Genomic DNA, 224,681 nt, shown 5'->3' with positions numbered 1-224,681 from the left:
ACCTCGAGCACAGGAGCTCGACGCGACGCGGGTGGCCCTCGCCGCACACGCAGTCCACGGTGACACGCCACTTGGCCTTGCGTCCGCACGGCTGGTAGCCGTCATCGTCGCCGTGGTCGCACTCGCATCGCTGCGACCCACGATCGATGCCGGGGAGGTCGTCGACGTCGAGTCGCTCGTCGACGGCGCGACCATCGTCGACGGACACGGCTTCCTGCGTTCTCACCACCTGCCGATGCTCCCAGGGCCGCCCCGTGGGCGCAACAGCGTCGCGCGCGGGCGCGCCCCGGTCAGACTCCGACGACGCGGGGACTGGAGGGTGCGTCCGGGGTGGACGTCGGAGCCGGAGGCGGCGGGGGCGCGAGCTGGCGCTGCGGCACCCCGTGCGCCTCACGGTGCAGGCGCTCCATGCGGCTGTCGAGCTCCGACGCCGCTTCCGCCGCATCAGAGAGGCTGTCGACGAGGTGCGAGGGCACCTGGTTGGAGAACTTGTAGTAGATCTTGTGCTCGAGGCTCGCCCAGAAGTCCATGGCTATCGTGCGGAACTGCACCTCGACCGGCACCGAGAGCGCACCTGTCGACAGGAAGACGGGCACCTCGATGATCGCGTGCAGGCTCTTGTAGCCGTTGGCCTTCGGGTGGGCGATGTAGTCCTTGACCGTGCGCACGGTGACATCGTCCTGTGCGGTGAGCAGGTCGAACAGCCGGTACACGTCGGCGACGAAGCTGCAGGTCACCCGCACGCCGGCGATGTCGGTGATGTCGGCACGGATACGGTCGAAGTCGGGCTCGTCGATGCCCTTCCTGGCAAGCTTCTCGACGATGCTGTCGGGCGACTTCAGACGGCTCTTCACGTGCTCGATCGGGTTGTACGCGTGGTCGTGCGTGAACTCGTCTCGCAGGATCGAGATCTTCGTCTCGACCTCGCGCATCCCGAACTCGTACTCGCGCAGGAACCGCTGCAGCTCGTCGCGCAGCTCGCGGGCCTGGTTGATCGTGTCCTCGGTGACGTGAACGGTCGTCATGTCCTCGACGTTACGGCTTCGTGATCGGAAACCGCTGTGGATCCCCGATGTCCCTACGGTTCTCAAACGGGTTGACGCGGCCTCGACCACGGCCTAGAACGGAGCACATGACGACAGCAGGCGAGGACTGGACCAGGGCCTACATCGAGGCGTGGAAGTCGAACGATCCGGAACGGATCGGGGCGCTCTTCACGCATGACGCCCGATACCTCACGAGTCCCGATTCGGAGCCGCGCGTCGGGCGCGAGGCGATCGTGTCGGGGTGGATCGAAGACGGCGATGAACCGGGGGCCTGGACGTTCGAGTGGGAGGTCCTCCACGAGGTCGACGGCTTCGTGGTCGTCCAGGGGCGCACGGAATACCCGGCCGAACGCGACTACCTCAACCTCTGGATCATCCGGCTCGCACCCGACGGGCGTGCGACCGAGTTCACCGAGTGGTACATGCCACGCCCCCACGCAGAGAGTTGAGCGCGCGCACGCCGAACCACCGGTGCGTCATGCGTCGCGCGACGGGGAAGCGGAGGCGGGCGCGATCGGCGCAGAGCCCGCGGCATCCGCTCGCGCGTCGACGAGGTGCTGTCCGGAGGCGATGCCGGGAAGCCCGCGACCGTCGCGCGTCGTGAACGGCAGCACGATCGCGGCGAGGAACAGTACGGCCGCCGCGAAACCGAAGAACCCGCCGGGCAGCTGCAGCGCGCTGATTCCGCCGATGCCGCCCGCCCAGCGCAGGAGCCGCGCGAACGGTGCGGGCAGGCGCGATCCCGCGTATCGGAGCTGCACCGCGATGTCGCCGACCGAGCGCCCGCTGATCAGGATCAGCGCCAGGAACAGAGCCGAAGGGGCGATGGTGGCGGCGGCGGATGCGAGGGTGCCGTCGAGCACCGCAGCGCGATCGTCCACGACGAACTCCAGCCACACCTGCACGGTCACACCGGCCGCCATGCTCAGGAACCCGTAGGCGAGGAAGTCGCACAGCATCACGAGCAGGCGACGCCCGCGGGTGACCGGACGGGGAAGATCGGCGTCCGGGCTCGCCTTCGCACCGCGCAGCGACCGCGGGACGAGGATCGCCACGATGCAGCCGATGACCGCACCCAGGGTATTCGTCATGAGGTCGCCCACATCGAAGAAGCGATACGCGCACGGGTAGACGCCCCACACCCCGGTCAACTGCGTCGTCTCGACCAGCAGCGACAGGCCGAAACCGGCGGCGAGCGCAGTCACCACGCCGCGCCCCGCGAGCACGCGGACGAAGAAGCCGAGCGGGACGAACAGCAGCACGTTGAACACCAGCTGGAGCAGTGCCGGCTGACGAAGGGGGTTGCCCGGCGCCGCGAAGGCCTTCTGCACATCCCGCACGACCGACATCGAATCGGTGATCGCCCCGACGCAGCGGATCGTGTCGGGGTCGGGCAACGGGAGCAGGGTGTAGGTCCAGATGGCCCAGAAGTAGATCAGCGCGGCGAGCCACAGCACGGTGCGACCGAGGCCGAGACGTCCGCGGCGGCGATAGCTGATCGCCACGAAGGGCACGAACAGGAGGATGCCGAAAGCCACCCCTATCGCGATCGCGATGAATCCGAGCAGCACCTGATCTTCCACCGCGTGCCAGTGTAGCTTTGCGCGTAAGGATTCCGTGAGGACCGCGCCATCCCACCGTAGGGATTCCGTGAGGATGGCGTGAGGATGCCATCAGGAGGCGTAGTGTCGCCGGACGTGTCAGACGAAAACAGGGAGGGCGCGGAAGCACCGCCGCGCGCCAAACGCATCCTCATCGGCGAACCGCTGACGAGCCAGCAGGTCGACGACCAGCTGCTCCCGAAGCGGATGGCTCTGCCGATCTTCGCGTCCGACGCCCTCAGCTCTGTGGCTTACGCCCCGCAGGAGCTCGTGATGATCCTGCTGATCGGCGGGCTCACCTTCCTGTCGTTCACGCCGCTCGTCGCGGGCGCCGTCGTGGTCCTGCTGGTCGTGGTCGTGCTCAGCTACCGCCAGCTCATCAAGGCCTATCCGTCGGGCGGCGGTGACTACGAGGTCGCGTCGAAGAACCTCGGCGAGATCCCCGGCGTGATCGTTGCTGCGGCCCTCCTGGTGGACTACGTGCTGACCGTCGCCGTGTCGGTCGCCTCCGGTGTCGACAACATCATCTCGGCGGTGCCCGGTCTCGACCCGTTCCGCGTGGAACTCGCCGTCGGCTTCGTGATCCTCATCATCGTGGTGAACCTGCGTGGCGTGCGCGAGGCGTCTCTGGTCTTCGCGATCCCGACGTACGTGTTCATCGGGTCGGTCGGCATCATGATCGTCACCGGACTCATCCGCACCTTCCTCGGCGATGCCCCCGTGGCCTCGAGCCACGATTTCAGCGTGCAGGCGGAGAGCCTCGGCCAGGCGGCCGTGATCCTGCTGATCCTGCGCGCGTTCTCGAGCGGATGCTCGGCCCTCACCGGTGTCGAGGCCGTCTCGAACGGGGTGCCCGCCTTCCGCGCCCCGAAGATCCGCAACGCCCAGTCGACCCTCGTGCTGATGGGCAGCATCGCCGCGTGCCTGTTCGCCGGTCTGACCGCGCTCGCCCTCATCACAGGTGTGCACTACGCCGAGAACCCGTGCGACCTGGTCGGCTTCGACTGCACGAACCCGCAGCCGAGCCTCATGGCGCAGATCGCCGCCGCGACGTTCGGCGGAGGCAGCATCCCCTTCTTCATCATCCAGGCCGCCACCGCGTGCGTGCTGCTGCTCGCGGCGAACACCGCGTTCAACGGCTTCCCGCTGCTGGGGGCCGTGCTCGCGCGTGACGGCTACGCGCCCAAGTCGCTCAACACCCGCGGCGACCGCCTGGTGTTCTCGAACGGCATGATCCTGCTCGGCATCGGCGCCATCGTGGTGCTCCTGGTGTTCCAGGCGAAGCTGACCACGCTGATCCAGCTGTACATCATCGGGGTGTTCGTGTCGTTCTCGCTCGGCCAGATCGGCATGGTGCGGCACTGGCGACGCGTGCTGCGCGGACCGACGGAGGACAAGGCCGGCCCGGGGATCGACGGCGCATCGGCCGCGGACCGCCGCGCGGCGAAGGTCGGGCTCATCATCAACTCCACCGGTGCCGTGATGACCGTGCTGGTGCTCGTCATCGTGACGATCACGAAGTTCACGCACGGTGCGTATCTGGTGTTCTTCGCGATCCCGATCCTCGCCTTCCTGATGCTGGGCGTGAAGCGGTACTACCGCGACGTCGAACACGAGATCGCGATCGACGACACCACGAAGTTCGGCGCGACCGGCGACCTGGCGATCGTGCTCGTCAACCGTCTGCAGAAGCCCGTCGTGAAGGCCATCGACTACGCGATCGCGGCGAAGCACGGCAAGACCCTCGCGGTGCACGTGGCCGTGGCCTCCGACGACGCGGCGCAACTGCAGAAGGACTGGGCCGACCATCTGGTGCCGATCCCGCTCGTGATCGTCGAGTCGCCGTATCGCTCGTTCGCGCAGCCGGTGACGCAGTTCATCAAGCAGTACCGCGAGAAGCACGGCTCGTCCGTCGTGACCGTGTACCTGCCGCAGTACATCGTGGGCCACTGGTGGGAGTCGTTCCTGCACAACCGTCGCGCCCGCCGGCTCGCCAACCAGCTCATGCTCGTGCACGGGGTGTCGATCACGCTGGTCCCGTGGCTGCTCGACTCGTCGGAGCTCATCTACGGTCGCCGCTCCCGTCCGCTGCCCGGTCAGGAGCGGGGCGGTCGCCCGGTGGTCGTCAGCGGTCGGCGTGCGCACCGTCCCGCTGGTCCGCCCCAGGACGGCGTGCCCGAAGCGTGAACTCTTCGGGGCGGATCGCGCAATACAGAGTATGAGCACTCTCGACGACGCGATCTTCCGCCCGGCCCTCGATCCTGCCTCGGTCTCGCTACCGAAGACGACCTCGGTGGATCTCACCTGGCTCTGGGCCGACCTGGGCGCGAAGCCCGAACAGCGCTGAACGCCCTCAGGCTCCGTCGAGCACGGCACCCAGGATGACGGCGGCCTCGGAGAAGCGGGCAGGGTCGGCGTTGGCGTAGTTGAGTCGTACGTAGGAACCGGACGGTTCGGCCGGGAACCACTCCGACCCCGGCGCGATGATGAGCCCGCGCACCTCGCACTCGCGCACGACCTGCACGACATCCGTCCCGTCGGGCAGCCGTACCCACAGGTTGAGGCCCCCCGCCGGAACGCCCTCGACGTGCGCGGAGGGTGCGTGCGTCGCCAGGCTCGCGAGCAGCAGGTCGCGGCGCGCGCGCAGGTGCTCCCGGAATCCGCGGAGGTGCGTGCGCCACGCGGGCTGGGTGACCACGTCGAGCGCGGCGGCCTGCAGCAACCCGCTCACGTACATGGACTCGGCCGCCCGATCGGCGAGGATGCGATCCCGTGCCGGGCCGCGCGCGATCACGGCGGCGACGCGCAGGGCGGGCGAGGCGCTCTTGGTGAGCGAGCGCAGGTAGACCACGTGGCCGTCGTCGTCGGACGCGACGATCGGACGCGGGTCGGCATCGATCCCCAGGTCGTGCGCCCAGTCGTCTTCGATCAGGAAGGCTCCGTGGCGGCGGACCGTCTCGAGCACGGCCTCCCGCGTGGCAAGCGGCCACTGCGCCCCGGTCGGATTCGCGAACGTCGGCTGCGCGTAGAACGCCCGAGCCCCGGTCTGCGCGAACGCCCGCTCGATGTCGTCGGGATCGGGGCCGTGCGCGCCGGAGGGGATCGGCACCAGCGTCACACCGGCCTGCGCCGCGGCGAGCAGCGCGCCCCAGTACGTCGGCGACTCGATCAGCAGCGGTTGCCCGACGCCCACGACCGCGCGGAAGATCGAGCTGAGCCCGCTCTGGCTTCCCGAGATGATGAGCGCGTCCCGCGCGGAGGCCGGGGTGATGCCGACGGGAGCGGCGGATGCGAGCTCGCCGGCGAACCAGGCCTGCAGCTCCGGAAGACCCGCAGCGGGGGAACGGGTCAGTGCCGCGTCCGAGCGAGCCGCGCGCACGAGCGCCTGCCGCACGAGCCGCTCCGGCAACAGGTCGACCGCGGGATAGCCCGAGTGCATACCGATCGCGTCGGGGGCGACAGTGCGCTGCGTCGACGACAGGCCGATGAGGCCCGTGGGCGCCGTGCCGAGGGCAGCCGTCTGCCAGCCGTAGTCGACCGAGCGGGCACGCGGCACGGCACGAACGAACGTCCCCGCTCCGGGTCGCGACTCGACCAGGCCGAGTCGGACGAGCTGCTGCATCGCCTTCTGCACCGTCACCGGGCTCGCCCCGTACTCGGCCATGAGGGCCCGGTTCGATGGCACCCGTGCACCGGGCGACGCCGAGGCGATCCACGCGCGCACGCCGGCGACGATGCGGTCACTGCTATCCTGACTCATGAAAGTAGACAGTAGCGTTATCGCCTCGCGATCGACAGTGCTATCGACGCGCGACGGCCTGTGGTGGGGGCTCCTGGGCGTTCTCGCCTTCTCCTTCACCCTCCCGTTCACGCGCATCGCGATCGGCGGGCTCACGCCGCTCTTCATCGGATCCGGCCGCGCGGTCATCGCCGCCCTCCTCGCCGGGATCGCCCTGGCCGCGACCCGCCAGCGGACACCGACCGGACGGCAATGGGCACGCCTCGCGATCGTCGCCGGCGGAGTGGTGGCCGGGTTCCCCCTGCTCACCTCCTTCGCGATGACCACGACCCCCGCCAGCCACGGCGCCGTCGTGATCGGCCTGCTTCCCGCCGCGACCGCGGTCGCCGTGGTGCTCCGCACCGGGGAACGCCCCGCCCGATCCTTCTGGGTGTTCGCGCTCCTCGGCGCCGTCGCCGCGATCGCTTTCGCCGCACTGCAGAACGGCGGGCTCGGCTCCCTCACCGGAGCAGACCTGCTGCTGTTCGGTGCCGTCGTCGCCGCGGCGATCGGATACGCGGAGGGAGGACTGCTCGCCCGCGAGCTCGGCTCCTGGCAGACCATCTCCTGGGCGTTGATCGTCGCTGCTCCGCTGATGGCCGTGCTGACCGTGGTGGCAGCGGTCCAGCAGCCTCCTGCAGCGACCCCCGTGCAGTGGCTGGCGTTCACGTACCTCGCTGCGGTGAGCATGTTCCTCGGCTTCTTCGCCTGGTACCGCGGTCTCGCGATCGGGCCGATGGCACAGGTGAGCCAGATCCAGCTCGTCCAGCCCGTGATGAGCATCGCCTGGGCTGCGCTCCTGCTGCACGAGCCGATCGGCTGGGCCACCGCGGTCGGCGGATTCACCGTGATCGCGTGCGCCGCGCTCGCGGTGCGCACCCGCCTGATCGGTCACCCGACAACCACCCGCCGCACGCCCACGCCCCACACGAAGGAGTCCTGATGCGTCACACACCCCGCTACCTGATGACCGACCCCGTCGAGGTGAAGCGCCTGATCCGCGGCAACCCCTGGGCGACGTTCGTCTCCCCGACGAGCACGGGACTCATCGCCTCGCACTACCCCGCGCTGCTGGTCGAGGACGAGGACGACATCGTGATAGCGAGCCACTTCGGACGGCCGGATGAGCAACTCCACGAACTCGGTCGGCACGAGATACTCGTGATCATCCAGGGACCGCATGACTACGTGTCGCCGAGCCTCTACGCGCCCGGCGACCTGGTGCCGACCTGGAACCACGTCACCGCGCACCTCTACGGCATCCCCGAGATCCTCAGCGAGGAGGAGAACTACGCCATGCTCACGCGCCTGACCGACCACTTCGAGGACCACCGGGCGCACGGTCGCCACCTGTCGGAAGACGAGGAGGGCACACGACGAGCGGCGAAGGGGACGGTCGGTCTGCGGATGCGCGTCGCCCGGTTCGACGCCCGCGCCAAACTCAGCCAGAACAAGTCACCTGAGGTGCGAGAGCGCATCACCGCGCAGTTCACCGAGACCAACGCGGCCCTCGCAGCCGAGATGCGTCGGGTCGGCGAGGCTCCCCGCTGACCGGGTCGTGACACTAGTCACCCCAGCCTGTGGCACGATGTCGACCCTGAGCCTGACGCGGCAGGTGAGCGGGCTAGCCCGCGACCAGCATCAGCACGAGCACCGCGGCGAGCACGGTCGGGACGGCGGCCACCACGCCCCACAGCATGAAGCGGCTCCACCGGATCGTCACGCCCAGCGCGACGATCCGGTTGTGCCAGAGCAGCGTCGCGAGCGATGCCCACGGGGTGATGAGCGGGCCGATGTTCACGCCGATCAGCAGGGCCATCAGGGCGACGGGATCACCGGCGGCAGGCTCGAGCACGAGGTACGCCGGGAGGTTGTTGATCGCGTTGGCGCTCACGGCCCCGAGCGCGGCCAGCCGGAACAGGTCGCCGGGAGAGTCGCCGCTCGCGGTGGGCGAGGTCAGGAAGTCGAGCAGCCCCTGCGCGTGCGCGGCCTCGACCAGCACGAACAGCGACGCGGCGAGCGCGATCGCCTGCCACGGGACGAGCGAGAGCCGCAGGGCGCGGCGTCGACGGACGGCGAAGAGCACGATCAACGCGAGAGCCGCGACCGTGGCCGGGATCCACACGTCGTGGGTGAGCGCGAGCAGCGGCATCAGCACGAGGAGGATGCCGGTGGCGCTCCAGAACAGCGTCGGATCGGCCGGCCGCCGCGGCACGGGCGTCTCATACGCACCGAAGACCGTGCGCCGATGCAGGACGGTGAGGATCGCGACCGGCACCAGGATCCCCACGAGCGTGGGCGCCCAGCTCAGCGCGATGAACGCCCCTGGCCCTTCCCCCATGGCGGGCGCGGCGAGCAGGTTCGTGAGGTTCGAGACCGGCAGCGCGAGAGATGCCGTGTTGGCGAGCCAGACGGTGGCCAGGGCGAACGGCAACGGGGAGACGCCGATGCTCTGCGCCAGCACGACGACCACCGGGGTGACGATCACGGCAGTGGTGTCGAGCGAGAGGAACACGGTGCTCACCACGGCGAGCACGACCACCAGCGCCCACAGCACCGCGACGCGGCCCCGGCCCCAGCGTGCGAGACGCTGGGAGACGACGTCGAACACCGCCGCGTCGCGGGCGAGCTCGGCGACGATCGTGATCGCGACGACGAACCCCAGCACGGGTGCGATCCGTTCGCCGAGCGCACCGGCATCGGCCCGCGGCAGGAACCCCGTGAGCACGCACACGAGCGCCGCGACCACGAGGGCGGCGACGATCCACGTCCCGGTCCCGATGCGCATCCTTCTGATTCCCACCTCGTGAGCATAGGGCCCAACCGTGAGCAACCCGCATGCATCGGGGCGGAGGGCGTAGGGGAAGCGTGAGGATCGCGGCGATGGGGGCCGTGCGGGAGTTGTATCGGATCCGTGCTCGACATCATCTACATCGCGCTGACTCTCGCGCTGTTCGCCCTCGTCTCCCTGGCGGCCAAGGGGGTGGAGCGACTGTGATCGTCTTCGAGATCCTCGCGGCCGCCCTCGCGGTCGCCGCCGTCGTCTACCTCGTGGTGGCGCTCGTCGCCCCGGAGAGGTTCTGATGGACGCGACGATCGGGTTCGGCATCCTGCAGGTCGCGGCCGTCGTGGTCGTGCTCGTGCTCCTCTACCGCCCCCTCGGCGACTACATCGCCCACGTCTACACCTCGGCACGCGACCTGCGGGTCGAGCGCGGCGTCTACCGGCTGATCGGGGTCGACTCGTCGTCCGAGCAGACCTGGCGCGCCTATGCCCGCAGCGTGCTGGCGTTCTCGGTCGTCGGGGTGCTCCTCGTCTACGGGCTTCAGCGGCTGCAGGCCTTCCTGCCGCAGTCGCTCGGGCTCCCGGCTGTGCCGGAGGGGCTGTCGTTCAACACCGCGGCCTCCTTCGTCGCGAACACCAACTGGCAGTCGTACTCCCCCGAGCAGACGATGGGCTTCACCGTGCAGCTCGCTGGTCTCACGGTGCAGAACTTCGTCTCGGCCGCGGTCGGTCTCACCATCGCGATCGCCCTCATCCGCGGTCTCGCCCGCCGGGGTTCGACCACGATCGGCAACTTCTGGGTCGATCTGATCCGCGGTCTCGGCCGCATCCTCCTCCCGATCGCCCTGATCGGCGCCGTGGCCCTGCTCGCGGGCGGCGTGATCCAGAACTTCGCCGGTTTCACCGACGTCACCACGGTGTCGGGCGGCACGCAGACCATCCCCGGCGGCCCTGTCGCCTCGCAGGAGGCCATCAAGCTGCTCGGCACCAACGGCGGCGGCTTCTTCAACGCCAACTCCGCGCACCCGTTCGAGAACCCGACCGGCTTCACGAACCTGCTGCAGGTGCTGCTGATCCTCGTGATCCCGTTCGCACTGCCCCGCACGTTCGGCCGCATGGTCGGCGATCATCGTCAGGGCTACGCGATCGCCGCGGTCATGGGCACGATCTTCCTCGTCTCGACCTTCGCCCTCTCGGCGCTCGAGCTCGCGGGCCGCGGTACGGCGCCCGAGCTCGCCGGGGCCGCGATGGAGGGCAAGGAGGTGCGCTTCGGCATCCTGGGTTCGACCCTGTTCGGCAGCGCGAGCACCCTCACCTCGACGGGCGCCGTCAACTCGATGCACGACTCGTACACGGCGCTCGGCGGCATGATGCCGATGCTGAACATGATGCTCGGCGAGGTCGCTCCCGGTGGCGTCGGCTCGGGCCTGTACGGCATGCTCGTGCTCGCGATCATCGCGGTGTTCGTCGGCGGACTGCTGGTCGGGCGCACCCCGGAGTATCTCGGCAAGCGGATCGGGCCGCGGGAGATCAAGCTCGCGAGCCTGTACATCCTGGTGACGCCGACCCTGGTGCTGGTCGGCACCGCGATGAGCTTCGCGATTCCCGGCATCAGGGAGGACGTGGAGTCCACCAGCATCCTGAACCCCGGGGTGCACGGCATGAGCGAGGTGCTCTACGCCTTCACCTCGGCGTCGAACAACAACGGCTCCGCTTTCGCCGGACTCACCGCGAACACCCCGTGGTTCAACACCGCCCTCGGCATCGCGATGCTGCTCGGCCGGTTCCTGCCGATCGTGCTCGTGCTGGCCCTCGCCGGCTCGTTCGCGGCGCAGGAGCGCATCCCCGCCACCTCCGGCACCCTGCCGACGCACCGACCCCAGTTCGTCGGTCTGCTCCTCACCGTGACGGTCGTCGTCACCGCGCTCACCTACTTCCCTGTGCTCGCACTGGGCCCGCTCGCTGAAGGACTCGTCTGACCATGACCCTCATCACCACCCCCGCGGAATCCTCCTCCGAACAACAGGATGCTGCGGCATCCGCCCCCACCGCACCGCGCTCCTTCGGCTGGTCGCAGCTCGTGCAGGCCCTTCCCGGCGCCGTGCGCAAGCTCAACCCGGCAGCTCTCGTGCGCAACCCCGTCATGCTCCTGGTCTGGGTCGGCGCCGCGTTCACGACGGTGCTCGCGATCGCCGAGCCGTTCGTGGGCGGCCCGGCGGACTCCGGCGGCACCCCGGTGCCCGCGCCCTTCACCTGGGGCATCGCCATCTGGCTGTGGCTGACGGTGCTGTTCGCGAACGTCGCCGAGTCTGTCGCCGAGGGCCGCGGCAAGGCGCAGGCCGCAAGCCTGCGCAAGACCCGCACCAGCACGATGGCCCGGCGCGTGGTCGGCTACGACGGCACGGCGGATGCCGCGGCCGAGCACGCAGCGACCGCCCAGGTCTCGTCGGCCGAGCTGCAGCGCGACGACATCGTGATCGTCACGGCGGGCGAGCTGATCCCCGGCGACGGTGACATCGTCTCGGGCATCGCCACCGTCGACGAGTCGGCGATCACGGGCGAGAGCGCTCCAGTGATCCGAGAGTCCGGTGGCGACCGCAGTGCGGTGACCGGTGGCACCCGGGTGCTGTCGGACCGGATCGTGGTGCGCATCACCTCGAAGCCGGGCGAGACCTTCGTCGACCGCATGATCGCGCTCGTCGAAGGTGCCAGCCGTCAGCGCACTCCCAACGAGATCGCGCTGAACATCCTGCTCGCGAGCCTGTCGATCATCTTCGTGGTCGTGGTGCTGGCCCTGAACCCGATCGCGTCGTACGCCGCCTCCCCCGTCAGCATCCCGGTGCTCATCGCCCTGCTCGTCTGCCTGATCCCGACCACCATCGGGGCGCTGCTCTCGGCCATCGGCATCGCCGGCATGGACCGGCTCGTGCAGCGCAACGTGCTCGCGATGTCCGGTCGTGCGGTCGAGGCCGCGGGAGATGTCACCACCCTGCTGCTCGACAAGACGGGCACCATCACGTACGGCAACCGCCGGGCGCACGAGGTGCTGGCTCTTCCGGGTGTCGATGCAGACGAGCTGCTGCGCGTCGCGGCGCTGTCGTCTCTTGCGGACCCCACCCCAGAGGGTGCCTCGATCGTCGAACTCGCGGCCGCGCAGGGCATCCGGGCGATCGCCCCCGATGACGCCGTTGTCGTTCCGTTCACGGCACAGACCCGTATGTCGGGCCTCGACCTGGCCGACGGCACGCAGATCCGCAAGGGTGCCGGCTCCGCTGTCCGCGCCTGGCTCGGACTCGACGGCGACGACCTCGAACTCACGAGTCGCACCGACGCCGTGGCCGAGAGCGGCGGCACTCCTCTCGTCGTCGCGGTGAAAGGCCCTTCGAGCGCCCGCATCCTCGGCGTCGTGCACCTCAAGGACATCGTGAAGGACGGCCTGCGCGAGCGCTTCGACGAGCTGCGGGCGATGGGCATCCGCACCGTCATGATCACGGGCGACAACCCGCTCACGGCCGCCGCCATCGCGAAGGAGGCCGGTGTCGACGACTTCCTCGCCGAGGCCACCCCCGAAGACAAGCTCGAGCTCATCCGGCGGGAGCAGGAAGGAGGACGCCTGGTCGCGATGACCGGTGACGGCACGAACGACGCCCCCGCCCTCGCGCAGGCCGATGTCGGCGTCGCGATGAACACCGGCACCTCGGCGGCGAAAGAGGCGGGCAACATGGTCGACCTCGATTCCGACCCCACCAAGCTCATCGACATCGTGCGCATCGGGAAGCAGCTGCTCATCACGCGCGGAGCGCTCACCACGTTCTCGCTCGCGAACGACATCGCCAAGTACTTCGCGATCATCCCGGCGATGTTCATGGGGGTCTTCCCCGGACTCGCGGCCCTGAACATCATGCAGCTGCACTCGCCGGCATCCGCTGTCACCAGTGCGATCATCTTCAACGCGATCGTGATCGTGTTCCTGATCCCGCTGGCCCTGCGAGGGGTGAAGTACCGCCCGGCGAGCGCCTCGCAGATCCTGCAGCGCAACCTGCTGATCTACGGTCTCGGCGGTGTGATCGCCCCGTTCATCGGCATCAAGCTCATCGACCTCGTGATCAGCCTCATCCCGGGCTTCTGACCCCGGCTCTGAAACGGAATCCAGAACATGTCATCCACTCGCACCACGCTCCGCACCACCGGAGTCGCCCTCCGCGCGATGGTGGTCCTCACCCTCGTGCTCGGCGTCGGCTACACACTCCTGGTCACCGGCATCGGCCAGCTCCTGCTTCCGTGGCAGGCCAACGGCTCGCCGCTGCCCGACGACAAGGGCAGCTCGCTGATCGGCCAGTCCTTCACAGACGCAGACGGCGAGGCGCTCCCGGAGTACTTCCAGTCACGCCCCTCCGCCGCGGGCGACGGATACGACGGAGCCGGCTCCAGCGGCAGCAACCTCGGGCCGGAGAACCCCGACCTCGTGACCGCCATCGCCGAACGCAAGGCTGCGATCGCGGAGCGCGAGGGCGTCGACCCGTCGCAGGTGCCGGCCGATGCGGTCACGGCATCCGGCTCGGGGCTCGATCCGCACATCAGCGTCGCGTACGCGCTGCTGCAGGTGCCGCGGGTGGCCGAGGCCCGCGGGCTGTCCACGCAGGAGGTGCGCGACCTCGTGGAGTCTAGGATTCAAGGGCGGGATCTGGGATTCCTCGGCGAGGAGCGCATCAACGTCGCCGAACTCAACCTCGCGCTCGATGACCGGGAGGGCGAATGACCGCAGCACCTCTTCGTCGAGCCCAGGGCCACCAGCGCCGGGGGCGGCTCCGAGTCCTGCTCGGGGCCGCCCCCGGCGTCGGCAAGACCTACGAGATGCTCGCCGAGGGACGGCGGATGCTCGACGAGGGCCACGACGTCGTGATCGCGATCGTGGAGACGCACGAGCGCGCCGCGACACAGGCGCAGACTGCAGGGCTCCCCGAGGTTCCACGGCGAGTCGACCTGCACCGCGGAGTCGCGCTGACCGAGCTCGACGTGGACGCCGTGCTCGACCGCGCGCCCGAGATCGCCCTCGTGGACGAGCTGGCGCACACGAACGCCCCCGGCTCCCGCAACGCGAAGCGCTGGCAGGACGTGGACGAGCTGCTGGACGCCGGCATCGACGTGGTGACCACGGTCAACGTGCAGCACATCGAGTCGCTCAACGCCGTGGTCGAGAAGATCACCGGCATCGCACAGCAGGAGACGATTCCGGACGCCGTGGTCCGTGCCGCCGACGAGATCGAGGTCGTCGATCTGGCCCCGCAGACCCTGCGTGATCGCCTGTCGGCAGGACTCGTGTATCCCGCCGAGCGGATCGACGCCGCCCTGTCGAACTACTTCCGCCTCGGCAACCTCACCGCACTGCGCGAGCTGGCCCTGCTCTGGCTCGCCGACGAGGTCGACAGCGCGCTGCGCAGCTACCGTGCCGAGCAGGGCATCGAGGGCACATGGCAGGCCAGGGAGCGCGTGGTCGTCGCCCTGACCGGAGGGCCAGAGGGCGAGACCCTCCTCCGCCGTGGAGCCAGGATCGCGGCCCGCTCCGCCGGTGGGGAACTGCTCGCCGTGCACATCTCCGCGCAGGACGGTCTGCGCGACGAGACGCCCGGTGCCCTCGCCGCACAGCGCACCCTCGTGGAATCGCTCGGCGGCACCTATCACCAGGTCGTCGGCGACGACATCCCTGCCACGCTCGTCGAGTTCGCACAGGGCGCCGACGCCACTCAGCTCGTGATCGGCGTCAGCAGACGCAGCCGACTGGCCGCCGCTCTCACCGGTCCCGGCATCGGCTCGGAGGTCATCCGGCGCTCCGGCGACATCGACGTGCACATCGTCACCCATGCCGCGGCGGGCGGGCGGATGGTGCTCCCGCGCATCAAGGGCGGGGCTCTGGGCTGGCGGCGGCAGCTGCTGGGGTTCGGCGTCGCCCTGGTGTTCGGTCCGATCCTGTCGTGGATCATGTACACGTATCGCAGTCCCGAGTCGATCACCGCCGAAGTGCTCGCCTACCAGCTGCTCGTGGTCGTGGTCGCCCTCATCGGCGGCATCCGTCCCGCGGTGTTCGCCGCCGTGCTCTCGGGCATCACCCTCGACTTCCTCTTCGTCGCGCCGCTCTTCACGATCACGATCGCGCACCCGCTGCACGTGCTGGCTCTCGCGCTCTACGTCGTGATCGCGATCCTGGTCAGCATCATCGTCGACCAGGCTGCCCGTCGAGCCCGCACCGCCCAACGTGCGGCCGCCGAAGCCGAGCTGCTCGCCGCCGTCGCCGGCAACGTGCTGCGCGGTGACAACGCGGTGCTCGCCCTGGTCAGCCGCACCCGAGAGGCGTTCGGCCTGAGCGGCGTGCGCCTGCTCGCACCGGATGGCGAGGTGCTGGCGAGCGACGGCGAGCCCGTGGCCGACGGACGCGCCACGACCATCCCGGTCGGAGTCGTCACCGGCGGGGGTCCCCGTGCGGTGCTGGAGCTGAACGGAGAGCCGCTCGCCGGTCCCGAGCGTCGGCTGCTGGATGCGATCGTCGCCCAGCTCGCCGCCGCGATCGAGCACACCGATCTGCGGGCCACCGCCAGGGAGGCTGAGGCTCTGGCCGAGACCGATCAGGTGCGCAGCGCTCTGCTGTCGGCCGTGAGCCACGATCTTCGGCGTCCGCTCGCCTCCGCGGTCGCCGCGATCGGTGGTCTTCGCGGTGCCCACGGACTGTCCGAGTCCGACCGCGCCGAGTTGCTCGCGACCGCCGACGAGAGCCTCGCGACGCTGTCGACGCTCGTCACGGATCTGCTCGACGTGAGCCGCGTGCAGGCCGGAGTCCTGGCGGTCTCATCGTCCCGGATGGACGCTGCGGGCATCGTGCTCACAGCCGTCGACGAGCTGGGTCTCGGCCCGTCCGACGTCGAGCTGGCCCTCGACCCCGATCTGCCCCCGCTGCACGCCGACCCCGTGCTGCTGCTTCGCGTGCTGGTCAACGTGATCGCCAACGCCCACCGGCATGCCCCTGACGACTCACGCATCATCGTCTCCACGAGCGCTCTCGGCGACCGTGCCGAGATCCGCATCATCGACCGCGGGGAAGGCGTCTCGCCCGAGCGGCGCGACCGCATCTTCCAGCCGTTCCAACGCTTCGGCGACACCGACAACACCACGGGACTCGGTCTGGGACTCGCCCTGTCGCGCGGGTTCACCGAGGGCATGGGCGGTACCCTGACACCCGAGGACACCCCCGGCGGCGGCCTCACGATGGTCATCTCCCTGCCGCTGGCCGCAGGATCCCGCGACATGGAAGGCACGGAGTGAAGCTCCTCATCGCCGACGACGATCCGCAGATGGTCCGCGCCCTGCGGATCACCCTCGCCGCCCACGGCTACGACGTGGTGGTCGCCCCCGACGGAGCGGCCGCGATCGCCGCAGCCGCTCAGACGCATCCGGATCTCATCATGCTCGATCTCGGCATGCCCCGCCTCGACGGCATCGAGGTCATCCAAGCGCTTCGCGGATGGACCAACGTGCCCATCATCGTGGTGTCGGGACGCACGGGGTCCGCCGACAAGGTCGAGGCACTCGACGCCGGGGCCGACGACTTCGTGACCAAGCCGTTCCAGGTGGACGAGCTGCTGGCACGTCTGCGGGCGCTGTCACGACGGTCTGCTCCGGCGGGCGGCGAGTCCACGGTGGCTTTCGGCGATGTGGTGGTCGACCTCTCGACCAAGACCGTCACCCGCGGCGGCACGAGGGTGCACCTCACGCCGACCGAGTGGCGCATGCTGGAGCACCTGTCCCGGCACCCGGGCGCACTCGTCACCCGCCAGGATCTGCTCAAGGAGATCTGGGGCAGTGAGCAGGTGTCCGACTCCGGCTACCTGCGCCTGTACATGTCGCAGCTGCGCAAGAAGCTGGAGCAGGAGCCGGGTGCTCCGGTGCATCTGCTCACCGAATCGGGCATGGGCTACCGGCTCGTGCTCTGAGCCCCAGCGCTCCGGATGCGCGACCGGCGCACGACCGCCGCGACCCCGGTGAGCACGAGCAGCACGGCCACGATGATCGCGGCGATCGCCGTCGCGGTGCTCTCGGGCTCTCCCGTGAGGCGACCGACCGCGAGCCAGGCGAGACCCCAGGCCGTCGCGAGGGCAGGAGCGATGCGTCCGGTGGCCCACGCCGCGGCAGCCCCGATCACCAGGACCACGATGAGCACGGCGATGGCCCAGGCATCCGCTGCCTGCGCCCAGCTCTCCGGAGCGATCTGCGTGAACCACGCGGCCGTGTTCGCCACCGTCGCGATGGTGACCCAACCGAAGTGCAGGCCGTTCGCGCCGTCGGTGAGGATGCGGTCGGCGAGGTTCCGGGAGGGAAAGCGGCCGAGCAGCACGATCACCCGCGCGAGCACGGCCAGGAGCGCCGCGATCACGACGACCGTGAGCCACAGCGTCAGGAACCGTGCGGTCACCAGCCACAGCCCGTTCAGCACCATCGAGGCGGCGATCCACCCGCCCACGGCCTGCTGACGCGGATCCTGCCGCTGAGCGGGGAGCGCCTGCCACACCGTGTACGCGATCAGGCCGAGGTAGATCAGCGACCAGATCGAGAATGCGGGCCCCGCCGGCGCGAGGTACGAGCCCTGAGCCGAGAGCGCCCCGTCCTGCAGATCGTCGACGGACGCGCCGCCGAATGCTCCGGCCCCGACAGCGGCCGCGATCACCATGAATGTCGCCGCCGCGATGATCAGCGCCTGACGACCGATGCCCTTCGTGCGTGATTCCATGTCCCGAAGGCTACGGCTGCGTTTCCTCGGTCGCACCGGCCTTGACAGAGGTGCGCCGTTTCGCTAACCAGGTTAGCCAAAATATGATGATGCGCCGGGCGAGAGTTCAGGCGCGGGCGAAAGCCGCGTCGATCAGCACCTCGGCCGCACCCCGCGCCTGTGCGGCGACGGCCGGATCGGCCGAGATCGCCGCGGTGCTCTGCGCTCCTTCGGCGAGGATCGACAGCTGCGCGGCGAGCGCGGGCGGAGCTCCGGTGTCGGCGACGAGGCCGGCCATGTACTCCTGGAATGACGCCTTGTGCGCCCGCACGATCTCCGCGACCTCCGCATTGGTGCCGCCGAGTTCGCCGAACGCATTGATGAAGGCGCATCCACGGAAGTCGTCGGCGCAGAACCAGTTCTCGAGGTACCCGTAGACGGCCAGGATGCGCGCACGGGGGTCATCCCCCGCATCCGACACCGCCCCCGAAAGGCCGGACTCCCACTCCGCGTGCTTGCGCGCCAGCACGGCCGCGACGATGTCGCTCTTAGCGGGGAAGAGCGCGTAGAGGCGGCGCAGCGACACGCCGGCGGCCGAGCGCAGCTCGTCCATGCCCACAGCGGCGTAGCCCTTGCGGTAGTAGAGCTCCTCCGCGGCGGACAGAATGCGCTCGCGAGCCTCGTCTTCGGTCATGTCCAGAAGTCTACTTGACACGAGAACGAACGTTCTCTAGATTGAGGACATCGAGCGAGAACGACCGTTCTCACCGGAACCGAAAGGATCAGGACCATGGGCTACATCACCGTCGGAAACGAGAACAGCACCGCGATCGAGCTCTACTACGAAGACCAGGGAGCCGGTCAGCCCGTCGTCCTGATCCACGGCTACCCGCTCGACGGGCACAGCTGGGAGCGCCAGACCCGCGAACTCCTCGCCCAGGGCTACCGCGTCATCACCTACGACCGCCGCGGATTCGGCCAGTCCTCAAAGGTGAACTCCGGCTACGACTACGACACGTTCGCCGCCGACCTGAACACCGTGCTCGAGACCCTCGACCTGCGCGACGTCGTGCTCGTCGGCTTCTCGATGGGCACCGGCGAGCTCGCCCGCTACGTCGCCCGCTACGGGCACGACCGCGTCGCCAAGCTCGCCTTCCTCGCCTCGCTCGAGCCGTTCCTCGTGCAGCGCGACGACAACCCCGAGGGCGTGCCGCAGGAGGTCTTCGACGGCATCGAGGCCGCGGCGAAGGGCGATCGCTTCGCGTGGTTCACCGACTTCTACAAGAACTTCTACAACCTCGACGAGAACCTCGGCTCGCGCATCAGCGAGCAGGCCGTGACCGGCAGCTGGAACGTCGCGATCGGCAGCGCGCCCGTGGCTGCCTACGCCGTCGTGCCCGCCTGGATCGAGGACTTCCGCTCCGACGTCGAGGCTGTGGCTGCGGCCGCGAAGCCCACGCTCATCCTGCACGGCACGAAGGACAACATCCTCCCGATCGATGCCACCGCGCGCCGCTTCCACCAGGCGGTCCCGGAGGCCGACTACGTCGAGGTCGAGGGCGCCCCGCACGGCCTGCTCTGGACCCACGCCGACGAGGTCAACGCCGCGCTGAAGACCTTCCTCGCGAAGTAACCCCTTCCCCGCCAGCCGTCCACTCCGGGGCAGGCAGGCCGAAACGGAGACGACCCGGCATCCGGGCGGCGCGTCCACACAAGACACGCCGGCGGATGCTCGGGTCGTCTCCGTTTTGGCAGGAAGGAGGAAGGGCAGGAAGAGGGAGGAGGGGGGTCAGCCGCGCATGGCGACACCGCGGCGCCAGTAGCCCATGAAGGCCACCTGGCTGCGGTCGATGCCGAGGTCCTTGACCAGGTGGCGACGCAGCGTGGTGACCACGCCGCTCTCCCCCGCGATCCAGAAGTAGCGTTCGGCCGGAGCGTCGGCCGTGGCGATGTCCTCGCCGAGACCGGAGTACTCCGGCGTCTCCCACAGCAGGTCCTCGCCGTCGATGTCCTTCACCCGGATCTCGTCCGCAGCGTCGGCGTCTCCGAGGTGGCCGAGCACGGCGGGGATCAGTCGCAGCCCGTGCGGCTCGCCGGCATCACGGGGAAGCCAGTGCACCTCGACCCCTGAGGGCACGTCGATGCGCAGGATGTCGGCAGGCGAGGGCACCTCGATGAAGGCGACACCGCGCAGGTCGCGAGGCGCATCTTCCAGGATGCGGGCGATCGCCGGAGCAGCCGTCTCGTCGCCCGCGAGCACGACCGATGCCGCGGTACCGGGGGCGAACTCGGCCCCTCCGTGCGCATCCACGTCCACCCCGCGGCGGGGTCCGACCAGGTAGAGCTCCTGCCCGACCGCGGCCTGGCTCGCCCACAGGGAGGCCGGCCCGGTCAGACCCGGCTCGAGGTGCAGCACGAAGTCGACGTCCACCTCGGTGCCGGTCTCGTCGTCGACCCGCAGCTCGCGCACGGAGTAGGTGCGCATGGATCCGCGCTCCTCCTCCGGCACGGCGAGGAAGGCCTGCCACCAGTTGTCCGATGCCCTGTCGAGGTCGGGCAGCGCCCCGGACGCGGGCGGGAAGACCAGCTTGATGCGACTGTCGAACACCTCGCCCGGTGTGCCGAACTCGCTCAACTCGTCTCCACCGAAGGTCACCCGCACGAAGGAGGGCGAGACACGCGCGACGGCCCGCACCTCGGCGCGGGTGAGGATGTAGGTCGGGCGCTCGGTCGTGGTCGTCTCAGCGGACATGGTGCCTCCCGATGGGTGTGACCATCGGCTTGCCGGAGACCGGATCGATGGTGATCTGATTGGCGAGGCCGAAGACCTCTTCGACGAGTTCGGCGGTGACGATGTCGTGCGGCGCACCGGTCGCGTGCACCCGCCCGTCCTTCATCGCCACCAGCTCGTCGGCGTAGCGGGCCGCGAGGTTGAGGTCGTGCAGCACCATCACGATCGTGGTGCCGCGCGAGACGCTCAGGTCGGTGAGCAGATCGAGCACCTCGACCTGGTGCGCGACGTCGAGGAAGGTCGTCGGTTCGTCCAGCAGCAGGATGTCGGTCTCCTGCGCGAGCGCCATCGCGATCCACACGCGCTGGCGCTGACCGCCCGAGAGCTCGTCGACGCTGCGGTCGGCGAGGTCGGAGATGCCGGTCGCGTCGAGGGCGTCTGCCACCACCTCGTAATCGTGCGTGCTCCAGCGGGCGAGCATCTTCTGATGCGGGTGCCGTCCGCGGCCGACCAGATCGGCGACCGCGATGCCCTCCGGCGCGACGGGCGACTGCGGAAGCAGCCCGAGGATGCGCGCGACCTCCTTGGTCGGGCGTGCGTGCACCGACTTGCCGTCGAGCACGATCTGCCCGTCGCTCGGCGACAGCAGACGGGCGAGCGAACGCAGCAGCGTCGACTTGCCGCATCCGTTCGCTCCCACGATGGTCGTGATGCGGCCGGGGGCGATCTGCAGGTCGAGACCGTCGATGATGGTGCGGTCGCCGTAGGCGAGCGTGACGCCCTCGGCGGACAGGCTGTGCGAGACGGTCAAAGCGAACCCCCGGAGCGGTTGGTGCGGATGAGGAGATAGATCAGGTACGGCGCACCGACGACGCCGGTGATGACTCCGACGGGGTAGCGGGTTCCGAAGGCGAACTGGCCGATGAGGTCGCCGGCGAGCACGAGCAGAGCCCCGACGAACGCCGACGGCAGGAGCAGGTTCGCGCCTGGACCCGTGATGCGCGCGGCGATGGGCCCCGCCATGAACGCGACGAAGGCGATGGGCCCGGTGGCGGCCGTCGCGAATGCGAGCAGCGCGACCGCACCGAGGATGAGCAGCAGGCGGGTGGCGTTGACGCGGATGCCGAGTCCCGCCGCGGAATCGTCTCCCAGCTGGAGCGCTCCGAGTGCGCGGCCCTGCGACAGCATCAGCGGCACGATGATCAGCGCGGCGATCGCCATCGGCAGCACCCGCTCCCACGACGCGTTGTTGAGGCTTCCGGTGAGCCACTGCATCGCGGTCTGGATGTCCCAGTTCGCCGCGCGCGACAGCAGGTAGGAGATGACGCTCTGCAGCATCGCCGCGATGCCGATCCCGATCAGGATGAGTCGCGTGCCGGCGAAGCCGCCTTTGATCGAGAGGAGGTAGATCACGAAGGCCGTGACCACGGCACCGACGAGCGCGAGCAGCGACACGACCGGCCCGTTGACGGAGAGCACGATGATGCCGAACACGGCTGCAGCTCCGGCGCCGTTGGAGATGCCGATGATGTCGGGCGAGGCGAGGGGGTTTCGCAGCATCGTCTGGAAGCAGACGCCCGCCATGCCGAAGGCGATGCCGGTGAGGACGGCGAGCACCGCGCGCGGCAGCCGCAGGTCGCCCACCGTGAACGACGCCCCCGGCACGGTCTCGCCGAGGATCACGCGGATCACCTCGTCCGGCGTGTAGAACGTGTTCCCCACCATGAGGGCGACCGCGAAGAGGGCGAGGACCAGGACGCCGAGCACGATAGTGGCGATCGCGTGACGACGGTGGCGCGAGCGTCGGCCCGCGACGATCCGCGTGATGCGGGCGGAGGCGGACTCCTCGCGGCGTTCGAGGGTGTGCTCGGTGTGCTCGGTCGTGCTCACAGCTCACGCACCTTCTGCCGACGGACGATCCAGATGAAGAACGGCGCTCCGATGATGGCGGTGATGATGCCGACCTGGATCTCCTCGGACGACGGGGCGATCACGCGGCCCACGATGTCGCTCGCCGTCAGCAGGGCGGCGCCGGCGATGGCCGAGAACGGAAGCAGCCAGCGGTGGTCGGTCCCCACCAGCATGCGGCACACGTGCGGGATGATCAGCCCGACGAATCCGATGGGTCCGGCGATCGCGGTCGCGGCCCCGGCGAGGATCACGGCGCCGAGTGCAGAGATCATGCGGGTGCGGAACACGTTCTCGCCGAGACCCTTGGCCATCTCGTCGCCGAGGGCGAGGGAGTTCATGCCCCGCGAGCACAGGAAGCAGATGAGGGCGCCGACGGCGAGCACCGGCGCGGTCAGGGCGATGCGCGGCCACTCCGCTCCGCCGACGCCGCCGATCTGCCAGGACTGGAACGTCTGCAGCAGGTCGACGCGGGGCAGCATCACGGCGCTGATGAGCGAGGCGAAGGCGGCCGATGTCGCCGCCCCCGCGAGGGCGAGCTTGAGAGGGGTCGCTCCCCCGCGCCCGAGCGAGCCCACCGTGTAGACGAAGACGGCGGCGACGCCGGCACCCACGATCGCGAAGGCCATCTGCCCGTAGGGGTCGGCGAGTCCGAAGAAGGCGATGCCGCAGACGACCGCCAGGGAGGCGCCGTTCGAGACGCCGAGGATGCCGGGGTCGGCGATCGGGTTCCGAGTGACCGCCTGCATGGTCGCTCCGGAGAGGGCGAGTGCAGCGCCGACGAGGAGGGCGAGCACGGTGCGCGGTATGCGCTTCACGATCGCGGCCTCGGCGATCGTGTCGGTGTGGCCCGTGAGCGCGGCGACGATGTCGTCGAACGAGACCGCGCGCACGCCGAAGGAGATCGACAGGACGCTGAGGACGACGAGCACCACCAGCCCGACGAGGAGCCAGATGGTTCGCACCAGCACCGGGCGCCGCAGGTCTGCGGCGCCCGGTGCTGGTGCGATGACGGTTGCTGAGGTCACTGAGCATTCACTCCGCTGCTGCGGATGGAACGGCTACTTGGACAGCGGCGCGGCCAGGAGTGCGAGGTAGTCGCTGAGTCCCCACGGGATCGACAGCGGCGACGGGTTCGCGGAGGCCGCGATCGGGGTGGCGTCGGGAAGGACGGCGATGCGTCCCTCGGCGATGGCCGGGATCTTCGACAGCAGCGGGTCGGCCTGCAGCAGCGGGATGATCGACTCGTCGCCATACGTGATGAACAGGTCGACGTCGTCGAACTTCTGCGCCTCTTCCGCGCTGACGGTCAGGTAGAACTGGTCGCTGTCCTTGTTCTCCTCGACGATCGAGGGGAACGGCAGGCCGAGGTCGTGGAGGTAGCCGGGGCGGGTGTCGATCGCGGTGTAGTAGCCGATCTGGCTGAGATCGGTCGGGTCGATGTAGGAGAACAGGACCTTCTTGTCCTTGAGCACGCTGTTCGCTTCGAGGGCCTTCTGCGCGTCGGCGTCGAGCTGCTCGATCAGGGCCTTGCCCTCCTTCTCGAGGCCGAGGGCCTTGGAGTCCATCTCGATCATGTCGTCGACCGAGGTGCCCCAGGCGACCTTCGGGTAGGCGATGACCGGGGCGATCTTGGAGAGGGTGTCGTACTCCTCCTGCGTCAGACCGGAGTAGGCGGCGAGGATCACGTCGGGCTCGGTGTCGGCGACGGCCTCGTAGTCGATGCCGTCCGTCTCGTCGAACAGCACCGGCGTCTCGGCACCCAGCTCGTCGAGCTTCTCCTCGACCCAGGGCAGCACACCGTTGTCGTCGTCGTCGCCCCAGGCGGCCTTGCTCATGCCGACCGGAACGATGCCCAGTGCCAGCGGCACCTCGTGGTTCGCCCAGGCCACGGTCGCGACGCGCTCGGGCTTCTCGGTGATCGTGGTCTCGCCGTAGACGTGCTCGACGGTGACGGGGAAGGCGTCGTCGGAGGCGGGGTTGCCGCCGGCGGTCGAGGTCGACTCCGGCGCGGAGGATGCGCAGGCGGAGAGGCCGATGGCGAGCGCGGCGGCCGCGCCGATGGCGAGGATTCGAGAGGTGCGCACAGGCGTTCCTTCGGTTCGGGGTGAGGGGGCGGCACGGGTGATGCGCCCAGCCTTTGGTAAGCCTGGCCTAATCTAACACGGAGGTTAGGTGATCCTCACCCTGAGATTCCCCGTTCGAATCGCGCGAATGGGAGTGAACTGCCGCCGGATGGAACCATTCGCGCGATTCGAACGGCGGCAGCGCACGAAAAAACCGGCCGGACCCGTGAGGGTCCGACCGGTTTCAGGAAGTCAGCGCGCGCTCAGAGAGCGCGGATGTTCGCCGCCTGCATGCCCTTGGGGCCACGCTCAGCGTCGAATTCGACCTTCTGGTTCTCGCGGAGCTCCTTGAAACCGGAGCCGGCGATAGCCGAGTAGTGGGCGAAAAGGTCGTCCGAGCCGTCATCGGGAGCGATGAAGCCGAAGCCCTTTTCCGCGTTGAACCATTTCACAGTGCCAGTGGCCATGTGTTTCTACTTTCTGTTGACTTAGCCGTTTGCACGGCCTACGCCGAACCGGAACATCCGAGACGCGCGCACTGTCACGCTACCACGGCAGGCTCCGCCGCAGTACGGGGCTGGTCATTCTTCTTCAGGAGAGCTGCTTCGGTGCGTGTGCTCACGCCGAGCTTGCGCAGCACGGCGGACACATGCACGCTCACGGTCTTCACGCTGATGAACAGGCGCTCACCGATCTGGCGGTTGCTCAGGCCTTCGGCGATGAGCTCGAGCACCTGCCGCTCCCTCGCGGTGAGCGGGTCGGTGCTCGACGCTGACACCGCGTCTCCCCTCAACCCCGCGTCTGTGGCGAACCGGGAGACGGCGGACTGGAGCTGAGCGTTGCCGAGAGACTCCGCGAGGGCTTCAGCCTCGGCGAGCACAGCGCCCGCAGCGATCCGGTCTCCTTCGCGGACCAGCACGCGTGCCTGCTCCAGACGGAGGACGGCGCGGAAGATCACCGGCACGTCCTCCCCCTCCGCGCACCGCAGCGCCTCGGCGAGAGCGTCAGGGTGCGGGTCGAGGAGGGCGTCGAGGATCGTCTCCCATGCGTCGTGCTGCAGCTGCGCCGGTTGGCTGGACCACGCGGCACGGATCGCGGTGGAGGCCCCCGAGACGTCGACTCCTGCCGCCCGCAGCTCGGCGATGATCGCGCCTCCCTCCAGCAGCAGACGACGCTGGTGCAGCAGCGCCGGCTCATCGTTCTCCAGCATCTCGAGGATGGTGTCGAGCGCCCCGCGGAGGTCTCCTCGACTCTCGGCGACGGCGACGATCATCATCACGCGGTCGTACCAGATCTGCCTTTCGGAGACGCCCGTCTCCTCGAACGCGGGAAGCCAGGCCTGCAGGAGCTCTGCGGCCTCCGCCGACCGCCCACGCCACGCCAGCACCCGCACGCGCGTCATGCTCATGTACATGCGGAACACGCGCAGAGTCCCCTGCACGAAGTCCCGCGACAGCATCTCCTCGACCCGGTCGATCTCGCCGAGCTCGAGCAGGGGGACGACCATGTTCTGCGCCATGATCGACCCCGAGGTGCGTTCGACCCTGAGTTCGCGAGCGCGCCGCAGCCCCTCCTCTGCGACCTCGACGGCCTCTCGGTAGCGCCCCAACAGCGTGAGCAGGTCGGAGTAGTTCACCCGATAGCGCATCTCGGCGTTGGAACCCGTCGCGAGCTCACGCGCACGCTCGTACTCGCGCACGCCTTCGTCGATGCGACCCAGGTGCGCCAGCGAACCTCCGCGCACGTTCGCGGCGATCGACAGCTGATCCGTGGATTCGGCTCCGGCCGCCCCGCGCTCGGCTTCGTCAGCGAGCCGGATCGCCTCCTCACGATCGCCCGCGATCATCCGGCGGCTCGCCAGCTGGTTGAGCAGTTCCGCCCGGAACACCTCATCGCCGATCCGCTCGTCGGCGATCGCGAGAGCCTGCTGCAGCAGCGGGATGGCTCCGAGGCGCCCGAGGTTGACGAGATACAGCGCCTTGTTGCGGAGGAGGCGAGCGTGCAGCCGCGGATCGACCGTCTCCGGGTCGACCTCGGCGAGCGCGACGTTGGCCACGGCGAGCGCCCGTTCACCATCACCCGCATTGCGCAGGATGGAGCCCAGCACCAGCAGCAGCTCGAGACGCTCGATGCGGGCCGCGTCTGCGGCGTCGGGCACGAGCGGCCAGAGCTCCAGGGCCAGCTCGCCGAAACGGGCGGCACTCGCGAACGCGTACTGTCCCTTCGCGTGACGCATCGCGTCGGCGGCGGCGACCAGGGCCTTCCGATCGTCCTGCGCCAGCTGCCAGTGGTACGCGAGCGCGGCGGCATCGCTGGAATCGGACCCGGCGCACTGCGCTTCGAGCGCCTCGGCGTATGCGCGGTGCAGTCGCGCCCGCTCGCCGGGGAGCAGGTCGTCGTGCACGGCTTCGCGCAGCAGAGCGTGCCGGAAACGGTAGTCGTCGTCGCCGACAACGAGGATGCCGCTGCGGGTCGCCTCGCGGATCGCTTCGTCGAGCCGCTGCTCCGGCAGCTCGACCAGGCTCGTGATGAGCGGATGCGAGAGCGGGCGTTCCGCACCGGAGACGACCTGCACGACGTGGCGCGCGTCGTCGCCGAGGCGATCGAAACGAGCCAGCAGCAGATCACGAAGGCCATCGGGGAGCGGGCCGTTCGAACATCCGGCGATCTCCTCGATGAAGAAGGGCACGCCCTCGGCCCGCTCCTGCATACGGTCGAGCGCACTCGCGGTGAGCGCACGGCCGGTGATCTGCTCGGCCAGCTCCCGCACGGCGGTCTCGTCGAGGCGGCCCAGAGTGAGGCGCTCGAGCAGCCGGGCTCTGGTGGCCTCGCCGATGAAGCGGCTCACGGCATCGCCACGACGCACGTCGTCGGTGCGGCAGGTGAGAAGCAGCAGGATGCGGCCGCGGCTGAGGGCCCGCAGCAGGAAGGAGAGGATGGCGAGAGTGGACTCGTCCGCCCAGTGCAGGTCTTCGACCACGAGCACCTGAGGGGCACGTTCGGCAGCCGCTTCGATGAGTGAGGCGATGGCGTCGCGCAGACGCTCGGGGCTGGTGCGATCGCGGTCGGTCGGGGAATCGACGAGCTCGGGGAGCAGCATGCCGAGAGCCTCGACACCCACACCCACCGACTCTCGCACCCGGTCGACACCCATGCGCAGCACGATCGAGCGGAGGATTCCGGTGAGGGGACCGTACGGCGTGCGCGAAGCGCCGAGGTCGAGGCACCACCCCACGTGCACGTCGGCGGTCGGTGCGATCTCGGTGGCGTACTCCCGCAGCAGCCGTGACTTGCCGATACCCGCCTCGCCCTCGACGAGCAAGGCTGCGGGGATGCCGTCGCGCACCCCCGCGAACGATCGACGCACCTCTGCCAGCTCGGCCTCACGGCCGACCATCGCAGCGCTCGACGCGAAAGGGGGCATGGACTCATCGTCCCACCCCCGACCGACATTCGGGTCCGTCGGATGTGCGCTGTGCGCGATGGTTCTGCTCACTGCGCGTGCGCCGCCGCTGCCGTGTCGCACGCGGCCGTGACCCGTGCCTTCCCCGGCGCCGTCGCTGCCGAGTCGCCCGTAGAGCGACCGAACGCGTGGCGAAGCATCCGTCGGATCGCTCCTTCCGGCCGCGGCACGATCTGGTCGGCGTGCTCGATCAGGGAGAGGCGCCTCGCAGCGGCGCGCTCCATCTGCTCCTGGTCATGCCTGGTGAGCTGCTGGTGGAGATAGGGGTGCTCGAACATGGGGTTCTCCTCGACGGTTCGCTGTATCCCTACACTCCGCTCTGAGGTACCCCCGGTACATCGGACAGATGCCCTATCTTTCGCCCGGCCCCGCGCCCGCCCGCATCAGCCGCAGACGCCCGGATGGTCGAGACCCGGCCGGCACCAGGATCGCGAGCACACGCACGAGTGTCGCCATCCACAGCAGCCCGAGTCCGACGACGATCGCCTCGACCGCAGTGGTGGAGTACACGCCGAAGGGCACCCACAGGACCAGCGCGATCACGACCAGCAGACCCACACCGACCGAGGCGATCGACAGCGCGCGAGGATGTCCAGGGACCCTCGCGACCGTGGTGGCAGCGGCCGCGGCGAACAGCACGAGCGCGCCGAGAGCCGCGATGTCGTGCGGAACCGGCACGCGGTGCAGCGGCAGGAGCCCGACGGCGGCGAGCGCGATCCCGGACGCCGCCCACAGCGCCACGACGAGGGCGATGCGGGAGAGCACGGCGTCGCCGAGCATCCGGTGCAGGTCGCGGCCGATGTACGAGCCGACGGTCGCGACGAGCAGACCGGCGACCACGAGGGTGCCGTTGAACGCCCATCCGACGCCGAGCTGGGAGAAGTTCTGCTCCCACCAACGCGGATCGGCGGCGGTGACCATCGCGAAAAGCGTGCCGATCACGAGGAAGCCGAACAGGAGCGCAGCGAGGTCGGACGTGCGCAGGTCGATGCCGGCCCCGAACGCGAAGCGCCCGCCGACCGCCGCGGCCACGCCGGTCAGGACCCCGCCACCGACCGCCGCGAGCTGCAAGCCCTGGAGACCGGCCGCCAGCACCTCTGCCGCGAGCAGCACCCCCATCACGGTGACGGCCCCGAACGCGATGGTCAGGGCTCCGGTCGAGAGATCGGACACCACCGCCTGCCACCGCGGCATCGAGGCGGTCTCGCCGCGGCGGTGCACCAGGGTGCTCGTGAGGAACGCCCCCGCTGCGATGCCCCCGGCGACCACCGCCGCCGGCATCGCGAGCGCACCTCCCCCCGTGAGCGGGCGCGCGTCACCGCCCAGCACGAGCATGCCCGCGACGGCACCGACCACGAAGCAGAGCGCGGTCGCCCAGATCGCCCTCGTCTCGCCGCGCAGCTTCGCGTCGTGCTCCATGCGCCCATGCAAGCACGCGCCTCGGACGGGCGGAACCCCACCCGTCCGAGGCGTGCGGCGGGGACGTCAGGCGGCCAGGCGCCCCACCGCTCGAGCGCGGATCAGCACGGCCGTACCGTCGGAGTACGCGACGGGCAGCTCCTCCACCGCGACTACCTCGATCGTCGCCGGGTCGGCACCGGCGAGTCGGGCACGCTCTGTCGCCTCCGCCGCAGCATCCGCCCGAGAGGCCCGCTGGTCGGCGGAGTCCACGCGGTAGATCTTCTCGATCTGTCCGGCGACCTCGCCGAGGGCGGCGCCGACCGCGTTGGCAGCCCCGAAGTGGTCGGGACGGATCAGCTCGGCGACGCCGTCGAGCACGGTCGGGGCGATGATCCCCCCACCGCCGACCAGGATCACCGGGACGGGGGCGGCATTCGGCTTCATCCGGTCGATCGAGTCCTCCAGGATCGCCCGCATCGCGCTCCAGGCCGCCGCTCCTACCGTTGCGGGGACGACGGGCGCGTCGATGCCGTCGATCGCAGCCCCGCCGACCGCCAAGGCGACGTCAGTCGCCGTGAGCGTGGAGCCACCGAAGGCGAGTCCCTCCTGCGGGAGCCGATAGCCGACGCTGTCCGGACCGACTGTGGCACCCGCCGGGGTCTCACGGATGATCGTGCCGCCGCCGAGGCCGACCGAGAGCACATCCGGCATGCGGAAGTTCGTGCGGATGCCGCCGATCTCGACCGCGTGCGCCGACTGGCGGGGGAACCCGTCGACGAGCACGCCGATGTCGGTCGTCGTACCGCCGATGTCCACCACGAGGGCGTCGGTGGCACCCGAGAGGTGCGCGGCTCCGCGGATGGAGTTCGTGGGCCCGCAGCCGATGGTGAGCACGGGGAACTCGAGCGCGTACTCGAGCTGCATGAGAGTGCCGTCGTTCTGGCCGAAGTACGGCGTGGCAGGGATGCCCCGGTCCCGCAGAGCCGCGACGAAGCCCGCGGCCATCTGCCGGAGCGTCTGCATCAGCGCGGCATTCAGCACGGTCGCGTTCTCGCGCTCGAGCAACCCGAGCGAGCCGATCCGTGCCGACCGCGAGACCGGGACGCCGAGCTCCTCGACCACGACCGTGGCGACGCGTTCCTCCTGGCTCTCATCGATGGGGGAGAACACGCCGACGACGGCGACCGCGTCGACCTCGCCGCGCATCTTCCGACAGGCTGCGCGCACCGCCTCCTCGTCGACAGGGGAGAGCACGCGGCCGTCGACCTCGAATCCGCCGGCCAGCAGGTGGACGTGCTCGCCGATCGCCGCCCGCAGATCGTCCGGCCACCCCTCCAGGGGAGGGACAGCAGTGGTGGCCGGTGCCCCGAGGCGGAGGATGCCGACGCGGCCGAGACCGCGCCGTTCGACGATCGCGTTGGTGCAGTGCGTCGTCCCGAGCATCGCATGGCCGATGAGCGCGGCGTCGACACCCGAGGCCGCCAGCACGGCGTCGATCGCAGCAGCCACGCCATCGCCCGTATCGGCCGTGGTCGGACGCTTGACCGAGGCCACCACCTCTAGACGCTCGTCGAGGATCACGGCGTCGGTGTTCGTGCCACCGACGTCGATGCCGATGCGATACCTGCCGGCCATCACGCGACCTCCCCGTCCGTCGTGCGCGCAGCGGACCGCTGTGCGATGTCCTCCACCGGAACCCACTGCACGTCGTAGCCGAAGTGAGCGGGTCCCGCTGTCTCCAGACCGATCGGCGTGCGCCACTTCTCGTGACTGGGGATCGCGATGACCGCGACCCGAGCGCCGTAGCGCAGGGACTCGGTCGTGATCGGCATGCCCGTGGCCAGGTCGAGCACCGCGATCAGGTCGGGAGTGACGGCAGCCAGCACACCGTCCCTCCGTCCGAGCAGCATCTCGTTCTGGAAGTCGAGCCGGAACGCGCTCCCCCGGTCGTCGCCGACACCGACGAGCTCAGCCGCACCTCGGGTGAAGCCGCCGTCGACGGCGCGCTGCAGGTCGGCGACCTTCCCGTCGAACAGCCGCACGGCGTCGAGGTCGGCACACAGGGCGTCGATGCGCTCGTCGTCGCGCAACTCCCTGCCGGCCGCATCCCGTCCGCGCAGGATACGACCGATGCGCTGGGCCAGCCCGAGCGTGCCAGGGATCGCGCACTCGCGCACCACGTCGCCGCCGTACGCGTAGTCGATCATGGTCGCCCCTCCGCCCATCTCGACGGTGACGGACCGCGCGATGCGCTCCGACCATGCACCGTCGACAGGACGGCTGACCACTTCGTTGCCGTGATGGTCGACGAGCACTGTCGTTCCTGGTCCATAGCCGGCCAGGTGGAAGGTGACCATCTGCGCCTCGGGGAAGGCACGACCCATGGCGTCGCCGTCGACCACCGGCAGCCCGGCGAGGGCGGCCGCGGCGATCGGGATCATCGAGTTGCCTCCGCCGACCTCGATGGGCATCACGGCCGTGGGCGTGCGACCGACCGCGCGTTCGATGGCTTCCAGCGCCGCCCTGAGCTCGGACTCGGCCTGGATGCGCTCCACGCTCACCGATGGCGCGCCGATGCCTCCGATCGGGATGACGAAGTCGTCGTCGGTCAGCTCATCGACCGCGAGCAGTCGTACGGGTCCGTGCAGGCGGATCAACCGCTTGGCCATGAGCGATCCCACGTGCGGGTCTCCTCCGCCACCGGTGCCGAGCACGGCGGCACCGAGCGCGATCTCGTCGATGTCGGCCTCGGTGATCATGGGTGTCGTGACGACAGCGCTCATGCGATCACCTCGTCCGTGGCCGGAGCCGGCGCATCGGGAGCGACGCGGCGGCGAAGCGGAAGCAGCACGAGGTACGCGACGAAGCCGACGAGCAGTCCGTCGAGGGCCGAGATCGACGTGAGGGTGAACCATCCGAAGCCGGGTCCGTCCGCCGGGTTCGTGGTCGCGACCGCCACGAAGATGCCGACCACCCAGGCGGCGATCGACCAGCCGTCGACCATCGGCACGGTGGCGCCATGGGCCCAGCGCACCGTCTTGCGGCCCGTGAAGAACGATGCCAGGTACACGCCGCCGTAGGGGGCGATGATGGTGCCGATGACGAGGATGAACTGCACGAAGTAGTCGGCGGCCCCGATCACACCGACGACGATGCCGATCACGCCGAGCACGACGGTCACGGTGCGTCGGCTCAGCCGCTCGCTGATCGACGCGAACGAGAGACCCGCCGAGTAGAGGTTGGTCGTGTTCGTTGTCCACTGCGCCAGGATCAGCACGATCACCGCGACGCCACCGAGGCCGAGCGCGAAGAAGATCGCCATCAGCTCGGTGCCGTCCATGATGCGGGCGAGCAGGATCGCGACGACCAGGATGATCGAGTTGCCGAAGAAGAAGCCGACGAAGCCGGCGATCATGGCCTGTCTCGGGGTCTTGGCCCAGCGCGCCATGTCGGGGGCGAGCACGACGCCCAGGATGAAGATGCCCATGACGAGCGAGACCGCGCCGCCGAACGTGAACGTCGCCTCGACCGGAGCATCGAGCCCCGCCGCACCGTTCACCGTGAATGCGACGATGACGCCGACGATGAGGAGCAGGAGCAGCAGCGGCACGGCGAGGGTGCTGAGGCGGTTGATCGAGCGGTAGCCCCAGAACGCGGTGATGGCCATCAGCACGCCGCCGATCGCCGTGAACACCTGCACGGGCACATCGATGCCGGTGAACTCGGCGAAGGCGATCTGCGCGTTGGCGCCGAAGAAGCCCGCCTGCACGGCGTACCAGCCGACGAGGCTGACGGCGATCGCCAGGGCGAGGATCGCACCACCGACCCGGCCGAACACGGCGCGCGAGATCATCGCGGTGGAGAGTCCTGTGGCCGCTCCGACGTACGCGCATGCCATCGCGAGCAGTCCGAGCAGGAGCGAACCGAGCATCGTCGCGCCGATCGCCGGCCAGAAGGCCATTCCGGATGCGAGCGAGACGCCGAGGAACGCCCCGGAGAGGTCGATGCCGATCGCGATCCACACGGTGGCGATCGACAGCCAGCTCTTGCGCTGGTCCTGAGGCACGACGCCGTGCTCGTAGTCGGTGGTAGTCATCATCATTCCTTGGGATGTGGCCCTGCGAGTGCGTCGGCGGGGATTCGGGTTCCCGGAGTGCGGACGCCTCGCAGGGCGGGTCGGGGGTCGGCTCGCGGTGCGGCCGGGTGACGCGGTGCCGGAGGGAGCTCGTGGCTCCCTGCCGGCGATCGTCGAGGGTCACCGCATCTGTGCGGCAGGGTTCATCGGGAGAGGATCGTGGAAAGGTGTCGCCAGGCCTGGTCGAAGCGCTCGCGGTAGATCTCCGGCGTGTAATGGGTGAGTTGCAGGAACAGGCCGTCCATGACGACGAACACCAGCGCGGTGAAGCCGTCGGCATCGCCGGGGACGAAGGCCCCAGCCGAGACGCCGTCGTCGTAGGTCTCGCGCACGGCTGCAGCCAGGGTCGACTCCGAGTCGAGGAAGATCTGACGCAACTGCTCGCCACCCGGCCCGTACTCGGAGACCGCGGCCCTGAGGCTGAACTCCGCGAGGTCGGGACGGTCGCGGTAGTACGCCTCGATCCCGCCCAGCAGGTGCTGCAGACGAGCGAGCGGCTCGAGGGTGCTGCTGCTGCGCACCAGCTCGTCGAAGAAGGCGGTGTGCTCGACCGAGACCGCGGCGTACACCTCCGCGTACAGCGCCTCCTTGCTCGGGAAGTGCGCGTAGAGCGAGGGGGTCTTGATCCCGACGGCCTCGGCGATCTCGCGCAGGCTCGTCTCCGCGTAGCCCTGGCGCGCGAAGATCGTGCGTGCTTCCGCGAGGATCGTTGCTCTGGTCATGTGAGTGCCTAACGACTATTAGTTAGGCAGAGCGTAACCCCGCACCTCCTGGTTCGCAAGACCGAGCCCGACATCCTCCGACATGGAGAAGGCCCGACGGCTGAGCCGTCGGGCCTTCTCTGCATCTGATCTCCGGTCAGGCTTCCACGTCGCCGCGCCATGAGCCGGTCTCGACTCCGCGGCCCTCGATGAACTCCTTGAAGTTCTCGAGGTCCTTCTTCACGGCGTGTCCCCCCACGCCGACCAGCGAGCCCAGCTTCTCGAGCAGTCCTTCAGGTTCCCAGTCGAGCTGCACCGTGACCCGCGTCGAGGCGTCGGTGAGCGTGTGGAACGTCACCACGCCCGCGTGCTCGGTCTCGCCTCCCGTGCTCTTCCACGCGACACGCTCGTCCGGGTGCTGCTCGGTGATCTCGGCGTCGAACTCGCGAGTCGCGGCACCGACCTTCACCTTCCAGTGGGTGTGCGTGTCGTCGATCTGGGTGATCGATTCGACCTCGTCGAGGAACTTCGAGAAGCTCTCGAACTGCGTCCACTGGTTGTAGGCCGTGCGGACGGGAACGTCGACGTCGATGGTCTCGATGATCTGCACCATGGGATGCTCCTCACTGTTCGTCGTTCGTGTGATCCCATTCAGCCGCAGATCGCGGGGATCGGCGACGGGGTTGACATCCGCCGCCGGTTCCCCGACATTCCGGTCGACGCGCGATCGGCGACCCTCAGGGGATGGTGACGACGGCGCCCTGTCTCCTCGCCTCCTCGGCGAGCCAGACGATCCGGTGGGTGGCGAGGCTCTCCTCGGGACCGGAGAGCAGCCCGGAGCGGTCCCCCGTGCGCAGCGCGTCGAGGAAGGCGTGCACGAGGGCATCGTCCGCCCCACCGTGCCCGTCGGCCGCACTCGCGTTGCCCCGGGTCTCCGGGACGACCTCGTACTTCTCGTCACGCACGAAGTCATGGACGACGAGGGTGCGCCCGTCGCCCTCGATACTGCCCGTGGTCCCGAACAGGCGGGTTTTGCGGAAGTCGAGTTCCGTGAAGGCGGTGACGGTGAACGATGCGGTGACGCCGCCGCTGTATTCGATGTTGACGACCTGATGATCGACGACGTCGTTCTGCCCGTCGTACACGCAACGGCCGTACGGCCCCTCGCGGAGTGCGCGGTCCACCCCGGCAGCGGAGACGTCGGTGGTGAGCACGGCCAGCGGCCAGCGCTCGAATGTCTCGTCGCCGAGGAACCCGCGGTAGATCGTGGTCGCGGAGTATGCGCACGTGTTCTGCAGCGGACAGTCGAGGCAGCGCGCCGTCGCCTCCGCTGGCTTGTTCTCCGGGCGGAAGTGCAGCAGGCTGCCGAACGACGACACGCGCTCCGCCGGCAACCCGACGATGTACGAGAGCCAGTCGATGTCGTGACTGCTCTTCGTGAGCAGCATCGGGCCGGATTCCTCCTCGCGTGCCCAGTTGCCTCGCACGTAAGAGTGCGCGAAGTGCCACCAGCCGATCGGCTCGAGATGCTCGACAGAGACGAGCTGACCGATCGCGCCGTCGTCGAGCAGGCGCTTGAGCGTGCGGGAGTATGCGGAATACCGCATCACGTGGCACACGGCGAGCATCACGCCGGCGTCCTCAGCGGCACGGACGATGCGGGCGGATTCCTCCTCGGTCGGCGCGATCGGCTTCTCGAGCAGGAGGTGGTATCCGGCTTCGGCGAGCCCGATCGCCGGATCCGCGTGCAGGCGATCCGGGGTGGCGACGACGACCGCGTCCGCCACTCTCTCCGCGCGCCCCGCGATGCCCTGCCAGGTGTCGAACCGCTCGATCGGCTGCCCGGAGAACTCCACCAGGAACGCCGCCAGACGCTCGGGATCCGGCTCGACGACCGCCGTGATCGTCGCCCCCTCGGCCACGGCGCGGCGGGCATACCCGGTACCGCGCGATCCCGCCCCGACGATCGCGAGACGGAGAGGGACGGGGACGATCATTTGAGTGCTCCTTGGACGAGACCGGCGACGAACTTGCGCTGGAAGATGAAGTAGAGGACGACGATCGGAACGATCACGATGATCGTTCCGGCTGCGAGCAGGGGGATGTTCTCGCCGAACTGCTGGACGAACGTGCCGAGTCCCGACGGCGCGGTACGCCGAGCGGGGTCGCGGATGAGGATCAGAGCGAGCAGGAACTGGTTCCACGCCCACATGAACGTCAGCAACGCGTAGGTGATGATCGCCGGTTTGGCGCCGGGGATCAGGATCTGGATCAAAGTACGGAAGCGACCGGCACCGTCGAGCTGCGCCGCTTCGATGAGCTCGTTCGGCACCGACTCGAAGTGGGTGCGCATCCAGAAGATCCCGAACGGCATGAACGCTCCGACCAACGGGAGGATGACGGCCCAGTAGGTGTCGATCAGCCCCGTCGAACGCATGGAGAAGTAGAGCGGGATGACGATGGCCTCGTACGGGAGCGTGAGTCCAGCGAGGAAGAACGCGAACAGCGCCCCCTTCGCCGGCATCTTCATGGTTCCCATGGCGTAGCCCGCGAGAGTGGAGCAGATCACCGAGATCGGCACCACGACGACGGCGATGATCGCGCTCGATGCGAGCAGCGACCCGAAGCCGGCCATCGTCCACGCGCTGAGGAAGTTCTCCCAGTGCGGATCGGTCGGCCAGGTGAGCCGTGGCACGAGCGTGCCGGAGGGTTGCAGCGCGGCGGAGATCAGCGCCAGGAACGGGAGGACGACGCTGAGCACCGCCACGAGGAGGAAGCCGGCGGATATCAACCGGGACGTGCGTGATCTCATGCGTTGCGGCGTCCGATCCTGCCGATGACGGCGACGAAGACGAGGATGATGGCGCTCAGCACGGTGGCGAGTGCGCAGGCGAGCCCGACCTCGTTCGAGGTGAAGACGAGTTTGTAGATCAGCACGCCGGGCACGATCGTCTGATATCCGGGGCCTCCGCCGGTGGTGACGTAGACGATGTCGAAGCTGGCGAGCGCGGCAATCAGCGTGACCGTCGCTGCGACGACGATCTCGGCCCGGACGCCCGGGACCGTCACGTGCCAGAACTGTCTGATCGGGCCGCACCGGTCGAGCCGAGCGGCCTCGTACAGCGACGGATCGATCTTCTGGATGCCCGCGAGCAGCAGCATCATGCACAGCCCCGTGGTCACCCACGTGCCGATCACTCCCACCGCGGGGTAGGCCCAGGTGAAGTCGCCGAGCCATGCCCGCGCGAGATCCCCCATGCCCAGGGCGGTGAGCAGTTGGTTGATGGGCCCGTCGGCGGCATAGAGGTAGCGCCACACCACGCCGACGGCGACGAGGGGCAGGATCTGCGGGAGGAACAGCACCGTGCGGACGACGCCCGACCCCCGTCGAGGGCGTGCGGCGATGACCGCGGCGATGATGAGGCCGAGGATCACCGGGAACACGGTGTAGAAGATGATGAACCCGAGGCCGTTGCGCAGTGCCACGAGCAGTCGCTCGTCGGTCGCGACCTTGACGTAGTTGTCGATTCCGGCCCAGGTGGCGGCGCCGATCCCGTCCCACTCCCAGAACGAGAGCCAGATGCTCTGCACCCAGGGCGCGATGGTGAAGGTGCCGTAGAACGCGAACGCTGGCAGCAGATAGAGCAGAGCGCTCCAGCCTCGGCGCGGTCGACGGGAGGCTCCGGCCGTGCGACCGGAACCCTCCCGCGACCGCGGTGACGTGGTCGTCATCGATCAGCCGGCGTGGGCGGCGGCCCAGTCGGCCTGGACGGCGGCGAGGAAGTCGTCGACGCTCGTCTGGCCCGCGATCAGCTGCTGCGTGCCGGCCTTGAGCACGTCGTTCATCGTCGCGGTCGCGTTGTTGTTGAACGCGACGAGACCATCGGCATCGGAGACCTCGGCCCACGCGGCCACGATGTCACCCTGGAGTGTTCCGTCTTCGGCGACGGCGACCGTGGGGTCGTTCGGCATGAACCCCTGCGCGAACTGCTGCTCGCTGGCCTCGGGGGATCGCAGGAAGTCGAGGAACGCGGCCGCCTCGTTCGGGTGCGCGCTCTGCGAAGAGATCGCATAGGCCACCGAGGTGCCGATTCCCGTCACGTTATCGCCGGGGAAGGCCAGGAAGCCGGCGTCCGCCCCCAGGGCGTCGCCGATCTTGCCGGCGTCCCAGATGCCGTCGACGAGGAACAGCCCCTTGCCCGCCGTGAAGTTGTCGACGGCTCCCTGCAGATCGGTGCCGTTCACCGTCGTCGGGTCTCCGAGGTAACCGGCCTTCTGCCAGTCCACCAGTGTCTGCGCCGCCTCGCGATTCGCGTCGGTGTCGAATGTCTCGCCCTCGTGGCCGAAGGCCCACGCATTGGCCACGTCGGCCCCGGATGCCCCCTGGCCCAGGAGCTGGACGATGAACGCGGCGTGTCCCTCGGCGTTGCCCACCTGCACCGGCAGGGTGCCGGCGGCTGCAGCCGTCTGCAGCGCCTTCTCGAAGTCGTCCGGCGACGTCGGAGCGTCGATCCCGAGCTGCGCCGCGAGCGCCTTGTTGTAGTACGCACCGACCAGTGAGAAGCCGGCGGGCGCGGCATACAGAGCGCCCCCGTCTCCGAGCGTGCTGCCGTCCTCGGCGACCCGCCACTGGTTGAGCTGGTTGGCGGGGAAGAACTCGTCCCACCCGTAGAGACCGGCGTAGTCGTCGAGCGGGAGCACCAGCTTGTTCTTCACGGTGTTGGCCACGGCGTTCAGCAGGACGATGTCGGGCGACTGGTCTCCGGACAGGTTCAGGTTCACGCTCTGGTTGTAGTCGTCATAGTTCGTCTGGGAGTACTCGATGGTGATGTTCGGGTGCTCTGCTTCGAATGCCGCGATGGTGGCCTCCGTCGCTGCGCCGGACTCGGGAGTCGACATCAGGGTCAGGGTGATGTCGTCGGTGGTCAACTCGGTGCTGGCGTCGACGTCGGAACCGGTACCGCTGGTCGTCGCGCCGGGTGCGCAGGCGGTGAGTGCGAAGCCGAGAAGCGTTCCGGCCGCGAGCGGCGCGAGGACGAGTCGGGTGCGTCTTTGCATGGGTGTGTCGCCTTTGGGGTAGGGGTGGGAGTATTTTGCAGGACTCCGTGGTAATTCATAATTTAGGGCTGGGCACTCGCGGTGTCAAGCGTCCGGATCGCCGGATGTGATAGTCAGGACTCGTGACATCCCAGCCGCTCGGCACCGACCTCGCAGCCATGCGGCGACTCAACGATCACGCCGTGCTGACCACCCTGTGGGAGGCGGACGGACCGTTGACCGCCACCCAGCTCGCGTCCGTCACCGGCCTCTCTCGCACGACCGTCGAGGCCGTGCTGCCCTCGCTCCTCGAGAACGGGCTCGTCGCCGCCGAGCAGCTGCGCCCCCTCCGTGCGGGCCGCCCGGCGCGTGGCTACAGCTTCGCCGCCGCACACGGCATGTCGGTGGGGATCGACATCGGCCCGCACGGCATCGCCGGCATCGCCGGCGACCTGCGCGGCACGGTGATCGCACCGCATCGCCGGATCGAACAGGACCTCTCCGGCGGCGAGGATGCGGCTGCCGCGGTGATCGACCTGGTGGCCGTCCTGCTCGACGAGGCGGCGGGCGCTCGGGAGCTCGCTGCGCTCACGGTCGGGATCCCCGGCATCGTCGATGCGAACGGCCACCCCGTGAAGACGACCGTCGTGCCGGACTGGCTGGAGGCGGACATCGACACGCACCTGCGGCGCGCGTTCCCCGACGCACGGATCTCGTTCGACAACGACACCAAACTGGCAGCCATCGCCGAGATCGAGAGCGGAGCCGTCGGCTCGGAGGAGACCGCCGTGCTGCTGCGGATCGGCAACCGCATCTCCGCAGCCTCGATCGTCGACGGCCGGGTCGCCCGCGGGGCTCACGGCGCCGCGGGCGAGATCGGGGCGCTGGGACGCGTGGCCTGGCCTCAGGCACAGCAGCGCCTGACCACTCGCGCCGCCGGTCAGATCGAGCGCCTCTTCCTCGAGGGCGACGGCCTCTCCGCACACGCAGATGCCGCGGTCTCGGACTTCGCGGCGGACATCGCAGACGGACTCGGAGCGCTCGTCCTGGCGATCGATCCGCACGCCGTGGTCATCAGCAGCAGCATCCCGGAGGCGTCGACGCGGCTCGCCGCGGCACTGAGTCGGGAGCTCGACGGTCGCGCCCTCTTCCTCCCCGAAATCAGGCCGTCGGCGCTGGGAGCAGCCGCACCCTGCCTCGGCGCGCTCGCCGTGAGCACCGCGGCCGTTCACGAGCAGTTGTTCGCTCGCGAGTATTGACAATTACGACAGAGTCCGGGTTAATTGCCTCGCCGGCCGTGTTCGTCTGATCGCGTCCGGGTGAAGATCACCGTCGATCCCCGAGGAGCATGATGACACGCCCGCAATCCGTACGGCGCCTCACGGCAGCCGCCGCCGTGGTGGCCTCCGCAGCCGCCCTCACTCTCGCCGGCCCCGCAGCCTGGGCCGCCGACACCCCACCCAGCCCACTCGACAAGCCCGGATACACTCTCGACTTCAGCGAGGAGTTCAACGGCACGACGCTCGACACGAACAAGTGGCTGCCGAACTATCTGCCCCACTGGGTGCCCGCCGAGGACATCGCCGACACCGCCGCGCGCTACACGATCTCCAACGGCACCATCAAGCTCCGCGTCGACCAGGACCAGCCCCCGTGGAACCCCGACCAGGACGGCACGGTGGTCTCCTCCGCGATCCAGACGCACAACCAGAACAATTGGCACCCCTTCAACGGCAGCGCCGTGAACCGCAACAACCTGCCGACCTTCGACGGCTACTCGACCAAGTACGGCTACTTCGAGGTGCGGGCGAAGAACTCCAACGCGGGCGGCGGCGGGCACCAGGCCCTGTGGCTCGTCGGCACCAACAACACCGGCGGCCAGTCCGAGATCGACATGATCGAGACCTTCTTCAGCACGCCGAACAGCTGGCGCATCGCCGCCTACGGCTGGGGCGATCCGAACTTCCTCTCATCGTGGTCACTCGACACTGTTCCGGTGTCCGGCTCGCCGACCACGGAGTTCCACGTCTACGCCATGGACTGGACGCCCACGCAGCTGCGGTTCTACTACGACGGGCAACTGGTGAAGACGCTCAACGACGCCCCCAACACCGCGATGGGCATCATCATGAACATCTACACGGGCGCGGGCTCCGGGCAGCCGAACAGTGTGTGGCCCAAGCAGTGGGAGGTCGACTACCTGCGCGTGTACAAGGACAACGCCGGCTACTCCGAGGCCGTCTCCCCCACCTGGAAACTCATCAACAACCGACACCGCGCCGGCGCGATCAACATCGAGCCGAATGACGGAGTCGTCCGCTTCGGCGAGGTGCCGACGACGTACTGGAGCGCGCAATGGGTTCCCGAGACATCGTCGGGCACCACGAAGTACCGCAACCGCTGGACCAACCAGTACCTCTACGTGGACGGCACGACCGTGCGACACGGGACCGCTGCGACCGCCGGCGCCTCCGCTTCCTGGTCGACACCGGACGCGGGCGGTGGGTTCACCCGGATCCAGAACGCATCCGGCGCACTGCATGTCGAGAACAACACCGGCAAGGTCGAGTTCGGCAACGTGTCGAGCAGCTGGTGGTCCTCGCACTGGCAGCTCAAGGCCGCGCCCGCGAACTGAGCACGACACCGGGAGGGGGACCACCCGGTTCCCCTCCCCTTAGAGGAGACCCCATGCGCACGACACCGCCCCGACCGACGTCGGCCCTCCTTCTCACCCTCGCGCTGCTGGCGGGAGGCATGAGCCTCACCGGCTGCACCGAACCGTCTCCACCGGCCGCATCGAACGCTGCGAGCGCTGCGCCGACCCCGCGGTTCGACCAGGAGGCCACCCTGTGGACCCTCACCTCCACGGGAGAACAGCTGCCGCTCGACGACGCGGATGTGCAGGCCGTGCAGCAGGTCGTGGCTCTGCACTCCGGAGCTTCGGACAACCGCTCGCCCGCCATCGTGGCCGACTCGATCGCGGCAGAGGAGGCGTTCTTCACGCCGCTCTTCGTGGCCAAGCTGTCAGACACCGGGTACCGTGACGCCCTCGTGGCGATGTACGTCGACAACGACCTGACGATCGAGCAGACCGGCGTCGCGTGGACTCCATCGAGCATCGATGAGAGCCGCACGAAGGCGACGGTCGGGTTCGAGTCCCTGTTCCGGATCGTCACCGCGACCGAGGGGTACCTCCACGAGCTCGGCGCCGAAGCGGGGGCGGAGTTCGCACAGCCGCGTGAGTACACACTGACGAAGGTCGATGGCGAATGGCTCATCGACGACATCGCGAAAGGGCCTCTGCGCTCGACATCTCAGCCGACCCCGTAGCGGCGCTCCCCGACGCACCGACCGGCACGACTAGCGTTGAGGTCATGCGCATCCCCGCCGCGATCCGTGCCTCACAGCGCTCTCCGCTGCTGCAGGTCGTGAAGTCGGCAGCCGCGACCATCGCCGCCTGGCTCATCGCCGGATGGGTGTTCCCGGCGCAACTGCCCGTCTTCGCCGCGATCGCCGCCCTCCTGGTCGTGCAGCCCAGCGTGAACCAGTCGCTGTCGAAGGCGCTCGAGCGCAGCATCGGGGTGATCGCGGGTGTCGTGATCGCCGTGGCGCTGGGTCTGCTGCTGGGGTCGCCGAGCTGGATCGTGCTGCTCGCGATCGTCGTCGCCATGCTGGTGGCCTGGATCTTCCGCGCGTCTCCAGGCACAGGGAACCAGGTCGCGATCTCCGCGATGCTGGTGCTGGCTCTGGGGTCCTCCAGCCCGGAGTACGCATTCGCCCGCATCGTGGAGACGCTGATCGGCGTGGTGATCGGCATCGTCGTGAACGCACTCATCGTGCCACCGGTGCTGGTCGCACCCGCCCGCCGGGATGTGGGCCTGCTGGGCCGCGAGCTCGCCGCGAGCCTCGACCGCCTGGCCGACGCGCTGCCCGAACCGCAGACGCCCGCGAGACTGCAGGAGCTGATGCTGGAGGTGCGACTGCTGCGTCCGATGAAGGAGGCGGCGGAAGCCGCGATCGCCGCGGGAGAGGAGTCGCTCACCCTGAACCCGCGGCGCTCGACCCACCGCGCCGACCTGCGCGAGCTGCGGGCACTGCTCGACCGGCTCTCCCCCATCGTCACGCAGACCATCGGCATGACCCGCGCGTACTTCGACCACTACGACGACACGATCGGCGAGGAGCCGGCGGTCACGGCGATCGCCGAGCAGCTGCGGCGAGCCGGCCACGACGTGCGTCTCGCCGTGCAGATCGCGGAGGCGCTTCCGGAGCCGGACGACATGACGTCGACGATCCCCGCCCTCACCGCTCCCCTGGTGATCCGTCCGCCGTCATCACAGCACTGGATCCTGATCGGGTCGCTCATGGAGGACCTCCGTCGCATCCGCGGCGAGCTGGTCGACGAGGACTGAGCGGTCTTCGAATCGCGCAACGGGGTGGTATCCGGCGCCGGAATCGAACCATTCGCGCGATTCGAACCGGCCTACGCTGGGAAGATGAACACCGTCGAAGCGCTCGGGGAACTGGCCGCGCTGGATGACCCGAAGGTGCGCGCAGCCAACGAGAAGCGCGGGGACGACCACGGCATCAACCTCAGCCGACTGCGCGCCCTGGCGAAGCGCATCAAGACGGATCAGCACCTCGCCGAAGATCTGTGGGCCACGGGCGAGACACGTGCGCGGCTGCTCGCCCTCCTGATCTGTCGCCCCAGGGATTTCGGCGCCGACCAGCTCGACGCCATGCTGCGCGAGACCCGCGCCCCCAAGGTCAACGACTGGTTCGTCAACTACGTCGCCAAGAAGACTCCACTCGCCGAGGAGCTGCGACTGCGCTGGTTCGACGACCCCGACCCGACAGTGGCCGCCGCCGCGTGGTCGCTCACGACCGTGCGCGTGACGAAGGACGCGGAGGGGTTGGACCTTTCGCAGCTGCTCGATCTGATCGAGCGGGATCTGGCGACGGCGCCGTCACGCCTGCAATGGGCCATGAACGAGACCCTCGCCAACATCGGGATCTTCCACCCCGAGCATCGCGCCAGAGCGCGGGAGATCGGCGAGCGCCTGCAGGTGCTCGCCGACTACCCGACCGCGCCCGGCTGCACCTCACCGTTCGCCCCGCTCTGGATCGATGAGATCGTGCGCCGCCGCGAGGGCTGAGCCTCCCCGGGCGATCACTCCTCGCCAGGCGTGTCCGACCACCGTCGCGCAGCACAGTCGGTAACGTTATACACTTTATCCGTTCGTCTGCGCACTGGGGGTGGCCGCACGGTGCGGTCACCTGCGCGACGACGGAACTGGGGATGCCTCATCATGGCCACGCAAGATCAACTGAACGCACTCATCGCCGACATCGCGAACGACATCAACGGGTTCATCGGAGCCTCCGTGGTGGACGTCGAATCGGGTCTGCCGCTCGCGTCGAACTCGGTCCGGCCGGACTTCGACCTCGATGTCGCCAGCGCGTACAACAGCGAGATGGTGAAGAGCAAGCGGAAGACGATCGAAGCGCTCCGCCTCGAGGCCGCACTCGAGGACATGCTGCTGACGCTCGACACGCAGCTGCACCTGCTCAAGATGATCGACGACGACACGTTCATCTACCTCGCCGCCGACCGCCAGGCGACGAACATCGCCCTGCTCCGGTCCGCCGTCAACCGCCACGTGGTGGCGCTGAACGCTTGACCGGCTCCGAAGCCTCGACCGTCGACACCGCCGCAGAACCGGCGGCCACACGCGTGCGCCGACGACGTCGGAATCTGCCGACGAGGTTCCGCCTCGTCTTCGCCGGGCCGGTCGGTGCCGGGAAGACCACGGCGGTCCGCGCGTTGAGCGATGTCGTCACCGTGGATACCGATGTCCCGATCTCGGCCGGCTCAGCGGAGTACGGCGATACGGACAAGACGACGACCACGGTGGGGCTCGACTACGGCACGTGGAAGCCCACGGACGAGATCTCGGTCGCGCTCATCGGCGTTCCCGGCCAGGACCGCTTCGCCCATGCCCGGCAGAGCGTCTCCGCCTCCGACACCCGTATGCTGCTGTGGCTGCGTGCAGACCGCGGGAGCATCTCTGCGGACGCCGACGAGTGGCTCGCGCGTCTCACCGCCGACCACGAGCGGACGGTGATCGCGGTCACGCATGTGGCCGCCGAGGCCCTCGACGAGGTACGCCGGACGCTCGGTGCGAGCCTCGAAAGGTATCGGATACCCCTCACTCGCGTGCTCGCCGCCGACGCGCGCGACCGCGAGAGCGTCATGCGTGTGGCGTGCGCGGCCCTCGACCTCCCTGGAGGAGAGTCATGAACGTCCCCATCCGAGCGGACGACCCCGCGTCGACCGGCGAGTCGGGGCCGACGCAGGACGGCGTGCTCATGCATCCGGATCTCGCGGCGAACTGGGCGCTCTGGTCGGGCGTCGTGAGCCAGGCCGCGCTCACCCGGCTGCGTCATCTCGAGGAGCGCTTCCCCGAACTGACCACAGCCGTCCTCTCGACCGCCGACGGCCTGCACATCGCCTCCGTCGGCACCCTCGCCGAGACCGGAGACCGCCTGGCCGCCATGAACGGTTCGCTGTTCGCCGTCGCCAGGGCCGAGGCCGAGATCATCTCGCGCGGAACGGAGCCGAGCCTCTCCGCCGTCGTCTCGGTGTCGATCGGGCAGAGTCAGCTGTCGCTGCTCAGCTTCATCCTCGCCCCCTACGGCCAGCTGCTCCTCTCGGTCTCGGCGAAGGGCGTGCAGGTCGGGACCGTGATCGTGCAGGCCCGTTCGGCTGCATACGAGCTCATCACCGCACTGGGGCTCGCCGGCGCACCGGGGTGAGGCTGGCTACGCTGAGGCCATGAGCACGCACATCGCCGCAGAGCCCGGTCAGATCGCACCCATCGTCTTGTTCCCCGGCGACCCGCTGCGGGCGAAGTGGATCGCCGAGACGTTCCTCGACGATGCAGAGCTGCACTCCGAGACGCGCGGGATGCTGGGTTTCACCGGCACCTGGGAGGGGCACCGCGTCTCGGTGCAGGGCTCGGGCATGGGCCAGCCGTCGATGGCTATCTATGCGAACGAGTTGTTCGACTCCTACGACGTGCAGACGATCGTGCGAGTCGGTTCGTGCGGCGCCCTGACCGAGCGGGTGAAGATCCGCGACATCATCATCGCGAACGGCGCCAGCACCGACTCCGGCATCAACCGCGTGCGCTTCCACGGACTCGACTACGCACCCGTGGCCGACTTCTCGCTGCTGCGCGCTGCGGTCGAGGCGAGCGAGTCCGAGCCCCTGGAGTCGACGGTGCACGTGGGGCAGCTGTTCTCGAGCGACCAGTTCTACAGCACGCGCCCCGAGCTCACGGAGCCGTTCGTGCAGCACGGCATCCTCGGCGTCGAGATGGAGGCCGCCGGGCTCTACACCCTCGCGGCGTACCACGGTCGGCGCGCCCTCGCCATCTGCACGGTCAGCGACCACATCATCACGGGCGAGGAGACCACCGCGCAGGAGCGCGAGCAGACGTTCGGCGACATGATCCGCATCGCGCTGCGCGCCGCGACCCGCTAGGGGGTGTCGCCGACCGCGTGCGGACGCGGCAGCGCCACCATCGCGCCGGTGTCGGTGAACTCCTGCTGGATCTCCTCGTCGTGCCGGTATGTGAGCAGGCTCACGACGACCGCCGCGAGCATCGCGAACACGAACGCGGGAAGTAGTTCGTAGAGCCCGGTATCGAGAGCCTTCCAGATGAACACGGTCGCGGCACCGACGAACATCCCCGCCAGCGCACCCCAGTTGGTGAGCTTGCGCCAGTAGAGGCTGAGCAGGATGACCGGCCCGAACGCCGCGCCGAATCCGGCCCAGGCGAAGGAGACGAGGCCGAGGATCGTGTCGTTCGGGGTGATCGCCAGCACCGCCGCGACGACTGCGACGCCGAGCACCCCGAGCCGCCCCATCAGCATGAGCGTCTTCTGCGAGGGCGGCGTGCGCCGGAACACGCCGTACAGATCCTCGACCAGCGCCGAGGAGCACACGATCAGCTGGGAGGAGATCGTGCTCATGATCGCGGCGAGCACCGCCGCCAGCACGAGGCCAGCGACGAACGGATGCAGCAGCGTCTGCGACATCAGCAGCACCACGGTCTCGGGGTTGGCGAGGTCGACGCCCGTCTTGGCGATGTAGGCGATGCCGACCAGGCCCGACAGCACCGCGCCGCCGAGGGAGACGATCATCCAGGAGATGCCGATGCGTCGAGCGCTCTTCGCCTCCTGGGGTGAGCGCAGCGCCATGAACCGCACGATGATGTGCGGCTGCCCGAAGTACCCGAGTCCCCACGCGAGGGAGGACACGATGGCGAGGATCGTGCCGCCGGTGAGCGCAGTGCCCGAGAGCAGGGACAGATGGTCGGGCGCGACCTCGTTGATCAGCTCGCCCGTCTCGGCCAGCCCTCCGATCGCCACGATCGCCGCGACCGGGATCACCACGAGGGCGACCACCATCATGAGCCCCTGCACGACGTCGGTCAGTGATGCACCGAGGAAGCCGCCGAACAGCGTGTATGCGAGGGTGACTCCCGTGACCAGCAGCATGCCGGTCAGATAGTCGCCGTTGAACGAGCTCTCGAAGAAGACGCCGCCGGCGACCATGCCCGACGAGATGTAGAGGGTGAAGAACACGAGGATGACGACACCCGAGACCACGCGGAGCAGTCGCGTCGTGTCGCGCAGCCGATTCTCGAAGAAGCTCGGCACCGTGATGGAGTTGCGCGACACCTGCGTGTAGGCACGAAGCCGAGGAGCCACGAGCAGCCAGTTCAGGTAGGCGCCGATGGTGAGACCGATCGCGATCCACGCCTCGATGAGACCGGAGACGTAGATCGCACCGGGTAGCCCCATCACGAGCCAGCCGGACATGTCGGAGGCACCGGCGCTGAGCGCGGCCACCCACGGCGGGAGATTGCGTCCGCCGAGCATGTAGTCCTCGTGATCGCCGGTTCGCCGGAAGGCGATCCAGCCGATGAGCAGCATCGCTGCGAAGTACAGCGCGAGTGCGGCGAAGGTGAAGATCTGGTCGGGCATCGTCGTCCCCCCTGGGCGGTGCAACCTCCGGTTGTCGTCGTTCGATGATGTCAAGCGCGGCCTCGCGCACACCGAGGCGCCTCGGCGCGGCGTGACTTCGGCGCGGTCGGCAAGGTCTGACCTCGCGCCGCATCAGGCACTCATCGGCGGATGGGATGATCGAGGGATCATGACTACCCCTCCGCGGCTCGACCCCGCCCTCGTTCCGGACGCCGCGGACCCGGACGCCGTCTATCTGGCGTTCGTCGAATGGGCGGAATCGACGGGCATCAGTCTGTATCCCGCGCAGGACGAGGCGGTCATCGAGATCGTGTCCGGCAACAACCTGATCCTGTCGACGCCGACCGGCACCGGGAAGTCGCTGGTGGCGATCGGTGCGCACTTCAGCGCACTCGTGGCCGGGCGTCGCAGCTACTACACGGCACCGATCAAGGCGCTCGTGAGCGAGAAGTTCTTCTCCCTGGTCGACGTGTTCGGCGCCGAGAACGTGGGAATGGTCACGGGCGACTCCTCGGTGAACGCCGACGCCCCCATCATCTGCTGCACGGCGGAGATCCTCGCGAACCTCTCGCTGCGCCAGGGCACCGACGCCGACGTCGGGCAGGTCGTGATGGACGAGTTCCACTTCTACGCCGACCCCGACCGCGGATGGGCGTGGCAGGTGCCGTTGCTCGAGCTGCCGCAGGCGCAGTTCATCCTGATGTCGGCGACCCTCGGCGATGTGACCGAGCTCGCCGCCGACCTCACCCGTCGCACCGGCCGTGAGACGGCCACCGTGACGGGAGTGGAGCGCCCCGTCCCCCTGCACTTCTTCTACGAGACGACTCCGATCCACGAGACGATCGACGACCTGCTGAACACGGGCCAGGCGCCGATCTACGTCGTGCACTTCTCGCAGGCCGCAGCGATGGAACGCGCCCAGGCACTGTCGAGCACCAAGGTGGCCACCCGCGAGCAGCGCGACGAGATCGCCGCCCTGATCGCCGAGTTCCGGTTCACGACCGCGTTCGGGAAGACGCTCTCGCGATTCCTGCGTGCGGGCATCGGCGTGCACCACGCGGGCATGCTGCCGAAGTACCGGCGCCTCGTCGAGCAGCTGGCGCAGCGCGGCCTGCTGCGCGTGATCTGCGGCACCGACACTCTCGGCGTCGGGATCAATGTGCCGATCCGCACGGTGCTGCTCACCGCCCTCACGAAGTTCGACGGTACGCGGATGCGGCAGTTGAACGCCCGCGAGTTCCATCAGATCGCCGGCCGCGCTGGTCGTGCGGGATACGACACCGCCGGCACGGTGGTGGCTCAGGCTCCCGAGCACGAGAGCGAGAACGTCGCGGCGCTGAAGAAGGCCGGCGACGACCCGAAGAAGAAGCGCAAGATCGTGCGCAAGAAGGCACCCGACGGCTTCGTGTCGTGGGGCGAGCCCTCGTTCCGCAAGCTCATCGACGCCGTGCCGGAGACGCTGACCTCCCACATGCAGATCACGAGCGCCATGATGCTCAACGTGATCGCCCGGGGCGGCGACGTGTTCGCCAATATGCGCGCGCTGGTATACGACAACCACGAACCGCGGAAGCGTCAGCGCGAGCTCGCGCTCAGGGCCATCGGCATCTACCGCACCCTGCGCGAATCGGGCATCGTGGAGAAGACGCCGGATGGCGACATCCGCCTCACGGTCGACCTGCAGCCGAACTTCGCACTCAACCAGCCGCTGTCGCCGTTCGCCCTCGCGGCCTTCGAACTGCTCGACCCCGATCCCGCCGCCGGCACGGGCACGGGGTCCTACGCGCTCGACATGATCTCGATCGTGGAGTCGACGCTCGACGATCCCCGCGCCGTGCTGAGCCAGCAGGAGTTCCTGGCACGCGGCGAGGCGGTCGCGGCCATGAAGTCGGAGGGCATCGAGTACGACGAGCGCATGGAGCTGCTCGAGCAGATCACGTACCCGAAGCCGCTCGACGAGCTGCTGACCGCGGCCTTCGAGACGTTCAGCGCCGCTCAGCCCTGGATCCGCGACTTCGAGCTGCACCCGAAGTCGGTCGTGCGCGACATGTACGAGTGGGCCATGTCGTTCGGGGAATATGTCGCCTACTACAAGATCGCGCGCTCCGAGGGCGTGGTGCTGCGCTACCTCTCCGACGCCTACCGTGCGGCCTCGCAGACCATCCCGGAGGAACTCAAGGACGAAGACCTCCGCGACCTCATCGAGTGGCTCGGAGAACTCGTCCGTCAGGTCGACTCCAGCCTGCTCGACGAATGGGAGGAGCTGATCGCCGGGGTGGATAACGGCCGTTTCGATCCGCATCGGCCGGACGAGCCGATCGTCCCTCCCGCACCCAAGCGCCTGACGAGCAACATCCGCGCCTTCCGCATCCTGGTGCGCAACGAACTGTTCCGCCGGGTGCAGCTCGCCGCGAGGGAAGACGTGAACGCGCTGGCCGAGCTCGATCCGGGGTTCGGCGCCGACGCGTGGTCGGACGCGCTCGACGGATACTTCGCCGACCACGACGAGATCCTCACCGGAGCGGATGCACGCAGCTCGAAGCTGCTGATCCTCACCGAGGGGCCGACCGTCTGGACGGCGCGCCAGATCTTCGACGACCCGGCAGGCGACCACGACTGGGGCATCTCCGCGACGATCGATCTCGCCGACTCCGACGAGGCGGGCGAGGCCGTCGTCACCGTCACCGGAGTGGACCGGCTGTAGGCGCAGGCCCGACCACTGCCCCCACCCTCTCCACACCGACGACCCTGCCGAACCTCCCCAGCGTCTCGCGCCGGTGCGAGGCGGCGATCACGGTCCCGTCGAACCGTGCGAGCACGTCGGAGATGATGCGCTCTGACTCGGCGTCCAGGCTCGCGGTGATCTCGTCGACGATGAGCACCCGCGGCGCACGACACAGTGCCCGTGCCAAGGCCAGCCGGGCGCGCTGACCTCCCGACAGCCGGGCACCGTGCTCACCGAGCTCATCATCGAGGGTGATCCAGTCATCGGCCCCCACCGCTGTGAGCGCTTCGAGCAGCTGCTCGTCGGTGCGGGGGTCCGCTCCGCGCACCAGGTTCTCTCGGACCGTGCCGTGGAAGAGACGGGCGTCCTGCTCCACCACTGCCACGACACGGCGCAGCTCGTCGTCGCGGATGCGGCCGAGCGGATAGGCGACGCCTGCCGCGTCGACGAGCGCGACGGTGCCGGCTGAGGGGTCCCACAGGCGGGCGGCGAGCGCGATGACCGTGCTCTTGCCCGCTCCGGACGGCCCGGCGAGACCGATGTGCTCCCCCGGATCGACGTCCATCGACCACCCTCCGAGCACGTCGGTCCTGTCGTCGTAGGAGAACGAGACCTTTTCGAAGCGCACTCCGACGGGGCCATCGGTCAGTGCGATCGGGCGCTCGACCGGCACCACGACCGGAGGACGGTGCAGACCCGCCCCCACACGGTCGGCGCTCGCGATCAGCGGGTGCAGCTCCGACACCGTGTGGGCAGCCTCTGCCACCGCGGCCACCCCGGCGACCGCGAGAGCGATCACCGCGGGAAGCAGCGCGGCCTGAGCGCCGCCCACCGTGCCGCCGACCGTGCCGCCGACCGTGCCGCCCGCCGTGCCGCCGAGGATGAGGGACGCCGCGATCACGCCGATCACCACGGCGGTGAGGATCAGCTCGCGCGTGCCGTCGACGAGATGGGCGATGGCCTCCCTCCGACGGCTGAGCGCCGCCGACCTCCGGGTACCGGCGACCGCCTCGCGCACGACGCGACCCTGCAGGCCGTAGGCGAGAACCTCCCGCACGGCGCCGAGAGCATCGACCAGCCGTTCCGACTGATCCTCCCGTTCCTGCTGCTCGCGCGCCCCCACCCGGCGCGCCGGACCTGCTCCCGCCCAGGCGGTGAGCGCAACGGCTGCCGCTCCGCCGAGCATCACGAGCGCCGCCACGGGCATCACGACGAACGCGCAGACCACGGCTCCCAGGAACAGGGTGAGCGCGGCTCCGATCTGCGCCACCGTGTGCGCGTAGAAGAACTCCAGCTTCTCGATGTCGGTCATCGCCACGGAGGCCGCGCGGCCCGAATGCTCCCGGCGCCGCCCCGGAACGCTCCGGGAGTAGGCGTCGAAGAGAGCCATCCGCAGCCGCGCCAGCACCCGGTACGCGAGGGCGTGCGACACGTCCATCTCCCGCCAGGTGAGGAAGGTGCGCAGCAGCACGAGGGCACCGAGCGCCACCCACCAGACAGCCGGAGGCCAGGTGCCGTGCACGACGGCGCCGCCGACGCCGAGTGCGGTGAGCACCCCGATGGCGGCGAGGGCGCACAGACTCGTGGTGGCGATCAGGTAGCTGCCGATGATGCGACGCCATTCCGGTCGCAGCGGCGGAAGGAGCCGGGCGAGGATGGCCCATGACGAGGTCACGGAGCCTCCTCCACGAGCACCCCGTCACGGAGCACCCGCACGTCGGCCACGCGGGCGAGCGCCTCGGGGCGGTGGCTGATCATGAGCACGATCCTCTCTTCGGCGACGCGTTCGAGCGTCTCGGCGACGGTCAGGGCGCTGCGGTCGTCGAGGGCGCTGGTCGGCTCGTCGACGAGCAGCACGGGACGACCGGCCAGCAGCGCTCTGGCGAGGGCGAGGCGTTGGCGCTGTCCTCCCGACAGACTCGTCCCGGCCTCCGCCACCATCGCCTCGAAGCCGCCGGGGATGGCCCTGATCTCGTCGAGCACACCCGCCGCGGCACAGGCGCGTTCGACGTCCTCCCGATCCGCACCGAGCAGATCGATGTTCTCCCGGATGGTGCCGGCGAAGAGGACGGGCCGCTGCGAGACGACCGCCACATCGCTCGGCTGGAGCGGACGCCCGTCGAGCTCGACCGTTCCCGCTGCCGCGGGCAGGAATCCGAGGACGAGGTCGAAGAGCGTGGACTTGCCTGCGCCCGAAGGCCCGGCGATCGCGTGGACCTCTCCGCGTTCGGCGAGGAGATCGACACCGCGGAGGACGTCACGATCGGCACCGGGGTAGCGGTACGAGAGGCCGGAGATGCGGAGCACCTGACCTGCGGGACGAGCGTGCGCATCGGCGTCCGCCTGCACCGGCACGGGAGCGGGCGAGCGACGGAACGCCCCCAGGGTCGCGAGCCCGGGAACAGCAGTCAGACCGAGGAAACCCGCGTGCCAGTGTCGGGAGAGCTCACGCACCGGACGGAACGCCTCGGAGGAGAGCAGCAGCAGCGCGTAGACCTCGACGGCCGGCGGCTCACCGGTCAGGACCGCGACGACCGCGAGCCCCGCGGCGACCACCACGCCGGCCTGCACGGCGAGGTCTGTGATGGCCGTCTCCGCGAGCGACGTGCGCATCACGCGTTCGGTGGCCAGGCGCAGCGCCTCCGATCTCGTGTGCAGGCGCGCCCGTGTGGCGGGGACGTCCCCCAGTGCGCGCAACGTCGACATTCCGCGAAGGGACTCGAGAAGGTCGCCGCTGAGAGCCTCGTAGCTGTCCCAGTGCTCGAAGCCTCGACGGGCGAGCATGCGCTTCCACAGCAGCGGGCCGAGCACCGCGAGCAGGATCCCCGCCGCGACGCACAGCGCGATCAGCGGGGACAGCACCGCCACGAGGCACACGGCGATCAGGCTGCCGACGACGAGTTGCACCACGGCGGGGATGTACTTCGACACATAGGCGTCCGTGCCGTCGATCCCGTCGCCGAGCGCGAGCTGCGTCGAGCCGTCCCTGAGACCGGCATCATGCAGTCGCTCCGGCACGAGGACCGCGGAGACGGCCGCGCCCCGAAGGTCTTCCCTCACCCTCCCGCCGAGACGCGCGGCGGCATCTCCCTGCACGATGGTGAGCAGCATCCGCGTCACTCCGATCACGAGGATCACCCCGATGCCGACGACCGCGCCCTGCCCCTCACCGCGCACGAGAGCAGCGAGCGACCACGCGAGAGCCAGCGCCTGCAGCAGGTGCGTCGCGTATACGAGGAGAAGGAGGAGGGTGCTCCAGGCCAGCAGCCAGGGGTGCCGTCGCGCTTCGCGCCACAGCTCGGGGACGATCATCATCGTGAGCCTCCGGGAGAGTCGAGGAAGGCGATCGCATGGAGGATCCACCGCCCTCCGGTCGAGGAGAAGCCGGACACCGGGCGAGCGCCACAGCCTCCGTCGAGGGCCGCGCGGTAGCAGAGACCGGCCGCGGTGAGGTGGGCGTTCCAGAGCGCGGTGCCGATGAGCGGTGCCGGAGCCGTGGTCGGCACGGACCAGGAACGGACGGCGCTCGCACCCCGCACCCAGGCTTGTCCGGAGGCGCGCGCGACGCGATCGATCTCCCCGCGCGGGGACAGGCGATCTCGCGCGGAGGTCCGGACGAGGAACTCGGACGTGGACGGCGAGCGCCTGGAGCCGAGAGCACGACGTGCCGCGTCGATCGGCACCGGGGTGTGCGGGAGCTCGACCGCGGCGAGCGGGATCTCGGGGACGAGCCCCCGCCGCAGCCAGCTGTCGACGTCGGAAGCGCGGGGCACGCCGAGCAGTCCGCGCAGCCGGGACGACGGCCCGAACTGCCCGCGCCCCGCCCGCGCACCCAGCAGGAAGCGCACCGCGGCCACCGCGTAGGCGGTGTCGGCGATCCAGAGCGGCCAGGCCCGATGCCGGTAGCGGCCGAAGGATCGACCCGGCTGGACCGTGAACACCACCCGCGCGATGCCGTCCCCCGCGGTGGTCGACGGCCATCCGTCCTCACGATCGGAACGCGGATCACGCCGCAGGAACAAGCCTCCGTCGTGGTCGATCGCCCAGCGCACACCGACCGCGTCGACGAGGTGCGTCTGCACCGGGTAGCACGCCCCGGCTGAGGGCACCGGGCGACGGCGGATGCTCGTGGCCGTGCCGTCCTCCACCCGATGGAACTCCCCGGGGTGCCACAGTCCGTCGACGAGCTCGCGCACACCGACAGGAGGTTCGTCCGCCACGGCTCCGGTCCGTCCCCAGGCGTTCACCCTCGGGCCGGGCGGCAACGGGCCGGACGGCACCAGCGTCGAGTGCACCTGGTCGAGCGGTGCGGACACGCCATGCTCTTCCCGCAAGCTCTGCGCCATGGTCGGCCTCACATGTGCGGGGCCGGGAGAAGCGTGAAGTCCTCCGGTCCGCCGCTCCAGGTCGTCCGCCAGCCGCGCTCCTGCGCCGCCTCTCGGAACCGGGGCATGCCGAGGTACGAGAACGCCGCCGGTGCGTTGGGGACCAGCCCCGTCACGATCGAGCGCACCACGCGCAGGTCGGTGCGCCGCACGTCGGAGGTCGTGAGGTCGCGCGTGAGCACGCGGTGGCCGCGATCAGCCAGGCGCGCATGGACCTCGTCCATCGTCACCGGTTCCACTGCGCTCAACGGGAGTACTCCCTGCACCGGATCCTGGAACCGGCGCGCCTCTCCGTGCACGGTCGGGTCCAGCCAGACCTGCACGTGTGCGCCGAGGTCGATCACCTTCTCGAACTCGACTCCGGCCGCGGTCGTGTAGTCGGCGTCCGCACGGAACTCGAGGGTGAGTCCCTTGGCCATCAATCCCTCGGCGACGGCGCGGAACACCCATCCGTCCGCCGTCGTGCAGCCCTGCGTGTAGATCCAGGTGTGCACGGCTTCCAGCACGGCCTTCCGTGCGGCACGTGCAGGATCGAGTGCGGCCGAGAACCCCGCGGCATAGAGGCCGCGCTCCGGATCGTGCACGAGAGCACCGATCGCCGGGGCGAATTCCGACGGCATGGCGACCAGCCACACACGCAGGCTGCTCCCCTCCAGATCGTCGAGGAGGCCCGGGACCGTCGCAGGGTCGATGCCGAACGTCGGCCCGTCGAGGTGCCACCACACCTCGAGCGCATCCCGCTCGATCACCTCGATCACCCCGCGGTCGCGCGCATCGTCGAAACCCGCCCCCGTGGCGATGCCGGCGTAGTTGAGATGATGCGTGCGGGGCAGGGAGCGGAAGCGGGATTGCCGCCAGTTCAGGTGCACGAGGGAATCCGGCATCCACACCGAGCCCCCGTCGAGATCGTCGCAGCGCGCCCACAGCGTCGGCGTGGACGCCTCCAGCCGCTGATAGGGGAAGCCCGGACGGGAGAGCTGCCAATCGGCGAAGCGCGGAAGATCCGCATCGTCGATGACGGTCTCCCCGTCGGCGCGCAGTTCTTCCGCTGAGGCGACGCGGAGGTCGTGCGGCGGCAGCACGTCGGGCAGCCAGTTGCCGCAGTACCGCTCCACGCCTTCGCCGATGGCCGCGATGCGCGCCTGTGCGGGGTCTCCGAACGAGGTGCCGAGCGAGACCCGATCAGCGGGCCATTCGCCGAGCAGGCGGGCATCGGCCACTGATGCGGTGAGAGCCAGATACCGGTGCGGAGCGCCGATCGGATGCGGAACCTCGCGCACGGAGCGGATGATGCCGGCCTCCGCGTCGACGAGCGCCTCGGCAGGCAGGGTCGCTCGAGCGGTGCGGTGATTCGGGGTGTCGTGCGCGTTCATGCTGTCCTCTCGTAGCGCCAGCGACCGGTCTCGGGCTCGAAGGCCGATCTGGTGCGGCGGGTCGGATGCCGATCGACGCCTGCGGGCTCGGATGCCGACGCTGTTCCCGCCGACGGCAGACCGGTCTCGGTGAGCCAGGTGTCCAGCACCCCGCCGATGCCGCCCGCCCTGCGCAGTCGGGAGCGGACGTCGTCATCGTCGATGTCGGCGGCGAGCCGGTGGCCCCAGGGCCCGTCGACCAGGTGCAGCGGCCCACGCCAGGCATCGGCGAGCCGGCCCGCATCCGTGAAGAAGAAGTCGTGGTCGCCGCGGATGAGCAGCAGGGGTACGCGGAGGTCGCCGTATGCACGGTGCAGATCGACGGCGGGCGCTGACCACAGGCGACGCCAGCCGGAGAGCACCTCCCGCGACCACCCCCATTCCGCAGCGGCCCGGTGCACGCCGACCTCGGATGCCCGCGCCACCCTGGCCTCGAGCTCCTCATCGCTCAGCGGGGGAAGGGAACGCGCCCCGCGACCGTGCTGGTGCCACCACCCGATCCGGTCTCGCAGGTGTGGTCGCCCGTTCTCGTCCCACGCGGTCTCGGCGAGCCCGAGAGCCGGAACGAGGAGCACGAGTGCATCGACGTCGACCGACCTCGCCGCCTCGAGCGCGGTGTGGGCGGCATACGACCCGCCGGAGAGCAGGAGCGGCAGCCCGGGGCTCTCGGCCCTGACGGCATCGACCACCGCGCGGCCGTCTGCACGCTCGGAGAGGTAGGAGTGCCATTCGCCGTCGGACGAGTGTCGGCCGCGCACGTCGTGGATCACGCAGCGGTAGCCGCGCCTCACCCACGCCCGCGCGGTGTCGGCGTGGCGCCAGGCCCCGTAGGGAGTGCGGATGACCACCACGCCTCGCGTCTCTGCGGGCGACCAGGCCCATCCGCGCAGCCGGGCGCCGTCATCGGCGACGACGACATGAGGACGGGCATCGCGCGGCGGGGTCATCGGAGCAGCCTCGGCGGTGCCGCGGGGAAGGGGAGCACCGTGTGCTCGGTGACCGATCCGGTCGACGGCACCAGCTTCCACAGGGTCGTGCGCAGGTGGTCGAGGTCGGCGTCGGCTCGCGCCCAGGTGAGGATCACGTGCAGCAGCCGGGCGAGCACGAGCACCGCGGTCGCGTCGTCGACGGGCGTGGCCGGGGCAGGCCCGGACTGCTGCCATGCCTCGGTCGAAGCAGGCGCGCTGCTCGCGGCCAGCCGTCGCGCTGATACCTGGGCCGAGGTCGGGTCGTGCTCGTCGAGCGCGAGCGGATCGATCAGGATGCTCTCGCCCTCGCGGTGCACACGCAGCCAGGCGACACCCTGCAGGGGAAGCATGTCGAGGTCGGACCACCGACGGCGGTCGAGCGCGTCGTCGGCGTAGGCGACGACGAGGGAGGTGTCATCGGGCAGTGCGGACTCCGGATCGAGGAGGGTGACCCGCGCACCCCAGGACCGGAGGACGCGTTCGAGCCCGTCGACCAGCGCGCCTGCTCCCAGCACGCAGACGTCGCGGCGCTCGTCCGGCCAGCGGCGGAGCGCGTCCACCGACTCGCGCTCCTGCACCTCGAGCATCAGGCGGTCGAGGAGCGCGGAGGCCGCACCGTCCGAACCACCGGCCGGAGTCTCGAGGGCGTCGAACAGCTCGGCGGGTGGTGCGTCGATCAGGGCGAATCGTCCGGTGCGCAGGCGGATCCGGGGGCGACCGTCTGCGCCGAGAACGAGATGGGCTCCCGAGTCGGGGAGCGGCAGGATGCGGGATTCGGAAGTCATGGAGTCTCTCGGTGAAGGGCCCGGCCGGGCGCGAACGCCCGGCCGGACTGGAGTGCGCTCGAAAGCGCGGCGGAAGGATCCGCGATCAGTCGAAGGGGTTCTCGACCAGTGCGTTGGAGTGCGATGCCGACAGGTGCGCCAGCTGCTCGGACTCTTCGATCTCGGCGAGGATCTGCTTTTCCATTTCGTTCTCCTTCAGTGAGTTTCCGACCCGCGGTGTGCGGGGCGGGTCCACGGTGGGACGAGATCGACCCTAATTGATAATGATTCTCAATATCTACTAGTCTGGCGAACATGCCTTCCTCCCTCCCCCTCCTCGCCGCTGATCACCGGGCCGGGACCGTCTTCGAGATTCATGGCGACTCCCGGCGTGTCGCGGTGGCCGACAGCTGGCTCGCCGAGCACGCCGGATTCCTCCGCCTGCCCTCCGGCGCGAACGACCGCTGGGCGTTCGCCGACGACCGCGGCGGCGCTCTGGTCGTCGGCGGCGGCACCGTACGACGCATCCCGATCGCCATCCCCGCCGAGCACCTCGCCTGCGACCCGTCCGGTCGTCACGTGGTCGTCACCTCCGGCCTGGGCATGAACGACGAAGCCTGGAGCGACCTGGTGACCGTCGTGGATCTCGCGACCGACTCGTCCACGCGGTTCCGCGCCCGTGTCGGCGAACCCGGGGTCGTCGTGGCTCCCGACCAGGCCTCGGGCGAACCGACGATCGTGCTCCGTCACCGCGCACCGGGAGCCGTCGAAACGATCCCCCTCGCCGCGGCGCTCGCGGTCGGCCCCCACGCGCCGGTACTCCGCGGAGGCCTTCTCACCGACCTCGCCGCAGACGGCCACGGCGACGTGATCGACCCCGCCTCCGGCATCCTCGGCATCGCGACGAGCCGCGGCCTCGAGCGCTTCGTCGTCGACGGCGGTGCGCCCCGGGCCATCGGCATCGTCCCCTGGCCCGTCGACGGACGGGCGTACTACCTGCGTCTCGCCGGTGACACCGGGCGGGTGACGGGGATCGTGCGCGGGGGTCCGGCCTCGCCGGGATCGTGGCCGGAATGGACGAACACCTTCGTCGAGATCGACCTCGCATCCGGAACCTCCCGCGCCGTGCCGCTGCCGCCGGGGCTCGCGTTCCGATTCGCGCTGGCTGCAGGTGTTGCAGCCGTCTCGGTCATCCACCCCGACGGAGACGCGGTGCTCGTGATCGATCGCGAGGAGGCACGTGTCTCCCGGGTCGTGCCGATCCCGGCGATGACGCATCCCCCTCGCGCCGGACGGCTGCCGTGGGACGGCGTCGACGGTCGCCCCGCGCAGCGCCGGTCCATTGCGATCGACCCCGTCGGCGGCACGATCGCGGTCACCAGCGGTGGCGACGGCACGATCCTCCTCCTCGACGGAACCGAGATCTCGACGGTCGAGCTCCCCACCCCGCTCGACGAGGGCGGGCATCTGCTCTGGGCGTCCGATGGCGACCGCGTCGACGACCTGGTGGGCCGATGAACGCGCATCGGGCCGTGCTCGACGATGCCCTCGCGCGCGCCGAACGCCACGGTCGGCCGGGGCTCCCGGTCGGCGGCTTCACCCTGGGGCGGGCCGCCGACCGCAGCTGCCGCGGCATCCATCGCCTCGACGGCTCGACCGTGATCGAGCCGGACGGCCACCTCCATCGCATCTTCCCCTCCCCCGACCGCAGCCGCATCGCGGTGGAATGGGCACCCACCGCCGACGAGAATGCCGTCTTCGGCCTCGTCGATGTCGCCGCCGGCACACTGCGCCTCCACCCCGACATCCGTCTCCGCTACGACACCGTGCTCTGGGCGGCCGATTCGCGGAGCCTCGACGTGGTCGCCAGCCGCGACCGCCGGCTCGTGACCCTCGACGTGGAGACGGGCGAGACAGAGGTGGCTCCCCTGCCGAGCGAGGGCCGGCTGCGACTGTTCCCCGGAGGAGAGAGCGGCCTGCGCGCCCTCAGCTCCGCCGGTGCGGGAACCACTCTGACCGACCGGGCGACGGGGACGCCGCTGGGACGGTGGTCCGCGCTGTTCCGCGCCTGGCGACTCGGCACCGGGGTGCTCGTATGGCATGACCGGGGTCTGGATGCCGTGCTGATCGACGCCGCAGCCGATGCGGCAGATGACCGCGCGCCCTGGCACTGGCACGACCCCGATGTACGGATCGTCGACGTCGCGGTGCAGGACGACCGGGTGGTGGTGCTCGCCGTCACGGAAGGGCGGAGCGTGCTCGTCGACCTCGACGACGGCATCGAGGTCGGCCGCACAGAACCTGCCTCCTCCGACGCCGATGTGCTCACCACGACGATGATCGGCGTCGACGACGGCGTACTGCGTCTGGGCGTCGAAGGCCCCCTCACGCCACCCCGCATCGTCGAGCGCGCACAGCTCGGCACCACGATCCTGCCGCCCTCCTCCTCCCGCGCGACCACCGTGCGCCACGACATCCCGGCCGGCGACGGCGCGACCCTCACGGTGCACGTGACGTCGCCGAGTGCCGCGGAGGGGATCCCGGCCGCGGGGACGACGGGCCCGCTGCCGCTGATCCTCACCTGCTACGGCGGCTTCGGCGTGCCGCACCTGCCCGTGTTCGAACCGACCGTGCCCGCATGGGTCGGGTTCGGAGGTGCCTACGCCTCCGCACAGCTCCGTGGCGGAGGCGAGCGCGGTGAGGCCTGGCGCCAAGCAGGATACGGCGAGCGCAAGCACCGCACGGTCGCCGACCTCGCCGACGTCGCCCGCGGTCTCATCGCGGCCGGTGTCACCCGCCCGGATCTGCTCGTCCTCGCCGGGGCCTCGCTGGGCGGGGTCGTCGCCGCCGCGTGCGCGCTCGAACATCCGGAGCTGTGCGCGGGGTTCGTGACCACAGCGGCCCCGCTCGACCTGCTCGCCCTCGACGATCATCCGCTCGGGTCGAGCTGGCGTGCAGAGTTCGGCGACGACGGCACACCCGCGTCCCGTGCCCGGCTCGGCGCGCTGTCTCCGCTCGCACGCGCCGAGTCGCTTCCGGTCGGTGCGCCGGTCCCCTCCTACCTGGGAGTGGTGCTCGGCGAAGACACCAGGGTCCTCGCACGCGACACGCATCGGATGGTCGAGTCGCTGCGTCGAACGGGCGGCTCGGCCCGCTCATGGACGGCAGCGGGGGCAGGCCACGGCGCGAACGAGTCCGTCGCCCTGCACGACCTCGGCCTCGCATTGCTCGACTTCGCAACATCGGTCACGGTCACGGCCACGAAGCGCATCGCGTCAGGCAGCACGACCGGAGGCACCCGATGAGCGATTCGACGGCCGTTCTCACCGAACGACGCGCCAGACGCCTGCCCTTCCGACGGCAGCCGAGCGAACAGCGCACTCTGCCCCGCAGAGGAAGTCGACGGGTGCTCCCGGTAGGCCCGACCGTGACGACGATCGCCGTGCTCGCCGTTCTCGTCCTCGTGGTCTCCGCAGCCACCGGCCCCGTCGCCGTCTCCCCCCTCGATGCCGCCAAGATCGTGATCGGCCACCTGATCCCCGGCATGCCCTGGATGACGGACGGAACGCTCACCCCGCTGCAGGACCAGGCCGTGTGGCAGTTCCGGGTGCCCCGGTCGCTCCTGGCCGCACTCTCGGGAGCGGGACTGGCTCTCGCCGGAGCGATGATGCAGGCCGTCGTGCGTAATCCCCTCGCCGAGCCTTACATCCTCGGCGTCTCCTCGGGCGCGAGCGTCGGCGCCGTGCTGGTGATCGTCTCGGGCGGTGCCACCTTCCTCGGTCTGTCGATGAGCGGTGCGGCGTTCGTGGGGGCGATGGTCGCCTGCCTCCTGGTGGCCATGCTCGCGCGCATCCGCGGAGAGCTGTCCCCGACCAGGATGATCCTCGCCGGGGTCGCGCTGGGCGCCCTGCTGAGCGCGGTGACCAGCTACCTCACCCTCACCACCGACGCCCAGAACGTGGTGAGCGTGATGTTCTTCCTGCTCGGGAGCGTGTCGGCCGCCGACATGTCGACGCTCTTGATCCCTGCGGTCGCGCTCGCGATCGCCTGCATCGCGGTGTTCGGACTCTCCCGCTCCATGAACGCGCTGCTCGCGGGCGACGAGTCGGCGATGGCCGTCGGAGTGCGCACGACCCGGGTGCGCGGCGTGCTGCTCGTGCTCGCCTCGCTGCTGACCGGAGCGATCGTCGCCGTGAGCGGCGGCATCGGATTCGTCGGGCTCGTCGTGCCGCACATGGCCCGACTCCTCGTGGGCTCCGACCATCGGCGGATGCTGCCCATCACGATCCTCGGCGGTGCACTGTTCCTGATGGTCGCCGACCTGCTCGCACGGACGGTCGCGATGCCCACCGAGATCCCGCTCGGCATCCTCACCGCCTTCGTCGGGGCTCCGTTCTTCCTGTGGTTGATGCGCAGCGGAGGCGATCGGGCGGGGTTCGACCGATGAGCGTGCACTTCGACGGCGTGAGTGTCGCCCGCGGTGGCCGCACGGTGCTGCACGGGGTCGACCTCGAGGTCGGCACAGGCCGCATCGTGGGGCTCCTCGGCCCGAACGGCAGCGGCAAATCCACCCTGCTGCGCACCCTGTTCACGGGTCAGCGTCCGCAGCGGGGGCGTGTCCTGATCGACGGGGTCGACGTCTCGCAGCTGCCGCCGCGTACGCTCGCGCGCACCGTGTCCGTCATGCTCCAGGACGCCCCGTCCGAGTTCGATCTGACCGTGCGCGAGACGGTGCTGGTGGGCCGCTCACCCCACCGTCCGCCGTTCAGCCGGGACACCCCGGAGGATCAGCACATCGTCGACCAGGCCCTGCGCACCGCGGACGTGCACGATCTCGGCGAGCGGCTGGTGCGTCGACTCTCGGGCGGTCAGCGCCAGCGGGTGATGCTCGCCAGAGCCCTCGCGCAGAGCGGCGAGATCCTCGTGCTGGATGAACCGACGAACCACCTCGACATCGCGCACCAGCTCGATCTCATGCGTGTGGTGAGCGGACTCGGCACGACCGTGATCGCCGCCCTCCACGATCTCAACATCGCCGCCGCGTTCTGCGATGACGTCGCGGTGATCGACGAGGGCAGGATCGTCGCCTTCGGCGCTCCGGACACCGTGCTCACCCCCGCGCTCGTCGACGAGGTCTTCCATGTGATCGCCCGCATCGCCGTCGAGGTCGACACGGGAGCACGCGCGATGACCTTCCACCCCAGACAACCCCGACCCCTCACCTAGGAGAAGAAGAATGACACCACGTACCCGACCCACCCGCCTGCTCGCCGCCGTCTCCGTCGGCCTCGGCGCGATCGCCCTCACCGCCTGCGGGAGCGGAGTCTCCACGGGAGCAGCGCCCGCCTCCTCCGGAGAGGCGATCAGCATCGAGAACTGCGGCCGCACGGTCGAGATCCCGGCCACGCCGACGGCCGTCGTCGGACTGCACCCCTCGCAGACCGAGCTGCTGCTGCGCCTGGGCCTCGCCGATTCGCTCGTCGGACAGGCGCAGGCCACCGCGGACGAGCTGCCGAGCGATGTCGCAGACCTCGCGGCCGATGTGCCCGTCATCGGCGGAGACGCACCGCCCAGCCGGGAGGAACTGCTCGCCGTCGAACCCGACTTCGTCTACTCGCCGACCACCTACGAGTTCACCGCGGAGCAGGGCTTCGCCAGCATCGAGCAGCTCTCCGAGGCCGGCGTCGCCGCGTACACCGCGACCGGCGGATGCTTCGACCGGCGCATGGAGGGCACGGTCGACGACCTCTTCATCGACCTCGAGAACCTCGGCGAGATCTTCCACGTCGAGGACGAGGCGAACGACCTGATCGAGTCGTCCAAGGCCGAGCTCGCGACCGTCGATGCGGCGCTCGAAGGCAAGGATCGCCCCCGCGTCGCCCAGGTCTTCGTGGAGGGCACGACCCTCACCGCGATCGGTGCCGGCATCGAGTACGACATCCTGAAGCGCGCCGGTGCCGACAACGTCTTCACGCCGGACGATCCCGCGTTCGCCGATTTCTTCGCCGCCGAGATCACCCCGGAGTCGCTCGCGTCAGAGGCACCGGACGCGATCGTCTTCGCGGTGTCCGACCCCGCGCACGAGGCGGCCGTCCGCTCCTACCTCGCCGCGACGTTCCCCGACATGCCCGCCGTGCGCGACGGTCGACTGATCGCGGTGCCGTCGACCGACCTGTTCCCCGGCACACTCGGGAACGTCTCGGCCGTGCGGCTGATCGCCGAGGGCCTCCACCCGGACGTCGTCTTCGACTGAGCATCACTTCCTCCACCCGCACCCCCGCGTGGCTGCACCCCCGGGAAGCTCTTGTGCTCCCGGGGGCGCAGTCTCCGGGCTAGGCCTGCATGACGGCGAGGACGTTGCCCGCGGGGTCGCGGAACCACGCGATGTCCGGCCCTCGCCCGTTCCCGCGGACGATGCCGCGCTCGTCGGAGGGGAACTCCTCGTCGCTGTAGATCTTCGTCTGGACGCCCCGGGCGATGAGCTCGTCCACGGCGGCGTCGACATCCGCCACCGGGAAGTTCAGGATCGTGAAGCTCGCCGGCGTGTGGTTCGGCTTCGAGTACACGAGGATCGAGCCGCCACGGGGCAGGCGCAGGTCGAGGAACCCCATCGCGTTGCGCTCGACGTCGAGCCCGAGCGTCGCGCCGTAGAACTCCTCCGCCGCGTCGATGTCGTCGACGCTGAATCCGCTGAACGCGTTGTCCGCTGTGAAAGCTGCCATGGCTCCAGCATCCGCCTCCTCGGCGCGCTTGTCGATGCCTTCTCGGCTCCCTCTCACCCCGCGGCGCGCACGAGCCTGCCGACCAGGTCGACGTAATCCACTCCCGCCGCGGCGAACATCCGCGGCACCTGCGACGCCGCGGTCAGCCCCGGCATCGTGTTCACCTCGTTCAGCAGGGGACCCCTGTCCGTGAGGAAGAAGTCCATCCGCGCGACGCCGTCGCACCCCAGGGCGTCGAACATCGCGATCGCAGCGCGCTTGAGGGCCGCCGCCTCGCCCGCGTCGAGCTGCGCCGGCACCGTGAAACGCGCACTTCCGTCGTACTTCGTCGCCGTGTCGAAGAGACCGGTCGCGTGGATCTCCAGCGGCGGAGCCGCCCACCGGATGCCCCCCTTCTCGCGCAGCACGGCCACGTCGATCTCGCGCGCCCTGACGACCTCCTCGACGAGGATGCGCCGGTCGAAGCGCGCGGCCTCGTGCAGCGCGGCGAGCAGATCCTCCTCCTGGGTCACGAGACTCACGCCGTGGCTCGACCCCGCCGAGACCGGTTTCACCACGACCTCGCCGTCGAACTCCACATCCCCGATGTCGTCCGCCGTGATCAGCCGCCCGCGGGCGGTGCCGATCCCCACCGCGTCCGCCACCAGCTTCGTCGTCCATTTGTCCATGCCGATCGCACCGGCGCGCAGCCCCGAGCCCACCACGCGCACTCCGGCGAGGGCGCAGAGAGCCGCCAGCGCCCCGTCCTCGCCGAGCGCACCGTGTACGGCCGGGAAGACCACGTCCGTGCGAGTGAGCAGCGGGAGCGCGAGCGCCAGCGACTCGGCGGCGGATCCCCCGTTCGGGCGCCCGTCGACGCGCCAGATGCCGTCTCGATCGATGGTCACGCACGTCACCTCGTGACCGCCCAGCCGCAGGGCTGCACCGACCGCGGCCGCCGACGCCAACGACACGTCGTGCTCGGCGTTCTGCCCTCCCCCGATGACCAGCACCCTCGTCATGCCGCGCTCCTCCGCACTCGCGCTCCGATCCCGGTGACGATGGTGTGCGGGATCGTCCCCGCCCACCGCGCCCACTCCTGCACCGAGGGCACCGCGCCCCCGTCCGGCCCGAACACGGTCGCGATCGTGCCGCGCGGGAACAGCGCGGCACCCGTGTCCACCACGATCTGATCCATCGACACCCGTCCGACGATCGGATACCGCACGCCGCCGATCTCGACGCCGGCGCCCGGCGCGAGCTCTCGCGGGATCCCATCCGCGTAGCCGACGCCCACCACCGCGAGGTGCGTCTCCGCACGGCTGACATGCGTTCCCGCATACCCGACAGCCGTGCCCGCCGGGGCGAGAGCCCCATGCACGACGGGCGCGGTCCATCGTGAAGCCCCGATCAGTGGCGTCGTCTCCGAGGGGTCGATCCCGACGAGTCCTGCGCCGATCCGCACCATCCCGAAATGGGTCGCGGGATCGGTCAGCGCCCCCGACGTCGCCGCCAGATGCACGAGCACCGGTCCGAGGCCGGCACGCAGGACCGCATCCCTGCCCTGCCGCATGCGCAGCACGGCCGCCGCGTTCGCGCCCGGATCGCCCTCGTCGGCGCGCGGCAGATGACCCATGACCCCCACGACCTCGATCCGCCCTCTGCTGGCGCGCGCCAGTCGGAAGAGCTCTGGCCACTCGTCCAGCGGAGACCCGCCACGGGCCATCCCGGTGTCCAGATGCAGGTGCACCCTGACCGGGTGCGACGTGTCCGAGCTCAGCTGGCGAAGCTCTTCGGCGGAGCCCACCGCGATATCGATGCGATGCTCCGCCGCCGCCTCGGCGTCGATACCCGCCGGGTTCAGCCAGGAGAGGATGGGCACCGTGAGTCCGGCCTCGCGGAGTGCGACGCCCTCGGCGACCTGCGTCACCCCGAGCCACTCGGCGCCCGCCGCGACCGCAGCCGTTGCCACGACGACGGCACCGTGTCCGTAGCCGTCGGCCTTCACGACGGCCATGATCGGCACCGGAGTCGCCGCCCTGACGATCCGGACGTTCTCGGCGACGGCGTCGGGGAGCGTGGTCAGCGTCGGCGCGTGCAGGCGCGAGGCGATCGCGGGACGAGGGGCGGTCATGGTGGTCATCGCTGCATCCTCGGGTCTTCGGTGGGATCGGCATACATCTCGGGGCACCCCTGATCGATCGCCTCGGGGCGCAGCTCGTAGTGCCATGACTCGTTCGCGTAGGTCTGGCACAGTCCGTAGTCGGAGCCGTGCTGGGCGAGCCAGTCGAGCGTGGGCAGCGGACCGACATCCACGGCGTCGCCAGACACGTGCGCCGACGTCTGCGGTGTCGCCACCCATCGCCGCGCTTCGTCCTCCGAGCCGTAATCGACGATCGCGTCCTGGAGCATCCGTTCCTGCAGCCCCGGCGAGCGCCATCCGCTGTTCACCAGGAACGTGACGCCGTCGCGCTCGGCATCCGAGGCCGCCCGCTGCAGGGCGTCGAGCAGCGCGGGGTCGAGGTTGCCGACCGCGACGCGGTCCACGTCGAACACCGTGGGCTGATCCCCGTCACGAATCGCTCCGTCGGCGTCGCCCGGCACGTCGACGGGCTGCACCTCGTCGGGCACCGGGGTCGGCACGGGCGTGGGGAACGTCTTCGCCGTGTCGGCGAAAGCCACGGACAACGACTGCTGCACCGCGAACGCCAGGATCACGGCGGCGGCGAGCGCGACCACGACGCCGGCGGCCCGACGGCGACGACGTGCCCGCAGCGGGAGGGACGAGCTGTTGGTGTTCATGCTCCCAGTGAAGAAGGGAGCCGGTTGCCAGGGCGTATGCGCTTTTCCATATGCTCGCGATATGCCGGGGTGCGTAGGATCGCTGCCATGCGTGTGCTGATCGTCGAGGACGAGCCCTACCTCGCCGAGGCGATCCGCGATGGGCTGCGCCTCGAGGCGATCGCGGCCGATATCGCGGGCCACGGCGACACGGCGCTGGAGCTGCTGAGCATCAACTCCTACGACCTCGCCGTGCTCGACCGCGACGTGCCCGGGCCCTCCGGCGACGACATCGCCCGCTGGATCGTCGCGTCGGGAAGCGGCATCCCCATCCTCATGCTCACCGCAGCCGACCGCCTCGACGACAAGGCGAGCGGCTTCGAGATCGGTGCGGACGACTACCTCACCAAGCCGTTCGAGATGCGCGAGCTGGTGCTGCGTCTGCGGGCCCTCGACCGTCGCCGCCAGCGCAGTCGGCCTCCCGTGCTGGAGGTCTCCGGCCTTCGCCTCGATCCGTTCCGCCGGGAGGTGTACCGCGACGACCGCTACGTGGCGCTCACCCGCAAGCAGTTCGCCGTGCTGGAGGTGCTCGTCGACGCCGAGGGCGGTGTCGTCAGCGCGGAGGAGCTGCTCGAGCGCGCCTGGGACGAGAACGCCGACCCGTTCACGAACGCCGTGCGCATCACGGTCTCCTCGCTGCGCAAACGCCTGGGCGAGCCGTGGATCATCCTCACCGTGCCGGGTGTCGGATACCGGATCGGAACGGATGCCGATGCCTAGGCGCCGTGGGATGAGCGCTCGCCTCAAGCTCACCCTCAGCTATGCGGGCATCGTGGTGGTCTCCGGACTGCTGCTGCTCGCCGCGGTGGCCCTGTACCTGCTGCGCTACGTGCCCGACGTGCAGATCTCCGCGGACATCCGCGTTCCCAACCGCTCCGACCTGATCAGGGCGTTCGTGCCGGTCGCCTCGACGGTCATGGTGGCACTGCTGGCCATCGGCCTCGGCGGCGGATGGCTGCTGGCCGGACGCATGCTGGCACCTCTGGAACGCATCGGCGACGCTGCGCGACTGGCGGCGCAGGGCTCGCTCTCGCACCGGATCGCGCTGCCCGGCCCTCGCGACGAGTTCCGCGATCTGGCCGATGTCTTCGACTCGATGCTCGAGCAGCTCGAAGCCCACGTCGCCGAGCAGCAGCGGTTCGCCGCGAACGCCTCGCATGAGCTGCGCACGCCTCTCGCGATCTCGCAGGCGCTGCTCGAGGTCGCCCGTGACGACCCGGACCGCGACGTGGACGAGCTGATCGCCCGACTGCAGCGGGTGAACACGCGTGCGATCGACCTCACGGAGGCGCTGCTGCTGCTTAGCCGGGCGGATCGCCGGACGTTCCCGCGCGAGATCGTCGATCTCTCCCTTCTCGCCGAGGAGGCCGTCGAGGCGCTGGTTCCCCTCGCCGACCGTCGAGGAGTCGCACTGGAGGTCGGCGGCGTCCCCGCGTCGGTGCTCGGGTCGGCGGCGCTGCTGCCGCAGCTGGTCATGAACCTCGTCCTCAACGCGATCGTGCACAACCTTCCGACCGGCGGGGCCGTTGCCGTGCGCACGCACTCGATGCCGCACGCGGTCGCGCTGGTCGTGGAGAACACCGGTGAACAGTTGCCTGCGCATCAGGTCGCCACCCTTGTCGAGCCGTTCCAGCGCGGGGCGGAGCGCACCCGCGGCGACGACCATGCGGGGGCGGGGCTCGGCCTTGCGATCGTCGACCGCATCACGCAGGCGCACAACGGCACGCTCGTCCTCACCCCGCGGACGGACGGCGGTCTGATCGTGACCGTGTGGCTGCCGCACCCCTACCCGACGGGCCTTCCCGGCTGACCGACCGCCCCCGGTGTCTCGAATCGCGCAGATGGTCGGATGCCGGGCCCAGAAGGAACCATCGGCGCGATTCGAAGACGGGGGAAGTCGGCGCCGCGGGGCTCAGGCCACCCGCGGGTCGCGTGTCGCGGCGAGCTCGCGGCCGTAGGTGCGGGCGTCGGCTTCGGCGTTCTCCTTGAGCTCGCGCGCGGTGTCGGCGAACGCGTCGAGCGCCGGGTTGACGCCGACCAGCGTGAACGGACGCTGCACGACGCGCAGATCGAGACCCCAGACGTCTTCGAGCACGCGTCGCAGCCAGCCGGTCGAGTGGTCCCAGCCCTCCTTGGGCGAACCGGGCGCGTAGTTGCCGCCGAGCACGGTGACCAGGGTCGCCGGCTTGCCGTTCAACGCGGTACCGGTCGGATCGATGCGTGCGTCGGTGTAGGCGAGATCGAACCAGGTCTTGAAGTGCTGCGAGACGCCGTAATTGTAGAGCGGCACCGCGAACAGCAGAGCGTCGGCGCCGATGAGCTCGTCGGCGAACTGCGTCGCGAGGGCGCGAGCCTCGTTCTGCGCAGGGGTCCGCTGGGCCTCGTCGACGAATCCACCCGTCACGGCATCCGCCCACGCGGTCGCGGGCACGGGGTCGCTCGCCAGATCGCGACGGAAGACGGTCGAATCGGGGTGCGACGCGGTCCACTCGGCCTCGACGATGTCGGCGAGCGCACGGCTGGCGGACGACGCGGGAAGGATGCTGGCATCCAGGCGGAACAGGGACATGGGCCTACCTCTCGTTTTCGTAGTCGCTCTGTTTTTCTTAGCGACATCGGTTAACGTAGCACGGGTAGGATGGGGGGATGTCCGGGACCGACGAAGGGCGTCAGGTGTGCGACGCCGCCGTCACACTGGCCTTCAGCGTGCTCGGGAAGCGGTGGAACGGCATGATCGTGTCGTCGCTCGGGGGCGGACCCACGACGTTCGTCTCACTCCGCCGCGCCGTGGACGGCATCAGCGACACCGTGCTCTCCGATCGCCTGGCGGAGCTCGCCGACGCCGGACTCGTCGCACGCACGGTCGATGCCGGTCCGCCGGTGACCGTGTCGTACGCGCTCACGCCCGCGGGAGAAGGACTGCTGCCGATCCTGAACCAGCTCGGGCAGTGGGCCTCGGCGAACCTCGCCGAGCGCGCTCACTGACCCGAACTTCCCTCACCAGGGGCTGGGCTCGTAGTCCTTGAGGAACACGCCGTGGATGTCCTCGCCGGCCTCGCCACGCACGATCGGGTCGTACACGCGGGCGGCACCGTCGACCAGGTCGAGCGGGGCATGGAAACCCTCTTCGGCGAGGCGCACCTTCGTGTAGTGCGGACGCTCGTCCGTGATCCAGCCCGTGTCGACGGCGGTCATGAGGATGCCGTCCTTCTCCAGCATCTCCCCCGCGCTGGTGCGGGTGAGCATGTTGAGCGCGGCCTTGGCCATGTTCGTGTGCGGGTGTCCAGGACCCTTGTAGCGGCGGGAGAACTGTCCCTCCATCGCCGAGACGTTGACCACGTACTTGCGGTGCGCATCGGACGCGGCCATCGAGGCACGCAGACGGCTGATCAGCAGGAACGGCGCTGTCGTGTTCGCGAGCTGCACCTCGAGCATCTCGAGCGGATCGACCTGCTCGATCGACTGCACCCAGCTGTTGACGCGGTTCACGTCGGGCACGAGCCCGCCGGCGTCGATCGCGGTGCCGTCGGCATGCTTCTCGAGCGACGACGATCCGGGCGCCATCGCGAGGCGCGCGAGATCTTCGGCCGTGAGTGCCTGACCACCCTGCTCGGCGACCGTGCCGCCGAGGGCCGCGACCGAGAGCAGCGGATGAGCATCGACCGAGGCCTGCAGCGCCTGCGGGTGCGGGTCGGCCGTGTGCCCGAAGGTCTCCATCTCGGGCAGGGGTCCGTCGGGGAGGGGCTGCAGCTCGGCATCCGCCAACAGGGAGTAAGCACCCGGCGAGCGGCGTACGGTCTGTGCGGCGTTGTTGATGAGGATGTCGAGCGGGCCCTGAGCGGCGACCGAGTCCGCCAGGCCGATCACCTGAGCAGGGTCGCGCAGGTCGATGCCGACCACGCGCAGGCGGTGCAGCCAGTCGGCCGAGTCGGGCAGGGCCGAGAAGCGTCGCACGGCGTCGCGCGGGAAGCGGGTCGTGATCGTGGTGTGCGCGCCGTCACGCAGCAGCCGCAGCGCGATGTGCATGCCGATCTTCGCGCGGCCACCCGTGAGCAGGGCGCGCTTGCCGGTGAGGTCGGTGCGGGCGTTGCGCTTGCCGTGGCTGAAGCGGGCGCAGTCCGGGCAGAGCTGGTGGTAGAAAGCGTCGACCTGTGTGTACGGCTGCTTGCAGATGTAGCAGTTGCGGGGCTTCAGCAGCTCGCCCGCGATCGGGGCGTCGACGACGCTGGTGGCGAGATCGTTGCCACGGGTCTCATCGTCGATGCGGTCGGGGGCACCCGTGGCGGTGCGGGCCACCACGGCTTTGTCGGCCTCGGCGATCGCGTCACGGATCTGCTTGCGGCGCACCCGCTTCACGTCTTTGAACATCGCCGCGGTGGCCTGGCGTACCGCGATGAAATCGGGGTGCTCGTTGTCGATCCGGTGCAGCTCGCGCAGCACGCGCAGCGTCGTGGCGAGATCTTCGGGGTCGACGCCCGGTCCGAGGTCGGGTGCAGCGTCGGAGGGGGCGTCGGTCATTGTCCCGATTTTACGCGAGTGTCCTGGGACAGGCTTGATATGCAAGCATCCACTTGCCTATCGTGATCCCATGGCCGATCTGTTCCACGCGCTCGACGACGAGACGAGGCGACTCATCCTCGATGAGCTGTCGCGGCGGGACGGACAGACGCTCTTCGAGATCTGCTCGACGTTGACGATGCAGCACGGTGTGACGCTGACCCGGCAGGCGGTCTCCCAGCACCTCGCGGTACTCGAATCCGCCGGACTGATCTCCACGGAACGACAAGGCCGTTCCAAGTTCCACTTCTTCCATCCGGAACCCATCGCCCGCATCGCCGAGCGGTGGCCGACCACACGGAGCACCCCATGAGAATCGAACTGACCAGCATCTTCGTCGATGACCAGCGCAAGGCCCTCTCCTTCTACACCGACGTGCTCGGCTTCACGAAGCACCATGACATCCCCCTCGGCGATGCCGCCTGGCTCACGGTGACCTCGCCCGAAGCGCCCGGCGGACCCGAGCTCCTGCTCGAGCCTTCGGGGCACCCCGCGGTCAAGCCCTACCGCGACGCGCTCGTCGAAGACGGCATCCCACTCGCGCAGTTCGCCGTCGACGACCTCGCCGCCGAACACGCACGCCTGACCGGGCTCGGCGTCGTGTTCACCCAGCCGCCGACCGACATCGGTGCCGCCTGGGTCGCGGTTCTCGACGACACGTGCGGCAACCTGATCCAGCTGATCCAGGTGAAGGCCGACGGACAGGGCTAGGCGATCCCACCGCCGTCCACGACGAGGGCCGAGCCGGTGACGTACGAGGAGTCGTCGCTCGCCAGCCAGACCACCGCCTGTGCGACCTCGCTCGGCTCGCCCATGCGGCGCAGCGGGCGATCGGCGGCTTCGGCGAGGAACGCGTTGGTGTCCTGCGCCAGCTGACGCGCTTCCTCCCGCAGCATCCCGGTGTTCACATCACCGGGGTTGACCGAGTTCACGCGGATGCCGGCGGGACCGTGGTCGATCGCGAGCGCGCGCGTCATGTTCACGACCGCGCCCTTCGAGGCGCAGTAGGAGATGGCCTGGCCACCGCCCTTGAGGCCCCAGCCCGACCCGGTGTTGATGATCGAGCCTCCACCCGCAGCCTCCATGACCGGAACGATGTGCTTGCACATCAGGAAGATCGAGCGCACGTTCACGCCGAACACGCGGTCCCACTCCTCGACGGTCGTCTCGACGGCGGTGGTGCGACGGATGATCCCGGCGTTGTTGAAGACGACGTTCACTCCGCCGAGTTCGGCCACCGACGTGGCGATCACCCGTTCGATGTCGGACTCGCTCGCCACATCCGCCGCGATCGCGATGGCCATGCCACCGGCCGCACGGATCTCCTCCGCGACGGCTTCGGCCGCCTCCGTGTTCAGGTCGACGACGGCGACCGCCGCGCCCTCGGCAGCGAGTGCGAGTGACGTGGCGCGACCGATGCCGCCGGCACCGCCGGTGACGATGGCCTTCTTGTTCTCGAGACGCATGGGGTGTCCTTTCGGGTACGTGCAGACGGGTCTGTCGGGGTCGGGATGTGTCAGGTGAGGGAGAGTTCGGGTGCGGTCACGGCATAGAGACTCGTGGTGCCGACGCCGGTGATGATGCGGACATGCCCGGCGAGTCTCGCATCGAGTTCCGGGTCGCCGGTGTCGACGAGGAGCGGCCGACCCTGCAGGTCGATGAGCTTCTGCTCGGGGGCGACGACGAGGAGCGGGTCGTCGCCGAGCGCACGAAGAACGGGTGCCGAGAGCTGTTGGTTGCCGCGCCCGAGCAGGAACCCCTGCCCGCCGATCACGGTGACGACGGCCCGCGCCGGGCCCTCGGCGATCTGGGCGAGCAGCTCCTGCTCACTCGCGCCGTGGACGAGGACGGCACCGTCGAGAACGACGTCGACGCCGAGTGGCGATCCTTCGACGCCGAGCTGCCGAGCGATCTCCGCGGTCGTGCCGCCGGGGCCGAGCAGATAGCGCACGCCCGGTCGCATGCGGGAGACAGCCCCGCGGGCCGCAGCTTCGACCGCAGCCGCCTCGGTGACCGGCGTCGGCGCCTTGCGTGCCTGAGTGCGGCCCGCACGATGCGGCACCCGGAGCATTCCGTACAGCGTGGGGTCGACGCGGGCGCGCCGCATCGCGGCCTCGTCGATGTCGAGCACCTCACGCTCCTCGGTCGGGAGCCCGTCGTGCTCGATCCAGTCCGCGGCGATCGATCCCGCCGCCCGCGGACTGACCGCGAACACGGGCGAGTACATCTTCACGCCCGCCGGAACTCCGAGCACGGCCGGCAGACCGTGCGCCTCTCGACAGCTTTCGGCGTCGAGCGCGGATCCGTCGTCGCACCTTCCGCCATCGGGCTTTTCACCCGACGGACGTGCCACGGCGCCGAGCCCCGTGACCGCGCCGCGAAGGGTGCCGTCGCCTCCCACGACGAGGATCAGATCGACCCCCGCCGCGGCCAACGCTGCGATCGCACGCGAGGTATCCGCCGCCTGCGTCACCTCGGTCACACCCGCCCCGCGCGAGCCCGCATCGATCGAGCCCGCATCGCTCGAGCCGGCCCCGACGACGCACGGCACGAGACCTGCGGCGCGCACCGCATCGGCGCCCATGGCACCGGGCACCGTCGCGACCACGAGTCCCGGATGCCGTTCGGCGAGCGTCGTCAGGGCGAGGACCGCCCGTTCCTGCACGCGCGAACGGGCGCCGCGCGCGAGGGCGAGGCGCTGCACGTCCGCACCGTCGGAGCCGGCGAGCCCCGCGGGCCCTCCGACTCCGGCGACAGGGTTGACGACGAGTCCGAGCATCGCGGTCAGTCCGCCAGTGCGGCCAGCTCCACCGCGTACTTCCGCTGGTATGCGCGCCAGGTGATCGCCCACCGCTCCGGGTCGTCCAGATCGTCATGGTGCGTGTGGTGCACGGTCTGGTTGTGCGGGGCGGTGCGCACCACCTCGGGGGTCTCCCGCGCCTCACGTGCCACCTCGGCGAGGGTCGCCGCATACTCATCGAGCTCCGCCATGGAGTACGACTCGGTGGGCTCCAGCGTGAACGGCTGCGGCACCACGTAGGGGTGGTGACTCGTCCAGTAGTGCATCCCGAAGTCGGACATCCGCACGCCGATCTCCTCCGACGAGATGCCGGTCTCCTGGTACAGCTCCTCCCACGAGTAGCGCACCTGCTCGATGCGGCGGCGTCCGGTGGCGTACGGCGCGGATGCCCCGGGGATCGCGAGCACACGAGCCATCAGGTAGTTGTTGTTCAGCACGGCGGTCTCCGCGGCGGCGAGCAGCCCCGGAGCCCCCAGTGCCATGATCCAGGAGTAGGCCTTCACGAGCGCGGGGATGACGCCGAAGAACGGGCCGACCGCGCCGATCGACAGCTCTCCGGCCTCGACCACCCCGAAGGTCCCGTCATCCGCCCGCACCACGCGCGGTCCCGGCAGGAACGGGGCGAGCGCCGCGCTCACGGCGTTCGCACCGGATCCCGGTCCACCGCTGCCGTGCGGGGTGCCGAAGGTCTTGTGCAGGTTGAAGTGGCACACGTCGAAGCCGGCGTCGCGGGCGCGCGTGACCCCGAGGATGCCGTTCGCGTTGGCCTGGTCGTACGAGGCGAGGGCTCCGACCGCGTGCGCGGCGTCGACCCACTCCCGGATCGCCGGGTTGTAGATGCCGGTGTCCTCCGGGTTCGTGACCATGATCGCCGCGGTGCGGGGCGACAGGGCGGCCTTCAACGCGTCGAGCGACGGATAGCCCTCGGCATCGGGGTAGACCGTGATGACCTCATAGCCTGCCGCCTTCGCCGCGGCCGCGTTCGAGGGGTGGCTGAAGATCGTGGTGATGACCTCGCGGCGCTGCTCGCCTTCGCCGTTCGCCTCATGGAAGGCCCGGATCATGGCGATGTTCGACCAGATCGCCGCCGAGCCGCCCTGCGTGTGCAGCGACACCTCGTCCATGCCGGAGATCTCGGCGAGCACCCGTTCCAACTGCCAGACGATCTCGAGCACGCCCTGCGCATCGGCCGGATCCTGGTGCGGATGCATCGCGGTGAGCTGCGGGGTGTTCGCGAGCTGGTCGTTGATCTTCGGGGCGTACTTCATGGTGCAGGTGCCCTGTCCGATGTCGACGTTGAAATCGGCACCGAGGTTCTCCTGCGACAGACGCAGGTAGTGCTTGAGCACGCGCATCTGCCCCATCTCGGGCAGCGCGGGACGAGACGGGCGACGCAGGGAGTCCGGCAGCGCGGCGACCACATCGCCCACCGCCTCGCGCACGCCCGGCTCGACCTGCGACACCAGCACGCCGCGTTCACCCGGCGTGGTCAGCTCGAAGATGATCGGCTCGTCCCAGCGGGCCTGCTGGAATCGGCGGAGCGCCGGCTTGGGCGCGACGGGGAGGCTCACTTCTGCTCCTCTGCGAGTTCGGGGGCGACGACTGCGGCAAGCGCACCGGCCAGGATGTCGATGTCGGATTGGGAGACCAGTTCGGTGACGCAGACGAGCAGGCGGTGCTCGCCCACGACCACGCCGGGTTCGATGCCCCGGGCGCGGAGCGCCGTGACGACCTCCGCCACTGGCACCGGAAGGGTCACCGTGAATTCGCGCAGATGCACGGCGTCGTCATCGAGAGAGACACCGGGAACAGCGGCGAGTGCCTGCTGCGCGTACCGGGTGCGGGCGAGCAGCACCTCGCCGAGCTCCGCCATGCCGGTGGGACCCATGAGGGCCAGGTAGACACCGGCGGCGATGCCCCACAGGGCCGCGGCCGTGCCGACCCATTCCTTCCCCTCCTCGCGGTGTGCGAACGAGGTGCGGTCGTAGGCCACGTCGCCGAAGCCGTACTCGCCGGGCACGTCGGTGGTGGCCAGCCCGAACAGGCGCGAGGGCATCTCCATCACGAAAGCGGGGTCGTCGTGCACGGCGATGAAGCCACCGTGGGCTCCGCCGAACCACTGATGCAGGCCGAGGGACTGGATGTCTCCGGTGACGATGTCGGCACCGGAGACCGAGGGCGGGGTGAGCACCCCGTAGCCGATGGGATCGGTGCCGACCACGAGCACGGCGCCGGCAGCGTGCGCGGCATCCGCGATCTCCTGCAGCGCCGCCTCCACTGCGCCGGTGGCACTGGGCGTCTCGACCCACACGGCGGCGACATCGTCGCCGAGTGCGGTCCTGATCCCCTCCACGTCCGCCGTGCCGTTCACGGGCGGCACGTGCTCGAGCGTCAGGTGGGCCCGCACGTAGTCGTGCACCTTCGCGAGCTTCGCCGGCAGCACGTCGCTGACCACCAGCACGCGCCCGCGGCCGGTGAGACGCCCCGACATGGTGAGACCGGTCGCCGTCGCCTGGTAACCGTCGTAGACCGGCACGTTCACGACGTCCATCTCCAACAGCTCCGCCATCAGCGACTGGTACTGGAACAGGGCCTGGAAGCGGCCGTGGTCCTCGTAGGGTTCGCCGGCATAGGCGGTCAGGAACTCGCTGCGGCCGATGACCTCATCCACCACGGCGGGCACGTAGTGGTTGTAGGTGCCCGCGCCGAGGAAGCTCAGCCGTTCCTCTGTCGAGCGGTTCCTGGCGAGCAGTCCGCGCACGTGACGGGCGAGGTCCTGCTCGGCCGCGAACGGTGCCGGCAGGTCGAGCGCCCGGCCGAGTCGCAGCGACTCCGGCACATCGGCGTAGAACTCGTCGACCGACGCGGCGCCGACGGCCGCGAGCATCGCCGCCCTCGACTCGGGGGCGGTGTTGGGGATGTACGGATGCACGAACGGAGTGGTCATGCGTCCTCCTTCACATCATCAGCGCCCGAAGGCGGGGTCAGGGTGGCAAGAGAGAGGGTGTCGGCGCGGGGAGCGGCGAGCACCGCCACGCCGAAGCGTTCGAGCTCCAGACGGCCCGCATGACGCACGCCGGTGAGCAGGTCAACGCCCGGCGACGGGATCTCGAACGCGACGGGCGAGCGCCCGTGATTCAGATAGAACGTGTAGTCGGTGGCGTCGTCTGCTCGGGTGACGACTTCGACGTCGACGTCCGTCCGCTCGCGAGCGGGAAGGCCGGCAGTGCGCAGCACGTCGCGGAACACCGTGAGCAGACCGTCCGGTTCGAACATCGCACTGACGTACCAGGCCGACCCTTCCCCCGCCGCGCGACGGGTCACCGCCGGCAGGCCGTCGAGCTCACCACTCGCATACGTGGCACGCGCCTCGACGTCGTCATCCGCTTCGAGCCATTCGCTCCAGGAGGGCACCGTCAGGAGCTCGCCCGCGAAGTCGATGCTCTCGGTCAGCCCGTCGGCGATCGGCCACTGCTCGTCGACCTCGATGCCGAGCAGATCGCGCAGCAGTCCTGGCGCTCCGCCGTCGTGCACCTTCTCGGTGGCATCCACCACTCCCGAGAACGGCCCGACCACGAGGTGCCCTCCGCGTTCGACGAACGCCTGCAGCGCCTCGGCCTGCGGCTGCTCCACGATGTAGAGGTTCGGCACCACGACCACGTCGTAGCGGTCGAACGGTCCCGTCGCACGCACCGCATCCACCGGCTGGCCGAGCGTGTACAGCGCCCGGTGCCAGGCGCGGGCCTGCTGTGCCCACTGCAACCGCTGCGAGGGCAGCGACTCGACGGCGCTGGTGCCCCACCACGAGTCCCAGTCCACCACCAGCGCCACGCGCGAGCGCACCCGGGTGCCGCGCACGGGTTCGAGCTTCTTCAGCTCATTGCCCAGCGCCTTGGTCTCCTGGAAGCTGCGCGAACGCTCGCCTCTGTGGCCGAGCATCGAGGAGTGGAACTTCTCCTGGCCGTACTTCGCCTGGCGCCACTGGAAGAACATCACGGCGTCGGAGCCGTGGGCGACGGCCTGCAGGCTCTCGACGCGGATCTTGCCAGGAGCCTTGGGCACGTTCACGTCGCGCCAGCTCGTGGCGCTCGCGGACGACTCCAGCAGCAGCCACGGCTGTCCGTCCTTGAGCGAGCGCATCAGTCCGTAGTTGAGGGCGGCGCCGACGTGCGAGGTCGGGTCGGCCGGCTCCGGGTAGGCGTCATCGGTCACGACGTCTTCGACGGCGGAGAAGTCCCAATAGTTCAGATCGCGGAACATGCTCATAAAGTTCGTGGTCACCGCGATGTCGGGCGTGACCTCGCGCAGCACGTCGATCTCCACCTGGAACAGCTCGAGCAGCGCATCCGACGAGAAGCGCTCGAAGTCGAGCAGCTTGGTGGGGTTGACCGGGCCCGGAGCCTTCTTCGGCGTCTCGATGTGCTCCCACGAGGTGTAGCGCTGACCCCATACGTTCACGCCCCAGGCCTCGTTCAGCCCGTCGAGGTCGCCGTAGCGGTTCTGCAGCCAGCGGCGGAAGTGGCGGGCCGACTCGGGGCACCAGCAGCGCGAGGTGTGGTCGCCGTATTCGTTCGAGATGTGCCACATCGCGAGCCCCGGGTGCTCGCCGTAGCGCTCGGCCATGGCTCTGGCCATACGGGCGACGTTCTCGCGCCAGATCGGGGATGAGGGACAGTACGTCTGGCGGGATCCGAACTCGAGCCGGTGGCCGTCCGCGTCCCACGGCGCCATCTCGGGGTGCGCGCGCAGCAGCCACGACGGCGGGGTCGCGGTGGCGGTGGCGAGGTCGATCGCGATGCCCGCTTCCCACAGCAGGTCGATGATGCGGTCGAGCCAGGCCCAGTCGAAGATGCCGGGCTCCGGCTCCAGCTGCGGCCAGCTGAAGATCGGCAGGCTCACCATGTTCACGCCGGCTTCACGCATCAGACGGATGTCTTCGTGCCAGGTCGCTTCCGACCACTGGTCGGGGTTGTAGTCGCCGCCGTAGGCGAGGGCGTCGAGGCGGACGCGTCGGGTGGGCTGGTCGCCACCGGGTGCGGGCACGAAGTCTCCTCTCTGAGTCATCACCGGCTGATCCCGGCCGGGCACTGGTGCAAATCCGGGATCGGCTGTATTCTGTATACACACACTAAGACGTCGTCAGAGGCCCGTCAACCCATAGGCTGACGGGCAGGCGGCAGAAGAGGGGATGCATGGCGATCGAACGCAAGAACCTGCGCTCGCAGGTTCGGCAGGAGCTGCTGACCCGCATGCGCGCCGGACTCGTGCAGCCCGGCGAGGGCATCAATGAGGTGCAGCTCGCCACCGAACTCGGCGTCAGCCGCACCCCGCTCCGCGAGGCGCTCATCGCCCTCGAATCCGAAGGACAGATCGAGAGCGAGAACGGCAAGGGCTTCCGCTTCGTCCCGCTCAGCGCCTCGGAGTTCCGCGACCTCGCCCCTGTGATGGCGGCCCTCGAGAGCCTCGCACTCGAGCTGAGTCCGCCCGACGAGCTGCGTCGCATCGGCGCGCAGCTCAAGGAGATGGCCGACGCCTTCGCCGACGAGCTCGTCGAGCATCAGCTCGTCATCACCAAGGACGACGAGTGGCACAGCATGATGCTGTCGGCCTGCCCCAACGCCCGCCTGCTCGCCGTCATCGACAACGTGCGCAGCTCATTCCACCGCTACGAGTCGCTCCTCGTGCCCGAAGACGTCAAGGTCGAACGCGTCGCTGCCGAGCACGCCGAGATCGCCCGGCACCTCGCCGACGGCGACGTCCCCGGCGCCGTCGAAGCGCTCAAGCTCAACTGGATGCACGGCATGCAGCGCATCCTCGACAACGCCACGAGCTCTTACTTCACGGCGTAGTCCTGCTCCACCCGCACGTCCTTCCGTTCCCATCCGGACGCGACTCTTCCTCGCCCTGGGCACCCTCCGCGGAGTACCGTCTGAACCACTACGCCTGACGCGCAGGGTCGCATCCACCGACAGGAGCAAGATCATGGCCGTGATTTCCCGAGGTTTCGGTGCTCGACGCAGGGAGAGCACCCCGGAACTCCCGCCAGGGCAGTACCTCACCGAGGACTTCCCCGTGCTCTCCGCCGGGCCGACACCGAACATCCACATGTCGGAGTGGAGCTTCGGCATCCGCAACGAGGCCGGCGAGGTCGTCTCCTGGACGTGGGATCAACTGCACGAGCTGCCCATCGAAGACGTGCACACCGATATCCACTGCGTGACGCGATGGTCGAAGCTCGGCACCTCCTGGCGCGGAGTCTCTCTCGACACGCTCTTCGAGGGGATCGACACCGCCGCCTCCTTCGCGATGGCCCATTCCTACGGCGGATACACCACGAACATCCCCCTCGACGATCTGCTGGGCGGGCAGTCGTGGATCGCATTCGAGTTCGAGGGTGAGCCGCTCGCCCCGGAGCACGGCGGCCCCGCTCGGCTGATCGTGCCGCACCTCTATTTCTGGAAGAGCGCGAAGTGGCTCAGGGCACTCACCCTGATGGAGGAGGACGCCCCGGGCTTCTGGGAGCAGAACGGCTACAACATGCACGGCGATCCGTGGACGGAGGAACGCTATTGGTGACGGTCGGCGGCTGGCGTGAGGCGCGGGTGACGGGCGCGCACGCGGAGACGGATTCGGCCCGCACGATCAGCCTCAGCGTGCCGGGCTGGCCGGGGAGCGACCCGGGACAGCACGTCGATATCCGGCTCACCGCCGAAGACGGCTACCAGGCGGTCCGCTCCTACTCGCTCGCCTCCTTCGGTGACGGCGAGACGATCGAACTCGCGGTCGACGAGATCCCCGACGGGGAGGTCTCCCCCTATCTGGTGCGGGACGTCCGCGTCGGCGATGAGCTCGAGGTGAAGGGCCCGCTGGGGAGATACTTCGTGTGGCGTCCGGAAATCCCCGGTCCCGTGCAGCTCATCGCCGGGGGATCCGGCATCGTGCCGCTGATGTCGATGGTGCGGGCGGCGCAGGCCGCAGGGGCGACCGACTCGGTGAGGTTGCTCTACTCGGTGAGGGCTCCGCACGAAGCCCTCTACCGCAGTGAGCTCGAGGCAGCACCCGCAGGGGCCGCCGCGGATGTGCGATGGGCGTTCACCCGTTCTGGTCCTGACGGATGGGCGGGCGCTGTCGGGCGCGTCACCGAAGAGGTGCTCCGAGATGCCACCTGGCCAGCGGAACGCGCTCCCCTGGTCTTCGTGTGCGGGCCGACCGGGTTCGTCGAACATGTGGCCGACCTGCTGGTCGGCCTCGGGCATGCGCCGGAACGTGTGCGCACCGAACGATTCGGAGGAAAGTGATGGATGCTGCCGCCCCCGCACAGACCGTCGACGGAAACGCGATCGCCGGCATGCTCTGGGACCTCTTCGGCGCCGACGTCACCGCGCTGGTCGGCACCTGCGGCGGTTGCGGCGCGCTCGCGCCCCTCGCCGAGACCGTGGTCGAGCTCGATCGTCACGCCGCCATCGTGCGGTGCCGCACGTGCACCCGCACGCTCTTCACCGTGCTGCAGTCCTCCGACGGCACGTCGATGCGCGTCGGACTGTTGCACGCGGTCCACTCCTCCGGTTAGCACCCCCGGGGCACCCCGCTCCCGATGACGGGAGCCCGTCATCGATCTCCCGACGGGGACGGCGCATCCAGCTTCTTCGCCAACTGGTGGTGGGCGTAGGGCGAGTCGGAGAAGGGCGCGACCGGTTCATATCCGAGTCGCTGGTAGAGCCGGTGTGCCTCGGCGAGGTCGCGGCGCACGGTCAGCCGGAGAGTGTGCAGGCCGCGCTCGGCACTCATCGATTCGAGTTCGCGGATCAGGGAGCGGCCGACACCACGCCCGCGCGCGGCGGGGGCGATGTACACCCGCGTGATCTCGCCTGCTCCCGGTCCGACGAATCGAACGCCTCCGCAGCCGACCGCCTGCGCGCCGTCTCGAACGACGAGCAGGAACCCGGTGTCATCCCGGAGGTCGTCGCTCGGGTCGCTCTCCATCTCCTGCTCCACCTCCGCCGCCGTGGCCGGCCGATCCCAGTACCGCCCGATGACTTCCGCGAAGAAGGACTCCAGGATCCCTCGACCTTCCGGCGAGCGCGGGTCTTCGAGCGTGATCGTGCGCGGTTCGTGCATCACAACAGCTAACCAGGCCCCGGCGTGGCGGAACGACGCCGAAGGCGCTCAGCTGAGCTGCACGGCGAGGTCGATGAAGAGCGCAGCCGACCAGCCGAACGCGGTGGTGGCCGTGCGCGCCTTCTGACCTGTGCGCGGGTTGAAGTACTCGTGCGGACCACCGCCGTGGATCACGAGCGCCACGGTCTGCTCCCGCAGCTCCCGCGCCCGCTCGGCGTAGCCCGAAGCCTCGAGCCCTTCCGCGATGAGCGTGCTCGTGTTGACCCACACCGGGCCACGCCACATGCGCTCGTCCGAGAAGTCCGGGTCAGAGGCCGCGACCGTGGGCAGACCCCAGGGCAGGCGGAAGCGTTCGGGGTCGTCGACGGCTGCGCGCAACGCCTCGGCGATCGACGTCGGCAGCGTGCCCGTGAGCAGCGGCATCAACCCGACGACGGTGTCGCTGAGCTGCACCTCCCCTCCGCCGAACGCGAGGAAGCGAGCACGCTCGGGATCCCACATGCGCAGCAGCAGCTCCTGCGTGGCCTCGGCCCGCTCGCGGAACCGCGAGACGTCGGCATCCGGCTCGTACCTCTCCAGCAGCGACGCGAGTTCCCGATCCTGGCGCACGAGGTACGCCCCGAGGTCGGGGGCCGCGGTCGGCAACGGACCGTCGAAGATCGGGCTGTCGTCGAGGCCGGAGGAGTACGGGTGACCGTACTCGGGCATCCCGTCGTGGTCGAGGTCGCTTCCCGCGAACCACCAGTCCTGCGAGCGGACGATGCGCGCCAGCTGCGTCCTCGCGTAGTCGGGGGCGTCCTCGGCCTCGAGCACCTTGCGCAGCACCCAGGCGGCGAGCGGCGGCTTCGTCAGCGGCACCGGGGCACTCGGATCGGCGATCTGCGAGCCGGCGCGACGCAGGTTGGCGCGGTCACTCTCGGGCAGGTCATCGCTGGTGGCCAGCACCCCGAGCTCGTGCACCACGTCGGGCAGCTGCCCGTCTGACTGGGCGAACCGGAAGGCGAGGTCGAGCTGTTCGCGCGCGAGCTCCGGGTCGCCGTGTCGCAACCCGACGGCGATGAAGTACGCATCCCACTGCCACAGGCCGACATATCCGATCTTCGACGGGACGATCGCCCTGGCGTCGCCGAGAGAGGGCAGCTCGACGACGTTCGCCCCGAGCACCCACCAGCAGAACGCGGTCATCTCCTGCAGGTCGTCGCGGACGGTCGGGCACTTCGCGAACCAGTCGGCCCAGATCTCCTCCGTCGCGGCGAGCGCGGCAGCATGGTCGCCGGGCTCGACGACGACGGCACGATCGGCATCGATGCGGAGTCGAAGCCCGTCACCGAGCGGATGCTCATCCACACGCCCGTCCGGTCGCCGCAACCGCACCCGCAACCCGGGTTCTCCCCCGAGGCTCAGCGTCGACGGGTCGGCGAACGTCAGCGTCGCCGCCGCATCACCGAACGTCACCCGCGCCGGGTGCACGTCGGTCACCGGAAGCACCGCTCCCGCGGCATCCACCACAACGAGCGCGTCCAGCACCCGGCACTCCGACAGCCGCCTCTCGTACTCCGAGGTGTGCACGCGCACGCCCTCCCCGTGTTCCGCGCGAAACACGAGCACCCGCGAGCGGGGCAGCGTGAAGGGGGCGGTGACGAGGTCGAGGTGACGCCCGGCGAGCGCTGCGGCATCCGTCATCATCGTCCTCCGAGACCCGACGCGGCCATGCTGTTGAGGATCTTGCGCTGGCCGATCACGAACACGATCAGCATCGGCACGGTGGCGATCGCGGAGGCCGCCATCACGAGTCCGTAGTTGACCGACCCCTGCTGGCTCTCGAACGCGTTCAGCAGCAGCGGCACCGTGAACAGGTCGGGCGAGTTCAGCAGCACCAGCGGGAACAGGAAGGCATTCCACACGTCGAGCGCCACGATGATGCTGAGGGCTGCGAGACCGGGCTTGAGGTTCGGGAGCACGACGCTCCAGAAGATGCGCCAGCGGCCGGCGCCGTCGACGATGGCCGCCTCTTCGAGTTCGCGCGGCAGCGCCAGCACGAACTGACGCATCAGGAACACCGCGAACGGGTTCGCCATGATCCCCGGCACGATCAGCGCGAGATGCGAGTCGACCCAGCCGAGGTTCGACATCAGCAGGTAGAACGGGATCAGCGTCACCTGCTTCGGGATCATCTGCGTCGCCAGGAAGACGATGAAGAGCACCTTGCTGCCGCGGAATCGGATGCGCGCGAACGCGTAGCCGGCCATCGAGGCCGTGAGCAGGGTGCCCACCACCACGAGGATCGCGATGTAGGCGCTGTTCAGGTAGGCCTGCCCGAACGGCACCGCGTTCCACGCCTCGGTGTAGTTGTCGAAGGTCCAGGGGTCTGGCAGGAACTGCAGGGGGTTCTTCAGCAGCTGCGGCAGCGTCTTGAACGAGGTCAGCAGCATCCAGATGAACGGGAACACCATCGCGATCCCGGCGATGACGAGCACGACGTGCAACGCGGTCGAACCGAGCCGGCGGCGCGCGCGATCGGCGGCAGGACCACCACGGCCACGCGAACGGTAGCCGGGCGCGGTGATCGCGACGGTGGAGTCGGTCGCCGGAGCGTGGCCGGTGAGGGGAGGCGTCTGGATGCTCATGCGGGGTCATCCTCGTAGTGGACGAACTTCTTCTGCGCGCCGAACTGCACCGCGGTGATGACGAGGGTCAGCACGAGCAGGATGATGCTCGCGGCACTGGAGGGACCGAACTCGAACCGCCCGAAGCCCAGATCGAAGATGTGGTAGACGATCGTGCGGGTCGCGTTGTCGGGGCCCGCGTCCTGCACGAGCACGTAGACCGTGTCGAATGTCTGCAGGGAGGAGATGAACGCGACGACCGACGAGAAGAACACGATCGGCGAGAGCAGCGGCAGACGGATGCTGGTGAACAACCGCCAGGGGCCGGCGCCGTCGATGCGCGCGGCCTCGATCACCGAGGGCGAGATGTTCTGCAGCCCGGCGAGGAAGATCACGACGTTGAGCCCCATCGACGACCAGATCGTGACGATGCAGACGGCCAGGAGGGCGAGCTTCGGATCCTGCAGCCAGTCGGGAGGGGTGACCCCGAAGACCTTCGAGATCGTCGTGGAGAGCAGGCCGTCGGAGCGGAACATCTGCTGCCAGATCATCGCCACGGCAACCGTCGAGGTCACGACCGGGGCGAAGAACAGGATCAGGTAGAGCGTGCGCGTCTTGAGCTTCTCGAGCGCGACCGCGACGATCACCGAGAGGCCGAGACCGATGGGGACCGTGACGATCGCGATGATGAGCGTGTTGATGATCGCTCGCCACAGCAGCGGATCCGTCAACTGGTCGGCGAAGTTCGCGAACCCCACCCACGTGAGGTCGGACAGACCGTCCCAGTCGGCGAACGCCAGCACCAGGCTGGCGGCGAACGGCAGGACGACGAACAGGCCCATGCCGATCAGCTGCGGGCCGACGAAGACGTACCCCCACCGCCGATCACGGCGGCGCCAGAGCGCCTCCTTGCGCAGGGGCGGGGCGGATGCCGCAGGGGTGACCTGCGGCATCCGCCCGTTCTCGGTGACAGTGCTCACGCCTACTTCTCCGACCGGTCCTTGACCACGTCGGCGATCGTGTCGAGGGTGGCCTGCGCGTCGGTCTTGCCCTGGTAGAGCTTCAGGAACTCGTCCGCGATCGCGGTCGGCAGGCCAGGCACGCGCGCCTCGGCGGGGTAGTCCTCGAATCCGATGTCACGCATGTCGAGGAAGGTCTGCGCATGCGCGGGGTAGTCGCCCTCGAGCACCACATCATCGGCGCCCTTGATCGACGGGACGGCATTGCCGCCGCCCTGCAGACGGAAGGTCTGCCCCTCCGCCGAGAGGAACTCGGTCCAGAACGTGAACGCGGCGTCCTTCACCTTGGTCTTGCCGTTGATGGCGAGGAAGCTGGTCGCGACTCCGGTCGGAGCGGCTTCGCCGTCGGGAGTCGGCCACTGCACGATGTCGTAGCTGTCCTGCTCGCCCGTCGCGCTCACCGTGCCGATCGTGTAGCGGCCCTGCACGAAGAAGCCGGCCTTGTGCGTGACGAACACGCTGTCGGCCCCGGCCCCGTCCGGCAGGGTGTCCGCCACGACGAAGGTGCCGTCTTCGAACAGGTCGCCGAGCTGCTGCACGGACTCGACGGTGTCGGCATCCTTGTTCGCGACGAACGCACCGGAGTCGTCGTACGGGGCGTCGAGGCCCTGTGAAGACAGCCAGCTCCAGTGCGTCGCCCAGTAGTTCCAGTACATCGTTCCCGTCAGGCCCGCGTCGTGGAGCTTCTTGTTCATCTCGAGGAACTTGTCGGTCGTCCACTCGCCGTTCTCGGCCAGGGTCGCCGGGTCTTCGGTGATGCCGGCGGCGGCGAGCGCCTGCTTGTCGTACCAGAACACGTCGGGGTTCGAGTCGTTCGGGGCGGCGTACACCTCGCCGTCGTTCTCGGCGGCGCCGAAGAGTCCGGGGAAGAAGTCGTCTTTCTTCGTCTTGCTCTCCTTCGAGTCCATCAAGTCGCTGAGCGGCATGAGCCGGTTCGAGTCGACGAACTGGCCGATCTTGTCGTCGCCCACGTAGAACACGTCGGGGGCGGTGTTGCTGGTGAGCTGAGCGAGCAGCTTGGAGTGGTAGTCGCCGTAGTCCGCCACGGGCTGCAGCTTGACCTTGATGTCGGGGTGGCGCTCCATGAAGTCCTTGTTGAACTCCTCATAGCGGGTGAGCTCGTCGGCCGTGCCCCAGGTCGACCAGACGACGGTGGCGTTGCCGTCGGCGTCGACGCCTCCACCGCCTCCTCCACCTCCACCGCTGCACGCGGCGAGTCCGAGTGCCAGAGCGCCGGCGGCCCCCAGTGCCAGAAACCGCGTCACGTTCGCACGTGCCATCTCGCTACCTCTTTCATCATTGGAAGATCAGGTCGGGAACACCCTTCGGGCGTACTGGTATTCTGTATACAGAACGCAATCCTGTCAAGGAATCGTGGTGGGGACCGGGCCATCGAGACCATCCCGTGACGAACGAGCGGGGCATGACGCAGACTGGCTCCATGACCGATCCTGATCCGCACCTGATCGACCCCGCACTCCTTCCGACACCGTTCACCGCCGCGGAGATCCGCGACGCCATCGGAAACGGCACGACGATCCACCTTCTCCTGGAAGGTCCGGATGGCCCGCTCGGCGAGCACGTCAACCGCTATCACGACGTGGACGACGAGGGTGCGACGCTGGACCGCTGGTCGGTCGAGGACCCGAAGGCAGTCGTCTCGAACCGGGTGACCTGGCTCGAACTCCAGGGCCACTCCGCGTTCGATCCCGAGACCACGAGTGTGTCGACGGTGAGCCTGACGACTCCCCTCGGCGCGCTGACCTGCCGCAGGTACGACACCGTCGACGGTGTCTTCTGGTTCTCTGTCGACCACCCCGGCATGCCGGTGCAGTTCGAATCCGACGGACTGCGCACGACAGTGCTGAGCATCGAGCGCGACTGAGACGAGGACCGCGAGGGGCGAGCGCTGCCCGCAGGGCTCTCGCGGATACAGGCGTCTCGGCTCAGTTCTCCGCGGGAACGCCGCCTTCTGCCCGCTGCTGAACCCGGAGGGCCGAGTGCAGGTAGAACCCGGCTATCACCAGCGCCACCACGCCGCCGACCAGGGCCAAGGTCCGATCGGGCATGCCGAAGGCACCGAATGACGCGGCGACTCCCTGGATCAAGAAGAAGGCGCTGAGAAGAAGCGCGCTGCCTCGCGTGCTGGTCATCTTCCACCACGGACGCGGGGCATCGGATTCGCCGGCGCCTCGAAAGGTGCGCGCTGCGACGACGACAACTACCAAGAGAGCCACGGTCGCCCACGCGAATCCGAGTTCGTAACTGATGGCTGCGAGCGGAACCGCGGTGAGCGTGATCCCGACGATGACGACGAGCAGGTACCCGACCTTGGCGGCCGGTGTCTTGATGCGCATGAGCCCCTACGTTCCTCCGCCCGACACACGACGAGCGACACTTCGAAAGGTAGCCGCTCCTCGGGGAGGCGTCTGTCGGCCGTTCGGGGGACATCTCCTCAGCGCCCCGGAAATCTGCGCCCCTTGTCCGATATGAAGCACGGCGAGACGTCGGTGGAGGCGGTCGTCGCGTGACGGTGATTGGGAGGACGCTCCGCCCGCGGACGCCCCCGAACGTCGGCACCCCGGCGTAGGGTCGCACCATGAGCAGCACAGCATCCGGAGAACGTCATGGAGTGGTCCCCTCCTATCTGCTCGCGCGTCTGGCCGAGTCTGGCCGCTTCCCGAAGGCCGCAGCTGCCGCGCGACAGACCCTGACCGCCGGGCGTCCGCCGTTCCGCGCCCGCATCGACCTGTCGATCGACGAGAACGGCGACCTCGTGGCGCAGCTGTCCGACGCCCCCAACCGCACCATCAGCGACGCGGGCAACACTCAGCAGCTGCCCGGCGCTGTCGTGCGCGGCGAAGACGACGCCCCGGTCGAAGATACCGCGGTGAACGAGGCCTACGACGGACTCGGGGCCACCTTCGAGATGCTCCTGGCGGCGTTCGGCCGCAACTCCCTCGACGACGCTGGAGCCCCGCTGGATGCGACCGTGCACTACGGCGTCGATTATGACAACGCGTTCTGGGACGGCGAGCGCATGGTCTTCGGCGACGGAGACGGCGAGGTGTTCCAGCACTTCACCGGCTCGCTCACCGTCATCGGCCACGAGCTCGCCCACGGCGTGGTGCAGCACACCGCCGACCTCGAGTATCAGGGGCAGCCCGGCGCCCTGAACGAGTCGATCGCCGATGTGTTCGGCGCCCTGACCGAGCAGTACTCCCTCGGCCAGACGGCCGACCAGGCGACGTGGCTCATCGGCGCCGAGATCTTCACCGACGCCGTGGAAGGCGCGGCGCTGCGCTCGATGATCGCGCCCGGCACCGCCTACGACGACGACGAACTCGGCCGCGATCCGCAGCCCGACCACATGAGCGGCTTCGTCCGCACCACGGAAGACAACGGCGGGGTGCACATCAATTCCGGCATCCCCAATCGCGCGTTCGCCCTCTTCGCCACCGACCTCGGCGGCAACGCCTGGGAGCGCGCGGGAACCGTCTGGTATCGCGCTCTCACCGGAGGCCTGTCGAGCACCGCGACCTTCACGCAGTTCGCCGACGCCACCGTCGCCGCGGCCACGACCATCGATGCCGCCACAGCCGCAGCCGCTCGACGGGCGTGGACGACCGTGGGAGTCTATGAGGATGAGCGAGTACCCTCCACCGACTGACGCGCAAGTCGTCATCGCGGTGGTGCGCACCGGCGGCATCGCCGGTATCCGTCGCCAATGGCGGGTGGAAGCGGAACCCGACGACGCCGTGGAGTGGATCGATCTGATCGACCGCTGCCCGTGGGACCAGGAACCGGACGGCAGCGTCGGTGCCGACCGGTTCATGTGGAGCATCCGAGCGCGCACGCCGTCCGAGAGACGCGAACGCGAGCTGCCGGACTCCGCGCTCGACGGCCCCTGGCGCGCGCTCGTCGACGCCGTGCGCGCGGCCTCCGCCTGACGCGCCCGGCGCACGGCGGCATCCGATCAATCGCGTGTGAATCCGGCCCTGTCTCGGCCGCACGGGGTCACAATGGACCCCATGGGACTGTTCCAGCAGAAGCCTGAAGAAGAAGAGAACCAGTGGGTGCTGCCCTCGGAACCGCTCGAGCGCTCCGAATCGGAAGTCCTCGACACGGCACCCGTCGTCGATCCGCTGTCGATCGGACTCGGCGCAGAGACCAGCGGTGACCTGAGCTCGGTCCTTTTCCCGGTCGCCCCTCCCGTGCCGGAAGCCACCGCGACCGAGAACCGGGAGCCCCAGGACGACGACCCGGAGAAGGACTGACAGACCGGCCGGAGCCGCCGACCTCAGCCCCGCGCCTCACCCAGCCGCCAGTAGCCCGAGAACGTGATCCGGTCCTTCGAGACGCCACGGTCGACCAGGTGACGGCGCAGCTCCTGCACCGCGAGTCGCTCTCCGCACACCCACGCATAGTCGATCACCTCGGGCAGCGCAGCAGCCCGTACCGCCTGCTGCAGTCGCGCACCGGGCAGCTCACCCCGGCGCTCGACCCAGGTGACGGCGCCCGCGAGATCCTGTTTCTCCGCGGCATCCGCGATCTCGATGAAGACATGCGTCTCCGCAGCTTCCGTCGCCTCGAGGATGCGGGCGATCGCGGGTAGTGACGACTCGTCGCCGATGATCACTCGGGCGCGGGTCTCGGGCAGTGGGGCATACAAGGCCGTGCACTCGCGGATGCCGAGGGCCGACCCGGCGCGCGCTCGTCCGGCGAATCGGGTTCCTGGGCCCTCGTCGCCGTGCACGACGAAGTCGACGTCGATCTCGCGAGCCTCGGGGCGGTGGTCGCGCAACGTGTACCACCGCAGATCCGGCCGCTCCTCGTCGGGGATGGCCGCGACAGCCGCACGGATGTTCTCCGTCCCATCGTTCGCGGGCAGCACGAGCGGAACGCTCTCGTCGCGGGGCAGCAGCAGACCGAGGTACTCGTCCGGTCCCGCGGGCGCGTAGTCGGCGAACTCCGCCGCGGAGATGGTGAGCCGCCGCATGTGCGGGGTGAGATCGCGCACGGCCGTGACGCGGGCGGCGAAGACGCGAGCTCCGGAACGGCGAGGACGCTGTGGAGGACGGACGCGGTCGATGGTGTGCTCAGCCACGCCGAGCCCCCTCTCTCCAGAGCAGCCACAGGAAGAATGCGCCGCCGACGGTGATGGTGACGACGCCGACCGGGATCGGCGCCGGGAAGATGTTCTGCGCGAGCAGGTTGCTCGTGAGCAGCAGCAGCGCCCCCACGAGCCCCGAGGCGAGGAAGCTCGTCGCACCGGTCAGACGCCGGGCGATGTGCGGGGCGATCAGCGCGACGAACGAGATCGGCCCGGCCGTGGCGACGGCGACCGCCACGAGCAGGGTCGCGGCGACGAGCAGGATCCATCGCGCCCGCACCGTCCGCACGCCCAGTGCGGTCGAGACACTGTCGCCGAGTGCCATCATCCGCGCAGCCGGCGCCGCCCAGACGAGGAGCGGGATGATCAGGAGCAACGCGATCAGCGCAGGCAGCAGATCACCCCATCCCCGGCCCTGCAGCGATCCGATCAACCAGGTCTGCGCCGTGGTCGCGCTCGCGACGAACACCTGCGTCAGCACGTAGTCGACCACGGCCATGGCGGTGGCCGACAGCGCGACACCGGTGAGGATCAGCTGCACGCCGTGGAGCCCGGAACGCGCGGTGAACACGACGATCACGCCCGCGATCACGAGGGAACCGATGACCGCTCCGAGGGCCGCCTGCGCCAGGGATCCGCCCAGCACGAGCATCACGACCACCGCGCCGACCGAGGCACCGCTGCTGATGCCGATCACGTCGGGGCTGGCGAGCGGGTTGCGGGTCAGGCTCTGGAACACGGCCCCGGCGACGGCCAGGCTCGCGCCGACGACGATCGCGACGAGGCTTCGCGGCAGGCGGCGCCCGAGGACGAAGAACTCGTCGAGTCGCTCCGGCGGGCGACCGAGGAGCGTCTCGATCAGTGCGGCCGGGGTGACGATGTACTCGCCGATCATGAGCGCGGCGACCAGCAGCACCAGCAGGACGCCGGCGAGGATGCCGCACACGAGGGCCGTGCGATGGCTGAACCGGAAGGACCAGCGCTCTCCGCGGAGGACACGGTCGTCGGACGTCAGCGCGACGGTGCGCAGGCTCATGAGATCCCCGCCGTCCGCCTGCCGACCACGAAGGCGATGAGCAGCGGGCCGCCGATCAGAGCCGTGACGATGCCGACCTGCACCTCGCCGCCTCCGCCGATCACGCGGCCGAGGGTGTCGGCCAGAAGCAGCATCGCCGGGGCCGCGAGCAGCGACAGCGGCAGCACGATGCGGAGGTCGGGTCCGACGAGGCGACGGAGCAGATGCGGGATGACGAGACCGACGAACGCGATGGGACCGGCGATCGCGGTCGCCGTGCCGCACAGCAGCGTGACGGCGAGGAGCACGAGCGCGCGCACGACACCGGGCTTCACCCCGAGGGCGATCGCGCTGTCGTCGCCGAGTGCCATCAGGTTCAGTGCGGGCCCGAGCAGCAGAGCGAGGATCACGCCGACGATGATGAAGACGACCAGCGGCAGCGCTTCTTCCACAGGTCGGGCGGTGAGGGAGCCGACTCGCCAGAAGCGGAACGCGTCGAGCACCGTCTCATCCGTCAGCACGATCGCTTGCGAGAGCCCGGCCAGGATGGCCGAGAACGCGACGCCGGCGAGGATCAGTCGCACGGGCGAACCGGAGGCGAACCGGGTGCCCGAGAACCAGAAGATCACCGCAGAAGCGAGAGCGGCTCCGGCGAGCGCGAGCCAGATCGTGCCGCCGACGCCGAGGGCGCCCAGCACGCTCATGCCGGCGACCACGCCGAACGAGGCGCCGGCGCTGACCCCCAGCATCCCGGGGTCCGCGATCGGGTTGCGGGTGAGCGCCTGCATCAGCACACCGGCAGCACCCAGCGCGACGCCGCAGATGACCGCGTTGACGGTGCGGGTCACGCGCAGCTCGCCGACGATGTTCAGGACGTTCTGGTCCCCCGTGCCGAACAGCGAGAGCACCACCTCACCGAGGGGCACGAACCGCGCACCGACGGCGAGGCTCAATGCCAGCGAGATCGCCAGCACGGCCACGACCAGGGCGATGCCGAACCACACGGGGAAGCGGGATGCCGCGAGCGGGGCACGACGACGCGCGACGACGACCGGTTCGGAACTCATATTTGGATAGCCTAACCAAACATCACTAGGGTTGTGAGACGTGAACAGACCTCATCGAACGCGCTTCCGTCCGCTCGCCACCGCTGTCGCCTCTCTGGCCGCGATCACCCTGATCGCCACAGGATGCTCGAGCACCCCCGCAGCGGAGGAATCCGCTCCCGCCACGGACACGAGCTATACCGTGGAGCACGCGATGGGCGAGACGGAGTTCGAGTCGGTACCCGAGCGGATCGTCGTGCTCGACTCCCCGCAGATGGACGCGCTGGTCGCCCTGGGCATCACTCCGGTCGGCGCACCGGAGATCGGGGCCGGACGCGGTTTCCCGGCCTACCTCGCCGATGATCTCGACGGCACCGAATCGATCGGCTTCATCGCCGAGCCCGACGTCGACGCGATCGCGAACCTCGCCCCCGACCTGATCATCGGCTCGAAGGTGCGGCACGAGGCGCTCTACGAGGAGCTGTCGGCCATCGCGCCCACCGTCTTCTCGGAGGACACCGGCACCAACTGGACCGAGCAGGCCGTGCTGACCGCCGCCGCCGTGGACCAGAGCGACAAGATGGACGAGCTCATCAAGGGCGTCGAGGACCGCGCATCCGAGGTCGGCTCGGCGGTCGAAGCCGACGGCACCACCGCATCGATCGTGCGCTTCCGCGCCGACAACTTCCGCCTGTACGGGCCCGGCACGTTCTCGGGCTCGCTGCTCACCGACATGGGGTTCGACCTGGGAGCCGACCGCGACTGGAACGAGTACTCGATGATGGAGCTCAGCCCCGAGCTCTACGAGCAGATCGATGGCGACGTGGTGTTCTACATGAGCCCCGGCGGAGACCCCACCGCGACCACGCAGGAGCGGATCACCGGACTGTGGGGCGCCCAGCCCGGCCCCTCCGGCGACAAGGCCTTCGAGGTGGAGGACGACACCTGGATGGTGGGCATCGGCGTGATCGGTGCCAACCTTGTCATCGACCAGGTCGAAGACCTGCTCGGCTGACCCCTTTCGAATCGCTCGATTGGTTCCATTCCACCCGGAAACGGAACCATTCGGGCGATTCGAACACCCGGAGGAACAATGACCACGCCGCACCCGGCACTCGAAGCCCGTGGACTCGTCGTCGCCTACGACGGCAAGGTCGTCGTAGACGGCGTCGATCTGGCGCTGCCGGAGGGGTCGTTCACCGTGATCCTCGGGCCGAACGCCTCGGGCAAGTCCACCGTGCTGCGCGCCCTCGCCCGGGTGCTGAAGCCCGAATCAGGCGACGTACTGTTCGACGGCCGCGCGCTCGGCGAGTACGGCTCCAAGGAGCTCGCCCGCAGGATGGGACTCCTGCCGCAGGACGCCATCGCCCCCGAGGGGATGCGCGTCGCCGACCTGGTCTCGCGCGGCAGGTATCCGCACCACTCCGCACTGCAGCGGTGGACGTCCACCGATGACACCGCCACGCGCGAGGCTCTCGCCGCGACCAACACCACCGACCTCGCCGAGCGCTACGTGGACCAGCTGTCCGGTGGGCAGCGGCAACGCGTCTGGGTCGCGCTCCTGCTCGCCCAGCAGACACCGGTGATGCTGCTCGACGAGCCGACGACCTTCCTCGACATCGCGCACCAGTACGAGCTGCTCGATCTGCTGCGGGACCTCAACACGCAGGGCAAGACCGTCATCGCGGTGCTGCACGACCTCAACCAGGCGGCTCGGTATGCGGACAACCTCGTGCTCATGAAGGAGGGGCACGTGATCGCCACCGGCACCCCGTCCGAACTCATCACGGCAGAGCGCGTCGGCGACGTCTTCGGCATCGACGCGGTGGTGACACCCGATCCGGTCACCGGTACCCCGATGGTGGTCCGGCGGTGAGTTCCGCGTCGTCCCCCACCGTTACGGTTGAAGGATGACGATCACCGCCGCCGCAGACGGCTCCGCCCTGGGCAACCCCGGCCCCAACGGCTGGGCCTGGTACATCGACGACGCGAACTGGGCGGCCGGCGGTTCGCCGCACGGCACCAACAACCAGGGCGAGCTGCGCGCCGTGCTGGAACTGCTGCGCGCGACGGCCGGCACCGACGAGAAGCTGCTGATCGAGTGCGACAGCCGGTACGTGATCGACTCCGTGACCAAGTGGATGCCGGGGTGGAAGCGCAAGGGCTGGCGCAAGTCCGACGGCGGACCGGTGCTGAACCGCGACCTGCTGGAGGGCATCGACGAAGCCATCCGCGGCCGTGACGTCGAGTTCTCCTGGGTCAAGGGCCACGCAGGTCACCCCCTGAACGAGGCCGCCGACGAGCGGGCGAACGCGGCAGCGAAGGCGTACCAGGCCGAGCAGGAACCGCGGCGAGGACCGGGCTTCACGATGGCGACGGATGCCGGAGCTGCGGTCGCCGCCTCAGCTGCGGTCGCCGCGTCCGCCCCCTCGGCTCCGGCCCCCACTCCCACAACACCGGCGCCCGGCGCAGAGACCCTGTGGGCCGAGGCCTCCGATCTCCTCGACGGGCTGGATGCGCCGGAGGACGACCCGATCGAGCTGCGCATCCCGCTTTCGTCCGACGAGCACGCGAGGCTGCGAGACCGTGCAGAGGCTCAGGGCGTCTCGCTCGAAGAGGCACTCCGTCGGCTGATCTGAGCGCAGTGGCGGAGGCGTACACTCGCACCATGTCGACTCCTGCCCGCACCATCGGCCGTATCTTCCTCGGCGCATCGCTCGTCTTCGCCGGCGTCTCCCACCTCACGGTGGCGCGCGAGGAGTTCCAGGCGCAGGTGCCGGAGTCGCTGCCCCTCGACCCCGACACCACGGTGCTGGCCTCCGGCGTGGCCGAGGTCGCGCTCGGTTCCGCTCTGCTGCTGGCACGCCGCCGTCGGCGCACCGTCGGCACGATCGCCGCTCTGTTCTTCGTCGCCGTGTTCCCCGGCAACGTGGCGCAGTGGATGCACCACCGCGACGGATTCGGTCTCGACACCGACATGAAGCGCTTCGTCAGACTGTTCTTCCAGCCCGTGCTCGTCGCTCTGGCGCTGTGGTCGACCCGGGAGCCGCGGCGCTGAGCGACCGTCGCGGGTGAGGGCGCCCGCTGCGGCACGGCGGCTCCTCCGAGGAGCGGTCCGTAGACTCGGCGGATGACGGAATGGGTGGTGACGCAGCGGTGAAGGCCCGCACCGTCTTCGGCCTGCTCCGCCTCGGCGCCGCCGCCGTCTGCCTCGTGGCGCTCATCCATCGACTCGCCTGGGGCCTGGCGTCGAACACCATCGCCAGCCAGAACTTCTTCGCCTATCTGACCAACCAGTCGAACATCGCGTTCGTGGTGCTGTTGAGCATCGCGGGCGTGATCGCCCTGCGCACGGCACGCGATCCGCGCTGGCTCACGGTCGCGCTGGCTCTCGTGCTGACCTGGACGATCACGGCTGGACTCGTGTTCGCCATCCTCGTCTGGCAGGCCGGGGTCCGCGGTATCCGCATCGACGTCCCGTGGTCGGATCAGGTGCTCCACTTCTGGCTGCCCGCAGTGACGGTGGCGGCATGGGCACTCGCCCCCGGGCACCGTTCCGTCCCATGGCGGGTGGTGCCGGTGACGCTCGCCTATCCCGTGCTCTGGGGCGTGTTCACGATGATCCGTGGGCCACTGATCGGCTGGTACCCCTACTACTTCCTCGACCCGCGACAGGTGAGCGGGCCGCTGGAGTTCCTCGTGTCGTCCGCGATCGCCCTCGCGACGTTCGCCCTGGTCGCCTCGGTGCTCGTGCTCATCAGCCGCATGCCGCTGCCGCGAACGCCGCGCAGGGAGAGCGAGCAGAGCACGGAGACTCCGACGGTCGTGCAGGCCTCGATAGACGAGCGCGTCGGTCAGACGTAGAGGGAGAGCGAGGCGAGGGCGGCTTCGATGGCCTCGTCCTCGTCGAGTTGCGCGAAGTCGGCGGCAGCCGCTCCGCCCACGATCCCCACGAGCACGTTCTCCCCGGTCGCGGGTCGCAGGTTGATCCAGGTCGGGATCGCCACATCGGCACCGACAGCGTGCCAGATCGCCTCCTCGCTGTCCCAGAACGCCTCGTCCCAGCGCAGCCACACCGTCTCGATCGCGCCCATGCCGAGAGCGGAGACCGCGCCGCGGTTGGAGAAGGGCAGGGGCGGGTCGAACTCGATGCTCCGGTCCTGCAGCACCCCGAGCGGCACGGTGACGACGACGCGGTCGAACGACAGCGCCTCCCCGGTACCGAGACGCACGCTCACCCCCGAGTCGTCGTACGCAAGTCTCGCGACGGGCGAGTTGAGGCCGACGGTGACGCCGTCGAGCGTCTTCTCGATGAACGGCGTGAGGTCGCCCGTCGCCGCCTTCGGGTCTCCTGTGGGCAACGGCGGCGCGAACCAGCTCGAGAGTTCGTCGGCGCCGGCTCCGGTGCGGGCAGCGAGGATCGCGAGCAATGCGGCGGTCGCGGGGTCAGCAGGGTCGATACCCGCGGCGGTCAGCGCGTCGGCCACGGAGGTGTCTTCGGGAGCAGCCTGGGCCGTCGTGATCGCGGCGTCGAAAGGCTGCGGGTCGACCGGGTCGATGTCGCCATCGGCTCCACGCCAGAGTTCGCCGGAGAGATCGACGATCCCGACCTCCCCGCTGCTCAGGCGATCGAGCACCTCGCTGTCGTCCGCGCTGAAAAGCCAGGCCCCGAGCTGCGCCGGTACGGGCCAGGAGTCGTCGAGGCGCGAGTGGATCCTCCCGCCGACACGGTCTCGTGCCTCGAAGACCGTGACCTCCATGCCGCCCTCGGCGAGGAGCGCGGCGACCGTCGCGCCGGCGAGTCCTGCGCCCACCACGGCGATGCGTTCGCCCGAGGTCGCCGGGACCATGACTTCTTCGGCGGCGCGGGTGCCCGAGGCGATGGCTCCGCGCACCGTGCCGGGAGCGTCGACGTCGGTCGCCTCGCCGGCGAAGAACAGCCGCTTGCCGACGGGCCGCGACAAGGCGGAGCGGGTATCGGACAGCACACCGACCGGGGTGAAGCTGACGGCGCCGAGAGAGTACGGGTCCGTTGTCCAGGTGCTGCGCACGCTGCCGGCTGCGGCGGGGACACCGGGCGGAGGCTCCGGCTCACGCGTGCGGGTGGGGGTGGGCGTGGGCGCAGGTTCGGGGGTACAGGAGACGAGCAGCACCGAAGCGACACCGGCTCCGGCGCCGAGGAGCAGAGTGCGGCGCGTGATCCTCATCGTGACGCCACCCTATCCCGCCTCATCGGGTTCCGCCTGCCGACTCCGCGTCGGGTGCGGCAGGCGGCGCGTGGACAACTCCTCAAGAACAGTGCGCCGAGAGCCGGAGAACCGGCCGGACCGCGGGGGGTCCGGCCGGTTCTGAGGAGTTGTTCACACTCAGACGGCGAGCAGCTCCCGCTCCAGACGGGCGAACGACGACTCCATGCCGTCCACCATGCCGGTGGCGAGGATCATGTCGCGCGTCTCCTTGTCCGGGTACTCGATGAGCAGCGTGACGAGGGTCGCGCCGTCCTCCTCATACAGGTTCAGATCGTTGAGGGTCTCGGTCGGCAGGCCCTGCATCCGCTCGGTGGTCACTGCGCGGCGCGGAGCATCGATCAGGAGCGCCTCCCCCTCGAAACCGAACGGCTGCCCCTCGGTGTCGCCGACCGGCGCCCACGAGTTCCGGTACGACTGGCCGACCTCGGTGGCGGCGACGCACTCCGTCATCTCCCACCCGTCGGGTCCGAGCATCCACTTGCGGATGAGCTCGGGCTCGAAGTGCGCGCGCCACACCAGCTCGCGCGGTCCATCGACCAGGCGGGTGATGCGCACGTGCGTGTCGTCGAGCAGTTCCAGTCGCGTGCCCTTGCCCTGCGCGTAGTCGCGGAGGTCCTGCAGCACGGTGTCGAGCTGCGCCATCGCCATCTTGATCCCCTCGACCTGGCCCATCTCGACGACCTGCTCGAGGGCGTCGACCGAGTCGAAGTGGCTCGTGGTGGTCATGCGGGTGCCGTCGGCGGTGGACTCGAAGGCGAAGGTCATCCGCTGGGCGGGGAAGCCGTCCAGCGGTGTGCCGTTCTCGTCGACGAACGAGTCGATGACCTCGAACGCGTTCGGCGCATCGATCGAGATGAACTCCCACGACCCGGACGACTTCTCCCCGCGCGGACCGTTCATCGAGTACTGCGCACGACCGCCGACGGTGTGGTCCCACGCGGTGAAGGTGGCCGGCCATCCGGGAGGGCCCCAGAAGCGCTCGAGCTGCCGCGGGTCGGAGTAGGCGCTCCACACCCTCTCGATCGGGGCGGCGAAGTCGGCGACCACGGTCATGGTCAGGTTGTCGGCATCGGTGATGACGTCGGTGACAGGCATGTTCAGTCTCCTTGTTCGGTGTTCGTGCTGTCGCTGTTGTCGGACGAGTTGGACCGAGGAGTCTCGGCCAGCAGATCGTCGAGCCGGGCGATGCGCGACCGCCACAGCTCTTCGTATCGGGCGAGGAGCGCCCTGGCGCGGGCGATCATCTCGGGGTTCGCGCGGACGAGCCGCTCGCGTCCCTCGGCGCGCTTGACGATGAGGTTCGCGGCTTCGAGCACGGCGACGTGCTTCTGCACTGCGGCGAACGACATCTCGTATTCGGAGGCGAGGGTCGAGACCGACTGCTCCCGCTCGATCGTCCGGCGCAGGATGTCACGCCGGGTCGACGTCGCCAGTGCGTGGAAGACACGGTCGACCTCCGCTTCGCTCAGTTCTCTTTGTGCAACCATTTGGTTGTACGTTATGCCTGTGCGGCGGGTGTGTCAAGGAGTATTCGTGAATCGCGCCTCGGTGTCGGTGCCGCGCGATAGCGTCGCATCACAGCCCACGCCGTCCAGGAAGAGGTCTCCCTTGTCCCGACACTCCCTCCTCGACGTCGGCGAGCATGACCTCGAGGATCTGCGCCGGCGGCTGCGCAACACGCGCTGGGCCGAGCCGTGGCCCGTGGAGGGCTGGGAGGCGGGCACCGAGCAGGCGGAGCTTCGCCGGCTCGTCGACGTGTGGCTGAACGGCTTCGACTGGCGCGCGCAGCAACAACAGATCGAGGAGCTGCCCTGGCGGCAGGCGGACATCGACGGGACGCCTGTCGCTTACCTCCGCTTCGATGCGGAGCAGGGAGGGACCGGCGTTCCCGTTCTGCTCACGAACGGCTGGCCGAGCACAGCACTCGAACTCGTGGATGTCGCTCGGCGCCTGGCGACGCCGTCGCGTTTCGGGGGCGATCCTGCCCACGCCGCCACCGTGATCGTGCCCGCGCTTCCCGGACTGCCGTTCTCACCGCAACGCCCCCGACTCGGCGTGCAGACGCACGACCTGTGGCACCTGCTGATGACGGAGCATCTCGCTTTTCCCCGATACCTCGCGCACGGCGGCGACCTGGGAGCGGGGATCACCTCTCGTCTCGCGCAGGCATACCCCGACGAGATGGTCGGCATCCACTTGCTGTCCACAGCCGCTCCCTCACACGTGGACGAGGAGTCGATCACCGCCGAAGAGCAGGCCCACCTCGACCGGGTACAGGAGTGGTCGGCGTCCGAAGGCGGATATCAGCATCAGCAGCAGACGCGGCCGCTCACACTGGCGCCAGCCGTCTCGGACTCCCCCGTCGGATTGCTGTCGTGGATCCTGGAGAAGCATCGATCCTGGAGCGACTGCGGCGGCGACGTCTCTTCCCGCTTCAGCGACGACTACCTGCTGACACTGGCGTCCGTGTACTGGTTCACGAACTCGATCGGCACGTCGTTCCGCCCCTACTACGAGCACGCCGCGGGATTGACCTCACGCATAGAACGGGTGGAGGTGCCGACCGCCGTCGCCCTGTTCCCGCACGACCTGGCGTCGCCGCCGCGGAGCTGGATCGAACGCACGTACAACCTCGTGCGCTACACCCGAATGCCGCGCGGGGGCCATTTCGCACCGCATGAGGAGCCGGCCCTGCTCGCCGATGACATCGCCGCATTCGCGCGCGCACTGCCGCACGCATCCCCCGCGTGAATCCACCTCCGCCACCGCTGTGCACGCAGAGCCGCAGCCGTCGACCACCGCATCGACTGGTCACAGCATCGACGTGAGCACCCCGCCGTCCGCGCGCACAGCCGCCCCGTTCGTGGCCGACGCGCGGGGACTCGCGAGGTAGGCGACCAGGTCGGCCACCTCGGTCGGGTCGAGGAACCGCTCCAGCAGAGTGGTGCGGTTCTCGCCGATGATGACCTGCTTCATGGCGTCCGGCGACAGATCCTGCACCTGCGCCACAGCCTCGACCGCCGCAGCGACCCCATCGGAATAGGTCGGCCCACCCAGGACCGTGTTCACCGTGACCGAGGTGCCGCGGGTGAGCTTCGACAGACCGTTGCCGAGAGCGATCATCGCCGCCTTGGTCACGCCGTAATGCACCATGTCCGCGGGGACATTCACCCCCGACTCGCTGCTGACGAAGATCATCCGGCCCCATCCTCGCTCGATCATCCCGCCCAGCAGGTGTCGTGCAAGCCGGACTCCGCTCATCACGTTGACCTCGAAGTAGCGCTGCCACCCGGCGTCGTCGACGGCCTCGAACTCCGCGAGCCCGAACAGGCCCACGTTGTTGACGAGGATGTCGACGTCTCCCATTTCATCGAGGAGTCTCGCGACGTCATCCGCATTCGCGAAGTCCGCGACGATCCCCGACGCGGTCACCCCTGGGTGCGCGGCTCGCAGCCGCCCGACGGCCGCATCGACTGCCGCGGCGTCGCGTCCGTTCAGGATCACTCGCACTCCCTCGACGGCGAGCGCATCGGCGATCGCATATCCGATCCCTCGACTCGAGCCACTGATGAACGCCGTCCTGCCCTGCAGTTGCAGATCCACTCCGCTTCCTCCTTCCGACGCCAAAGACGTCGCTTTACTTGCTCAGGAAAGTCACTCTACGTCTTTTTGCTTGCTTGGGAAAGTGAAGGTTCGCGGAGACCCGAGCCCGAATGCCCTATCCTGAAGGCATGTCCGAGCGGCCGAACGCCCCCCACCTGAGCGACGATCAGCTGGCGATCTGGTCCTCCGTCGCCACGCTGTTGGAGCGCCTCCCCACAGCTCTCGATGCGCAGCTGCAGCGCGACAGCGGCCTCACGCACTTCGAGCACGGCATCCTCTTCGCGCTCGATTCCGCACCGGATCGTCGCCTTCGCCTGAGCACCCTCGCCACCTATGCGAGCTGCACACTGTCACGCCTGTCGCGCGCGATCTCGCGACTGGAATCCAAGGGATGGGTGCGACGGGAGATCGACGCGACCGACGGGCGATTCACCCTCGGCATACTGACGGACGAAGGCCACGCGAAGGTCGCCGAGTCCACGCCGGGCCATCAGGCGCTGGTGCAGCGTCTCGTCTTCGACACGCTCACCGCCGCGCAGGCGCGACAGCTGGGGTCGATCAGCACCCGTATCTCCGCGGCGATCAGTCCTGATCCGATCTGGACACCGGGAGCGGGCGATTCCGGGCGCGACTAGTCCATTCATGTGAATCCACCTCCGCGTTTCAGGCGTAGGCTGGAGTGAAGGACGGACCGTCCGAGAAGATCTCCCGGCACCGTGCCCGCCCGGAAGTGGAGTCTCTCGTGGCTCAGTACGACGTCTCGAACCGCTCGGCGATCGTGACGGGAGCAGGCAGCGGAATCGGTCGCTCGACCGCCCTCCTGCTGGCGAAGAACGGTGCATCCGTCGTGGTCAACGACCTGAACGCGGATCACGCGAACGCGGTCGTCCAGGAGATCCGCGCCGCCGGCGGCACGGCCGAGGCCTCGGTCGGCGATGCAACCGATGCCTCGTGGATCGCTTCTTCGATCGAGCTGGCGAACTCCCTCGCCCCGCTGCGCATCGGCGTCAACAACGCCGGCATCGGTGGAGCGTCCGCTCCGACGGCCGAGTACGAGGACGAGGCCTGGGACAAGGTCATCGCGATCAACCTCAACGCGGTCTTCCGCAACATGAAGGCGCAGATCCCCTCGATCCTCGCGAACGGCGGGGGCTCGGTCGTGAACATCGCGTCGATCCTCGGCAGCGTCGGGTTCGCCAACTCCCCCGCCTACGTCACCGCCAAGCACGGCGTCGTCGGCATGACCAAGTCGGCGGCACTCGAGTACTCGGCACAGGGCGTGCGCGTGAACTCCGTAGGCCCCGGGTTCATCGACACCCCGCTGCTCGCGAACATGGGACCCGAGGCGAAGGACTTCCTCGTTTCGAAGCACCCGATCGGACGCCTGGGGCAGGCCGACGAGGTCGCGAACCTCATCGCGTTCCTCGCCAGCGACGCCGCGAGCTTCATCACCGGCAGCTACCACCTGGTCGACGGCGGCTACACCGCCCTCTGAACGAATGGCATCCGACCCCGGGACCCGATTCCCGGTGGTCAGATGCCATCAGCAGCGACGCAGACACCCCCCGATGTCGTCGCTGCGAGCCTCGGCCGTCGTCGCGCACGCCTTGCCCAGGAGCACGTCGGCGGCGGAGGCGAGTTATCAGGCGACCGCGTGCATCGCAGGCGCCGGAGAGAGGAGCGGCGCCAGCTCCATGTCCGTCAGGTCCAGACCGTGCGCAGAACTCGCTGCGGCCATCATCTTGACCAGCAGCGGGCGCTGAAGCTCGATCTCCTCCGCGACGGCGAAGCGCACGGGAATCGAGGCGTGCATCCACAGCGTCTCCGTGCCCGATCGCGACGTGCGCAGGGTGAGCGGGAACGACTCTCCTCGGCGGAGCTTGGTCACGGTGACGAGTCGAAGGTGGGCGAGTGTCGCATCGTCGATCTCCACGATCTGCGATTCCCCGGCGTAACTGAGCTGGCCCATGAGTCCCTCATTCCTGTGCGTTTTGTACAGGAATTAGATTACTAGTTTAGCTAGCTAAATGGCAAACGGGACTATTCGATCGCATCGATCTCCGCCGTGAGCCGCCGCAGGAACCTCGAGATCACGGCGAGCTCGGCGGAGGTGAACTCCTCTTCCACCCGCGCCACCCGCCGCGAGACCTCGTCCGCGGGCGAGTTGATGTCGCGGAGTGAAGGACGGATCACCTTCGAGCGCCTGTCGTCCGGATGCGCCGTCACCACGATCTGGGCGCGATCGGACAGACGCCTGATCACGGAGGTGATCGCCGCAGTACTGACCCCCAGGTGAGCGGCGAGATCACTCGGAGTCACGGGCGCATCGACCGGGGCCGCTGCGATGAAGCGAAGGGCCGAGCGGTCGGTCTCGTTGGGCTGGCGCCCCGCCACGAGGCGCCGCGCGAGCCGCGCCTCCACGCGCAGCAGTTCATCGACGTCGCGGTCGAGCCGAGACGCCATGACCCCCAGACTGTTCCCCATCACACCCCTCATCGATTCCGAAACCCATCTTAGCTCGGAAGTCTTTTTATCTGTCTGACTAGCAAAATCCTGCGTGCATCACACTGTCGCACGGGTGAGAGGATGGATACACCGCAAGAAAGGACGTCATGGTCGAGCGATCCGCACTCGATGACGAGAAGTACATCGACTACGCCGCTCTCCTCGAGCGCCTGGAACGAGAGTTCCCCACCGTCCCGCGCGATCGGATCGAGCAGATCATCGTGGCCGAGAACGACGCGATCACGGGCGGCTTCCTCCTGATCGTCCCCGCCGGGGTCGCGACAGGTGCGATCGAGATGCTGACGCGGGAGTCCTCTCCCGTGGCAGACGGAGAGGCGGTGGCCTGATGACCGAGCCCCAGGAGTACGCACGCTCGGGGTACTGGTACCCCGACGCCGAGAGCGCCAGCACCGTCGATGTCCTGAACATGCTGCGGCGTTACCGCGCGGCCGAGACCGCGATGCGTGCGCGCACCCGCGCTTCGATGGGCATGAACGAGACCGACCTGATGGCGCTGCGCTTCCTGCTGCGCGAGCAGCGCGCGGGCCGCATCGTCCGTCCGATCGACATCGCCAGGATGCTCGACATCTCCACCGCTTCGACGACCACTCTCATCGACCGCCTCGAGAAGGGCGGACACGTCCGTCGCGAGGCGCATCCGACGGACCGCCGCGCCGGAGTCGTGGTTCCGAGCGTGAGCAGCGACGAGGAGGTCAGGGCCACCCTCGGTGCCATGCATCGCCGCATGCTCACCCTGGTCGACGAGCTCTCCGACCAGGAGCGGGCCGTGGTCACACGGTTCCTCGCCGGTATGACCGCGTCGATCGAAGAGGCATCCGACCTCGACCAGGAGCTCCGGAATGTGATCCGGGACGAGAAGGGCCCCCACGCGGCGGAGTGATCCCCGCGCTACAGCCCTTCCGCGATCTCCTTGATCGCAGCGAGGCGGCGGTCCCACTCGCGTCCGATCACGTCGAGCTTTGCGGCCGTCGCGGAGAGCTCGGCACCGACGACGCGGAAGCGCACCTCGCGCCCCACCCGAACCGGCTCGACGAGTCCCACCTCCTGCAGCACGGCGAGGTGCTTGGCGATCGCCTGACGGGACACCGGAAGGCGCCCGGCGAGGGCGGATGCCGAGGCATCCCCCTCGCCGAGTGCCGTCAGGATGCTCCAGCGCGTCTCGTCCGCGAGTGCCGCGAACACGGGAAGCAGTGTCTCGGTCGTCACGCTTCGCCTTCCACGAGCGCGACCATCTTGTCGAGCTCCAGATCCCAGCCGGTACGGTGCGACTCGAGGTTGGCCCTGGGGTCGGAGGTGCGCTCGAACCCGCTCTCGACGACCGTGAGCCGCGTGCCGCCATCCGCCTCCTCGAGCGTGAAGGTGAAGACGGTCGAGGTCGACTCGTCGATGCTGTCCGGCAGCGCGCCGAGGGCATCGTCATTGTTCCATCGGTACGTGATGCGCCGCGGCTCGTCGAATTCCTCGACCCGGAGGGGGATCACGTCGTAGTCGGGGAACGTCATCGTGCCGATCGCTCCGACGCCGCTGCCCTCGAGCACCGTGCGCCCGAACCAGCGCGAGATGTGCTGCGGCTCTGCCACGGCTCGCCACACCTTGTCGACGGGTGCCGCGATCTGGATGCTCCGCCGCACCGAGAATGTCTCCTCGTCGACGACGGATGCCTCGTTGTGGGTCATGTTCACCATGATGGGTCCTTTCGGGATTTCCTGCATGTCCCGCCGGCCGGATCAGCCGACTGCAACTCCAGAGTTGCACCTCTCGACTCCATGCGCAACCCTAGAGTTGCAGTACGCCACTGCTCACCCCATATCGCTCACTCTGCATCGCGCCTCACGTCGGCGTCACCTGTCGGAGGAAATCACGAATGCATGAGGAATCGCAGGAAGACCGCCCGGCATCCGTGTTTTCTTCCGCCATCCGGAACCCGCGGAACGCAAGGGCACACCGGCACCCCAGCCGCAGCACCCCGTGCCGGACTCAGACGCGGGGACGCCGCTTCTCGAGGAAGCCCGCCAGCACCACGGCGACGAGGGCGGCCACCGGCGCGACGAGGAGCCCCGCCCGCAAGCTCTCGTTCTCGGCGATGTACCCCACGAACGGCGGAGACAGCAGGAACCCGAGGCGCAGCAGCCACGACACGACCGTGAGCCCCACGCCCGGCCGCAGTCCCGGCAGTTCGTCCGCGGCATGCATCGCCGCGGGGATGAGCGTGGCGATGCCGAAGCCGACGGCCGCGAACCCCAGGATCGTGCCGGGCACCGACGGATACGCGAGCGCCAGCGTCATGCCGACCGCCGCGATGGCGCCGCCGACCCGCGCGACCCACCTCTGTCCGAAGCGGTCCGTGAGCGGATCGCCGATGATCCGACCGATGAACTGCGCACCGACCAGGGCGATGAAACCGAGAGGAGCGATCGCCGCAGCGGCTCCGAGCGAGTCGGCGAGATACAGAGTCGCCCAGGAGTTACCCGCATCCTCGGCGACGGCGCCGGCCATGGCGATGAGGGTCAGGGCGATGATCGCGATGACGGTACGCGGCGTCACTCCGCGGCGGAGTGTTCCGGCGAGCTCGGCCGGCTCGGCCGCGGCCTCCTCGTCGACCTCGTCGTCACGGCCGGGGAGGCAGAAGCGCAGGGCGACGAGCGCGACCGTGGCGAACACGGCCGTCGAGATGCCCAGGTGCACGGCCAGCGGCAGCTCCAGTGCGATCGCCACTGCAGCCATCGCCCCACCCAGCACCGCACCGATGGACCAGATGGCGTGGAAGCCGTTGATGATCGAACGCCCGTAGCGACGCTGCACCCGCAGGCCGTGGGCGTTCTGGGCGACATCGGTGATCGCGTCGGACGCTCCGCCGAGGAACAGGGCGACCGCGAACAGCAGTCCCGACGGAGCGAGGGCCGCCGACAGTAGACCCAAGCTCGTCAACACGGTGCCGATCACGGCGATGCGAGCGGAACCGAACCGACGGATGAGTACTGCGGCCAGAAGGCCGGCGGCGATGGCTCCGGCGGGGAATGCCGCGATCGCGAATCCGTACCCGAGGTTGTCCAGCCCCAGAGCGGACTTGATCTCCGGGTACCGCGGGAGGATGTTCGCGAACAGCGCCCCATTGGTCAGGAAGAGCGCGGAGACGGCGATGCGCGCGCGGCGGGATGCCTGGTCGGGCACAGGTCGTCGAATCGATTCGATGGAGGCCATGTCTACGATCGTACGGTGCACAGCAGGCCGCGACCGACACGATCACGCATGTGCCCCCGACAGTGCTCCCTGCGTCGCAGCTCTACTCATCCCCGACGCAGGCCGCAACCCCGTTTCCGCGCGCGCATCCTCGGGCCTACGCTCGTGCCATGTCCGAACTCACCCAGCCCACCGGTCGTGAAGAGGCTCTGCGCGCCATCCCCCGCGACGACGGGACTCCCCCGCGTGCTCTGGTGCTCGGGGCGACCGGCTACATCGGCGGTCGACTGACTCCGCGGCTGCTGAACGCCGGATACCGCGTGCGTGTGCTGGCGCGGGACGCGGCGCGGGCGGCGTCGTTCCCGTGGGGCGCCGACTGCGAGATCGTCGAGGGGTCGGCGGATGATGCGGATGCCGTCGCCGCGGCCATGGACGACGTCGACGTCGTCTACTACCTGATCCACTCGATGTCGGCCGGCAAGGGCTTCGAGGAGAGCGACGAGCGCGCGGCGCAGACGGTGGCAGAGGCGGCTGCGCGAGCGGGTGTGCGGCGGATCGTCTACCTCGGCGGTCTGCATCCGGAGGATGCACAGCTCTCCCCGCATCTGCGCTCGCGTGTGCGGGTCGGCGAGATCTTCCTGGACTCGGGAGTGCCGACACTCGTGCTGCAGGCGGGCGTCGTGATCGGGTCAGGATCGGCGTCGTTCGAGATGATCCGCCACCTCACCGACGTGCTGCCGTACATGCCGGCGCCGAAGTGGGTGCGCAACCGGATCCAGCCCATCGCTGTGCGCGACGTGCTGCATTACCTCCTCGGGGCAGCGCAGGTGGCTTCCGACGTGAACCGCGCTGTCGATATCGGCGGCCCCGACGTGCTGCGCTACGGCCAGATGATGAACGGCTACGCGGTGGAGGCGGGACTGCGCCAGCGGGCCATCGCCGCCCTCCCCGTGCTGACTCCGGGCCTCGCTTCGCACTGGGTGAATCTCGTGACGCCGGTCCCTCGGTCGATCGCCCGCCCGCTCGTGGCGTCGCTGCAGAACGAGTGCATCATGAAGGATCACGCCATCGACGAGCTGATCCCCCAGCCCGAAGGCGGTCTGACCCCGTATCGGCGCGCAGTCGACCTGGCGCTCGGCCGCGTGCGAGGCGACACCATCGAGACCAGTTGGCAGGACTCCGAGGTCTCGGGCGCTCCGAGCGACCCGCTGCCGAGCGATCCCGACTGGGCGGGACGCACCGTGTTCACCGACTCCCGTTCGGTCACGACGACCGCGTCACCCACAGAGCTGTGGCGCGTGATCCTCGGCATCGGCGGAGAGAACGGGTGGTACTCCTCGCCCCTGTTGTGGGCGGTGCGCGGTTGGATGGACCGCATCGTGGGCGGCGTAGGCCTCAGCCGCGGGCGCCGCAGCCGTACTGCCGCACGCGTGGGCGACGCGATCGACTTCTGGCGCGTCGAAGCGGTGGAGACCACGGATGCCGGATCGCTGCTGCGCCTCCGCGCCGAGATGAAGGTGCCGGGAGAGGCATGGCTCGAGTTGCGTGCCGTGCCCGATGCGAAGGGCGCCCGCTACGAGCAGCGCGCGATCTTCTTCCCGCGCGGTCTCACCGGACGCCTCTACTGGCTCGCCGTGCTGCCCTTCCACGGCGCGATCTTCGCGGGCATGGCAGCACGCATCACGGCCGCCGCCGAGGACCTCGAGACCTCTCCATCGGCGCCGCCCCACCCCGCGGAGACCAGCGACCCCGCCGTCCCAGGCGAACCCACCGTCCCAGGCGACCCCGCCGTCCCAGGCGAACCCGCCGGAACAGGCGAACCCACCGGATCAGGCGACTTCACCGCGAAGTCGCCTGATCCCGCGTGAACGCCTGACCCGACGCCCCCAGACGAGGCCGGGGTACCCTCAATCCGCGCGCGGCTGCGGGGCGGGGTCCGGGTCGTTCGGGCCGTCTTCCAACGCGGCATCGACAACGGCATCCACTTCCGCGGGAGGGATGATGTCGATCGCCTCGGTCGCGGCCTCATACACCTCGGCCAACGTGTCGTCGACGGTGTCCTCGTCGATCCAGGCGAGGTCGTCCTCCGAGTGGTCGTACTCGACAGGCACGAGGGCGAAGTCGTCGCCGTACTCCTCGAGCCCGGCCATGACGCTGTGGCGGACGGCGGCGCGGGCATACCGGTCGCGCAGGATCAGCGGATCCCGCCGCAGGTCCTTCATGAACGCGATCATCATGAACGTCATGATGATCGCGAACGGCAGCGCCGCGATGATCGTCGCGTTCTGCAGCGACTGCAGCCCGCTGCCCTCCGATCCGCTCACGAGCAGCACCGCGGCGATCACGCCGACCAGCACTCCCCACACCACCGCGACCCACCGCGACGGCTCCGGGCGGCCCTGCTGGGACAGCGTGCCCATGACGAGTGAGGCGGAATCAGCCCCGGTGATGAAGAAGATCGCGATGAGGAGGATGAGCACGATGCTGGTGATGAGCGGGAACGGCAGGTTCTCCAGCACCCCGAACAGCACCTCCTCCGGCGGGTCGACGGTGAGGCCTGCGCCGTCCATCTGCTGCTGGATCGCCGTCGTGCCGAAGATCGCGAACCACACGAGCGAGATGGCGGAAGGCACCACGATGACGACCGACACGAACTGACGGAGCGTGCGCCCGCGGGAGATCTTCGCGATGAACATGCCGACGAACGGCGACCAGGAGATCCACCACGCCCAGTAGAAGATCGTCCAGCTCGACAGGAAGGCCTGCGCGGTCTCACCCTGCGACGCGGAGCGGCCGATCATGGTCGGCAGATCGCCGATGAACTGCACGGCGACCGACGGGATCACGTTGAGGATCAGCAGCGTCGGACCGACGAAGAACACGAAGAAGGCGAGCAGGATCGCGACCACGGCGTTGATGTTCGACAGTGCGCGGATGCCCTTCGAGACTCCGGACACCGCGGAGGCGATGAAGCAGGCCGTGAGCACCGCGATCACCGCGATGAGGATGCCGTTGCCGAGTGGGCCGATGCCGCTGACGAGCTCGACACCGTGACCGATCTGCAGCGCTCCGAGTCCGAGGGAGGCTGCCGTGCCGAACAACGTCACGATGATGGAGAAGATGTCGATCGTGCGGCCTACCGGACCCGTGGTGCGGTTCTCGCCGAGCAGCGGAGCGAAGATCGACGAGATCAGCGGCGTGCGGCCGCGGCGGTAGGCGCCGTACGCGATGGCTCCACCGACGAGCGCGTAGAACGCCCAGGCCTGCGGACCCCAGTGATAGAGCACCTGGGTCTGCGCGGTGTGCATGGCCTCGAGGGTGTTCGCCTCGACGGTGCCGGGCGGCGGGTTCTCGAAGAACGTCAGCGGCTCAGCGGCACCCCAGAACACCAGGCCGATGCCCATGCCGGCCGCGAAGAGCATGGAGATCCACGAGAACATCGAGAACTCGGGCTCCTCGTCGTCACGGCCGAGCGGGATGCGCCCGTACTTGCTGAAGCCGACGAACAGCATGAACACGAGGATGATCGTGGCGATCGTCGTGAAGAAGAAGCCGAAGTACTCCACCACCCAGGCGAGGACCGTGCTCGTGGTGCCGGCGAGGTTGTCGCCCGCGAACACACCCCAGGCGATGAAGCCGAGGGCGAACGCGGCGGCGACACCGAAGACGAGCGGGTCGGTGCGGTAGGTGCGCCCCGTCTCCTCGACCGAGACACCGGGAACGAGCGCCGGGTGCACGCTGCGCGGCGGGACGGTCGTGATGTCGCGGACGATCTTGCGGGCAGTCTCCGAAGCCTTGGCCGGGAGGCGGTTGGCACCGGTTCCGACTGTGTCCGTGCGCGGACGCGGAGGGTTCGATCCTGCGGAGCGTTCGTCGGGCTTCTCGTCAGGAGTGTCCATGAGAGTCCATTTTGTCATGCGAGGTGTCCGACCGTGTCGGGGCCGAAACCCAGAGGGTCCGCGCGAACCGCGGCGCGTAGGGCAGCGACGTGCCGGGCGGACGCTGCCTGCTCTGGGTTTTCGGGCGCGTCGCAGTTAGCGCGAGCGGCGCCCCCCGAACAGCGAGTGCAGCAGCGGGAGGGCGGAGACACAGACCAGGGTGATTCCCAGGGGCGGCACCGACGGCACGAGCAGCGCACCGCCGACCAGGAACGCCGCGAACAGGACGCCGGAGCCGATGCGGCGCGCGATGCCCTCGAGCCGGTCCAGGCGACGTTCGAGTCGTGAGGTGTCGAAGGTGACGTTGCCGTCGTCGAGGCGCGTGATGATCTTGTCGATGCGGCCGGGCAACGCCCAGGTCGTGGACATCGTGCCCATCGCCTGGTTCGCGAAGGCCTGCACGATGTTGCCGCTCTCGTCGCGAAGCAGACGGCCGGCGTAGGGCTCTGCCGCATCCCACACGTTGAACGCGGGATCGAGACCGCTGCACATACCGGAGGTCAGTGAGACGGCACGGATGAGCAGCAGCATGTTCTCGGGCAGCTGGAGCGGGAGCGAGCGCACCATGTCGCCGAACTCCTCGGCGAAGTCACGGAACTCGCGCGGATCGACCTTGCTCAACTCGGCGAACCCCATGCCGCCGAAACGGGCGAACAACGTGGTGAGCGCGCGCTCGAGCTCGGCCGTGTCGGCGGAAGGCAGCAGCACGCCGATCTCCTGCGCGGCGGCGACGAGGCCACGACTGTCTCGGCCGGCCACCGCGATCAGGAGTGTGCGCAATCCGTCGCGGAGGCTCGCGGGGATCTCGGCCATCATGCCGAAGTCGATGAACGTGAGGCGGAAACCGCGCCCCGTGCCGCCCTCGACCACCGGCGAAGGCGTGACGAAGATGTTGCCGGGGTGAGGGTCGGCATGCACGAAACTGTGCGTGAACACCTGATCGAACATGACCTCGGCGAACACCGCGGCGACCTCGGACGGATCGATTCCTGCGGCGCGGAGGGCCTCGATGTCGTTGATCTTGATGGCCGTGACGTCCGAGAGAGTCAGCACCCGACGGGTCGAGCGCTCCCAGACGATCTCCGGGGTGTCGACGCGGGGATCGGCGGCGAAGTTCTCGCGGAAGCGTTCCGCGCTCGCGGCCTCGTGTAGGTAGTCGATCTCCTCGAGGCTGGTCGCAGCGAACTCCTCCACGAGCGCGGGCGCATCCACCCGGTCGGCGACGATGCGCACGCGCGTCAGCCAGCGCGCGACCCGGCGGAGCGCCGCGAGGTCGACCGCAACGATCTCATCGATGCCGGGGCGCTGGACCTTGACCACGACCTCGCCGAGCCCCGTGTCCGCCGCATCGAGCGCCGACAGTCGGGCGCGATGCACCTGCCCGAGGGAAGCCGCCGCGACGGGGTTCTCATCGAACCAGGCATAGGCACGTTCGAGCGGGATCCCGAGCTCGGCTTCGGCGAGCGCACGGATCGCCGGCGTGGGCACGGGCGGAACCTCGTCCTGCAGCCCCTCGAGCTCCTTCGTGATCTCCGGCGGCAGCACGTCGAGGCGCGACGACATGAACTGTCCCACCTTGATCATGAGTCCGCCGAGTTCCACGGCGAGCACATGGAACCGACGAGCGAACGTCTGCATCCGCTGCCCGCGTGTCCGCTCCGCGATTCGGCTCATGCCGAAGCGGGGCAGGACGAGCTCGAACCACCAGATCTTGAAGAACTCGCGACCGGCGAACGACAGGATGCGACGGTACCTGGCGCGGTGCACGCCGTGTGCCGCAGCATCCGTCATCGCGTGGTCCCTTCGCAGACCCCCACCCGATGCCGCACTGCGCGGTCAGTCCTGCGCGAGGATCGTGTACAGCTTACGGCGGGCCTCGTCGAGGACCTCGATCGTCTGCTGCACCTGCTCGGCGGACCCGCTGCGACCCACCTGGGCAGCCGCGGCGGCGAGGTCGACGCCCGCCTTCGGCAGCGCGTGGAAGCGGGCGTTGTCGCGCTGACCGTCCTTGCCGTTCGACGAGACCCAGGGGGCTGGGGTCTCCGAGCTCTCGTCGGCGACCGCGCGGCCGGCTTCGGTGAGCGAGTAGGTCTTGCGGCCGTTCTGCTCCTCCGCCTCGATCAGCCCTTCGTCGGCGAGCAGCTGCAGCGTCGGGTACACGGAACCGGCGCTCGGCTTCCACGTGCCGCCGCTGCGCTCGGCGATCTCGTTGATGATCTGGTAACCGTGCATCGGCTTCTCGGCCAGCAGGGAGAGCACGGCAGTGCGGACGTCACCGCGGGCCATGCGCGAACCGCCGGAGGGGCGGGACTCGAAGGACTTACGGAGCTGATCCATCGCCTCGAAGATCGCGGATGCCGGGCCACCGGAGCCGGCGCCGAAGCCGGGTCCGCCGAACAACCCGCCGGATCCGCCGCTGCTGCCGGAACCGCCGTTGCCGCCGAACGGGTTGGAGGGGAATGCGTTGCTCATGATGACCTCCTGCTGTAGGTGTGAACGATACTCAACGATATATCGTTAACCCTGGGCGTGGGGTGGGAGTCTTCGATCGTTCGACCCGTGGATGACTTCCACCTGTTGCGCACCACACGCCCGGCCGTCGCGCAAGCCCGGTGACGCACACAGGAAGACGTGGTTAGCTCTGGGAGTTGTCGACTTGGGGGAGTGAGACGTTTGTCACAGAGTGATCGACCGGAGATGAGCAGCAGCGACGCGGGCACCATCCGTGTGAGCGTGGTCGTACCGGTGTGGCGACCTGGCCCCTCGTTCGACGATCTCATCGCGTCACTGGATCACCAGAGTCTTGGCACTGCGTCGTTCGAAGTGCTTCTGTGCGACGACGGATCCGGCGAGCCCACCTCTGCTCGGCTGGCCGACATCGCCCGCGACCGCCCCCACGTACGCGTGCTGTCGCTGGCGCACTCCGGGTGGCCCGGCATGCCGCGCAACCACGGCGTCGATGCGGCTCGCGGGACGTACGTGCAGTTCGTCGATCAGGACGACTATCTGTTCGACCGTGCACTCGAGAAGCTGTGCGACTACGCCGACCTGCACTCCTCCGATGTGATCATCGGCAAGGAGGTGGGCATCGGCCGCCGCCTTCCGAGTCGGATCTTCAGCCACGACATCCCGGATGCGGTCCTCGGAACCGACCCGCTGCTCGAGATGCTGACACCGCACAAGATGTTCCGCACCTCTTTCCTTCGGGCCAACGGCGTCCGCTTCCCCGAGGGCAAGGTGCGGCTGGAAGACCATCTCTTCGTGATGCAGGCGTACTTCGCGGCGTCGAGGATCTCGGTCCTGGCGAGCGAGCCGTGCTACGCCTGGGTCAAGGAGCCGGGCAGCGCGAGCTCTTCGCGCATCGACCCGGAGTCGTACTTCCCGCATCTCGAAACGGTGCTCGACCTCGTCGAAGCGCACACCGAGCCGGGAAAGCTGCGCGATCGCCTTCTGCGGCACTGGTTCCGAGGCAAGATCCTCAAGCGGCTCTCGGGCCGACAGATGGCCAGGTACCCCGACGACTACCGTGAACGCCTGCTCGATGTGGTCACGCCCCTGACGCAGGAGCATTTCGGACCCGGCGTCGATGCCGGCCTGGGATTCCCGCATCGGATCCGCGCCGCTCTGCTGCGCGCCGGGCGACGTGACGACCTGTTGGAGCTCGCGCGTTTCGAATCCGAGATCACCTGTCGCGCCGTCGTGACCGAGGTGCACTGGTCTCGCGGTGGCGGTCTGCACTTCACGATCCGCGTGACCCTCACGAGGAGCGGCCAGGACGCGTTCGTCTTCGAATCCGCGGTCGAAGAGTCGACGGACGCCGAGTCCGGATCCGCACGCCCCAAGAAGGTGACGCGACTCATCTCGCTCCCGGCCTCGACGACCGAGGGACTCCCGGAGAACCTCGTGGTCGCCAACCGCGAGCTGCGCAACGACCGGGTTGACCTCTTCCTCCGCGACCGCGACACCGGCGCCGAGCGCCGTCTCGGAGGCCGACTTCCCCGCAAGCTCGACTCCGCCCGCGTGGCGATCGACCCCGTGAAGGTGTTCGGTCCCGACGACGAATCCCGCGGAGGAGCGCTGACCGTGAAGGTCCGACATGCGGGGTGGACTTTCGAGACCCCGCTCGAAGCCTCCCCTGCCGTGCTCGCCCGCGCCGGACGGTCGCCGCTCCTCGCGGGCCGCTCCTGCACCCTCGTGGCGACCGAGCAGGGCACGGTCGAACTGCACCGCGAGTGGCCCGGCGGTCGGCTGAAGGACCTCGCCGGACGTGCTGTCCGCCGCGTGCGCGCCCTCACGAGGAAGAGCTGACTCGCAAGAGCTGACACGGACCGGCTGACGCCGCGCATCCGCACGCGCCCACTGCCGTCGACACGCGCTCGCCGTGTCACTGGAGCGCCGCCCGCGCGACGGCGCGCATCGCGGGGGTGATCGAGCCGAACGCGCTCGGCGACGAGAGCGCACACAGACTCTCGACCACTCGCTGCACCGCTGACACGTCGCCTGACCGAGGCGACCACTCGGAGAACCTTCCATCGCCCGGCCCTTCCTCCACCGCAGCCTCACCGCGCGCGACGACGCCTGCCAGCTCGTCGAAGGTCGAGGCGGAGCCATCGGCGACGGCCAGGAGGGCGAGGGTCACGGCACGCGGCCAGGCGCTGGGGAACAGCCTCTCTCTCCCCAGCGCCCGTACGCCGTCGATGATCCGTAGGAATGCCCGCACCTCACCGTCCGCCAGCCCGCGTCCGAGGTTCGTGACCACGACATGCCCGCGCAGCCTGCGCATCGCTTTGGTCCGACGTGCGAGCGACGCGAGAGCATCGGCAGGGTCGGGAAGGCCCGGCACCGCCGTGTCCGGCCAGTCGAGGGCGTCGACGGCATCGGAGACGATCGCGCGGGGCAGCCACCCATCGGTCGGATCCTGATCGACACCCTCGGGGCCGATCCGCGCGACGAGCATCCGGATGCCGGCCGTCGCCGACTCCGCGAACTCCGAGCCCGCCGGGGTCTCCTCGAAGGGCACCGGGTCGTTGAGCTCCGCGTCGTCGAGGTGCGCGAGGAGGGCGAGACGACGCACCGGGGAGAGCCCTTGGCACAATGCCGCCAGCGGTGAGAACGGACGGAGAGCATCGCCGCCGACCCCGCAAGCCGCAGGGTCGAGGCGCGGCTGCACCAGGCCGAACCGCTGGGCGAGCTCGAACCCCACATGCTCTGCGCGGAATGCAGGTTGCTGTGTCTGCCAGCTTCCCACCGGCGACGGGAGCACCGGGACGGACTCCGCGTCGACGACGGTGACCCGCGGGTCGCCCATCCGTGTCGCGTACGGCCCACTGATCACCACGTCGACCACATCGGCGACACCGGGGACCGACACCTGCTGCGTCGGGGCCCGCCAGGGACACAGGTCGATGTGCAGCGACCGACCCGCGTCCGCTTCGAGCTCGGGCGCTTCCGGATCGAGCCCGAGACTCAGCCGATAGGCCTCGATCAGCCAGTACGAGGGGGCATCCCGTGGCACACCGATGACGCGGGTGAGCTCGGGGCATCCTGAGACCGACATCTCGACATGAAGTGCCCACGTGACGTGGACGTGCTCGGAGAGTTCCATCCGCGAAACGCTAGGTCGTCCCCGGCATCACCCCAGGACTCGAAGCCACCGATTGTCGAGAACTCGATGAAGCCGTCTTCGGTGCAGAAGAGTTGCGAACACGAGCCGTCGGCGGGGCGCGAACTACCGGCGCGCGAGCAGCTCCTCGAGACGTGCGGCCTCCCCCTGCGCCATCGCGTATCCGTGCTCGGGCGCGGGGTAAGCGCCGCTGCGCACCTCCGATGCGTACGCCCCGACCCCCGCGATGGCGTCCGTCCGCAGCTCGGCATACCGCTTGACGAACCTGGCGGCCGACCCGTCGAAGAGTCCGAGCAGATCGTGGAAGACGAGCACCTGTCCGTCGGCCGCGCCACCCGCTCCGATACCGATCACGGGGACGTCCAGCAGCGGCATGAGCGCAGCCGTCACCTCGGACGGCACCGCCTCGACGACGATCATCGAGCACCCGGCATCCTGCAACGCGAGCGCATCCTCGATCACGGCCAGTGCGGCCTCGGCGGAGCGCCCCTGCGCACGGTAGCCCCCGAGCGCGGTGGCGGTCTGCGGCGTGAGCCCGACGTGCCCGACGACCGGGATGCCCGCCTGCACGAGCGCCCTGGCGCGCTGGACCGTCGTCCCGCCGCGCTCGATCTTCACGAGGTCGCAGCCGGCTTCCTTGATGAAGCGCTGCGCGGTGGCGATGGCGAGCTCGTCGGAGGCCTCGTACGAGCCGAAGGGCAGGTCGCCGACGAGGAGAGGCACTGTGAGCCCCCGCCGCACCGCCTTGGTCAGCATCAGCATCTCGTCGAGCGTGACCGGCACCGTGCTGTCGTAGCCCAGGACGGTCATCCCGGCCGAGTCGCCGACGAGCACCACGTCGACGCCGGCGGCCTCGACGATCTGTGCGCCCGGGTGGTCGTACGCGGTGACCATGACGATGGGCTCACCGGCCGCCTTCTTCGCCCCGAGGGCGGCGAGGGTGACCTGGGTGCGGGGAGCGGCATGAGCGCTCATGCGCTGACCTCCGTATCGGTTGTCGCCGTGGCATCGGCGACGTGCAGGACGTGGTTGTCGATCAGGCGGGCCGCCCCGATGTGTGCGGCGACCGCGAGCAGGGCGTCACGATCGACGCGGGCGAGGGGGCGCAGCGTCTCGGCATCTCGGAGCTCGAGGTACTCGGGGTCGATCCCGGCATCGGCGAGCACTCGTCTCGCCGTGGAGAGGATGCTCCCCGCGTTCGGATCACCCGCCTCGAACACCGCAGCCCCGGCATCGAGCGCCCGGTTCAGAGCGGAGGCCTGCACGCGGGCCTCCGCGTCGAGGTAGACGTTCCTGGAGCTCATGGCGAGGCCGTCCGCTTCCCGCACGATCGGACAGGCGACGATCCGCACGTCGAGGTCGAGGTCCCGCACGACGCGGCGGACGACGAGCACCTGCTGCGCATCCTTCTGCCCGAAGTACGCGGCGTCCGGTCGGACGATCCCGAACAGCTTGGTGACGACCGTGGCCACGCCGTCGAAGTGGTGCACTCCACGACTCGCGCCATCGAGCACGTCGGTGAGACCGGCGACGTGGATGTTCGTCGCGAACCCGTCGGGGTAGATCTCGGACGCGGTGGGAGCGAAGAGGATGTCGACGCCCGCGGCCTCCGCGAGTCCGGCGTCGCGGGCCTCGTCGCGCGGATACGCGCTGAGGTCTTCGTTGGCGCCGAACTGGGTCGGGTTGACGAACAGCGACACGACGACGAGGTCGGACGCCTCGCGCGCGGTACGCATGAGGGAGAGATGGCCATCGTGGAAAGCACCCATGGTGGGCACGAGGCCGATGGTCCCACCCGCGGCTCTGGCTTCTCGGATCGCGGCGCGGACCTCGCGGATCGTGCGGAGGATTCTCATGCCGGGGGCTCCTCGAGTGCGGTGGCGGATGCGGTGGCGGTGGGTCGGGCAGCGACCTCGCGCGTGGCTGCGGCGAGCGCGTCGAACAGGTCGTCGAGCTCCAGCCCTTCGGCGACAGCACGCTGGCGTGCGACCGTCTCCTCGTCGCCGCGGGCGATGGGCCCGGTCAGCACAGCGGCAGCGCCGTCCTTCGCCCAGTTCTCGACCGTCTGACGTACGAGCGGAGCCAGGAGCGACCGGGCGACGTCGCGAGGAATCCCCGCATTCGAAGCCAGGTCCTCCGCCGCGTCGAGCACGGTGAGGACGAAGTTCGAGGCGGACGACGCGGCCGCGTCATAGCTCGCACGGTGTGCGTCGTCGACCTCGAACGGGCGTGCACCGAGAGCGAGGGCGAGCTGCTCCGCGACCTCACGAGCTGCGGGCGTATGACCGGCGATCGCGGCACCGATGCCGCGGAACACCTCGGCGGGCTCGTCGCCGGTGAAGGTCTGCAGCGGATGGAGGCTGAAATCCACATCGGTGAGCGCGGTCGCGCCGGATACATGTCCGAGGAAGCGCGCATGGGGCCGGGCAATGGCCGCAGCCTCGCCGATGGCCGCATCCGGAACGCTGAGGAGGACGACATCCACGTCCGGAATCCGCTCGTCCCGTCCGAGGGGTCCCACGACGTCGAGATCCGCTGCCCGCAGAGCCCGCGCGAGTACGCCTCCGAGACGGCCGGCGCCGACGATGGCGATGGTCGTCCCTGGTGCGAGAGAGGCGGATGTGTGCATGTCGATTGCCGGGCCGGGTCACGCGGCGCGGGTGCCAGAAGTATCCGCCCGGCACCGCATACGATCCAAATCAGAGAGCAGAGTGCGTACGTGAGAACCACATACATATGACATTCTGGTCACTCTTATCGACTTTTGCGTGTCTATTCGCTCTCCGGCGGAATTGACGAACCCCTGAGGTGCGAGGACGCACCCCAGGGGCCTCCCGCCCGCCGAGCTCAGTCGCGCGGCCAGACCACGACGATCCCCGCTCCGATGACGGCGAGCGCCGCCGCGCCGAGGAAGAGCCAGGAGAATCCACCGGTGAGGGCAGTCGCCTCGGAGGCTCCCTCCGCGGACAGCGCCGCGGTGCGCAGACCGGCGACGGTCCGAGAACGGCGAGTCCGACCGCGCCACCGATCTGCTGACTCGTGTTGATCAGACCCCCGGCGAGACCCGATTCCCCGCCGTCGACGCCGTCCACCGCGAGCTGGGTCGTCGCCACGACAGCCCCGCCGAGACCGACTCCGACCAGGATCGTCGGCCCGAGCAGCTGCGCGAGGAACGTGGCATCGGACGGCGCGGCTGCGAGCCAGGCGAGCCCTCCGGCCAGGACGAGCAGAGAGCCGATCAGGACCGGGCGGGTGCCGACGCGCGCGATGAGGGCGGGTGCACCTCCCGCGACGAGCACGAGCACACCCGCGAGCGGCAGCTGCGACAGGCCGGCGGCGAGCGCGTCGTAGTGGAGCACGGCCTGCATGTAGACGGAGAGAGCGAAGAAGAGCGCCACCATCGCCGCCCCGCCGAGCAGCATCACGCTGTTCCCGAGCGCCAGGTTGCGGTTGCGGAAGACCGCCAGCGGCACCAGAGGTTCTGCAGCGCGCCGCTCGATCAGGACGAACGCGACACCCAGCGCGAGCGCCGCTGCGAACAGGATCATCGGCAGCGGGTGCACGAATCCGAGCTGCTCGACAGCACTGAGGGCGCCGACCAGAGCTACCAGAGCCGACGTGACGGTGACGGCACCGGCCGCATCCAGACGCCCAGGCGTGCGGGCGCCGTCGCGGGTGATGAGCAACGGGATCGCGATCAGCACGAGCGCGCCCACAGGGACGTTGACGAAGAACACCGACTGCCAGCCGAGGGTGGCCGTGAGCACACCGCCGAGCAGGACTCCGGCCGCCGACCCGATCCCGGCGACGGCTCCCCATACGCCGAGGGCCTTCGTGCGCTCCTTGTCGTCAGGGAAGAGATGGGTGAGCAGTGCGAGCGCCGCGGGGGCGAGGAGCGCGGCCGAAGCACCCTGGAGAGTCCTCGCGCCGAGGAGCATCTCGCTCGACATGGAGAGGCCGGCGAGCGCGGAGGCCGCGACGAAGCCGCCCGTGCCGATCAGGAACACGCGGCGGTTTCCGTAACGGTCGGCGAGACGTCCGCCGAGGAGGAGGAGTCCGCCGAAGGCCAGCACATAGGCGGTGATCACCCAGGCGAGGGCGGCCGTGCTCATGCGGAGCTGGGCACCGAGCACGGGGAGGGCGATGTTCACGATCGAGGCGTCGAGCACGACGAGGAACTGCGCGAGGGCGAGCACGCTGAGTGCGAGCCAACGCCTGGAGCTGCGCGGCGCGGCGGTGGCTCGTGTCGCGGTGGCGGTGGGAGAGGTCATGGGATGCTCCTGTTCTTGTGGGTGGTCGATTCGGTTCGGCGACACGGATGAGTGACCGCTCACTCACTCTTGACGGCAAGCGAAAGCGCCCTCTCTAGGGACCGACGTCAGTCGGGGTGGGTGATCCCCTTGGTCAGCAGGGCGACCCAATCCCCCGGGCGCCCGTCGAGCTGCGTGGTGACGATCAGGTGGCAGAGCTGCCCGTAGGCGATGAACCGCTGCACGGCGCCATCCTCGGCGCGAGAGCGCTGTCGGGCGAAGACGGTGATGCGCTCCAGCCCTGCGCGAAGCGCCTCGCCGATGGCCGGGATCTCCGCCACCGACTGCGCATGCACCTGCAGCATGAGCAGCTTCCGGTCGGAGATCAGGTGCGCGTAGGCATCCCCCATCGCGTCGAGCAGACCCTCGGGCGAGGTGTCGTCTGCGGCATCCGCGCCTTCTTCGAGGGCGACGAGGATCGCATCGAAGCAGGCTTCCAGGGCGACGACGAACAGCGCCTCCTTACCCGAGTAGAGCTTGAAGACGTAGGCCGGCGAGATCTTGGCCTCGCGTGCGACATCGGCGACGGTCGTGCCGTGATACCCGCCTCGAGCGAAGGCCGCCAGTGCCGCCGCGGCGACGACGGGCTTGCGGGCGTCTGCCGTGGAGAGGATCGAGCTGCGGGTCGTGGACACATGAGTGACTGTACACTCACTCTCTCGAGTCGGCAAGAGTCTTCCGGTCCGAGGCAGAGTCAGCCGCGCAGCACCGAGTCCAGCAGCCCAGGGAACAGGGCGTCGAGGTCGTCACGCCGCAGCGTGAGCATCCGCCGGCGCCCGTTCGGCTCGTTGCGGATGACACCCGCTTCGCGCAGCACCTTCATGAAGTGCGACTTGGTCGACTTCGGGAGGTTGGGGTCGGTGGCATGACAGGCGGCCATGTCGAGAGGGCCGTCCGCGAGCTGTCGCGTGATGGCGAGACGCTCGGGGTCGCTGAGCGCGAAGAGCACGTCGGTGAGCTGGATCTCGGAGCGCTCCGGGTGAGGAAGGTCGCCAGGCATGGTTCGATAATAGTTGAACAATTGGCGAAACGCGCGTACGCTCCGATAGTTCGATGATTCTCGAACCAAACGAGGAGACGCCATGACCACCACTGAGCCGATCGTCGCCGTCCCCCTATCGACGACCACCCTGCCGACGACCACCCCGCAGACGCGCGCCCGCTTCGGGTTCGTGCTGGCGATCATCGCGCAGATCCTGATGATGGTCGGTGCGAGCGCGCCGTCGCCGTTCTATCCGGTGCTGGCGCAGCAGATCGGTTTCGCCCCCGTCGTGATCAGTGCCGTGTTCGCGGTCTACGCGGTGGCGCTGCTGCTCACGCTCCTCACCGCCGGTTCCCTGTCGGACCATGTCGGACGCCGACCCGTCGTGATCGCGGGGTTCTTACTGCTCGCCGGAAGCATGTTCCTGTTCTGGCATGCGGATGCCGTGGCGACGCTGTTCCTCGCGCGCATCCTGCAGGGCATCGCGAGCGGCCTGCTCATCTCAGCCCTCTCGGCCACGGTGCTCGACTTCGCGCCGGGCGGCCGCGCGGGTACCGCCGCGCTGTGGAATGCACTCAGCCCGGGAATCGGTCTCGCACTCGGAGCCCTCGCTTCCGGAGTGATGCTCGACGTCAGCGGTGAGGCCCTGCTCGATGTCTTCGCGCCGCTGAGCACGGCGTACATCGTGCTCGCGGCGCTGTTCTTCCTCGTTCCGGAGACCGCACCGCGCAAGCCGGGCGCCTGGGCGTCACTGAGCTTCCGGCTGTCGATCCCGACCGCGATCAGGGCCGACTTCTGGCGGGGCGCTCCGGCGGTCATCGCGGGGTGGGCCACGGGTGGACTGTTCCTGTCGCTCGGAGCCAACATCGTCCGAGGCGAGCTCGGCGGCGAGGCGCATGTCTGGCAGGGGCTCGGTGTGGTGCTGCTCGCCGGCGTCGGAGCCCTGACCGCGTTCACTCTCCGGAAGCTCGCAGCACGGTCGATGGTACTGTTCGGCACGGCGGCCCTGGCGACCGGAACCCTGCTGTCGCTCATAGCCCTCGGCATCGGCTCACTGCCGTTCTACCTCGTCGCGGCCGCCGTGACCGGTATGGGGTTCGGCACCGCGTTCTCGGGAGTCGTCGCCTCGCTGGCCCCGCGGATCCCGGCGACCCAGCGCGCCGACACCTTCGCCGTGATCTACCTGCTGGCGTATCTGGCCTTCGGCGTACCGGCCGTCATCGCGGGTGCGCTGGTCGGAGTCGTCGGCTTGGAGGCGGTGTGCGTGGGCTACGGGATCGTCGTCATCGCACTGGCAGGTATCGCGTTCACGCTGCGTATGCGCCGCGCGGCATAGAAGCGGAGGAGCGCGTCAGCGCACGACGAGCTCGGGCGTGATCAGCGCGTGCGCAGAGCCGGCCTGAAGGGTGCGCGGGGCGACGATCTCCCCCGTCGGGCCCATGAGGAGTTCGAGGACGGCCGTCGCCACATCCTCGGGCCGTTGCTCGACGCTCGAGAAGCCCAGAGCCTCGGCCGTCGGCGTGTTGTCGAAGCCGATCACGGGAAGCGAGAGTCCGGCAGCGGCGACAGCCAGCAGCGCACCGACCGCGAGTGAGTCGCTGGCGCAGACGAGAGCGTCGGGCACGTGTCCCGCGGCGAGCGCCGCGTCGACACAGGCACGCCCGAGGGGAACCCCCTCCTCCGCGGTGAGCCGTTCGCCCTGCGCTCCGGCCGCAGCCATGGCCTCGCGCCAGCCGCGCTCACGGTCGTCGCCGGTCCCCGAGCCCGTCGGCCATCCGAGGAACGCCACCCGTCGGCCGTGCGTCAGTGCGTGCTCGGTCGCCGCCCGTGTTCCCGCGGCGCCGTCGACGTCGACCCAGAGGTGGCGCGGATCGGCGATGTCGTCTTCACCCCACGGTCGGCCGAACGAGATGAAGGGCAGTCCGTCCTGGTCGAGGCTGCGCACGCGCGGATCGTCGCGCGAGGTGCCGGTGATGATCGCGGCGTCGATCTCCGACCCCTCCCACAGCTCCGACAGCCGCTGGATCTCCTCTTCCCGCGTACGTGCGGCGTAGACGAGCATGCGCATGCCGCGCTCGCTCGCTCGCTCGGTGACGGCGTGCACGAAACGGTCGAGCACGACACCCGAGATGCCGCCGAGATACGGATCGAGACGGATCCCGATGGTCGAGCTGCGTCGCAGCCGCAGTCGTCGGGCGGCCGCATGGCGGCGATAGCCGAGGTCGTGGATCGCCGTGAGGACGCGCTCCCTGGTCGCCGGGCGGACGATGTCCGGGGTGTTGAGCACGTTCGAGACGGTCTGCCGCGAGACGCCAGCGCGCTCGGCGACGTCTTCGACGGTCGGCGCCTTCGCCATCGCACCTCCTCATCCGTGTCCGGGTTGACACTTCCCGCGACTCCCGCTTAGCCTATTCCACGCAGAGTTTGATCGTTCAAATTTCTGCGTCGATCCCGCACGGTCCTCCCGAGACCGTCGCCAGAGATCCATCGAACCCGCAGTGACTCATCAAAGGAGAGAGACCATGACACGGCACACCACTCGCGCAGTCCTCGGCACCGGGGCGGTGCTGCTCACGAGCGCGCTCGTGCTCACCGGCTGCGGCTCCGGTTTCGCCGGAGACGACACCAAGGCCGACGGCGAGGGGCTCACCTCCTCCGACGACGCGCTCACGGTGCTGATCGGCTCCTCCGGCGACGCCGAGACCGCGGCCGTGCAGTCGGCTGTCGACGCGTGGTCGGCCGAGTCCGGTACGAAGGTGAAGCTGCAGACCGCGAGCAACCTCGACCAGGAGCTGTCGCAGGGCTTCGCCGCCGGCGACCCCGCCGACCTGTTCTACCTCTCCACCGACCAGGCCTCCGGCTACGCCGCCAACGGATCGCTCAAGGCCTACGGCGACCAGCTCTCCAACAAGGACGACTTCTACCCGTCGCTCGTCGAGAACTTCACGGTCGACGGCACGTTCTACTGCGCGCCCAAGGACTTCTCGACGCTCTCACTCATCATCAACACGCAGATGTGGACCGACGCCGGCCTCACCGACGCCGACCTCCCGAAGACCTGGGACGACCTCTCCGCCGTGGCGCAGAAGCTCACGACCGCCGATCACGTGGGCCTGGCCTTCGGCGCCGAGTACCAGCGCGTCGGCGTCTTCATGGCCCAGGCCGGTGGCGGTCTCGTCGACGACGGCACGGTCATCGCCGACGACGCCGCCAACGTCGAGGCCCTCGACTACGTGAAGTCGCACCTGGTCGACGGCACCTTCGCCTACGCCAAGGACGTCGGGGCCGGCTGGGGCGGCGAGGCCCTGGGCAAGCAGTCCGCCGCGATGGTCATCGAGGGCAACTGGATCACCGGAGCGCTGTCGAACGACTACAGCAGCCTCGAGTACACGGTCGCCGAGCTCCCCGAGGGCGCGGGCGGCAAGGGCACGCTGCAGTTCACGAACTGCTGGGGCATGGCTGCCGACAGCCCGAACCAGCAGGCCGCCCTCGAACTGGTCGAGTACCTGACGAGCGCCGACAGCCAGCTGGCGTTCTCGAAGGCGTTCGGCCCGATGCCGTCGATCAAGTCGGCCGCTGACGAGTGGACCTCGGCGAATCCGGAGCTCGCACCGTTCCTCGCCGGCGCGGAGTACGCGCAGTTCCCGCCGAACCAGGCCGGAACCGCCGATGTCATCGCCGACTTCAACTCGCAGCTCGAGTCGCTGAAGACAGCCGACCCGAAGACGATCCTCGACTCCGTCCAGTCGAACCTCGAAGCGGTCGTCGAGTAACCATGGCGGTCAAGGCAGCGTCTCGCCGCGGTGGGGCCTCCGGGCTCCGCCGCGGCGAGGCGGCAGCCGGATGGCTGTTCACGGCGCCGGTGATCGTGATCCTCGGTGTCTTCCTCCTCATCCCGGTGCTCATGGCGCTGTGGGTGAGCGTCTCCGACTGGGGCGGCCGCGGCAGCCCCCTCTCCGGATCGGTCTCGTTCGTCGGCGCCGACAACTTCTCGGCCGTCCTCACCGACGGCGGTCTCGCGACCAAGGACTTCGGCACCGCACTGCGCAACAACGCCTGGTACGTGCTGCTCGTGGTCCCGCTGCAGACCGCGCTCGCCCTGTTCCTCGCGATCCTCGTCAACCGCGCCATGCTCCGCGGCCGCGGCTTCTTCCGCACCGCCTACTACTTCCCCTCCGTGACCAGCACCGTCGCGATCACGGTCCTGTGGATGTTCCTCTTCACCTCCAGCGGCGCCGTCAACGACGTGCTCTCCTGGTTCGGCATCAACGGGCCCAACTGGTTCAACGATCCGCGCGGCATCCTGCATCTGGCACTCGGCACGGTCGGCGTCGATGCCGGTCCCGCGGCGCTCACCCAGGGCGGCACACTCGGAGTGTCGTGGTGGGAGTGGCTCGCCGGTCCGTCCGTCGCGATGAGCGCGTACATCCTGATGGCCATCTTCACGACCTCCGGCACGTTCATGCTCATCTTCCTCGCCGGTCTCCAGAACCTCGGCGCCGACGTCGATGAAGCGGCCATGATGGACGGCGCGAACGGCTGGCAGCGCTTCTGGCGCATCACGCTCCCCCAGCTGCGCCCGACCCTGTTCACCGTGCTGACCCTCGGCCTCATCGGCTGCTGGCAGGTGTTCGACCAGATCTACACGGGCACGCGGGGAGCGCCGAGCAAGACCACGCTCACCCCGGCCTACCTCTCGTACCAGACGGCGTTCCAGAACCAGGAGTGGGGGCAGGGCGCGGCGATCGCGTTCATCCTGTTCGTCATCATCGTGATCTTCACGCTCCTGCAGCGCTGGGTGCTGCGCGACCGGCCGGTGTCGAAGCGTCGCATCCGCGCGTACCAGTCGTCGAAGGGAGCATCGTCATGAGACGGCTCTCGTCGAAGCAGCTGACCTGGCAGATCGCCCTCTACGCGCTGTTGATCATCCTCGCGATCATCTACATCTACCCGTTCCTGATCCAGGTCGCGACGAGCTTCAAGACCGATGAGGATGCCGCGTCCAGCGGGATCACGCTGATCCCCGACGTCTGGACGTTCGCGGCGTACGAGCGCCTGTTCCGCAACTCCGACTTCCCGTCGTGGTTCGTGAACAGCGCGATCGTGACGATCTTCGTCACCGCGGGTCGGGTTTTCTTCAACTCGCTCGCCGGGTACGCACTCGCCCGACTGCGCTTCCGCGGACGCGGTGTCGTCTTCGCGGCACTCGTGGCGGTGATGTCGGTTCCCACCGTGGTGCTGCTCATCCCCAAGTTCCTCGTGATCAACCAGCTCGGCATCTTCAACTCCTACGCCGGGATGATCCTGCCGCTGCTCGTCGATGCGGCCGGGGTGTTCATCATGAAGAACTTCTTCGAGTCCATCCCCGAGTCGGTCGAGGAGCAGGCGCGCATCGACGGCGCCGGCACGTTCCGACTGTTCTGGTCGGTGGTGCTGCCGATGGCGACGCCCGCGCTCGTGACGATCGTGATCCTGTCGTTCCAGGGTTCCTGGAACGAGCTCAGCCACTTCATCGTGTCGACCAACGACCCTGCCCTGACCACCCTGACCAAGGGCGTCGCGTCCCTCGCCAGCGGTGGACTCAGCCAGGGCACCCAGTATCCGCTCAAGCTGGCGGCCGCGCTCATCATGACGATCCCCGTCGCCGTGATGTTCTTCGTCTTCCAGCGCCGCATCATGAACTCCACAGAAGGAGCCGTCAAGGAATGACCCCCACCCCGCCCCTCCAGCCGCTGCTGGACGACGCCGTGATCATGCTCGAGGCGCCGACCCAGGCCTGGTCCGACGACATCGGCCGCATGGGCACCGCACCGATCCACGGGATCTACCACGGCGACGTCCGGCACATCCGGAGCATCGAGATCACCGTCGACGGCACCGCGCTCGAGTCCATCGGGTGCGTGTCGGCGGTGCCGCAGCAGACGGTGCTGACCGACCTGCTGCGCGGGCTCGACGACGAATCGGCCGACCCGAAGGTGCGGATGGACCGCGATCGCCGGGTCGCCGCCGGTGCGTTCTCGGAGCGGATCACGATCACCTCCCACCTCGACGCACCGGTCGCCACAGCGGTGACAGTGCGGGTGCTCCCGGACTTCGCGCCGATGCAGGAGGTCAAGGCGGGGCTGGGTACCGAGGCGACGTGGAGCTGGGACGGATCCATCTGCCGTGCAGGCGAGGCGTCGTTCACGCTCACCGCTCCCGAAGCCGCGGTGACGCAGGACGGGGAGGCCCTGGTGCTGCGGTGGGATGCGGTGGTGCCGCCACGCGGATCCGTCGCCCTCGGCTGGGCGGTCGACCTCGACGACCCGACGCTCGTCGTCACCGCTGCCCGTCCGTCGCGGGCTCCGCAGCCCGCCGTCCCCGCGGATTCGCGCGCTGCCCGCTGGATGGCGCAGGCGACCGCCGACCTCTCTGCGCTCCGCCTCGCGCTGCCCGACCATCCGGACGACGCGTTCTACGCCGCAGGAGCCCCCTGGTTCTTCACTCTCTTCGGTCGGGACTCGCTCTGGGCAGCCCGCCTCGCCCTCGCGGTCGACCCCGACATGGCGGCCTCGACGCTGCGGGTGCTGGCCCGGCTCCAGGGCACCGGGCACGACGCCTCGACGGCCGAGGCTCCGGGCAAGATCGCGCATGAGCTGCGCAGCGGCGCCCTGTCGTTGCCGAACGAGGGCGTGCACCTGCCGCCGCTCTACTACGGCACGGTGGATGCGACCCCGCTCTGGATCTGTCTGCTCGCCGACGCCCACGCCGAGGGCATGCCCGAGCGAGAGGTGCGGGCACTGCTCCCGGCACTTCGCGCCGCGTTGACCTGGATGACGGTGCACGGCGATGCCTCGGGCAGCGGCTTCATCGACTATGCGGACGAGTCGGGCCACGGACTCGCGAACCAGGGCTGGAAGGACTCCGGCGACTCGATCCAGTGGCGCGACGGGCGCTTGGCCGAGGGCCCCATCGCGCTCAGCGAGGTGCAGGGCTATGCGTACGAGGCTGCTGTGCGCGGCGCGGATCTGCTCGACACGTTCGGCGAACCCGGCGGCGCTGAGCTGCGGGCGTGGGCTGCCGACCTGCGCGAACGTTTCCGCGCTGCGTACTGGATCACCACGCCAGAGGGCCGCTACCCCGCGATCGCCCTCGACGCCCACGGCGCCCCGGTCGACACCCTCACCAGCAACATCGGACACCTGATCGGCACCGGCATCCTCGACCCCGAGGAGGAGCGGGCCTGCGCCGCGCTGCTGACCGCGCCGAGCATGTCGAGCGGCTACGGCATCCGCACCATGTCGACCGACGCTGCCGGATACTGGCCGCTCAGCTATCACGGTGGCAGCGTGTGGGCGCACGACACCGCGATCGCCGTGCACGGCATGATCCGCGCCGGGCTCGATGCCGAAGCACGAGTGGTCGCCGAGCAGCTGCTCGACCTGGCGGAGAGCTTCGACTACCGCGTGCCCGAGCTGCACGCAGGTGATGCGCGCGTGCCCGGCGGCGCGCCCCTTCCCTACCCCGCCGCGTGCCGCCCGCAGGCGTGGTCGGCCGCCGCAGCAGTCGTGGTGACGCAAGCCTTGGGCTGACCCGGACGGATCGGACGAGCGATCGGGCGAGCACCTGCGAGCCTCAGCCGATCGCTCGTCCGTCCTTCCAGACGGTGTCGACGAGGGGAACGCCCGGCCGGTAGGCGAGGTGGATGCGGGTCGGCGCCTTCAGCAGCACGAGGTCGGCTCTGGCCCCGGGCGCGATCACGCCGACGTCTTCGCGGCGCAGTGCCTTCGCCCCGCCCGCCGTCGCGGCCCACACGGCCTCGGCCGGGGTCATCCCCATGTCGCGCACGGCCACGGCGATGCAGAACGGCATCGACGAGGTGAAGCTCGACCCCGGGTTTGTGTCGCAGGCCAGCGCCACGGTCACTCCGGCGTCGATCAGGCGTCGGGCGTTCGGATACGGCTGCCGCGTCGAGAACTCCACCCCCGGCAGCAGGGTGAGCACGGTGTCGGAGCCGGCGAGCGCGTCGATGTCGGCGTCCGTCAGATAGGTGCCGTGGTCGATCGAGGCCGCACCGAGCTCGACGGCCAGACGCACGCCCTCTCCTGGACCGAGCTGGCTCGCATGCACGCGGGGGGCGAGTCCGCGCGCGATGCCGGCTTCCAGCACCCGCCGCGACTGCGCGACCGTGAAGGCGCCCGTCTCGCAGAACACGTCGATCGACTTCGAGTACGGGGCGCAGGCTTCGAGCATGGGCCCGGTCACCAGGTCGACGTACTCGTCCGAGCGGTCGGCGTACTCGTCCGAGCGGTCGGCGTACTCGGCGGGCACGACGTGTGCGCCGAGGAAGGTCACCTCGGGCGTCACCTCTGCCGCCAGGCGCACCAGTCGCTCCTCGTCGGCGACGCTCAGGCCGTAGCCGCTCTTGATCTCGACGGTCGTCGTGCCCTGCGCGAGCATCTCGTCGAGGAAGCCGCGCAGTCGCGCGCGCAGCTCGTCGTCGCTCGCGGCGCGGGTGGCCGCGACGGTCGAGCGGATGCCGCCGGCCGCGTACTTCTGCCCCGCCATGCGCGCCTCGAACTCGACGGCGCGGTCGCCCCCGAAGACGAGGTGGCTGTGGCTGTCGACGAATCCGGGAATCATCGCACGCCCGGCGGCGTCCACGACCTCGTCGGCTTCCGGTGCCTCTGCTGCGGCACCCACCCAGGCGATTCGCTCGCCCTCGATCAGCACCGCTGCGTCGGCCAGCGTCCCGGTGCGGTCATCAGCTGTCGCGACGTTCGTCGTCAGTTCCGCGATGTTCGTGATGAGCGTCGACATGTCCTCACCCTCTCAGAGCATCGGCACGTTCAGGCCGCGCTCGCGGGCGACCTCGCGGGCGTGCTCGTAGCCGGCGTCGACGTGGCGCATCACACCGGTGCCGGGGTCGTTCGTCAGCACGCGCTCCAGCTTCTGGGCGGCGAGGTCAGAACCGTCGGCCACCGTCACCTGACCGGCGTGGATCGAGCGGCCGATGCCGACGCCGCCGCCGTGGTGCAGCGACACCCAGGAGGCACCGGACGCCGTGTTGAGCAGGGCGTTCAGCAGGGGCCAGTCGGCGATGGCGTCGGAGCCGTCCTTCATCGCCTCGGTCTCGCGGTAGGGCGATGCCACTGAGCCGGAGTCGAGGTGATCGCGACCGATCACGATAGGAGCCGAGAGCTCGCCCGAGGCGACCATCTCGTTGAACTTGAGTCCGGCGAGGTGGCGCTCCTTGTAGCCGAGCCAGCAGATGCGGGCGGGAAGCCCTTCGAAGTGCACCTTCTCCCCGGCTTTCTCGAGCCAGCGGTGCAGGGCGGCGTCTTCGGGGAAGAGTTCGGCGATCGCCCGGTCGGTCTTGTAGATGTCTTCCGGGTCACCCGAGAGCGCAGCCCAGCGGAACGGCCCTCGTCCCTCTTCGAACTGCGGGCGGATGTAGGCCGGCACGAATCCGGGGAACTCGAATGCCCGGTCGAACCCGCCCAGCTGCGCTTCGGCGCGGATCGAGTTGCCGTAGTCGAACACCGCGGCGCCCGCGTCCTGGAACGCGACCATCGCCTCCACGTGCGCTGCCATCGATGCGCGGGAGCGGCGGGTGAAGTCCTCCGGGTCGCGCTCGGCCTCGGCCTTCCAGTCCGCCACCGAGGTGCCGAGCGGGAGGTAGGCGAGCGGGTCGTGGGCGCTGGTCTGGTCGGTCACGATGTCGATCGGCACCCCGCGGCGCAGCAGCTCGGGGAACACCTCGGCCGCGTTGCCGACCACACCGACCGAGAGGGCCTCCCCGGCGTCCTTGGCGGCGACCACGCGGGCGACGGCCGCGTCGAGATCGGTCGTGTACTCGTCGAGGTAGCCGTGTTCCACGCGGCGAGCGAGGCGCGACTCGTCGACGTCGACGATCAGAACCGCCCCGTCGTTCAGGGTCACCGCGAGCGGCTGAGCGCCGCCCATTCCCCCGGCGCCGCCGGTGAGGGTCAGGGTGCCGCGCAGCGAGTCGCGGCCGAGCGAGCGGGCCACGGCGGCGAAGGTCTCGTACGTGCCCTGCAGGATGCCCTGCGTGCCGATGTAGATCCACGAACCGGCCGTCATCTGTCCGTACATGATGAGCCCCAGCTCTTCGAGCTTGCGGAACTCAGGCCACGTCGCCCAGTCGCCGACCAGGTTCGAGTTGGCGATGAGCACGCGCGGGGCCCACTCGTTGGTGCGGAACACGCCGACCGGCTTGCCCGACTGCACGAGCAGGGTCTCGTCCGGTTCGAGCTCGTCGAGGGTGCGCACGATCGCGTCGTAGGCCTCCCAGCTGCGGGCGGCCTTGCCCGTGCCGCCGTAGACGACCAGGTCTTCCGGGTGCTCGGCGACCTCGGGGTCGAGGTTGTTCATGAGCATGCGCTTGGCGGCTTCGGCGCCCCAGCTCTTCGCGGTGCGCTGGTTGCCACGGGCAGCGCGGACGACTCGCGATCCGGAAGCGGTGCTTTCTGATGAGACGTTCTCAGCCATGAGTGTGCTCCTTTGCGATGCGGGCGACGTCGCCCGACTGGACGAGGGCGGTGACGGCTTCCATGTCCGGGGACAGGAAGCGGTCGGGTCCAGGACCGGCGGCGACGGTGCGGACCAGGTCACGAACGGCTCCGGTCGCGGGCCCCGCCTGCAACGGCGCGCGCAGATCGAGGGCGCGGGCGCCGGTGAGGATCTCGATGGCGAGCACGCGGCCGAGGCCGTCGATCGCGCGGCGCAGCTTGCGGGCGGCGGCCCATCCCATCGACACGTGGTCCTCCTGCATGGCGGACGACGGGATCGAGTCGACCGAGGCGGGGACGGCGAGACGCTTGAGCTCGGAGACGATGCCGGCTGCCGCGTACTGCGCGATCATGAGGCCGGAGTCGACGCCGACCTCGTCCGCGAGGAACGGCGGGAGTCCGTGGCTGCGGGCCGGGTCGAGTGCGCGGTCGGTGCGACGCTCGGAGACCGAGGCGACGTCGGCGACCGAGATCGCGAGGAAGTCGAGCACAGCGGCGACCGGAGCCCCGTGGAAGTTGCCGTTCGACTCGATGCGCCCGTCGAAGGTGATGACGGGGTTGTCGATCACGCTGGCGAGCTCGCGTCCGGCGATCAGCGTCGCGTGGGCGAGGGTGTCGCGGGCGGCGCCGTGCACCTGGGGCGAGCAGCGCAGCGAGTAGGCGTCCTGCACGCGGCCGTCATCCGGGCCCTTGTGGCTCGCGACCATGGGGGAGTCGCCGAGGAAGGCGCGGAGATTGGCCGCGGACTCGGCCTGGCCCGTCTGTGCGCGGAGGGCCATCAGGTCGGCGGCGAACACGGCGTCGGTGCCGAGCTGCGACTCGACCGACATGGCCGCGGCGATGTCGGCGGTGAGCAGGAGCGTCTCGAGGTCATGCAGGGCGAGCACAAGCATGCCGAGCATGCCGTCGGTGCCGTTGATGAGCGCGAGCCCCTCCTTCTCGACGAGGGTGAGCGGCTCGATGCCCGCGGCAGCCAGGGCGTCAGCTGCGGGGACCAGTGCGCCGGATGCGTCACGCACGTCGCCTTCGCCCATCGCGGCCAGGGCGATGTGCGCGAGAGGGGCGAGGTCGCCGGAGCAACCGAGCGAGCCGTACTCGCGCACGACGGGGGTGATGCCCTCGTTGAGCAGGGCGGCGTAGGTCTCGACCACGACCGGGCGCACGCCGGTTCGCCCGGAAGCGAGGGTCTGCAGGCGCAGCAACTGGAGTCCGCGGACGACCTCGCGCTCGACCTCGGCGCCGGTGCCCGCGGCGTGCGAGCGGATCAGACTGGCCTGCAGCTGCAGGCGACGGTCGGGGGCGATGAAGGTGGTCGCCAGAGCACCGAATCCGGTGGAGACACCGTAGTGCGGGTTCGGGTCGGCGGCGAGGCCGTCGATCACACGGCGGGTCTCGGCGACGCGGGCGAGGGCTTCGGCGTCGAGCTGCACGGGGGCATCGTGACGGACGACGGCGACGACATCGGCGGGCGACAGCGGGGCCGCTCCGACCAGCACGGGGGCGAGTTCGGTCATGGTTCGATTCCACACCCGACGGGTCATGCGGGACACCCGTTCATGAGATGCTGTGTCTGTGATCCCAGACAAAACGACGAGCGCTCAGGCACCGGGGACGCAGGCACGGGTGGCGGACGTCCCGGTGTCCGACGCGCCGACCGCGCAGGTGCCTGCGGCGGAGAACACGCTCCGCATCCTGAGCTATCTCGCCGGACGGCCGGCCCCCGTGGCGGCGTCGGCGATCGCGCGCGAGCTCGAGCTGCCGCGGTCGACGGTCTATCACCTGCTGACCACCTTGGCCGCTCACGGCTTCGTGCTGCACCTGCGCGAAGAGAGACGCTGGGGGCTGGGTACTTCGGCTTTCGAGCTCGCCGGCGGGTACACCCGGCAACAGCCTCTGGCGCGACGAGGCCGACCTTTGGTGGCGGCTCTTTCTGACCGGCTGGGGGAGAGCGCGCACCTGGCGGTGATGAGCGGTGGGGACGTGCTGTACATCGTCGAGGAACGCGCACCTCGAAGGCCCGCGTTGGTGACGGACGTGGGCGTGCGGCTTCCGGCGCACCTCACGGCTTCGGGCCGCGCGATGTTAGCAGCGCTCCCCCGGGAACAGGTCCGGGCGCTCTACCCGGACGTCTCGGCATTCCCCGACCGCACCGGCCTCGGCCCGCGGACACCCCGCGAACTGCGTGAGCTTCTCCGGGATGTCCGGTCCCGGGGGTATGCGACGGAGAACAGTGAGATCGCGGACGGCTTGCGCAGTGTGGGTGCGGCGGTGCTCGACGCGGCGGGGTGGCCTGTTGCTGCGGTGGCGGTGACGTGGGGCCGTGCGGATCTGGATGAGGAACTGCTCGCTGCCGCTGTGCGGGAGTGCGCCGCCATGCTCGAGGCGCGCTTGAAGCGCTGAGCCGTGCGGCCACGGTCGCGTTAACGCAGAAGAGCCACCCGCGAGGGATGGCTCTTCGTGCTTGCATGGAGCACAACGCAAGAAAGCCACCCAGCATTGGGTGGCTTTCTTGTCTAAAAGGAGTCCGGCGGTGTCCTACTCTCCCACAGGGTCCCCCCTGCAGTACCATCGGCGCTGTGAGGCTTAGCTTCCGGGTTCGGAATGTAACCGGGCGTTTCCCTCACGCTATGGCCGCCGAAACACTATTGATGTTTCAATCAAACACATAACAAAGTCATTGTTGTTATGCGGTTCTCGACCGTACATCGAGAACCACTCAGTGGACGCGTAGCACCAACAAACGGTGTGTTATCAAGTCATCGGCTTATTAGTACCAGTCAGCTGCATGCATTACTGCACTTCCACATCTGGCCTATCAACCCAGTAGTCTGGCTGGGAGCCTCTCACCCGAAGGTATGGAAATCTCATCTTGAGGCCGGCTTCCCGCTTAGATGCTTTCAGCGGTTATCCATCCCGAACGTAGCTAATCAGCGGTGCTCCTGGCGGAACAACTGACACACCAGAGGTTCGTCCAACCCGGTCCTCTCGTACTAGGGTCAGATCCTCTCAAATTTCCTACGCGCGCAGCGGATAGGGACCGAACTGTCTCACGACGTTCTAAACCCAGCTCGCGTACCGCTTTAATGGGCGAACAGCCCAACCCTTGGGACCTACTCCAGCCCCAGGATGCGACGAGCCGACATCGAGGTGCCAAACCATGCCGTCGATATGGACTCTTGGGCAAGATCAGCCTGTTATCCCCGAGGTACCTTTTATCCGTTGAGCGACAGCGCTTCCACAAGCCACTGCCGGATCACTAGTCCCGACTTTCGTCCCTGCTCGACCTGTCAGTCTCACAGTCAAGCTCCCTTGTGCACTTACACTCGACACCTGATTGCCAACCAGGTTGAGGGAACCTTTGGGCGCCTCCGTTACTTTTTGGGAGGCAACCGCCCCAGTTAAACTACCCACCAGGCACTGTCCCTGAACCGGATTACGGTTCGAAGTTAGATATCCAGAGTGACCAGAGTGGTATTTCAACAATGACTCCACACGAACTAGCGTCCATGCTTCAAAGTCTCCCACCTATCCTACACAAGCCACACCGAACACCAATACCAAGCTGTAGTAAAGGTCACGGGGTCTTTCCGTCCTGCTGCGCGTAACGAGCATCTTTACTCGTAATGCAATTTCGCCGAGTTCGCGGTTGAGACAGTTGGGAAGTCGTTACGCCATTCGTGCAGGTCGGAACTTACCCGACAAGGAATTTCGCTACCTTAGGATGGTTATAGTTACCACCGCCGTTTACTGGGGCTTAAATTCTCAGCTTCGCCTTGCGGCTAACCGGTCCTCTTAACCTTCCAGCACCGGGCAGGCGTCAGTCCGTATACATCGTCTTGCGACTTGGCACGGACCTGTGTTTTTAGTAAACAGTCGCTACCCACTAGTCTCTGCGGCCACCACACCCTTTTCGGAGTAAATCCGTATAAGTGGATGGCCCCCCTTCTCCCGAAGTTACGGGGGCATTTTGCCGAGTTCCTTAACCACGATTCTCTCGATCTCCTTGGTATTCTCTACCTGACCACCTGAGTCGGTTTGGGGTACGGGCGGCTAGAACCTCGCGTCGATGCTTTTCTTGGCAGCATAGGATCACCCACTTTTTATCCGCATCGTGTCTCAGCCTATGTGAATCGCGGATTTGCCTACGACTCGGCCTACGCACTTGCACCAGGACAACCATCGCCTGGCTTGGGCTACCTTCCTGCGTCACACCTGTTAATACGCTAACCGCACCAGAATGGGGTCGTGCGCTAGGCCCAGAGCGTCACCCCGAAGGGATCAGTCACTGGGATTCAGACACTTAGCACTACTGGATTAGCTTGGGCGGTTCTTCGCCGGTACGGGAATATCAACCCGTTGTCCATCGACTACGCCTGTCGGCCTCGCCTTAGGTCCCGACTTACCCAGGGAAGATTAGCTTGACCCTGGAACCCTTGGTCTTTCGGAGGACGTGTTTCTCACACGTCATTCGCTACTCATGCCTGCATTCTCACTCGTGTAGCCTCCACGGCTGGTTTACACCGCCGCTTCGCTGGCCACACGACGCTCTCCTACCCATCAACACGGCTGGACCACGAAGGCCTACCAATAATGTCAATGCCACAACTTCGGTGGCGTGCTTGAGCCCCGTTACATTGTCGGCGCGGAATCACTTGACCAGTGAGCTATTACGCACTCTTTCAAGGGTGGCTGCTTCTAAGCCAACCTCCTGGTTGTCACAGCAACTCCACATCCTTTCCCACTTAGCACGCGCTTTGGGACCTTAGTTGGTGGTCTGGGTTGTTTCCCTCTCGACTATGAAGCTTATCCCCCACAGTCTCACTGCTGCGCTCTCACTTACCGGCATTCGGAGTTTGGCTGACGTCAGTAACCTTGTAGGGCCCATCGGCCATCCAGTAGCTCTACCTCCGGCAAGAAACACGCAACGCTGCACCTAAATGCATTTCGGAGAGAACCAGCTATCACGAAGTTTGATTGGCCTTTCACCCCTATCCACAGCTCATCCCCTCAGTTTTCAACCTAAGTGGGTTCGGTCCTCCACACGCTCTTACACGTGCTTCAACCTGGCCATGGATAGATCACTTCGCTTCGGGTCTAGGACATGCGACTGAATCGCCCTATTCAGACTCGCTTTCGCTACGGCTACCCCACACGGGTTAACCTCGCCACATATCGCTAACTCGCAGGCTCATTCTTCAAAAGGCACGCTGTCACCCCTACTAAGGAGGCTCCAACGGTTTGTAAGCAAACGGTTTCAGGTACTATTTCACTCCCCTCCCGGGGTACTTTTCACCTTTCCCTCACGGTACTTGTCCGCTATCGGTCATCTGGGAGTATTTAGGCTTATCAGGTGGTCCTGACAGATTCACACGGGATTTCACGGGCCCCGTGCTACTTGGGATACTCTTCGCGCCAAGAGAGGCATTTCGACTACGGGGTTGGCACCCTCTATGACCGGCCTTTCAAGACCGTTCGTCTATACCTTCTTGTAACGCCGCCACCTCGGCAGAGATGACTGAAAAGTCCCACAACCCCCAACGTGCAACGCCTGCCGGCTATCACACACGCTAGGTTTAGCCTGATCCGGTTTCGCTCGCCACTACTAACGGAATCGCGGTTGCTTTCTCTTCCTGTGGGTACTGAGATGTTTCACTTCCCCACGTTCCCTCTACCCGCCCTATATATTCAGGCGGGAGTCACTAGGTCGGCACGCCGCCCAGCGGGGTTTCCCCATTCGGACACCCTCGGATCAAAACTTGCTTATCAGTTCCCCGAGGCTTATCGCAGATTGCTACGTCCTTCTTCGGCTCCAGATGCCAAGGCATCCACCGTTTGCTCTTAAAGACTTGAAATCACATGAGTTTGAATCAAAAACTCGACCCCACCCGAAGGCGGGATCTGAAATTGACTAATGATCTTTAAGATCATCTTGTGCAACAACCCGAAGGCTGTTGCAAGATGCTCGCGTCCACTGTGTAGTTCTCAAAGTACGGGCGGTACCCCAATCCACAACCCCACAAACATGGAGAAACAGAAAGAGGCCCAGAGGTTCAGACCAGATCCCAAAGGATCCGCATCCGGTCCCTCAGGACCCAACAGCGTGCAGGTGCGACATCCGTCACCCTCCCCGTTCCAACCACCGAAGCGGCGTACTGGAGAAGAACAACATCCCTCGCACCATGTCAAATGTTCCACCCATGAGCTCCCAGCGAAGAACGTATGCCTTCGATCTGGGTTCTGGACACCCGGAGGTGTCAGATGCTCCTTAGAAAGGAGGTGATCCAGCCGCACCTTCCGGTACGGCTACCTTGTTACGACTTAGTCCTAATTACCGATCCCACCTTCGACGGCTCCCTCCACAAGGGTTAGGCCACCGGCTTCAGGTGTTACCGACTTTCATGACTTGACGGGCGGTGTGTACAAGACCCGGGAACGTATTCACCGCAGCGTTGCTGATCTGCGATTACTAGCGACTCCGACTTCATGAGGTCGAGTTGCAGACCTCAATCCGAACTGGGACCGGCTTTTTGGGATTCGCTCCACCTCGCGGTATTGCAGCCCTTTGTACCGGCCATTGTAGCATGCGTGAAGCCCAAGACATAAGGGGCATGATGATTTGACGTCATCCCCACCTTCCTCCGAGTTGACCCCGGCAGTATCCCATGAGTTCCCACCATTACGTGCTGGCAACATAGAACGAGGGTTGCGCTCGTTGCGGGACTTAACCCAACATCTCACGACACGAGCTGACGACAACCATGCACCACCTGTTTACGAGTGTCCAAAGAGTTGACCATTTCTGGCCCGTTCTCGTATATGTCAAGCCTTGGTAAGGTTCTTCGCGTTGCATCGAATTAATCCGCATGCTCCGCCGCTTGTGCGGGTCCCCGTCAATTCCTTTGAGTTTTAGCCTTGCGGCCGTACTCCCCAGGCGGGGAACTTAATGCGTTAGCTGCGTCACGGAATCCGTGGAATGGACCCCACAACTAGTTCCCAACGTTTACGGGGTGGACTACCAGGGTATCTAAGCCTGTTTGCTCCCCACCCTTTCGCTCCTCAGCGTCAGTTACGGCCCAGAGATCTGCCTTCGCCATCGGTGTTCCTCCTGATATCTGCGCATTCCACCGCTACACCAGGAATTCCAATCTCCCCTACCGCACTCTAGTCTGCCCGTACCCACTGCAGGCCGGAGGTTGAGCCTCCGGATTTCACAGCAGACGCGACAAACCGCCTACGAGCTCTTTACGCCCAATAATTCCGGATAACGCTTGCGCCCTACGTATTACCGCGGCTGCTGGCACGTAGTTAGCCGGCGCTTTTTCTGCAGGTACCGTCACTTTCGCTTCTTCCCTGCTAAAAGAGGTTTACAACCCGAAGGCCGTCGTCCCTCACGCGGCGTTGCTGCATCAGGCTTGCGCCCATTGTGCAATATTCCCCACTGCTGCCTCCCGTAGGAGTCTGGGCCGTGTCTCAGTCCCAGTGTGGCCGGTCACCCTCTCAGGCCGGCTACCCGTCGACGCCTTGGTGAGCCATTACCTCACCAACAAGCTGATAGGCCGCGAGCCCATCCCCAACCGAAATTCTTTCCAGACGCAGACCATGCGGTCACGTCACATATCCAGTATTAGACGCCGTTTCCAGCGCTTATCCCAGAGTCAGGGGCAGGTTGCTCACGTGTTACTCACCCGTTCGCCACTGATCCCACAGAGCAAGCTCCGTGTTCACCGTTCGACTTGCATGTGTTAAGCACGCCGCCAGCGTTCATCCTGAGCCAGGATCAAACTCTCCGTAAAAAAGAAATGCATACCCCACCGGGAAAACGGTGACGCAGCGAGTTTGATGCTGACCAAAGAGACAAATTCATTGCTGACTTCATCCATTGCCAACCCCACAAGGAGGTTGGTCTTTGATCCAAAGGAATTCTCAACTAGCCGAAGCTAGACGAGGATAATTTGGCATTTGACAAGTGCACGCTGTTGAGTTCTCAAGGATCGGATGCTCCCACGACCCAGCCATCACAGCCAGGCCCGAAGGGCAACTTCTCTATCTTACCGATCTCGTTTCCGTTGTCAAGTCCGAGTTTTTCTCGGCCTGACCGTGGGAACGGATCAGCACCTTCATCCTCTTCACTCAGAGAGTGTGTGGGATTCGGGAGGTGTTAGCTGCTTGACGGGAGCCGGTCCGAGGACCTCCGCTCAACCGTTTGGGGCGAACAAGTAATAAGTTACGCGGATCCCGGGTATCGGGCAAATCAGGGCTGACCGCCGGGCGTGTCGCGCACCTGCGTCACAGATCCGTTTCTCCTCCCTGCTCTCCCCGTGGGTCACTCGACGGTCATTGGCGTAGTCGTGACGTCGATGTGTCCGAAGGGGAACGGGCTGAAGACCGTCCATGAGTCGGAGGTGAATCCCTCCATGGGGATCAGGAAGAACCAGACGAGGGAGACGACGATCGCGACGGCCACGAGTGCCGCGATTCCGATGGCCGCGCGGTTCAGTGCCCTGAGGGCTGCCCGTTCGTCGCTCGCCTTCATCACGCGTCCGAGAGTGATCAGGACGATCGCAGCGATGCTGATGTAGACCAGAGGGCTGGGCCGGAGCGTCAGGTCGATGCAAACGGGCGCTTGGTCGGTCGGCTGTCCTGACGCACCGATGAAGCCGCCGCTCCCGTCGATGCCGCCGGGGCAGTAGCTCCGGCTGGCGACCATGAGTGAGGAGTACACGAAGACGGCGACCAGGGTCGTGATCAGGACGCGTCGGATCTCCGCGATGATCGCGACGCCGGGGAGACCTGTGGTGGTGGTTGCCGGCGTGGTCGATGCGAGCGACAAGAGGGCCTCCTTGGTGGGTGGTCGTCTCATGATGGCGCAGCGGGTGGAGGGAGGGAAGAGCCACCGAGCCCGGGGAGCATGGCTCGCTTAGGCTCGCGCCATGACGCTCAGAGGATTAGCTCACCCCCGGACTCGGGTGCTCGTGTGGGCCCAGCTTCACCTTGCGCGCGATCTCCTTGAGGCGCCGATCGAAGCACAGATGCTTGAGCACCTCAACACCGGTGAGAGGTTTGACGTCCAGGTCAGGGCTGACGAGCCTTGGGAGGATCTCGAGTCCGCGATACGCGACTTCGATCCTCACGTGTTCCACTTCATCGGGCATGGCAAGCGCGGAAGTCTCGTAGTAGCCGGGCGTGACCAACAAGGGTGGCCTATCGCCTCCACCGCGACGCCGCGCGAGCTGCACGCCGCGCTTCGCGACGCGCAAAGCCTTAATGGTGTGTTCCTGAATGGATGCGAGACCTCGCAGTGGGCGCCGCACCTTATCCCCCAGGGCGGCTGGTTCATCGGAGCGAACCGGAAAGTCGACGACGCCGGGGCGCGACTCTTCGCCGAGAAGTTCTACGAGCTGTTCGAAGCGCGATCCCCGAACCGAAAAGCGTTCGACGGCGCCCTCGCCCACGTCGCGAACACGAGTGGATATTCACAACCGCCGATCGTCCGATGGGTCGAGGACCCAAATCCCGAAGAGTTCATCCACAAGGTGTTCGACCGCGAGGCGTTCCGCGCATCGGTGGGTCGCGAATCCTCGATGCAGGAGCTGAAAGACGCCTTGAAGGGAATCACGAAGTCGCTACGTGGCCGTCGGTTGATCACGCGTGAGGCCCTCGGGGTGCCGAACGTCGTGCACTGTACGGAGCCGCTCGACCCGCAGGCGGTGGATGTGATCCGGCGCAGGATGAGCGCCGTGAACTTCGACTTCAGGCAGCTTGCTCGAGAGTTCTCCTCCGTCCCCGACCTCGGCAATTCGCTAGACAGAATCCCCCAGCGGGACAGACGGCGCTTTCTGCTTCTTGCCGACAGGCTGGACGATTCGCGCAACGAGACGATCAATGCCGTGAACGAGCTACTCCCTCTCTCCCTCTGGCTGCCGGAGGTCGAGTTGACGTCGTCGGCCCTGGGTCCGGACTGGGTGAACCACGGCCCGGAGTGAGGCAGCGAGAGTTCAGGTGTGCCCCGATACGCTAGCCGTGAGCGAGGGGGGAGCTTCGCCGCTGACCGAGGCTACGGCCTCAGAGGGAGTGCGCAATGACGGGTGAGACCTTCTCTGAAGACGAGTTCCGCAGCCAGTGGAAAGAGCAGGCGGACGAGATCGGCCGCTTCAATCTCGCCATCTTCGGCAAGACGGGCGTCGGGAAGTCGACGCTGATCAACGCGATCTTCGGCGAGGAGGTCGCTCCCACCGGCGTCGGCGAGCCCGTCACGATGGACGAGCATCTCTACATCCATCGTTCCGGCTTCCTCGGCCTGCTCGACACCCGTGGTCTCGAGATCGGCAAGGACACCGATGAGCTGATCCGCGAGCTCGGCGACTACCTGAAGAAGATGCGCCAGCGGCCTCTCTCCGAGCAGATCCACGTCGCCTGGTATTGCGTCCGGGCGACGGACCGGCGGTTCGAGGACACCGAGGCGGAGTTCATCCGTCGCCTGCACGAGCTCGGCCTGCCCGTCGTCGCCGTCCTGACGCAGGTGCCCTCGCGGAACGGTGAGTATCACGCCGACGCTCTGACTCTGGCGGATCACATCGCCGGGCTCGGCCTGCCGATCGTGGGAGGCCGTCCGATCCTGGTGATGTCGACGGCCGATGAGTTCACCGGCCAGGTGCAGCACGGGCTCACGGAGCTCGTGGATGCCACGTTTCGCGCAGCTCCCGAGGGTGTTGAAGCAGCGTTCGCAGCCGCCCAGAAAGTCGATCTGGCAAGAAAGCGCAAGCAAGCTCAAACAGTTGTCCGCGCGGCTGCCACGGCGGCGTTGACGGTCGGAGCGATTCCGATCCCCGTCGCCGACGCAGGGGTGCTCGTCCCCATTCAGCTCGGGATGATGGCCAGGGTCGCGGCGATCTACGGCGTCAGGGTCGAGACCGCAACGATCGCGGCGACCGCAGCGACAGTCGCCGTCTCTGCCGCAGGACGAAGCGCCGTCGCCGGACTCCTGAAGTTCATCCCCGGAGCGGGAACCGTGGTCGGCGGCGTGATCTCGGGCACCGTCGCCAGCACGTTCACGATGGCGATCGGCTACGCGTGGGCGGTGGTCTGCGGTGAGCTCACGCAGGGTCGACTGCGAGGCGTCGACGGTGCGCTCGACAGCAACCTGGTGCGCGAGCTGTTCCAGACGCAGGTCGGCGTGTGGTTCAAGAAGGTGAGCGGCGTGCGAAGTTGAGCGGCGTTCCGCACCCAATCGAGGCGCCGCCACCCGTCCTTCGGACTAGTCCTTGTATCTGCGAACGGCCTCGCGGATTCCATCCGCGTGCGAATAGATCTCATCGAGCTCTTCGATCGCATGCCGTGTCTCGACCTTGTCCTCGTCCAACAGCCCCAGGTACTTCTGCTTCCCGTTGAAGTGAAGACGGGCCACAGGCTTCCGGTTGTTGTCATCGAGCAGCACGGCGAAGTAGCTCTTCGCATCGCGGTGCGTGACGCGCTGCGGCTTGACCTCGCCACAGGCGATCGCCTTCACGATCTGGTAGCCCTCTAGCTCTTCGAGAGTGGTCTCAATCTCGGTGTCGCGGTCGAGGTCTGCTTCCGCGACCTCAGCACTCGTCGCCGGCGAAGGGTCTGACGTGTGCGCAATTCCGCTCACGCCGAGGGCGGTCTTCAGACGATCATTCACACGCTCGTTCAGGAACTGGTGCGCCGCCTTGCCAACCAGCCCCGTAAACTGCTGCCGCACTTTCTGTGTGTAAGAGCCGTCGTAGACACGCGTCGCGAAGAACTTGATCCACTCGTCAGTCGGTTCGCGGAACTGGCTGGCGATCTCTCGCTTGAGGGCACCGATGTACTTGAGCTCCTCGGCCGCGCTGATGATGGAGTCGAGGTCGAAACTCTCCTTGCTCAGCTTCTGAATCTCCGGGATCAGAGTCTCGTCGATGTCGAGCAGGTCGAGCACGAGGAACGGCTTGGCGTCCATCCGGTTCGGAGCGTCGAGGTCAGTGTAGAAGTGCCAGACGACGCCGTTCGTCAGAACAGCGATGCGCGCGTTCGTGACGGCGAAGTAACGGAAGAGCTGCGAAGCGTGCTCGATCTTGAGCGACCCCATCGATGGCTTGCACTCGATGAGGATCTGAACCTCGCTGTCGCGCATGATGGCGTAGTCAATCTTCTCCCCCTTCTTCGTGCCGACATCGGCCGTGAACTCGGGGACGACCTCGAGCGGGTCGAAGACGTCGTAACCAAGAATCGTCGAGATGAACGGCATGACGAACGCATTCTTCGTTGCCTCCTCGGTCCCGATCGCCGTCGCCTGGTTTTTCACCTTCGTTGCGAGGGAATCGAGACGCTCTGAAAACTCCACCGTTACTCCGCTCTTCGTTGAACACGCTTTAGTCCAGACGATAGCGGACCCTGGAACGAAGCATGGGCGGTGCGGCATATCGATATGCTGCGTGGCGTGAGCACAACGACGCCGGCCCGACTATCGCTGGAGTTGAACGTCACCCAGAAGCGCATCCGTGGCTTCCTCGGAGAGCAGTACGGCAGGCCATCCGAAGGCGCCGCCGGATGGGAACTCGACGACACCCAGGCTGACGCTGTGCGGGCGCGGTTCGATCGGCAGCTCCGACCCACCGATCCGAAGGTCTGGACGTTGGAGATCGGCGACACCGTGCTGCGACGAGAGTTGCACGCCGCCTACAGGGGTCAAGAGCAGGGCGGGATCATCACGCCCAAATCGATTCCCGACATACTCGTCATCACTAGCCCGGAAAGCGGAGCGAGGCACGGGTACGACACTTTTGAAGGGCTGCAGGGAGACGGTTGCTTTCTCTACACGGGCGAAGGTCAGTACGGTCCGCAAGTATTCGCCCGCGGGAACACTGCGCTTCGAGACGCCGCCAAGAACGGCCGCCCCATCCGCCTGTTCACCAAACAGGGCACCTACGTCACCTACATTGGGGAGTTCACCACTGGCGAGCCAGCGTTCAGCATCGAGACAATCCCGGACTCGGACGGGGATCCTCGCGAAGGAATCATCTTCAAGCTTGTGCCGGTTGACGCCGATGTGGAAGCACTCGATGCGCCATCCGAGCCCCTCCCGGAAATCGCGCAGGCCTCGTCTTGGACACCGCCCAAGTCTTCGTCGTACGTCATTGCAGCCCCACTCATCCCTGGTGAGCGCGTCGTCTCCCGAATCGAGTTCGAGTTGCAGAAGGACTTCGGGCAGTGGATCAGGTCCCGTGGTGAGACTCCTCAGCGCCTTCGCCTTACCTCCGCAGGAGCCGCGATCGAGCCCGATCTTTACGTCTCAGAGTCAGGCTGGGTTGTCGAGGCGAAGAAGTCGCCCGCTCGCGAATACGTTCGCACCGCGATTGGACAAGTCCTCGACTACTCCCGGCTGGTTCGGGAGTCCGGCAGGCCCGGGATCCCCGTCATCTTGCTTCCCAGCAGACCAATCGCTCACCTCGAAGCCTTGCTGTCCGATCTGGGCATCCTTCTAGTGGTCCGCGATGACGAGGAGTTCGTGGTCATCGATTAGGGTCCTCGGCTGCAAGTTCCGCGACTGCTGGCAGGTCGGGGGCGGCCCATTCGAGATCAGGCAGGTCGCTGTGGCCAACCCAGCGCAGCTCATCATGGTCGAGACTCTGCGTCGGTGGCTCTCCAAGCAACTTGGCGCGAAGGCAAATGAGGCGGATCGTGCTCTCGCCGACCAAGGTCTCGTCGGTTCGAAGCGGGGCGATGACCTCGATGGAGGTGCTGAGCTCTTCTTGTATTTCTCGAACTAAAGCCTCGCTGTGCGTCTCACCCTTTTCGAGCTTGCCCCCGGGAAACTCCCATTTCCCTCCAGCCGCCTTCTCAAGTCGACGGCGGCACGCGAGGATCTTGCCGTCATACTCGATGACGGCTGCAACGACCTCGATAACACGGCTCTCGCTCACTATGCCTCCGAGAGCAAGCTAACAGGGAGTGTCCTCGGGGCCCCTACTCCGACCCTGCTAGCGTCGCATCATGCCGTCGCCGCAGACTCTCGCCACCCTCCGCGCCTTCGTAACCGAACGGGACTGGGACCAGTTCCACTCGCCGGAGAACCTCGCCAAGAGCATCTCGATCGAGGCCGGCGAGCTCCTCGAGTGCTTCCAGTGGTCCCCTGACTTCGACCAAGAACAGGTCGAAGCGGAGCTCGCAGATGTTGTCACCTACTGCATCCATCTCGCCAACAAGATCGGCGTTGACCTCGACGAGATCGTCATGAAGAAGCTGGAGTCGACGAAGGCGAAGTATCCCGTCGAGCTGGCCAAGGGCCGCATGACGAAGTACACCAAGCTTCCCGAGGCACCTGAGTGACAGATTTCAGCATCCAGCGCCTGCCTTTCCGCCGTGACGCCGTTGACACGTGGGCGCGCGACGACGCCCGGCACACTAATTGGCCTGTTGTCTATGTGATCGAAGGCGACGCTCAGCGCAGCTCTCCTGGACTCTACGTCGGCGAGACAGTGAGCGCTGCCACCCGGATGCGTCAGCACCTCGCCGGCGCGAAGAAGAACGAGTCGCTCGAGTCGATCCGCGTCGTCGTGGATCACACGTTCAACAAGTCAGTCTGTCTCGACCTTGAATCGCATCTCATTCGCTGGTTCTCGGGCGACGGCCAATACCGCATCCTCAATGGCAACGACGGTCTGACTGACGCCCAGTACTACGACCGCGCCCTCTACCGTGAATCTTTCCGAGACGTGTTCGAGGCGCTGCGAGCAGAGGGACTCTTCTCGCGCAGCATCCCGCAAATCGAGAATTCCGACCTGTTCAAGCTCTCGCCCTTCAAAGCGCTGACCGATGACCAAGCCATCGCGATCATGGACATCCTGGAGGGTGTGCTCGATGACCTTCAGGACCCCGGCGCTCGATCAACACTCGTAGTCCAAGGCAATCCAGGGACTGGCAAGACGATCATCGCGATCTTCCTGATGAAGTTGCTCGCCGACATCCGAGACTACGACGACCGCGATGGAGTCGAGCCAGACTCGATGTTCTCGGAGTTCTTCGTCCCCGAGAATCGCGAGCTACTCAAGACCCTTCGCATGGCTCTCGTGATCCCACAACAGTCTCTGCGAATGTCGGTGAAGAAAGTCTTCAAGAAGACCCCCAAGCTCGATGCTGCGATGGTGATGTCACCGTTCCAACTCGGTGAATCTGACGAGACCTACGACCTCGTCCTCGTCGACGAGACCCATCGCCTCGGACAGCGAGCCAATCAGGCGTCGGGGGTGCAGAACAAGAAGTTCCGAGAGATCAACGAGGCGCTTTTTGGAAGCGATGATTCTCGCTACACCCAGCTCGACTGGATCAAGGCTCGGAGCAAGCATCAGCTCCTGCTCGTCGATGGTGAGCAGAGTGTGCGACCTCATGATGTTTCTCCGGCGGCACTAAGCACCGAGATCATTAAATCCAAGGACGCACATCGCTTTTTCCGTCTGACGACCCAGATGCGCGTGCAGGCTGGCGCAGACTATGTCGACTTCGTCCGTGCTCTCCTTCGGGATGAAGCGCCATCGCTCCCTGACCTCGGTGAGTATGAGCTCCGACTTTTCGATGACCTCGGAAAGATGCGCGATGCCATCCGCCAGAAGGATGCTGAGGTCGGTCTTTCCCGCCTCGTCGCAGGCTACGCGTGGGATTGGGTATCCAAGAAGAACCCGCATGCATTCGACATCGAGCTTGATGGTGAGCGCATGCGGTGGAACGGCACGGACAAGGACTGGATCAACTCAACAGGATCGCTCGAAGAGGTCGGCTCGATCCACACCGTTCAGGGCTACGACCTGAACTACGCCGGGGTGATCATCGGGCCGGACCTCCGCCTCGACCCGGCAACCGGACGGATCGTCGCGGATCGCGAGAGCTATCGGGACAAGAAAGGCAAGGAGAATACCGGGCACCTGAAGGATGCATTCGGGGACGATGATCTGCTGACGTTCATCCGGAACATCTATGGGGTGCTGTTGACTCGAGGCATGCGCGGAACGTACGTCTATGTGTGTGATCCAGCTCTTCGAGCTCGACTGGCTCCGGCTCTGGCCGATGAGGACAATTGAAGAACCACGAGACTGAGGTTGCCAGTCAAATGGCGCGAGACACGAGTCAGACTGAGGATGAAGAGAAGGCACATGGCACGTCACCTTGAATATACCGCGGCCAGCTTCTTCAGAATTGCGACGATGGAGGCTCGGCGTGGGCACTCGGACCCCGGTCGCATGTTCGCCTCAGTCAGCAAGATCATCAACGAGCTACGCACACTTCATTCGATTCGGAAGAAGACATGCGCTCCGCTATGGAAATCCAATCCGGAACTTGCTCTAACCGAATACGCAAGTTTCAGGCCAGCGATCGCCGAGAAGCAAAAGGCCAAGCGTGACGCTCTCCAGGCGGAGCTCTCTGTCCTGAGCGACGAGCTGTCGGCTATTCTGGATGAATCAAGTTTTAGTTGGCAGCTAAGTGCGGGCGCGGTTGTCGGCACTCGCCAGACTTACGCCACAACCTCAGACCCATTGCGCTACTTTGCCATGAAACAATTGGAGTCGAATCTAAGGACCGCGCACGGCCTGTCCGCCCCGAATCGAAATCGATTGATAGCGCAGCTCAAAGACGCGCTCGCAGGCAAGCTGCCACGTCATATTCTACGAGTCGATATTCAAGCGTTCTACGAGTCGATCGACCACACCCGACTGATGAGTCACCTTCGTGAGACACGCGGGCTGTCCAGAACGTCCATCGACCTCATCGAACAGCTCCTCAGAGAGTGGTCCAATCTCACATCACGAACAGTCGGCATCCCTACGGGGGTGGGGGTCTCTGCGTACCTTGCAGAGATCTACGCACGCCAAATTGATGCCTCAATTATTGGCGACCACGGAGTGCATTTCTATGGTCGCTATGTCGACGACATTGTCATTGTCGCGCGGAACAGCCAAGACAGAGATAGAGTTGAAATTCTGATTGACGAGTCGATCGCGCAACTCGGCCTGTCCCTGAGCAGTTCAAAGACCCAGCGGATCGACCCAGTGCCCCATGCAGTTCCGAAGAAGGATCCCTTCGATATTTCGACTCCAATCGATTTTCTCGGCTACGCGTTGACCAAGCATGGAGGCGCCGTTCGCACGGAGATGTCACAGCGAGCGATAGATCGATACCTGCACCGACTGGACGCATCTTTCAAGAGGTGGGGTTCGACTTCTTTCGCTAACGCCGGACATGAGGGGCTCCTGACGGATCGCGTCCGTTTCCTCACCAGCAACACCAAGCTTGCGAACAGTAAAGGTCGGGCAGTTACCGGCATCTACTTCAACTACCCGCACCTATCACCGGACTCCGTCTCGCTTGCAGACCTCGATAACGCGCTGAATCAGCTGATCGATACATATCGATCCATGCTCCCGGCTCGCGTCCACAACCGGCTGAGCCGGATGTCTTTCGTGAGTGGATTCAATGAGAAGATCTTTAATCGATACAATCAGCATCAATTGAAGCGACTTGTGGCGGTGTGGCGTGGTTAGGACCAATAAGAACAAGGTCTCTTCGCGGGTTGAAAGGGCTCTACTTTCAGACGTGCTGCCTTACGAACTTCCAGTCTCGTTCGACAACGCAGGTTTCGTTGCCCTACTTTCCGAGCTGAAGATTCGAATCAGCGGCAGAACTGTTACTGCTCAGTGGATCGGTGAGTCGACGCCCTCAGTCCTCTCATTGATCTTCGGGGGAGTTATATCCGTATCCCGCCCCGCTCAGGGAACGTCCGTTACGTTCTACGATCCGCGCCTCGGTCGTGAGCAAGAGTTCCCGCGAACAAAGTCGCTTTCCTTCAACATTGGCAAAAATGCCAGCGGCATACGTTCAGTGTCGATGATGCACCCGCGATCCCAGCTCGCGGTCGCCGATTTTTATGAGCGACACGCCGACTCGATTCTGCACTACACAAAGAGAAGTCCCTTCTCTATCCGGCACGCCTCCGATGTTGCGAGATTCTCAGTGTTCAGGGATGCCGTCTTTTCGAGCAATTTGGATCACGAGCCCACCGGCGTCGAGGAAGACGATAGGGAATATGAGAGACTACGTTCCTTCTTCACATATGGGGGGTATTCACATATCTATAAGTTCCACGAATCGCCGGAGATGAGAACTCTCGAGCGGAAATACGCGCGCCTCGTTCACGTGGACGTGACGAGATGTTTCGACAGTATTTATACCCATGCCATATCTTGGGTGACGAATGGCCTGGAGGACAGCAAGACACGGACGAACAGTACCACCTCGACATTTGGTGGACGCTTTGACAAACTGATGCAGAGCGCCAATGACTTAGAAACTCACGGCATTCTCATCGGCCCGGAAGTCTCCCGGATTTTTGCAGAAGTCATGCTGCAAGAGGTCGACGTGCGCGCCGAACGATCCCTCCGTTTAAGTAACGATCCTTTACTTCATCGTCGCGACTACGAGATCCGTAGATTCGTAGATGATTTCTTCATATTCTGCGCCTCAGATGAAGACGCAGCTCGAATAGTGAACGTTCTAAGCGAGGAACTGCGGAAGTTCCGACTTTACCTTAATGACGCCAAGCGAAAGGACCAATTAACACCCCTGGTGTCCGAACGCTCGATAGCAAAGTACAAGTTCAAATTGTCGATTCGTCGACTCATCACGGCGGAGGTCGAAGATGGCGATCCGGGAAACCTCCCCCTCCTCGTCACGTCCACCGAGGCACTACTGCTGGAGTATAAGGATGCCCTCCTCAGCACGGGACTGAGCCACGGCGATCTAGCAAACTATGCCCTTGTACAGGTCGAGTTCGCTTTCGAACGCGCGCTGCGCCGCTGGCAGTCGATAGCAATGGACGAAGACGCCCCAGAACACCGACCCCGGCAGGCGGACTGGATCGGCGTCGCACGCTTTCTCACCAACACGATCGATGTTGCGGTCTCGCTGTTCGCCGGGGGCGTTGCTGCGTCTCACAGCGTCAAACTGGCTCGCATCGCCCACACAGCGCTCCGCTTCATGTCTGTCGCCGGAATGCCGAGGGCGATGCGTGCGGTCGTGGAATCTAAGATCGCCGAGGAGCTCTCCCGTCAGATACATCGACCGCCCGCCACTTCAGGCGCACCGATGCACTCTCTCATTCTCCTCGATGCCCTCGCGTCCATGCACGAAGACGGTGGTGTTTCAGCGCCGGAGCTACGGAAGTTGCTCAACTTGAAGGAGAGCTCGCCAGACGCGATCGCGCTTCTGACGACGCTTCGCTATTGTCGACGACGACCGGATCTCGACAACCTTCGCGCTGAACTCGAAGATCTAGCCATTGAGTCGGCTAGTTGTGCCACGGAGGATGGGACGCCCGAGACCGGGGCTACCCTTCTTGCTTGCGCCCTTCTGGACTCGCCCTTCTTGTTGCGGCAGCGAAAGCGTGACCTGGCGCGCAAACTTCGGCTCCCCTCAAACTTCCGGCCGGGTGGCTCGACACCGTGGACTCGCTTCTTCCAATGGGAGGTCGACGACTACTACGACTCGTTGCAGCGCAAGCGCGGTGGCGACGTATATTGATAGATGCGCCCAGCGGTAGCAGCCCGCGCTTGCGGGCCACACACCGGCGTTGCAGAGAAGGACCGCGCGACTCCGCCCGGGGCTTCACTCCGCGTTCGCGTTGGGTGAAGCCCTGGTCCCGCGAAGCGAAGGATGGGCGCCTAGTTCCTCAGCCTGCCCCAAACCGCTCCCCCGAGCTCACCTGCTGCGCCACCCGCCGCAACGTCAACAACAACGGCTCCACCAGCACCGACCCCAGCACCACGTACCGCACCGCTGCTTCCGCAGACTCCTCCGGTACCCCCGCGATCTCCGCATCCGCGATCCGTCGCGCACTCGCGAGGTACTCCTTCATCGCCGCATCCGGCACGGAGAACCCGACGCGCTCCAACCCCTGCAACGCCCGCGCGACCGCATTCAGCACCGCCTCGTCGCACATCCCCGGCTTCCACCCAAGTCCCGCAACGAGCGCCTCTGCGTCAGCCAGATCCAAGGACTCATCCACCGGCGGAGTGATTGCCGCATGCGCCGCCCCGAGCAGCTCGTGCGCACTCGCCGGCGGATCATCCAGCGCCGCGACCACCCGCCGCGTCTCGGCGATGCTCACCCCGGCGTCGAGAAGCGCCCGGATCACCCGCAGCCGCTCCACGTGCTTCTCGCCGTACGCGGCCTGAGTCGCGGACGACCTCTCTCCCTCGGGCAGCAGCCCCTCGCGCAGGTAGTACTTGATCGTCGGCACGGTCACGCCGGTCTGGGCCGACAGTTCGGAAATTCTCATGGCCACCTCTTGACTTCGATAGTAGCGCTATCCATTATGGATAGTGAAGCTATCCAATCAAGGAGACATCATGTCGAAAGTCATCACGGGCCGCATGACCCACCGCCACGAGGGCGAGCTCGTCGTGTTCCACATCGGGATGCAGATCAACCGCTGGTGGCGCCCCGACCTGTGGATGCCGGCGTTCTTCGCCATGCCGGGGATGCTGCGCGAACTCAGCACCGACCCCGACTCGGGCATGCTCGGCTACCACCTGCTCTTCGGATCGGGCGGACCCTACGTCGTGCAGTACTGGTCATCCGTCGACAAGCTCTACGCCTACGCGTCCAGCCCGAACCAGCAGCACCGCCCCGCCTGGACAGCCTTCAACCGCGCAGCCCGCAAGGCTCCGGGAGCAGTGGGCGTCTGGCACGAGACCTTCCGCGTCGACACCGCCGAGAGCGTGTACGTCTCGACGAAGCCGATGGGGTTGCCGAAGGCCACGGAGCTCGTCCCCGTCGGCAAACGGCACGACCGAGCGCAGGCGCGGTTCGCGGATGGACGCACCGACTCAAGCCGCTCAACTGCTGGTTGACGCCCCTGGACGACATCCTTAGCCATGGGCTCTACCGGCGAGGCGCCGTGTGACTACGCCCGTCGACGCCGCTGCACCCGGGGACGGGGAAGAGACGCTCGCTTCGGACGCGGTTTCGAGGCTTCCCCTCCGGCCTGGTACGCCTCAACCTGCGCCCGGCGGGACTCATCCCTGGCGTGACCATCACGCACGTAAACCGACAGAGATCCGTGGATGCTCTCGCTCCACTTCTTCATGATCCCGCGCATATCACGGAGCGCTTTCGCTGAGTCATGCTCGCCGTACACCTGCACCCACCTACGCGTCTTGTATACGGCCCAGTCGAGCACTACCTCGGATTCGCGGCTTTCGCGATCGATGCCCTCGTATCGAACGAGCCCGGCATGTCGATCGGGATGTTCAGAAGAACCGCGCTCGCGCGCGCTGTCCCACGTTGTTCGCCACTCCTGGCCTGGTGCGAGCACCGGAATCGGATCCGGAACCGCAACGCGCTCATTACTTGCAGTTCCGTCTGAACGCACGGGCCACGGGTCGAGCTCGAGTCTTACGTTTTGCGCAGCCGTCTGCCCGTAATTCTTCACGACGAGATCAACGATCGCCGGAGTGGCACCGGATGCCTCCGTATAGGCGACGACGTACGGTTGCGAACGCTCCTTTTCCAGTTCCCTTGCCTGCCTGCGCGCGAATTGGGCCTCGGCCACTTGACCGCGAGCGTAAGTCAGAGCGAACACCGCGACTACCAGAGTGATGATGGTCGCACCCGCGGTGATCCAATCCGCCACGTTCGGAGACTCAAGAGCTTCGATCAACGCCGCGAAGAGCACCGGAAAGTCGACAGAATCCATGGTCGCCATGATCCCAGATCAGCGATTCCCGTCGACAATCCGACCCCAGAAGACAAGTACCCTCGCACCATGCCCACCGATCGCCCGCGCGCCTGGATCTTCGACGTCGACGGCACCCTCGCCCTCATCGGCGACCGCTCGCCGTACGACATGCGCAACGTGTCGATCGATACCCCGAACCACCCGGTCGTCGTCGCCGCCCAAGCCTTCGCCGCACACCCCGAAGTCGACGCGCTCATCGTCGTCTCGGGCCGAGACGAGACCGCCCGTCGCGCCACCGAGGCCTGGCTGACGTTCAACGAGATCCCGTTCGACCGCCTTCTGCTCCGCCGCACGGGCGACCAGCGCGCCGACAACATCGTCAAGGCCGAGATCTACGACGCCCACATCGAACCGCATTTCACGGTCATCGGCGTCGTCGACGACCGCCGCAGCGTGGTCGAGATGTGGCGGTCTCGCGGGCTGGTCTGCTTCCAGGTGGCCGAAGGGGACTTCTGAGGCGCACCCGTCCGCGTTCAGCGACCTCGGTGCGGTCCATCCTTTTCCCGGATCCGTGTCCTGCGGGCTGGTGGTCGTCCGTCGTCTGGGTAAGTAGATGTAGAAAGACCTGGAGGAGAACACACATGCGCTACGTACTTTTCATCTGCACCGACCCGACCGCCGAGCCTTATGTCGAGGCCGAGGACAACGCCGGGGAGTGGGTGGCGTCGCTGCAGGACAGCGGCTCCTACGTCTTGGGCGACCGCCTGCGGCCTGTCGAAGACGCCACGACCGTGCGCATCCGAGCCGGCGAGAGGATCGTGGCCGACGGACCATTCACCGAGAGCCGCGAATGGATCGCCGGGTTCGACGTGATCGACGCCGACGACCTCGACGCCGCGATCGAGATCGCCGCTGCACACCCGATGGCTCGGTTCGGCCTGGTCGAAGTGCGCCCCGTGTGGCCGCTCGGGTGACGATGTGACCACACCGGAAGGGCCGCCGGGCACGCTTCCGGACGCCATGGCCGCCGTTCGGCACGTGGCATCGATCGAGTACGGCTGCGTGGTCGCGAGCGTGATCGGCACAGTCCACGACTGGACTCTCGCCGAAGACGCCGTGCAGGACGCTCTGGCGCGAGCGGTCGAGCGGTGGCCAGGCGACGGGGTTCCGACGAACCCCGCCGCCTGGGTCACGACCGTCGCGCGCCGCCGCGCGATCGACCTCGTCCGACACGCCGACGCCGAGCGCCGGGCGGTGGCACGCCTGGAGCACGAGCCGCACGATGGCGCCGACATCGCCCAGGAAGCCGACGACCACGACGCGTTCCCGCACGGGGACGAGCGGCTGAAGCTGATCTTCACCGCCTGCCATCCCGCGCTGAACTTGGAAGCCCGCGCGGCGTTGACGCTCCGCACCGTCCTGAACGTGTCGATCGAACAGCTCGCCGCGATCTTCGCCGTCGCACCCGCGACGATGGAGAAGAGACTCGTGCGGGCGCGGGCCAAGATCGCGCACGCGAACATCCCGTACCGTGTTCCGGATGCCGCGCAGCTCGACAGTCGAAGCGCCAGCGTCTGCGAGGTCCTGTCCGCCCTGTTCACCATCGGCTACTCCGATCCGACACTCCAGCCCGATCCCGGCGCCGAGGCCATTCGACTTGCTCGGCTGTGCCGGCAGCTGCTCCCCTCGGACTCCCCGGCACGACTGGAGTTCACGGGGCTTCTCGCCCTCCTGCTCCTTCAGCACTCCCGCCGCGCGGCACGCACCACGGCCGACGGCCTGTCCGTGCCGTTCGACGAACAGGATCGCGGACTGTGGGATGTCTCCGAGATCGAGGAGGGGCTGCGGCTGCTCGATGACGCCGTGGAGGAGGCGGCACGGGCGGGCATCCACGGCGGACGGCACCTCATCCGCGCCACGGTCGCGGCCGAATACGTCCGCCCCGCCTCGGGGACGAAGATCGACCACGCCCGCATCGCCGACATCTACGGGGTGCTGGAACAGGTGGATGCATCGCCGTTCATCCGCCTGAACCGTGCGGTCGCCGTGGCGAACGCGGGACGACCGGCCGAAGCCCTCGCGCTGACGGAGGCGCTCGAGAGCTCGCTGGGAGGACACCACCTCTACTCAGCGGTGCGGGGAGATCTCCTGCAGCGCCTCAAGCGCGTCGATGAAGCGAGGTCTGCGTTTCTCGATGCCGCACGCACCGCGCCAACGGAACGTGAGCGACGGTCATACGCCCAGCACGCTGATGACATCGCCTCGGCATCGACCTGACGAGCACCCCACCGACTCTTTGATTTCCTCGACTACACCCAGGGTGTGCGTGCGACGGCGAGGATCGGGCCGACTCACGGCGGATCGAATCGAGAGAGATACGTGCTCCATTCGCGGCGCCTATGACGAGAAGGCCAGCGAAGACGTCCGCGAAGTTTCCGCGAATATATTGCTTTGGTCCTCGTTTGCGATCTTCTATGAGTCAGGCGGATCAATTCTGATAACCAGGAGGACTCATCATGAAAAATCATCGAACCACCGCACTGAGATGCGAACCTCGGACCTGGTTCGGCGTGATCACGGAACCGGGCCCCAAGCTAACGATGACGGTCGCGATGGGCTTGCTGATCGTGGCGTCCACTGTATTGTCTGTCCGCTTCCCCGAGATCGGCTCCTGGCTCTTCATTGCGACAGGACTCCTCGCCGCCACTTGGTACGCCCACATGATGAAGCGGTGGCGAGCTGCGCGTGGTGACGAAGATGTCGTTCCACCGGAGGAGTGATTCACTGAGCGGCAGCCCGACTTGTCGGGCTGCCGCTCACACTCCAGCGACTCGCGCTCGGCGGCCTGACGTAAGGTACAGCGACGTCTTGGCCGCAGGATGTAACCCGTAGGAGCGATTGTGAAGCAACGAACGAGACGAGCAATGGTCTGCATTGGATTCGTCGGCGCCGGCATCATCATCCTCGCCATCGTCATGGCGATTGCTGAGGGCTACATCTCAGACGCGGAGCACACGACTGGGAACCTCGCACCCGCTGCTCTGACTGGTCTGTTTGGCGCATGTCTCATGCTCGTCGGCTTCGGGAGCATTCTCTTCCGAAGGGAGTGACTAGAGGACTACAGCTCAGCTCATTCGGCCCCGCTACCCGTCAGGGTGGCGGGGCCGTCCCTGTCCGCACACCGTTCGTGGCGCGGCGATCCGCCCCGAATCGGGCTACGGTACCGAGATGAACCAGTCGACCCCGACGATCGAATCGCTGCACGCTCTCACGGACGCGGACGCCGAAGCAATCGCATCGCTTCTGGTACAGCTCTCCGCATCCGCGGCATTCGATCGCGCTCGAACCGAGGCGGTCATCGCACACGAGGCGACGGAGCTCCTGGTGGCGCGTGACTCTGGGCGCATCGTCGGCACCGCGACTCTCGTGACCGCACCTTCCCTGACCGGACTGCGCGGCCACGTCGAGGACGTCGTGGTCGACGAGGCGGCACGCGGGCGCGGCATCGCGCGGCTCCTCCTGGAGCACGTGACGCAGCTCGCGCGACAGCGCGGACTCCGGACGCTCGACCTCACATCCCGCCCATCCCGAGAATCCGCACTGCGGTTGTACGAGTCTGTCGGGTTCCACAAGCGTGAGACGAACGTGCTCCGGTTCACCCCTGCCACGGACTAGTTACGCCGCAACTCCGCAAGAGCTCCACGATTCCAGCCCTCCGCTCATGACTCAGATCGCGGTCGTCACAGTCGGCAAGCGAGTTCGCGGGATCCTGCGCGTTCGCGTTCTCAATGATGCGAATTCGTCGAGGGGAGAACACCAACACGGCTCGGTGCACGAATGATTCCTCATTCAACGCAGGTAAACGAGCCAGCTCCAAGGCCCCCGTCACCACCCTCATTACGAGAACCGCGAACACAAAGATGGGTCCAATCCATGGCGCCTCCGATCCGAACAGGAATCCCCCAGCGACAACGCCGCCCACGATGACCACGTTGACGATCGCTACGACTACTCCCAGACCTCGAGGGAGGGTCATCCCGGAACTGATACCGATGCTGACCCCCAGAGCGCAGACGACAAGGTAGACAGCGAGCTCGCCGCCGATTTCCAAGATCATTGCCATCGCTCCTTCGTCAGCACGTCACTCTCATGATGGCCCGTAGCTTGCAGCCCGGGTTGTATCGCTCTTCACCACGGTCGCGATCGGTCGGGGGGCAGCACATCCGTCCCGACAGTCTCGCGTCGACACGTCGATCATGGCTTCCGTCGCACCTTATGCGAGGCGACGGTCCACCCGGCGAGGTTCGATCCGGTGAAGAACGCGAGAAGTCCGATCACGAGGTAAGCGGGGAGCGCATCTCCGGCTGGACCGTCAAGCGTGCCTGTCCACTCGAACCAGGCCAAGAACCCGAACCACACGGCCACGGGAATGAGTGAGAGAACCACACCCAGCTTCCGTCCCGCTCGTCCGGCCAAGACTCCCCAAAGAAGAAGAGCCACCCCTGCAACGAAGTACCCCATGCGTACGTCCTAGCAATTCCGTACCCACGGCCACCAGACGCCCGTGGGTCCACCGACACCGACGACGTAGTGGATCGAGATGCATCGATTGCCCACCACCTGCGACGCCCCGATCGCGGCGACTGTCGTACAAGAGACCTGGAGGAGCTTTGCGAACGGCACAGGGGACTTGTTCAGCACTCCGGCGCATGCTGCGTAGCCGCCGACCGCTGCGCGACTCTCCGCTTTGTTCAGGTGGACCTGAATGTACGGTCCGAAGAACTGAACCGTGGGATCCGCGACGACGGGGAAAACCGCTCCGGTCGTGTCCACAACCTGCGACAGGGTTGAGCCGGAGATTTCATAGTGCGTGGGGAGCGCCTGTCCCGCAGCGTCTATCGCCCAGGGAGCTTCGATGCCTCCCACGAAGCCATCGGCGTTCGACACAGAGACCGAACCATCGTCGAGGAGAAGCAGCTGAGTGCCACCAGTGAAGGTCCACTGGGGATCTTCTCCGAGCGGATCCGACAGCATTGCGGAGAGCCGCGTCGCCCCCTCGTCAGGAAAGCTGACGGCGTACGTCACAGAGTCGCCCTCCGCGAGTGCATACTGACCGGCTTCGGAGATCTCCGCGTTTTCGGAGGCCCCCAGGGTGACGTCCACATTGACGTCGTCCAGGGCTACAGAGACAGCACCACCATCCATCTGCAGCACAGGCGTTTCGGCATCCGACGGCGTGGAGGCGCCTACGGCGGCGGACTCCGCACCCTCGAGAACGCCCGTGATGTCATCAGGTTCATCGGGGACGGATGCCTGCGTAGTGAGCGGCACGAGAGCAAGAACGAGACTTAGTGCGCTCGCGCAGAGAACGGTCTGGTGTGAAGCTATGCTCTTCATGTGAAGTATGTAAGCGCACAAATGAGGACATGCCGATATACAATGCGTCGCGGGCTCCGGGTCAGCTCATGGACTGACTAACCCGCGATCCCCCGCAGCAAGCGCACCACGGTCTCCTCCACCCGCTCCGCACTCAACGGCTGGCCGATCAACGCGGAGTAAGACGCCATCGCGATGAACTGATCCGCGATCGCCCCCGCATCCACATCGCCCCGCACATCCCCCGCGGCCCGCCCGCGCGCCACTCGCTCCGACACCCATTCGCGAATAGGTGCCGCCAGCCGCTCGTTCAGCACCAGCCCCAACTCCGGATCAGCCGCCGTCACCTCGATCAGCGCCCTCGCCAGCGACACACCCTCAGGTCGAGCCAGCCCCGCGGACACCGCCGTGAACCATGCGCGCAGGTCCGCGCCGAGGTCGTCCGTCATCGGCACGACGACATCCGAACCAGGGACCGCCCCCTCGAGCAGCGCCTCCCCGAGGATCGCGGCCTTCGACGGCCACCACCGGTAGATCGTCTGCTTCGACACCTCCGCCTCAGCCGCGAGGCCCTCGATCGTCACGGCGTCGTATCCGTCTGCGGCGAGCGCGCGCCGCATCGCGTCCAGCACGGACTGGCGGGCTTTCTCACTGCGAGGACGAGGCACCCGTCCACCGTACTCAGGCGTACACTGGAACATAAGTAGACGCACCGTTGCGAAACTCGAACCGCAACCCGAACAAGGAGAAAGAGCATGGCCCTCACCGCACACTCCACCATCGGCGACTGGATGAACGACCCCACCGGCGGCCCCCTCATCCGCGGACTCTTCGAGAAGACGGGCGCCGACCCGGAACTCCTCACCCCCGTGCTCGGGCTTCCGCTGCAGCAGCTCGTCGCCATGAGCCAGGGCCAGCTCCCGCAGTCGGTCGTCGATGACCTCGTGCGCGCGGCCAACGGCGGCGAGATCCCCGAGGATGACGACTCCGAGGGCTGGACCGAGAAGCCCACCTCGGGCCGCTTCGCCGGCAAGACCGTCATCGTCACGGGCGCCGCATCGGGCATCGGCAAGGCCACCGCCTCGCGCATCGCCCGCGAAGGCGGACGCGTGATCGCCAGCGACATCGCCGCCGAGAAGCTCGACGCTTTCAAGGCGGAGCTCCCGGATGCCGACATCGTCACGGTCGCGGGCGACCTCACCAAACAGGACGCGATCGACGCCGTGCTCGCCGCCGCGGGCGACCGCATCGACGGCCTCGCGAACGTCGCCGGCATCAACGACGACTTCTCCCCTGCGGGCGAGACCCCGGATGCTGTCTGGGACCGTGTGATCGCGATCAACCTGACCGCTCCGTTCAAGCTCATGCGCGCGGTCATCCCCGTCATGGAGGCCGCCGGTCGCGGCGCGATCCTCAATGTCTCGAGCGAAGCGGGCCTGCGCGGCAACGCCTCAGGCAACGCCTACACGGCCAGCAAGCACGGCATCATCGGCGTCACCAAGTCAGCGGCCTTCATGTACGGCCCGAAGGGCATCCGCGTGAACTCCGTCGCCCCGGGCGGCGTCGCCACCGGTATCCCGATGCCCCCGAACATGTCCGAGTATGGTTCCGGCCGCCTGGCCCCGTTCCAGCAGTCGATCCCGACCGTCGCAACGGCTGAGCACCTGGCGGCATCGATCACGTTCCTGCTGTCGGACGACGCCGTGAACATCAACGGCGCCGTCCTCGCCTCCGACGGCGGATGGTCGGTGCAGTAAGCCGCGGTATCGCCGGGGCGCTACGCAGGTCTGCGCGTGAGCGTGATCTTGACCGACGCCTCGGCACTCGCTTCTGCAATGAACAGAAGCTGACCCGTCGCACTCAGCGTGAGTCCCACCTCGATCTGTGAGACACCCCAGCCGCTCGATCCGCTATCGAGCCCCTCACCGATCTCGGTCAGCTTCCGCACCGTGTCGTTCCAGTTCGCCTTGATGGCCTCGACACTCGCGTTCACGACACGTTCCCCGCGTCGACTCGCGACCGGCGCCGAGTGCCTCTCGACAGGGCCGTCGTCGTCCGGCGAGCGGAACGTCGCATCCGATTCCTGAGGCGCGAGAATCTGTACAGCCCAGTTGTCCGCGGTATCGCTCATTGCATCTCCTCTTTCGTGCGTTCAGTGCTTCGCTTGGACGCCCAGCGCGTACACGGCTTGCGCCATGTTCTGCGCGATGCCCAGAGCCTCGGGGATTCGCGGGTCTCGCGGGCGGTGGGTCCCCGTATAGATGCCGACCGCCTCACCCGTGCGATCAAGACGGATCAGAGCGCCGGAATCGCCTCGGCTGCACCCCCGATCGAGGTACAGCACGATCGGATAATCCGAGAAGTTCGGGCTCACGATCGTGTTGCTCACCTGGGCCACCTGGCGGTGCTGACCTCCGCCCCTGGTCTGCACGATCACGTCGTCACCGACCGTCGGATAATCGACGACGGGCAGGTCGCTGAGGTGCGACAGCGCGTACGGAAGCTCGATGAAAGCCGCATCGATGGGCTGGTACCGCGAAAGGCCAAAGTACCCGTGACTTCCGTCATCCAGACCCAGGAGGTCGCCGGGACGCGAGTTCACGACGGAATGGCCAGCGACGATGATCCCCGGCACGTTGCCCCTCATCGCGTAGCAGGTCGTCGTGGCTCCGACCAGGTTCGGGGCGCCATGAAGCTCCCGTTCGACGCGGACGACGACGAGCGGGAGGCCTGTTCGCAAACGCGGAAAGCTCACCCGCAGCGGACGGTCGTCACGCCGCCGTTGCAGGAACCAGAACTCATCATCGACATCGTCAGGCAGGTACAGCGTCACCCCGAGAACCGGCGGGCTCTCCGCGCCTCGCTGCTGGATCAACCCGACCGCGCCGAAGGCGCGGATGACATCGTTCAACTCCGCGCCGAGGGGAACACCGGGAACTCTGTCGACGATGGTCTCACCGTCTTGGATCTCTGACACGAACGCGTAGGTGAGGAGCGTACTGCGGGTCACCGCGCGGAACTCTCTCGCGGCGTCATCGCCCGATCCCCCGTCCCTGCGACGGTCGAGGTCCTCCCAATACCGGATGATGCGTCGTCGACGACCTTCAAGCGAATTCAGGACTGCCGCCGGGGCCGCTCTGAGCGCGAGATCTTCGGGCACGTCCGCGCTGTCGAGTGCCCGTCGGACATCGCTTCGCGAGTACTCCACCTGGACTCCGCCTCTCCCGCGTCAGGATTCTGCAGCGCGTCAGAACCAAAGTAGCGGGAGTCGGCGAGTCGGCGTCTATGCGGAAGAGCTGCCCATCGGCGGAGCGATCGTCGGACTGCTGCTGCTCCTGTTGGGCGGAGCGTTCGTCGCCCGTCGACGACGCCACCGCATCGACGCCGTGTGAGACACCGGTGGATGCCGCGACCGATCGCGGCATCCACCGATCTCCTGTCGAACTCGCCGCACGTCGAGTCGCGGGACGCCACAGAGGGAGCACTGACAAGAGCCCAACCATTGCGCGTCACAAAGTCGGCGGCGTTCGTGCGAGGACTGATGGGCATCCGCATGAACTCCGTCACCCCAAACAGAGTCGCCACCGGCATCCCGGTCCCCGAACATGTCTGAGTGCGGCTCCGGCCGCCTGGCCCCGTACCGGCAGGCGATGCCGACCGGCGCAACCGCGTCGAGCGCGTCGAGCGCGTCGAGCGCGTCGAGCGCGTCGAGCGCGTCGACGAATATATCACTATCGTCCTCATATGTGTGCTTGTATCTGCTCCAAGCACTCGAACTAGATGTAGGAGGACCCCATGATTCGTGTTTCCCACGCCACGCGCACATCGCCATACGAGCCCACCCGGCTTTTCATATCGATTGCGACCTCCGCTGCCCTGGCCCTCGGAGCCATCGCTCTCCCCACCACGTCGTCGTGGGCGGATACCGGAGGCGACGGAGACCAGACGACAGCAGGGCACGAGATCGCCGCTGCGTTGGAGCACGTGGAAGGCAGCCTGGTCGGCGACTTCGCTCCTTCTGAGATCGAGGATGGGCTAGATGACGAGAGCGCTCAGGTCGGCGTCAGGGTCGAGGTTTCGAACGACGCGACAGAAGGCGTGCAGATCTCGACGGGGAACTTCGTTCTCGGGATCGACCTGCCCCACGCAGACGCAGCTGACACCGGCGAAGGTCTTCCGAACGGTGGAGTGGCCTATCCCTCGACCATGGATAGCGCGAATGCCGTCATCCCCGTTGACGGTGGCGCACAACTCCTCACCGTCATTTCGAACGACGCGGCACCCGAACGCTTTGACTACGGGCTCACGATGCCACCCGAGAACCGCCTGGAGGAGACCGCGGATGGCGGCGCACAGATCGTCGACTCGACTGGAAAGGCAGTCGTCATCTTCGAACCCGCCTGGGCTCGCGACTCGAGCGGGAGGAGCGTCCCAACTCACTACTCCGTTCAAGGGAACGTCCTGACCCAGACCGTCGCGCACAAGAGCCTGAGCAGCATCTCGTATCCGATCGTCGCCGACCCGCTTCCTGTCGTCGTGATCGTCATCACAGCCGCGGCAGCGATCGTCGTCGCCGCAGCCGCGCTCGGAGTCGCCACCTGGATTGTCATCAGTTGGTGGAACACCTGTCGCGCACAGGGAAAGTACCCCGAGCTCTCCACCCGAAACGGCTTCACTGCCAGGTGCGTGCGATAGCGCGACGGAATCTAGGGTTTCCTGATGTCTCCCAAACGGCTCTTCACAGGCGACCGCATCTTCGTGATGGCGTGCTCGCTCTGCATCTCGATTGGGCTCGTGGTCATCGCTGGTCTATCGTTCGCAAGTTACGCATTCGCGAACAGCGTCACGATTGCGATCCCCTGGATCGCAAGCTTCGACGGGTACGTCGATGTGAACGGATCGCCCGCTGTCACCGTCCGCGGATCGTGGATCGCAGTCCTGGCAGCGACAGCAATCGTCGCTTCCTCGCTCATGCTTGTCGCCCTATGCAGCGAGCGGTCCTCCCGCGCACGAGTCGGGCGCGTGTGACGCTCGCCCAAGACGTCGGGCGCCATCTCGTCACACTCGAGAGGTGGCGTCCGGCAGCTGGTCGCGACCTGCGGCGCGACATCTCGCCTATCGATCACTGGGCAGAACGACCCTTCAGCGGTCATACACTCGCTCCATGCTGAAGCTCGTGTCGATCGTGATCCGCGTGACGGACCTCCCCGCGCAGTCCACGTTCTGGAAGGCAGCCCTCGACTACGTCGAACGCGACCCCGCGGACGACGACTGGGTCGTGTTGAAACCGCGCGATGCCGACGCTCCCTGCATCGCTCTCGACGCGCACCACTCCGAGCGCATACTGCCTCCGCGCATCCACCTCGACATCTACGCCGAGGATCAGGCCGCCGAGGTGCAGCGGCTCCTCGCTCTGGGTGCGCGCGAGGTGCACTGGGACGGACGCCCGGCCGACGCCGACTACGTGATCATGGAAGACCCTGAGGGCAACCGCTTCTGCATCGTCGACCGTCCCGACTGGTCGGGGTGGGACCGCGCAAGCGGAGAGTGAGGATTAGCCGACGTCGGCCAACATCCGATCCACCCACACCGGATGCGGCAGCGTGGCGATCTCGGCACGCGTGAACCACCCGACCTCGACGACCTCGTCCTGATCAGGCACCGGCGGATCGAGCAGTTCGCACGCGAACGCGGTCGACACGTACGACACACGATCCCCGTTCGGATACGTCACGACGAGCGATTCGCCACCGAAAGCGCCGACGATCCCGGTGATGCGGATGCGCGCGCCGATCTCTTCCTGCACCTCACGAGTGATCGCCTCATCCGGATCCTCCCCCGGCTCGACGCCACCACCGATCAGACCCCATTCCTCCGAGCCCGCCGTGCGCGCGAGCAGGAAACGATCGCCCTCGCGGATCACCGCGGTCACGCCCGGCAGCAGCAGGAGGTCATGACCGATCCGCGCGCGGATCGATCGGACGTATTCAGAGAACGGCATGCCGGGAGCCTAGGTTCCGAGGCTGCGCGTAGGCCGTCACTCCGGGCCGGGCCGTCGTTCTCGGGCCGTCGCCTGCCGGTGCGACGCGAGAGCCGCGCGCACGGCCGAGTAGATCACCAGCCACACGACAGCGATCCCGATGAAGACGTACGCGAGATTCGCGAGAAGGACGAGAAGAAAAGAGCCAGAGAACATCGCCCCAGAATGCCGCACCCCGCGCACCCGCCCGGTCAGACTCCCCGCATCCGCGCCACGGCCGCCCGCACCAACGCGGCATTGCCCGGAGCGGTCGCGCCGTCGGGGAGCAGCAGCGTGTCTTCCAGGCCGATGCGCGACGCCAGCCCGAACTCGACGGCAAGGTCGAACACCGGCCACGTCGACCCCTCCTCGCCGTGCAACAGGATCGGGAGGTCGGGCTCCTCGAGCTGCACGTGGGCGATCATCCCCTCGGCGTGATCGCGCAGCACCTCGGCCGGCTCGTCGGGGAGCTCGATCAGCACCCGCAGGCACTGCCCGCGAACGGGCGACCGCTTCCACACCTCGAAGCCGGCCGCGTCCCACAACCCGGCCTCGACCGCGACGCCGCGCCTAAGCAGCAGCGCGGCCACCTCATCGGCGCCGGCCTCGTGCCAGTTGACCGACGCGTGATCGGGTAGCTCCGTCCACGCCTCGATGGCGGCAAGGCGGCGCTCGACGTCGGGCTCGGCCCACGCTCCCGTCGTCACGCCGACCGGCACACCGGGGCTCGCGGAGCGCACCGCGGCCACCCATCGGGCGACATCGTCGGCGGCGAGGCTGTCGCGACCCGCCTCGTCTTTCGGGTGCACATGTACCTCGTGCGCTCCCGCCACCACAGCACGCGCGGCATCGTCGGCGACGACCGACGCATCCGCACTCAACCACGGGTGCTCGACCGCATCACGAGCGCCGTTCACGCATGCCTGCAACAGCATCCGACGCGGAGGCCGGGCGGGCGGGTCCGAGTCCGGCGCGGTCATCGGCCGATCAGCTCGCGGGGGTGCAGGTCATAGGGAGAGGAGTCGGTCGACGGGCCCTCTTCGGCGCGCACCGTGTGCTCGACCTGACGCGCCACCGCCGCGCTGCGGCCGACCTTGACCGCCTCGGCCTCGCTCATGAAGCTGCTCCCCAACGTCTGCGATTCCCCCTCGATGCGGTTGAACCAGATGCCGTTGCGGTGGAACGTCTCGATGTCGCCTGCAGCCATGGCGGGATCCCTTCTCTCGCATCCCTTTCTACGTCAGACCACCGACACGACGGAGGGGCTTGACAGCCTCCGCCCCATCGCCCGAGCGAGACTGGTTCAGACCAGAAGACCCGCCCGACGCACGGCATCGCCCATCGCCGCGAACGCCTCTTCCAGGATCGGACGGGGTGTCGCGAAGACCACCCGCACGTGACCCTCGGCGCCACGCCCGAGCAGCCGCCCCTCGGTCAGCACGACCCCCGCCTGCTCGCGGAAGAACTCGGCGGGCGGCCCCGGAATCCCGAGCGCCGCGGTGTCGATCCACCCGATGTATGTCGCCTCGGGCACGTGATACACGGCTCCGGGCAGGTGCTCCTCCACCAGCGTCGCCAGCTGCCGCCGGGAACCGTCGAGGTAGTCGGTCACCTCCGTCAGCCAGGGCTTGCCCGACCGGTATGCCGCCGTCGAGGCCACCACCCCGAGCGTGGCCGCACCGTGCTGCACCGCGAAACCGAACCGCTTGTACAGCTGCTGGTCGGCTTCGTTCGAGGTGATCAGCTGCGCCGTCTTCAACCCAGGGATGTTCCAGGCCTTCGAGGCGCTCGTTCCCGTCACCGTATGCGCGGCCGTCACCTCCGACACCGACGCGTACGGCACGAACGACGCACCCTCATAGCGCAGCGGGGCGTGGATCTCATCCGCGAACACCCGCCCGCCGTGCCGCTCGACGATCTCTGCGATCGCCTCCAGCTCATCACGCCCGACGATCGTGCCGGTCGGGTTGTGCGGGTTGCAGAGCACGAGCGTCCTCGCGCCGGCAGCGAACGCCTCATCGATGCGCTGCAGATCGTGCTGCCAGCGCCCGTCGACCTCGATGCCGGGGACCTCGATCACCGGATGTCCGATCGCCGGCAGGTAGGTCAGGAACGGCATGTACGCGGGGGTGGGCACGATCACGGGCGAACCCGCTGGCGCATACTCCTGCACCGCGACGCCGAGGGCCGCCATCACGTCCGAGACCGGATGCACACGCTCGGGATCGACCGCCCAGTCGTACTCGTCGCGCATCCACTCAGATGTCGCCTCACCGAGCTCCGCGGCCTGCGGAGGGGAGAGGTATCCCAGGTTCTCGTCGTCGATCGCGCGATGCAGCGCCTCCGCGATCTCGGGCGCGACCCCGAAGTCCATCTCCGCCACCCAGGCGCCGATGTGTCCGGGGTGCAGACTCCACTTGCGGCTCTGCGGCCGGTCGAGGAACAGACGGGTGCGGGCATCGAACGGATGCACGGGGGAGGCGGAGGTCATGGTCTGGGTCCCGCCGAGTCAGTCGGCGGCGTCGATACAGGAAAGACGCAGGACGCGGATCTCGGACACGGGGAACTCCATTCGCAGCGGGACCAGTCCAATCTACGGACGGCCCCGCTCCCTCGCATCTCGGGTTTCCCACCGTGACGGCGGTGGATGCCTCCGCAGAACCGGAGGGGCGCTGGTAACGTTCCCTTGATCGACGGCACCACATTCGGAGGGCAGTGATGAGCGAACCAGCGCGCCGCCCGACCGTCAAGGAAGTCGCGACCAGAGCCGGCGTCAGCCCCATGACCGTCTCCCGCACGCTCTCCGGCGGACTCAACGTCAAACCCGACGTGCAGCAGCGCGTGATGGAGGCCGTGGCCGAGCTCGGCTACCACCGCAACGAGAACGCACGCAGCATCCGTCCAGGACACTCGAGCGGCCTCATCGGCGTCGCGATCACGAACATCGCGAACCCCTACTACTCCACCTTCGCGCTCGGCGTCGAAGAGGAGGCCGCCCTCACCGGTCGCCGCATCCTGCTCGGCAACACCTCGGAGGACCCTGCGCGCGAAGCCGACCTCGTCGGCGACTTCCTCGGCCGCCGCGTCGACGGGCTGATCGTCGTCCCCGCCGGCACGACCTCCGCGCACCTCGCCCATTCGCAGAACCAGGGTGTCCCCGTCGTGCTCGCCTCTCGACGCATCGAAGGACTCGCCGTGGACAGCGTCGTGCTCGCCGACGACGAAGGCGCCCACCGCGGGACGACGGCGCTCATCGATCGCGGACATACCCGGATCGGCTACCTCGGCAATGCGCTGTCGATCTTCACCGGCGAGCGCCGCTACGCGGGCTTCGTCCGCGCCATGCAGGAGCGGGGCCTCACGGTCGACCCGCAGCTCGTCGCCACGAACCAACAGACCGTCGATCAGGCGCGCGAGGCGACGCGAACGCTCCTCGCCGCGTCGCATCCGCCCACCGCGATCTTCTGCGCCAACAACCGCAACGCGATCGGTGCGCTCAAGGAGATCAACGGCCAGCTCAACGCCGGGTCGCGCCCCGCGTCGGAGTTCCCCGAGATCGTGAGCTTCGACGACTTCGAGCTCGCCGAGCTCTCCCCCGTGCCGATCAGCGTGATCGACCACGACCCCCGCGAGCTCGGCCGCACCGCCACGCGCCTGCTGCTGGACCGCCTGGACGGCGGCGAGCGCGACAGGGAGCACCGCGAGCTCGAACTGCCCGTGTCACTGCGCGGCGTCCGCTGACGCGCACGGGCGCGGTTCCCCACCGCACTGCTGCTTCCCGGTCCGGCTCACATGCATGACCCACCCCCGAATGCATGAACCATTCCGCGCCGCGGCTCATGCATCCGTCCGCCGATCATGCAAGTGAAGCGGCCTGGGCGGGGCGTACGCAACGTGTTGACACCTCACCTCCGCGTTGATAACGTTACCAATCATCGACGAGGAGGCCGGATGGAGCTGTGCATCGATTTCGGAGGCACCGAGATCAAGATCGCCCTCACCGACGGCAGCCATGTCGTCGGCTCGCGCAGCATCCCGGTCGAAGGCACCCCCACCGACCTCGACAAGGCCGCCGCTCATGCCCGCGCACTCCTCGATCAGACCGGCCGCGCAGCCGACGCCGTGGGCATCGCGGTCCCTGGCGTCGTCGACCCCCGCAGCGACCGGATGCTGCACGCCAACGCCAAGTACGACTTCCTCGAAGACATCGACCTGCACGCCTGGGCGCACACCGAGTTCGACCTGCCGTCCGTGGTCGAGAACGATGCGCGCGCGGCGCTGATCGGCGAGACCTCCTCGGGCAGCGCGGCCGGTGAACGCGACGCTGTGCTCGTCACCCTCGGCACCGGCATCGGGACCGCGGCGGTGATCGACGGATCGCCCCTGCGCGGACGCACCGGCCACGCCGGGATCCTGGGCGGACACCTCACCGTCGACATCGACGGCCCCACCTGCCCGTGCGGGAACATCGGCTGCGGCGAAGCACTGGCGAGCACCAGGGCACTCCCCGAGCACGTCTCCATGACGCAGGTCTTCACCACGGACGCGCACCCCGACCTGCGCGACCGCTTCCTGCACGTCTGGGGCGCCGTCGTCACGTCGCTCGTGCACTCCTACGACCCCGCCGTCGTGATCCTCTCCGGCGGCATCCTGCGCGCGGGCGACGCCGTGAGCGCACCGATCGAGGACTTCGTGCGCGAGCACCTATGGCCATCGCTGACCCCGCCGCACTTCGTCGTCCCGCCCGAGCCCGAACTCTCCGTCGTCCGCGGGCTCAGCACCCTGATCCATACCACCCACACCGCCACCACCCACACCGCCATCCCGCAGGAGGAACAGTGACCACCCCGATCAGCGACATGCATGAAGGGCACACCACCCGAGGTCGCTACGACACCCAGCCCACCGTGGCACTGCCCGCCGGGGAGCGCATCCTCCGCGGCGCGCACGGTTGGACGGCGGCGGCCGAGCTCGCCGAAGCCTGCGCCCGGGTGACCGGCACCGCCCCCGTGCTGCTGATCGACACCTACCCCGGAGTGGACGTCGAGGCCCTCACCACCCAGGTGCGCCAGTCGCTGCCGGAGTGGGCGATCGTCGACGTCGAGGCCGCCGCGCGGCCGGTCGCCGAGGTCGAACAGTTGATCGCCCCGAACCTCACCGACGACCGCGTCTTCGGTGTGATGAGCCACTTCGCCCTCACCGACTTCTACGACACCGCGAAGCTCGACGCCCTGGCAGACACGGTCGTCGAGAACCCCACCGTGGTGATCGGCTGGGGCGCGGCCCTGCTCTCCCCGCGCCTGACGGGCGACGCCGTGACGGTGCTCGTCGACATGGCCCGCTGGGAGATCCAGCTGCGCCAGCGCAAGGGCGCGACCAACTGGCGCGCCGACAACGCCTCGGAAGACAACCTCCGCAAGTACAAGCGCGGCTTCTTCGTGGAATGGCGCACCGCCGACCGTCACAAGCGCGCCCTGTTCGACACGGTCGACTTCGTGCTCGACGGCAATGCGATCTCGCCGGCCGAGCGGCATCCGGATTTGCCGGAGGCGGGGATGATCACGGGAGCCGCCTTCCGTCAGGCCCTGAAGGACGCCGCGCGTCGCCCGTTCCGCGTCGTCCCGTTCTTCGACCCCGGCGTGTGGGGCGGGCAGTGGATGAAGAACCTCATCGGCCTCGACCCCTCGAAGGACAACTACGCCTGGTGCTTCGACTGCGTCCCCGAGGAGAACTCGCTGCTGCTGGAGGGCGAAGGCGGCGTGATCGAGATCCCCGCCCTGGACCTCGTCTTCAGCCGCCCTGTCGACCTGCTGGGCGCGAAGACGTTCTCGCGATTCGGCGCCGAGTTCCCGATCCGCTTCGACTTCCTCGACACCATGGACGGCGGCAACCTCAGCCTGCAGGTGCATCCGCTCACCGATTACATCCAGAACACGTTCGGCATGCACTACACGCAGGACGAGAGCTACTACATGCTCGATGTCGGCGACGACGCGGTGGTGTACCTCGGGACGAAGGAGGGCATCGATCCCGCCGAGATGCTCCAGGAGCTGGCGACGGCCCAGGACGGCGAGCACCCGTTCCCCGCCGAGAAGTACGTCAACTCGTTCCCGGCCCGCAAGCACGACCACTTCGCCATCCCCGCCGGAACCGTGCACTGCTCCGGCGCGAACTCGATGGTGCTGGAGATCTCGGCGACGCCGTTCATCTTCACCTTCAAGCTCTGGGACTGGGGCCGGGTGGGACTCGACGGGATCCCCCGCCCCGTGCACCTCGACCACGGCGCCAACAACATCCAGTGGGGCCGCGACACCACCTGGGTCGGCGACAACCTCATCGACCAGGTCGAGACCATCCGCACCGACGGCGACGTGATCGAGGAGAGCACGGGCCTGCACGAGCTCGAGTTCATCGAGGTGCGTCGACACTGGTTCACCCAGACGGCCGACCATGACACCGAGGGCACCGTGAACGTGCTCAACCTCGTGGAGGGCGATGAGGTCGAGGTGGTCAGCCCCACCGACGCCTTCGCTCCCTTCGTGATCCATTACGCCGAGACGTTCATCGTCCCGGCCGCCGTCGGGGCCTACCTCATCCGGCGCACCGAGAACTCGCGCAGTCCGCGCTTCGCGACCGTCAAGGCCTACGTGCGCGGCTCGCGCTCGAGCGACAGCTGAAGACGCCGCACCCGACGAGCACCGCACCCGAGAAACCGCACACCCGACACACACCGCACACCCGAGAAATACGAACAAGGGAGTTCAGAATGATTTCGCGACGCACGATCGCCGCCGCCGCGGCCGGTCTCCTCCTAGGCACCCTGGCGCTGGCCGGATGCTCCGGCGACTCCGGATCCGGCGGGGAGGGCGAGGTCACCGGCACGCTCGATTTCTACACCGATAAGGCGGCGTGGAAGCCCGATTTCGAGTCGCTCAACGAGGTCAGCGGCGATGCCGTCGACATCACCCTGAAGACCACGGGCTACTCCGACGCCAACCAGTACGACGCCTTCATCAAGCAGTCGTTCCGCACCGACAAGTCGCCGGGACTGTTCACCTGGCACACCGGCGAGTCGCTCAAGCAGCTCGTGGACGAGGGTCTGGTCGCCGAGACCACCGACATCTGGTCCAAGGCGGTCGACGAGGGCTGGGTGAGCGAAGACCTGCGTGACAGCTATACCTTCGACGGTAAGCAGTACTGCGTGCCGATGAACATCGCCTACTGGATCATGTTCTACAACAAGGCCGCCTTCGCCGACAACGGCATCGAGGTGCCGACGACCTGGGACGAGCTGAACACCGCCGCCGAGACGCTGAAGGATGCAGGGGTCACCCCGTACTACCAGACCAGCGTGCTGTTCACCTTCCAGTGGTTCCAGCACCTGGTCGCCTCCACCGACCCCGACCTGTACGCCGGACTCACCACGGGCGACGTGAAGTACACCGACCCCGAGATCGTCGACATCATGAACGTCTGGCTCGACGAGCAGAAGGCGGGCTGGTTCAGCGACGCGGGCAGCACGACCGATCCCGCGGTCGGCCTCAAGCAGGGCGACTACGCCATGATCAACTTCGGCACGTTCTTCGCCGGCAACCTCGAAGGCGCCGGCATGACCACCGATGACTACGGCATGTTCGCGATCCCCGCGGTCAGCGACGACCTCGATGCCACACCGGTGGCCGTGGAGTCGGGCCCGATCTGCACCGCCGAGAACTCGAAGCAGCGCGACCTCGGCCTGGCCTACGCCGAATGGTGGATGTCGCCCGACGCACAGACCGCGTGGAACGACGCACACGGTGACGTCGCGTTCAACCCGAAGGCGAAGGTCTCCGACCCCGCACTGGCTGAGATCGGCGAGCAGATCGCCGGCGACGACTACATGCTCTACGACCGGTTCTTCGAGGCGATGCCCACCGAGATCGTGACCACCGCGATCGAGCAGTTCGGCGCATTCAACGCCAACCCCGGCGACCCGATGCCGTTCCTGGAGAAGATCCAGGCCACGGCTGACAAGTACTGGGCAGAGCAGGAGTAAGCGGGCGGATGACGCATCAGAAGACGCCCTACCAGTGGTCCGCCCGGGGCTTCATCGCCCCGGGCGTGATCCTGGTCGCGGTCCTGCTCTACCTCCCGCTGCTGTGGACGGTGTTCCTCAGCTTCACGAAGTACAACGGCCTCGGCAGCCCGAAGTGGATCGGGCTCGACAACTACGTCGAGATGTTCACCGACGGCGACTTCGTGGGCTCGGCGATGAACACCGTGCTCTGGGTGATCGGCACCCTGATCATCCCGGTCGGCATCGGCCTGGCGATCGCGCTGCTCACCTGGAACCTCGGGGGTGGCATCTGGCTGCGCCTTCCGTTCCTCATCCCCTACGCCCTCTCCGGCATCGGCGTCGGCGTGGTCTGGTCGTTCATCCTCTCCTCGGGCGGAGCGCTCGATCAGGCCCTCGCCGCGTTCGGCATCACCGACCCACCGCGCTGGCTCCTCGACGCTCCGCTCAACACGGTCGTGATGATCATCGCGTCGTCGTGGCAGGGCGTCGGCGTGAACGCACTGCTGTTCACGATCGGCCTGCAGGCCATCCCCAAGGAGCCGCTCGAGGCCGCGCGCATCGACGGCGCCGGCGGGGCGCGCCTGTTCACCAGCATCCTGTGGCCCATGCTGAGGCCGCTCACCGCCGTGGTCGTCGGGCTCTCGATCGTCGCGAGCCTCAAGACCTTCGACATCGTATGGGGCATGACCAAGGGCGGACCGGGCACCGTCTCGGAGACCCTCGCGCTGACCATGTACAAGGAGACGTTCGTGAACAGCGACTACGGGCTCGGCTCCGCGATCGCGGTGTTCCTCACCGTGATCACCCTCGTCGCCTCGGTCCTGTACCTGCGCCAGCAGCTCTCCCCGAAGAAGGAGATGTGATGTCGAAGATCATCCGCACCACCGTGCTCGTCGTCCTCGGGATCGTGTGGCTCCTGCCCGCCTACCTGCTCGTCGTGAACGCGATGAAGGACCCGACCACCTTCACCTCGAAGGAGTCGTGGATCCCCACCGACTTCCACCTGTTCGAGAACTTCGGTCAGGCGCTCGAGCTCTCCGGCATCGGCGACAGCATCGTCAGCACGCTCATCTATTCGATCGTGTCGCCGACCATCGCCGTGCTCGTGGGCGCCGCGGCCGGCTTCGCGATCGTGGCCCTGCGCCTCAAGCGCGGATTCCTATGGTTCGTCGTGATCTTCGGCGGCACGGTCTTCCCGCTGCAGATGGTGCTGCTGCCCCTGTTCGACGCCTACTCGCGCACCGGGCTGTTCGACACCCGCGTCGGCATGATCATGATCTACACGGTGATCTCGATCCCGTTCTCGGCGTTCGTGATGCGCAACTTCTTCACCGGCGTCGCGCACAACGTGTTCGAGGCCGCGGTGCTCGACGGTGCCACGACCTGGCGCATCTTCGTGCGTCTGTACCTGCCGATGGCGTCGAGCGCGCTGGTCGCGATCTTCATCCTGCAGGCCACGTTCGTGTGGAACGACCTGCTGCTCGGCCTCACGCTCAGCCAGTCCGACGACATCCGCCCCATCATCACCACGCTGTCGGGAATGCAGAGCACCTACGGCGGCGCGCAGATGTCGGTCGTGCTGGCCGCGGCCGTGCTCGTCTCGCTCCCCACCGTGGTGCTGTTCCTGTGCACGCAGCGGTTCTTCGCCAAGGGCCTCGCGCTCGGACAGTACTGACCCCCAACCTGCCTCGAAAGGCATCATGAATCCCCTCATCCCCACCGTCGAGGATCTGGTCGCCGATGCGGTCACCCATCACTACGACGACATGATCGCGCCCACGGGCCTCACGAACATGCTCGGCACCGTGCGCGTGGACCACGACCTGACCGCGCTCAGCGCCGTGCAGTTCCCACCGGTGTCGCAAGGACTCACGCAGACCGCCGTGCTGTTCGTCGACGGCCGCCTGTTCGCGTCGTACGGCGTGCCCGTCACGCACGAGTGGCGGCCCGACGGGGTGGTGCGGCGCGCGAGCGTGGGTGAGCTCGAGATCGAGACCACGACCGTGTGCGTGCCGGGGAAGACAGCGGTGGCGATCGACATCGCGGTGCGCAACTCCGGTGCGGGCGAGCGTGAGGTGCGGATCGGCCTGTCGTCTGCGGCCCGCGTGACCCGGTCGACCGAGGCCTGGCTCGACGCGGAATCACCGTCGGAACGCGACACCGCGACCGTCGACGGCGGGTGCCTCGTGTTCGGTTCGACCGATGCCGCGGCGTGGAGCGTGCAGGGCCTGATCGGCGGGACCGCGACCCTCAGCGGTGTGGCCGACCTGCCCGATGCATTCGACACCGGGATCGGCGGCAACGGCCGCGGCGGCGAGCTCGCGACCACGCTGACCGTGCCCGCCGGCGGAACCGCGCGCACCGGCTTCGTGCAGGCGATCGGCCTCGACGAGTCCGACGCGAAGGCTACCTGGGCTGACGTCGCCGGTGACATCCCCGGTGCCGTCGCCTCAGCCGAAGAGTTCTGGAACCGACAGCTCCGCGCCGCGTTCGACCCCAGCGACACCGAGTTCTCCGGCGCACTACCCGTGCTCGACACCGCCTCCGCACCCCTGCGTCGCCTGTACTGGTGGGCGGTGCTGGGCGTGATCTGGTTCCGCCGCGACTTCGCCGGCAACGTGCTCGGGCGTTCGTACGACACTCTCATGCCCAACTACTGGGGCACGACCACGTTCATCTGGGACTACAGCCTCAGCTCGGTGAGCCACGCCCTGCTCGACCCCGACGAGATGCGGAACCAGGTGCGGCACTGGATCTCCCTCGACATCCACTCGCACTTCGGCACCTCGTCCCTCACCGGAGGCCCGGTCGGCCGCTGGTACTCCGTGAACGACTACGCCATGACCCGCCTCGTGCACGACTACGTGCGCTTCACGGGCGACGTCGCCTTCCTCGACGAGCTCGTCGGCGACCACACCGTTGCCGCGTCGGTGCGGCAGTGGGCGACCGCGTGGAAGGAGCTGCGCCGCGATACACCCCTGGCCGACTACGGCGAGATCGACAACCTGCTGGAGTGCGTGAGCTCGTACACGCACGAGGTGGCGAGCCTCAACGCCGCGAACGTGTGGAGCATGCGCACCGCCGCCGACCTGGCCGACCTGCGGGGCGACGAGACCGCGGCGAGCGCGCTGCGCGCCGACGCCGAGGCGCTGCTCCCGGCCGTGATCGAACGCTATCTTCCCGGCACCGGTGTCTTCGCGGCAGGACAGCCCGACGGCACGCAGCTGCCCGTGCGGCACTGCTACGACTTCAGCGTGGTCGGTACCACCATCGCCGACGACCTCGCTCCGAGAGTCCGCGACGAGATGGTCGGGTTCTTCCGGCGCGAGCTGCAGACCGACAACTGGATGCGTGCGCTCTCACCGTGGGACCCCGACGCCAGCTACAGCCCGCGGCCGGACCACCAGTGGAACGGCGCCTATCCCGCCTGGCCCGCCGACGCGGGACGTGCGCTCGCCGCACTCGGAGCTCCCGAAGTGCTGACCAGCTGGATCGAAGGACTCTCCCGCACGGCGAACCAAGGGCCGATGGGGCAGGCGCACTTCGTGGAGGAGGCCGTGCCCGGCATCAACGGCGGAGCCCGCAAAGCTCCGCCGCAGCTGCCGTACATCATCGACTGGTCGTGTTCCTCGTCCGGGGCCTGGATCGAGCTCGTGATCGAAGCCCTGTTCGGTGTCTCGGTCGCCGCCGACGGCACTGTGCGGGCGGCCGGATGCGTCGCCGCCCTCGACCCGGGTGCGACCCTGCGCGGCCTGCGCGTCGGCACCCGCACGTTCGACATCGACGCCTCCGGAGGAATCGCCCCCGCCCCAGGCCGCTGACCCGCACCACCCGAGCACCACCGAGCACCACCCGAACACGAAGGAGTGATCGACATGAGAAGACGCACCATCGCGGCGACCCTCGCCGCGGCATCCCTCTGCGCCGGCGCGCTGTTCGCCGCCCCGGCCACCGCAGCCGTCCCGACCGGAGGGAACCATGGCGGCGGAGGACACGGACCCGGCCAGTGCTCGCTGGTCGACAAGACGCTCACCGCCACGGCGAACGTGAAACAGGGCCTGACCGAGCAGTTCACCACCTACGGGAACACCGGCGGCGCGTGGACCGGCGGCGACAGCACGTACTCCCTGCCGCTCGGGAAGGGGAAGACCGGATGGTTCTTCTCCGACACGTTCCTCGGCACCGTGAACCCCGACGGCTCGCGGCCCACCGACTCCCCGTTCGTGAACAACTCCGTCGTGGTGCAGGACCGCCGCGGCGGGTTGACGACCATCACGGGAGGCACCCCGGAGGAGCCTGCCGCCATCATCCCGCCCGAGCCCGACGGCAAGTGGTACTGGATCGGCGACCCCACGCCCGGACGCGACGGCACGGTGCAGGTGCCGCTGCTGCAGTTCGGGCGCACGGGCAGCGGCCAGTGGGACTTCGCGTGGACCGCGAACCGCCTTGCCACCCTCGACGGCCAGACCCTGCAACTGGAGTCCATCACCGACCTGCCTTCGGCGACCGGGATCAACTGGGGTTCGTGGACGCTGGAGGAACGCGGCACCACGTACATCTACGGCATCGCGGATCCGGGTGGAGTGCGCTCGGCCTACGTCGCCCGCGCGCAGGACCGCGACGGCGTCAAGGGCGCGTGGACGTACTGGAACGGCACCAGATGGTCAGCTGCCGAGACCGATGCCGTCCCTGTCGTGCCGTACGTGGCGAACGAGTTCAGCATCGCCCCCTTCCACGACGGCTACCTGCTCGTCACGCAGGACACGTCGGAGCTGTTCAGCACCCGCATCGTCGCCCGCACCTCGTGCTCGCCCACCGGCCCGTTCACCGATCCGGTCGAGCTGTACCGCACTCCCGAGACCGGGGCACTGGGCAGCTACGGCGACCCCGATGTGTTCACCTACAACGCGCACGAGCATCCGCAGCTGCGCCAGGGCAACCGCATCCTCGTCTCCTACAACGTCAACACCTTCGACAACGTGGGCGACGTGTATGACGACGCCTCGATCTACCGTCCGCGGTTCATCGACGTGCAGCTCGAGGTCACCGGGTGACCGACGACCGTGCGGCGCTCCGAGGGCTTCTCGCCTCCGGAGCGCCGCTCACCTGGGTGCTCACGGGCGACTCCATCACGCACGGACTCATCCATACCCGCGGTGCCCGCAACTACGTCGACCATCTGCACGAGCTGATCCGCGGCGACCTGGGTCGGGTGCACGACACGGTGATCAACACCGCGATCACGGGGTGGCGCGCCGACCTGATCCTGGCGGACTTCGAGGGGCGCGTGGCATGCTGGCGCCCCGACGTCGTGACGCTGCTGATCGGCACGAACGACTGCACCACCGAGTGGCTCGATCCCGTGATCGAGGTGTCCGAGTTCGCCGATTCGGTCGCGGAGTTCGTGCGACAGGTGCGAGAGCTCGGCGCGGTGCCGGTGCTGCAGACGCCGCCGCCCGCCGACCTGTCCCATGCTCCCGACCGCGCGCGTCTCGGCGAGTTCGCGCAGGCGATTCGCGACGTGGCTACCGCCGAGGAAGCGATCCTCGTCGACCAGCACGAGGCGTTCGTCGCGTTCTCCGCGGGCACGGGGCCGGGCAACGAGGGCACACCGTGGGGGTTGCTCGACGACGCATTCCACCCGAGCGCCTCAGGTCATGCCCTGCTCGCGCTCGGCCTGGCCGGGGCGCTCGGGCTGGCCGGGCCGCTCGGGCTGGACGCCGAGGACTCCCGGGTGGTCACGGACCTGCGGGCACGGGTGGCCCTGGCACGGCATCCGCACTGGCCGCCGGTCTGACCGGCGTCCTGGGGCGACACGTCTGTCGGAGGATCGGACGGATGCAGGATCACTCGCAGTGATTCCTCCTGCATCCGTCCGATCCTCATGCATCCGGTCGGGAAGAACGGGCCATCGGGCTCAGGCCGCGACGTCGAGCACCCGGGTCACGCCGAAACGGTCGGTGAGCATGCCGAAACCGGCCGACCACGCCGATGCTGCCAGTGACTCGATCACGGTCGCGCCCTCGACGAGCCCGTTCCAGTAGCGCTGGAGCTCATCGAGCGAATCGGCGCGCAGCGACTGAAAGAACGTGCGGTCGGTGAGGGTCGCTCCGTTCTCCCGGTGCGTGCTGCCCGCGGTCGCCGCCGGGTTCGAGTCGTCCTCACCAGGGATGTCGTACGCCATCAGGCGCACGACACCGTCCAACTGGCCGAACACGATCTTGTCGAAGCCCGGAACGCCCTCGGGCATGCCGAACTGTCCATAGGCCGCCGCGGTCACCTCGCCGCCGAACACGGACTGATAGAAGTCGAGCGCCTGCCGGGCCGTGCCGCGGAAGTTCAGGTGGGTCGTGGTGGTGATGGTCATGCTCTTCTCCTCGTCGCGAGCCCCGCCGTTCGGGACCTCTGACGACAACGATCACAGAGGTAGAGGTCATTTTCCGTCCTCTACTTCGGGCAGACTGAATCGCATGACCGGGAGTTCTTCACGCATGCTCGCGCTGCTGTCGCTGCTGCAGACCCCGCGCGATTGGCCGGGGTCCGTACTGGCGGAACGGCTGGAGGTCAGCCCCCGCACGGTGCGCCGCGACGTCGACCGGCTGCGCGCGCTGGGCTACCGGATCGGTGCGATCAAGGGACCGGACGGCGGCTATCGTCTCGCCGCAGGATCGGAGCTCCCGCCGCTGCTGTTCGACGATGATCAGGCGGTCGCGATCGCCGTCGCCCTCCAGAGCGTTTCGGCGACGGGGATCGACATCGATGAAGGTGCCGCCAGAGCCCTGGCCACCGTGCGCCAGGTGATGCCGTCCCGGCTACGACATCGAGTGGACGGCATCCGCTTCACCGGCACCGAGAACGCGACCAGGGTCGATCCGGCGGTACTCGAGGCGGCGAGCGCCGCCGTCCGCGACCGGCAGGTGCTCCGCTTCGACTACGCCTCCACCCAGGACCGCCCGGCCCGACGCACCGAACCGCACGCGGTGGTGGCGCGAGAGGGGCGCTGGTACCTGCTGGCGTGGGATCTGGAGGCTGACGACTGGCGCACGTTCCGCCTGGACCGGATGCGACCCCGCATCCCGACCGGACCGTCGTTCGCCACGCGCCCGCTGCCCGCCGTGGATGCGCAGACGTATCTCGCGGCCCGGGCCAAGGGGTCGACGACCGAGGACCGCTGGCCCTGCGTGGGTGAGGTCGTGATCGCGCTCCCCGCCCGCGACATCGCACCCTGGGTCGGCGACGGGGAGCTGGAGGAACTCGCTGACGGGTCGTGCCGTGTGACGATCGGATCGTGGTCGTGGACGGGGGTGCTCGCCTCGGTCGCGCGTTTCGATGCGGCTTTCACCGTCATCGGCCCTCCGGCGCTGCGGGAGGCGGCGGGAATCCTGGCGCAGCGTTTCGCCGCGGCGTGCGACTCGTCCTCCTGAATCGTCGAGTTTCACGCCCTTTCCCCATTTTGTGGAACGAGGCCGGGACGGGGCGAAATCGACGGCGCAGTCACCCACTATCTCGGCGAGGCAGGGCCACATATCGCGATCGCGTTCATCGATGATCTCCAGCACGCGGTGGGTCGGCTCGCTGCGCATCCCTCTCTCGAGTCGGCGCGCTTCGAACCGGTGACCGAGATTCCCGAGATCCGCGCCTTCCCTCTTCGGAGCCACCCGTACCTCATCATCTACACCCACGACCCTGATGCTGTGCGAGTGCACCGCGTGCTCCATACGCGGCGAGACATCGCCGCCGTCCTCCGCGACCGACTCTGAGTCCGCAGCCCGCGGGAGAGCCGCCCCACCCGCGCCGGTAGACTGAACTTGCCCCGCCGGCCCCTTCCTTTGGAGTGCGCGTGACCACCGCCCCTGCACCTTCCCCCCAGCACGTCCCCGACTCCGTCGAGAACGCGATCGCGACCCCCGAGAAGGAGCAGCCGTACGGCGCCCTCGGACTCAAGGACGACGAGTACGCGCGCATCAAGGAGATCCTCGGCCGCCGACCCACCTCGGGCGAGCTGGCGATGTACTCGGTGATGTGGTCGGAGCACTGCTCCTACAAGTCGAGCAAGAACTACCTGCGCCGCTTCGGCCAGAAGGTCTCCGATGAGATGAAGGAACGCCTCATGGTGGGCATGGGCCAGAACGCGGGCGTCGTCGACGTCGGCGAGGGCTGGGCCGTCACCTTCAAGGCCGAGTCCCACAACCACCCCTCCTTCATCGAGCCGTTCCAGGGCGCGGCCACCGGCGTCGGCGGCATCGTCCGCGACATCATCTCGATGGGCGCGCGTCCCGTCGCGGTCATGGACGCCCTGCGCTTCGGTGCGATCGACCACCCCGACACCGCCCGCGTCGTGCACGGTGTGACCAGCGGCATCAGCTTCTACGGCAACTGCCTGGGCCTTCCGAACATCGGTGGCGAGACCGTCTTCGACAGCGTCTACCAGGCCAACCCGCTCGTCAACGCGCTCGCGGTGGGCGTGCTGCGCCACGAAGACCTCAAGCTCGCGAACGCCACCGGTGTCGGCAACAAGGTGGTCCTGTTCGGTGCCCGCACGGGTGGCGACGGCATCGGCGGCGCAAGCATCCTGGCCTCCGACACGTTCGCCGACGGTGGCCCCACCAAGCGCCCCGCGGTGCAGGTGGGCGACCCCTTCGCCGAGAAGGTGCTCATCGAGTGCTGCCTGGAGCTGTACCGCGGCGAGCTCGTCGAGGCGATCCAGGACCTGGGCGCAGCCGGCATCTCGTGCGCGACCAGCGAGCTCGCGGCCAACGGCAACAGCGGCATGAAGGTCTCTCTCGACAACGTGCTGCTGCGCGACCCCACGCTCACGGCAGAGGAGATCCTCATGTCGGAGTCGCAGGAGCGCATGATGGCGATCGTGGCCCCCGAGAAGCTCGACGCCTTCCTGGCCGTCGTGAACAAGTGGGAGGTCGAGACCTCCGTGCTCGGCGAGGTCACCGGCGACGGACGCCTCATCATCGACTGGCAGGGCGAGCGCATCGTCGACGTCGACCCCTCGACCGTCGCGGTCGACGGCCCTGTCTACGACCGTCCGGTCGCGTACCCGACGTGGATCGACGCGCTCCAGGCAGATGCCGCAGAGAAGCTTCCGCGCGCGAACGACCCCGAGACGCTGCGCGAGCAGTTCCTCGCCCTCGTCGCCTCCCCGAACCTGGCCGACACGAGCTGGATCACGAACCAGTACGACTACTACGTGCTCGGCAACACAGCCCTGAGCTTCCCCGACGACGCCGGCATGATCCGCGTGGACGAGGAGTCCGGCCTCGGCTTCTCCGTCGCGACCGACGCCAACGGCCGCTACTGCCAGCTCGACCCGTACGCCGGCGCGCAGCTGGCCCTCGCCGAGGCGTACCGCAACGTCGCCGTGACCGGTGCCGTGCCGACCGCCATCACCGACTGCCTCAACTTCGGCTCTCCTGAGAACCCCGAGGTCATGTGGCAGTTCGGCCAGACCGTCGACGGCCTCGCAGACGGCTGCTACGAACTGGGCACCCCGGTCACCGGCGGCAACGTCTCGTTCTACAACCAGACCGGCGACGTGCCGATCCACCCGACCCCGCTCGTCGGCGTGCTTGGCATCATCGACGACGTCTCCCGCCGCATCCCGTCCGGCTGGCAGGACGAGGGGCAGAACATCTACCTGCTCGGCACCACCTCGACCGAGCTCTCGGGTTCGGCTTGGGCAGATGTCGTGCACCAGCACCTCGGCGGCCTGCCTCCGAAGGTGGATCTCGCGGGCGAGAAGCGCCTCGCCGGCCTGCTCGCCGCGGCCCGCGATGAGTGGCTCATCTCCTCGGCGCACGACCTCTCCGAGGGTGGCCTCGCGCAGGCCCTGGCCGAGGGTGTGATGCGCTTCGGTGTCGGCGCCCGCGTCTGGCTCAACGAGATCATCGAGCGTGACGGCGTGGATGCCGCGACGGCCCTGTTCTCCGAGTCGACCGGCCGCGTGATCGTGACCGTTCCCCGCGAGGACGACGTGAAGTTCCGCGGACTCTGCGAGGGACGCGACTACCCGGTGATGCGCATCGGCGTGACCGACAGCGAGGGCGCGAAGCTCGAGGTGCAGGACGTCTTCACCGTGACGGCCGCCGAACTGCGCGAGCGCTCGCAGGCCACACTGCCGTCGTACTTCGGCCCGACCGTCACCGAGGCGGTCAGCGCATGAGCAACGACGGTCTCAGCGAGGACTACGGCGACCTCGGCGAGAAGCGCAATCGGCGCATGCGCATCGTCGCGTGGACCGTCATCATCGCGCTGATCCTCGGCGGTGGCGGCGCGACGGTGCTGACGCTGCTCCTCGGCTGAGTCGGGACGCGCAGACTCGGGCTCCGATCGAGTTGCACTCCGCCGGCACGGTCAGCACTGCGCGCGGAGCGGGCGTGGTTCCGCCACCCCGTCCACGGAGGTCAGCTCCCAGACCTGGTCGCCCTCCGGGATGAGCGGCTCGAGCCACTCCGCGACGGTCTCGAACACTGCATCCTCGAGGTCTTCCCAGCTCCACCCCTGCGGACGCGACGGAACATCGGGTTCCCACCCCTCCTCGCCCCAGACGACACCGAAGATCTGCCGCTCGTCGTCGAAACGACGGTCGAGCACGAACGCGTCCTCTCCCGTGAACCGCGCCCACACATCGAACGGCCCCTCGCCGTCCTGCCCCAGGAAGAGGTCGATCGCGACCGCGTCGGTCGCGACGTCCTGGAAACGCCGGAGCTTCCCGGCGACGTGGTCGGATGACGCAGCCAGGACACGCATCAGTCGCGCACGGTAATCGCTGGTGTGCATGCCACCAGAGTAGACAGCTGGTCACGACGGATGAATGCCCAGTACCGTCAGGCGCCGGCCTCAGCGCGTGAAGAGGTACCGCGCCAGGTCGATGATGCCGTCGGGACCGCGGCTCTCCCGCCCGAGCGAGTCCACGATGATCGCGCCCAGGATGGCGCGCCCGATCTGCGCGACCGGGGCATCCTCCGGCAGCTGGCCGTCGCGGATCCCCCCTCGCAGCCGTTCGGACAGATGCTGCTCCACCCCGAGACTGCTCCCGAGATGCGCGCCGACCGCCGCGTCTTCGGCGGCAGCGGCGACGAGCGACTGCAGCAGCGCCTGACCCTGCGCGGAGGCGAGGATCGAGAACACCGACTGCAGCCAGGTCTCGACGTCGGCGAACAGATCACCCGTGTCGGGTACGACGAAGTCGACGGGGATGAGCCGCCCGTCCACGAGACAGTCGGCGATCAGGGCCCCGCGCGACGACCACCAGCGATAGATGGTCTGCTTGCCCACCCCGGCTTCCTTGGCGATGCCCTCGATCGTGAGCCGGTCATAGCCCTGCGCATGGAACAACCGAGAGGTCGCATCGAGGATCGCCTCGCGTGCCGCCGTGCTGCGCACGGGGCCGCTTCGATGCTCGTTCGCCATGCGTTCAGGATAGCCACAGATCGCTAGACGAGACGTGCCGTATGATCTTCGAGTCTGAAGGAGACCACTGTGGCATCACTGCTCTACCGTCTGGGTTCGTTCGCTGCGCGCAAGGCGTGGACGGTGATCGTGTCGTGGGTGCTGATCCTCGGCCTCGGCATCGGTGCCTTCCTCACCCTGGGCGGCACGCTGAGTAACAGCTTCGACATCCCCGGCACTGCATCCGGCGCCGTGACCGATGAGCTCGCCGACAAGCTTCCGGACGCCGCCGGCGGCACCGGCACGGTCGTCTACAGCACGAAGGACGGGTCGCCGTTCACCGACGAGCAGAAGCAGGCGATCTCCGACCTCGCCGTCAGCGCAGAAGACCTCGACGGCGTCGCGCGCGTGATCGATCCGTTCGACGCGCAGAAGCAGCAGGAAGAGCAGGCGCAGAAGCTTGCCGACGGCCAGACGCAGGTCGCCGACGGTCGCACGCAGCTGGATGCCGCCCAGACGCAGCTCGACGACGGCCGTGCGCAGCTCGAAGCCGGACTCGCGCAGCTCACGGCCGCGCGCACGCAGGCGGAGCAGGCCGGTGCCGGATCCGCACAGCTCGCCGCCCTCGATGCCCAGATCGCTGCCGTGAACGCGCAGCTGGCTCAGGTCGCGGCCCAGAACGCACAGCTCGACCAGTCCCGCATCACCCTCGACGACAACGCCGACCAGGTGCAGCTGGGCTCGACCCTGCTCGACCTGGCCGACGGCATCGGCGTGGTCTCCGACGACGGCTCGACCGCCATCGTCAACATCTCGTTCGTCGACCCGCGCCTCGAGCTCTCCGAAGAAGTGAAGCAGGGCGCGATCGACCACTTCGAGTCCTCACCCATCGACGGCGTCGAGGTCGACTTCGGCACCGACATCGCGCAGGGCGTGCCGGAGATCTTCGGTGTCGGCGAGGCGGTCGGCCTCGCGTTCGCCGCGGTCGTCCTCATCGTGATGCTCGGCTCCCTCATCGCCGCCGCCCTCCCGATCGTCACCGCCATCGTCGGCGTCGGCGTCGGCGTCACGGCCTCCCTCGCCTTCTCGGGCATTGTGAACATGGCGTCGGTCACTCCCGTGCTGGGTGTCATGCTCGGTCTCGCGGTCGGCATCGACTACTCGCTGTTCATCGTCAACCGGCACCGCAAGCAACTGCTCGCCGGAGTTCCGGTGCGGGAATCCATCGGCCTCGCGACCGGCACCTCCGGCACGGCCGTGGTGTTCGCCGGCACGACCGTGATCGTCGCCCTCCTCGCCCTCAACGTGACCGGCGTGCCCTTCCTCGGCCTCATGGGCACGGTCGGCGCGGTGTGCGTCGCCGTCGCCGTGCTCGTCGCCATAACCCTCGCGCCCGCCATCCTCGGCCTCGTCGGCACACGCCTGCTCAGCCGTCGCGCGCGCACCACGATCGGCGAGGAGCACGCCGCGGGCAAGCCGGTGAAGCGCATGTCGACCCTCCGCGCCGTCGTCACGGCGCTCGTGAGCGTCGTCGCCCTGCTGATCATCGCGATCCCCGCCATGTCGATGCGACTCGGACTGCCCGACGGATCGAGCGAACCGAGCGACTCGACCAGCTACCGCGCCTTCCAGACCGTCGACGAGCAGTTCGGCGAGGGCGCGAACGGCCCGCTGCTCGTGACCGCGACCCTCGACGAAGCGGTCAGCGACGACGACCTGCTCTCCACGCAGGTGACGATCGCGCAGGCCATCGCCGACCAGGACGACGTGGCTGCGGTCGCCCCGATCGCCACCTCCGACGACAACACGCTGCTCGCGTTCCAGGTCGTGCCGGAGGAAGGCCCGAACAGCGCGTCGACCGAGAGGCTCGTGCAGGACCTCCGCTCCATGCCTCCCGTCGCGGAGGGGATCACCCTCGGCGTCGCGGGTCAGGCCGCGATCAACATCGATATCTCCGAAGCGTTGGCCGGAGTGCTGCCGCTGTACCTCGTGGTCGTGGTCGGCCTGTCGCTGCTCATCATGATCGTGGTGTTCCGGTCGCTGCTCGTGCCGATCATCGCGACAGGTGGCTTCGTGCTGTCGCTGTTCGCGACCTACGGGCTGATCGTGGCGGTGTTCCAGTTCGGCTGGGGTGCCGAGATCATCGGGTTGCACAGCACAGGACCCATCCTGAGCTTCCTGCCCGTGATCCTCGTCGGCATCCTGTTCGGGCTCGCGATGGACTACCAGCTGTTCCTCGCCTCCGGCATGAGGGAGGCGTTCGTGCACGGCGCCTCCGCTCGCGATGCCGTCGCCCAGGGCTTCCGCGCCGGACGCTCGGTCGTGATCGCCGCGGCCCTCATCATGGTGTCGGTCTTCGGCGGGTTCATCTTCTCGGAGTCGACGATCATCCGCTCGATCGGATTCGGGCTCGCGTTCGGCGTGCTGCTCGACGCGTTCGTGGTGCGGATGCTGTTGATGCCCGCGCTCATGCACCTGCTCGGACGCTCGGCCTGGTGGCTGCCGCGCTGGCTCGACCGCATCCTGCCCAACGTCGACATGGAGGGCGCAGCCCTCGAACGCGACCACCCCGGCATGAAGTCCGTGGCCGTACCGACGACGACCGACTCGGTGCCGACGACCCGTACCTCCGACTGACGACGACCCCGGGATCGGGTGTCGGTGAAGGTGCCTAGAGTAGGCAGATGACCGCCGATGCCCGCGAACGCCTGCTCGCACTGCGCGTGCAGGCCGAAGCCCGCGTGCAGGCGACCGCGGCGATGCTCGACGAGCTCACCCACGACCGCGCGGGCTCGAACGACGACGACGAGCACGACCCCGAGGGCGTGACCCTGTCGTCGGAGTGGTCCCGGCTGACAGGTCTCGCCGACGCCGCGGCATCCGAGCTGCAGCAGGTCGATGACGCGCTCGCCCGAGTGGAAGCCGGCACCTACGGCATCTGCGCGAACTGCGGCCGCCCGATCCCCGCCGGACGCCTGGAGGCACGGCCGTTCGCCGAGTACTGCGTCGTCTGCGCCGAGAAGCTCGGCAGATAGCCCTGACGGTGGCGACGGGCACGAGTAGCATTCCCCCATGCCCATCACGCTCGAGAACGTCGGCATCGCGGTGCGCGACCTGGAAGCCACCATCTCGTTCTTCACCGACCTCGGCCTCACCGTGCTCGGTCGAGACGAAGTCAGCGGAGAGTGGGCGTCGACGGCGGTCGGCCTCGACGGCAACCACGCGAAGATCGCCGTGCTGCAGACTCCCGATGGGCACGGCCAGATCGAGCTGTTCGAGTACATCCATCCGGACGCGATCGAGACCGAGCCCACCCTGCCCAACGAGATCGGCATGCACCGCATCGCGTTCTCCGTCGACGACATCGACGCGTCGCTGGCGATCGCGGCCCGACACGGTTACCACCCGTTGCGCGGAGTCGCGAACTACCAGGACGTGTACAAGCTCACCTATCTGCGCGGCCCGAGCGGCATCCTCGTGATGTTCGCGCAGGACCTCACGAAGAGCTGACCATCCCGCGCCAGCGACGCCGCCGAGCGGCATGACGATGGCACAGGCCAGGAGGAGCCCGCCGAGAAGTAGGCTGAACGCATCATGGACGAGTTCATCCAGGGCTTCTGGACCTTCGCGCAGCACTACTGGTGGCTCATCTTCCCGATCATGGGAATGGCCGGTGGTATCGCGAAGACGTGGGAGCGCAGCTCCAAGCGACGACACGAGCGCCGCCTGGAGACCCTTCGCATGAAGGCGCAGCTGAAGACCGCCGAGATCGAGGCGCGCGCGCTCACCCAGCAGGCCAAGCGCCGCGGACCCTCTGTCGTCGACACCACAGCGTCCGTGGCACCGAGCGATCTGGTCGCGCGCCTGTTCGCCGAGCATGACGAGATCACGGCACGCTGGCTCGACTACGAGCTCGACGTCGCCAAGCTGATCGCCTTCCCCGCCATGAGCGATGGGCGCCAGCCGCTGACCGCCGCGTTCCTGCGCGCCAAGAAGACGGCCGATGCCCTGCGCCCCGCATCCGCCGACGCCAGGGTGTCGGAACAGCAGGTCACCGAGTACCTCCAGGCCGTCGGCGACTACGCGGTCGCTTTCGAGATCGCCGAAAAGGATGCCAGGCGCCTGCGCGATTCGACCTTCACCGAGCCGGAGCGCAAGCGTCTCGAACGCGCACAGCAGCTTCTGAAGGTCGCGGTCGACGAATCCGCCACGCAGGCCGAGCGCAACGTCGCCTACAAGCGCGTGCGCGAGGAGCTCGACGGCCTCATCCTGCTCTCCGACGACGCGGTCACCGTGCTGGAGAAGCAGGTGGCGAAGGAGCTTCCCGCGCAGGCGAGCGCTACCACCGCGACCCCGCCCGCCGCACCCGCAGCCGGGCAGGAGGCGGAGCGCGTGCCGGAGCCTATGCCTGTCGCCGACCCGCTGCACCGCACAGCCCCGCGGACACTCCCGCGCGACGACGCATGACTCCGGAGAACGTCACCGGCCCGATGGCGCACCACGCCGAGGCGCCCGTCTGGTGGTCGGGCTGGGGCGGATTGCGCTGGGTCGACGGGGACGCCGGCGATCTTCTGTCGCTGCGACCGGATGGCGTGTCCCGCCAGCACATCGACGACGAGTACCTGGCCTTCGCCCGCCCGCGCTCCGGTGGAGGTCTGGTGGCGGTCGGCGCCCGCACGCTCTACCTCGCGGATGACGTCGACGGACAAATCCGGGCTGTCGCCCCGCTGGGCGACGACCCCGGTGTGCGCATGAACGACGGATGCTGCGACCCTCGGGGACGCCTGCTCGCGGGGTCGATGGCCTACGACGCGGCGCCCGATGCCGGAGCCGTGCTGCGCGTCGACGCCGACCTGACGACGAGCACCGTTCTTCCGCGGGCGACGATCTCGAACGGCATCGGCTTCTCGCCGGACGGCCGACGCGCCTACTACGTCGACACCGCGACGCACCGCATCGACGTGTTCGACGTCAGCGAGGGCGAGCTGCGGGGCCGTCGCGCCTTCGTCGCGATCCCCGAGGAGCAGGGTTCCCCCGACGGATTGTGCATCGCCGCTGACGGCAGTATCTGGGTGGCCCTGTGGGGCGGCAGCGCAGTGCACGGCTACGACGCCGCAGGGCAGCGCATCGCGACGATCGAGCTCCCGGTGCCCCAGGTCAGCGCCTGCACCTTCGGCGACGACGACCTCGGCACGCTGTACATCACGACCTCGGCGCAGGGCCTCGAACCCGGCCACGGCACCGAGGCGGGCTCGCTCTTCGCCGTGCGACCCGGTGTGCGGGGCCTTCCTGTCATCCCCTTCGCGGGCTGACGCACCCGACGACCTCTACCCGGAGCACGGTGCACTCAGCGAAAGGAACCGTGCCCCGGGCACAGGCCGCCGGGGAGAGCCGAGTCAGCCCAGGTGCACCCGCTCGGTGCGCTGGCGCTGGCGTCCGAGACCCTCGATCTCGATCGTCATCTCATCGCCGTCCTGCAGATAGGGGAACCGGCCGGAGAGCGCGACACCCTGCGGGGTACCGGTGTTGATTACGTCGCCGGGCTCGAGCACCAGATACTGACTCAGCTCGTGCACGATCTGCAGCACGGAGAAGATCATGTCCGCGGTCGACGAGTCCTGCCGCGGCTCGCCGTTCACGAACGACCGCAGTCGCAGCGCCTGAGGGTCGACCTCGTCGGCGGGGACGAGTGCGGGCCCGAGCGGGTTGAACGTCTCGGAGCACTTGCCCTTCGACCACTGCCCGCCCGAGACGTCGAGTTGATACGCGCGCTCCGAGACGTCGTTCGAGATCGTGTAGCCGGCGATGACCTCACGCGCGGCATCAGGAGACGACAGGTAGCGGGCGGGCTTGCCGATCACGATCGCCAGCTCCACCTCCCAGTCGACCTTCTCGGCTCCGGGCGGCAGCAGCACGACATCGTCCGGTCCGACCACCGTGTTGGGGTGCTTGAAGAAGACGACCGGATGCTCGGGGGGCTCCGATCCGGATTCGGCAGCGTGAGCCGCGTAGTTCTGTCCGATGCAGATCACCGCTGTCGGACGAGCGACAGGGGCGCCGATACGCAGCCCGTCGACGTCGGCGGTGACCAGTTCACCCCGGCCGAGCGCGGAGCGCACGCGGCCGATGCCGTCGGCGGCGAGGAAGTCGCCGTCGATCTCGGCGGTGAGGGGGGACAGGTCGTACACGACGCCCTCCTCTCGCACGTAGGGACGTTCGCGGCCGACGGGGCCGAGTCGCAGGAGCTCCATGGGGCCTTCCAGGTCAGCGCGCGGCGGCGAAGGACGGGTTGACGATCGGCACGGACTCGCCGGCCAGGTAGCGGATGACGTTCTCGGCCGCGTGCACCGGAAGGTCGGCCAGCGCCTCGGGCGAATACCAGGCGGCGTGCGGTGTGAGCAGCACCTGATCGAGGTCACGCAGCGGCGAGTCGGCGGCGAGCGGCTCTCCCGCGAACACGTCGAGGGCCGCGGCACCGATGTGTCCCGCCCGCAGCGAGGCGGCGAGCGCCTCCTCGTCGATGAGCGGACCGCGACAGGTGTTCACCACGACCGCTCCCGGCTTCATGGTCGCGAGGGCGGCTGCGTCGATCAGGTGCCGGGTGTCGTCGGTGAGCGGCACGTGCAGGGTCAGGATGTCCCCACGCGCGACGGCCTCCGCGATCTCCACGGGCTCGCACCCGGCTTCGCGCACGGCGTCGGCGGGGGCGAAGGGGTCGGCGACGAGGACGCGGAAGCCCAGCGCGCGACAACCGCGAGCGACCATCGAGCCGATGCGTCCGAAGCCGAGCACCGACACCGTGGTGGCCGAGGGGCGCACAGCGAGCGGTCGTGCGTCGACGGCCTTCCAGGTCCCGGCACGCACGGCGCGGTCGTAGGCGGACAGGCCGCGCGCCTGGGACATGATCATGGCGATGGTGTGCGCCGCCACCTCTTCGATGCAGTAGCTCGGGGTATTCGCGACGGCGATGCCACGAACGGTCGCAGCCTCGACATCGACCATGTCGTACCCGATGCCGACACGGCTGATGATGCGGAGGTTCGGCATCCGGTCCATCACATCACCCGTGATCTGCGCCCACTGCACGACCAGCCCTTCGGCGTCGGCACCGAGGGCGGCGATGTCGTCCGGGCTTCCGGATGCGGCGCGATCGGCGCGCAGTCCTGCCTGTCGGAGCGTGTCTTCGATGACGGTTCCCGGCAGGTCGCAGTCGCTGACGAGGATGAATGGCTCGGTCATGGATGCGATGCTATAGCATCTAGCAGACCTGCGCATCGCGATACCGAAGTTGGGCCCTTTCGCTGGTCCGAAATCCTGGGCCGCCCGCTCGGGCGCCCGCGAGTTCACGCGTGAGGGGTGCCGAAACCCTCCGAATCTCCGTCTGAGCAGGGGGATCGCCCGCCGTGTTCGCCAGACTGGGGAGATCGAAGGGGAGTAGTTCCGGGCTCGCGAGAGCCTGAGGCCGCATCGACATACTGACGTTCACGATGATCGTCCGGTGCCCCTGTCTCCCGGATGAACGAGACCTTCGGCCCACGCGCGGCCGGAGCTCTGTCTTGTCCTCTCTCGGTCGCGCCCGACCGAAAGGACCGTTCCCCATGCCACGCGCATTGATCGGCCGTCTCGCCCTGTGCCTCCTGATCGCCGCCCCCGCCTTGGTGTTCCGCACACTGGGCTTCCACGCGAATCCCGTGCTCGACCTCGTCGTCTTCGGGGCGGCGGTCGTGGCGGCGAGCTTCGTGCTCGCCTGGGCCGCCGAGGCCGCGCAGAAGGACATCTCCGGCGCCCTCGCGATCGCCATCCTCGCCCTCATCGCCGTGCTCCCCGAGTACGCCGTCGACCTGTACTACGCGTTCCGCTCCGGCTCCGACCCCGAGTACGCGCAGTACGCCGCCGCGAACATGACGGGATCGAACCGACTGCTCCTGGGCTTCGGGTGGCCACTCGTCGTGATCGTCGCCCTCGTGATCGCGAACCGGGCACGACGCGGCGAAGCCCGGCGTCTCGCCCTCGAGCTCCCCGTCACCGCACGCCTGGACGTCGGCTTCCTCGCGGTGCTGGCGATCCTCGCGTTCGCCATCCCACTGTTCGGGAACATACCGATCTGGTTCGGCCTGGTGCTCATCGGGGCATTCGTCACCTACCTGTGGCGGGCAGGCCGCGTGGAGAGCGAAAGCCACGACGAGTTCGTCGGCGCCGCCGCGCACATCGCGGGCATGCCGACCCGCGCCCGGCGGATCACCGTGATCTCGATGTTCATCGTCTCGGCGGGCATCATCCTCGCGTGCGCCGAGCCGTTCGCGACCGGTCTCGTCGATTCGGGAACCGCGCTCGGGATCGACAGCTTCTTCCTCGTGCAGTGGCTCGCGCCCCTCGCCTCCGAGGCGCCCGAGTTCATCATCGCGGTGCTCTTCGCCGTCCGGGGAATGGGGGCAGCCGCGATCGCCACCCTCATCGCGTCGAAGGTCAACCAGTGGAGCCTCCTGGTCGGCTCGCTCCCCCTCGCGCACTTCTTCGGTGGCGGAGGGTCCGATCTGCCGCTCGATGCCCGGCAGATCGAGGAGTTCGTGCTCACCGGCACCCAGACCGTGATGGGTGTTGCGATCCTCCTCGCCCTCCGATTCCACCTGGGATCGGCCATCGCCCTGGCGGCGATCTTCCTCGTGCAGTTCTTCGTGACCGACACCGGCGGCCGCTACGTGCTCGCCGCTCTGCAGCTGATCATCGCCGCCGGTTTCCTGATCGTCCACCGTCGGCACATCCTGCCCACCCTCGCCGCACCGTTCCGTCGATCGCAGCCTTCGCCGGCGATGACCGCGGGCGGATCCGCTGACGGCGCCGGAGGTCGCGGATGACCGCCCTTTTGCTATAGCGTTTAGGGATGACTGTGCGCCGCGCTCTGATCACGGGGGCGAGTTCCGGCATCGGGACCGCCGCCGCCCTCGAACTCGCCCGCGAGGGTGCTGCCCTCTGGATCACGTATACCGGACGGGAGGCCGAAGCGCTGCGCATCGCGGAGGAGTGCCGGGCGGCAGGATCGCCCGAGGTTCACGTGTCGCGCCTCGACCTGCAGGAGCGCGAGTCGATCGACGCGCTCGTCGGCGAGATCACGGACGCATGGGGATCGCTCCATGTGCTCGTCAACAACGGCGGAGTCTGCCCCTACACGCCCTACGAAGACATCGAGTTCGACGAGTGGGACATGGTGCTCGAGACCAACGCCCGCGGCACCTTCTTCCTGACCCGCGGGGCGCTCCCCCTGCTCCGGGCAGCGGACGGCGACCGCTCGGTGATCAACATCGCCTCGATCGCCGGCCAGGTCGGCGCGCTGCAGACCGGCATCCACTACGCCGCGAGCAAGGGCGCGATCCTGGCCATCACGCGGAGCTTCGCCCGGCACCTCGCCTCGGAGGGCATCCGCGTCAACGCCGTGACCCCTGGCCCGGTCGCGAGCGCCATCACGGACCAGCTGCAGGGGGCGGGGCGCGAGAAGCTCGAGTCGGGCATCCCCCTCGGCGCGTTCGGGCAGCCGGAGGACGTGGCCTGGATCATCGGATCCCTCGCCTCAGAGCGAGCACGCTTCATCACCGGCGCCACCTACGACGTCAACGGAGGAGTTCGCATTGACTGACCGCACCCCCCTGGACCGCTCCGCCCTCGAAACCGTGCAGGCGCAGCTCGAAGCCTTCAACGCACACGACCTCGACGCGTTCGTGGCCACCTACGCCGAGGACGCCGTCATCACCGGTGTCGCCGCCGAACCCGTGGTCGGTTCCGCCGCGATCCGTGCGTTCTACGAGCCTCGACTGCAGAACCCCGAGCTGTCGTGCGTCATCGAGACCAGCGTGCTCTTCGGCACCCGGTGGGTTGTCGCACAAGAACAGGTGATCAACTCCGACGTCGCCACCGAGACCATCGCGACCTTCGATGTGGTGGACGGACTGATCGCCAGGGCGTCCATGCTCAAGGCCTGAGGAGGCGGAGGTCGTCGGGTCTCGAGGTGGGGTCGGCCTAGCCTGCGAGCTCGATCACATCCATTCCGAACAGGCTGGTCTTGGGAGATTCGATCGAAGCCATTCGCGGAACGGGCTTGAGTGGTCGGTGCTCGGGAGCGATCATCAGACGGAAGGGCCCTCTCGCGAGCCCCAGGGTCAGTTGCGTGTCGTACCAGCACAGCGCCTGCCTCGGAGAAGCCTTTTGAATCCAGGAGTGCAGGAAGAGCCAAGCGAGAGACGCGAACGGGATCAGGATCCAGAGCGCGAGGCCGCGCACCAACAACACGAGGAGCCATCCCGTTCTACTGAGTGCGTTCATCGACGGATTCCCCCTTCCTGGTCAGCTGTGCCGTATTGAACGTAGCGGACCACAGACGAGAGCGGCGCTATCTCCGATGCGCGGTTACGAGCAGTGTGACAATCAGTCCCAGTTCGGCGCGGGCGGTCGATACGCGTCACGGCGATGGCGGGCGCGAACAACGACCAGCGTCTCCGGCGCTTCGAGGAAGAAGAGCACGCGGTAGTCGCCGCGACGGGCCGAGCGCAGCCCCTCGAACTCGTCTTGCAGCGGTTTGCTCATCCGCTCAGGGTTCTCGGGCAGCGTGTAGACGGCGAATTCCACGATCGCCTGAGCAATCTTCTGCGGCAGCCGATCCAGGTCCCGCCAGGCAGAGTCGGCGAACGAAGTGACCCACGTCACCGGCGCCCAACCCCGTAACGCGCGATCGTCTCATCGGCACTGCGCAGCTGTCCATCTGTCGCCTGCTGGCGGGCGCTTTCGACATCCTCGCGCGTTCCCGGCTCCGACAGCCAGAACAGCGTCTCGTAGAGCGACTCCAGTGCGTCCCTGCTGATCAGCACGGCAGCGCCGCGCCCATGGCGCGTGATCTCGATCGTCTCGTGCTCTCGCTCCACCTGATCGACGAGCCGGGACAACTGATCCTTTGCTTCACTCAAGGGCACTGTCTGCATGTCCTACATATTAGCCTGACTTTTGGCCCTTACCTAGCCTAATCTCTGGCCGTCGAGAGCGGCTAACGATGATCGCTGACCCGAACGGCGATCACTCGTGTTCGGGCAGGACCGGTGACGACCAGCCCTGGTCGCGACCCAGCTGTGCCGCCCGCGAGATGGACGCCGCTCCGTAGCGATCGCGCAGGGTGTCGAGCACGGTGTCGAGGCGCGCTTCGTCGCCCCAGTCGATCGGCAGCTCGGGCGCCACGTTCCCTGCACGGTCGAGCTGCGACAGCGAGATACCGAGCAGGGTGATGCCGCGCGCAGAGATCTCGGGCTGCGCGGCGGCGAGCAGCGCGCGAGCGAGGGTGAGCAGCACGGCGGTGCGGTCGGTCGGAGCCCGGAGCGAACGGGATCGGGTGGCCTTCGTGAAGTCGCCGAAGCGCAGACGCAGCACGACCGTTCGGCACACGCGATCGCCGTCGCGGAGTCGCCTACAGAGACGGTCGATGATCTGCGTGAGGATGAGGTCGAGCTCCTCGGCCGAGCGCGGACGAGTGCCCAAAGCACGCTGCGAGCCGATGGATCCCCGACGCCGCGTGGTGTCGACCGGCCGCGGGTCGCGCAGCCGGGCCAACGCATGCACGTGCGCACCCGTCGCCTTGCCCAGCATCCGTTCGGCAGTCGCGGCCTCCAGCTCAGCGAGCTCGCCCACGGTGCGGATGCCGTAGCGGTGCAGCTTCTCGGCCGTGACGGCGCCCACGCCCCACAACCGCTCGACCGGGAGCGGAAGCAGGAACTCCTCTTCTCGGTCGGGCTCGACGACCAGCAGACCGTCGGGCTTGCTCACGGCACTCGCGACCTTGGCGAGGAACTTGGTGCGCGCGACGCCCACCGAGATGGCCAGCCCCGCCTCCGCCCGCACGCGCTCGCGCAGCCGCGTCGCGATCTGCTCGGGACTGCCCGCGAGGCGTCGCAAACCGCCGACCTCGAGGAACGCCTCGTCGATCGACAGCCCCTCGACGAGCGGGGTGGTGTCGCGGAAGATCGCGAACACGTCCTTGCTCGCGGCGGAGTACGCCTCCATGCGCGGAGGGACGACGACAGCATCGGGGCAGAGCTCGCGCGCCTGCCGGCCTCCCATCGCCGTGCGCACCCCGCGCGCCTTCGCCTCGTAGCTCGCCGCCAGCACGACCCCGCCGCCGACGATCACGGGTCGCCCGCGCAACTCCGGGGTGTCGCGCTGCTCGACCGACGCGTAGAACGCATCGAGGTCGGCGTGCAGCACGGTCGCTTCCCCACGCATCCTGCTCTCCTGTCGCCGAGCGGATCGTCGCACGGACCGGGGACATCCGAGCCGGTGCCGGCCGACGTTCATGCAGTGTCGGTCCTCACAGGTAGGTTCGGCGCGTGCCGGAACCGGTGATGCAGTGGTGGGCGCGGCGGCAGTTCTCTCGCGGTCGCGCGATTCCGTATGACGTGGGAACTTATCGCGCCGGGTGGGCCGCGTACCCGGAGCTGATCCGCCAGTATCACCCCGAGCTGAATCACGGCATCGCGCTGTCGCAGATCCCTCTCGCCGCCGACGTGCTCGTGTGTTGGGAGTGCCCGGTCGGCCATCGGTTCGCCGCCACACCGACCGAGCAGCGCGAACGTCCAGGACGCGTCCGGCGCCGCTCCGCGTGGTGCCCGGACTGCTCCGCGCTCGCCCGCCCGCAGCCGGTCGTGCTCGGGGAAGCTCGCGCCATCCCCCGTAAGCCCCGTCGCCCCGCGCCTGCGCTCTGCACCAAGACGCCGGACCTGCCCTCGGGGACCGCGTTCGCGAGCGAGTGCGCGCCGAAGCCCGCCTCTGCTGCAGAGGGACGTCTGCGGGCGGGGCTCGGTGCCGCGATCGAGTTCGACACCACCGTGAACGCCGTCAAGGTCTCGCGCCCGTTCTTCCGCCACACCGAGGTGTGGCCGGACATCGTGCTGCCGGAGCTGCAGGTCGCGATCGAGTACGACACGGTCGGCCGACACGGCCTGGAGCATGTCGGCAAGCGGCAGGACACGGATCTGCGCAAGGACCGCGCCCTGCGTGCTGCGGGGTGGGAGGTGATCCGCATCCGGACCGGGAAGCTCGAGCCTCTCGGCCCGCACGACCTGGCGCTGCCATCCGTCGGGGCGAAGAGCATCGACCGGATCATCGACGAGCTGCGGGTGATTCGCGGGGCGCTGATGGTGGACGCGTATCTGCGGTGACGCAGAGGCGTCAACTCACGGACCTAATCGCCTCCGCGTTCGGTATGTCATTCGGGCCCGCAGACCACATGCTTGCAGCACGGACGCCCATCCCGACTGGACACCCGCCAAATGCGAGCCTTCCGTGATTCCAGCGTTTCTGACGATACGTTGTCGATCAGAGGAGGCTACGGATGCGGTTCACGGAATACTTCGCCGTCGAGCGAGATTACGACGACGACTGGTTCGACTGCGAGCTGAGCACCGATACTCCCCTGTACGTCGATCCGTTCCTCGTATTCGAGGATGATGACCCCTATTGGGCTGAGACGCGGCAGACCGTCATCGACTTCTTCGGTCTCGCCCTCAGCTTCGTCGACGCTTCCGGCGGCGACGTGACCTCGCCGCACTATCTCAAAGCGGTGCGGATGTTGAAGTTCCCCGAGCCGAGTGAGTTCGCCCTCGGACTCTCGATGGGGCACCCGAAAGGCTCCGGGGCAGGCTTCAAGTACGCCGAGAAGATGGCCTCCGCGCTGAGTCTGCTCTCCCAGCGCGGAATCACCCAGGTTCAGCACATTCAGGCCTTCGCACTGTTCTGTGAGGGACTCGGCGTGGACCGGATCAGTGACATCTTCTGCGACATCATCAAGGCAAAGTTCATCGAGTACACGCAGACGGTCGCCACTCGTCACGAACTCGTGCTCCAGGAGGTGCCGGTTCGCGCCGCCCGGTGGAACCGCACTACCGGGCGCTGGTCCCACATGCGCGCTCGCCTGCCGAAGAGCCCAGTCACGCAGGAGGGTGTGCTCCTCGCACCGTCGCGGTTCCTCAAAGACATTCCCGTCGTCACGCCGGACTCGTTCTGGACGTGGGCAGACGCCGGAGTGGGTGACGACCTCCGACAGGAACTCAACTACGAGCTGAACGTCGCACTCACGAAGGAAGACCGCAAGGACGCGGCATACAAGGCGGCATGGAAGCATCCCGACCTCGTAATGGACTACCTGAATGTCGTGTCCGAAACCGACACAGAGCCCTACGACGTTGAAGCTGATCCCAAGTTGCTCGTCGAGTGGGCAGAGGTCGGGCGCGACGCGGCGGCTCAGCAGGAGCCGATCGGAAAGCTCGGGAACGAGTCCGAGTTCGCCGCCTGGGTGGTCAAACTCGCGAAAGAGTTCCAGCACGCCGTGGAAGAGACCGACCTGTGGAAGGCCCTCTGGGATGACGGCCTGCGTAAGTATCGACCGGAGAAGATCGTCCAGGCCATCGCGGGGATGCTCTTCGCCGCGCACTGTCGAATGGCCGACGTGGACCTCACCCGCGAGAGCAATCTCGGTCGGGGTCCGGTCGACTTCAAATTTTCGCAAGGGTGGCAGAAGCGCGCTCTCCTCGAAGTAAAGCTCATCCCGAGCACTCACTTCTTCACTGGGGCCTCGAAGCAGTTGCCCCAGTACATGACCACGGAACGCGCGTCGGTTGGCGTCTACCTCTGCGTGGGATACAGCGACAAGGACTTCTCCCCTGAGCGCCTCCAGCCGATCGAAGACACCCTCCGCAAGCTCAGGGAAGATTCCGGCTGGGCCCTTGAGGTCATTTACGTCGACGCGCGTACGACTAACAAAGACTCAGCCTCCAAGCTGAAATAGCCCCTTCACGAGAAATCGAGGTTCAACGATGAGTTCTGGATTCAGGTCATTGCCCGAGGCGATCAAAGCGGAAATCGACAGCCTCGGTGAGGTGCAGTTCGTGTTTGGCGCAGTGAGAAACTTCTCCGATCAGCTCCTGGCTGATTGGACTGGTCGCCTCGAACTGGAGGAGGTGGGCGACGACGAGTGGATCGGCCTCCCCCCTGCATCGACTGGCCGATGGTCCAAATGGAACGTCAACGGTCGTGAGATCGTCCGTCGCGATCTGCCGAAGGTCTTCCGCTCATGGACCACGGAGGCTCCGAACTTCAATGGCAACGGGACTCACGCGATCACCCACTCTCGGGAGGTATTTCGGAAGCAGCGCCTCTACGGACAGCAGATCGAGGCAGCGGTTACGCGTCGTGATGAGCCGCGTGACTCCCTGGTCGGCACCGTCCTGCTGACGCTCCAGGCACCCTATGACGAGGACACCGAGCAGGCCTACCTCTACGCCGCTTCACTCGCCAGAACGTGGTTCGGTTCGGCCACCGCCTACAGCCTCGGTGAGGCAGGCATCCCACAAGTCCCCGACCAGATGGTGAGTTGGGACTTCCTGCCCGACGGCACCGTCGAGGAGATACGCGAGGCGGTTGTGAAGAAGTTCGGCGGGTCGGCTCCCCCACAGGAGATCGAGATCATGATCGACCGCTTGGAGAAGGTTCAGTCACTCGCTCCGGAGAAGCGGCTGGTCGGAACCTCTGGCCTCCAGCGCTACATCGGCTACCAGTTTGGCGACGACTTCGTGGCCTTCGAGAATCCTCGGGTCGGGAACGCGCTCTACCTGATGTACGGGGATTGGCAGAGCCTGAGCCAGCTGTCGCGATCCCAGCTCCTCGCGTCAGGAGAGGGAGACTTCGATCGGATCATTCACACCGCGCGCTGGTTCGAGCGACTCCGCCTCGCGGTCTACAACTACCGGCACAACTGAGGCGAGTTCATCGGTCCGAGCGGAAGCCACCGTGCGGACGTGCGTTCCTGTTGTCAACCGGCCAGCCCTATGTCGGGGGCGGACCCACCTCCATGGGCGACCACTCCCCCTCGTTCTCGTCCGTCGAAGCCAGCCCGAAAAGGAGGATGTCGAGGTACCGCCGGGTCTCCTGCACGAGCTGCTGGAGCATCGGGACTACGTCGAAGGTCTTGTCCTCGTGGATGAGTTGCACCTTGATCGCGGGGCGCAGGATCATCTGCCCCACCATCTGGATTGGTGTTCCGGCGTGGATCGTCCCGAGCACCACGCCATCACCGAACTTCACGTCGTTCTTCATTTCAACGCGCGGGAGTGCGGGGGTGGCAGGGTCCTCATACTGGAACGAGCCGCCGAGATTGACGCCCTCCAGATCGGCAGTCACCGTCAGGATGTCCCGGTGTTTGTCCTGAATATCGAGGTCGTGGAGGATCGAGAGCAGTGACACCTGACCGGCTGGAACGTAGGTGAACGGTTGCATCAGCCGGAGTCGTTCCTGGAGTTCGGGGTCGATCTCGCCTACCCAATCGCTGACGGCCTTCTTCCACTGCTTCTCTTCGGTGCAGATCGGGAAGTAGACCGACTTCGGGCGGGCGGGCTCGGCGTCTTTGAAGTGAGCCATACCCCAGGCAACCGCGTCGAACGCGCTTCGGAGGTTATGGAGCGCGTCTCCGAGATCGAGCGACCACTCGTGCTTGGGAATCCCCTTCGGAACCCGGGCCACAAGGTCGATGCCCATGCGGTCCTCGCGCAGTACGGCGTCTACCGAGACTGGAGCGCTTGCCTGCCACTCTCCGAACTTCGACTGCAAGGTCGCCACATGCGAGTTGCCTCGGCTCCACTTGAGGTCGGGCCAGGTCGTGAAGTTGACCCCACCAAGAAGCCGGATCGGCTCGGCGGGCGGTGTAGCTTCCTCGTCTGCGCGCGCGTCGTCATTCACAAGACCAGCATGGCAGTTGACCCCGACAGCTCCGGAGCGTCGCCGGGGACGCTCCGCGGGGCCTTCCTTGACCTCGTGAGGATGCGCCGGTATTCGTGGGGGGTCCGGTCCTCTCAGGTCGCCGGAGAGGCTTCCGTCACCGCGTGCCACCCGGACACGACGAGGCCCTCGGTCGCCTGAGCGATACCGAGGCCTGTCGCGATGCCGAGGACGCGGCAAGCGCGTTATCCCGGCGGGCCTGTCACACGGTCTGCGTGCCGACCTCGAACGTCTGGTCGAGCTTGCGCACCGCCTCCGCCGTGTCCGCGTTCACCACCGGTTCGGTGTTCGACGCCATCAGCGCCGCGAAAACCCTCGTGGTCGGCCTCGAACAGCGCGGTGAGCCCGCCACCCGTCTGCGCGCCCTCGATGGTGTCCTTGATGACTTCGCGCCACGCGGCCTGCTCGTCGAACTGCGCCTAAGCGTCGCGAGCGATCACCGCCTGTGGGTGGCCGACCTCGACCAGCGCGTCGAGCACGTGCTCGGGGATGCCCGCCACGACCGCCGCGGGGTCGTCCAAGCGGAGCACCTCGGGCATCACCTCGGCGTTCGCGGCGATAGCAGCGAGGCGCTCGGGCGTGGCTCCGTGCATCACCTCCGCCAGCGTGCGCCCCGAGGCGATGAGCCGGTCCAAGAGGCCCAGCTCTCGCACCTGCACCGCGATCTGGTCGGCGGTCGTCGGGGTCAGCCCCGCGATGACCGACGCCCGGTTGGCGTACGGGGCCTCCGGCTCGGCGGGGATGGAGTTGAGGAGCGCCCCGCGAGCCTCCATCACCCCGAGGTGCTTCCGCGTCGTGCTCGCAGTGTTCGTGCGCTCCGTTCATGGAACTTGACCGCCGTGGCGGTGTCCGCGCGGAACTTGCTGACTGCGGCCACGAGGGCCGACTTGTTTACTGCCATTGTGTTTCTCGATTCCCTGGACGGGGCTCGCGCCCCTGGGTGGGCCGGTCTGACGGATCGCAGACCGGGGTCTGGATCCGTTGCGCAGCGCTCCGAAGAGCGACCTCGAACGGGAACTTGGGGAGGGTAACGACAGGGCTAGAAGTAAGCCTGCCGAGCAGGGAGGAGGACGCCCCTCCTCTTGCGCCAGCACCTATCGGTGCGGGAGATCAGCCCTCGAAACGCTCCCGCAGTGCCGGGTCGAGGGCGATGTCGCCGAAGGATGCCGTCCACGCGCCGTCGACCGCGATGGACTGCCCCGACAGGTACGGCGCCTCGTCGGAGAGAAGGAACGCCGTGAGCGCGGCCACCTCTTCGGCCCGGGCGATCCGGCCCATGGGCGGTCCTTCGGCGAGGGCACGTTCTTCGGCGGCGGGGTCGGCAGCCCGGGCGATCTGCGCCTCCAGATGCGGGGTGCGCACGCCACCGGGGGCGACCGTGTTGGCTCGTATGCCCAAAGCGCCATACGACACGGCCACGCTGCGGGTGAGCGCGTCGATGCCGCCCTTGGTGAACTCATACGCGGCGTGGTCGGTGAAGCTGGAGCGTCCGTGGATCGAACCGATGTTGACGATGGCGCCCGCCACACCCTGGTCGACGAATGCGGAGACCGCCGTCGAACAGCCCCAGATGTAGCCGAAGCCGTTGATGTCGAGCACCTCGCGCACCACGGACTCGTCGAGCTCGTGCAGGGGCGTCCGTTTCGTGATGCCGGCGTTGTTGACCCAGCCGGCGAGTGGGGCTCTGGCGCGGGCAGCAGCAGCCGCGCGCTCGTGCGTCGAGCGATCCGACGCGTCACCGAGCACTACCTCGGCCACGATGCCGTCTTCGACCGTGCCCGAGCCCGCAGAGCGCTCGAGCCCGACCACGATCCATCCGTCAGCCGTGAGGCGCTCTGCGATGGCACGGCCGATTCCCTTGCCGCTGCCCGTCACGACGACGCTGCGCGCAGAACCTGTCATGTCAGTCCCTTTCGAATCGGAAGACGGCGGGGTCCAGAGCGAAGCCGAGTCCCGTGGCATCTGTCGGGCGAACCAGGCCCTCGAACGACGGACCGCCGAGGATGAACGACGGCGCGGGGTCGTACGGATTGACTCCTCGCGCGAACGTCTCCACGCCGATCCCGAGGTGTGCGGTGACCTCGGGATACACGTGCCCGGAGACCGGGACACCGCGCTCAGTCGCCCACGCGATCATCTCCCGAGCGGGCGTCACACCACCGATCGCCACGACGTCGAGCCGCAGCGCCTCGACACCCCCGACCTCGACCAGCGCTTTCAGCACCGCGGGATGGGTGACCTCATCGCCGACGGCGACCGCCAACCCCGACTCCCGGCGGATGCGCGCGACACCTGCCGCGTCTTCCGGCAGCAGCGGGTCTTCGAGCCATGCGAGCTGCGGGTCGCCCCACTGCCCGATCTCCGCGAGCGCGGTGTCAGCATCCGGCCAGCCGAAACCCACATCGACGACCAGCCCTGTGTCAACGGGCAGCTCTGCGTTCAGAGTCGCCAGGAGTTCTCGCATGTATGCCGGATCCGGAATGCGCGAGATCTTCACGTTCGTCCATCCAGCAGCCTGCGCGAGAACCTCGTCGGCGACCTCCCGCGGAGCCCGGTCCGCAGACGGGTAAGCGGCGACCAGCATCGACTCCCGGGGAGCATCACCGGTGCCGAGCAGCTTCCACAGCGGCATGCCCGCGCGCCGGGCGGCAATGTCCCAGAGGGCGATGTCGACCAGCCCCAGGGCGCGCCGCACCAAGCCCACCCGGCCGACGATGGCACTGCCGCGCAGCATCCGCTCCCACGCCGCCGCGGGGTCGTCGGCATCCGCACCCACCGCGTGCGGGGCGACGAGACGGTCGACGATCTCGGCCATCGGCGCCTCCCGCGAAAGGCAGTACGCCATCCCGGTCGTTCCGTCATCGGCTGTCACCTGCACGGCGGAGTACTCTCGCCGCACGACTGTCATCGCGCCGAGCTGCAGTGGCGCAGGGAGCGGCAGTACGGCGGTGGCCGTGTCGATGCGCGCGATCGTACTCATTCGGGCTTCTTCGCCAGGGGCACGCCGTAGTCCACCATGAAGCCACCGTCGACATACAGCGTCTGCCCGTTCATGTAGCGCGACTGGTCTGAGACGAGGAAGCTGACCGCGGCCGCGATCTCACTCGCCTCCGCCAGGCGCTTCGCGGGGATGCGCGACAGGATCGTGTCCAGGCTCAGCGTCCCCTGCTCGACGCCCTGACGGAAGACGCCCGTGTCGACGTAACCGGGCGCGACAGCGTTGACCCGCACACCGCGCGACGCCCACTCCGCTCCCGCCGTGGAGGTGAGCCCGATGACGGCGGCCTTGGTCGTGGCATACGGCGCCCGCCCCGCGGAGCCGCGCGAGGAGATGGAGGAGATGTTGACGATGCGGCCCTCACCACGGTCGAGCATGCGCTTCCCTGCGGCCTGGAGCGCGGAGAACACCCCGTGCAGGTTCACGTCGACGACCGCGGACCACTCATCCCACGTGAGGTCTTCGATGCCACGGTGCCGCTGGATCCCGGCGTTGTTCACGAGCACCTCGATGGGCCCGAGCTCCGCCTCGATCTCACCGAAGACCCGGTCGACCTCGGCGTGGTCGGTGACATCGAGCTCCCGCCACAGGATCCCGGCGGGGTTCTCGCCCGCGGTCAGCCCGGGGACGCGGTCGGTCGCGACGACGAGGTAGCCGTCCGCGGAGAGTCGCTGGCCGATCTCCCAGCCGATGCCGGCGGATCCTCCGGTGACGATGGCGACGGGTGCCTGACTCATGCGTGCTTCTCCTCAGTCATACGTTTGCTATAGCAGTCTACGGCCGCTCCCGTCGCGATGTTCCAGCCGAAAGCCTCGAAGTAGGTGGAATATCGCGACCGGAGCTAGGCCAACAACCCGGCCACCACCGACACGGCATGGGACTCCAAGAGCTCGAGGGCGCCGGGAGCCAAGGGCGTCTGCCAGGACTGATAGGCGCCGCGGTCGTAGGCCTCGCGGGTCGGGAGGTACACGAACCCCGGGCCGTTCGTCAGGTTCATCACCACGATCGGCGTCTGGGGGAACCGCTCCCGCAGGGTCGTCTGCAGCCGCGAGTAGGCCTCACCCGGATGCCCCACGATCACGGCGTCCCCGAGCCGCCAGGCCCACACCGGATGCGACACGGTCGGCCCCTCGATGTAACCGTCGCGGAGGTTCCGCGCTCGTCCGAGGCGCTCCTCCCGCGAGCGCGGGTCGATGTCCTTCCACTCCTCGGCGAGTTCGTCCAGGGTGGGCAGGTCGCGCAGCGGCAGCTCGACGGCCGAGACGACTCCCGCCGCCTCCTCGCCGCCGTCCGCCGGGGTCCCTGTCCAGATCGCGAGCGGAGCACCCGACTCCACGACACCGTCCAACGTCAGCTCCTCGCCGGGCACAGGCAAGCCGTCCAACGCCGCGAGCACCGCGTGCCCGAGCGCGCGTCCGTGCCGGTCGGCCACCGCCACGTCGCCGGTGTACTGCTCCCGCGGGGCCAGCTCGCCCGACGCCCCCTGCACGAACAGGCACGGTGCACCGGTCGCGGCCTCCACGATCTCGCGCATCGCGCCGACGTAGTCCGGCGACACCTCGCGGTTCTGCCAGGCCAGGGTCGTCGGATGACAGGCGTAGTTCACCAGCGTCGCCCGCACCTCCCCGTCGACGCTGATCCGGCCGATGGTCACCGTGTCGTCGGCGGTGCCCTGGGGGTTGTAGCCGACGAGCGCGCGGCCTTCGAGGTCGAGCTCGCGCTCCGCCGCGAGGGTGCAGGTGCCCGTGGTCCACTCGATCAGTCCAGGCCGGGCGGTCTCCAGCGCCTCGCGCCCGGCCGCGATACCCGCGGCGGACAGCGCCTCCAGGTACCCCGGGATGAGCTCCCCGCCCGGCAGATGCGCGTCCGCGGCGCACAGCACGGCCCCGGCGTGGGTGTGCGAGAGCGAGAGCATGATCTGATCGGGTTCGAAGCCCAGACCGTCGAGGATGGCGCCGCGCACGCCCTGCTCGTCGGCGACTCGGCGCCACCACGTGCCGTCGACGGCGAGGAGCACCCGGGGGCGTCCGTCCGCGGCCACCACCGCGAGCGCGGTCAGCTCGAACGGCCGGTGCGCCCCCTCGGAGCGCTCCCAATCGGCCGGGCCCCAGTTCTTGGCGCGGATGCCGACGGGCGGCGTGATGTCGCGCCGGGCGACGCCGATGCCCGCCTGCGTGCGCGGGATGCGGATGCGGTCTCCGAGGTGCGTCGCAGCTGCCGTGTCGTTCACGCGTGGTCCTCCCTGATGTCCATGATGCCGTCCGTCACGCGCTCGTCAGCACGTCTGCGATGACGACGCGCGGTCCGGCCTCCGGTAGCGCCGTCTCGACGCCGCGCTCGACGGTGTCGCTGTAGAGCAGCGTCGACGGCTCGGCGAATCCGTCCGCCAGCCGTAGTCGTCCGCCGACGAACTGGCTGCCGGTGACGCGGGCGTGGTTGACGCCGGTGCCGATGTCGAGGTGCGCCGCGCCCTTCGGCACCGTCGAGGTGACCCCGCTCACCCGCCAGGTGACGACGCCGGCACCGGCGGCCCTGCCCAGCAGAGCCCCGTCCGTGCGCTCCGTGGAGAGCTCGACCCCGTCCAGGGCGATGAGCTGGTCGCGCACGGCGGTCGCGCTCAGGCGCACGTCGCGCACGGATCCGCCGCGGATGGTGACCTTGGCGGCGCCGAGCTCGAAGGGCGCACCCGGCGCCGGGCCGCTGAGGCGGCAGTCCACGAACTCGACCGGACCCGACCCGCGAGCCTTGACCCCGTCGATCCCGGTGATCGTGCAGTCCACGAAGCGCACAGGAGCCGTGACCGGGGTCTGCACGAGCACCTGGTCCTTCGGCAGCGCGAAGGTGGAGTCCGAGATCACGGTCGGTCGCGACGAGCGCTGCGACCGTTGTCCGATCGCCAGAAGTCCCGCAGTGCACCCTCGCACCTGGGCGCCGTCTGCGTTGATGGTCATGGACGCCTGCGGATCGAAGGTGGAGCGGCCGATCACGCGCACGTTCTCCAGCGTCAGATCGCTGATCTTGGTGCCGGCGACGAACCAGGAGCAGACGTGGTCGCGCACCGTGATGCGCTTGGCGGCGGTGCCCCACTGCGCGCCGGAGTTCGCGATGTCCATCAGACCCGAGTTGCCGATGAAGGTGAGGTCGTGCTCGTACTGCCCGTGCGTGGTGAACGGGTTGCCGCCCTGGTCGTCACCGTCGCCGTGGCAGTTCTCGACGATGCAGTAGGCGCTGGCGGTGAGGTCGTTCAGGTGCCGGGCGTTCGACGACGTGCAGTCGCTGACCCGTCCGTAGAGGCTGTAGATCTGCTGCGTGAGGTAGCCCGCGCCACCGTAGAACACGGTCGGCGGGTTCTCCACCGAGCAGCGTTCCGTGGTGAAGTGCGTGTTCCAGCGCCGCATGATCACGGGCCACCAGGTGCGGCTCGCGTGCACGTCGGCGACGTCGCAGTGGATCGCGTACTCGAAGGCGATCGGGTGGGAGCCGGTGAGCTCCCGAGAGTCGGGGAAGGAGCCGTCGGTGGGGCCGTCGAAGGGTCCGGCGCCGAGGAACCGCATGTTCGCGATGCGCACGCCAGCGACCGGTTCCATCTGCCGCCAGATGAGCTTCCGACCCTTATCGAGCGGCCAGCCGTTGAGGTAGTCGATGCGGATATGGGTGCCGTCGATCTGCTGTGTCACCTGCACGAAGCGCTGGAGTTCGCGCTCGTCCGCCCCTCCGCCGGCGACGGGATCGCACTGCAGCGCCCACCAGGAGTCGACGGGGAACCGGGACGCATCGGGCACGGAGACCGCGTCGGTCAGCTCGGGCCAGGCGTCGGCCAGCGCATGCTCGACCACGACGTCCTTCGACACCCCGGTGAAGAACATCACGGCGCCGAACGGGTTATCGTGACTGTTCGGCTCGATGCCGTCGGTCGTGATGACGTGTCCGCCGAAGTCGATCTCGAGGTACGACCGGCTGAACCGGTGCCGCCGCTGGAACAGCAGGTCGGTGCTCGCCTCGATCCGGCGGATGCGGGGATCGTTCACCATCGCCGCGAGCGCATCGTCGGCCGCGGTCTCCGGTCCCGCGATGCCGAAGACCCGGAAGTCGACGGTGCCGTCGTGCTGCAGCAGCCAGCGGCTTCCCCGCTTGCCGGCGATGACCGTACCGCCGTTCGCTTCGATCTTCGCGTTCTCGGCGCCGACGTAGACGAGCAGCCCGGCGTCGCCCGGCGTGCGGTACCCCGCGACGATCGCGACCTCACCGTCGCGAGCTCGGAGGCGGGACAGCTCGGCGACGGACTCCGCTCGCGTGAGATCTTTCGCACCTGCCACGACGGGGGCCGCCTGTGCGGGCGCCGTCACGGCGAGGGAGCCGGCCGCACCGAGTGCGACCGCACCGAGTCCTGCCATGAGGGCACGGCGACTCGAGGAGCGCACGGTCTCCTCCGGCACCAGGGGAGTCCGCGCGGTCATGAGAGCTTCTTCTCGGCCAGCAGCACCTCGGCGGGAACCGTGAAGTCCGCTCGCCGGCTCAGCACGAACGCGATGGTCGCCCCGAGCAACGTGAGTGCGGAGATCAGCAGCAGCCCCCAGATCGCGGATCCCGTGGTCTCACTGATCCACCCGATCGCATACGGCCCCGCGAAACCGGCGAGGTTGCCGACGGAGTTGATGAACGCGAGTCCGGCCGCGGCCGCCGTTCCCGTGAGCACCATGGGCGGCAGGCTCCAGAACAGCGGTGTCGTCGAGAACAGCGCCGACATGCCGACGCACAGGGCGGCGAGCGCGAGCACCGGTGTGCCCTGCGCCGCGACCGCGGCCATGAGCGAGAGAGCGGTGATCGACAGCGTGATGCCGATCTGCAGCGGGATGTTGCCCTGCTTCCTGGCGGCACGCTCCCACGGCAGCATGACCAGCGCCGCGCACAGGTTCGGCAGCGCGACGAGCCAGCCCGTCGTGGTGTTGGAGAAGTCGCCCATGCTCTTGACGATCGTCGGCAGCCACATGCCCAGCCCGTACGCACCGAACACGACGCCGAAGAACAGCACGATCAGGGTCCACAGACGCCCGTTGCTGAACACCTCGCGCAGGCGCAGGCGCCCGTGCTTCTGCTCGGTCGCCGCGGTCTCGACAGCCAGGGTGTCGGTGATCCAGCGCTGCTCCGTCTTGTCGAGCCAGCGCGCGTCCTGCGGGCGATCGGGCAGCCAGAAGAAGACCACGAAGGCGAGGAGCACGGCGGGGATGCCCTGCAGCAAGAAGACCAGCTGCCAGCCGTCGAGCCCCCACATCCCGTGGAGTTCGAGCATCCAACCCGACAGCGGTGCGGCGACGGCGTTCGCGATCGGGTTCGACAGCACGAACACGACCAGCACCTGGGTGCGGTATTGCCGGGGGAACCAGAGCGTGAGGTAGAGGAGCACCCCGGGGAAGAACCCGGCCTCGGCGATGCCCAGGATGAACCGCGCGATCGCGAACTGCGTCGCATCCTGCACGAACGCGGTGAGGGCGGCGACGAGCCCCCAGGAGACCATGATGCGGGCGATCCACTTGCGGGCGCCGAACCGCTCGAGCAGGAGGTTGCTCGGCACCTCGAAGAGCAGATAGCCGATGAAGAAGATGCCGGCGGCGAACCCGAAGGCGGCCTCGGTGATCTGCAGCGCGGCCGTCATCTCGAGCTTGGCGAACCCCGCGTTGTTGCGGTCCATGTAGGCCACGAGGTACAGCAGCCCGAGGAACGGGCCGAGGCGCCAGATGGCCTTCTTCATGGCGGAGGCTCCGACCTCCTCGGGTGTGCGCGTATCGGGGGCGGTTCGGGTCCCGGACATGACAACTCCTTCGTCATCGGTGGATAGGCTTGCTATAGCATCTAGCAAATCAGGCGCCGTGTCCACCCATCGACGAAATGCCATAGCATCGATCGAACGATTGCGCGCCCGCTCGACCAGACGGCACCGCGGATCGAGAAGGGCAACCGAATGCGCAGCGTCTCGGATCAGAACATCGCCGAACAGGTGGCAGACGAACTGCGCACGGCCATCCATTCGGGAGAACTCGCCCCCGGCGAGCGGCTGGTCGAACGCAAGCTCGCCGATCGACTCGGTGTCAGCCACATCCCCGTGCGCGAGGCCCTGACCCGGCTGGCGGAAGAGCGCCTCATCACACGGGAACCCCGCCGCGGTGCACGCGTCGCTCAGCTCAGCGCACAGGACCTCGAGGAGATCTCCAGCCTGCGGATCGTGCTCGAGCAGTTCATGGCCATCCGCGTGCAGGAACGGTGGAACCAGGAATCCGCTGCGCGGCTCGGGGTCATCATCCAGTCCATGGCCGACGCCGCCCCTGGCGACATCGCCGAGGTGCTGCGCCAGGATCGCCTCTTTCACGAGACGCTCGCCGACCTCGCCGAGCACCGATTCCTCGACGAGGTGAGCGGCCAGCTGCGCGGTCGCATCACGGGCTTCATCCAGGCGGCCAACTCCGCGCTCGATCCCGCCGAGCAGGAGGAGCATGTGCGCAGCCACCAGCAGATCGTCGATGCGATCGCGAGCGGCGACCCCGAACGGGCACGCACCGTGATCGCCGAGCATGTCACCAGGGCCGTGCAGCGCATCACGCCGTCCGTCTCGGCCGAGTGAGCCGCACCATGACACCGAAGACCATCGTCCTCACCGGAGCCTCCGACGGCATCGGCGCCGCCGCCGCACGACAGCTCGCAGGACCTGCCCACCGCCTCATCCTGGTCGGCCGCTCCGCCGAGAAGACCCGCGCCGTCGCCGAGGAGACCGGAGCCGAGTGGTTCACCGCCGACTTCGCCCGACTCGACGACGTGCGGGCGTTGGCCGGGAAGATCGCCGCCGCCGTGGGGGACACCGGCATCGACGTGCTGGCCAACAACGCGGGCGGCATCTTCGGCGATCGCACTCCGACCGTCGACGGCTTCGAGAAGACCATGCAGGTCAACCACCTGGCACCGTTCCTGCTCACGAACCTGCTGCTTCCGCGGCTGCTGCGGGCCGGAGGTGCGGTCATCAACACGTCGAGCGTCGCCCATCGCCTGTTCGGACACCTCGATGTCGACGACCTCGACAACACCCACCGGTTCAGTCCGAACAAGGCTTACGGGGATGCGAAGCTCGCGAACGTGCTGTTCGCCAAGAGTCTGCACACGAAGTTCCACGCCGACGGACTGAGCGCCGTGGCGTTCCACCCCGGCACCGTGCAGACGAACTTCGCGTCGGACTCGTCGAGCATCATGCGGCTGCTCTACCGCACGCCACTCAAGCACCTCATGCTCATCGGTGCAGACAAAGGCGGCGCGACCCTGCGCTGGTTCATCGAGGGAACCCCCGATGAAACGTGGTTCTCCGGCGCCTACTACGACGAGCGTCAGCTGACCGCGAAGGTCAATCCGCAGGTGAACGACGCGGCTCTCGCCGAGGCGCTCTGGCAGCGCAGCGCCGAGCTCGTCGGCCTCCCCGCCGCTTAGGCCCGCCCCCTCGCCCCGCGGGCGGGAATCACCCTTCTCGCACCCTGGTCCACGGAATCGCCATATACTTGCCATGGAAAGTAAGCCAGTGGTCGTGGAAAGGATGCGCCGTGGACCTGCATCGGCTCTTCGATGATGTGATCCGCTTCGAGATGGAGATCTGGGAGGCGGTCGACCGACGTCTCCGCGCCGAGCATTCCCTGCCGCTGAGCTGGTTCGAGCCTATGCGGGCCATCGACAGGATCGAGAACTGCCGGGCCTCCGACATCGCGACCGAGCTCTCGATCACCGAGGGCGGTACCAGCAAGCTGGTCGCTCGCATCGAAGCAGCGGGCTACTGCGAGCGCACACCGAACCCCGACGACCGACGGGCCTCGTTCATCACGCTCACGCCGGCGGGCAAGGACATGTTGACGATCGCGACCGATACCTTCGACAGAGAGCTGGAGCCGTGGTTCCAGAGCGTCTTCGCTGCCGACCTTGAGCACTTCGCCACCACGCTCGCCACCCTTCGGGTGCGCAAGCCCGTACCGACGACAGGAGTCACCCCATGACCGAGATGATGCGCGCGATCGTGCTCGACACACCGGGCCCCGCGGAGGCGCTCACGATCCGAGAGCTGCCGATTCCGACACCGAGCGAGGGCTGGGTGCTGATCCAGGTGAAGGCGTTCGGCCTGAACCGCTCCGAGCTGCACACCCGGCTCGGCCTCGCGGAGGGCGTCACCTTCCCCCGCGTGCTCGGCATCGAGGCAACGGGCGTCGTCATCGACGCACCCGGTGGCGAATTCACCCCCGGGCAACAGGTCGTGGCGGTGATGGGCGGGATGGGACGCACCTACGACGGCGGATACGCCGAGTACACCTGCGTCCCCGCGACCCAGGTCATCGCTTTCCAGAGCAACCTCGACTGGGGCACCCTCGGCGCCGTTCCGGAGATGCTGCAGACCTCCTACGGATCGCTCACCGTGGGGCTCGATGCCCAGCCCGGCCAGTCGATCCTGATCCGCGGCGGCACCTCGTCGATCGGGATGGCGACCGCGGTGCTCGCGAAGCAGCGCGGAATGACGGTCTTCTCGACCACACGCAACCCGAACAGGGCCGACGCCCTCACCCGCATCGGCGTCGACCATGTGCTGATCGACGACGGCGACGTGCAGGCGCAGGTCAGAGCGATCCTGCCCGACGGCGTCGATACGGCCCTCGAGCTCGTCGGAACACCCACCCTGCCGGACACGCTCCGCTCGACCCGCGTACACGGCGTCGTCTGCTTCACCGGGATGCTCTCGAACCAGTGGACCGTGAAGGACTTCTACCCGATCGAGTACATTCCCCGCGGCGTGCGCCTCAGCGCCTACGGCGGAGGCGCGGCCGACCTGCCGCCGACCGTGCTCCAGGGCTTCCTCGACGCGGTCGCGGCCGGCGAGGCCACCGTGCCGATCGACCGGGTCTACGCGTTCGACCAGATCGCCGAGGCGCACACCGCGATGGAACAGGGCACCGCCGTCGGCAAGCTCGTCGTACTCACCGGCCTCTGACCCGCCGGCGCCGCAGGCATCCGCGGCCCGCCGAGTGCACGGGTTCTCGCCGAGTGCACGGCTCCTTCACGTCGAGAAGCCGTGCACTCGGCAACATCCGGTGCACTCAGCGCTGGGTCGCGGGGCAGGTCGCAGGGGCAGGTCGCGGGTCCGGGTCAGACCACGAGGTTGGCCGTGTCCACCACGCGCGGGCCCTCCGTGGGGAAGGCAGTGCGAGTCACACCCGACTCGACGTTGCCGGTGTGAAGCAGCGTGGACGAGCCCCCGAACGCGGTGTCCGTCAGCTCCAGCGCTCCGCCCTCGAAGCGGTTGCCTACCGCGCGGTAGTGGTTGGTGCCCTTCGTGACCGAGACGTGCGTGGCCGAACCTTCGGCGCGGAAGGTGCTGTCGCTCAGCGTCAGGTGCAGCTCGCCGTCGCCGGTGCGTGCGACACCGATGCCGCCCTTGTTCGCGACGTCCGATCCCGCGATCTCGACCGCCTGACGCTCTGCCCTCGCTGCCGCGATACGCACGTTGCGGAGCGTCGCTCCCTCGAAGCGCAGCCGCTCGGCCGACGACACGACAGGCGCCGCATCGTCGGCGGCGGTGAGCGTCGAGCCGCGGAACGTGACCGCGCCCGCACCGGTGATCTTCATGCCGCCCACCCGATCGAGCACGGTGTCGACGAAGGTGACCGGTGTCTTGACCGTGGCGTTGGTGAGCTCGCCGGGGGCAACGAACGTGAAGTGCGAATCCGTGATGGTCGTCGGCCGTGCCGAGTTGTCCGAGGCCTGCGTGATGATGAGCGTGTCAGACGCGGTGCACCCCCGCAGCTGCGCGCCGTCGGCGTTGATCCACAGCATCCCGGAGCCCGCGAGCGACGGCTTTCCGATCACCTGGACGTCTTCCAGGGTGAGGTCGGTGATGCGCACGCGCGCCACGAACCACGAGCACACGTGCTTGCGCACGGTGATGCGCTTGGCCGCAGAACCCCAGGCTGCACCGGAGTTCGCGAACGTCATGAGGCCCGAGTTGCCGGTGTAAGTGAGGTCGTGCTCGTACTGCCCGTGCGTGACGAACGGGCCCTGGTCATCACCGTCGCCGTGGCAGTTCTCGACCAGGCAGTAGGCGCTCGCGGTGAAGTCGTTCAGGTGCCGGGCGTTCGCGGTGTGGCAGTTGGCGACGTATCCGTACAGGCAGTAGATCTGCTGCGTCAGGTAGCCGGCACCTCCCCAGGTGACCGAGGTCGGGTTCTTCAGCGTGCAGCTCACGGTCGAGTAGTACGTGTTCCAGCGCCGCTGGATGAGCGGCCAGAACGTGCCCGTGCCGTCGATGTGGTCGACGTCGCAGCGCACCGCGTACTCGAACGCCAGCGGGTGCGAGCCGGTGTACTCGTCGGTGCCGGTGCCGAGGAACTTCAGGTTCGAAACCGTCACGTCCTGCACCGGCACGACCCGTCGCCAGGTCATCGTGCGATCCTTACCGAGCGGCCAGCCGTTCTTGTAGTTGATGCGGATGTGCGTGCCGTCGACGATCTGCGTCACCTGCACCATCCGCTGCAGCTCGCGCTCCCAGCGACCCGACAGCGCGTTCACCTCGGCGGCATACCAGTCCCCGACCGCGAAGAACGAGGAGTCGGCGACCGGGAAGATGTCACCGAGGTCGGGCACGACCTCGCCGAGCTTGGCCTCCTGCACGGCATCGGTCACCTCGCCGCGGAAGAACATGACCGCTGCGAACGGATCGTCCTTGCCGGCGTTCTCGATGCCGACGGTGGTCATGAGGTGTCCGCCGAAATCGAAGGCGATGTTCGATCGGGAGAACTTGTGGCGACGGATGAAGTTGAGGGGGCTGTGCCCCTCGACGCGATGGATGCTCGCGTCGTTCACCATGGCGTCGAGGGCGTCGTCGGCGTTGACGCTCGCATCCATGATCCCGAACATCCGGAAGTCGACGACCCCGCCGTGCACGAGCACCCACGCTCCGCCCTTGGGGCCGGCGAGCACGGTGCCTCCGTTCGCGGCAGGAGCGTCCTTCTTCACGAAGCGGTACAGCCCGGCGCCGCCATCACCCGGCGTCGCGTACCCGGCCGTGCGGGCGAGGTCGCCGTCCTTGCCCTTCCGGTTCGCGAGCGCTACCGCCGTACCGCCGTTGGCCACGCTCTTCGAGCCCGAGGAATCCTGGGGTGCCACGGGTCCGGCCGCCTGCGCCGGTGTCTGCGTGGTGACGGCGGCCACGCCGCCGATCGCGGCCGCCCCGAACCCCGCGAGCAGCATGCGCCGACTGCGCAGGACCGCGGTCTCGTTCCTCTCGCGCGCCGACGGGTCCTGCAGCGTCATGTCCGCATTCAGGGTCGTGCTCATCTTCCGGGTGGTGCTCATCTTCCGGGTGGTGCTCAATTTCTGGGCCATGCTCATCCTCCTTGCGGCGTCATCACCGCGGTCAGGCGTCCGGCTGATTGCCGGGCCGCATCATCCGATCGATCCCCAGTCCCCAGTGCCGTCTCCGAGCGGGTCACTCAGAAGTAGTCGCCCGCCGTGAAGTGACGGATGCCGTCCAGCCGGGCCGTGCGTCGCAGCGAACGGATCATGCCGGTGCGGTCGTCCTGCCGCACGGCCTGCGGAGCGAAGGCATGAAGCGCGGACTCCTCGTCGGGCAGCGCAGGGACGGCGAGGTCACACGACGACACCCCGGCGAGCGCCCAGTCCGCGGCGACGGCGGAGAGCAGGTCGTCGCGCACACGCTCGGAATCCGGGAGCACCGCACTCTCCAGCAGGACGCCGACGCCCCCTCGATGCTCGGCGATCACGTAGCCGAGCACGGTCGAACCCTCGACGCGGCGATACAGCGTCGCACCCCGCATCCGCACCTCCGCCATCGCCGCGTCGCGGTCGCTGCGCACCGGCGCGAGGACCACCCGCCCGGCACGCGAGCGCTCGTAGACGTCACGCAGCGAACGGAGGCTCCCGAGTCCGACCGTCTCGCGCTCGACGCGCCCCTCGACGCTTTCCTCGTGCTTGCGGGGCATGGGGGCGCTCCAGGGACCGGTCAGGGTCCGTGCCATGGCGAACGTCTCGAAGCCGCTGGAGCGATACACCTCCGGGGTACCCGTGAAGAGCAGCGCCCACTCGGCATCGCCCGCGGTCTCCAGCGTCGCGGCCACGAGACGGCGCGCGAGCCCCTGCCCTCTGGCACGCCCGGCGACCGCGACACTGCCGATCGCGTGCACGTGCGCCACACCGCCGTCGTCCTCCCGCAGCCGCTTGGGCAGACCGTAGATGGATCCGCAGACCCCTCGATCGTCCTCGGCCACGAGGGTGTGCCGCAGCCGATCATCATCGATCAGCCACTGGTCGGGCGCCAGCGGCGGTGTGAACACGGTCGCCCAAAGCGCCGTCAGGGCGGACTGGTCCTCTGCGCAGGCGGCGCGGATCCTCTGGGCGCTCATGCCTGACCTCTCGCGATGTCGGCGGCGTGGATCGTGTTCGCCACGACCGCCCGCGCGCCGGTCCAGGGAGCGACTGTCGCACCGTGTGCGGCCGCGTCGAGCAGCGCCCGGATCAGGCCGTGGAACCCGAGCTCCGTGTTCGCGCCGTCGACGTCGAGCGCGAGCGCGCGGATCCCGTCGGCGGTCACGACCTCCAGCGTGTAGGCGTCCGGCCCGGGAGTCCCGGTGACGAGCACCTGCACCGGCACGTCACGCTGCGCACCGGGAACCCGCAGCAGGCCGTCGATGCCTGCCGCATCCTCCGACACCGCGCTCGATCCCCGCCGCACACGGGTCCACCCGGATCCCGACACCAGGGTCGCCCCCGGCAGCAGCACGTCGAGCATCTCCCAGGCATGCACGCCGACCGTCACCGCGGTCCCCCCACCCTGCTGCGGATCGTCCTGCCAGGAGCGGGCGGGCACCCGGAAGCCCGCGTTGTCGTGCTGGGCGTGCACACGGAGCGCGAGCACGTCGTCGAGCGTCTGCAGGAAGGGCGCGACCTCCGCGGCAAGGGCGGAGAGCGCGGGGGCGAAGCGCAGCACCGAGCTGGTGCCCACCGCGACGGACGATGCCGCGAGAGCACGGTCGACCTCGGCGAGCTGAGCCTCCGTCGCCGCGATCACCTTGTTCACGAACACCGGAGCGACCCCGCCGCCGAGAGACTGCAGGAAAGGCGCGACCTCATGCGGGCGCGGCGTCGCGATGACGAGGTCCGGTCGCAGCACCGCCAGCTCCTCGAGCGAGGCCACCACCACCCCACCGAACCGCGCCGCGAACTCTCCTGCGGCAGCGGTGTCCGCATCGTGCACGCCGACCACCTCGGCCCCGAGCGCTCGCACGTTGGCGGCGTCGGTGTACGGGTGCGAATGCGCGAGTCCGGCGAAGGCCACACGCAGCGGCGTGCCGCTCATGCCATCGAAGACAGCTGGTCGCGGGTGATGGTGTGCGCGAGGGGACGCCCCGCGGCGAAGGCCTCGACCTCGTCGACGACGATCCGTCCCTGACGCAGCCGCCCCTGGTGCGTGCCCGCCGCGCGATGCGGGGTGACCAGCACCCCGGGCAGCGTCCGGAACGGACTGTCCACGGCGAACGGCTCCTCGTCGAACACGTCGATCGCCGCGCTGAGCCGCCCGCGTCGGAGCTCGTCGAGCAGCGCGGTCTCGTCGACCAGCCAGGAGCGCGCGGTGTTGACCAGCCCCGCGCCGTCGCGCATCGACGCCAGCTCGCGGCGACCGATCATGTGGTGGGTCTCCGGCAGCGTCGGGGCGTGCACGGCGACGATCTGCGCGCGGCGCAGGGCATCGTCGAGCGGCACGAGCTCTGCGCCGAGAGCAGCAGCCTCCGAAGCGGCGAGCGTCGGGTCGACCAGCAGCGGTTCGGCCCCGAGCGCGCGGATGAGTTCGAGGTAGGCCCGCCCGGTACGCGAAGCCCCGATGACCGCGATGGGCGTGCCGAGGATCTCGCGCTGCACCCCGACCGCCGCCGCGTCGTACCAACCGTCGCCGGCGCGCAGGGCGTTGTGCATCTCGGGCACGCGGTGCAGCAGCGCGAGCGTGAAGGTGAGCGACACCTCGGCCACCGGTCGCGCCATCCCCGCGCCGGCCTGCGTCACCACGACACCGCGGTCGAACAGCTCATCGGTCGCGAAGGGCTTGATCGTGGCCCCCGTGTGCGCGATCAGTTCGAGCTTCGGCAGCGCCGAGAGCACTGCGGCGTCGAAGGGCCCGACACCCCAGCTCGTGATCACGATGCGTGCATCGTCGAGTTCGGCCTCGGCGAGACGATCGACGCGCAGGAGAGAACCACCGAGACGAGCGGCGACCGCGCCCAGACGCTCGGCATCCGCCGACGAGAAGAACTCCGCGAAGAGTTCTTCCGAGACGACCGCGACCACGGCCGGTGCGCTCGCCGCGGCATTCATCGCAGCCAGTCCTCGAGGTTCTCGGCGATGAAGGCGTCGTCGTTCAGGGCCGGGTATGCCCGACGCACGCGGGCGATCTCCTCGGCCTGCCCCGGCGAGAGCCCCTCGGCGGGGTCGAGGCACCAGATCCCCTCGAGCAGCCCCTGCTGACGCAGCATCTCGTGCACGCCCGCGATCACGCCGTGGAAGTCGTTGCCCGGATCGAACACCGCCTGATTCACGTCGACCATGTCGGAGGCGACGAGCCCGAGCTCGCGATAGGCCTCGGCGTCGCCGGCCATGGCCCGCTGCGCACGGTCGAGCAGCGCGACCGCCGCCCGCGTGCCGACCGCCCACTGGCCCAGAAGCCCGCCGACGAACCGCAGGGTGCGGGGTCCGTCGGGCGAGTCCACGTGGAACTCGGAGAGCAGATCCGCCACGATGGCGTCGTCGTTGCCGGTGTAGAGCGCGATCTCGTCGGCACGGCCGGAGGCAGCCACCCCGCGCACGAGCTCGAGCGTGCGGTAGCGATCGAACGGGGCGGCCTTGACCGCCACCACCGAGGGGATCGCGGCGAACTCGCACCAGAAGTCGCGGTCGAGCACCGGGCCGCCGATCGCGGTCTGCAGGTAGAAGCCGACCAGCGGCAGCACCTCGCCGACAGCGCGGGCGCGCTCGAGCAGTGCGCGTTCGTCGGCCCCGGCGACGCGCGGGCTCACCAGCACGGCGTCGTAGCCGAGCGATCGCGCCAGCTCCGCCTCGGCCACCGCCTGGGCGGTGTCGCCGGCCACCCCGGCGATGCGGACGAGGGTCGCATCGTCTCGGGCGTCCATCTCCTCCGCGGCCAGCTCGAGCACGGGCTCGAAGAGCGCGTGCTCCGGGTCGCGGATCTCGAACTGCGTCGTGTGCACGCCGACCGCGAGACCACCGGCTCCCGCGTCGAGGTAGTAGCGCGAGAGCGCCCGCTGACGCTGCTCGTCGAGGGCGCGATCAGCCGTGAGCGCCAGCGGGTGCGCGGGGATCACCGCACCGCGGGCGAGGGTCGCCGCGGCCTCGGGGCGCAGCGACGGCACGGTCGCGGTGCGTTCGGCAGAACCGGCCATCAGAACTTCCCGTCCCGCACGGCCCACTTGGTCGGCTTGGCGATCATCGGCAGGCTCTTCTCGATCCAGTCGGCCTGCATCCCGATCAGCGTCTCGGCGGACACGGCCGGGTACCCGAACAGGGCCATGCACCGGCGCGCGTCGCTGAGCAGCGCGGTCGACTGGGGGTCGTCGACGATCTCGACCTCGCGGTCGAACAGCGTGCCGAAACGGCGGGCGATCGACTCGACGCTCAGCAGCTCCGGGCCGGTGAGGTTGATCGTGAACGGCGCGGTCGACGCGTGCACGAGGCTGCGCAGCACGACCTCGTTCGCGTAGCCCTGCCAGATCACGTTGACGTTCGCGGTGGCCACCGAGACCGGCTGCCCGGCGTGCACGGCACTGCCGATGTCGGCGAGCACCCCGTAGCGCAGGTCGACCGCGTAGTTCAGGCGGATGATCGCGACCTTGGTGCCGCGCTCCTGCGCTCCGAACTCGAACACGCGCTCACGGCCGAGGCACGACTGCGCGTACTCGCCGATCGGTGCGGGCTGCACCTCTTCGGATGCTCCGCCGGACGACGCCGGCAGGAACGGGTAGACGTTGCCGGTGGAGAGCACCGAGATCGCGCTGTCGCGATAGCGGCGGGCGACGCGGTCGGGCAGGGCGGCGTTGACCTCCCATGCCCAGGAGGCGTTGGTCGCTGCACCGAACTTCGCACCGACCATGAACACCACGTTGGGGGCGTCCGGCAGGGAGGAGAAGTCGTCGTTCTCGATCAGGTCGAACGAGACGACCTTCACTCCCGCGGTCTCCAGGCGCTCGCGGATCGCGGCATCGCCGAAGCGGGAGACCGCGTAGACCGCGTCGCCCTTTCGTCCGGCGGCATCCATCCCGCGGCGAGCGAGCATGGCCAGAGTCGGGCCCATCTTGCCGCCCGCCCCCAGGATCACGAGGTCGCCCGCCCCGCGCGCGAGGTCGGCGATCAGGCCGGCACTCGGTGTCGCGAGCGCCTCCTCGAGCTCCGCCTCGGATGAGAAAGTGTGCTGAGTCATGTGGTGCTTTCCCTTCTTCTCAGCCCTTGATGCCCGTACCGGCCACGCCCTCCTGCACGTACCGCTGAGCGATGAGGTACGCGAGGAAGATGGGCAGCAGCGCCACGACCGAACCGGCGAGCATAGTGCTCAGCGGAACGTTCTGCTGCTGCAGCGACGAGATGCCGACGGTGAGTGTGAACATCGCGTTGGACTTCGCGATGATGAGCGGCCACAGGAAGTCGTTCCAGTGCCACAGGAAGACGAAGATGCCGAGCGTCGCGAGGATCGGCTTGCACAGCGGCAGCACGATCCGCAGGAAGATGCGGAACTCGCCGGCGCCGTCGATGCGGGCGGCCTCGAACAGCTCGTCCGGGAGCCCCGAGATGAACTGCCGCATCAGGAACACGGCCTGCGCGTTGGCGAGCGAAGGCAGGATGAGGCCCCAGTAGGTGTCGACACCGCCGAGGTTCGCCATCAGGATGAACGTCGGGATGAGGGTCACGTGGAACGGCACCATCACCATGGCGAGGAACGACCAGAACATCACCTCCTTGCCGCGGAACCGCTTCTTGGCGAAGGCGTAGCCGGCGAGCGCCGACAGGAACAGCACCGCGACGACCGAGACAAGGGAATAGATGAGGGTGTTGCCGAGCCATCCGAGGATGTTCTGCCCCGCGAGCACCTGCTCGTAGGCGTCGAACGAGATGTCCTGGAAGGGCAGCAGCGAACCGGGGAGCTCGACCACCATGCCGGGCTTCAGGCTCAGCACGACCATGGCGTAGAACGGGAAGAAGCTGAGGATCCCCGCCAGGCTCAGCCAGATCCATCGTCCGACGATCCCCCACCCCGTCGGCTGGAGCGCACGATACGCCCGGCGCTGCTTCGACGACGTCTTGGCCGGCTTCGGGGTCGTGGACGTCTCGGTCGGCGTCGGCGGCTGCATCAGAGCGGTCATTTCTGCTTTCCGATCACCAGGCGCTGGATGAGCGCGACGACGAGGGTCATGATGAACAGGGCCACGCCGATCGCGGCCGCGTAGCCGTAGTCGAAGTAGCGGAAGCCCTGGTCGTAGAGCATGTAGACGAGCGAGTAGCTGGCGTTCGCCGGCCCGCCCTGAGTCATCACGTAGATGACGTCGAACACCTGGAAGGCGGCGGTCGTCTCGATCACCGCGAGGAAGAAGAAGGTCGGCCGCAGCACCGGAAGGATCACGTAGCGGAAGCGCTGCCAGGCGTTCGCGCCGTCCATCAGAGCGGCTTCCTCGAGCTCGCGCGGCACGTCCTGCAGCGCGGCGATGAGGATCATCATCCCGTAGCCGAACCGCGACCAGACGCCGACGACGACGATGGCGGGGATCACGAGCA

At 68.1% G+C, this 224,681-nt stretch carries 218 protein-coding genes and 3 rRNA genes (2 of these 221 running past the window's edge); 102 read left to right on the top strand and 119 right to left on the bottom strand.

Annotation, left to right across the window (positions count from 1 at the left end; translation table 11 throughout):
* Positions 1–229 carry the 5' portion of a hypothetical protein gene (locus ABRP18_RS02160; RefSeq protein WP_349885442.1) on the bottom strand. 59 nt of this gene lie to the left of the window's left edge, so 229 of the gene's 288 nt are visible here — the first part of the coding sequence; the start codon lies at positions 227–229; its stop codon lies off the left edge, out of view.
* A gap of 61 nt (positions 230–290) precedes the next feature.
* The gene (locus ABRP18_RS02155; protein WP_046746784.1) at positions 291–1,025 is read right to left on the bottom strand and encodes a GTP pyrophosphokinase family protein; all 735 of its coding nucleotides are present in this window, start codon (positions 1,023–1,025) and stop codon (positions 291–293) included.
* Positions 1,026–1,132: 107 nt separating this feature from the next.
* Here ABRP18_RS02155 and ABRP18_RS02150 point away from each other — a divergent pair, with 107 nt between their 5' ends.
* Entirely contained in the window at positions 1,133–1,495 is a 363-nt protein-coding gene (locus tag ABRP18_RS02150) for a nuclear transport factor 2 family protein (protein WP_193762435.1), read from the top strand.
* A gap of 27 nt (positions 1,496–1,522) precedes the next feature.
* On the opposite strand, the gene ABRP18_RS02145 is transcribed toward ABRP18_RS02150, so the two are convergent.
* Complete coding sequence (locus ABRP18_RS02145; protein WP_349885441.1) at positions 1,523–2,629, bottom strand: VanZ family protein; 1,107 nt, start codon at positions 2,627–2,629, stop codon at positions 1,523–1,525.
* A gap of 84 nt (positions 2,630–2,713) precedes the next feature.
* Here ABRP18_RS02145 and ABRP18_RS02140 point away from each other — a divergent pair, with 84 nt between their 5' ends.
* Both ABRP18_RS02140 and ABRP18_RS02135 read left to right on the top strand, forming a co-directional pair.
* Entirely contained in the window at positions 2,714–4,834 is a 2,121-nt protein-coding gene (locus ABRP18_RS02140; RefSeq protein WP_349885440.1) for an APC family permease, read from the top strand.
* Positions 4,835–4,865: 31 nt separating this feature from the next.
* The gene (locus ABRP18_RS02135) at positions 4,866–4,994 is read left to right on the top strand and encodes a hypothetical protein (protein ID WP_257022224.1); all 129 of its coding nucleotides are present in this window, start codon (positions 4,866–4,868) and stop codon (positions 4,992–4,994) included.
* 6 nt (positions 4,995–5,000) lie between these two features.
* Here ABRP18_RS02135 and ABRP18_RS02130 read toward each other — a convergent pair whose 3' ends face one another.
* The gene (locus ABRP18_RS02130) at positions 5,001–6,407 is read right to left on the bottom strand and encodes a PLP-dependent aminotransferase family protein (protein WP_046746780.1); all 1,407 of its coding nucleotides are present in this window, start codon (positions 6,405–6,407) and stop codon (positions 5,001–5,003) included.
* On the opposite strand from ABRP18_RS02130, the gene ABRP18_RS02125 reads away from it, so the two are divergent.
* Together ABRP18_RS02125 and ABRP18_RS02120 are read left to right on the top strand one after the other, a co-directional pair.
* Complete coding sequence (locus ABRP18_RS02125; RefSeq protein WP_349885439.1) at positions 6,406–7,368, top strand: DMT family transporter; 963 nt, start codon at positions 6,406–6,408, stop codon at positions 7,366–7,368. The two genes, ABRP18_RS02130 and ABRP18_RS02125, sit on opposite strands and share 2 nt — an antisense overlap.
* On the top strand, positions 7,368–7,976 hold the full coding sequence (locus tag ABRP18_RS02120) for an FMN-binding negative transcriptional regulator (protein WP_193762432.1): 609 nt from the start codon (positions 7,368–7,370) through the stop codon (positions 7,974–7,976). Before ABRP18_RS02125 ends, ABRP18_RS02120 begins: the two co-directional genes overlap by 1 nt.
* A 73-nt stretch (positions 7,977–8,049) precedes the next feature.
* On the opposite strand, the gene ABRP18_RS02115 is transcribed toward ABRP18_RS02120, so the two are convergent.
* Entirely contained in the window at positions 8,050–9,213 is a 1,164-nt protein-coding gene (locus ABRP18_RS02115; protein ID WP_061016208.1) for an SLC13 family permease, read from the bottom strand.
* Positions 9,214–9,419: 206 nt separating this feature from the next.
* Between ABRP18_RS02115 and ABRP18_RS02110 the strand changes: the two genes are divergently transcribed.
* The 6 genes from ABRP18_RS02110 to ABRP18_RS02085 are packed head-to-tail and all read left to right on the top strand — an operon-like array spanning position 9,420 to position 17,191.
* Positions 9,420–9,509, top strand: coding sequence for a potassium-transporting ATPase subunit F (locus tag ABRP18_RS02110; RefSeq protein WP_017201862.1), 90 nt, complete (start codon positions 9,420–9,422; stop codon positions 9,507–9,509).
* Positions 9,509–11,188 carry a potassium-transporting ATPase subunit KdpA gene (gene kdpA, locus ABRP18_RS02105; RefSeq protein WP_349885437.1) on the top strand — a complete coding sequence of 560 codons (1,680 nt, stop codon included), beginning with the start codon at positions 9,509–9,511 and terminating at the stop codon, positions 11,186–11,188. Before ABRP18_RS02110 ends, kdpA begins: the two co-directional genes overlap by 1 nt.
* 2 nt (positions 11,189–11,190) lie before the next feature.
* On the top strand, positions 11,191–13,338 hold the full coding sequence (gene kdpB, locus ABRP18_RS02100) for a potassium-transporting ATPase subunit KdpB (RefSeq protein WP_349885436.1): 2,148 nt from the start codon (positions 11,191–11,193) through the stop codon (positions 13,336–13,338).
* A gap of 27 nt (positions 13,339–13,365) precedes the next feature.
* On the top strand, positions 13,366–13,968 hold the full coding sequence (kdpC, locus tag ABRP18_RS02095) for a potassium-transporting ATPase subunit KdpC (protein ID WP_349885435.1): 603 nt from the start codon (positions 13,366–13,368) through the stop codon (positions 13,966–13,968).
* A complete protein-coding gene (locus tag ABRP18_RS02090) occupies positions 13,965–16,523 on the top strand; it encodes an ATP-binding protein (RefSeq protein WP_193762429.1) in 2,559 nt (852 codons plus the stop codon). The genes kdpC and ABRP18_RS02090 overlap by 4 nt, the downstream gene beginning before the upstream one ends.
* Entirely contained in the window at positions 16,520–17,191 is a 672-nt protein-coding gene (locus ABRP18_RS02085) for a response regulator (protein WP_046746772.1), read from the top strand. The genes ABRP18_RS02090 and ABRP18_RS02085 overlap by 4 nt, the downstream gene beginning before the upstream one ends.
* Here ABRP18_RS02085 and ABRP18_RS02080 read toward each other — a convergent pair.
* Both ABRP18_RS02080 and ABRP18_RS02075 read right to left on the bottom strand, forming a co-directional pair.
* Positions 17,173–17,985, bottom strand: coding sequence for a tryptophan-rich sensory protein (locus tag ABRP18_RS02080; RefSeq protein WP_061016200.1), 813 nt, complete (start codon positions 17,983–17,985; stop codon positions 17,173–17,175). The two genes, ABRP18_RS02085 and ABRP18_RS02080, sit on opposite strands and share 19 nt — an antisense overlap.
* 106 nt (positions 17,986–18,091) lie before the next feature.
* A complete protein-coding gene (locus ABRP18_RS02075; RefSeq protein WP_179516293.1) occupies positions 18,092–18,658 on the bottom strand; it encodes a TetR/AcrR family transcriptional regulator in 567 nt (188 codons plus the stop codon).
* Between the two features lie 96 nt (positions 18,659–18,754).
* On the opposite strand from ABRP18_RS02075, the gene ABRP18_RS02070 reads away from it, so the two are divergent.
* Positions 18,755–19,597 (top strand): alpha/beta fold hydrolase, encoded by an 843-nt coding sequence (locus tag ABRP18_RS02070; RefSeq protein ID WP_061016195.1) that lies wholly within the window; start codon positions 18,755–18,757, stop codon positions 19,595–19,597.
* Positions 19,598–19,753: 156 nt separating this feature from the next.
* On the opposite strand, the gene ABRP18_RS02065 is transcribed toward ABRP18_RS02070, so the two are convergent.
* The 18 genes from ABRP18_RS02065 to ABRP18_RS01980 all read right to left on the bottom strand — a co-directional run bounded on the left by ABRP18_RS02065 (position 19,754) and on the right by ABRP18_RS01980 (position 39,427).
* Positions 19,754–20,716, bottom strand: coding sequence for a siderophore-interacting protein (locus tag ABRP18_RS02065; RefSeq protein ID WP_193762427.1), 963 nt, complete (start codon positions 20,714–20,716; stop codon positions 19,754–19,756).
* Complete coding sequence (locus ABRP18_RS02060) at positions 20,706–21,506, bottom strand: ABC transporter ATP-binding protein (protein WP_349885434.1); 801 nt, start codon at positions 21,504–21,506, stop codon at positions 20,706–20,708. The genes ABRP18_RS02065 and ABRP18_RS02060 overlap by 11 nt, the downstream gene beginning before the upstream one ends.
* Positions 21,503–22,585, bottom strand: coding sequence for an iron chelate uptake ABC transporter family permease subunit (locus ABRP18_RS02055; RefSeq protein WP_193762426.1), 1,083 nt, complete (start codon positions 22,583–22,585; stop codon positions 21,503–21,505). Before ABRP18_RS02055 ends, ABRP18_RS02060 begins: the two co-directional genes overlap by 4 nt.
* Positions 22,582–23,631, bottom strand: a complete 1,050-nt coding sequence (locus ABRP18_RS02050) for an iron ABC transporter permease (protein ID WP_061016191.1) — start codon at positions 23,629–23,631, stop codon at positions 22,582–22,584. Before ABRP18_RS02050 ends, ABRP18_RS02055 begins: the two co-directional genes overlap by 4 nt.
* 33 nt (positions 23,632–23,664) lie before the next feature.
* Positions 23,665–24,690 carry an iron-siderophore ABC transporter substrate-binding protein gene (locus ABRP18_RS02045; RefSeq protein WP_061016188.1) on the bottom strand — a complete coding sequence of 342 codons (1,026 nt, stop codon included), beginning with the start codon at positions 24,688–24,690 and terminating at the stop codon, positions 23,665–23,667.
* A 242-nt stretch (positions 24,691–24,932) separates the two neighbouring features.
* Positions 24,933–25,136: a cold-shock protein gene (locus ABRP18_RS02040; protein ID WP_017831237.1), complete on the bottom strand. Its 204-nt coding sequence runs from the start codon at positions 25,134–25,136 to the stop codon at positions 24,933–24,935.
* Positions 25,137–25,210: 74 nt separating this feature from the next.
* Complete coding sequence (locus ABRP18_RS02035) at positions 25,211–28,093, bottom strand: AAA family ATPase (protein WP_349885433.1); 2,883 nt, start codon at positions 28,091–28,093, stop codon at positions 25,211–25,213.
* 68 nt (positions 28,094–28,161) lie between these two features.
* Positions 28,162–28,410: a hypothetical protein gene (locus tag ABRP18_RS02030; protein ID WP_058632021.1), complete on the bottom strand. Its 249-nt coding sequence runs from the start codon at positions 28,408–28,410 to the stop codon at positions 28,162–28,164.
* Between the two features lie 73 nt (positions 28,411–28,483).
* Positions 28,484–29,551 carry a DUF998 domain-containing protein gene (locus ABRP18_RS02025; protein WP_349885432.1) on the bottom strand — a complete coding sequence of 356 codons (1,068 nt, stop codon included), beginning with the start codon at positions 29,549–29,551 and terminating at the stop codon, positions 28,484–28,486.
* Between the two features lie 66 nt (positions 29,552–29,617).
* Positions 29,618–31,168, bottom strand: coding sequence for a hydantoinase/oxoprolinase N-terminal domain-containing protein (locus ABRP18_RS02020; RefSeq protein WP_058632022.1), 1,551 nt, complete (start codon positions 31,166–31,168; stop codon positions 29,618–29,620).
* The gene (locus tag ABRP18_RS02015) at positions 31,168–32,316 is read right to left on the bottom strand and encodes a DUF917 domain-containing protein (protein WP_349885431.1); all 1,149 of its coding nucleotides are present in this window, start codon (positions 32,314–32,316) and stop codon (positions 31,168–31,170) included. The genes ABRP18_RS02020 and ABRP18_RS02015 overlap by 1 nt, the downstream gene beginning before the upstream one ends.
* Entirely contained in the window at positions 32,313–33,629 is a 1,317-nt protein-coding gene (locus ABRP18_RS02010; protein ID WP_231589645.1) for a cytosine permease, read from the bottom strand. The genes ABRP18_RS02015 and ABRP18_RS02010 overlap by 4 nt, the downstream gene beginning before the upstream one ends.
* A gap of 182 nt (positions 33,630–33,811) precedes the next feature.
* Positions 33,812–34,390, bottom strand: coding sequence for a TetR/AcrR family transcriptional regulator (locus tag ABRP18_RS02005; protein WP_052748621.1), 579 nt, complete (start codon positions 34,388–34,390; stop codon positions 33,812–33,814).
* A gap of 136 nt (positions 34,391–34,526) precedes the next feature.
* Entirely contained in the window at positions 34,527–34,982 is a 456-nt protein-coding gene (locus ABRP18_RS02000) for an SRPBCC family protein (protein WP_349885430.1), read from the bottom strand.
* Between the two features lie 124 nt (positions 34,983–35,106).
* Positions 35,107–36,366, bottom strand: a complete 1,260-nt coding sequence (locus tag ABRP18_RS01995; RefSeq protein WP_349885429.1) for a Gfo/Idh/MocA family oxidoreductase — start codon at positions 36,364–36,366, stop codon at positions 35,107–35,109.
* Positions 36,363–37,181: a carbohydrate ABC transporter permease gene (locus ABRP18_RS01990; RefSeq protein ID WP_349885428.1), complete on the bottom strand. Its 819-nt coding sequence runs from the start codon at positions 37,179–37,181 to the stop codon at positions 36,363–36,365. Before ABRP18_RS01990 ends, ABRP18_RS01995 begins: the two co-directional genes overlap by 4 nt.
* On the bottom strand, positions 37,178–38,101 hold the full coding sequence (locus tag ABRP18_RS01985; protein WP_349885427.1) for a sugar ABC transporter permease: 924 nt from the start codon (positions 38,099–38,101) through the stop codon (positions 37,178–37,180). Before ABRP18_RS01985 ends, ABRP18_RS01990 begins: the two co-directional genes overlap by 4 nt.
* Before the next feature lie 3 nt (positions 38,102–38,104).
* The gene (locus ABRP18_RS01980; protein WP_349885426.1) at positions 38,105–39,427 is read right to left on the bottom strand and encodes an extracellular solute-binding protein; all 1,323 of its coding nucleotides are present in this window, start codon (positions 39,425–39,427) and stop codon (positions 38,105–38,107) included.
* Positions 39,428–39,549: 122 nt separating this feature from the next.
* Here ABRP18_RS01980 and ABRP18_RS01975 point away from each other — a divergent pair, with 122 nt between their 5' ends.
* The 9 genes from ABRP18_RS01975 to deoD all read left to right on the top strand — a co-directional run bounded on the left by ABRP18_RS01975 (position 39,550) and on the right by deoD (position 46,952).
* Positions 39,550–40,665: an ROK family transcriptional regulator gene (locus ABRP18_RS01975; RefSeq protein WP_349885425.1), complete on the top strand. Its 1,116-nt coding sequence runs from the start codon at positions 39,550–39,552 to the stop codon at positions 40,663–40,665.
* Positions 40,666–40,754: 89 nt separating this feature from the next.
* A complete protein-coding gene (locus ABRP18_RS01970) occupies positions 40,755–42,041 on the top strand; it encodes a glycoside hydrolase family 16 protein (protein WP_349885423.1) in 1,287 nt (428 codons plus the stop codon).
* 53 nt (positions 42,042–42,094) lie between these two features.
* Positions 42,095–42,736, top strand: a complete 642-nt coding sequence (locus ABRP18_RS01965) for a hypothetical protein (RefSeq protein ID WP_349885422.1) — start codon at positions 42,095–42,097, stop codon at positions 42,734–42,736.
* Between the two features lie 44 nt (positions 42,737–42,780).
* Positions 42,781–43,818, top strand: coding sequence for an aromatic acid exporter family protein (locus ABRP18_RS01960; protein WP_141370757.1), 1,038 nt, complete (start codon positions 42,781–42,783; stop codon positions 43,816–43,818).
* A gap of 84 nt (positions 43,819–43,902) precedes the next feature.
* The gene (locus ABRP18_RS01955) at positions 43,903–44,562 is read left to right on the top strand and encodes a DNA alkylation repair protein (protein ID WP_349885421.1); all 660 of its coding nucleotides are present in this window, start codon (positions 43,903–43,905) and stop codon (positions 44,560–44,562) included.
* Between the two features lie 153 nt (positions 44,563–44,715).
* Complete coding sequence (locus ABRP18_RS01950; protein WP_113681086.1) at positions 44,716–45,087, top strand: hypothetical protein; 372 nt, start codon at positions 44,716–44,718, stop codon at positions 45,085–45,087.
* On the top strand, positions 45,084–45,707 hold the full coding sequence (locus tag ABRP18_RS01945; RefSeq protein ID WP_349885420.1) for a hypothetical protein: 624 nt from the start codon (positions 45,084–45,086) through the stop codon (positions 45,705–45,707). Before ABRP18_RS01950 ends, ABRP18_RS01945 begins: the two co-directional genes overlap by 4 nt.
* The gene (locus ABRP18_RS01940; RefSeq protein ID WP_058632026.1) at positions 45,704–46,222 is read left to right on the top strand and encodes a hypothetical protein; all 519 of its coding nucleotides are present in this window, start codon (positions 45,704–45,706) and stop codon (positions 46,220–46,222) included. Before ABRP18_RS01945 ends, ABRP18_RS01940 begins: the two co-directional genes overlap by 4 nt.
* 19 nt (positions 46,223–46,241) lie before the next feature.
* Positions 46,242–46,952, top strand: a complete 711-nt coding sequence (deoD, locus tag ABRP18_RS01935; RefSeq protein WP_349885419.1) for a purine-nucleoside phosphorylase — start codon at positions 46,242–46,244, stop codon at positions 46,950–46,952.
* Here the strand turns inward: deoD and putP are convergent.
* Positions 46,949–48,460 carry a sodium/proline symporter PutP gene (gene putP, locus ABRP18_RS01930; protein WP_349885418.1) on the bottom strand — a complete coding sequence of 504 codons (1,512 nt, stop codon included), beginning with the start codon at positions 48,458–48,460 and terminating at the stop codon, positions 46,949–46,951. The two genes, deoD and putP, sit on opposite strands and share 4 nt — an antisense overlap.
* A gap of 169 nt (positions 48,461–48,629) precedes the next feature.
* Here putP and ABRP18_RS01925 point away from each other — a divergent pair, with 169 nt between their 5' ends.
* The gene (locus ABRP18_RS01925; protein WP_349885417.1) at positions 48,630–51,164 is read left to right on the top strand and encodes a DUF3516 domain-containing protein; all 2,535 of its coding nucleotides are present in this window, start codon (positions 48,630–48,632) and stop codon (positions 51,162–51,164) included.
* Here the strand turns inward: ABRP18_RS01925 and ABRP18_RS01920 are convergent.
* The 7 genes from ABRP18_RS01920 to amiA all read right to left on the bottom strand — a co-directional run bounded on the left by ABRP18_RS01920 (position 51,142) and on the right by amiA (position 58,919).
* A complete protein-coding gene (locus tag ABRP18_RS01920; RefSeq protein ID WP_349885416.1) occupies positions 51,142–52,860 on the bottom strand; it encodes an ABC transporter ATP-binding protein in 1,719 nt (572 codons plus the stop codon). The genes ABRP18_RS01925 and ABRP18_RS01920 overlap by 23 nt on opposite strands.
* Positions 52,857–54,500, bottom strand: a complete 1,644-nt coding sequence (locus ABRP18_RS01915; RefSeq protein WP_349885415.1) for an ATP-binding cassette domain-containing protein — start codon at positions 54,498–54,500, stop codon at positions 52,857–52,859. Before ABRP18_RS01915 ends, ABRP18_RS01920 begins: the two co-directional genes overlap by 4 nt.
* A complete protein-coding gene (locus ABRP18_RS01910) occupies positions 54,497–55,501 on the bottom strand; it encodes a hypothetical protein (RefSeq protein WP_349885414.1) in 1,005 nt (334 codons plus the stop codon). Before ABRP18_RS01910 ends, ABRP18_RS01915 begins: the two co-directional genes overlap by 4 nt.
* A 38-nt stretch (positions 55,502–55,539) precedes the next feature.
* Complete coding sequence (locus ABRP18_RS01905) at positions 55,540–56,943, bottom strand: YcaO-like family protein (protein ID WP_061018055.1); 1,404 nt, start codon at positions 56,941–56,943, stop codon at positions 55,540–55,542.
* Positions 56,940–57,929: a CocE/NonD family hydrolase gene (locus ABRP18_RS01900; protein ID WP_349885413.1), complete on the bottom strand. Its 990-nt coding sequence runs from the start codon at positions 57,927–57,929 to the stop codon at positions 56,940–56,942. Before ABRP18_RS01900 ends, ABRP18_RS01905 begins: the two co-directional genes overlap by 4 nt.
* Positions 57,926–58,735 carry a hypothetical protein gene (locus ABRP18_RS01895; RefSeq protein ID WP_349885412.1) on the bottom strand — a complete coding sequence of 270 codons (810 nt, stop codon included), beginning with the start codon at positions 58,733–58,735 and terminating at the stop codon, positions 57,926–57,928. The genes ABRP18_RS01900 and ABRP18_RS01895 overlap by 4 nt, the downstream gene beginning before the upstream one ends.
* 85 nt (positions 58,736–58,820) lie before the next feature.
* The gene (amiA, locus tag ABRP18_RS01890) at positions 58,821–58,919 is read right to left on the bottom strand and encodes a streptamidine family RiPP (protein WP_017831216.1); all 99 of its coding nucleotides are present in this window, start codon (positions 58,917–58,919) and stop codon (positions 58,821–58,823) included.
* A 110-nt stretch (positions 58,920–59,029) separates the two neighbouring features.
* Here amiA and ABRP18_RS01885 point away from each other — a divergent pair, with 110 nt between their 5' ends.
* The 5 genes from ABRP18_RS01885 to ABRP18_RS01865 are packed head-to-tail and all read left to right on the top strand — an operon-like array spanning position 59,030 to position 64,967.
* A complete protein-coding gene (locus ABRP18_RS01885; protein WP_349885411.1) occupies positions 59,030–60,232 on the top strand; it encodes a hypothetical protein in 1,203 nt (400 codons plus the stop codon).
* Positions 60,229–62,019, top strand: coding sequence for a prolyl oligopeptidase family serine peptidase (locus tag ABRP18_RS01880; protein WP_349885410.1), 1,791 nt, complete (start codon positions 60,229–60,231; stop codon positions 62,017–62,019). Before ABRP18_RS01885 ends, ABRP18_RS01880 begins: the two co-directional genes overlap by 4 nt.
* Positions 62,016–63,161 carry an iron ABC transporter permease gene (locus ABRP18_RS01875; protein WP_197077665.1) on the top strand — a complete coding sequence of 382 codons (1,146 nt, stop codon included), beginning with the start codon at positions 62,016–62,018 and terminating at the stop codon, positions 63,159–63,161. Before ABRP18_RS01880 ends, ABRP18_RS01875 begins: the two co-directional genes overlap by 4 nt.
* Complete coding sequence (locus tag ABRP18_RS01870) at positions 63,158–63,940, top strand: ABC transporter ATP-binding protein (RefSeq protein ID WP_349885409.1); 783 nt, start codon at positions 63,158–63,160, stop codon at positions 63,938–63,940. Before ABRP18_RS01875 ends, ABRP18_RS01870 begins: the two co-directional genes overlap by 4 nt.
* A 10-nt stretch (positions 63,941–63,950) precedes the next feature.
* Positions 63,951–64,967, top strand: a complete 1,017-nt coding sequence (locus tag ABRP18_RS01865) for an ABC transporter substrate-binding protein (protein ID WP_046746898.1) — start codon at positions 63,951–63,953, stop codon at positions 64,965–64,967.
* 79 nt (positions 64,968–65,046) lie between these two features.
* Here the strand turns inward: ABRP18_RS01865 and ABRP18_RS01860 are convergent, their stop codons facing one another.
* Genes ABRP18_RS01860 through ABRP18_RS01845 form a run of 4 tightly spaced genes read right to left on the bottom strand, consistent with a single transcriptional unit; the run spans position 65,047 to position 68,217 of the window.
* Positions 65,047–65,436 carry a VOC family protein gene (locus tag ABRP18_RS01860; protein ID WP_046746974.1) on the bottom strand — a complete coding sequence of 130 codons (390 nt, stop codon included), beginning with the start codon at positions 65,434–65,436 and terminating at the stop codon, positions 65,047–65,049.
* Between the two features lie 53 nt (positions 65,437–65,489).
* Entirely contained in the window at positions 65,490–66,437 is a 948-nt protein-coding gene (locus ABRP18_RS01855; protein ID WP_061018644.1) for a D-alanine--D-alanine ligase, read from the bottom strand.
* Positions 66,434–67,558, bottom strand: coding sequence for an alanine racemase (gene alr / locus ABRP18_RS01850; RefSeq protein ID WP_349885408.1), 1,125 nt, complete (start codon positions 67,556–67,558; stop codon positions 66,434–66,436). Before alr ends, ABRP18_RS01855 begins: the two co-directional genes overlap by 4 nt.
* Complete coding sequence (locus ABRP18_RS01845; RefSeq protein WP_349885407.1) at positions 67,555–68,217, bottom strand: M15 family metallopeptidase; 663 nt, start codon at positions 68,215–68,217, stop codon at positions 67,555–67,557. Before ABRP18_RS01845 ends, alr begins: the two co-directional genes overlap by 4 nt.
* Positions 68,218–68,304: 87 nt before the next feature.
* On the opposite strand from ABRP18_RS01845, the gene ABRP18_RS01840 reads away from it, so the two are divergent.
* Positions 68,305–68,976: a response regulator transcription factor gene (locus tag ABRP18_RS01840; RefSeq protein ID WP_046746904.1), complete on the top strand. Its 672-nt coding sequence runs from the start codon at positions 68,305–68,307 to the stop codon at positions 68,974–68,976.
* 10 nt (positions 68,977–68,986) lie between these two features.
* Positions 68,987–70,066 carry a HAMP domain-containing sensor histidine kinase gene (locus tag ABRP18_RS01835; RefSeq protein WP_046746905.1) on the top strand — a complete coding sequence of 360 codons (1,080 nt, stop codon included), beginning with the start codon at positions 68,987–68,989 and terminating at the stop codon, positions 70,064–70,066.
* A gap of 102 nt (positions 70,067–70,168) precedes the next feature.
* Here ABRP18_RS01835 and ABRP18_RS01830 read toward each other — a convergent pair whose 3' ends face one another.
* On the bottom strand, positions 70,169–70,825 hold the full coding sequence (locus tag ABRP18_RS01830; protein WP_046746906.1) for an FMN-dependent NADH-azoreductase: 657 nt from the start codon (positions 70,823–70,825) through the stop codon (positions 70,169–70,171).
* Between the two features lie 77 nt (positions 70,826–70,902).
* Here ABRP18_RS01830 and ABRP18_RS01825 point away from each other — a divergent pair, with 77 nt between their 5' ends.
* Positions 70,903–71,241, top strand: a complete 339-nt coding sequence (locus ABRP18_RS01825) for a helix-turn-helix domain-containing protein (RefSeq protein WP_046746907.1) — start codon at positions 70,903–70,905, stop codon at positions 71,239–71,241.
* A 12-nt stretch (positions 71,242–71,253) separates the two neighbouring features.
* On the opposite strand, the gene ABRP18_RS01820 is transcribed toward ABRP18_RS01825, so the two are convergent.
* Entirely contained in the window at positions 71,254–72,774 is a 1,521-nt protein-coding gene (locus ABRP18_RS01820; RefSeq protein ID WP_113681690.1) for an SDR family NAD(P)-dependent oxidoreductase, read from the bottom strand.
* A 70-nt stretch (positions 72,775–72,844) separates the two neighbouring features.
* Between ABRP18_RS01820 and ABRP18_RS01815 the strand changes: the two genes are divergently transcribed.
* Both ABRP18_RS01815 and ABRP18_RS01810 read left to right on the top strand, forming a co-directional pair.
* Entirely contained in the window at positions 72,845–73,126 is a 282-nt protein-coding gene (locus tag ABRP18_RS01815) for a helix-turn-helix transcriptional regulator (protein ID WP_171010931.1), read from the top strand.
* Positions 73,123–73,524, top strand: coding sequence for a VOC family protein (locus tag ABRP18_RS01810; RefSeq protein WP_349885406.1), 402 nt, complete (start codon positions 73,123–73,125; stop codon positions 73,522–73,524). The genes ABRP18_RS01815 and ABRP18_RS01810 overlap by 4 nt, the downstream gene beginning before the upstream one ends.
* On the opposite strand, the gene ABRP18_RS01805 is transcribed toward ABRP18_RS01810, so the two are convergent.
* From ABRP18_RS01805 to ABRP18_RS01785, 5 genes are read right to left on the bottom strand one after another with little or no spacing between them, the layout of a single operon-like run.
* Positions 73,521–74,279, bottom strand: coding sequence for an SDR family NAD(P)-dependent oxidoreductase (locus tag ABRP18_RS01805; protein WP_046746910.1), 759 nt, complete (start codon positions 74,277–74,279; stop codon positions 73,521–73,523). The genes ABRP18_RS01810 and ABRP18_RS01805 overlap by 4 nt on opposite strands.
* 50 nt (positions 74,280–74,329) lie before the next feature.
* Positions 74,330–75,592 carry an NAD(+)/NADH kinase gene (locus tag ABRP18_RS01800; protein WP_349885405.1) on the bottom strand — a complete coding sequence of 421 codons (1,263 nt, stop codon included), beginning with the start codon at positions 75,590–75,592 and terminating at the stop codon, positions 74,330–74,332.
* 5 nt (positions 75,593–75,597) lie between these two features.
* Positions 75,598–77,184 carry an aminomethyl-transferring glycine dehydrogenase subunit GcvPB gene (gene gcvPB / locus ABRP18_RS01795; protein ID WP_349885404.1) on the bottom strand — a complete coding sequence of 529 codons (1,587 nt, stop codon included), beginning with the start codon at positions 77,182–77,184 and terminating at the stop codon, positions 75,598–75,600.
* Positions 77,181–78,560: an aminomethyl-transferring glycine dehydrogenase subunit GcvPA gene (gene gcvPA / locus ABRP18_RS01790; protein WP_349885403.1), complete on the bottom strand. Its 1,380-nt coding sequence runs from the start codon at positions 78,558–78,560 to the stop codon at positions 77,181–77,183. The genes gcvPB and gcvPA overlap by 4 nt, the downstream gene beginning before the upstream one ends.
* Positions 78,557–80,656 (bottom strand): beta-galactosidase, encoded by a 2,100-nt coding sequence (locus tag ABRP18_RS01785; RefSeq protein ID WP_349885402.1) that lies wholly within the window; start codon positions 80,654–80,656, stop codon positions 78,557–78,559. The genes gcvPA and ABRP18_RS01785 overlap by 4 nt, the downstream gene beginning before the upstream one ends.
* Positions 80,657–80,805: 149 nt before the next feature.
* Between ABRP18_RS01785 and ABRP18_RS01780 the strand changes: the two genes are divergently transcribed.
* The 4 genes from ABRP18_RS01780 (at position 80,806) to ABRP18_RS01765 (ending at position 83,183) form a co-directional block, all read left to right on the top strand.
* Positions 80,806–81,462: a GntR family transcriptional regulator gene (locus tag ABRP18_RS01780; protein ID WP_046746915.1), complete on the top strand. Its 657-nt coding sequence runs from the start codon at positions 80,806–80,808 to the stop codon at positions 81,460–81,462.
* Positions 81,463–81,595: 133 nt separating this feature from the next.
* Entirely contained in the window at positions 81,596–82,189 is a 594-nt protein-coding gene (locus ABRP18_RS01775) for a sulfite oxidase-like oxidoreductase (RefSeq protein ID WP_113680299.1), read from the top strand.
* Complete coding sequence (locus ABRP18_RS01770) at positions 82,186–82,911, top strand: ferredoxin reductase (protein ID WP_349885748.1); 726 nt, start codon at positions 82,186–82,188, stop codon at positions 82,909–82,911. Before ABRP18_RS01775 ends, ABRP18_RS01770 begins: the two co-directional genes overlap by 4 nt.
* Positions 82,911–83,183 carry a DUF6510 family protein gene (locus ABRP18_RS01765; RefSeq protein ID WP_113680297.1) on the top strand — a complete coding sequence of 91 codons (273 nt, stop codon included), beginning with the start codon at positions 82,911–82,913 and terminating at the stop codon, positions 83,181–83,183. Before ABRP18_RS01770 ends, ABRP18_RS01765 begins: the two co-directional genes overlap by 1 nt.
* A 38-nt stretch (positions 83,184–83,221) precedes the next feature.
* Here the strand turns inward: ABRP18_RS01765 and ABRP18_RS01760 are convergent, their stop codons facing one another.
* Genes ABRP18_RS01760 through ABRP18_RS01740 form a run of 5 tightly spaced genes read right to left on the bottom strand, consistent with a single transcriptional unit; the run spans position 83,222 to position 88,636 of the window.
* Positions 83,222–83,731, bottom strand: coding sequence for a GNAT family N-acetyltransferase (locus ABRP18_RS01760; RefSeq protein ID WP_113680296.1), 510 nt, complete (start codon positions 83,729–83,731; stop codon positions 83,222–83,224).
* A gap of 48 nt (positions 83,732–83,779) precedes the next feature.
* Positions 83,780–85,417 carry an amylo-alpha-1,6-glucosidase gene (locus ABRP18_RS01755; protein WP_218867848.1) on the bottom strand — a complete coding sequence of 546 codons (1,638 nt, stop codon included), beginning with the start codon at positions 85,415–85,417 and terminating at the stop codon, positions 83,780–83,782.
* Positions 85,414–86,358 carry a carbohydrate ABC transporter permease gene (locus tag ABRP18_RS01750; RefSeq protein ID WP_113680294.1) on the bottom strand — a complete coding sequence of 315 codons (945 nt, stop codon included), beginning with the start codon at positions 86,356–86,358 and terminating at the stop codon, positions 85,414–85,416. Before ABRP18_RS01750 ends, ABRP18_RS01755 begins: the two co-directional genes overlap by 4 nt.
* Entirely contained in the window at positions 86,355–87,317 is a 963-nt protein-coding gene (locus ABRP18_RS01745) for a carbohydrate ABC transporter permease (RefSeq protein ID WP_052748623.1), read from the bottom strand. Before ABRP18_RS01745 ends, ABRP18_RS01750 begins: the two co-directional genes overlap by 4 nt.
* Before the next feature lie 2 nt (positions 87,318–87,319).
* On the bottom strand, positions 87,320–88,636 hold the full coding sequence (locus ABRP18_RS01740; protein WP_052748624.1) for a sugar ABC transporter substrate-binding protein: 1,317 nt from the start codon (positions 88,634–88,636) through the stop codon (positions 87,320–87,322).
* Positions 88,637–88,797: 161 nt separating this feature from the next.
* On the opposite strand from ABRP18_RS01740, the gene ABRP18_RS01735 reads away from it, so the two are divergent.
* Positions 88,798–89,241 (top strand): hypothetical protein, encoded by a 444-nt coding sequence (locus tag ABRP18_RS01735; RefSeq protein WP_230977981.1) that lies wholly within the window; start codon positions 88,798–88,800, stop codon positions 89,239–89,241.
* 61 nt (positions 89,242–89,302) lie between these two features.
* On the opposite strand, the gene ABRP18_RS01730 is transcribed toward ABRP18_RS01735, so the two are convergent.
* Positions 89,303–89,713, bottom strand: coding sequence for a hypothetical protein (locus tag ABRP18_RS01730; protein ID WP_113680292.1), 411 nt, complete (start codon positions 89,711–89,713; stop codon positions 89,303–89,305).
* Positions 89,714–89,955: 242 nt separating this feature from the next.
* Between ABRP18_RS01730 and ABRP18_RS01725 the strand changes: the two genes are divergently transcribed.
* The 3 genes from ABRP18_RS01725 to ABRP18_RS01715 all read left to right on the top strand — a co-directional run bounded on the left by ABRP18_RS01725 (position 89,956) and on the right by ABRP18_RS01715 (position 91,633).
* Entirely contained in the window at positions 89,956–91,026 is a 1,071-nt protein-coding gene (locus ABRP18_RS01725) for a M4 family metallopeptidase (RefSeq protein ID WP_349885401.1), read from the top strand.
* The gene (locus tag ABRP18_RS01720) at positions 91,001–91,306 is read left to right on the top strand and encodes a protealysin inhibitor emfourin (protein ID WP_349885400.1); all 306 of its coding nucleotides are present in this window, start codon (positions 91,001–91,003) and stop codon (positions 91,304–91,306) included. The genes ABRP18_RS01725 and ABRP18_RS01720 overlap by 26 nt, the downstream gene beginning before the upstream one ends.
* An 81-nt stretch (positions 91,307–91,387) precedes the next feature.
* Positions 91,388–91,633 carry a hypothetical protein gene (locus ABRP18_RS01715; protein ID WP_061015399.1) on the top strand — a complete coding sequence of 82 codons (246 nt, stop codon included), beginning with the start codon at positions 91,388–91,390 and terminating at the stop codon, positions 91,631–91,633.
* Positions 91,634–91,656: 23 nt separating this feature from the next.
* Here the strand turns inward: ABRP18_RS01715 and ABRP18_RS01710 are convergent, their stop codons facing one another.
* From ABRP18_RS01710 to ABRP18_RS01700, 3 genes are read right to left on the bottom strand one after another with little or no spacing between them, the layout of a single operon-like run.
* The gene (locus ABRP18_RS01710) at positions 91,657–92,463 is read right to left on the bottom strand and encodes a siderophore-interacting protein (RefSeq protein ID WP_061015398.1); all 807 of its coding nucleotides are present in this window, start codon (positions 92,461–92,463) and stop codon (positions 91,657–91,659) included.
* Complete coding sequence (locus tag ABRP18_RS01705) at positions 92,456–93,505, bottom strand: iron chelate uptake ABC transporter family permease subunit (RefSeq protein WP_349885399.1); 1,050 nt, start codon at positions 93,503–93,505, stop codon at positions 92,456–92,458. The genes ABRP18_RS01710 and ABRP18_RS01705 overlap by 8 nt, the downstream gene beginning before the upstream one ends.
* A complete protein-coding gene (locus ABRP18_RS01700) occupies positions 93,502–94,551 on the bottom strand; it encodes an iron ABC transporter permease (protein ID WP_061015396.1) in 1,050 nt (349 codons plus the stop codon). Before ABRP18_RS01700 ends, ABRP18_RS01705 begins: the two co-directional genes overlap by 4 nt.
* A gap of 40 nt (positions 94,552–94,591) precedes the next feature.
* Here ABRP18_RS01700 and ABRP18_RS01695 point away from each other — a divergent pair, with 40 nt between their 5' ends.
* From ABRP18_RS01695 to ABRP18_RS01675, 5 genes are all read left to right on the top strand, one after another.
* A complete protein-coding gene (locus ABRP18_RS01695; RefSeq protein WP_058632060.1) occupies positions 94,592–95,545 on the top strand; it encodes an ABC transporter substrate-binding protein in 954 nt (317 codons plus the stop codon).
* Between the two features lie 78 nt (positions 95,546–95,623).
* Complete coding sequence (locus ABRP18_RS01690; protein ID WP_046746936.1) at positions 95,624–96,406, top strand: ABC transporter ATP-binding protein; 783 nt, start codon at positions 95,624–95,626, stop codon at positions 96,404–96,406.
* Positions 96,407–96,440: 34 nt separating this feature from the next.
* The gene (locus ABRP18_RS01685) at positions 96,441–97,169 is read left to right on the top strand and encodes a ribonuclease H (protein WP_349885398.1); all 729 of its coding nucleotides are present in this window, start codon (positions 96,441–96,443) and stop codon (positions 97,167–97,169) included.
* A gap of 29 nt (positions 97,170–97,198) precedes the next feature.
* On the top strand, positions 97,199–97,588 hold the full coding sequence (locus ABRP18_RS01680; protein ID WP_046746984.1) for a DoxX family membrane protein: 390 nt from the start codon (positions 97,199–97,201) through the stop codon (positions 97,586–97,588).
* Positions 97,589–97,668: 80 nt separating this feature from the next.
* Positions 97,669–98,394, top strand: a complete 726-nt coding sequence (locus ABRP18_RS01675) for a Pr6Pr family membrane protein (protein ID WP_141370832.1) — start codon at positions 97,669–97,671, stop codon at positions 98,392–98,394.
* Here the strand turns inward: ABRP18_RS01675 and ABRP18_RS01670 are convergent.
* The 3 genes from ABRP18_RS01670 to ABRP18_RS01660 form a co-directional block, all read right to left on the bottom strand.
* Entirely contained in the window at positions 98,385–99,737 is a 1,353-nt protein-coding gene (locus ABRP18_RS01670) for an FAD-dependent oxidoreductase (RefSeq protein ID WP_349885397.1), read from the bottom strand. The two genes, ABRP18_RS01675 and ABRP18_RS01670, sit on opposite strands and share 10 nt — an antisense overlap.
* Positions 99,738–99,896: 159 nt before the next feature.
* Positions 99,897–100,874, bottom strand: coding sequence for an SRPBCC family protein (locus tag ABRP18_RS01665; RefSeq protein ID WP_113680290.1), 978 nt, complete (start codon positions 100,872–100,874; stop codon positions 99,897–99,899).
* Between the two features lie 2 nt (positions 100,875–100,876).
* Complete coding sequence (locus tag ABRP18_RS01660; RefSeq protein ID WP_349885396.1) at positions 100,877–101,266, bottom strand: helix-turn-helix domain-containing protein; 390 nt, start codon at positions 101,264–101,266, stop codon at positions 100,877–100,879.
* 121 nt (positions 101,267–101,387) lie between these two features.
* On the opposite strand from ABRP18_RS01660, the gene ABRP18_RS01655 reads away from it, so the two are divergent.
* Positions 101,388–102,530 carry an epoxide hydrolase family protein gene (locus ABRP18_RS01655; protein WP_349885395.1) on the top strand — a complete coding sequence of 381 codons (1,143 nt, stop codon included), beginning with the start codon at positions 101,388–101,390 and terminating at the stop codon, positions 102,528–102,530.
* Between the two features lie 60 nt (positions 102,531–102,590).
* Here the strand turns inward: ABRP18_RS01655 and ABRP18_RS01650 are convergent, their stop codons facing one another.
* A complete protein-coding gene (locus tag ABRP18_RS01650) occupies positions 102,591–103,382 on the bottom strand; it encodes an SDR family NAD(P)-dependent oxidoreductase (protein WP_113680259.1) in 792 nt (263 codons plus the stop codon).
* A 128-nt stretch (positions 103,383–103,510) separates the two neighbouring features.
* On the opposite strand from ABRP18_RS01650, the gene ABRP18_RS01645 reads away from it, so the two are divergent.
* A complete protein-coding gene (locus tag ABRP18_RS01645) occupies positions 103,511–104,017 on the top strand; it encodes a MarR family winged helix-turn-helix transcriptional regulator (RefSeq protein ID WP_113680258.1) in 507 nt (168 codons plus the stop codon).
* Positions 104,018–104,124: 107 nt separating this feature from the next.
* Positions 104,125–104,877, top strand: a complete 753-nt coding sequence (locus ABRP18_RS01640; protein ID WP_058632779.1) for an SDR family NAD(P)-dependent oxidoreductase — start codon at positions 104,125–104,127, stop codon at positions 104,875–104,877.
* 147 nt (positions 104,878–105,024) lie between these two features.
* Here ABRP18_RS01640 and ABRP18_RS01635 read toward each other — a convergent pair whose 3' ends face one another.
* Both ABRP18_RS01635 and ABRP18_RS01630 read right to left on the bottom strand, forming a co-directional pair.
* A complete protein-coding gene (locus ABRP18_RS01635) occupies positions 105,025–105,351 on the bottom strand; it encodes a hypothetical protein (RefSeq protein WP_046746943.1) in 327 nt (108 codons plus the stop codon).
* A gap of 71 nt (positions 105,352–105,422) precedes the next feature.
* On the bottom strand, positions 105,423–105,845 hold the full coding sequence (locus ABRP18_RS01630) for a MarR family winged helix-turn-helix transcriptional regulator (RefSeq protein WP_227751321.1): 423 nt from the start codon (positions 105,843–105,845) through the stop codon (positions 105,423–105,425).
* 149 nt (positions 105,846–105,994) lie between these two features.
* Between ABRP18_RS01630 and ABRP18_RS01625 the strand changes: the two genes are divergently transcribed.
* Positions 105,995–106,234, top strand: a complete 240-nt coding sequence (locus ABRP18_RS01625; protein WP_193762381.1) for a hypothetical protein — start codon at positions 105,995–105,997, stop codon at positions 106,232–106,234.
* Positions 106,234–106,788: a MarR family winged helix-turn-helix transcriptional regulator gene (locus ABRP18_RS01620; protein ID WP_046746946.1), complete on the top strand. Its 555-nt coding sequence runs from the start codon at positions 106,234–106,236 to the stop codon at positions 106,786–106,788. The genes ABRP18_RS01625 and ABRP18_RS01620 overlap by 1 nt, the downstream gene beginning before the upstream one ends.
* Before the next feature lie 8 nt (positions 106,789–106,796).
* Here the strand turns inward: ABRP18_RS01620 and ABRP18_RS01615 are convergent, their stop codons facing one another.
* From ABRP18_RS01615 to ABRP18_RS01605, 3 genes are all read right to left on the bottom strand, one after another.
* On the bottom strand, positions 106,797–107,114 hold the full coding sequence (locus ABRP18_RS01615; RefSeq protein ID WP_045262318.1) for a metalloregulator ArsR/SmtB family transcription factor: 318 nt from the start codon (positions 107,112–107,114) through the stop codon (positions 106,797–106,799).
* Complete coding sequence (locus ABRP18_RS01610; RefSeq protein WP_046746947.1) at positions 107,111–107,593, bottom strand: SRPBCC domain-containing protein; 483 nt, start codon at positions 107,591–107,593, stop codon at positions 107,111–107,113. The genes ABRP18_RS01615 and ABRP18_RS01610 overlap by 4 nt, the downstream gene beginning before the upstream one ends.
* A 292-nt stretch (positions 107,594–107,885) precedes the next feature.
* Entirely contained in the window at positions 107,886–109,109 is a 1,224-nt protein-coding gene (locus ABRP18_RS01605) for an MFS transporter (RefSeq protein WP_046746948.1), read from the bottom strand.
* A gap of 149 nt (positions 109,110–109,258) precedes the next feature.
* Here ABRP18_RS01605 and ABRP18_RS01600 point away from each other — a divergent pair, with 149 nt between their 5' ends.
* Positions 109,259–110,956 (top strand): SDR family oxidoreductase, encoded by a 1,698-nt coding sequence (locus ABRP18_RS01600; RefSeq protein ID WP_349885394.1) that lies wholly within the window; start codon positions 109,259–109,261, stop codon positions 110,954–110,956.
* Between the two features lie 39 nt (positions 110,957–110,995).
* Here ABRP18_RS01600 and ABRP18_RS01595 read toward each other — a convergent pair whose 3' ends face one another.
* The 3 genes from ABRP18_RS01595 to ABRP18_RS01585 form a co-directional block, all read right to left on the bottom strand.
* Positions 110,996–112,987, bottom strand: a complete 1,992-nt coding sequence (locus ABRP18_RS01595; RefSeq protein WP_046746950.1) for a BCCT family transporter — start codon at positions 112,985–112,987, stop codon at positions 110,996–110,998.
* Between the two features lie 135 nt (positions 112,988–113,122).
* Entirely contained in the window at positions 113,123–114,817 is a 1,695-nt protein-coding gene (locus tag ABRP18_RS01590; protein WP_349885393.1) for an AarF/UbiB family protein, read from the bottom strand.
* Positions 114,818–114,862: 45 nt separating this feature from the next.
* On the bottom strand, positions 114,863–115,498 hold the full coding sequence (locus ABRP18_RS01585) for a PadR family transcriptional regulator (RefSeq protein ID WP_174799801.1): 636 nt from the start codon (positions 115,496–115,498) through the stop codon (positions 114,863–114,865).
* 225 nt (positions 115,499–115,723) lie between these two features.
* On the opposite strand from ABRP18_RS01585, the gene ABRP18_RS01580 reads away from it, so the two are divergent.
* On the top strand, positions 115,724–117,334 hold the full coding sequence (locus tag ABRP18_RS01580) for a glycosyltransferase family A protein (protein ID WP_349885392.1): 1,611 nt from the start codon (positions 115,724–115,726) through the stop codon (positions 117,332–117,334).
* 76 nt (positions 117,335–117,410) lie between these two features.
* Here the strand turns inward: ABRP18_RS01580 and ABRP18_RS01575 are convergent, their stop codons facing one another.
* The 7 genes from ABRP18_RS01575 to ABRP18_RS01545 form a co-directional block, all read right to left on the bottom strand.
* Positions 117,411–118,631: a hypothetical protein gene (locus ABRP18_RS01575; RefSeq protein WP_349885391.1), complete on the bottom strand. Its 1,221-nt coding sequence runs from the start codon at positions 118,629–118,631 to the stop codon at positions 117,411–117,413.
* Between the two features lie 123 nt (positions 118,632–118,754).
* Positions 118,755–119,624 carry a 3-methyl-2-oxobutanoate hydroxymethyltransferase gene (gene panB, locus ABRP18_RS01570; protein ID WP_349885390.1) on the bottom strand — a complete coding sequence of 290 codons (870 nt, stop codon included), beginning with the start codon at positions 119,622–119,624 and terminating at the stop codon, positions 118,755–118,757.
* Positions 119,621–120,505: a pantoate--beta-alanine ligase gene (panC, locus tag ABRP18_RS01565; protein ID WP_349885389.1), complete on the bottom strand. Its 885-nt coding sequence runs from the start codon at positions 120,503–120,505 to the stop codon at positions 119,621–119,623. Before panC ends, panB begins: the two co-directional genes overlap by 4 nt.
* Positions 120,502–121,278 carry a DUF2520 domain-containing protein gene (locus tag ABRP18_RS01560; RefSeq protein WP_349885388.1) on the bottom strand — a complete coding sequence of 259 codons (777 nt, stop codon included), beginning with the start codon at positions 121,276–121,278 and terminating at the stop codon, positions 120,502–120,504. Before ABRP18_RS01560 ends, panC begins: the two co-directional genes overlap by 4 nt.
* 70 nt (positions 121,279–121,348) lie before the next feature.
* Positions 121,349–122,920: an MFS transporter gene (locus ABRP18_RS01555; protein ID WP_349885387.1), complete on the bottom strand. Its 1,572-nt coding sequence runs from the start codon at positions 122,918–122,920 to the stop codon at positions 121,349–121,351.
* A gap of 107 nt (positions 122,921–123,027) precedes the next feature.
* Entirely contained in the window at positions 123,028–123,594 is a 567-nt protein-coding gene (locus ABRP18_RS01550) for a TetR/AcrR family transcriptional regulator (RefSeq protein WP_061016757.1), read from the bottom strand.
* A gap of 59 nt (positions 123,595–123,653) precedes the next feature.
* On the bottom strand, positions 123,654–123,959 hold the full coding sequence (locus tag ABRP18_RS01545) for a helix-turn-helix transcriptional regulator (RefSeq protein ID WP_113680249.1): 306 nt from the start codon (positions 123,957–123,959) through the stop codon (positions 123,654–123,656).
* Between the two features lie 82 nt (positions 123,960–124,041).
* On the opposite strand from ABRP18_RS01545, the gene ABRP18_RS01540 reads away from it, so the two are divergent.
* Positions 124,042–125,277 (top strand): MFS transporter, encoded by a 1,236-nt coding sequence (locus ABRP18_RS01540; protein WP_349885386.1) that lies wholly within the window; start codon positions 124,042–124,044, stop codon positions 125,275–125,277.
* A 15-nt stretch (positions 125,278–125,292) separates the two neighbouring features.
* On the opposite strand, the gene ABRP18_RS01535 is transcribed toward ABRP18_RS01540, so the two are convergent.
* The gene (locus tag ABRP18_RS01535; RefSeq protein ID WP_127011588.1) at positions 125,293–126,297 is read right to left on the bottom strand and encodes a LacI family DNA-binding transcriptional regulator; all 1,005 of its coding nucleotides are present in this window, start codon (positions 126,295–126,297) and stop codon (positions 125,293–125,295) included.
* 166 nt (positions 126,298–126,463) lie between these two features.
* Here ABRP18_RS01535 and ABRP18_RS01530 point away from each other — a divergent pair, with 166 nt between their 5' ends.
* The 4 genes from ABRP18_RS01530 to ABRP18_RS01515 are packed head-to-tail and all read left to right on the top strand — an operon-like array spanning position 126,464 to position 131,512.
* The gene (locus ABRP18_RS01530; protein ID WP_349885385.1) at positions 126,464–127,714 is read left to right on the top strand and encodes an extracellular solute-binding protein; all 1,251 of its coding nucleotides are present in this window, start codon (positions 126,464–126,466) and stop codon (positions 127,712–127,714) included.
* A 2-nt stretch (positions 127,715–127,716) separates the two neighbouring features.
* Positions 127,717–128,811 (top strand): carbohydrate ABC transporter permease, encoded by a 1,095-nt coding sequence (locus ABRP18_RS01525; RefSeq protein WP_045262335.1) that lies wholly within the window; start codon positions 127,717–127,719, stop codon positions 128,809–128,811.
* The gene (locus tag ABRP18_RS01520; protein ID WP_113680247.1) at positions 128,808–129,650 is read left to right on the top strand and encodes a carbohydrate ABC transporter permease; all 843 of its coding nucleotides are present in this window, start codon (positions 128,808–128,810) and stop codon (positions 129,648–129,650) included. Before ABRP18_RS01525 ends, ABRP18_RS01520 begins: the two co-directional genes overlap by 4 nt.
* On the top strand, positions 129,647–131,512 hold the full coding sequence (locus ABRP18_RS01515) for a glycogen debranching N-terminal domain-containing protein (protein ID WP_349885384.1): 1,866 nt from the start codon (positions 129,647–129,649) through the stop codon (positions 131,510–131,512). Before ABRP18_RS01520 ends, ABRP18_RS01515 begins: the two co-directional genes overlap by 4 nt.
* Positions 131,513–131,555: 43 nt before the next feature.
* On the opposite strand, the gene hutI is transcribed toward ABRP18_RS01515, so the two are convergent.
* The 3 genes from hutI to hutH are packed head-to-tail and all read right to left on the bottom strand — an operon-like array spanning position 131,556 to position 135,966.
* Positions 131,556–132,740 carry an imidazolonepropionase gene (hutI, locus tag ABRP18_RS01510; RefSeq protein ID WP_349885383.1) on the bottom strand — a complete coding sequence of 395 codons (1,185 nt, stop codon included), beginning with the start codon at positions 132,738–132,740 and terminating at the stop codon, positions 131,556–131,558.
* A 12-nt stretch (positions 132,741–132,752) separates the two neighbouring features.
* On the bottom strand, positions 132,753–134,432 hold the full coding sequence (gene hutU / locus ABRP18_RS01505; RefSeq protein ID WP_349885381.1) for a urocanate hydratase: 1,680 nt from the start codon (positions 134,430–134,432) through the stop codon (positions 132,753–132,755).
* The gene (gene hutH / locus ABRP18_RS01500; RefSeq protein WP_349885379.1) at positions 134,425–135,966 is read right to left on the bottom strand and encodes a histidine ammonia-lyase; all 1,542 of its coding nucleotides are present in this window, start codon (positions 135,964–135,966) and stop codon (positions 134,425–134,427) included. The genes hutU and hutH overlap by 8 nt, the downstream gene beginning before the upstream one ends.
* A gap of 109 nt (positions 135,967–136,075) precedes the next feature.
* Here hutH and ABRP18_RS01495 point away from each other — a divergent pair, with 109 nt between their 5' ends.
* Positions 136,076–136,852 (top strand): IclR family transcriptional regulator, encoded by a 777-nt coding sequence (locus tag ABRP18_RS01495; RefSeq protein ID WP_374168978.1) that lies wholly within the window; start codon positions 136,076–136,078, stop codon positions 136,850–136,852.
* A gap of 122 nt (positions 136,853–136,974) precedes the next feature.
* Here the strand turns inward: ABRP18_RS01495 and rrf are convergent.
* The 4 genes from rrf to ABRP18_RS01475 all read right to left on the bottom strand — a co-directional run bounded on the left by rrf (position 136,975) and on the right by ABRP18_RS01475 (position 143,282).
* Positions 136,975–137,091, bottom strand: a 5S ribosomal RNA gene (gene rrf / locus ABRP18_RS01490).
* A gap of 108 nt (positions 137,092–137,199) precedes the next feature.
* Positions 137,200–140,304, bottom strand: a 23S ribosomal RNA gene (locus tag ABRP18_RS01485).
* 417 nt (positions 140,305–140,721) lie between these two features.
* A 16S ribosomal RNA gene (locus tag ABRP18_RS01480) occupies positions 140,722–142,245 on the bottom strand.
* The 16S, 23S and 5S rRNA genes sit together here, the layout of an rRNA operon.
* Before the next feature lie 530 nt (positions 142,246–142,775).
* Positions 142,776–143,282: a hypothetical protein gene (locus ABRP18_RS01475; RefSeq protein WP_349885343.1), complete on the bottom strand. Its 507-nt coding sequence runs from the start codon at positions 143,280–143,282 to the stop codon at positions 142,776–142,778.
* 100 nt (positions 143,283–143,382) lie between these two features.
* Between ABRP18_RS01475 and ABRP18_RS01470 the strand changes: the two genes are divergently transcribed.
* Positions 143,383–144,435 carry a hypothetical protein gene (locus ABRP18_RS01470; RefSeq protein ID WP_349885342.1) on the top strand — a complete coding sequence of 351 codons (1,053 nt, stop codon included), beginning with the start codon at positions 143,383–143,385 and terminating at the stop codon, positions 144,433–144,435.
* Between the two features lie 95 nt (positions 144,436–144,530).
* Complete coding sequence (locus ABRP18_RS01465; protein WP_349885341.1) at positions 144,531–145,661, top strand: GTPase; 1,131 nt, start codon at positions 144,531–144,533, stop codon at positions 145,659–145,661.
* A gap of 45 nt (positions 145,662–145,706) precedes the next feature.
* Here the strand turns inward: ABRP18_RS01465 and ABRP18_RS01460 are convergent, their stop codons facing one another.
* Positions 145,707–146,792: a type I restriction endonuclease gene (locus ABRP18_RS01460; protein ID WP_349885377.1), complete on the bottom strand. Its 1,086-nt coding sequence runs from the start codon at positions 146,790–146,792 to the stop codon at positions 145,707–145,709.
* A 96-nt stretch (positions 146,793–146,888) separates the two neighbouring features.
* Here ABRP18_RS01460 and ABRP18_RS01455 point away from each other — a divergent pair, with 96 nt between their 5' ends.
* Positions 146,889–147,971, top strand: coding sequence for a hypothetical protein (locus ABRP18_RS01455; protein WP_349885340.1), 1,083 nt, complete (start codon positions 146,889–146,891; stop codon positions 147,969–147,971).
* On the opposite strand, the gene ABRP18_RS01450 is transcribed toward ABRP18_RS01455, so the two are convergent.
* Positions 147,961–148,371 carry a (deoxy)nucleoside triphosphate pyrophosphohydrolase gene (locus tag ABRP18_RS01450; RefSeq protein ID WP_349885339.1) on the bottom strand — a complete coding sequence of 137 codons (411 nt, stop codon included), beginning with the start codon at positions 148,369–148,371 and terminating at the stop codon, positions 147,961–147,963. The two genes, ABRP18_RS01455 and ABRP18_RS01450, sit on opposite strands and share 11 nt — an antisense overlap.
* Positions 148,372–148,441: 70 nt before the next feature.
* On the opposite strand from ABRP18_RS01450, the gene ABRP18_RS01445 reads away from it, so the two are divergent.
* The 4 genes from ABRP18_RS01445 to drt3b all read left to right on the top strand — a co-directional run bounded on the left by ABRP18_RS01445 (position 148,442) and on the right by drt3b (position 154,015).
* Positions 148,442–148,777 (top strand): nucleotide pyrophosphohydrolase, encoded by a 336-nt coding sequence (locus ABRP18_RS01445; protein ID WP_349885338.1) that lies wholly within the window; start codon positions 148,442–148,444, stop codon positions 148,775–148,777.
* Positions 148,774–150,522 carry a DNA/RNA helicase domain-containing protein gene (locus ABRP18_RS01440; RefSeq protein WP_349885337.1) on the top strand — a complete coding sequence of 583 codons (1,749 nt, stop codon included), beginning with the start codon at positions 148,774–148,776 and terminating at the stop codon, positions 150,520–150,522. Before ABRP18_RS01445 ends, ABRP18_RS01440 begins: the two co-directional genes overlap by 4 nt.
* Positions 150,523–150,594: 72 nt before the next feature.
* Positions 150,595–151,980: an antiviral reverse transcriptase Drt3a gene (gene drt3a, locus ABRP18_RS01435; RefSeq protein ID WP_349885336.1), complete on the top strand. Its 1,386-nt coding sequence runs from the start codon at positions 150,595–150,597 to the stop codon at positions 151,978–151,980.
* Complete coding sequence (gene drt3b, locus ABRP18_RS01430) at positions 151,973–154,015, top strand: antiviral reverse transcriptase Drt3b (protein ID WP_349885335.1); 2,043 nt, start codon at positions 151,973–151,975, stop codon at positions 154,013–154,015. Before drt3a ends, drt3b begins: the two co-directional genes overlap by 8 nt.
* Positions 154,016–154,163: 148 nt before the next feature.
* On the opposite strand, the gene ABRP18_RS01425 is transcribed toward drt3b, so the two are convergent.
* On the bottom strand, positions 154,164–154,772 hold the full coding sequence (locus ABRP18_RS01425; RefSeq protein WP_349885334.1) for a MerR family transcriptional regulator: 609 nt from the start codon (positions 154,770–154,772) through the stop codon (positions 154,164–154,166).
* Positions 154,773–154,842: 70 nt separating this feature from the next.
* Between ABRP18_RS01425 and ABRP18_RS01420 the strand changes: the two genes are divergently transcribed.
* Positions 154,843–155,346 (top strand): DUF4188 domain-containing protein, encoded by a 504-nt coding sequence (locus ABRP18_RS01420; protein WP_349885333.1) that lies wholly within the window; start codon positions 154,843–154,845, stop codon positions 155,344–155,346.
* A 53-nt stretch (positions 155,347–155,399) separates the two neighbouring features.
* Here ABRP18_RS01420 and ABRP18_RS01415 read toward each other — a convergent pair whose 3' ends face one another.
* Positions 155,400–156,200, bottom strand: a complete 801-nt coding sequence (locus tag ABRP18_RS01415; RefSeq protein WP_349885332.1) for a hypothetical protein — start codon at positions 156,198–156,200, stop codon at positions 155,400–155,402.
* A gap of 60 nt (positions 156,201–156,260) precedes the next feature.
* Here ABRP18_RS01415 and ABRP18_RS01410 point away from each other — a divergent pair, with 60 nt between their 5' ends.
* From ABRP18_RS01410 to ABRP18_RS01395, 4 genes are all read left to right on the top strand, one after another.
* The gene (locus ABRP18_RS01410; RefSeq protein WP_349885331.1) at positions 156,261–156,689 is read left to right on the top strand and encodes a polynucleotide kinase; all 429 of its coding nucleotides are present in this window, start codon (positions 156,261–156,263) and stop codon (positions 156,687–156,689) included.
* A 125-nt stretch (positions 156,690–156,814) separates the two neighbouring features.
* Positions 156,815–157,147: a YciI family protein gene (locus tag ABRP18_RS01405; protein WP_349885330.1), complete on the top strand. Its 333-nt coding sequence runs from the start codon at positions 156,815–156,817 to the stop codon at positions 157,145–157,147.
* Between the two features lie 4 nt (positions 157,148–157,151).
* Positions 157,152–158,450 carry a DUF6596 domain-containing protein gene (locus tag ABRP18_RS01400; RefSeq protein WP_349885329.1) on the top strand — a complete coding sequence of 433 codons (1,299 nt, stop codon included), beginning with the start codon at positions 157,152–157,154 and terminating at the stop codon, positions 158,448–158,450.
* 951 nt (positions 158,451–159,401) lie between these two features.
* On the top strand, positions 159,402–159,848 hold the full coding sequence (locus tag ABRP18_RS01395; protein ID WP_349885328.1) for a GNAT family N-acetyltransferase: 447 nt from the start codon (positions 159,402–159,404) through the stop codon (positions 159,846–159,848).
* On the opposite strand, the gene ABRP18_RS01390 is transcribed toward ABRP18_RS01395, so the two are convergent.
* From ABRP18_RS01390 to ABRP18_RS01380, 3 genes are all read right to left on the bottom strand, one after another.
* Complete coding sequence (locus tag ABRP18_RS01390) at positions 159,829–160,296, bottom strand: hypothetical protein (protein ID WP_349885327.1); 468 nt, start codon at positions 160,294–160,296, stop codon at positions 159,829–159,831. The two genes, ABRP18_RS01395 and ABRP18_RS01390, sit on opposite strands and share 20 nt — an antisense overlap.
* A gap of 407 nt (positions 160,297–160,703) precedes the next feature.
* Positions 160,704–161,570 carry a hypothetical protein gene (locus ABRP18_RS01385; RefSeq protein ID WP_349885326.1) on the bottom strand — a complete coding sequence of 289 codons (867 nt, stop codon included), beginning with the start codon at positions 161,568–161,570 and terminating at the stop codon, positions 160,704–160,706.
* Between the two features lie 77 nt (positions 161,571–161,647).
* On the bottom strand, positions 161,648–162,217 hold the full coding sequence (locus tag ABRP18_RS01380) for a TetR/AcrR family transcriptional regulator (RefSeq protein ID WP_349885325.1): 570 nt from the start codon (positions 162,215–162,217) through the stop codon (positions 161,648–161,650).
* 87 nt (positions 162,218–162,304) lie between these two features.
* Between ABRP18_RS01380 and ABRP18_RS01375 the strand changes: the two genes are divergently transcribed.
* On the top strand, positions 162,305–163,306 hold the full coding sequence (locus tag ABRP18_RS01375; protein ID WP_349885324.1) for an SDR family NAD(P)-dependent oxidoreductase: 1,002 nt from the start codon (positions 162,305–162,307) through the stop codon (positions 163,304–163,306).
* 20 nt (positions 163,307–163,326) lie between these two features.
* Here ABRP18_RS01375 and ABRP18_RS01370 read toward each other — a convergent pair whose 3' ends face one another.
* Together ABRP18_RS01370 and ABRP18_RS01365 are read right to left on the bottom strand one after the other, a co-directional pair.
* A complete protein-coding gene (locus ABRP18_RS01370) occupies positions 163,327–163,680 on the bottom strand; it encodes a hypothetical protein (protein WP_113681239.1) in 354 nt (117 codons plus the stop codon).
* Positions 163,681–163,701: 21 nt separating this feature from the next.
* Positions 163,702–164,559, bottom strand: a complete 858-nt coding sequence (locus tag ABRP18_RS01365; RefSeq protein WP_349885323.1) for a hypothetical protein — start codon at positions 164,557–164,559, stop codon at positions 163,702–163,704.
* A 393-nt stretch (positions 164,560–164,952) separates the two neighbouring features.
* Here ABRP18_RS01365 and ABRP18_RS01360 point away from each other — a divergent pair, with 393 nt between their 5' ends.
* The 3 genes from ABRP18_RS01360 (at position 164,953) to ABRP18_RS01350 (ending at position 167,100) form a co-directional block, all read left to right on the top strand.
* On the top strand, positions 164,953–165,162 hold the full coding sequence (locus ABRP18_RS01360; protein WP_147251311.1) for a hypothetical protein: 210 nt from the start codon (positions 164,953–164,955) through the stop codon (positions 165,160–165,162).
* Between the two features lie 182 nt (positions 165,163–165,344).
* Positions 165,345–166,244 carry a hypothetical protein gene (locus ABRP18_RS01355; RefSeq protein WP_113681242.1) on the top strand — a complete coding sequence of 300 codons (900 nt, stop codon included), beginning with the start codon at positions 165,345–165,347 and terminating at the stop codon, positions 166,242–166,244.
* A 469-nt stretch (positions 166,245–166,713) separates the two neighbouring features.
* Positions 166,714–167,100 carry a VOC family protein gene (locus ABRP18_RS01350; protein ID WP_193762207.1) on the top strand — a complete coding sequence of 129 codons (387 nt, stop codon included), beginning with the start codon at positions 166,714–166,716 and terminating at the stop codon, positions 167,098–167,100.
* Positions 167,101–167,103: 3 nt separating this feature from the next.
* On the opposite strand, the gene ABRP18_RS01345 is transcribed toward ABRP18_RS01350, so the two are convergent.
* The 5 genes from ABRP18_RS01345 to ABRP18_RS01325 all read right to left on the bottom strand — a co-directional run bounded on the left by ABRP18_RS01345 (position 167,104) and on the right by ABRP18_RS01325 (position 170,059).
* The gene (locus ABRP18_RS01345; protein WP_061015606.1) at positions 167,104–167,550 is read right to left on the bottom strand and encodes an NUDIX domain-containing protein; all 447 of its coding nucleotides are present in this window, start codon (positions 167,548–167,550) and stop codon (positions 167,104–167,106) included.
* 36 nt (positions 167,551–167,586) lie between these two features.
* Entirely contained in the window at positions 167,587–167,745 is a 159-nt protein-coding gene (locus tag ABRP18_RS01340; protein WP_157543518.1) for a hypothetical protein, read from the bottom strand.
* A gap of 35 nt (positions 167,746–167,780) precedes the next feature.
* Complete coding sequence (locus ABRP18_RS01335; RefSeq protein ID WP_374168961.1) at positions 167,781–168,548, bottom strand: 3-keto-5-aminohexanoate cleavage protein; 768 nt, start codon at positions 168,546–168,548, stop codon at positions 167,781–167,783.
* Complete coding sequence (locus tag ABRP18_RS01330) at positions 168,545–168,775, bottom strand: hypothetical protein (protein ID WP_058631043.1); 231 nt, start codon at positions 168,773–168,775, stop codon at positions 168,545–168,547. The genes ABRP18_RS01335 and ABRP18_RS01330 overlap by 4 nt, the downstream gene beginning before the upstream one ends.
* Before the next feature lie 96 nt (positions 168,776–168,871).
* A complete protein-coding gene (locus ABRP18_RS01325; protein WP_349885322.1) occupies positions 168,872–170,059 on the bottom strand; it encodes an aminotransferase class I/II-fold pyridoxal phosphate-dependent enzyme in 1,188 nt (395 codons plus the stop codon).
* A 227-nt stretch (positions 170,060–170,286) separates the two neighbouring features.
* Between ABRP18_RS01325 and ABRP18_RS01320 the strand changes: the two genes are divergently transcribed.
* From ABRP18_RS01320 to ABRP18_RS01280, 9 genes are all read left to right on the top strand, one after another.
* Positions 170,287–171,309: a LacI family DNA-binding transcriptional regulator gene (locus ABRP18_RS01320; protein ID WP_061015120.1), complete on the top strand. Its 1,023-nt coding sequence runs from the start codon at positions 170,287–170,289 to the stop codon at positions 171,307–171,309.
* A 210-nt stretch (positions 171,310–171,519) separates the two neighbouring features.
* Complete coding sequence (locus ABRP18_RS01315) at positions 171,520–172,410, top strand: ROK family protein (protein ID WP_349885321.1); 891 nt, start codon at positions 171,520–171,522, stop codon at positions 172,408–172,410.
* A complete protein-coding gene (locus ABRP18_RS01310) occupies positions 172,407–174,245 on the top strand; it encodes a class I mannose-6-phosphate isomerase (protein ID WP_349885320.1) in 1,839 nt (612 codons plus the stop codon). The genes ABRP18_RS01315 and ABRP18_RS01310 overlap by 4 nt, the downstream gene beginning before the upstream one ends.
* Before the next feature lie 89 nt (positions 174,246–174,334).
* Positions 174,335–175,603 (top strand): ABC transporter substrate-binding protein, encoded by a 1,269-nt coding sequence (locus tag ABRP18_RS01305; protein ID WP_058631046.1) that lies wholly within the window; start codon positions 174,335–174,337, stop codon positions 175,601–175,603.
* Between the two features lie 8 nt (positions 175,604–175,611).
* Entirely contained in the window at positions 175,612–176,487 is an 876-nt protein-coding gene (locus ABRP18_RS01300; protein WP_058631047.1) for a carbohydrate ABC transporter permease, read from the top strand.
* On the top strand, positions 176,487–177,299 hold the full coding sequence (locus ABRP18_RS01295; protein ID WP_058631048.1) for a carbohydrate ABC transporter permease: 813 nt from the start codon (positions 176,487–176,489) through the stop codon (positions 177,297–177,299). The genes ABRP18_RS01300 and ABRP18_RS01295 overlap by 1 nt, the downstream gene beginning before the upstream one ends.
* Positions 177,300–177,324: 25 nt before the next feature.
* Positions 177,325–179,445 (top strand): hypothetical protein, encoded by a 2,121-nt coding sequence (locus ABRP18_RS01290; protein ID WP_349885319.1) that lies wholly within the window; start codon positions 177,325–177,327, stop codon positions 179,443–179,445.
* A gap of 54 nt (positions 179,446–179,499) precedes the next feature.
* Entirely contained in the window at positions 179,500–180,678 is a 1,179-nt protein-coding gene (locus tag ABRP18_RS01285; protein ID WP_349885318.1) for a DUF4185 domain-containing protein, read from the top strand.
* A complete protein-coding gene (locus tag ABRP18_RS01280) occupies positions 180,675–181,421 on the top strand; it encodes an SGNH/GDSL hydrolase family protein (protein WP_349885317.1) in 747 nt (248 codons plus the stop codon). Before ABRP18_RS01285 ends, ABRP18_RS01280 begins: the two co-directional genes overlap by 4 nt.
* 120 nt (positions 181,422–181,541) lie before the next feature.
* On the opposite strand, the gene ABRP18_RS01275 is transcribed toward ABRP18_RS01280, so the two are convergent.
* Positions 181,542–181,991 carry a VOC family protein gene (locus ABRP18_RS01275; RefSeq protein WP_349885316.1) on the bottom strand — a complete coding sequence of 150 codons (450 nt, stop codon included), beginning with the start codon at positions 181,989–181,991 and terminating at the stop codon, positions 181,542–181,544.
* 103 nt (positions 181,992–182,094) lie between these two features.
* Here ABRP18_RS01275 and ABRP18_RS01270 point away from each other — a divergent pair, with 103 nt between their 5' ends.
* From ABRP18_RS01270 to ABRP18_RS01255, 4 genes are all read left to right on the top strand, one after another.
* On the top strand, positions 182,095–183,048 hold the full coding sequence (locus ABRP18_RS01270) for a YafY family protein (protein WP_349885315.1): 954 nt from the start codon (positions 182,095–182,097) through the stop codon (positions 183,046–183,048).
* Positions 183,049–183,384 (top strand): type II toxin-antitoxin system RelE/ParE family toxin, encoded by a 336-nt coding sequence (locus ABRP18_RS01265; RefSeq protein ID WP_193762238.1) that lies wholly within the window; start codon positions 183,049–183,051, stop codon positions 183,382–183,384.
* Positions 183,385–183,464: 80 nt separating this feature from the next.
* Positions 183,465–185,798 carry a phosphoribosylformylglycinamidine synthase subunit PurL gene (gene purL / locus ABRP18_RS01260; protein ID WP_046748164.1) on the top strand — a complete coding sequence of 778 codons (2,334 nt, stop codon included), beginning with the start codon at positions 183,465–183,467 and terminating at the stop codon, positions 185,796–185,798.
* A complete protein-coding gene (locus tag ABRP18_RS01255; RefSeq protein WP_164734066.1) occupies positions 185,795–185,938 on the top strand; it encodes a hypothetical protein in 144 nt (47 codons plus the stop codon). The genes purL and ABRP18_RS01255 overlap by 4 nt, the downstream gene beginning before the upstream one ends.
* Before the next feature lie 51 nt (positions 185,939–185,989).
* On the opposite strand, the gene ABRP18_RS01250 is transcribed toward ABRP18_RS01255, so the two are convergent.
* A complete protein-coding gene (locus tag ABRP18_RS01250) occupies positions 185,990–186,415 on the bottom strand; it encodes a DUF6389 family protein (protein WP_349885314.1) in 426 nt (141 codons plus the stop codon).
* Between the two features lie 60 nt (positions 186,416–186,475).
* On the bottom strand, positions 186,476–187,048 hold the full coding sequence (locus tag ABRP18_RS01245; RefSeq protein ID WP_113682024.1) for a TetR/AcrR family transcriptional regulator: 573 nt from the start codon (positions 187,046–187,048) through the stop codon (positions 186,476–186,478).
* Positions 187,049–187,117: 69 nt separating this feature from the next.
* Here ABRP18_RS01245 and ABRP18_RS01240 point away from each other — a divergent pair, with 69 nt between their 5' ends.
* The 5 genes from ABRP18_RS01240 to ABRP18_RS01220 all read left to right on the top strand — a co-directional run bounded on the left by ABRP18_RS01240 (position 187,118) and on the right by ABRP18_RS01220 (position 192,339).
* Positions 187,118–189,664 (top strand): MMPL family transporter, encoded by a 2,547-nt coding sequence (locus tag ABRP18_RS01240; RefSeq protein WP_349885313.1) that lies wholly within the window; start codon positions 187,118–187,120, stop codon positions 189,662–189,664.
* 47 nt (positions 189,665–189,711) lie between these two features.
* On the top strand, positions 189,712–190,062 hold the full coding sequence (locus ABRP18_RS01235) for a TraR/DksA C4-type zinc finger protein (protein ID WP_349885312.1): 351 nt from the start codon (positions 189,712–189,714) through the stop codon (positions 190,060–190,062).
* Between the two features lie 37 nt (positions 190,063–190,099).
* Entirely contained in the window at positions 190,100–190,537 is a 438-nt protein-coding gene (locus tag ABRP18_RS01230) for a VOC family protein (protein WP_058631057.1), read from the top strand.
* A gap of 84 nt (positions 190,538–190,621) precedes the next feature.
* A complete protein-coding gene (locus tag ABRP18_RS01225; RefSeq protein ID WP_349885311.1) occupies positions 190,622–191,494 on the top strand; it encodes a hypothetical protein in 873 nt (290 codons plus the stop codon).
* The gene (locus ABRP18_RS01220; RefSeq protein WP_349885310.1) at positions 191,491–192,339 is read left to right on the top strand and encodes an SMP-30/gluconolactonase/LRE family protein; all 849 of its coding nucleotides are present in this window, start codon (positions 191,491–191,493) and stop codon (positions 192,337–192,339) included. Before ABRP18_RS01225 ends, ABRP18_RS01220 begins: the two co-directional genes overlap by 4 nt.
* Before the next feature lie 84 nt (positions 192,340–192,423).
* Here ABRP18_RS01220 and ABRP18_RS01215 read toward each other — a convergent pair whose 3' ends face one another.
* Together ABRP18_RS01215 and ABRP18_RS01210 are read right to left on the bottom strand one after the other, a co-directional pair.
* Positions 192,424–193,278 (bottom strand): fumarylacetoacetate hydrolase family protein, encoded by an 855-nt coding sequence (locus tag ABRP18_RS01215; RefSeq protein WP_349885309.1) that lies wholly within the window; start codon positions 193,276–193,278, stop codon positions 192,424–192,426.
* A gap of 13 nt (positions 193,279–193,291) precedes the next feature.
* Complete coding sequence (locus ABRP18_RS01210; RefSeq protein WP_349885308.1) at positions 193,292–194,266, bottom strand: C-terminal binding protein; 975 nt, start codon at positions 194,264–194,266, stop codon at positions 193,292–193,294.
* Between the two features lie 359 nt (positions 194,267–194,625).
* Here ABRP18_RS01210 and ABRP18_RS01205 point away from each other — a divergent pair, with 359 nt between their 5' ends.
* From ABRP18_RS01205 to ABRP18_RS01195, 3 genes are read left to right on the top strand one after another with little or no spacing between them, the layout of a single operon-like run.
* On the top strand, positions 194,626–195,882 hold the full coding sequence (locus ABRP18_RS01205; protein ID WP_349885307.1) for a sodium:proton exchanger: 1,257 nt from the start codon (positions 194,626–194,628) through the stop codon (positions 195,880–195,882).
* Between the two features lie 26 nt (positions 195,883–195,908).
* Positions 195,909–196,658 (top strand): SDR family oxidoreductase, encoded by a 750-nt coding sequence (locus tag ABRP18_RS01200; protein ID WP_349885306.1) that lies wholly within the window; start codon positions 195,909–195,911, stop codon positions 196,656–196,658.
* A complete protein-coding gene (locus ABRP18_RS01195; RefSeq protein WP_349885305.1) occupies positions 196,651–197,001 on the top strand; it encodes a nuclear transport factor 2 family protein in 351 nt (116 codons plus the stop codon). Before ABRP18_RS01200 ends, ABRP18_RS01195 begins: the two co-directional genes overlap by 8 nt.
* Before the next feature lie 37 nt (positions 197,002–197,038).
* Here ABRP18_RS01195 and ABRP18_RS01190 read toward each other — a convergent pair whose 3' ends face one another.
* The 4 genes from ABRP18_RS01190 to dinB all read right to left on the bottom strand — a co-directional run bounded on the left by ABRP18_RS01190 (position 197,039) and on the right by dinB (position 199,282).
* Positions 197,039–197,341 (bottom strand): hypothetical protein, encoded by a 303-nt coding sequence (locus tag ABRP18_RS01190; protein WP_061017407.1) that lies wholly within the window; start codon positions 197,339–197,341, stop codon positions 197,039–197,041.
* Positions 197,342–197,443: 102 nt separating this feature from the next.
* Positions 197,444–197,722 carry a type II toxin-antitoxin system RelE/ParE family toxin gene (locus tag ABRP18_RS01185; protein ID WP_193762187.1) on the bottom strand — a complete coding sequence of 93 codons (279 nt, stop codon included), beginning with the start codon at positions 197,720–197,722 and terminating at the stop codon, positions 197,444–197,446.
* Positions 197,719–197,994 (bottom strand): type II toxin-antitoxin system Phd/YefM family antitoxin, encoded by a 276-nt coding sequence (locus ABRP18_RS01180; protein ID WP_349885304.1) that lies wholly within the window; start codon positions 197,992–197,994, stop codon positions 197,719–197,721. The genes ABRP18_RS01185 and ABRP18_RS01180 overlap by 4 nt, the downstream gene beginning before the upstream one ends.
* A 91-nt stretch (positions 197,995–198,085) precedes the next feature.
* A complete protein-coding gene (gene dinB / locus ABRP18_RS01175) occupies positions 198,086–199,282 on the bottom strand; it encodes a DNA polymerase IV (protein WP_349885303.1) in 1,197 nt (398 codons plus the stop codon).
* 119 nt (positions 199,283–199,401) lie between these two features.
* Between dinB and ABRP18_RS01170 the strand changes: the two genes are divergently transcribed.
* From ABRP18_RS01170 to ABRP18_RS01160, 3 genes are all read left to right on the top strand, one after another.
* Entirely contained in the window at positions 199,402–200,217 is an 816-nt protein-coding gene (locus ABRP18_RS01170; protein ID WP_349885375.1) for a zinc-ribbon domain-containing protein, read from the top strand.
* A 173-nt stretch (positions 200,218–200,390) separates the two neighbouring features.
* A complete protein-coding gene (locus tag ABRP18_RS01165) occupies positions 200,391–201,842 on the top strand; it encodes a hypothetical protein (RefSeq protein WP_349885302.1) in 1,452 nt (483 codons plus the stop codon).
* 49 nt (positions 201,843–201,891) lie between these two features.
* Complete coding sequence (locus tag ABRP18_RS01160) at positions 201,892–202,812, top strand: hypothetical protein (RefSeq protein WP_374168960.1); 921 nt, start codon at positions 201,892–201,894, stop codon at positions 202,810–202,812.
* A gap of 67 nt (positions 202,813–202,879) precedes the next feature.
* Here the strand turns inward: ABRP18_RS01160 and ABRP18_RS01155 are convergent, their stop codons facing one another.
* From ABRP18_RS01155 to ABRP18_RS01120, 8 genes are all read right to left on the bottom strand, one after another.
* Positions 202,880–203,788 carry a hypothetical protein gene (locus ABRP18_RS01155; RefSeq protein WP_349885300.1) on the bottom strand — a complete coding sequence of 303 codons (909 nt, stop codon included), beginning with the start codon at positions 203,786–203,788 and terminating at the stop codon, positions 202,880–202,882.
* A gap of 458 nt (positions 203,789–204,246) precedes the next feature.
* On the bottom strand, positions 204,247–204,603 hold the full coding sequence (locus tag ABRP18_RS01150) for a hypothetical protein (RefSeq protein WP_349885299.1): 357 nt from the start codon (positions 204,601–204,603) through the stop codon (positions 204,247–204,249).
* A gap of 334 nt (positions 204,604–204,937) precedes the next feature.
* On the bottom strand, positions 204,938–205,729 hold the full coding sequence (locus ABRP18_RS01145; protein WP_349885298.1) for an SDR family oxidoreductase: 792 nt from the start codon (positions 205,727–205,729) through the stop codon (positions 204,938–204,940).
* Position 205,730: 1 nt separating this feature from the next.
* The gene (locus tag ABRP18_RS01140) at positions 205,731–206,807 is read right to left on the bottom strand and encodes an enolase C-terminal domain-like protein (protein ID WP_349885297.1); all 1,077 of its coding nucleotides are present in this window, start codon (positions 206,805–206,807) and stop codon (positions 205,731–205,733) included.
* Positions 206,804–207,562 (bottom strand): SDR family oxidoreductase, encoded by a 759-nt coding sequence (locus tag ABRP18_RS01135; RefSeq protein ID WP_349885296.1) that lies wholly within the window; start codon positions 207,560–207,562, stop codon positions 206,804–206,806. The genes ABRP18_RS01140 and ABRP18_RS01135 overlap by 4 nt, the downstream gene beginning before the upstream one ends.
* 104 nt (positions 207,563–207,666) lie before the next feature.
* Positions 207,667–209,055, bottom strand: coding sequence for a hypothetical protein (locus ABRP18_RS01130; protein ID WP_349885295.1), 1,389 nt, complete (start codon positions 209,053–209,055; stop codon positions 207,667–207,669).
* A gap of 34 nt (positions 209,056–209,089) precedes the next feature.
* Entirely contained in the window at positions 209,090–211,282 is a 2,193-nt protein-coding gene (locus ABRP18_RS01125) for a peptidase C14 (RefSeq protein ID WP_349885294.1), read from the bottom strand.
* The gene (locus tag ABRP18_RS01120; protein ID WP_046748138.1) at positions 211,279–212,634 is read right to left on the bottom strand and encodes an MFS transporter; all 1,356 of its coding nucleotides are present in this window, start codon (positions 212,632–212,634) and stop codon (positions 211,279–211,281) included. Before ABRP18_RS01120 ends, ABRP18_RS01125 begins: the two co-directional genes overlap by 4 nt.
* A gap of 150 nt (positions 212,635–212,784) precedes the next feature.
* Here ABRP18_RS01120 and ABRP18_RS01115 point away from each other — a divergent pair, with 150 nt between their 5' ends.
* The 4 genes from ABRP18_RS01115 to ABRP18_RS01100 all read left to right on the top strand — a co-directional run bounded on the left by ABRP18_RS01115 (position 212,785) and on the right by ABRP18_RS01100 (position 215,829).
* The gene (locus ABRP18_RS01115) at positions 212,785–213,441 is read left to right on the top strand and encodes a GntR family transcriptional regulator (protein ID WP_349885293.1); all 657 of its coding nucleotides are present in this window, start codon (positions 212,785–212,787) and stop codon (positions 213,439–213,441) included.
* Positions 213,442–213,449: 8 nt separating this feature from the next.
* Positions 213,450–214,292 (top strand): SDR family NAD(P)-dependent oxidoreductase, encoded by an 843-nt coding sequence (locus ABRP18_RS01110; protein ID WP_349885292.1) that lies wholly within the window; start codon positions 213,450–213,452, stop codon positions 214,290–214,292.
* A gap of 110 nt (positions 214,293–214,402) precedes the next feature.
* Positions 214,403–214,846 carry a MarR family winged helix-turn-helix transcriptional regulator gene (locus ABRP18_RS01105; RefSeq protein ID WP_349885291.1) on the top strand — a complete coding sequence of 148 codons (444 nt, stop codon included), beginning with the start codon at positions 214,403–214,405 and terminating at the stop codon, positions 214,844–214,846.
* Entirely contained in the window at positions 214,843–215,829 is a 987-nt protein-coding gene (locus tag ABRP18_RS01100; protein ID WP_174799740.1) for a zinc-binding alcohol dehydrogenase family protein, read from the top strand. Before ABRP18_RS01105 ends, ABRP18_RS01100 begins: the two co-directional genes overlap by 4 nt.
* 155 nt (positions 215,830–215,984) lie before the next feature.
* On the opposite strand, the gene ABRP18_RS01095 is transcribed toward ABRP18_RS01100, so the two are convergent.
* From ABRP18_RS01095 to ABRP18_RS01060, 8 genes are all read right to left on the bottom strand, one after another.
* Positions 215,985–218,219, bottom strand: coding sequence for a peptidase C14 (locus ABRP18_RS01095; protein WP_349885290.1), 2,235 nt, complete (start codon positions 218,217–218,219; stop codon positions 215,985–215,987).
* 107 nt (positions 218,220–218,326) lie between these two features.
* Positions 218,327–219,256 (bottom strand): GNAT family N-acetyltransferase, encoded by a 930-nt coding sequence (locus ABRP18_RS01090; protein ID WP_349885289.1) that lies wholly within the window; start codon positions 219,254–219,256, stop codon positions 218,327–218,329.
* Positions 219,253–220,209, bottom strand: a complete 957-nt coding sequence (locus ABRP18_RS01085; protein ID WP_349885288.1) for a hypothetical protein — start codon at positions 220,207–220,209, stop codon at positions 219,253–219,255. The genes ABRP18_RS01090 and ABRP18_RS01085 overlap by 4 nt, the downstream gene beginning before the upstream one ends.
* The gene (locus ABRP18_RS01080; RefSeq protein WP_349885287.1) at positions 220,206–221,219 is read right to left on the bottom strand and encodes a hydroxyacid dehydrogenase; all 1,014 of its coding nucleotides are present in this window, start codon (positions 221,217–221,219) and stop codon (positions 220,206–220,208) included. Before ABRP18_RS01080 ends, ABRP18_RS01085 begins: the two co-directional genes overlap by 4 nt.
* Entirely contained in the window at positions 221,216–222,301 is a 1,086-nt protein-coding gene (locus ABRP18_RS01075; RefSeq protein WP_046748132.1) for a dihydrodipicolinate synthase family protein, read from the bottom strand. Before ABRP18_RS01075 ends, ABRP18_RS01080 begins: the two co-directional genes overlap by 4 nt.
* Complete coding sequence (locus tag ABRP18_RS01070; RefSeq protein WP_058631076.1) at positions 222,301–223,335, bottom strand: NAD(P)-dependent oxidoreductase; 1,035 nt, start codon at positions 223,333–223,335, stop codon at positions 222,301–222,303. Before ABRP18_RS01070 ends, ABRP18_RS01075 begins: the two co-directional genes overlap by 1 nt.
* 19 nt (positions 223,336–223,354) lie before the next feature.
* The gene (locus tag ABRP18_RS01065; RefSeq protein WP_058631077.1) at positions 223,355–224,272 is read right to left on the bottom strand and encodes a carbohydrate ABC transporter permease; all 918 of its coding nucleotides are present in this window, start codon (positions 224,270–224,272) and stop codon (positions 223,355–223,357) included.
* Positions 224,269–224,681, bottom strand: the 3' portion of a protein-coding gene (locus tag ABRP18_RS01060) for a carbohydrate ABC transporter permease (RefSeq protein ID WP_046748129.1). It continues 493 nt past the right edge of the window; the window shows 413 of its 906 coding nt (coding positions 494–906); the start codon falls outside the window, past its right edge; its stop codon occupies positions 224,269–224,271. Before ABRP18_RS01060 ends, ABRP18_RS01065 begins: the two co-directional genes overlap by 4 nt.

It is taken from the genome of Microbacterium sp. WHRI 7836 (genome assembly GCF_040223885.2).
In the GTDB taxonomy this organism is placed as follows: domain Bacteria; phylum Actinomycetota; class Actinomycetes; order Actinomycetales; family Microbacteriaceae; genus Microbacterium; species Microbacterium oxydans.
This window is presented reverse-complemented; position numbering and strand designations above follow the sequence as displayed.

Excerpts from the sequence above, each read along its gene's own strand:
- ABRP18_RS02155 (WP_046746784.1), bottom strand. The coding sequence starts at position 1,025 with ATGACGACCGTTCACGTCACCGAGGACACGATCAACCAGGCCCGCGAG.
- ABRP18_RS02150 (WP_193762435.1), top strand. The coding sequence starts at position 1,133 with ATGACGACAGCAGGCGAGGACTGGACCAGGGCCTACATCGAGGCGTGG.
- ABRP18_RS02140 (WP_349885440.1), top strand. The coding sequence starts at position 2,714 with ATGCCATCAGGAGGCGTAGTGTCGCCGGACGTGTCAGACGAAAACAGG.
- ABRP18_RS02135 (WP_257022224.1), top strand. The coding sequence starts at position 4,866 with ATGAGCACTCTCGACGACGCGATCTTCCGCCCGGCCCTCGATCCTGCC.
- ABRP18_RS02125 (WP_349885439.1), top strand. The coding sequence starts at position 6,406 with ATGAAAGTAGACAGTAGCGTTATCGCCTCGCGATCGACAGTGCTATCG.
- ABRP18_RS02130 (WP_046746780.1), bottom strand. The coding sequence starts at position 6,407 with ATGAGTCAGGATAGCAGTGACCGCATCGTCGCCGGCGTGCGCGCGTGG.
- ABRP18_RS02120 (WP_193762432.1), top strand. The coding sequence starts at position 7,368 with ATGCGTCACACACCCCGCTACCTGATGACCGACCCCGTCGAGGTGAAG.
- ABRP18_RS02115 (WP_061016208.1), bottom strand. The coding sequence starts at position 9,213 with ATGCGCATCGGGACCGGGACGTGGATCGTCGCCGCCCTCGTGGTCGCG.
- kdpA (WP_349885437.1), top strand. The coding sequence starts at position 9,509 with ATGGACGCGACGATCGGGTTCGGCATCCTGCAGGTCGCGGCCGTCGTG.
- kdpB (WP_349885436.1), top strand. The coding sequence starts at position 11,191 with ATGACCCTCATCACCACCCCCGCGGAATCCTCCTCCGAACAACAGGAT.
- kdpC (WP_349885435.1), top strand. The coding sequence starts at position 13,366 with ATGTCATCCACTCGCACCACGCTCCGCACCACCGGAGTCGCCCTCCGC.
- ABRP18_RS02090 (WP_193762429.1), top strand. The coding sequence starts at position 13,965 with ATGACCGCAGCACCTCTTCGTCGAGCCCAGGGCCACCAGCGCCGGGGG.
- ABRP18_RS02080 (WP_061016200.1), bottom strand. The coding sequence starts at position 17,985 with ATGGAATCACGCACGAAGGGCATCGGTCGTCAGGCGCTGATCATCGCG.
- ABRP18_RS02075 (WP_179516293.1), bottom strand. The coding sequence starts at position 18,658 with ATGACCGAAGACGAGGCTCGCGAGCGCATTCTGTCCGCCGCGGAGGAG.
- ABRP18_RS02070 (WP_061016195.1), top strand. The coding sequence starts at position 18,755 with ATGGGCTACATCACCGTCGGAAACGAGAACAGCACCGCGATCGAGCTC.
- ABRP18_RS02065 (WP_193762427.1), bottom strand. The coding sequence starts at position 20,716 with ATGTCCGCTGAGACGACCACGACCGAGCGCCCGACCTACATCCTCACC.
- ABRP18_RS02040 (WP_017831237.1), bottom strand. The coding sequence starts at position 25,136 with ATGGCCACTGGCACTGTGAAATGGTTCAACGCGGAAAAGGGCTTCGGC.
- ABRP18_RS02035 (WP_349885433.1), bottom strand. The coding sequence starts at position 28,093 with ATGCCCCCTTTCGCGTCGAGCGCTGCGATGGTCGGCCGTGAGGCCGAG.
- ABRP18_RS02030 (WP_058632021.1), bottom strand. The coding sequence starts at position 28,410 with ATGTTCGAGCACCCCTATCTCCACCAGCAGCTCACCAGGCATGACCAG.
- ABRP18_RS02025 (WP_349885432.1), bottom strand. The coding sequence starts at position 29,551 with ATGGAGCACGACGCGAAGCTGCGCGGCGAGACGAGGGCGATCTGGGCG.
- ABRP18_RS02020 (WP_058632022.1), bottom strand. The coding sequence starts at position 31,168 with ATGGCCGGCAGGTATCGCATCGGCATCGACGTCGGTGGCACGAACACC.
- ABRP18_RS02015 (WP_349885431.1), bottom strand. The coding sequence starts at position 32,316 with ATGAGCGCTGTCGTCACGACACCCATGATCACCGAGGCCGACATCGAC.
- ABRP18_RS02010 (WP_231589645.1), bottom strand. The coding sequence starts at position 33,629 with ATGACTACCACCGACTACGAGCACGGCGTCGTGCCTCAGGACCAGCGC.
- ABRP18_RS02005 (WP_052748621.1), bottom strand. The coding sequence starts at position 34,390 with ATGACCAGAGCAACGATCCTCGCGGAAGCACGCACGATCTTCGCGCGC.
- ABRP18_RS02000 (WP_349885430.1), bottom strand. The coding sequence starts at position 34,982 with ATGGTGCAGATCATCGAGACCATCGACGTCGACGTTCCCGTCCGCACG.
- ABRP18_RS01995 (WP_349885429.1), bottom strand. The coding sequence starts at position 36,366 with ATGATCGTCCCCGTCCCTCTCCGTCTCGCGATCGTCGGGGCGGGATCG.
- ABRP18_RS01990 (WP_349885428.1), bottom strand. The coding sequence starts at position 37,181 with ATGAGATCACGCACGTCCCGGTTGATATCCGCCGGCTTCCTCCTCGTG.
- ABRP18_RS01985 (WP_349885427.1), bottom strand. The coding sequence starts at position 38,101 with ATGACGACCACGTCACCGCGGTCGCGGGAGGGTTCCGGTCGCACGGCC.
- ABRP18_RS01980 (WP_349885426.1), bottom strand. The coding sequence starts at position 39,427 with ATGCAAAGACGCACCCGACTCGTCCTCGCGCCGCTCGCGGCCGGAACG.
- ABRP18_RS01970 (WP_349885423.1), top strand. The coding sequence starts at position 40,755 with ATGATGACACGCCCGCAATCCGTACGGCGCCTCACGGCAGCCGCCGCC.
- ABRP18_RS01965 (WP_349885422.1), top strand. The coding sequence starts at position 42,095 with ATGCGCACGACACCGCCCCGACCGACGTCGGCCCTCCTTCTCACCCTC.
- ABRP18_RS01960 (WP_141370757.1), top strand. The coding sequence starts at position 42,781 with ATGCGCATCCCCGCCGCGATCCGTGCCTCACAGCGCTCTCCGCTGCTG.
- ABRP18_RS01955 (WP_349885421.1), top strand. The coding sequence starts at position 43,903 with ATGAACACCGTCGAAGCGCTCGGGGAACTGGCCGCGCTGGATGACCCG.
- ABRP18_RS01950 (WP_113681086.1), top strand. The coding sequence starts at position 44,716 with ATGGCCACGCAAGATCAACTGAACGCACTCATCGCCGACATCGCGAAC.
- ABRP18_RS01940 (WP_058632026.1), top strand. The coding sequence starts at position 45,704 with ATGAACGTCCCCATCCGAGCGGACGACCCCGCGTCGACCGGCGAGTCG.
- deoD (WP_349885419.1), top strand. The coding sequence starts at position 46,242 with ATGAGCACGCACATCGCCGCAGAGCCCGGTCAGATCGCACCCATCGTC.
- putP (WP_349885418.1), bottom strand. The coding sequence starts at position 48,460 with ATGCCCGACCAGATCTTCACCTTCGCCGCACTCGCGCTGTACTTCGCA.
- ABRP18_RS01925 (WP_349885417.1), top strand. The coding sequence starts at position 48,630 with ATGACTACCCCTCCGCGGCTCGACCCCGCCCTCGTTCCGGACGCCGCG.
- ABRP18_RS01915 (WP_349885415.1), bottom strand. The coding sequence starts at position 54,500 with ATGATGATCGTCCCCGAGCTGTGGCGCGAAGCGCGACGGCACCCCTGG.
- ABRP18_RS01905 (WP_061018055.1), bottom strand. The coding sequence starts at position 56,943 with ATGAACGCGCACGACACCCCGAATCACCGCACCGCTCGAGCGACCCTG.
- ABRP18_RS01900 (WP_349885413.1), bottom strand. The coding sequence starts at position 57,929 with ATGACCCCGCCGCGCGATGCCCGTCCTCATGTCGTCGTCGCCGATGAC.
- ABRP18_RS01895 (WP_349885412.1), bottom strand. The coding sequence starts at position 58,735 with ATGACTTCCGAATCCCGCATCCTGCCGCTCCCCGACTCGGGAGCCCAT.
- amiA (WP_017831216.1), bottom strand. The coding sequence starts at position 58,919 with ATGGAAAAGCAGATCCTCGCCGAGATCGAAGAGTCCGAGCAGCTGGCG.
- ABRP18_RS01885 (WP_349885411.1), top strand. The coding sequence starts at position 59,030 with ATGCCTTCCTCCCTCCCCCTCCTCGCCGCTGATCACCGGGCCGGGACC.
- ABRP18_RS01880 (WP_349885410.1), top strand. The coding sequence starts at position 60,229 with ATGAACGCGCATCGGGCCGTGCTCGACGATGCCCTCGCGCGCGCCGAA.
- ABRP18_RS01875 (WP_197077665.1), top strand. The coding sequence starts at position 62,016 with ATGAGCGATTCGACGGCCGTTCTCACCGAACGACGCGCCAGACGCCTG.
- ABRP18_RS01870 (WP_349885409.1), top strand. The coding sequence starts at position 63,158 with ATGAGCGTGCACTTCGACGGCGTGAGTGTCGCCCGCGGTGGCCGCACG.
- ABRP18_RS01865 (WP_046746898.1), top strand. The coding sequence starts at position 63,951 with ATGACACCACGTACCCGACCCACCCGCCTGCTCGCCGCCGTCTCCGTC.
- ABRP18_RS01860 (WP_046746974.1), bottom strand. The coding sequence starts at position 65,436 with ATGGCAGCTTTCACAGCGGACAACGCGTTCAGCGGATTCAGCGTCGAC.
- ABRP18_RS01855 (WP_061018644.1), bottom strand. The coding sequence starts at position 66,437 with ATGACGAGGGTGCTGGTCATCGGGGGAGGGCAGAACGCCGAGCACGAC.
- alr (WP_349885408.1), bottom strand. The coding sequence starts at position 67,558 with ATGACCACCATGACCGCCCCTCGTCCCGCGATCGCCTCGCGCCTGCAC.
- ABRP18_RS01845 (WP_349885407.1), bottom strand. The coding sequence starts at position 68,217 with ATGAACACCAACAGCTCGTCCCTCCCGCTGCGGGCACGTCGTCGCCGT.
- ABRP18_RS01840 (WP_046746904.1), top strand. The coding sequence starts at position 68,305 with ATGCGTGTGCTGATCGTCGAGGACGAGCCCTACCTCGCCGAGGCGATC.
- ABRP18_RS01835 (WP_046746905.1), top strand. The coding sequence starts at position 68,987 with ATGAGCGCTCGCCTCAAGCTCACCCTCAGCTATGCGGGCATCGTGGTG.
- ABRP18_RS01830 (WP_046746906.1), bottom strand. The coding sequence starts at position 70,825 with ATGTCCCTGTTCCGCCTGGATGCCAGCATCCTTCCCGCGTCGTCCGCC.
- ABRP18_RS01825 (WP_046746907.1), top strand. The coding sequence starts at position 70,903 with ATGTCCGGGACCGACGAAGGGCGTCAGGTGTGCGACGCCGCCGTCACA.
- ABRP18_RS01820 (WP_113681690.1), bottom strand. The coding sequence starts at position 72,774 with ATGACCGACGCCCCCTCCGACGCTGCACCCGACCTCGGACCGGGCGTC.
- ABRP18_RS01815 (WP_171010931.1), top strand. The coding sequence starts at position 72,845 with ATGGCCGATCTGTTCCACGCGCTCGACGACGAGACGAGGCGACTCATC.
- ABRP18_RS01810 (WP_349885406.1), top strand. The coding sequence starts at position 73,123 with ATGAGAATCGAACTGACCAGCATCTTCGTCGATGACCAGCGCAAGGCC.
- ABRP18_RS01805 (WP_046746910.1), bottom strand. The coding sequence starts at position 74,279 with ATGCGTCTCGAGAACAAGAAGGCCATCGTCACCGGCGGTGCCGGCGGC.
- ABRP18_RS01800 (WP_349885405.1), bottom strand. The coding sequence starts at position 75,592 with ATGCTCGGACTCGTCGTCAACCCTGTCGCCGGAGTCGGAGGGCCCGCG.
- gcvPA (WP_349885403.1), bottom strand. The coding sequence starts at position 78,560 with ATGACCACTCCGTTCGTGCATCCGTACATCCCCAACACCGCCCCCGAG.
- ABRP18_RS01780 (WP_046746915.1), top strand. The coding sequence starts at position 80,806 with ATGGCGATCGAACGCAAGAACCTGCGCTCGCAGGTTCGGCAGGAGCTG.
- ABRP18_RS01775 (WP_113680299.1), top strand. The coding sequence starts at position 81,596 with ATGGCCGTGATTTCCCGAGGTTTCGGTGCTCGACGCAGGGAGAGCACC.
- ABRP18_RS01765 (WP_113680297.1), top strand. The coding sequence starts at position 82,911 with ATGGATGCTGCCGCCCCCGCACAGACCGTCGACGGAAACGCGATCGCC.
- ABRP18_RS01760 (WP_113680296.1), bottom strand. The coding sequence starts at position 83,731 with ATGCACGAACCGCGCACGATCACGCTCGAAGACCCGCGCTCGCCGGAA.
- ABRP18_RS01755 (WP_218867848.1), bottom strand. The coding sequence starts at position 85,417 with ATGATGACGGATGCCGCAGCGCTCGCCGGGCGTCACCTCGACCTCGTC.
- ABRP18_RS01750 (WP_113680294.1), bottom strand. The coding sequence starts at position 86,358 with ATGAGCATCCAGACGCCTCCCCTCACCGGCCACGCTCCGGCGACCGAC.
- ABRP18_RS01740 (WP_052748624.1), bottom strand. The coding sequence starts at position 88,636 with ATGGCACGTGCGAACGTGACGCGGTTTCTGGCACTGGGGGCCGCCGGC.
- ABRP18_RS01735 (WP_230977981.1), top strand. The coding sequence starts at position 88,798 with ATGACCGATCCTGATCCGCACCTGATCGACCCCGCACTCCTTCCGACA.
- ABRP18_RS01730 (WP_113680292.1), bottom strand. The coding sequence starts at position 89,713 with ATGCGCATCAAGACACCGGCCGCCAAGGTCGGGTACCTGCTCGTCGTC.
- ABRP18_RS01725 (WP_349885401.1), top strand. The coding sequence starts at position 89,956 with ATGAGCAGCACAGCATCCGGAGAACGTCATGGAGTGGTCCCCTCCTAT.
- ABRP18_RS01720 (WP_349885400.1), top strand. The coding sequence starts at position 91,001 with ATGAGCGAGTACCCTCCACCGACTGACGCGCAAGTCGTCATCGCGGTG.
- ABRP18_RS01715 (WP_061015399.1), top strand. The coding sequence starts at position 91,388 with ATGGGACTGTTCCAGCAGAAGCCTGAAGAAGAAGAGAACCAGTGGGTG.
- ABRP18_RS01705 (WP_349885399.1), bottom strand. The coding sequence starts at position 93,505 with ATGAGCCTGCGCACCGTCGCGCTGACGTCCGACGACCGTGTCCTCCGC.
- ABRP18_RS01700 (WP_061015396.1), bottom strand. The coding sequence starts at position 94,551 with ATGAGTTCCGAACCGGTCGTCGTCGCGCGTCGTCGTGCCCCGCTCGCG.
- ABRP18_RS01690 (WP_046746936.1), top strand. The coding sequence starts at position 95,624 with ATGACCACGCCGCACCCGGCACTCGAAGCCCGTGGACTCGTCGTCGCC.
- ABRP18_RS01685 (WP_349885398.1), top strand. The coding sequence starts at position 96,441 with ATGACGATCACCGCCGCCGCAGACGGCTCCGCCCTGGGCAACCCCGGC.
- ABRP18_RS01680 (WP_046746984.1), top strand. The coding sequence starts at position 97,199 with ATGTCGACTCCTGCCCGCACCATCGGCCGTATCTTCCTCGGCGCATCG.
- ABRP18_RS01675 (WP_141370832.1), top strand. The coding sequence starts at position 97,669 with ATGGGTGGTGACGCAGCGGTGAAGGCCCGCACCGTCTTCGGCCTGCTC.
- ABRP18_RS01670 (WP_349885397.1), bottom strand. The coding sequence starts at position 99,737 with ATGAGGATCACGCGCCGCACTCTGCTCCTCGGCGCCGGAGCCGGTGTC.
- ABRP18_RS01665 (WP_113680290.1), bottom strand. The coding sequence starts at position 100,874 with ATGCCTGTCACCGACGTCATCACCGATGCCGACAACCTGACCATGACC.
- ABRP18_RS01660 (WP_349885396.1), bottom strand. The coding sequence starts at position 101,266 with ATGGTTGCACAAAGAGAACTGAGCGAAGCGGAGGTCGACCGTGTCTTC.
- ABRP18_RS01645 (WP_113680258.1), top strand. The coding sequence starts at position 103,511 with ATGTCCGAGCGGCCGAACGCCCCCCACCTGAGCGACGATCAGCTGGCG.
- ABRP18_RS01635 (WP_046746943.1), bottom strand. The coding sequence starts at position 105,351 with ATGGGCCAGCTCAGTTACGCCGGGGAATCGCAGATCGTGGAGATCGAC.
- ABRP18_RS01630 (WP_227751321.1), bottom strand. The coding sequence starts at position 105,845 with ATGGCGTCTCGGCTCGACCGCGACGTCGATGAACTGCTGCGCGTGGAG.
- ABRP18_RS01625 (WP_193762381.1), top strand. The coding sequence starts at position 105,995 with ATGGTCGAGCGATCCGCACTCGATGACGAGAAGTACATCGACTACGCC.
- ABRP18_RS01620 (WP_046746946.1), top strand. The coding sequence starts at position 106,234 with ATGACCGAGCCCCAGGAGTACGCACGCTCGGGGTACTGGTACCCCGAC.
- ABRP18_RS01610 (WP_046746947.1), bottom strand. The coding sequence starts at position 107,593 with ATGGTGAACATGACCCACAACGAGGCATCCGTCGTCGACGAGGAGACA.
- ABRP18_RS01605 (WP_046746948.1), bottom strand. The coding sequence starts at position 109,109 with ATGGCCTCCATCGAATCGATTCGACGACCTGTGCCCGACCAGGCATCC.
- ABRP18_RS01600 (WP_349885394.1), top strand. The coding sequence starts at position 109,259 with ATGTCCGAACTCACCCAGCCCACCGGTCGTGAAGAGGCTCTGCGCGCC.
- ABRP18_RS01595 (WP_046746950.1), bottom strand. The coding sequence starts at position 112,987 with ATGGACACTCCTGACGAGAAGCCCGACGAACGCTCCGCAGGATCGAAC.
- ABRP18_RS01590 (WP_349885393.1), bottom strand. The coding sequence starts at position 114,817 with ATGACGGATGCTGCGGCACACGGCGTGCACCGCGCCAGGTACCGTCGC.
- ABRP18_RS01585 (WP_174799801.1), bottom strand. The coding sequence starts at position 115,498 with ATGAGCAACGCATTCCCCTCCAACCCGTTCGGCGGCAACGGCGGTTCC.
- ABRP18_RS01580 (WP_349885392.1), top strand. The coding sequence starts at position 115,724 with ATGAGCAGCAGCGACGCGGGCACCATCCGTGTGAGCGTGGTCGTACCG.
- ABRP18_RS01575 (WP_349885391.1), bottom strand. The coding sequence starts at position 118,631 with ATGGAACTCTCCGAGCACGTCCACGTCACGTGGGCACTTCATGTCGAG.
- panB (WP_349885390.1), bottom strand. The coding sequence starts at position 119,624 with ATGAGCGCTCATGCCGCTCCCCGCACCCAGGTCACCCTCGCCGCCCTC.
- panC (WP_349885389.1), bottom strand. The coding sequence starts at position 120,505 with ATGAGAATCCTCCGCACGATCCGCGAGGTCCGCGCCGCGATCCGAGAA.
- ABRP18_RS01560 (WP_349885388.1), bottom strand. The coding sequence starts at position 121,278 with ATGCACACATCCGCCTCTCTCGCACCAGGGACGACCATCGCCATCGTC.
- ABRP18_RS01555 (WP_349885387.1), bottom strand. The coding sequence starts at position 122,920 with ATGACCTCTCCCACCGCCACCGCGACACGAGCCACCGCCGCGCCGCGC.
- ABRP18_RS01545 (WP_113680249.1), bottom strand. The coding sequence starts at position 123,959 with ATGCCTGGCGACCTTCCTCACCCGGAGCGCTCCGAGATCCAGCTCACC.
- ABRP18_RS01540 (WP_349885386.1), top strand. The coding sequence starts at position 124,042 with ATGACCACCACTGAGCCGATCGTCGCCGTCCCCCTATCGACGACCACC.
- ABRP18_RS01535 (WP_127011588.1), bottom strand. The coding sequence starts at position 126,297 with ATGGCGAAGGCGCCGACCGTCGAAGACGTCGCCGAGCGCGCTGGCGTC.
- ABRP18_RS01530 (WP_349885385.1), top strand. The coding sequence starts at position 126,464 with ATGACACGGCACACCACTCGCGCAGTCCTCGGCACCGGGGCGGTGCTG.
- ABRP18_RS01525 (WP_045262335.1), top strand. The coding sequence starts at position 127,717 with ATGGCGGTCAAGGCAGCGTCTCGCCGCGGTGGGGCCTCCGGGCTCCGC.
- ABRP18_RS01520 (WP_113680247.1), top strand. The coding sequence starts at position 128,808 with ATGAGACGGCTCTCGTCGAAGCAGCTGACCTGGCAGATCGCCCTCTAC.
- ABRP18_RS01515 (WP_349885384.1), top strand. The coding sequence starts at position 129,647 with ATGACCCCCACCCCGCCCCTCCAGCCGCTGCTGGACGACGCCGTGATC.
- hutI (WP_349885383.1), bottom strand. The coding sequence starts at position 132,740 with ATGTCGACGCTCATCACGAACATCGCGGAACTGACGACGAACGTCGCG.
- hutU (WP_349885381.1), bottom strand. The coding sequence starts at position 134,432 with ATGGCTGAGAACGTCTCATCAGAAAGCACCGCTTCCGGATCGCGAGTC.
- hutH (WP_349885379.1), bottom strand. The coding sequence starts at position 135,966 with ATGACCGAACTCGCCCCCGTGCTGGTCGGAGCGGCCCCGCTGTCGCCC.
- ABRP18_RS01470 (WP_349885342.1), top strand. The coding sequence starts at position 143,383 with ATGACGCTCAGAGGATTAGCTCACCCCCGGACTCGGGTGCTCGTGTGG.
- ABRP18_RS01465 (WP_349885341.1), top strand. The coding sequence starts at position 144,531 with ATGACGGGTGAGACCTTCTCTGAAGACGAGTTCCGCAGCCAGTGGAAA.
- ABRP18_RS01445 (WP_349885338.1), top strand. The coding sequence starts at position 148,442 with ATGCCGTCGCCGCAGACTCTCGCCACCCTCCGCGCCTTCGTAACCGAA.
- drt3a (WP_349885336.1), top strand. The coding sequence starts at position 150,595 with ATGGCACGTCACCTTGAATATACCGCGGCCAGCTTCTTCAGAATTGCG.
- ABRP18_RS01425 (WP_349885334.1), bottom strand. The coding sequence starts at position 154,772 with ATGAGAATTTCCGAACTGTCGGCCCAGACCGGCGTGACCGTGCCGACG.
- ABRP18_RS01420 (WP_349885333.1), top strand. The coding sequence starts at position 154,843 with ATGTCGAAAGTCATCACGGGCCGCATGACCCACCGCCACGAGGGCGAG.
- ABRP18_RS01415 (WP_349885332.1), bottom strand. The coding sequence starts at position 156,200 with ATGGCGACCATGGATTCTGTCGACTTTCCGGTGCTCTTCGCGGCGTTG.
- ABRP18_RS01410 (WP_349885331.1), top strand. The coding sequence starts at position 156,261 with ATGCCCACCGATCGCCCGCGCGCCTGGATCTTCGACGTCGACGGCACC.
- ABRP18_RS01405 (WP_349885330.1), top strand. The coding sequence starts at position 156,815 with ATGCGCTACGTACTTTTCATCTGCACCGACCCGACCGCCGAGCCTTAT.
- ABRP18_RS01395 (WP_349885328.1), top strand. The coding sequence starts at position 159,402 with ATGAACCAGTCGACCCCGACGATCGAATCGCTGCACGCTCTCACGGAC.
- ABRP18_RS01390 (WP_349885327.1), bottom strand. The coding sequence starts at position 160,296 with ATGGCAATGATCTTGGAAATCGGCGGCGAGCTCGCTGTCTACCTTGTC.
- ABRP18_RS01385 (WP_349885326.1), bottom strand. The coding sequence starts at position 161,570 with ATGAAGAGCATAGCTTCACACCAGACCGTTCTCTGCGCGAGCGCACTA.
- ABRP18_RS01375 (WP_349885324.1), top strand. The coding sequence starts at position 162,305 with ATGGCCCTCACCGCACACTCCACCATCGGCGACTGGATGAACGACCCC.
- ABRP18_RS01370 (WP_113681239.1), bottom strand. The coding sequence starts at position 163,680 with ATGAGCGATACCGCGGACAACTGGGCTGTACAGATTCTCGCGCCTCAG.
- ABRP18_RS01360 (WP_147251311.1), top strand. The coding sequence starts at position 164,953 with ATGCCGCGACCGATCGCGGCATCCACCGATCTCCTGTCGAACTCGCCG.
- ABRP18_RS01355 (WP_113681242.1), top strand. The coding sequence starts at position 165,345 with ATGATTCGTGTTTCCCACGCCACGCGCACATCGCCATACGAGCCCACC.
- ABRP18_RS01350 (WP_193762207.1), top strand. The coding sequence starts at position 166,714 with ATGCTGAAGCTCGTGTCGATCGTGATCCGCGTGACGGACCTCCCCGCG.
- ABRP18_RS01345 (WP_061015606.1), bottom strand. The coding sequence starts at position 167,550 with ATGCCGTTCTCTGAATACGTCCGATCGATCCGCGCGCGGATCGGTCAT.
- ABRP18_RS01340 (WP_157543518.1), bottom strand. The coding sequence starts at position 167,745 with ATGTTCTCTGGCTCTTTTCTTCTCGTCCTTCTCGCGAATCTCGCGTAC.
- ABRP18_RS01335 (WP_374168961.1), bottom strand. The coding sequence starts at position 168,548 with ATGACCGCGCCGGACTCGGACCCGCCCGCCCGGCCTCCGCGTCGGATG.
- ABRP18_RS01330 (WP_058631043.1), bottom strand. The coding sequence starts at position 168,775 with ATGGCTGCAGGCGACATCGAGACGTTCCACCGCAACGGCATCTGGTTC.
- ABRP18_RS01325 (WP_349885322.1), bottom strand. The coding sequence starts at position 170,059 with ATGACCTCCGCCTCCCCCGTGCATCCGTTCGATGCCCGCACCCGTCTG.
- ABRP18_RS01320 (WP_061015120.1), top strand. The coding sequence starts at position 170,287 with ATGAGCGAACCAGCGCGCCGCCCGACCGTCAAGGAAGTCGCGACCAGA.
- ABRP18_RS01315 (WP_349885321.1), top strand. The coding sequence starts at position 171,520 with ATGGAGCTGTGCATCGATTTCGGAGGCACCGAGATCAAGATCGCCCTC.
- ABRP18_RS01305 (WP_058631046.1), top strand. The coding sequence starts at position 174,335 with ATGATTTCGCGACGCACGATCGCCGCCGCCGCGGCCGGTCTCCTCCTA.
- ABRP18_RS01300 (WP_058631047.1), top strand. The coding sequence starts at position 175,612 with ATGACGCATCAGAAGACGCCCTACCAGTGGTCCGCCCGGGGCTTCATC.
- ABRP18_RS01295 (WP_058631048.1), top strand. The coding sequence starts at position 176,487 with ATGTCGAAGATCATCCGCACCACCGTGCTCGTCGTCCTCGGGATCGTG.
- ABRP18_RS01290 (WP_349885319.1), top strand. The coding sequence starts at position 177,325 with ATGAATCCCCTCATCCCCACCGTCGAGGATCTGGTCGCCGATGCGGTC.
- ABRP18_RS01285 (WP_349885318.1), top strand. The coding sequence starts at position 179,500 with ATGAGAAGACGCACCATCGCGGCGACCCTCGCCGCGGCATCCCTCTGC.
- ABRP18_RS01275 (WP_349885316.1), bottom strand. The coding sequence starts at position 181,991 with ATGACCATCACCACCACGACCCACCTGAACTTCCGCGGCACGGCCCGG.
- ABRP18_RS01270 (WP_349885315.1), top strand. The coding sequence starts at position 182,095 with ATGACCGGGAGTTCTTCACGCATGCTCGCGCTGCTGTCGCTGCTGCAG.
- ABRP18_RS01255 (WP_164734066.1), top strand. The coding sequence starts at position 185,795 with ATGAGCAACGACGGTCTCAGCGAGGACTACGGCGACCTCGGCGAGAAG.
- ABRP18_RS01250 (WP_349885314.1), bottom strand. The coding sequence starts at position 186,415 with ATGCACACCAGCGATTACCGTGCGCGACTGATGCGTGTCCTGGCTGCG.
- ABRP18_RS01245 (WP_113682024.1), bottom strand. The coding sequence starts at position 187,048 with ATGGCGAACGAGCATCGAAGCGGCCCCGTGCGCAGCACGGCGGCACGC.
- ABRP18_RS01235 (WP_349885312.1), top strand. The coding sequence starts at position 189,712 with ATGACCGCCGATGCCCGCGAACGCCTGCTCGCACTGCGCGTGCAGGCC.
- ABRP18_RS01230 (WP_058631057.1), top strand. The coding sequence starts at position 190,100 with ATGCCCATCACGCTCGAGAACGTCGGCATCGCGGTGCGCGACCTGGAA.
- ABRP18_RS01225 (WP_349885311.1), top strand. The coding sequence starts at position 190,622 with ATGGACGAGTTCATCCAGGGCTTCTGGACCTTCGCGCAGCACTACTGG.
- ABRP18_RS01220 (WP_349885310.1), top strand. The coding sequence starts at position 191,491 with ATGACTCCGGAGAACGTCACCGGCCCGATGGCGCACCACGCCGAGGCG.
- ABRP18_RS01215 (WP_349885309.1), bottom strand. The coding sequence starts at position 193,278 with ATGGAGCTCCTGCGACTCGGCCCCGTCGGCCGCGAACGTCCCTACGTG.
- ABRP18_RS01210 (WP_349885308.1), bottom strand. The coding sequence starts at position 194,266 with ATGACCGAGCCATTCATCCTCGTCAGCGACTGCGACCTGCCGGGAACC.
- ABRP18_RS01205 (WP_349885307.1), top strand. The coding sequence starts at position 194,626 with ATGCCACGCGCATTGATCGGCCGTCTCGCCCTGTGCCTCCTGATCGCC.
- ABRP18_RS01200 (WP_349885306.1), top strand. The coding sequence starts at position 195,909 with ATGACTGTGCGCCGCGCTCTGATCACGGGGGCGAGTTCCGGCATCGGG.
- ABRP18_RS01190 (WP_061017407.1), bottom strand. The coding sequence starts at position 197,341 with ATGAACGCACTCAGTAGAACGGGATGGCTCCTCGTGTTGTTGGTGCGC.
- ABRP18_RS01180 (WP_349885304.1), bottom strand. The coding sequence starts at position 197,994 with ATGCAGACAGTGCCCTTGAGTGAAGCAAAGGATCAGTTGTCCCGGCTC.
- dinB (WP_349885303.1), bottom strand. The coding sequence starts at position 199,282 with ATGCGTGGGGAAGCGACCGTGCTGCACGCCGACCTCGATGCGTTCTAC.
- ABRP18_RS01170 (WP_349885375.1), top strand. The coding sequence starts at position 199,402 with ATGCAGTGGTGGGCGCGGCGGCAGTTCTCTCGCGGTCGCGCGATTCCG.
- ABRP18_RS01165 (WP_349885302.1), top strand. The coding sequence starts at position 200,391 with ATGCGGTTCACGGAATACTTCGCCGTCGAGCGAGATTACGACGACGAC.
- ABRP18_RS01145 (WP_349885298.1), bottom strand. The coding sequence starts at position 205,729 with ATGACAGGTTCTGCGCGCAGCGTCGTCGTGACGGGCAGCGGCAAGGGA.
- ABRP18_RS01140 (WP_349885297.1), bottom strand. The coding sequence starts at position 206,807 with ATGAGTACGATCGCGCGCATCGACACGGCCACCGCCGTACTGCCGCTC.
- ABRP18_RS01135 (WP_349885296.1), bottom strand. The coding sequence starts at position 207,562 with ATGAGTCAGGCACCCGTCGCCATCGTCACCGGAGGATCCGCCGGCATC.
- ABRP18_RS01125 (WP_349885294.1), bottom strand. The coding sequence starts at position 211,282 with ATGACCGCGCGGACTCCCCTGGTGCCGGAGGAGACCGTGCGCTCCTCG.
- ABRP18_RS01120 (WP_046748138.1), bottom strand. The coding sequence starts at position 212,634 with ATGTCCGGGACCCGAACCGCCCCCGATACGCGCACACCCGAGGAGGTC.
- ABRP18_RS01115 (WP_349885293.1), top strand. The coding sequence starts at position 212,785 with ATGCGCAGCGTCTCGGATCAGAACATCGCCGAACAGGTGGCAGACGAA.
- ABRP18_RS01110 (WP_349885292.1), top strand. The coding sequence starts at position 213,450 with ATGACACCGAAGACCATCGTCCTCACCGGAGCCTCCGACGGCATCGGC.
- ABRP18_RS01100 (WP_174799740.1), top strand. The coding sequence starts at position 214,843 with ATGACCGAGATGATGCGCGCGATCGTGCTCGACACACCGGGCCCCGCG.
- ABRP18_RS01095 (WP_349885290.1), bottom strand. The coding sequence starts at position 218,219 with ATGGCCCAGAAATTGAGCACCACCCGGAAGATGAGCACCACCCGGAAG.
- ABRP18_RS01090 (WP_349885289.1), bottom strand. The coding sequence starts at position 219,256 with ATGAGCGCCCAGAGGATCCGCGCCGCCTGCGCAGAGGACCAGTCCGCC.
- ABRP18_RS01085 (WP_349885288.1), bottom strand. The coding sequence starts at position 220,209 with ATGAGCGGCACGCCGCTGCGTGTGGCCTTCGCCGGACTCGCGCATTCG.
- ABRP18_RS01080 (WP_349885287.1), bottom strand. The coding sequence starts at position 221,219 with ATGAATGCCGCGGCGAGCGCACCGGCCGTGGTCGCGGTCGTCTCGGAA.
- ABRP18_RS01075 (WP_046748132.1), bottom strand. The coding sequence starts at position 222,301 with ATGGCCGGTTCTGCCGAACGCACCGCGACCGTGCCGTCGCTGCGCCCC.
- ABRP18_RS01070 (WP_058631076.1), bottom strand. The coding sequence starts at position 223,335 with ATGACTCAGCACACTTTCTCATCCGAGGCGGAGCTCGAGGAGGCGCTC.
- ABRP18_RS01065 (WP_058631077.1), bottom strand. The coding sequence starts at position 224,272 with ATGACCGCTCTGATGCAGCCGCCGACGCCGACCGAGACGTCCACGACC.